The organism is Streptomyces sp. CA-135486 (assembly GCF_050936555.1).
Classification (GTDB): domain Bacteria; phylum Actinomycetota; class Actinomycetes; order Streptomycetales; family Streptomycetaceae; genus Streptomyces.
Genome location: NZ_JBNJMM010000001.1, coordinates 2,334,301 through 2,561,763, shown reverse-complemented (window position 1 = coordinate 2,561,763; position 227,463 = coordinate 2,334,301). Strand labels below are relative to the sequence as shown.

Here is a 227,463-nt window from a genome sequence, read left to right as displayed (position 1 = left end):
GCGGATCTGGTCGCGGGCCATCTCCACACAGTCGTCCCAGCGGCCGTCCAGCATGGCCTCACGGAACTTCTTCGATCCATTGGCGTTCGTCCGCTCGCCGATGGCCATGTAGGCGGTGTCCTGGCGGAACGGCACGGTCTGGTACAGCGATGCTGCGCCCGGCTCGGGACGCGGCTCGCGCTCGGTGGGAGTCAGATCGCGTACGCGCTCGACGACCTGGCGCAGATGCTCCGGCGTCGTACCGCAGCAGCCACCGACCAGCGACAGACCGTATTCGCGTACGAACGTCTCCTGGGCGTCGGCGAGTTCGGCCGCGGACAGGGGGTAGTGTGCGCCGTTCTTGCCGAGCACCGGCAGGCCCGCGTTCGGCATGCAGGACAGCGGGATACGGGAGTGCCGGGCGAGGTAGCGCAGGTGCTCGCTCATCTCGGCCGGGCCGGTCGCGCAGTTCAGCCCGATCATGTCGATGCCCAGCGGCTCCAGCGCGGTCAGCGCCGCGCCGATCTCCGAGCCGAGCAGCATCGTCCCGGTCGTCTCGACCGTCACCGAGCAGATGAGGGGGAGGTTGGTGCCCGTGGCCTCGAGCGCCCGGCGGGCGCCCAGGATCGAGGCCTTGGTCTGCAGCAGGTCCTGGGTGGTCTCCACCAGGAGTGCGTCGGCACCGCCCGCGATCATGCCCTCGGCGTTCTGCTGATAGGCATCGCGCAGCGTGACGTACGGGGCGTGGCCCAGGGTCGGCAGCTTGGTACCGGGCCCCATCGAGCCCAGCACCCAGCGCTGCTGCCCGGTCGACGCGGTGAACTCGTCGGCGACCTCACGCGCGATCCGCGCCCCGGACTCGGAGAGCTCGTACACCCGCTCAGGAATGTCGTACTCCCCCAGCGCGGCGAAGTTCGCGCCGAACGTGTTCGTCTCGACGCAGTCCACGCCGACCTCGAAATAGGCCGAATGGACGGATCGGACGATGTCGGGGCGGGTCGCATTCAGGATTTCGTTGCAGCCTTCGAGGTTCTCGAAGTCCTCGAGCGTCGGGTCCTGTGCCTGCAGCATGGTGCCCATCGCGCCGTCGGCCACGACGACGCGCGTGGCGAGCGCCTCGCGGAGGGCTTCGATTCGGGTCCGGCTGTCAGCGGAGGGGGTCGGCAACGAGGCCATGGATGTGCTCCCAGGGATGCGACGGCTGTCGGCTTTGCGTCTTCCGGTGGAAGGCGCACGGAGTCAGCGTAACCGGGCGGTCGTCCGGGGGCGTGGCCGTCCCACGAGGCGGGACGGCATCATGTCCTCGCCGTAACTGATGACTTTCGGCCACGAAGGATTCGCGCCGCGGTGACCAAGGTCGGCATCGACCGATAGTGTTCAGCATTGTCGAACCGCAGTGGAGAAGGGCCGAGGCGATGGCGAAGAACATCCAGTCACTTGAGCGGGCAGCGGCGATGCTGCGACTGCTCGCGGGTGGGGAACGCCGGCTGGGCCTGTCGGACATCGCCTCCTCGCTGGATCTTGCCAAGGGCACCGCGCACGGCATTCTGCGCACGCTCCAGGCCGAGGGCTTCGTCGAACAGGACCCTTCATCCGGCCGCTACCAGCTGGGGGCCGAGCTGCTCAGGCTCGGCAACAGCTATCTGGACGTCCACGAGCTGCGCGCCCGCGCGCTGGTCTGGACGGACGACCTCGCGCGGTCCAGCGGCGAGAGCGTCCATCTCGGCGTGCTGCACCAGCAGGGCGTGCTCATCGTCCACCACGTCTTCAGGCCCGACGACAGCCGCCAGGTGCTGGAGGTGGGGGCCATGCAGCCGCTGCACTCCACCGCCCTCGGCAAGGTGCTCTCAGCGTACGACCCGGTGGCGCACACCGAGGTCATGGAGGTGGAGCGCAAAGCCTTCACCCTGCGGACCGTGACCGGTGTGGAGGAGTTCGAGTCGGTGCTCGACCACACCCGGGCGCGGGGCTGGGCAGCCGATCTGGAGGAGACCTGGGAGGGCGTGGCCTCGGTGGCCGCCCCGATCCACGACCGGCGCCGGATGCCGGTCGGAGCAGTCGCCATAACGGGTGCGGTGGAGCGGGTCTGCAACGCCGGAGAACTGCGATCCGAGCTGGTCGCGGCGGTACGGGACTGCGCTCGCTCGGTCTCGCGCGACCTCGGCGCCGGGCGATTCTGACCGTCCTGGCACATCTTCGGATAACGATCCGGTTTTCGGCCACCCAACCCTTGACGTGCTGTTAACCCGGGGGCAAAACTTCCGTGCATCGGTCGGCATTGTCGAACACCTAACGGCAATACGCGCTAGAGTGTCGCAATGCCAAGGGCCGGCAACGCCCTCACCTGAGGGCACGAACCACCGGAGTGACCCGGGGTTCGCCTTCCCCTGGACGAAGGACAAAGGAGTCGCGGGTGTCCAGCTCCGACATCTTCATCGGCGAGATCATTGGTACCGCCGTTCTCATCCTGCTCGGCGGTGGCGTGGTCGCCGCTGTCGTACTCAAGCGCTCGAAGGCGCAGAACGCCGGTTTCCTGGCGATCACCTTCGGGTGGGGCTTCGCGGTCATGATCGCGGTCTACATGACGGGCACACTGTCCGGAGCCCACCTCAACCCGGCGGTCACCGTCGGCATAGCGATCAAGGACGGGGACTGGAGCAACGTTCCGGTCTACCTCGCCGGGCAGCTGCTCGGCGCGATGCTCGGTGCCGCTCTGGTCTGGATCGCGTACTACGGGCAGTTCCAGGCCCACCTCACGGACCCGGAGATCATCGACGCGCCGCCGCACGAGGAAGGCCTGGTCAGTGAGCAGGCCGCGCCGAAGGCCGGACCGGTGCTCGGTGTCTTCTCCACCGGCCCCGAGGTGCGTGTGGTGTGGCAGAACCTGGCCACCGAGATACTCGGCACCACGGTGCTGGTGCTCGCGGTGCTGACGCAGGGCCTCAACGACAGCGGCAAGGGTCTGGGCGTCATCGGCGCACTGATCGTCGCCTTCACCGTCGTCGGCATCGGCCTCTCGCTCGGCGGCCCGACCGGCTACGCCATCAACCCCGCCCGCGACCTGGGCCCGCGCATCGTGCACGCCCTGCTGCCGCTGCCCAACAAGGGCGGTTCGGACTGGGGCTACGCCTGGATCCCCGTCGTCGGCCCGCTGATCGGTGGAGCCCTCGCAGCGGGCATCTACAACATCGCGTTCGCCTAAGCCCCCTCCTAGACCTGAGCAGGAGCAAAAAGTGACCGACGCACACACCGCCGGCCCGTTCATCGCCGCCATCGACCAGGGCACCACCTCCAGCCGCTGCATCGTCTTCGACACCGACGGCCGGATCGTCGCCGTCGACCAGAAGGAGCACGAGCAGATCTTCCCGAAGCCGGGCTGGGTGGAGCACGACGCCGCCGAGATCTGGACCAACGTCCAGGAAGTGGTGGCAGGCGCCATCGACAAGGCGGGCATCACCTCCGCCGATGTCAAGGCGATCGGCATCACCAACCAGCGCGAGACCACCGTGCTGTGGGACAAGAACACCGGCGAGCCCGTACACAACGCGCTCGTCTGGCAGGACACCCGCACCGACGCGCTCTGCAAGGAACTCGGCCGCAACGTCGGCCAGGACCGCTTCCGCCGCGAGACGGGCCTTCCCCTCGCCTCGTACTTCGCCGGACCCAAGGTCCGCTGGCTGCTCGACAACGTCGAGGGCCTGCGCGAGCGCGCCGAGCGCGGCGACATCCTCTTCGGCACCATGGACTCCTGGGTCATCTGGAACCTGACCGGCGGAGTCGACGGCGGTGTGCACGTCACCGACGTCACCAACGCCTCCCGCACCATGCTGATGAACCTGCACACCATGGAGTGGGACGACAAGATCCTCCAGTCGATGGAGGTACCGGCCGAGGTGCTGCCGGAGATCCGTTCCTCCGCCGAGGTGTACGGAGCCGCCAAGGGCGGCGTCCTGGACGGCGTCCCGGTCGCCTCCGCGCTCGGCGACCAGCAGGCGGCCCTGTTCGGCCAGACCTGTTTCGCCGAGGGCGAGGCCAAGTCGACGTACGGCACCGGCACCTTCCTGCTGATGAACACCGGCGACGAGCCGATCAACAGCTACAACGGCCTGATCACCACCGTCGGTTACCGCATCGGCGACCAGAAGCCGGTGTACGCCCTCGAGGGCTCGATCGCCGTCACCGGCTCGCTGGTGCAGTGGATGCGCGACCAGATGGGCCTGATCAGCACCGCGGCCGAGATCGAGACGCTCGCGCTGAGCGTCGAGGACAACGGCGGGGCCTACTTCGTACCGGCCTTCTCCGGCCTGTTCGCCCCGTACTGGCGCTCCGACGCCCGCGGTGTGATCGCCGGTCTGACCCGCTATGTCACCAAGGCGCATATCGCGCGCGCCGTTCTCGAGGCCACCGCCTGGCAGACCCGAGAGATCACCGACGCCATGACAAAGGACTCCGGCGTCGAGCTGACCGCGCTCAAGGTCGATGGCGGCATGACCTCCAACAACCTGCTGATGCAGACCCTCTCGGACTTCCTGGACGCACCGGTGGTGCGCCCGATGGTGGCCGAGACGACCTGCCTCGGCGCGGCCTACGCCGCCGGCCTTGCCGTCGGCTTCTGGCCGGACACCGACGCGCTCCGCGCCAACTGGCGCCGGGCCGCCGAATGGACCCCTCGCCTGGACGCCGACAAGCGCGACAGCGAGTACAAGAGCTGGCTCAAGGCCGTCGAGCGGACCATGGGCTGGATCGAGGACGAGGAGTAAATCGAGATGACCACCCTGCAGAGCGTCCCCGCCCTGGGGACGCACCCGGCCTCCGGCTCCCACCCGAGCCGCGCCGAAACTCGGGAGCAGCTTTCCAAGGCGACATACGATCTCCTGGTGATCGGTGGCGGCATCCTGGGCATCTCCACCGCCTGGCATGCGGCGCAGTCCGGGCTGCGGGTGGCTCTGGTGGACGCCGGCGACTTCGCCGGCGCCACCTCCTCCGCCTCCTCCAAGCTGCTCCACGGCGGTCTGCGCTATCTGCAGACCGGCGCGGTGAAGCTGGTCGCGGAGAACCACTTCGAGCGGCGTGCGGTCTCCCGTCAGGTGGCACCGCACCTCGCCAACCCACTGACCTTCTATCTGCCTGTCTACAAGGGCGGACCGCACGGCGCGGCCAAGCTCGGCGCGGGCGTCTTCGCCTACTCCGCGCTCTCCGCGTTCGGCGACGGCGTCGGCCATGTGATCAGCGCGGCCAAGGCGCAGCGTGATGTTCCGGAGCTGCGTACGGAGAACCTGAAGGCCGTTGCCGTGTACGGCGACGACCAGATGAACGACGCCCGGATGGCGCTGATGACGGTGCGTGCGGCCGTCGAGTCGGGTGCCACCGTGCTCAACCACGCCGAGGTCACCGGGCTGCGCTTCACCAAGGGCCGGGTGACGGGCGCGGAGCTCAAGGACCGCACGGACGGCACGGAGTTCGGTGTCAGCGCGCGTCTCGTGCTCAACGCCACCGGCCCGTGGGTCGACCACCTGCGGAAGATGGAGGACCCGAACGCGGCTCCCTCCATCCGGCTCTCCAAGGGCGCGCACCTGGTGCTCAAGCGCACCGCGCCGTGGAAGGCCGCGCTGGCGACCCCGATAGACAAGTACCGCATCACCTTCGCCCTCCCCTGGGAGGACATGCTGCTGCTCGGCACGACCGACGAGGAGTACGAGGGCGACCCGGCGGATGTCGCGGTCAATGACAAGGACGTCACGCAGATCCTCGACGAGGCCGCGTTCTCCATCCGCGACCAGCAGCTGTCCCGCGATCTGATCACGTACTCCTTCGCGGGTCTGCGCGTGCTGCCCGGCGGCCCCGGCGACACCTCCAAGGCCAAGCGCGAGACGGTCGTCACGGAGGGCAGCGCCGGCATGCTGTCGGTCGCCGGCGGCAAGTGGACGACCTTCCGCCACATCGGCCGTACGGTGATGAACAAGCTGGCCGCCCTGCCCGGGCAGCCGCTGTCCGAGGACATGGAGCCGATCTCGCGGCTGCCGAAGAAGCTCCCACTGCCCGGTATCTCCAACCCGAACGCGGTCGCGCACCGGCTGCTGGTCGACGGCGGCACCCCGGGCCCGCGGATGGCCGCGGACACCGCACGCCATCTGGCCACGCACTACGGCTCGCTCTCCTTCGACATCGCGCGGCTCGCCAACGACGACCCGGCGCTGGGCGAGCGGATCCACCCGGACGCTCCCGAGATCTGGGCGCAGGTCGTGTACGCACGCGACCACGAGTGGGCCGAGACGGCGGACGACGTGCTGCGTCGCCGTACGACGCTGACGATCCGGGGTCTCGCGACGGACGAGATCCGCAGCAAGGTCGAGGATCTGCTCGGCAAGAAGCCGTAGCAGCAGCGCACTTGTAAGGGGACTCTGTAAGGGGCGGTCGCCATGGCGACCGCCCCTTACTCATGCCATACGGCTGCCATACTCCGGCAACGTCCCGCGGAGAGAGTTGAAGCATGAAGTTTCAAGTGCTCTCCCTCATCAGCCACGCCCCTCATCCGCTGACGGGTGAACTCCCTTCGGCCGCCGACCGGTTCGAGGAGGTGCTTGCGGTCGGTGAAGCCGCCGAGCGGCTGGGGTATGACGCGTACGCCGTCGGCGAGCGCCACGCGGGCGCGTTCCTCTCCTCCAGCCCCAGCGTGGTGCTGGGCGCGCTCGCCGCCCGTACGACAGGGATCAAGCTCCTCACCGGCGTCACGGTCGTGGCGATCCTCGACCCGGTGCGGGTCGCCGAGGACTACGCGACGCTCGACCAGATCTCACGCGGCCGGATCGAGCTGGTCGTGGGCAAGGGCGCGGAGGCCGGGCACTTCGATCTCTTCGGCCTCGACGAGGAACGGCAATGGGATCTGCAGAAGGAGAAGTACGAGCTGCTGCGCAGGCTGTGGGGCGAGGAGAGCGTCGACTGGGAGGGCGAGTTCCGCCCGCCGCTGCGCCACGTGACGACGGTACCGCGCCCGTACGCCGGTGTGCCGCGGATCTGGCACGGCTCGGCCACCAGCCTCAACTCCCCGGAGTTGGCGGCACAGCACGGCGATCCGCTCTTCACCGCCAACGCGATCCAGCCGCGTGAGGCGTACGCGAAGCTGATCGCCCACTACCGCGAGCGCTTCGCGGCGTACGGCCACGACCCCTCCCGCGCCCATGTGGCCGCCGGCTCGGGCGGCCTGCTCGTCGCGGACACCGCCGAGCAGGCGGTTACCCGCTACAAGGGCGTGTACGAGGCGCGGGTGCGGCAGACCTTCAAGCCGCATCTGGAGGGCAGGGCGGGCTACAACACCCCTTTCCGCACCATCGAGGACGCCATCGGCGACGGGCCCCAGCTGATCGGCTCTCCGCAGCAGATCATCGACAAGATCCTCGGCTACCACGCGGTGTACCGGCACGGTCTGCAGTCGATCACCGTGGACGGTTTCGGGCTCGAGCGGGCGGAACAGATCGAAACGCTTCAGCGATTTTCCGAAGAGATCGCCCCAATCGTACGGAAGGAGGCACCGACCACGCTCTGGGACGCATAATGGGGGCCGATACATCGGATGTCTGGAGGTCGCCCATGGCTGTCACCGACGAGGCCATCGAGAAGATCAAGGGAATGATCGTCTCGGGTGCGCTGCGCCCCGGCGACCGCCTCCCCAAGGAGAGCGAGCTCGCCGCGGAGCTGGGCCTGTCCCGCAATTCTCTGCGCGAGGCGGTGCGCGCGCTGTCGCTGATCCGCATCCTCGACGTGCGGCAGGGCGACGGCACGTATGTCACCAGCCTGGACCCGCAGTTGCTGCTCGAGGCCCTGAGCTTCGTGGTGGACTTCCACCGGGACGACACGGTGCTCGAGTTCCTCGCCGTGCGCCGCATTCTGGAGCCGGCCGCGACCGCGATGGCCGCGAGCCGGATCAGCGAGGGCGAACTGGATGTGCTGAGCGCCCAGTTGGACGCGCTCGGCCCGCTGCCCTCGGTGGAGGAGCTGGTCGCCACCGACCTCGAGTTCCACCGCGGCATCGTGCAGTCCTCGGGCAACTCCGTGCTCTGCTCACTACTGGACGGCCTCTCCGGGCCGACGACCCGGGCCCGGGTCTGGCGCGGCCTGACCCAGGAGGACGCGGTCAGCCGCACGCTCCACGAGCACCGGGCGATCCTGTCGGCACTGCGGGACCGGGACGCGGAGGCGGCGCGGTCGTGGGCGACGGTGCATATCGCCAGCGTCGAGCAGTGGCTGAGGTCCACGCTGTAGCGCCTGCGGCGGGCCTGTACCCCCACCCGCCCTCGCTCTAGTCCTGCTTCTCTCCGCTCGCGAACCGCGAGATCACCAGCGCCACAATGATGATCGCTCCGTTCAGGAACTGGTTCCACAGCGCCGGCACCCCACCCAGCGTCATCACATTGACAACGAGTTGGAGCGTCAGCACCCCGGTCAGCGCACCGAACAGCGTGCCCCGCCCGCCCTTCAGGCTGATGCCGCCGATCACCGCCGCCGCGAACACCTGGAAGATCCAGCCGTTCCCCTGCGTCGCCGCCACCGAACCGTAGTGGCCCGTGTAGAGGACGCCCGCGAACTCCGCCAGCAGCCCACCGATCGCCAGCACGATCCAGGTGATCCGGTCCACCCGGATACCCGCGGCCCGTGCCGCCTCCGGGTTGCCGCCGATCGCGTACAGCGCCCGTCCGTGCCGCAGATACGCCAGCGCCGTGCCGCCGAGAGCGAACAGCGCCAGACAGATCCACACCGCGGCCGGCGCGCCGAGCCAGTCCGTCTTGCCGAGGTAGCGGAAGGACTCCGGGACATCGGTGATCGACTTGCCCTCGGTGATGCCGATATGGAGACCGCGGAGCATGGTCAGCATGCCGAGCGTGGCGATGAAGCCGTTCACGCGCAGCTTCAGCATCAGAAAGCCGTTGATCGCGCCGATCGCCATGCCGACCAGCAGGCATACTGGTATCGCCATCCAGACCGGCAGCAGTTCTAGCCCGGCGAACCGGCCCCCGGAACTCGGCAGCACCAGCCACATCGCGATGACCGGCGCGATGCCGATCGTCGACTCCAGCGACAGGTCCATCCGGCCGCAGATCATGATCAGCGCCTGCCCGAGCACCAGCAGGCTCAGTTCGGAGGACTGCTGGACCACGCTGATCAGGTTGTTGGAGGTGAGGAAGACCGGCGAGACGATGAAGCCGATCACCATCAGCACCAGGATCACCGGCACCAGCGAGAAGTCGCTCCACCGGATCAGCCGCAGCCTGCCGCGCGGGCTGTCGTTCGTGGTCTCGTCGGCCGTCAGGGGCCGTATCGTCCCGGTCATTCCCGCTCCCCCACACCTTCCATGGCGGCGACCAGTTCCCGGTCGGTCCACCCGCTCCCGAACGTCGCGACGACCCGCCCGTGGAAGAGGGCGAGCACCCGGTCGCAGACCCGCAGATCGTCCAGCTCGTCCGAGACGATCACGGCCGCGCTGCCCTCGTCGGCCACCCGTCGTACGACCGAGAGCAGCGAGTCCTTGGACTTCACGTCCACTCCCGCGGTGGGCCGCAGGGCCACCAGCGCGCTCGGCCCCCGGGCCAGCGCGCGGGCGACCACGACCTTCTGCTGATTGCCGCCGGAGAGAGAGCGGACGGGCTGCTCGGGCCCCTGCGTCTTGATGTCGAGCGACGAGATCATGGACTGGGCGAATTCCCTGGTACGAGACGGCAGTACGGTCCCCCAGGGGCCCAGCTGGTCGGTGACCGTGAGGGTCGCGTTCTCGGCGACGCTGCGGTCCACGACCAGGCCCTGGCGGTGGCGGTCCTCGGGGATGTAGCCGATGCCGGCGTCGAGCGCGTGCGGGACGCTGCCGGGCTTCACGTCCCGGCCGCGTACGGTGATCCGCCCCGCGCTCGCCCTGCGCATGCCGACCAGGGTCTCGCCGAGTGCGGTGTTGCCGCTGGCCGTGGCCCCGGCCAGACCCAGCACCTCGCCGGGACGCACCTCCAGGTCGAGCGGCTCGAACTCCCCCTCCAGCGCAAGTCCTTCGGTGCGCAGTACGGGCTTCGCGTCGCGGGCCGGCCCGATGGGCGCGTGCCAGGCCGAGGGGCGGCCGCGAGTGGATTCCCCGGTCATCGCGGCGACCAGCTCGTCCTTGGAGAGTTCGGCGACGGGCGCGGTGACGACATGGCGGGCGTCGCGGTAGACGGTGACGGCGGTGCACAGGTCGTACACCTCCTGCAGATGGTGGGAGATGAACAGGAACGCCACCCCCTCGCTCTGCAGCTCGCGCAGCTTGGTGAAGAGCCGCTGGATGCCGCGGGCGTCGAGCTGGGCGGTGGGCTCGTCAAGGATGATCAGGCGTGCGCCGAAGGACAGGGCGCGCGCGATTTCGACGAACTGCCGCTGTTCGACGGCGAGATCCTTCGCCCGGGCACCGGGGTCGACACTCACCCCGTACCCGGCGAGCAGTTCCTCGGCGCGCTGCCGCAGCCGCCGCCAGCTGATGAGACGGCTGCCCTTCTCGAAACGGTTCAGAAAGAGGTTCTCGGCGACGGTCAGATCGGGGACCACCATGGACTTCTGGTAGACGCAGGCGACCCTGGACTGCCAGGCCGCGGTGTCCCCGAAGGCGGGGGCGGGCTCGCCGCTGAAGGTCACCGTGCCCGCGTCCGGCTTGTGCAGTCCGGTGAGGACGCTGACGAGGGTCGACTTGCCCGCGCCGTTGCGCCCGACGAGTGCGTGCGACTCGCCGGGCACGACGGTCAGCCGGACACCGTCGAGCGCCACGGTCGGACCGAAGCGCTTGACGATGCCTTCCGCCTGGACGGCGGCGGGTGTGGTCCGGTGCGCCACGGCTAGCTCTTCTTCTTCAGCTGGTTGGCCCACAGCTTCGGGTCGTCCACGTTCTCCTTGGTCACCAGCGGCGCGGGCAGCTGGTCCTCGAACCCGCCCGGGATCTTGATGATGGTGGAGTCGTGGTCGGTGGCGCCCGCCGTGAAGGTCTTTCCGTCCAGGGCGGCCTTGGCGTAGAACAGCGCGTACTTGGCGTACAGGTCGGCGGGCTGGGAGACCGTGGCGTCGATCTTCCCCGACTTGATCGCGTCCAGCTCCTCCGGGATGCCGTCGTTGGAGATGATCGTGATGTGGCCGGGGCTGCCGGGGGCCACGAGCCGCTTCTTCTGCTCCAGGAGAGCGAGGGTGGGCTGCAGGAAGACACCGCCGGCCTGCATATAGATGCCGTTGATGTCGGGGTGGGCGGCCAGCGTGGACTGGAGCTTGGCGGAGGCGATGTCGCCCTTCCAGTCGGTGGCCAACTCGAAGACCTGGATGCTGGGGAAGTTCTTGTCCATGCAGGACTTGAAGGCCTCGGAGCGGTCACGGCCGTTGATGGAGGACAGGTCACCCTGGAACTCCACGACCTTGCCCTTGCCCTTCAGTTGCTCACCGAGGTACGTGCAGGCCTTCTCGCCGTACGCCCGGTTGTCGGCCCTGACCACCATGTAGATCTCGCCCTTGTCGGGCCGGGTGTCGACGCTGACGACCGGGATCTTCTTCTCCGACAGGTTCCGCAGCGACTCCGCTATCGCCCCGGTGTCCTGCGGGGCGATGACGACGGCCTTGGCGCCCTGGTCGGTGAAGGTCTGGACGTTGGCGACCAGCTTGCCGATGTCGTTCTGCGAATTGGTCAGGGACAGCGCGTCGACCTCGCCGTCCTTGACGCCCTTTTCCATGTACTGCTGGTACGAGTTCCAGAAGTCGCTGTCACTGCGCGGCAGATCGATGCCCACCTTGCCACCGCCGGACCCGCTGTCCGATGCACGGTTGCAGCCCGCCAGGGCTGTTACGGCCAGCAGCACCGCGCAGGCCGCGGCACTTGTCGTACGCACTCTCATTGTCCCGTCCTTCGGTGGGTGTCGGCTCTCAGGTGGCGGGACGCAGGCGCAGGCCCTGCATTCCGCCGTCGACCGCGAGTGCCGTTCCCGTGACGGCGGCTGCGGCGGGGCTGGCGAGATACACGATGGCCGCGGCGACCTCGTCCGCAGCGACCAGCCGTCCGGTGGGCTGGCGGGCCGCCAGGGCGGCGCGCTCGGCCACGGGGTGGTCGGCCTGGTCGAGCAGGCGTCCGATCCACGGGGTGTCTGCGGTGCCGGGGTTGACGCAGTTGACGCGGATGCCCTCGCGGACGTGGTCGGCGGCCATTGCGAGGGTGAGGGAGAGGACCGCACCCTTGCTGGCGCTGTAGAGGGCGCGCTGGGGCAGTCCGGCGGTGGCGGCGATGGAGCAGGTCTGGGTGAGGGAGACGTGGCCCGGGCGTTCGCCGGCCGCTCGGCGCAGATGGGGCAGGGCATGCCGGGCGACGCGCACCATGCCGAGGACGTTGATGTCGAGTACGCGGTGCCACTCCTCGTCGGCGTTGTCGGCGACGGTGCCGATCGCCCCGATTCCGGCGTTGGAGACGACGGTGTGCAGGGCGCCGAACTCCGCGGCGGCCCGCTCCACGGCGGCGTGCACGGCCGCGTCGTCGGTGACATCGGCCTTGAGCGCGAGGGTGCCGTCGGGTGCTCCGGCACTCTCGCGGTCGAGTACGGCGACCTGGGCGCCACGGCTGAGCAGCAGCGCTGCCGCAGCGGCCCCGATGCCCGAGGCGCCGCCCGTCACCAGCGCGGACAGCCCCTCGAAGTCCCTTGGCCGCGTCATGAGTTGACCTCCTCGGTGGTACGGCGGGCCTGCCAGACCGGCCCCTGCGGATAGCGGTGGGCGGCGAGTGAATCCGGCAGCATGCGGGCCGAGAAGCCGGGGGCGCGCGGGGCGACATAGCGCCCGGACTCAATGACCGCCGGGTCGGCGAAGTGCTCGTGGAGGTGGTCGACGTACTCGATGACCCGGTCCTCCCAGCTGCCGGAGACGGCGACGTAGTCGAACATGGCGAGATGCTGGACGAGCTCGCACAGCCCTACTCCGCCGGCGTGCGGGCAGACCGGGACCCCGTACCTGGCGGCGAGCAGCAGGATGGCGATGTTCTCGTTGACGCCTGCGACACGCGCGGCGTCGATCTGGACGAAGTCGACCGCTCCTGCCTGGAGCAGCTGCTTGAACACGACGCGGTTGGCGACGTGTTCGCCGGTGGCGACCTTGACCGGCTGGCCCGCGCGTACAGCGGCGTGGCCGAGGATGTCGTCGGGGCTGGTCGGCTCCTCGATCCAGTGCGGCTCGTAGGGGGCGAGCGCCGTCATCCAGCGCACCGCGTCGGCGACGTCCCAGCGCTGGTTGGCGTCCACGGCGATGCGTACGGAGGGTCCGACGGCGGCGCGGGCGAGCTTCATGCGACGGATGTCGTCGTCGATGTCCCCGCCGACCTTCAACTTGATCTGGTGGAAGCCGTCGACGACGGCCTCCTTGGCCAGCCTGACGAGCTTCTCGTCGGAGTAGCCGAGCCAGCCGGGCGATGTGGTGTAGGCGGGATAACCCTGCAGCCGCAGCCGCCGGGCCCGTTCGGCCCGGCCCGGTTCGGCCCTGCGCAGGATGGCCAGGGCCTCATCGCGGGTCAGGACGTCGGTGAGATAGCGGAAGTCGACAAGCGAGACGAGTTCCTCGGAACTCATCGAGGCCAGGAATTCCCACACGGGTTGTCCGGCGCGCTTCGCCGCCAGGTCCCAGGCCGCATTGACGACCGCGCCGGCCGCCATGTGCATCACTCCCTTCTCCGGACCGAGCCAGCGCAGCTGCGAGTCATGGGTGAGGTCGTGATGGAGGGCGGCGAGATCGGCTGCCGCACGAGGGGCCGGACGCCCGACGACATGGGGCCGCAGCGCCTCGATGGCGGCGGCGATGACATCGTTGCCGCGCCCGATGGTGAAGCAGAAGCCATGTCCCTCGGCCCCGTCGCTGGCACGTATCACCACATAGGCGGCGGAGTAGTCGGGGTCCGGGTTCATGGCGTCGGAGCCGTCGAGCTGTTCCGAGGTGGGGAAGCGGATGTCATGAACCTCGAACTCCGTGACGCTCCGACTCATGCGCGCACCCCCGGGAAGAACATCGGACCTCTCGCGGTCATCCGATGTATAGCGCCGTTCGAGCGCCAGCGTCCAGGGCAGGGACGAAACTTCCCCCTCACAGCTCGGATGAATCGACGGCCGAGTGCGGGGTTCTCCGACGTATGCCCTATCGCGCGGAAGTTCACCCGGCCGTGCAAGGGGGCTGCGGCCGGGCGCCTGGTAAGCCGTAAGGTTGGGGCGTAGACAAGGGAACTTCGGAAGGAGGCACTGGGTGATCGAGCTCGAGGGGGTTCCCGAGCTGATCGACCCGGTCATGGTGGCCGCGTTCGAGGGCTGGAACGACGCCGGCGACGCCGCCTCCACCGCGGTCGCACACCTGGACCGGGAATGGAAGGGGGAGGTGTTTGCGGCGCTCGACGCCGAGGACTACTACGACTTCCAGGTCAACCGGCCCACGGTGTGGCTGGACGGCGGGGTACGGAAGATCACCTGGCCCACCACCCGGCTCTCCGTGGTCCGCATCGGCGGCGACAAGCCGCGCGACCTGGTGCTGGTGCGCGGCATCGAGCCGTCCATGCGCTGGCGCTCGTTCTGCAACGAGATTCTGGGCTTCGCCCATGAACTGGGCGTGGAAATGGTGGTGATCCTGGGCGCACTGCTCGGCGACACCCCGCACACCCGGCCGGTTCCGGTCAGCGGGATCACCTCCGACCCGGATCTGGCACGGACCATGGATCTGGAGGAGACCAGATACGAGGGGCCCACCGGAATCGTCGGAATCCTCCAGGAGGCGTGCACGCACGCGGGTGTGCCTGCCGTGAGCCTGTGGGCCGCGGTGCCGCACTATGTGTCCCAGCCGCCCAATCCGAAGGCGACGCTGGCGCTGCTCAACCGTCTCGAGGACCTGATCGGCCTGCGCATTCCGCTGGGCGAACTGCCCGAGGACGCCCGGGCGTGGCAGCTGGGGGTGGATCAACTGGCCGCCGAGGACAGCGAAGTGGCGGAGTACGTCCAGACGCTGGAGGAGGCGCGGGACACCGCTGAGCTTCCCGAGGCGTCGGGCGAGGCCATCGCCCGCGAGTTCGAACGGTATCTGCGGCGGCGGGACGGCGGTCCCGGCCATGCGACGGAGAGCGGCGACGGGGGCTCGTATCTGCGCGACACGTCCAGCGGGCGCTCCAGGCCACCGATGCCGCCACGCCCGGATCCGGAGACGGACACCGGGGCCGAGACCGAGGCGGACGACGAAGATTCCTCGGACGACTGAGGTACGGGTGTGCGGAGCGGGGCGGCGCCTGATGGGCGCCGCCCCGCTCCGGCTCAGCGCTTGATCTGATCCACCGCGACCGCGTCGTACGTCGTGTCGGGTGTCGGCTCCACATCGAAACGCGCATTGGGCAGATAGATCCGGTCGCCCCAGGCGGCAGCCGTGGTGGGGATCTTGAAGCGCTCCGGATCGGTGATGCGCGCGATCGCCGTGCCGCGGGTGCCCGACTCGTTGAGGCGCAGCACATCGATGGCGTTCTGTGCCTGCTGTACGACATAGAGGGTGCGCCCCAGCAGCAACAGGCCGTCGCCGTTGGGGAGTTTGGTGTCACCGATGTCGACGCGGCGTGCCACTCCGGTGCGCGGGTCGACGCGCATCAGTCCCCCGCCGCCGACCACCGTATTGACCAGGAGCAGAGCGCTGCCGTCCGGTGTGCGCTCGATGCCGTTGGCCGTGAAGCTCGGGCCCTGCTGCCAGTCGCCCGTCAGCGGGACAGTCGTCACCTCGTCGCCCGGCTCGTCGTGCCGGCCGAGCGGGAGCCGGTAGGCCTGCGGTTTGAAGGAATCGGTGAACCAGGCGGCACCCGGCGTAAGGATCACATCGTTGACCATCGTGCCGTCCGAGCCGACGGTGAAGGTCTTCAGCAGCTTCCCCGAACGGGCATCGGCGACCCGGATCTCCCGGCTCACCCCTCCACTCAGAAACAGCAGCCGCTCGCGCCGGTCGATTTTGAGTCCGACGACGGGATGCCCGGCCCCGGGGCCGTGGCTGATGACGCGTCCGGTACCGGTGGCCAGGCTCGCTCGGTACACATCGCCATTGGCGAGCGACCCGAAGTAGGCGTACGGAGCAACCCCGATGGCGATGCCCTCGGGCTGGAAGCCGTTCGGCAAGGGGAATTGCCTGGGCCATCTCTGCCCGGTGGATCCGGCCGCCCGGGCGACCCCGCCCAAGGGGGCCAGGAGAGCGGCGCCACCGAGGGCCGCGACCGCGCCCAGAACTTCTCTACGTGCGAAGGAGCGTTGCATGGTGCGTCCTTCCGACAAATGTTCTGTAGACGCTCCCACCTCAACACATGCCAGGTGACTCCGCAGTGTCTGGCCGAATTATGTGGTGACATCTCCTTCAAGCCGAATTGCCCGGGCTTCCCAATTGCCTTGCGTTTCAAACGTATTTCACGTAAGCGGGGTGGACGTACGGCCCTGACGGGAGCAGGGTGGCCACCACGGCACGACACGGAGCACGGCACGAAGGGAGCGGTCCCAGCGATGACCGATCAGGCACTCCCGGGCCGGGGCCCAGGAACCACGGGCCCCGGACCCGACGGAGCTGGATTCACCTATCGAGGAGCCGAGCCGGAGCTGATCGTCGTCGCCCGGGCCGAGGCCCGGCTGCGCGCCGGCACGGAAGGCGTACGATCCGCCTCCGGCACGGACATCTCCGCCCTGAACATGTTCCTCAGCGACGAACAGCTCACTCTGGAGCCGGTGTTCGGCAATGAGGAGCGGACCCGGTCGGCCCTGCCCTCGCAGCCGCCGGGACCGGCCGGCGGCCGGGGCGCGATACCGGACCTCTCGCTGTTCTACCGGGTACGGGGCGGGAGCGACCGGGCCCAGGAACTGACCGCCCGTCTGGCGGCGCTTCCCGAAATCGAGACGGCGTATGTCAAGCCCGGCGCCGTGCCCGCCCGCGCGCCGCAGGGCGCACTGCCGGACGAGGCCAAGCGGCTGAAGGAAGGCGCACCCGCGACCCCCGACTACACCGGCCGCCAGGGCTATCTGCTGCCCGCGCCCGACGGCGTGGACGCGTACTGGTCCTGGCAGCGGCCGGGCGGCTCCGGGCAGGGGATCACTGTCGTCGACGTCGAGGGCGCCTGGCAGCTGGGGCACGAGGACCTGGCGGACAAGCTGGCCGGCATCGTCGTGGGCAATCCGGTCCAGGACATCGCCTGGCGCAACCACGGAACGGCGGTCCTCGGCATCATCGGCGGCGACCGGGACGAGAAGGGGATCACCGGGATCGCGCCCGAGGCGGTGACCGCGGCGGCATCGTTCCAGGGCATCGGGTCCGCCGCGGCCATCCACGCCGCGGCCGAACGGCTCTCGCCCGGCGACATCCTGCTGGTCGAACTCCACCGGCCGGGACCGCGGTTCGACTTCGAGACCCGCGACGACCAGCGCGGCTACATCGCGCTCGAGTGGTGGCCGGACGACTATGCCGCGATCCGCTGGGCGACCGGGAAGGGCGTCCTGGTCGTGGCGGCCGCGGGCAACGGCGGCGAGAGCCTGGACGACGCGGTGTACGAACGCAGGCCCGACGAGTTCCCCGAGTGGTGGCGCAACCCCTTCAACCCGTCGAACCAGTCCTCCGGAGCGATCCTCGTCGGAGCGGGCGCTCCCCCGCCCGGGACGCACGGCCGCGACCACGGTCCCGACCGCTCGCGGCTGGCGTTCTCCAACTACGGGGCGCGCATCGACGCCCAGGGCTGGGGCCGCGAGGTCACCACCACCGGAGGCTTCTGGGACCGGGCCGGTGATCTGCAGGGCGGCGCCGAGGAGATCGCCTGGTACACGGACACCTTCTCGGGCACCTCATCGGCGTCGCCGGTGGTCGTCGGCGCCCTGGCCTGCCTGCAGGGCATCCTCCGGGCCGCCCGGCTCGCGCCGATGACCCCGGAACAGGCGCGCGACGTGCTGCGCAGGACCGGTTCGCCGCAGCAGGACGCACCGGGCAGGCCCGCCTCGCAGCGGATCGGCAACCGCCCGGACATCAAGGCGGCCGTCACCCGGCTGGTGCCGTCCTCGGTCGGCTCCGGCCAGGCGGAGCGCTACTGGGACGAAGTGATGCCCTACCCCCGTGAACTTCCGCCGCGCCTCAGGCTGCTCGTGGCCGGCGCATGGCGAAACCTCAACCACCCCGCCCCCGAAATCCGCCAGGCGGTCCACGCCGCCTTCGCGGGGGGACGGCCGGACGTTCGCGTCTGGTACTCGGACGACGAGGTCGTTGGCCTGGTCGTCGCCGGATGAATCGACAGGGAAGGTGAACATCGCATGAGCACCACCCCGCAGATGCACCCCAGCTCCATCGGCCAACAGTACGGACAGCAACAGCACGGACAGCAGCAGGGGCAGCAGCAGTACGGGCAGCAGGGCGCGGGCACCACCGCCCCGCCCTCCCAGGGGCAGCAGGCCCAGTACCCGATGGCGCAGCAGCTGCAGCAGCTCGGCCAGCAGCAGCCCTACCAGCAGCTGCTCCAGCAGCTGGGCGGCCAGCAGCAACAGCAGGCCGGACTCCCGCTGGTGCTGCCGAGCACCGTCGACGCCCAAGCGATCGTCAGCGGCATCGCCACCATGTTCTGGGACGTCGTGACGCCGTTCCCGGGCCAGCCGCCGATCCTCTATCTGTTCATCAACAACAGCTGGCGTCAGCTGGTCAACCCGAACCAGGTCACGCATGACGAGGTCCAGCAGGCGTTCGCCTTCGGACACCAGGTCATCGGCTGGTACGACGACACCAACAGCACGATCCAGGCCGTCGTGGTGAACAAGCAGTAGCGGCAACTCCCGCACAGGGGGCGCCGGGTGGGCATATGCCCACCCGGCGCCCTTCTGATGTGGCTGGTCGGACCGGACTACAGAGCCACGCCCAGCAGGGCGTCGACGGCGCGCGAGACAAGGCCGGGCGCACCCTCGTCCGTACCGCCGTCGGAGTGCTGGAGCGCGGCCCAGCGGTCGACGGCGGCGAGGGCGGCGGGGGCGTCGAGGTCGTTCCCGAGGGCGTCGCGGATCTCCTCGACCAGGGCGTCGGCGGACGGCCCGTCGGGCCGGGAGACGGCCGCACGCCAGCGACCGAGGCGCTCGACGGCGTCCTGCAGCACCTGGTCGGTCCACTCCCAGTCGGCACGGTAGTGATGCGACAGCAGGGCCAGCCGTATCGCGACGGGGTCGACCCCGTCGCGGCGCAGCCTCGACACAAAGACGAGGTTGCCCTTCGACTTGGACATCTTCTCGCCGTTCAGCGCGACCATTCCGGCGTGGACGTACGCCTTCGCGAAGGGGTACTCGCCGGTGAGCGCCTGGGCGTGCGATGCGCCCATCTCGTGGTGCGGAAAAGCGAGATCGGACCCGCCGCCCTGCACATCGAAGCCCATCCCCAGGTGATCCAGGGCGATGGCCACGCACTCGATGTGCCAGCCGGGCCGCCCGCGCCCGAGGCTGCCGCCGTCCCAACTCGGCTCGCCCTCGCGGGCGGCCATCCAGAGCATCGGGTCGAGCGGATTCTTCTTGCCCGCACGGTCGGGGTCGCCGCCGCGCTCGGCGGAGAGCAGCCGCATGGCCTCGGCGTCGAGGTGGGAGACCTCGCCGAAGTGCGGGTCGGCCTCGACGGAGAAGTACACGTCGCCTTCGAGCTCGTACGCGGCGCCCGCGTCCCGCAGCCGCTCGACGAGCGGCACGATGCCGGGTATCGCCTCCACGGCACCGATGTAGTGCTGCGGCGGGAGCATCCGCAGGGCGGTCATGTCCTCGCGGAAGAGCGCGGTCTCGCGCTCGGCGAGCTCGGTCCAGTCGTGTCCGTCACGGATCGCGCGCTCCAGGAGCGGGTCGTCGACATCCGTGACGTTCTGGACGTAGTGAACCTGCCGCTTGGTGTCGAGCCACACGCGCTGAACGAGGTCGAACGCGTTGTAGGTCGCCGCGTGACCCATGTGGGTCGCGTCGTACGGCGTGATGCCGCAGACGTAGATACGGGCGACGGGACCGGGGGCGAGGGTCACAGGACCACCGGTCGCGGTGTCGTGGATCCGGAGGTCGCGGCCCTTGCCAGGCAGGGCGGGGACCTCAGAAGCGGGCCAGGCATGCATGCCATGAGCCTAACCGGACGCACGTTCCGTATACGAACCGGATCCCGCCGGGTGGCTGGTTGGGCCCTCTTGTGAATTGACGTTGTGCGTGCATGTGCCCTTGCGGGCCGGTTGCCACCCTGGCTCACGCGGTAAAGCCGGCACGCCCTGAGCCCCGGGGCGCCGTCGTGCCCTGCCTTCGGCGCACCTCGCGGGGCCCATCCGCGCCGCGAGCCGGGTGCCTTGGGGCCCGGGGCATCGCGCCACGAAGTCGGCGCGCCTCGCAGAACTCATCCGCCGCGAAGCGGGCGCGCGCCCGAGGACTGTAGGGGCGTCGCGCCCGCGCCGCTGAGCGGGCGCAGCCCGCGCGGGACCATCCGCGCGGCGAAGCCGGCGCTTGGGGGGTGTGGGGCCTCAGCCCCCACGTACCTTCCCCTCGCCAGGGGCCTGGGGGCTCGCCCCCAGTTTCGAGAAGGGGCGGGGTGCGGGAACCTCCCCCGCACCACTCACACCGGCGGCCAGGGAATCGCCGGCCACTCCCCCGAGGGCACCGGATGCCGTCCCGTCCCCCTCAGCGCCTCCACCCGCTCCCGCACCGCCTCGACCTCCGCCGGTGTCAGCAGCTCCGCCAGACGGGTGGCCAGAGCCCCACCCTCCTCCAGCGAGGCCGACAGTTCGGCCAGCGTCGCCAGCTCCGACGACGGCAGCGGCTCCCCCGCCCACCCCCACAGCAGCGTCCGCAGCTTGTCGTCCACGTTGAACGTCACCCCGTGGTCGATCGCGTACAGGTGCCCCTCCGCGGTCGGCAGCAGATGCCCGCCCTTCCGGTCCCCGTTGTTGATCACCGCGTCGAGCACCGCCAGCCGCCGCAGCCGCGGATCGTCCGCGTGCACCAGCAGCGCCGTACGCCCCTCGCCCACCTCCGCGAAGCCGACCGCCTTCCAGCCCTGGCCCGGCTCCTCGTCCTCGACCAGTGCGAGGAGCGCCGCCGATGGGTCCGCCTCGATCCAGAGCTGGACCATGCCCTCGCCGTACGGCCCGTCCCGCAGGACGGTCGGCGGCACCAGGCCCCACCCCGTCGCCTCGGAGAGCTCGTACGCCGCGACCTCCCGCTGCGCGAGAGTCCCCTCCGGGAAGTCCCACAGCGGCCGCTCCCCGGCGATCGGCTTGTACACGCACGTGACCTCTTCGCCCTCGTACGAGACCGAGCAGTACAGCACCGCGTTGGACGCCTCGCGGACCCGTCCGCGCACGGTGAGCTCACCCTCGGCGAGGAGGTCCAGCGCCGTCAGGCTCCGCGGCGGTATCCGTTCTGGCGCGGGCATACATGTCCTTCCGGATCGAGGGGCAGGCTGCACAGCGGGCACGGCGGCCGGCCGGCGTTCACGACGTCCAGCGCGCGCTTGGCAAAGGCCCTGGCCTGCGCCCCGGTCAGCCGGACGCGCAGCATCGGCGGGCCGTTCTCCTCGTCCTGGAGCAGCCGCTCCTCGGCCTCCGCGAGGTCCTCCTCGGAGTCCGCGTCCAGCTCCACCAGCGCCTGGGCCTCGACGATCATGCGCTGTTCCTCGCCGTCCCACGCCAGCGCCATCGTGCCGACCCGGAACTCCTCCTCGACCGGAGCGTCCAGCGGCGCGGTGTCCGCGACATCGGCGGGCGCCATGGCCGGCACCGGCGCGTTGCCCCCGGTACGGCGTACGACCTCGTCCAGCAGCTCGTCGATCCGCTCGGCGAGCGCGGCGACCTGGGTCTTCTCCAGGGCCACACTGGTGACGCGCCCTGCGGCGGAAGCCTGCAGGAAGAACGTACGGCGGCCAGGCAGCCCGACCGTACCGGCCACGAAGCGGTCCGGTGGGTCGTACAGGAACACCTGACGGGACACGTTCTGTCTCCCTCGGGATCTCGGGGGCGGTCGGTCTCGACTGCTCAGGACTGGTCAGGACTACTGAGAACTGCTGAGGACTGCTGAACGACGGCTGCCTACGGTTATCGAGCGGGCATACGGGTTTTCGGCCCGTCCACCCTACTGCGCGGAGCGATCACGGGGCGCCCGCGCCGCCCCCGACAACCCCGGCCCCGCCACCGCCGTTTCCGCGCGGCGCCAGCGAGCCGAAATCCCCGGTGTCGCCGAGGCGCAGAAGAAACGGACGCGTTCGGGTGTAACGGATGGCGGTCACGGAACACGGCTCCACATGAATCCGCTGGAAGAGGTCGAGATGCATGCCGAGCGCGTCCGCCACCAACGACTTGATGATGTCGCCGTGCGAGCACATCACATATGCCGCGTCCTCGCCGTGCGCGGCATCGACGCGCGCGTTCCAGTCCCGTACGGCATCGACCGCGCGTGCCTGCATCGCCCGCATCGATTCGCCGCCCGGGAACGCCGCCGACGACGGGTGCTGCTGCACCACGTCCATCAGCGGCTCGTCGGCGAGCTCCTTGAGCTTTCGCCCGGCCCAGTCGCCGTAGTGGCACTCGCCGATCCGCTCGTCCGTCTTGAGCTCCAGCTCCGGCCGGGCGTCCAGCAGCGGCTGCATGGTCTGCAGACAGCGCTCCAGCGGGCTGCTGACGGCCGCGGCGAGCGACACATCGGCGAGGCGCTGGGGCAGCGCGGCCGCCTGCGCGGCGCCGCGCTCGTCGAGAAAAACGCCCGGAGTCCAGCCGGCGAGCACCCCCGCGGTGTTGGCGGTGGAGCGTCCGTGGCGTACGAGGATCAGCGTGGCCATGCGGATCAGCCTAGGCGGACACGCGCCCTGGGGTGCGCCGGGGGAGGACAGAGGGGAGAATACGCGCCGTGATCGTGGACTGTGCCATCTATCGGGACGGGCGCCGCACCGAAGGCCCCGCCGACTTCTCCGACGCCCTCGACGAGGCTCGGGCGAGCGGCGACGCCTTCCTCTGGATAGGCGTGCACGAGCCGACGGAGAAGGAGTTCGATCTCGTCAGGAGCGAATTCGGCCTGCATCCGCTGGCCGTCGAGGACGCCCTCACCGCCCATCAGCGCCCGAAGCTGGAGGTGTACGACGACTCGCTCTTCATGGTCCTCAAGCCGGTGGTGTACGAGCCGAAGTCGGACACCGTCACCGCCGGCGAGCTGATGGTCTTCATAGGTGATTCGTTCGTGGTGACGGTCCGGCACGGGGAAGGCTCGCCGCTCGCCGCCGTACGCCGTCGGCTCGAAGCCGAGCCCGAAGTGCTCAAGCACGGCCCGACGGCGGTTCTCTACGCCATCAGCGACGCGGTCGTCGACCACTACATCGATGTCGCCGCGGAGCTCCAGGTGGACCTGGAGGAGATGGAGACGGAGGTGTTCGCGCCCAGCAGCAGCGCTTCCAAGAACACCGCGGCGCGTATCTACACCTTCAAGCGGCAGGTGCTGGAGTTCCGCCGCGCCGCAGGTCCGCTTGCCGGGCCGGTGTCCCGGCTGGCCAGCGCGGGCGTGCCGTTCGTCCATGAGCACTCGCAGCCGTTCTTCCGGGACGTGAATGACCATCTGACCCGGGCGAACGAGCAGGTCGAGGGCTTGGACCGGCTGCTTTCGGACGTCCTGTCCGCCCATCTCGCGCAGATGGGCGTGCGGCAGAACGACGACATGCGCAAGATCTCGGCGTGGGCGGCCATGGCCGCGGTCCCCACGATGGTCGCGGGCATCTACGGGATGAACTTCGACCACATGCCGGAGCTGCGGTGGGTGTGGGCGTATCCGACCGTGCTGCTGCTGATGGCCGGCGCGGTCTACGGCCTGTTCCGGCTCTTCAAGCGCCGCGGCTGGCTCTAGGGCATGTCTTTCGGATCAGAAGGCGGGCGCGGCGGTGGCGGGTCCGTCGAGTGCGCCTCGGCGGATCGGCATCTCCAGAGTGACCATCCGATGCCAGCCACCGAGGCGTTCGTACGCGTACATGCCATGGACGCCGACGGTGAGCGCGGCGGACTTGGCCTTGGGCCAGTGCAGCAGGCGCCCCATGTGGCTCATCACCGCGAGGCTCACATCGCGGTAGACCTTGATCTCGGCGAGGGCGCTCTCGCGCAGCACCCGGTGGATCGTACGGCCGTGTCCGGCGGCGGCGAGGCGCAGCAACTCCTCGTGGCAGTAGGCCAGATGGTTGCTCTCGTCGCTGCAGATCATCCTGATGGCCTTGCCCAGTTCGGGGTGGTCCCCGAAGCACTTCACCAGCATGTCCATCTGGTCGGCGGCCCGCTGCTCGGTGACCCTGCTGTGCGAGAGATAGACGACGATGTCCTCCTCGGTCAGCGGCTCGTCACGGCGCAGCTTCTCGTGGGTGAGTCCGATGTTCACCTTCTCCAGCAGCATCGTGTAGTCGGTCTCGGGCGGTACGGGGACGGGCTCGAGCTCGCGCTTCCTCAGCAGCGCGTTGAAGAGCCGCCCGTGCTTGTCCTCGTCGGCGCCGTGCCGGGTGATCTTGGGCGCGAGCTCACGCATGCTCTCGGGCACGAGGGCGGCGATGCGGCCGTTCTCCCAGCCGCCCTGGGCCTCGCCGCTGGCGGCGATGGAGCAGAAGAGCTGGAAGGCCTCGTCGCTGTCGACGATTTCCTGGAAGAGACTCCGGGCCGAGAGCATCAATGCCACCTCCATGAGGATGTCCGCAATACGAGTCAAATGCGGTATGGGAGGCGAGGCAACAGGTAAGTGGCGCAACTCCGCCGAACGGAGGACAGCGGCACACGACAGGAAGCAGTAACCCGGGCGGGCTGTCCGGCGTTGTGCTCTACGACGGCCGTGGCGGGGAAGACCCCCCGAGCCCCCACCACGGCCGCAGACTTGTTTTCGGCTCTCCCGGGGGCCCGGGCCGTCCGGACAGGCACCCGGGCACCACGGCCGCAGACTTGTTTTCGGCTCTCCCGGGGCCTCAGCTGCCCGTACTACGCGAGGCCCGCGCGCTCCAGTGCTTCCGTGCCCGCCCGGAGCGCCGCGAGCCGCTCGTCCAGTGTGAATCCGGCCGGGGCGAGAGTCAGGGTGGTGACACCGGCCGCGGCGTACGCCTGCATCCGGTCGGCGATCCGCTCCACCGAGCCCAGCAGCGTCGTCTGGTCGATCAGCTCGTGCGGGACCGCGGCCGCCGCGCCCTCCTTGTCGCCGGACAGGTACTTGTCCTGGATCTCGGCCGCTTCCTTCTCGTAACCCATGCGCTGCGCAAGCTGGTTGTAGAAGTTCTGCTTGCGGCTGCCCATCCCGCCGACGTACAGCGCGGTGTACGGACGGAACATGTCGGCAAGGCCCTTGACGTCGTCGCCGATCGCCAGCGGCAGCGTCGGGCAGACGTCGAAGCCCTCCAGCGTCTTGCCGGCCTTCTCGCGGCCCGCCCGCAGGTGCTTGATCGCCGTGTCCTCGAGATGCTCCGCGGCCGGGAAGATCAGCAGCGCGCCGTCCGCGATCTCGCCGGTCTGCTCCAGGTTCTTGGGTCCGATCGCGGCGATGTACAGCGGGATGTGCTCGCGCTGCGGGTGCACGGTGAGCTTGATCGGCTTACCCGGGCCGTCCGGCAGCGGCAGCGTCCAGTGCTCGCCCTCGTACGACAGGCGCTCGCGGGACATCGCCCTGCGGACGATCTCGACGTACTCGCGGGTGCGGGAGAGCGGCTTGTCGAACTTGATGCCGTACCAGCCCTCGGAGACCTGCGGGCCCGAGACGCCGAGGCCCAGGCGGAAGCGGCCGCCCGAGAGGGAGTCGAGGGTCGCGGCGGTCATCGCGGTCATGGCGGGCTGGCGGGCCGGGATCTGCATGATCGCGGAGCCGACGTCGATGCGCTCGGTCTGCGCGGCGACCCAGGTCAGGACGGTGGGGGCGTCGGATCCGTACGCCTCCGCGGCCCAGCAGACGTCGTAGCCGAGCTGGTCGGCCTCCTTGGCGACGGCGAGGTTGTCTCCGTCCATCCCCGCGCCCCAGTAGCCGAGGTTGATGCCGAGCCGCATAACCGCTCCTCTTACTGATCAGTAATGTCCCTGTCCGCGGACTCTAGCGCGGCCTCGGGGGATCCGGCAGAGGGAGGTTGTCCACAGGCTCTCTCAGGGTGGGCCCCTGGCCAGTAATCTCAGCGCCCATGGAGCAGAGGCATCTCGGCCGCACCGGCCTGCGCGTGTCCCGGATCGGGCTCGGCACCCTGACATGGGGCCGGGACACCGATGAGCACGACGCCGCCGACCAGTTGAAGGTGTTCTGGGAGGCGGGCGGGACGTTGATCGACACCGCCGATGTGTACGGCGGCGGGGACGCCGAGTATCTGCTGGGGCAGTTGGTCGAGCGGCTTGTGCCGAGGCACGATCTGGTGATCGCGACGAAGGCGGGCAGCGTGCCCGATCCCGACCGGCGTTTCGACGGCTCGCGTGGGCATCTGCTCGCCGCGCTGGACGCGTCCTTGGAGCGGCTCGGGACGGATTACGTCGACCTCTGGCAGGTCCATGCCTTTGATCCCGGGACCCCGCTGGAGGAGACGCTCCAGGCGCTCGACATCGCGGTCAGCAGCGGACGGGCGCGGTATGCGGGCGTGTCGAACTTCTGCGGCTGGCAGCTGGCGAAGGCGGCGACCTGGCAGTTGGCCGCTCCGGGGGTGCGGACCCGGCTGGCCAGCACGCAGATGGAGTACTCACTGCTGCAGCGCGGGATCGAGCGGGAGGTGCTGCCCGCCGCGCTGGACCTGGGGGTCGGGCTGCTGCCGTCGTCACCTCTCGGCCGCGGGGTGCTGACCGGGAAGTACCGGCATGCGACTCCGGCGGATTCACGGGGCGCGTCGGAGCAGTTGGCGCCGTTCGTGGAGCCGTATCTGGACGAGACGGCGAGCAGCATCGTGGACGCGGTGGCGACCGCGGCGGACGGCCTTGCGGCGACGACGCTCCAGGTGGCGCTCGCGTGGGTGCGGGACCGTCCCGGCGTGGTGGCGCCGATCGTCGGCGCGCGCAATGCGCAGCAGCTCACGGCAGCATTGTCAGTGGAGGCCCTTAGTCTTCCTGACGAGATCTGCCAGGCGCTCGACGATGTGTCGGCGCCCGTGCACCGATATCCCGACCAGGACTGGAGCACGCTGTGACTGCGCCTTCCGAGGGGACGCCGCCCCCAACAGCCGCTGTGCGGCGGGCCGAACCCCCGGCCGAGGACCGCGAGTCCGCGGACGGAGCGGCCGTCCCGACACCGGACACCGCCGCGGACTCCGCCGAGGCCGCCGCCGACGCCGAGCCGGACGGCACCGCCGCGAGCGCCGACGCTGAGGCCACGGAAGGCACCAGCGCGCCGGACGCGACGCCGGACACGGACGCCTCCGGGGCTTCGGACACCGCCGCCCCGGACACCGCCGCCACGGATGGCGCCGAGAAGGCGGCCGAGCTCTCCGAGACCGAGGCCGAGCTCGCCGCGCAGCGGGAGTTGCGGGCCCGGATCGAGCAGCGGAAGGCCGAGAAGGCGGGGCCCATCGAGAGCGGCACCAAGCTCAGCGGGACCGCCGCCGATCTGCTCGCTGCGGTACGGGCCGTGGAGAGCGGCGAGAAGTCCGGCACCGCCTACTTCGACTCGCCCGCTCGCCCCACCGGCGGGACCCCCACCGCCCCCGCACCCAGGCGACCCGCACCCACCCCGGCCGAGCCGGTGCGGCCGCGGATTCCGGAGCCCGCCACGGCGCCGCGGGCGGCGGCACCGGAGTCCGTCACCGCGGTACGGGCCGTGCTCATCGAGGGCGGTGCGCCACAGGCGCTCGCGGACCAGGTCGCCCAGGTGCTCGGAGAGCAGGCCGCGGACGCCCTGCGCGAGGATCCGTGGCGGCTGCTCGCCGTGCCCGGTGTCCGGCCCGAACAGGCGGACGGTTTCGCCCGCGCGCTGCTCGGCGCGGAGTGCGGCCCGGGTGACGAGCGCCGGACGGCTGCCCTGGTCGGCTGGCAGCTGGAGCGCGCGGCGCTCCAGGGCCACACCTCGCTGGAGTCCTCCGTCGTGCGCGGTGCGCTGGCCGAGCGGTCGGTGCCCGACCCGGACGAGGCACTGCAACAGGCCATCGCCGAGGGCGCCGTGCTGGTCTTCCAGGACGGCATCGAGGAGGCCGAGGACGGGGACGAGCCCGCCCAGCCGCCCGTGCCCGTGCTGCTGGGCCTCGACCGGTACGCACTCGCGGAGGAAAGCCTCGCGGACGGCCTGGCGCGACTGGCCAAGTCGGGCGCCGACGCCCGTTGGGAGGCGGCCGAGCCCACCGAGCTGGTCCGCGCGGTGGCAGCGAGCGGCCTGGTGCTGCACACCGGCGGCGAAGCGGCTCGCGCCGAGCCGGTCGCGCTGGCCGGGGCGGCACACGCCCTCGGGCTGCGGGCGGTCGTCGCGGTCCACAGTGAGAACGGCAGCCGACGGCTCGGTCCGGCCGCGGTCACCGTCGCCGGGCTGCTGTCCGGGGCTCAGGGCCCGGGCCGGGACGAGGACGGGGCCTTCGCGCTCGATCTCCTGGTCGTCCTTGACGCCCCGCAGCTGGATGTGGAGACCGCCGCGATGCTGGTCGAGTCGATGCCCGACGGCAGTCGGCTGGTGCTGAGCGGCGACCCCGGAGTGCTGGACTCGGCGGGCGCGGGCCGGGTGTTCGCGGATGTGCTGGCGGCCAGGGTGTGCCCGCAGATTGCCTCGCGGACGCCGGACCCGGGTCCGATCGGCGAGCTGGTCTCGGGCATCGGGATCGGCGAGCTGAACCAGGTGGCGGCGCCCGGCAAGGAGGTCGTCATCGTCCCGGTGCGGGACGCGGGAGAGGCGGTCCACCGTACGGTGCAGCTCGTCGCGGACTCGGTGCCGCGGGCCTTCGGGGTGCCGGCCGAGCAGACTCAGGTGATCACGGTCGGGCACGGCGGCTCCGCGGGGACGCGCGCGCTGAACGCGGCTCTCAAGCAGCGGCTGAACCCGGGCCCGGGCCGGTTCGGCGGTTTCGATCCGGGTGACCGGGTCGCGTACGCCCCGGCGCTCGGCCGGACACTGCCCGGCACCGTCGTCTCGGCGGAGGCGGACGGCCTGCACCTCGACTGCGAGGGCACGCCCGTCGTCGTACCCAAGGAGCGGGTCGAGTCGGCGGTGCGGCACGGCTGGGCGCTGACGGCGCACCAGGCCGCCGGGATGCGCTGGCCCGCGGCGGTCGTGGTGCTGCCGGGCGATGCGGCGCAGGGGTTGAGCCGGCCGTGGATCTACACCGCGTTCAGCCGTGGGGAGCGCCATCTGTCCGTGGTGCACGGCGTGGACCAGGCGCTGCCGCGCGCGGTGGCGGAGGTACCGGCCCAGGAGCGCACGACGCGGCTGCGGACGCTGCTCGAAGGGCTGCTCGCCCCGGCGCAGTGATCAGCCCGCCGTGGCGGACGACGCACCGAGGCCCCCGTCGCGTCCGCGCGGCGGGGGCCTCGCCTCGGTGCGTACCCGTGAGGGCCGACGTGGTCAGGACTCCACTTCGTCGATGTCGTCGTCGAGATCCTGGGCCAGCTCGTCCTCGTCGAAAACCGAGCTGACATCGAAGCGGCACACGACCCGCTGCGGGTCCGCCTGGTCGAACGGCGTGCTCAGCCACTCCCCCGGCTCCGGGAGGTCGTCGGCAGCCGATACCCACAGCGTGGAGTCGCCCTCCTCCAGGCCGAATTCTTTGTGCCGGGAAGCGATTTCGTCCGGTTCGAACTCCCCGAAGAGCACTCCGAGCGCCGCGTGCACGCTCGTGCCGACCACCGGGGCGGTATCCGTGCGTTCCTCGTCGGGGTCCAGGTCGGCGATGCGCTGTGCCTGTGCGAGCAGTCGCTGCGGCTCGATCACCGCGTAATCCCGGCGGATCAGCACACTGAGCGCGTTCGGCTCCTCGGGTCCCGCGTACGGAGGCAGCGAGTCGTCCGCACCCGGGATCTCGAACGGCGTCACCTCGTCGTAGCGGTCGTACAGGCGCTCGTCGTACGCCTCCGCCGCCGCGGCGAGGTGGTTGAACGCGTCGTAGACAGCCGGGTCGTCCTCGCCCGTGCGGTTCTCGACCGCCGCGAGGTGACGGTCCAGTGCGGTTTTGACCGCCTCGGCGGCGGCACGTACCTCGGCAGCGGTGGGCTGCGCAGCATCAGACATAGTGCAGACGCTATCCGTACCGGGGCTCTGCCCGCACAATAGATGCGATGCCGGAATACGAATTTGTCGACGTCTACGTGCCGCGCGGGGTCTCCCGCAAGGAGGCGACACGTCTGCTGACCGACCACGCCGAGTACGGACACTGGGAGTTGGACCGACTGAGTCTGCACCGGGACGGCAGCCGCAGGGTGCGGCTGCGCCGGCGCATCATCCGTCAGGTGCGCGCCACCTGGTGAGCGAGTGAGCAACACGGAGCGGGCCCCGCGACCGCGGGACCCGCTCCGTTTCATGCCCTTTCGCACTGTTACGTACGAATGTGTCGCTCCGCGACCTCTTGATTACGCAGAGGCGCGGGCGCGGCGGTAGAGCACCGCTCCCGCCAGCAGCAGACCGGCGCCCGCCGGGGCCAGCATGTCCAGCGCTCCGGCACCGGTGTGCGCGAGCTGACCGCCCCTGGTGACGGTCTGCGCGGCGGGGGCGTTCGGAGCGGCCGGAACCTCGGTCCCGGGCTGAGCCGGCGTACCAGGCTGGGTCGGCGTACCAGGCTGGCTCGGGGTTCCAGGCTGGGTCGGCGTCCCGGGCTGGGTCGGGGTACCGGGCTGAGTCGGCGTGCCGGGCTGAGTCGGCGTGCCGGGCTGAGTGGGGGTACCGGGCGGGGTCGGCTCTCCGGGCTGCGCGGGCGGCGTGTTGTCGCCGACGTTGCTGCCGCACTCGTTGCCCGCGGCCGCGTTGCCGAGGCCGACGACGCTGACGGTGTTCCCGCAGGCGTTCACGGGGACGTCGACCGGCGCCTGGACGTTGTTGCCGGAGGCGACGCCGGGAGAGTCGCTGGCGTCCCCACCGGCCTGGGATCCACCACCGTTCGCGCTGCCGCCGGAGCCGTTGGCGCACCCGTTGCCGCTGGCGGGATTGAGCAGACCGACGACATCGGCCGTGTTCCCGCACGCGTTCACAGGGACGTCGACCGGCGCCTGGACGTTGTTGCCGGAGGCGACGCCGGGAGAGTCGCTGGCGTCCCCACCGGCCTGGGATCCACCACCGTTCGCGCTGCCGCCGGAGCCGTTGGCGCACCCGTTGCCGCTGGCGGGATTGAGCAGACCAATGACATTGGCCGTGTTCCCGCACGCGTTCACGGGGACGTGCACCGGAACCTGCACCGCATTCCCGGACGCCACACCCGGCGAATTCGACGCGCTTCCCTGCGCCGTGGCATCCGCCTGCGCATATCCGCCACCGAGGGCGAGTACGCCGCCCGCAGCCGCGATGGTGATCAAGCCTTTGCGAGTGAAGTGTCGCATTGATGATTCCTTGCCTTCCTGCTTCAGGAAATCCCGGACGTCGTGCCCGGGGCCGGAATGCCCGACGGCCCCGGAGCGCATGGCGCGCACTCCGGGACCGACCGGGGTCAAACCCATGCCCTCATGGGCCGAGTCACAACGTCACTGGTTGACGCAGGTGTTGCCGAAGGTGGGGTTCAGCAGGCCGATGACGCTCGCTGTGTTGCCGCAGACGTTCACCGGCACGTGGACGGGCACCTGGATGACGTTGCCGGAGAGCACTCCCGGGGACTGCACTGCAGCACCCTGGGCGCCCGCGTCGGCCATGGCCACACCCGCACCGGCGAGCACCAGGCCACCAGTGGCAGCCGCAGCAGCGACGACCTTCTTGATCATTGTTCCTCCTCGTTGGCAATGCGATCCCAGCCGCGGATCGCATCACCTGTAACGAGGAGGTGAGGTGCGGGCTACGAGCCCGATGCGCCATTCACTCTTTTCAGTCAAGTGCGTACGTACTAACGATTATTGGAGTTTCGTTTCAGCGGATCTGACCCCGAGGCGGCTCAGCACCGGTCGAGAAAACGGTCAAGCACTCGAACCCCGAACTTCAGACCGTCGACCGGCACCCGCTCGTCCACACCGTGGAACATTCCCGCGAAGTCCAGCTCCGGCGGCAGCTTGAGCGGCGCGAAGCCGAAGCACCGGATGCCGAGATCGTCGAAGGACTTGGCGTCGGTGCCGCCGGACAGCATGTACGGGACGGCGCGGGCGATCGGGTCCTCCGCCTTGAGGGCGATCTGCATCGCGTCCACGAGGTCTCCGTCGAAACTGGTCTCCAGCGCCTTGTCTCCGTGCACGTCCTCCCGCGTGACCCGCTGGCCGAGCAGCCGGTCGAGGTCGGCCAGGAACTCCTCCTCGTATCCCGGCAGGAAGCGTCCGTCCACATGGGCGGTCGCCTGCCCGGGGATGACGTTCACCTTGTAGCCGGCGCCGAGCATGGTGGGGGCCGCGGAGTTGCGCAGGGTCGCGCCGATCATCTTCGCGATGCCGCCGAGCTTGGCGAGCGTGGCGTCCATGTCCTCGGGGTCGAGCGGTGTGCCGAGCGCGTCGGAGAGCTCGTCCAGGAAGGACCGTACGGTCTTGGTCATCCTGACCGGCCATTTGTGCCGGCCGAGCCGGCCGACGGCCTCGCAGAGCTCGGTGATGGCGTTGTCGTTGTTGGTCATCGACCCGTGCCCGGCGGTGCCCTCGACGGTGAGGCGCATCCAGTGCATGCCCTTCTGCGCCGTCTCGACGAGATAGAGCCGCAGGTTCTCGTTGACGGTGAACGAGAAGCCGCCGACCTCGCCGATGGCCTCGGTCACGCCCTCGAAGAGGTCCGGGTGCTTGTCCACCAGATACCGCGCGCCGTAGGTGCCGCCCGCCTCCTCGTCGGCCAGGAAGGCCAGTACGATGTCGCGCGGGGGTTTGCGGCCGCTGCGCAGCCGGTCCCGTACGACGGCGAGGGTCATGGCGTCCATGTCCTTCATGTCGACCGCGCCGCGGCCCCAGACGCAGCCGTCCGCGATCTCGCCGGAGAAGGGGTGGTGCGTCCAGTCGTCGGCGTTCGCCGGTACGACATCGGTGTGGCCGTGGATGAGCAGCGCGGGCCTGGACGGGTCCTTGCCCGCGATCCGGGCGACCGTGGAGGCACGGCCCTTGTGCGACTCGAGGATCTGCGGTTCGAGCCCGACCTCGGCGAGCTTCTCCGCGACGTACTCCGCCGCGGCCCGCTCCCCCGGGCCCGAGTGGTCGCCGTAGTTGCTCGTGTCGATGCGGATCAGCTCACGACAGAGGTCGACGACCTCGTCCTCACCCGAGACGGTTCGGTCCGTGTTCGACTCGCTCACGCTGATTCCTCCCACTGTCGCTGCTGGTGGTTCCTCCTCATCCTCCCGCGAGCGGGCCCCGGAGCCCAAGGGCGGCTGTCCGCTGTCATATGGCCGTCACACGGGTGGGGGCGTGATCGGGCACGTCTGAATGTTTGCTATGGTTTTCCACGTCGGAACGGCGCAGCGCCGCGCGACAGACACCTTGTCCGGGTGGCGGAATGGCAGACGCGCTAGCTTGAGGTGCTAGTGCCCTTTATCGGGCGTGGGGGTTCAAGTCCCCCCTCGGACACCACCAAGATCCCCACGGATTCCCGTGGGGATCTTCTCGTTCCGTAGCCCCCGGGGGCGTTGCGCATACAGTCACGTCGGTGAGACGCAGACACAAGGCCCCGCCCTCGCCGCTGCCCCAGCGTGACGGCATCGATCCGGTGCGGCTGCGGCTGCCCGCCGATCCGGAGGGCGTCTGGAAGACGGTGTACGACCACCTCGCCGCGCGGTACGCCGGTGCCATCGGGGCCGAGAGGGTCGACGCGCTGTTCCGGGAGGGACGCATTGTCTCCGTTGACGGTCCCGTCGCGGCCGACGAGCCGTACACCGCGGGCCGGTATCTCTGGTTCCACCGGGACTTCGCGCCCGAGGAGCGCGTCCCCTTCGAGGTCGGGATCGTCCACCGGGACGAGCGTCTGGTGATCGCCGACAAGCCCCACTTCCTGGCCACGACCCCGCGCGGACGGCATGTCACCGAGACGGCGCTGGCCCGGTTGCGCCGTGATCTCGCGCTGCCGCAGCTTCAGCCCGCGCACCGGCTCGACCGGCTGACCGCGGGGCTTGCGCTGTTCGTCGTACGGTCCGGGGACCGCGGTGCGTACCAGACGATGTTCCGCGACCGGCAGGTGCGCAAGGAGTACGAGGCGGTGGCGCCGTACGACCCGGCGCTCGCGCTGCCCATGACCGTACGGAGCAGGATCGTGAAGGAGCGCGGGGTGATGGCCGCCCGCGAGGAGCCGGGCGAGCCTAACAGCGAGAGCCGGATCGAGCTGATCGAGCACCGGGCCGGGCTCGGCCGGTACCGGCTGCTGCCGGCCACCGGCCGCACCCATCAGCTGCGGGTCCATATGAACAGCCTCGGGCTGCCGCTCCTGAACGACCCGGTCTATCCGGTCGTCCAGCAGGCCGGGCCCGACGACTACTCCCGTCCGCTTCAACTCCTCGCGAAGGTACTGGAGTTCACCGATCCGCTGACGGGAGAGCCGTTCCGCTTCGAGAGCCGGCTGCGGCTGGCCGAGTGGACCCGCTGATTCCATGCGTACGACAGCGGCCCCCGCCAGATCGCTCCCGCGGGGGCCGCCGATGTCACTGAAGGCGTCAGGCGTCCTGGCGCTCCGCGGCGATCGTCTTGACCCGGCCGCGTACGACGAACCAGCCGCCGACCAGGGCCGCCGCGATCAGCGGCAGGAACATCACGGTCGTACGGCCCACGCCGCCGCCCCACCACATCAGGAAGGCCACGCTCGCGAGGAAGAACAGCGTGACGATCTGGGTGTACGGAGCCCAGGGCAGCCGGTACGAGGGCCGGGTCACGCGGCCGTCCTGCGCGCGGTGCCAGAACAGCAGCGAACAGAGCATGATCATGCCCCAGGTGCCGAGGATGCCGATCGACGCCAGGTTCAGGACGATCTCGAAGGCCTGGCCGGGCACGACGTAGTTGAGCGCGACGCCCAGCACACCGAAGGCCGCGGTCAGCAGGATGCCGCCGTAGGGCACCTGTCCGTTGTTCATCCGGCCGGTGAACTTGGGCGCGGAGCCCGACAGGGCCATCGAGCGCAGGATGCGGCCGGTGGAGTACAGGCCGGAGTTGAGGCTGGACAGGGCGGCGGTGAGCACCACGAGGTTCATCACGCCGGCCGCGCCCGGGACGCCGAGCTTGTCCATGACGGTGACGAAGGGGCTCTGGTCGCCGGAGTACGCCGTGTACGGGAGGAGCAGCGCGAGGAGCACCACCGAGCCGACGTAGAACAGGCCGACCCGCCACATGATCGAGTTGATCGCCTTGGGCATGATCTTCTCGGGGCTCTCGGTCTCACCGGCGGCCACGCCGCACAGCTCGACGGAGGCGTACGCGAAGACGACGCCCTGGATCACCAGCAGCATCGGCAGCATGCCCGTCGGGAAAATGCCGCCGTTGTCGGTGATGGTGGAGAAGCCGGGGGTGTGGCCGTCCACCGGGTGCTGGGTGACCACCAGGTAGATGCCGACGAGCATGAAGGCGACCAGCGCGGCGACCTTGATGATCGCGAACCAGAACTCCATCTCGCCGAAGTACTTCACCGAGATGAGGTTGGCGGTGAGGACGACCGCAAGGGCGATCAGCGCGAGGACCCACTGCGGGATGCTGCTGAACATCGCCCAGAAGTGGGCATAGGTGGCGGCCGCGGTGATGTCGGCGATCGCGGTGGTCGACCAGTTGAGGAAGTAGAGCCAGCCGGCCGCGAAGGCGCCCTTCTCGCCCATGAACTCACGGGCGTAGGAGACGAAGGCGCCGGAGGACGGGCGGTAGAGGACCAACTCACCGAGGGCGCGCACCACGAAGAAGGCGAAGACGCCGCAGACCGCGTAGGCGATGGCCAGGGAGGGGCCCGCGCCCGCCATACGGCCGCCCGCGCCGAGAAAGAGGCCGGTGCCTATCGCTCCGCCGATCGCGATCATGTTGATGTGGCGGGACTTGAGGTCCTTGCTGTAGCCGGCGTCTCCGGCGTCCACGTGGGGGGAGCTCGTCGTCGCCGGAGCCCCGGCGGCGAGCGTTTCGGCCGCGGTGATGCGGTCACTCATGGGAAAGGTTCGCCTTCGTGAGGGGTATGTGCGGTTCCCGGCCGGAGCCGGTGGGGGTGGTCACCTTGGCGTGGCCCGACGCCACATCATCAGGGCAACCCTGGGATTCTGACAGTGGCGCACGTCACGCAGCGATAGATCTGAGGGGATTTTGAGGTTACGGCCCAGTAAACCAAGGTCATCGACCGACGCGGTAATCCTGACGCGGACAGCTCAGAGCGCCTCGGGACGGCTCAGGGCCGCGTCGCAGGGCTGTTCGGGGAGCCAGTACCTGCAGCTCGGCGAGCGCGTGAATATGTCGTACCAATGGGTTTCAGTAGCGCGACGGACCGATGTCGAGGAAGACGAGGCACGTAATGAGCACCCCCCACGTCGTTGTGGTGATGGGAGTGGCAGGCACCGGGAAGACCACGATCGGTCCCCGCCTCGCCGCCGCACTGGGAGTCCCGTACGCCGAGGGCGACGACTTCCACCCGCCGGCGAACATCGCCAAGATGTCCGCCGGAATCCCCCTCGACGACGCTGACCGGTGGCCGTGGCTCGACGTCATAGGGCAGTGGGCGAACAGCAGGGCGGGCCTGGGCGGAGTGGTCTCCAGTTCCGCGCTCAAGCGGGTCTACCGGGACCGGCTGCGGGCCGCCGCACCGGATGTCGTCTTCCTCCACCTCACCGGCGACCGCGCGCTCATCGAGCGGCGGATGGCGGAGCGCAAGGGGCACTTCATGCCCACCGCGCTGCTCGACTCACAGTTCGCCACCCTGCAGCCGCTGGGGGACGACGAGGCGGGCGTCGCCGTCGATGTGTCCGGCTCCCCCGAAGAAATCACCGAACGGGCCGTAGCCGCGCTGCGCCGGCTCGACCAGTAAAGGGTCGGTGATGGAGACGATCATCTCGATGGTCGGCATCGGCTTCGTGCTGCCGCTGTCACTCGTCCTTCAGGCGGTCTTCTCGTCGTCCAGTCGTCCTTCTAGTCGTCCTTCAGCCACAGCGGGTGCTCCCGCTTCGCCCACGGACGCTCGACCGAACCGGTACGCATACCCCTTCGTGCCTCCGGGTCGGCGAGCGCCATTCCGATGTGCCCGGCGAGCACGATGCCGATGGACAGCGCGAGCCAGTCATGTACGAAGGTGGCGCCGTTGCGCCATACCAGCGGCGTCAGATGGGTGAACCACATCAGCAGGCCGGTCGCCAGCATCACCAGCACCGCGCCCGCGATCCAGGCCGAATAGACCTTCTGCCCGGCATTGAACTTGCCCGCCGGACGGGACTCGGGCCGGCGATCACGCCGCCGCGCCGCCCGCAGCCACTTCCTGTCGTGCGGCCCGAAGCGGTTCAGCGTGCGCAGATCGGCCCGGAAGGCGGGCGAGGCAAGACCGAGCAGGAAGGGCACGGGCAGCAGGATTCCGGCCCACTCGTGGACGGTGACCACGAGATAGCGGCGGCCGACGAGCTCGGCGATCTGCGGTACGTACAGAGCCGCTGCGGTCGCCACACACAGCAGCATCAGCACAGCGGTGGTGCGGTGCACCCAGCGCTCGGCGCGGCTGAACCGCTTGACGCGCGCGGGCAGTTCAGACGGTGGGGGTGTCGCTGCGGCCGTTGGACCGGCCGACCCAGGCGTCGACGTCATAGCCCCGCTCCTCCCAGTAGCCGGGCCGGACATCAGGGGTGACGGTGATCCCGGAGAGCCACTTCGCCGACTTGTAGAAGTACATCGGCGCGACATAGAGCCGGACCGGGCCGCCATGGGAGTGGCTGACCGGCTTGTCCTGCATCTGCAGACAGACCAGCACATCGTCGCGGCGCGCCTGCGGCAGGGTGAGGCTCTCGCTGTATGTGCCGTCGAAGCAGCTGAAGCGGATCGCCTTGGCCTCGGGGCGCACGCCGGCGGCGTCCAGCAGCAGCGACAGCTTGACGCCCGCGAAGGCGGTCTCGGGGACGCGCCAGCCGGTGACGCACTGCACGTCGCGCACGACCCGGGTCTGTGGCAGCTTGCGCAGCGCGTCGAGGGTGTACGTCGCCGGCCGGTCGACCAGGCCGTCGACGGTCAGCCGGTAGTTCTGCTCGCTCTTGTGCGGTACGGAGGCGGCGACGGAGTAGTAGCGGAAACCACCGCCGTTGGGCAGCAGCCCGGTCAGGCCGGTGGGGTCCTTGTCCGAGGCCGCGCCGAGGAAGGCTTCGAGCCCGCGCTGCAGATACGGCGCCGCGGCGATTCCGCCGGCGCCGAGTCCGAGCATGCCGAGCACCAAGCGGCGGCCGACCGGGGCGCCCTCGGTGTCGGAATGGTGTGTGGTCACCCTTCGATTCGAACACCACGGAAGCCTGTACGCCAGGAAAGTCGGCGGCACGTCAGACTTCCGTCACACTCGGCTTGGCCGACGCCTCCCCACTGGGGCTGCGCCCCAGTTACGGGAAGGGGCGGGTTGGGGAACAGTCCCGCCGCAGGCGACAGCGCTAGCGCACCGCGTGCGCCGCCGCGCGCCCCGCCGCCCGCCCCGAGAACAGACAGCCCCCCAGGAACGTGCCCTCCAGCGACCGGTAACCGTGCACACCCCCGCCGCCGAACCCCGCCGCCTCCCCTGCCGCATACAGGCCCGGCAGCGGCTCGCCGCCCGCCGTGAGCACTCGGGAGGACAGGTCCGTCTCCAGCCCGCCGAGCGACTTGCGGGTGAGGATGTTCAGCCGTACGGCGATGAGCGGACCCGCCTTCGGGTCGAGAATGCGGTGCGGCGCAGCCGTACGTATCAGCTTGTCGCCCAGATACTTGCGCGCCCCGCGAATCGCCGTGACCTGGAGGTCCTTGGTGAACGGGTTCCTGATCTCCCGGTCCCGTGCGGTGATCTCGCGCCGCAGCTCCGCCTCGTCGATCAGCGGCTCCTTGGTCAGCGCGTTCATGCCCCGTACGAGAGCGGAGAGATCCTTCTCGACGACGAAGTCCACCCCGCGGTCCATGAACGCCTTCACGGGACCCGGCACATCCGCCCTCGCGCGCCCGATGACATCGCGGATCGACTTCCCCGTCAGATCGGGGTTCTGCTCGGAGCCCGAGAGTGCGAACTCCTTCCCGATGATCTTCTGGTCGAGGACGAACCAGGTGTAGTCGTAGCCGGACTTCATGATGTGCTCGAGCGTTCCGAGCGTGTCGAAGCCGGGGAAGAGCGGCACCGGCAGCCGCTTGCCGCGCGCGTCCAGCCAGAGCGACGAGGGTCCGGGCAGGATGCGGATGCCGTGCCTGGCCCAGATCGGGTTCCAGTTCTCGATGCCCTCGGTGTAGTGCCACATCCGGTCGCGGTTGATGTGGCTCGCGCCCGCGCGCTCCGCGATGCCGAGCATCAGTCCGTCGACGTGCGCGGGGACGCCGGAGAGCATCTTCTCCGGCGGGGTACCGAGCCGGTCGGGCCACTGGGCGCGCACGAGGTCGTGGTTGCCGCCGATGCCGCCGGAGGTGACGATCACCGCCTGGGCCCGGAACTCGAAGGCTCCGGCGACCTCGCGGCTGCTCGCGGTGCCGCGCTCGGCGTCGGAGGGTTCGAGGACCTCGCCGCTGACCGTGTCCAGCGAGCCCGCGCTGCTGCTCAGCCCGGTCACCCGGTGGCGGAACTTCAGCTCGACGAGGCCGCGTGCAACGCCTTCTCGGACCCGGCGTTCGAAGGGGGCGACGATTCCCGGTCCTGTCCCCCAGGTGATGTGGAAGCGGGGTACGGAGTTGCCGTGCCCCGTGGCGTCGTAGCCGCCGCGCTCGGCCCAGCCCACGACCGGGAAGAACCGCACACCCTGGGCATGCAGCCAGGCCCGCTTCTCGCCGGATGCGAAGTCGACGTACGCCTCGGCCCACTCGCGCGGCCGGCGGTCCTCGTCGCGGTCGAAGCCCGCGGTGCCGAGCCAGTCCTGGAGCGCGAGTTCCCGGCTGTCCTTGATCCGCATCCGGCGCTGCTCGGGCGAGTCGACGAAGAACAGTCCGCCGAAGGACCAGTGCGCCTGCCCGCCGATCGACTGCTCCGGCTCCTGGTCGAGCAGGATGACCTTGCGCCCGGCGTCGACGAGTTCCGCGGTGGCCACGAGGCCCGCGATCCCTGCCCCGATCACGATCACATCAGCGTCGTACGCCATGAGGTTCCATCCTTGTCGGGCCTCGTGCCCCGTGCTCCGTGCCTGGGCTCGGGTCTCGGGTCTCGGGTATCGGGTGTCGGCGGCGAGTGCGGTGGTCCGATCTTCGGTACGCGCGAGTAACTAGTCAACAGTCAGATCTGTCCTTGTCGGTGATTGGATTGGGCCATGACTCCCGCCGAGGAAATCCTGGACATCGTCGACGAGAACGACGAGGTGATCGGCCAGGCCCCGCGCGGCGAGGCGTACGCGCGGGGCATGCGCCACCGCTGTGTGTTCATCCAGGCCAGGGACGCGCGGGGCCAGATCTTTGTGCACCGCAGGACGGCGACGAAGCTGGTCTTCCCTTCGCTGTACGACATGTTCGTGGGCGGTGTCGTCGGCGCGGGCGAAAGCTACGACGCCGCGGCGCTGCGCGAGGCCGAGGAGGAGCTGGGGGTCTTTGGACTCCCCCGGCCCCTGCCGCTGTTCAAGTTCCTCTACGAGAGCGGCGAGCAGACCTGGTGGTCGGCCGTGTACGAGGTGCGCTGCGAGCTGCCGGTGAACCCTCAGGCGGAGGAGGTCGCGTGGCACGCCTTCCTCCCGGAGGAGGAGCTGGAGCAGCGGCTCGGCGAGTGGCAGTGGGTGCCGGACGGGCTTGAGGCGTACGAGCGGCTGCGGGCGTTCCGCGCGGCCTGAGTTCCCGCGGCCCGCGGCCCGAGTCCGACAAGTCCGCAGGTAGGGTGTGACGCGTGAGCGACTTCGGACAGAGCCTGCGGCTGTGGTTCGCGCCCCAGCGGGTGCGGGAGGAGGGCGAGACCCCCGACTACCGGTTCTCGCTCGCCAACGAGCGGACCTTTCTCGCCTGGCTGCGTACGGCGCTCGCGCTCATCGGCGGCGGGTTCGCTGTCGATCAGTTTCTGCCGGAACTGGCGTGGGGCCTGCGGGCGGGGATGGCGCTCGGGCTGCTCGCCGCGGGAGTGCTCTGCGCGCTGCGGGCGGTCACTCACTGGGCGCGGTGCGAACGGGCGATGCGGCGCGGCGAGGATCTGCCCGTGTCCCGCTTCCCCACACTGCTCAGCCTTGTGGTCGCCGTCGTCGCCGTGGCCATGGTGGTGGTCGTGCTCTTCGGCTGGGAGGGCGGCCGTTGAGCGGCGCGCGCGAACGGGATCCGGGGCTGCAGCCCGAGCGGACCCGGCTGGCGTGGCGCCGGACCACGCTGGCATTCACCGTGGCGGCGGTGCTCGCCGCCCGGCAGGTGGCCGGGGGCGGTCTGAGCACGGCCGGGTTCGTGGCGGTGGCATGCAGTGCGCTGGTGTGGCTGGGCTTTCTGCGGGTGGCCCACCGCCGGGTACACGCCCTGGGCGGCCGCCCCACCCCGCGTACGCTGCCGGAGCCTGCGGCACTGGCGGCGGTGGCGTGCACGATCGCCCTGGCCGGTTTCGCGGTAGCGATGATCGTCTGAGCTCAGTCGGCCCAGTCGACCGTCACCACGATCTTGCCGCGGGTGCGGCCCTCCGCGTTCAGGGCGTGGGCGTCGGCCGTCTTCTCCAGGGGGAAGGTTCTGTCCACATGGACGGTGACCACGCCCTGCTCGGCGAGCTCGCCCAGCGCCGCCAGGTCCGCCGCGTCCGGCCGCACCCAGTAGTAGTGGCCACCGAGGCTGAGGACCTCGCGGTCGGCGATCGAGGCGAGGCGGCCCTCGGAGGCGAGTACCTCGACCGAGGCGCTGAGCGCGTCCCCGCCGATCGTGTCGAAGACCGCGTCGACGCCGTCGGGCGCCAGCGCACGCACCCGGTCGGCGAGCCCTTCCCCGTACGTCACCGGTTCCGCGCCCAGCTCGCGCAGATGCTCGTGGTTGCGTTCGCTCGCCGTGCCGATGACCCGCGCGCCCGCGTGCTTGGCGAGCTGTACGGCGAGCGAGCCGACCCCGCCCGCGGCGGCGTGGACGAGGACCGTGTCCCCTCCTCGCACCTTCAGCACGTGGTTCAGCACCTGGTACGCGGTGAGGCCGGCCAGCGGCAGCCCGGCCGCCTGCTCGAAGCTCAGGTTCAGCGGCTTGCGGGCGAGCGTGCGCAGCGGCGCGGCGACGTACTCGGCGAAGGTGCCGCGGCAGAGCATGTCCTCGCGTACGTATCCCATCACCTCGTCGCCGACGGCGAACTCGGTGACGGCGATGCCTGGTTGGACGACCACGCCGGAGACGTCCCAGCCCGGAACGACCGGGAAGACGGCCTCGAAGAGGCTGTCGACGTACCCCTCGCGGGCCTTCCAGTCGACCGGGTTGACGGCCGCCGCGCGCACCTTGACCAGAACGGAGTCGGGACCGACCTTGGGCTCGGGGCGCTCCCCGTACTCCAGGACCTCCGGGCCGCCGTAGCGGCTGTAGCTGATCGCCTTCATGATCCGACCCTCGTGCGTGGCACGCGCTCGCGCAAGCCGGGACGGGTCTAATCTGGAAGCCTCAGAACGTAGCAAATCGCATCAAAGGTGAAGCGTCATGGCCGTACTCCATCACGAGCACCCCGCGCACGAGCACACCCACGGTCCGGCCTGCGGACATCCCGAGGTCCCGCACGGTGACCACGTCGACTACGCGCACGACGGTCACTTCCACAAGGAGCACTCGGGGCACTGGGACGAGTGCGAGCCGGGCGAGCACATCTCGCACAGCGGTCATGCACACGATCACGGCCCCGGCTGCGGTCACCCGGCCGTGCGGCACGGCGACCACCTCGACTATGTCCACGACAGACACCGTCACGCCCAGCACGACGGGCACTGGGACGACCACTGACCACAGACCCCGGCTTCCCCCGCGCCACGGCCAACTGACAGTCTTTACTGACCGGTTCGGCCTTGACTCAGGGGATTTCAATTGTCTGCCACGGATCCGTACACCGTCCAGCTCGCGCCAGAAGTGCATGCCTACGTCCAGCCGGACGGCGGCTGGTGTCTGAACAACGCGGGGTTCATCAGCGACGGGGAGTCGACCCTGCTCGTCGACACCGCCGCCACCGAGCGGCGGACGCTCGCCCTGCGTGAGGCACTGCTGGCGACCGGCGCCCCGCTGCCGCGCACGCTGGTCAATACGCACCACCACGGCGACCACACCTACGGCAACGGCGTCTTCACTCCGGACGCCGTGGTGATCGGCCACGACTCCTGCCGCGGCGAGCAGCTCGCGGCGGGCCATCAGCTCCATCTCGTATGGCCGGGGACCGACTTCGGCGCCATCGAGATCACCGCCCCGACCGTGACGTACAACGACCGGCTGACCGTGCATGTCGGGGACCTCGAGGTACGGCTCATCCACCCCGGCGGAGCGGCGCACACCCTCGGAGACACGATCGTGCATCTGCCGCAGCAGCGGGTGGTCTTCACCGGGGACCTGATCTTCCAGGGCGGCACACCGTTCATCCCGGTCGGCTCGCTCAGCGGGTCACTGCGGGCCCTGGACGTACTGCGCTCGCTCGACGCCACGACCGTGGTGCCGGGTCATGGCCCGATCACCGACCCCTCCGCGTACGACGCGACGGAGCGCTATCTGCGGTATGTGGCCGAGCTGGCACAGGAGGGGCACGCCAAGGGGCGCACCCCGCTGGAGACCGCGCGCGAGGCCGATCTCGGAGTCTTCGCCGAGCTGCGGGAGAGCGAGCGGCTGGTGGCCAATCTGCACCGGGCGTACGCGGAGCTGGACGGGCGGCCCGAAGGCTCACCGCTCGACGTGGCCGCCGTGTTCGGCGACATGGCCGTGATGAACGGCGGCGTTCCGGTCGCCTGCCACGCCTGAGCCGCACCCGCGCCGCACCCGAGGCACGCCCTGGGCACGCCCGCACCGCGCCCGGGGCCACGCCCGAGGTCTGTCTGAGCCGGCCGGCCGACGTACTCATATGTGACCAACACCCACCAATGTGTCACTGGCCAGTGATCCTGACCTGGGTTCAGTGAGCGCACTGGACTACATACCGACTGGTCGGTCATGATGAGCGAGACCCGTTCAGCCGCCCTCGGAGGTGCCAACAATGAGCTCAGTCCCCCCGCCAGGCCTCGATCCCGAGCAGCTGCGCGGTTACCTGGACCGCGAGCGCCCAGGCCTGGTGAGCGGACCGCTCAGCGCCCGGCTGATCCAGGGCGGCCGCTCCAATCTCACGTACTCCGTCACCGACGGCACCGGCAACTGGGTCGTCCGCCGGCCCCCGCTCGGGCATGTACTGGCCACCGCGCACGACATGAAGCGTGAGCACCGGGTGATCAGCGCGCTGCATCCGACCGCCGTCCCGGTGCCCGCGCCGGTGGTGCTGTGCGAGGACGACTCGGTGATCGGGTCGCAGTTCTACGTCATGGAGTTCGTGGACGGCACTCCGTACCGGACGGCCGAGGAGCTGGCCGCGATCGGCCCCGAGCGCACCAGGGAAACGGTCCTCGGCCTGGTCGACACCCTGGTCGAACTGCACGCCGTGGACCCCGAGTCCGTGGGTCTCGGCGACTTCGGGCGGCCCGAGGGCTTCCTCGACCGGCAGCTGCGCCGCTGGGGCAAGCAGCTGGACGCCTCCCGCAACCGCGAGCTGGCCGGCATCGACGAGCTGCATGCCGCGCTCGGCCGCGCACTGCCCGATTCGCCCGCGCCCTCCGTCATCCACGGCGACTACCGCCTGGACAACGTGCTGGTCGGCCCGGACGACCGGATCAAGGCGATCCTCGACTGGGAGATGTCGACGCTCGGCGATCCGCTGACCGACCTCGGGCTGCTGGTGATGTACAGCGTCGAGCTGGAGCTGCCCAACTCCCCCGTCAGCACCACCGCGGGGGCCGCGGGCCACCCGGAGGTGGCCGAGCTGGTCGAGCGGTATGCCGCCCGCTCCGGCCGGGACACCTCCGCCATCTCCTGGTACACAGCCTTCGCCTGGTTCAAGCTCGCCGTGATCCTCGAGGGTATCCACTACCGCTACACCCTCGGCCAGACCGTCGGCGCCGGCTTCGACCGGATCGGCGATCTCGTGCCCCTCTTCATCGAGCACGGCCTCACCACCCTCCAGGAAGGCTGAGTACTCCCATGGACTTCGCATTCGACGCGCGCACCGAGGAACTGCGGGCCAAGCTCCTCGCCTTCATGGACGAGCATGTCTACCCGTCCGAGGCGATCGAGCACGAGCAGCGCGCCCAGCTGGCCTCGCCGTGGGACACCCCGGTGATCTTCGACGAGCTCAAGGCCGAGGCGCGCAAGCAGGGCCTGTGGAATCTCTTCCTGCCCGACGCGGAGCACGGGGCCGGACTGACCAATCTGCAGTACGCGCCGCTCGCCGAAATCACCGGTCGCAGCCCGCACCTGGCCCCGACCGCGCTGAACTGCGCCGCGCCCGACACCGGGAACATGGAGGTGCTCACGCAGTTCGGCAACGAGCAGCAGAAGAAGCAGTGGCTGGAGCCGCTGCTGGCCGGGGAGATCCGGTCCGCGTTCGCCATGACCGAGCCCGAGGTCGCCTCGTCCGACGCGACGAACATCCAGACGCGGATCGACCGCGACGGCGACGACTACGTCATCAACGGCCGCAAGTGGTACATCTCCGGGGCGATGAACCCCGACTGCAAGATCTTCATCGTGATGGGCAAGACGGACCCGGACGGGACCGACATACGCCGCCAGCAGTCGATGGTCCTCGTGCCGCGCGACACCCCGGGCCTGGAGGTCCGGCGCGCCATGCAGGTGTACGGCTACGAGGACCACGCGCACGGCGGCCATGCCGAGGTCGTCTTCGACAACGTACGGGTGCCGGTGTCGAATCTGATCGGCGAGGAGGGCGGCGGCTTCGCCATCGCCCAGGCGCGCCTCGGCCCGGGCCGTATCCACCACTGCATGCGGCTGATCGGCATGGCCGAGCGGGCCATCGAGCTGATGTGCAAGCGGGCCGTGTCCCGTACGGCCTTCGGCAAGGCGATCGCCCAGCAGGGTGTCGTACAGAACTGGATCGCGGACGCCCGGGTCACGGTCGAACAGCTGCGGCTGCTGGTGCTGAAGACGGCCTGGCTGATGGACACGGTGGGCAACCGCGGGGCGCACACCGAGATCCAGGCGATCAAGATCGCGACTCCGAGGGCGGTCGTCGACATCCTCGACAAGGCGATTCAGGTGCACGGCGCGGGCGGGGTCAGCCAGGACTTCCCGCTGGCGGAACTGTGGTCGGCGGCGCGGACGTTGAAGCTGGCGGACGGGCCGGACGAGGTGCATCAGCGGTCGCTGGCGCGGCGTGAGCTGAAGCAGTACATGTAGCTGCGGCGGGGTGGGCGGCTGAGGGGCTTGTTCCCCTCCCCGCCCCTTCCCGCAACTGGGGGCAAGCCCCCAGCCCGGTATGCGACCTTCGGCCGCATGCGCCTCAATCGCCGGCGGGGCTCAATATGAGCCCCGCCGGCGATTGAGGCGTGGGCGTCCCCCACGCCCGCCAGGGCGTAGGGGGAGGTTCGGGGCGGAGCCCCGAGGATTTGGGGGCGGCCCCGGTTCGGGCTACGGGCGGAGCGCCCTGAGCAGCATGTCCGCGAGGTGGTCCGCCACCTGTTGCGGGGTGAGCGGGCCGTCCGGGCGGTACCACGTCGACAGATGGTGGACCGAGCCGAAGTGGTAGTCCACCACCAGGTCCGCCGGCGTGGCCGAGGAGAACACCCCGCTCTGCTGACCCTCTTCGACCAGCGCACGGAAACGCTCGTGGTAGCGCCGGCGCTCGACGCGCACCTGCTTGTGCTTCTCCGGGCTCAGATGGTGCATGGAGCGGAAGAAGATCGCGGCGTCGTCGAGGTTGTCGATCGTGGTCACCACGACATCCGCCGCCGCGCCCCGCAGCCGCTTCTCCACCGGCTCGTCGGCGCCCGCGAAGGCGTCGAGCCGCTCCTGCTGGAGCCGCAGCACGCGTGAATAGACCTCCTGCAGCAGGTCTTCCTTGGAGCCGAAGTAGTGGTACAGCGCTCCCTTGGTGACGCCGGCCGCCTCGACGATCTCCTGCACCGAGGTGCGGTCGTAGCCGCGCTCGGCGAAGAGCCGGGTGGCAGCGGCCAGCAGCCTCTGCGGAACGGGGGTGCCGTCCCCGTCCGTCGTCCTGGCCATGTGCCGCCACCCGCCTCTCGTCAATTCCTTGGATCTAACCGGGGAAACGCAGTTCCCGCCTGAGGATCTTCCCACTTGTCGTCTTCGGCAGCTCTGGCAGGATCTCGACTTCGCGGGGGTATTTGTATGCCGCGAGTCGATCCGCACAGTACGCCGAGATCTCGGCCGGTTCGGCGGCAACCCCCGGGCGCAGACTCACGAACGCCTTGACCGACTCGCCGCGGTAGGCGTCGGGGATGCCGACCACGGCCGCCTCGCGCACCGCCGGGTGCGTGTACAGGACGTCCTCGACCTCGCGCGGCCAGACCTTGAAGCCGGACGCATTGATCATGTCCTTCTTGCGGTCGACGACGTAGAGCCAGCCGTCCGCGTCCATGAAGCCGATGTCGCCGGTGCGCAGCTCGCCGTCCGGAAAGGCCTCGGCACTCGCTTCGGGCAGCCGCCAGTAGCCGGGGACCACCGAGGGGCCGCTGACGGCAATCTCGCCGTGCTCTCCGAAGGGCACGTCCTGGCCCTTCTCGTCGACGATCCGCACGAGCGTGTCCGGCCCGGGCAGGCCGACGGAGAGGGTACCGGACGCGGGATCGACCGGGGCCTCCTTCTCCGGCGGCACGGAGGCGCAGGGCGCCGTGCACTCGGTGAGTCCGTAGCCGTTGTGGAGGTAGGGGCCGAAGCCCGTACGGAACTTCTCGACCAGTGCGGGCGGCACCGGGGCCCCGCCCGAGGAGATCACCTGGAACGAGGCGAAGTGCTCGCGGGTCGCCGCGGGGTGCGCGGCGAGCGCCATGAAGGCGGTGGAGGGCCCGACGGTGTACGCGGGCCGGTGCTCGGCGAAGGCGTCGAGGACGACTCCCGCCTCGAAGCGGTAGGCGAGGGCGAGGGTGCCCGCGTTGGCGAAGCAAGCGGCGAGCTCGCAGACCATGCCGGTGATGTGGAACAGCGGCGCGAGCGCGAAGTAACAGGCGCCCTCGGGCAGCGGGTGGCCGGTGCGCTGGCGCTCGGCGTTGTGGACGATGCCGCGGTGCAGGTTCATGGCGCCCTTGGGGGTGCCGGACGTGCCGGAGGTGTAGCTGATCAACGCCACGTCGTCGGGGGTCAGTTCACGCCCCTCGGGCGCGCGCAGCCCCAGTTTGGCCACGCTCACCAGGTCATGGGTGTCCTCCGGGCGAGGCTGCCGCTCGAAGCCGAGGACGCGGGCGTCGTTGCGGCTCTGGAGGTCCAGTTCGCAGGCGGTGAGGGCGAGGCGTACGGGCGATTCGGCGGCGCTGTCGCGCAGATACGACTCCCATGCCCGGTCCGAGCAGATGAGCACGGTGACATCGGCGTCCTTGAGTACGTGCCCGACCTCGGCCGACTTGTACATCGGGTTGAGCGGGACGACGGTGGCCCCGGCCTTCCAGGCGGCCAGCAGCGCGATCACGAAGTGCGGGGTGTTCTGCAGCATGATCGCGACGCGGTCTCCGCGCACCACCCCGCGGGCCGCGAGATGGCCCGCGACGGAGTCGGAGAGCTCGTCGGTCTCGCGGTAGCTCAGCCGCCCGTCGAAGTACGCGAGGGCGGTGTGCTCGGGGGCGCGGGCGACGGCTGCCCGGAAGGAGTGCACCACGCTCGGGGGCGGTGTGATCGGGTCCCGCTGGGCATCGGTGAGCTGCGTGAGCCAGGGCTTGGCGGCGTAGATCGAGGTCACTGGCCGGCCCCTTCCCACTTCTGCTGGATGTGGTTCATGCCGTCCAGCCAGCGCTCGGGGGTTGCGGCGCGGGCCTGGTAGTAATCGGCGACCTCGGGGTGCGGGAGGATCTGGAAGCGGTCGGCCTCGATGCCCTCGAACAGCGCGTCGGCGACGTCCTCGGGGTCGATGGCGGTGGGGGCGAGTACGAGTTCGCCCGCCGATCCGGCCGCGGTGAGCATGTCCGTACGCACTCCCTGCGGGCAGATGGCGTGCACCTTGAGGCCGCGGTGGCGGTAGGTGAGCGAGAGCCACTCGGCGAAGGCGTACGCGCCGTGCTTGCTGACGCTGTACGGGGCCGCGCCGACCATGGTGAGCAGTCCGGCCGCGGAGACGGTGGAGACGAAGCGGCCGCTGCCGCGCTCCAGCCAGTCGGGCAGCAGCGTGCGTACCGCGCGGACGTGCGCCATGACGTTGACGTCCCAGGCGGCCGCCCAGACCTTCTCGTCGGCGAAGGCGTCGCCGGGCGAGGCGAGGCCGGCGTTGGCGCAGTAGACGTCGACGGTTCCGCCCAGTGCGTCGCGGGCGGCTTCCACGATCTCGGAGGCGTCGCCGGGCACGGCGGTGGCCCCAATCTCGGCAGCGATCGACTTGGCCTTGACCGGGTCGATGTCGTTGACCACGACGCGGGCGCCCTGCGCCGCGAACCGGCGGGCCAGTGCGGCGCCGATGCCGCCTCCCGCGCCCGTGACCACAACCCCAGCGCCCTGCACCGTACTCATCAAGATCCGCCTCTCCGCGTGCCGTCCCGTCCGAGCAGACTAACCAGTCGGTATGTAACTGCGGAAGGGGGCGGAGGCCGCGAGGGCCGGGTGTGCGAACGCGCCGTCTCAATCGTTCCGCCCACCCGCCGTGCACGCTAGCGTGCGTGGCCATGACAGACAGCGATCACGGAGGTACCCGATGAGCCTGTCCAGACGGGGTTTATTGGCCGCCGGTGGCGCGGTGGGCGCACTGGCCGCGACCGGATCCACCGCGACCGCCGCACCGGTTTCCGCGCCGATCGGCGCCCATCCGGGCCGCCGCCGGGTCCGCACCGGCTTCGACCGGCTGGCCGCCGACGGCTACGCCTCCCTGTCGGGGCAGCGGGTCGGTGTGGTCACCAACCCGACCGGGATCACCCCGGACGTGCACCACATCGTCGACGTCATGCACGCCGACGACCGGGTGAACCTGGTTGCCGTCTTCGGCCCCGAGCACGGCTTCCGCGGCACGGCCCAGGCGGGCGGCTCCGAGGGCCGCTACGACGACCCGGCGACCGGGCTGCCCGTCTACGACACGTTCGGCAAGAGCGGACAGCCGCTCGCCGACATCTTCACCGCATCGGGCGTGGACACGGTCGTCTTCGACATCCAGGACGCCGGCGCGCGCTTCTACACCTACATCTGGACGCTCTACGACTGTATGCAGGCGGCCGCGCTCGTGGGCAAGCGCTTCGTGGTGCTCGACCGGCCGAACCCGGTGACGGGCCGGGCCGCCCTCGGTCCCGTGCTCGACAAGGCCTTCGCGACCTTCGTGGGCCGCGAGCCGATCTCGCAGGCGCACGGCATGACCGTGACCGAGCTGGCGGGGCTGTTCAACGGCGAGTTCCTGGCAAGGCCGGTGGAGCTGGAGACCGTACGGATGTCGGGCTGGCGCCGGTCGTACTTCTTCGACGGGACCGGGCTGCCCTGGGTGCCGCCGAGCCCCAATATGCCGACGCCGGACACCGCGCTGGTGTACTCGGGCACCTGTCTCTTCGAGGGCACCAATCTGTCGGAGGGGCGTGGCACGACCCGCCCGTTCGAACTCCTCGGCGCGGAGGGCATCGACCGGCGCTGGGCCGAGGCCGCGAACACGCTCGAACTGCCGGGCGTCCGCTTCCGCGAGGCGTACTTCGCGCCGACCTTCTCCAAGTACCAGGGCAGGACGATCGGCGGAGTCCAACTGCACGTCCACGACCGGGATTCGTACGACCCGGTGCGCACCGGGATCGGTCTGCTGGTGACCGCGAAGCGGGTGTGGAGCGGCTTCGCCTGGCGCCCGGACAACTGGATCGACAAGCTGACGGGGTCGGCGAAGGTGCGGACGATGATCGACGCGGGGGCGGGTACGGACGAGGTGGTGGGGGCCTGGCGGGGTGAGCTGGCGGCGTTCAGGTCCATGCGGAAGAGGTATCTGCGGTACTGAGGGCAGCCCGCCCCCCTCGTACGACGCGCTGATCCATCTCCACCGGATCCACGCGGCCGACCGCCTGTGACGGACTGAGGCAGTCGCCCGGAATCAGCCACGACCAAACCCCGCCACAGGTATGGCCGTTCCTCCCTTCCCGCAGGATGCTGTGTCATCAGGGGACAAAAACGGGGAGGGCCGGTCATGCCGGAAATGAGCGTAGAGCCGTACCGGGAGATCACTTTCGACAAGGACGGCGACGTCAACGTCGTGCAGCGGGACCGGCTGGCGGAGCTGAACGTCACCGATCTGGTGATGTTCGCACACGGGTGGAACAACTCGCCCGCCATCGCCAACCGGCTGTATTCGGCCTTCTTCGCGCCCTTCCCGGGCCTGCTGGCGGGCGCTCCTGGCGTCCGGCTCGGGTATGCCGGCGTCGTCTGGCCGTCCATGAAGTTCGCGGACGAGCCGATTCCGGACTTCCGGCCCTTCACTGTCGCCCCCCTGACGGCTTCCAGTCTTGACAAGGCAACACAGGACGCGCTCGTCGAGCTCTTCCCCGGGCATGACGAGACGGTACGTCGGCTGGCTCAGCTGCTCGACGCACAGCCGGAGTCGGAGGCGGCGTTCGCGGAGTTCGGCACGCTCGCGCGGCGGTTGACCGAGGTGCCGGCCGGCGGTCTTGAGGCCGCCTTCTCGGACGATCTGCCGTACGACGAGCAGAGCCCGCCGGCCGTGCTGCTAGAGGATGCGCTCACGATGTGCCGCCGCTTCACGCTGGCACTGGAGGAGACCGGCGAGATGACGGACAAGGAGACCGCCAACGCGTCCTTCTCCCTCCCCGGCGGCCTCAAGAAGGCCTGGAAGGGTGCGAAGGAGCTGCTGCGGCAGACGACGTACTACGCGATGAAGCGGCGGGCCGGGACGGTCGGCGAACTGGGCCTCGGCCCGCTGCTCGGGCAGCTGGCCCGGTCGTCCCCCGATGTGCGGGTGCATCTGGTCGGGCACAGCCAGGGCGCGCGGCTGGTCTCCTTCGCGCTGCGCGGGCTGCCCGACGGCGTACGGAACGTGAAGTCGGTGACACTCCTTCAAGGCGCGTTCTCGCACTATGCGTTCGCCACGAGCCTGCCCCATGCGACGCACAGCGGCGGCGTCCTGCGCACCATGGAGCACCGGGTCGACGGACCAGTGGTGGCCTGCTATTCACGGCACGACAGCGCGCTCGGGGTGATCTATCCACTGGCGTCCAGCCTGGCCGGGGACGACAGAAGCGCGCTCGGACTCGACAAGCGGTGGTGGGCGATGGGACACGACGGCATCCAGGCCGTCCGGCCGCTGGCGCAGCTGACCCTGGAGGAAGCGCTGCGACAGGGGATTCCGGCCTCGGGCTGCGTCAGCGTGGACACGGCGTCGGTGGTGAAGCGCGGCGGGCCGCCGACCGGTGCGCACAGCGACATCTGCCACGAGGAGCTGGCCCGGGTGGTGCTCGCCGCGGGCCGCATCGGACGCTGATGGGTTCAACGCCCGTGCGGCCCACGGTGATTGGCGCCTAACGGTGGGTGGGGAACTCCACCACCTGCTGGTAGGTGGGGCGGTTCTGCCAGCTGATGCCCGGGTGGGTGATGCCGCCCAGCGCACGGTGGACGATCGAGTCCGCGCACCACTGCTCACCCGCCTTGCAACTGCCGTCGGCGGGATAGACCTCGGTCGCCGGCTTGGCTGTGGCCTGCTTCAGCGCGGCAAGGAGCGCGTCACGACAGGCGGCCAGGTCGCCGTTGCCGCAGTACGTCTTCGCCAGGGGGCCCTGGACCGGCTGTCCCAGGACCTGGCGCAGATCCTTGTCGGCGAAGGCCCACCAGCCGTTCTGGAAGGCGGAGCCGCTGTGCGCGCCGGTCGGGCCGTGGCTCGCGGCCGGGGACTCGTCGACCGGGAGGTTCCCGGCGAGCGCTCGGTAGAGACCGTCGCCGAGCCCCGGTCTGAACTCCGCCTCGATCAGCAGCGGCCACCAGGCGTCCATGAGGCGCACGGCGTCCGGGTGGGTGTACTGGTGCGAGCCGGGCGAGGTCTCCCTGCGTGGCGAGCCCGCGGCCCGCCAGGACTCCAACTGCAGGATGGCGGTGTTCAGCCGGGGGTCGGTGACAGGCCCCGAGCGCAGCACCGTCAGCAGCTCGGGCAGCAGCTGCTCCCCGCGCAGATCGGTGACGGCGGCCTCCGCCATCGCCCGGGTGAGCGAGGCGCGGGTGACCCCGCCGTCGGCGACGAGCCTGGCCACGCGGCCGTTGAGCAGATCGCCGCGGTGCACGGCCCCGAAGCCGAAGGCCGCGGTGGCGTACCCCTTGGCCTGCCGGTTGTTCCAGGAGATGTAGTAGTCCTGGCCGATGGACTGCGGATGCTGGGCGAAGGACGTGTAGGTGGCCGTGTTGTTCGCCGGGTCGAAGCCCTGCCACTCGTACTGCCGCTCCGCCGTGACGGGCAGCGCGGGGTCGGTGGCGGGCGACCGCGCCGGGTTCATGCCGCTGTTGAAGTAGGCGGCGGTGCGGGAGTCGGCGTAGAACCAGTTGAAGGCGTAGTCGATGTTGTGGGCGGCCTGCTGGAAGGACGCGGCGTCGGTCACGAACGACGGGTCGTTGAGCATCTGGAAGCCGATGATCGAGTCGGCCTCGTGGCGGTACGTGGTGCGCAGCGAGGTGTACGCGACGGGCTTGCCACCGATCTTGGCGCGGTGGGTGACGATGCCGTAGTTGGTGCGCCAGACCTGCATCCGGTAGGAGCCGGCCGCGGTGGAGTCGGCGACCGACGGCTTCCAGGCGTTGCGCTTCTCCAGTTTCTCCATCGGGGTGCACACGCCCCGGTAGAGGTAGTGGACGTCGTCCTGGCAGAGCTCGACCGCGTAGGTGTCGGTGATGTCCTGGGCGGAGGAGGTGGCGGACCAGGCGTAGTCCTGGCCGCGGCCCATCTGGACGTACATGCCGACCCCGGCGAAGGAGACTCCGCGGGCGGAGATGCCCGGGCCCTGGAGCTCCTGGAGCATCATCAACTGTGGCGCGAAGTAGCCGGTTTGAGGGCCGAATACGGCGACGGGGTGGCCGCTCGCGGTGCTCTTGCCGGAGACGAGGAGCGCGTTGGACATACCGCGCCTGCCGCCGATCGAGCCGGGCTCGATGACCCCGTCGTCGAACATGCCCTGGGCAGGCTTGAGTGTTGCCGGGGCTCGCAGCGGGGACTTGGCGTTGCTGCCCGCCGAGCCGGTTCTGTCGTAGAGGAGCTGTTCGGTGACGACCGATCCGGCATCGGGCAGTGCGGTGCCGCGCGGGTTGGCGGGCTTGTTGGCGAACGGGAAGCTGGAGCCGTCGTGCAGGGTGAGCACGGCCTCGGGGTCCTCGCGCTGCCGGAAGGACTCCCAAACCCTGGTGCCTTCCACCAGGCCGTACTTCTGCTGGGCGGCGAGCAGGGAGAGCGCGGCCTGCACCTCGCCGCCGCCACCGCCGCCGAACTGGCCGCCGACGACCGACGCGATGGCGATCAGGTCGGAGAGCGTGAAGGGCTGTATCTCTCCGACGTTGGTGATCGAGTCGATATGCCCGGTGAGGACGTACTCACCGGGGAAGTAGCGTCCGTTCTTGGACTGCACGCGGTAGGTGTTGATGCCGTCGACGTACGCCTGGGCGTCGGCCATGGCCTGCTCGCCGCGCGCACCCTCGGTGGTCCTGATGCGCTCGATCTGCGCCTGGTAGTCGGCCTCGGTGTACGGGGCAGAAGGCCAGAACTGCTGCTCCAGGCCCTGGTTGGCGAGGGCGCCGCCGGCGAAGGGGGTGAGCTCGCCGCGGCCGATGTGCCGGAAGAGGTCCATCATCCACAGCCGGTCCTGGCCCGCGGCGAAGCCGGCTCCGAACTCCGTCCCATAGCGGGTGGTGCCCTTGATGTGGGGGACGCCGGTCTTCTTGTCGCGGGTGATCGTGACATCGGGGCGGGGTGTGGTGACGGATTCGACCTGGCCGTCGGGAACGCCGAAGGAGGAGTCGTTGAAGAAGTCGTTGAGCTTGGCGTCGGTGAGTCCGTCATAGCCCCCGACCAGGGAGTCGTAGCGGCCGAGCTGGTCGGAGCTGTGGCCGGGACGGGTGCCGAAGATCTTGTGGGCGAGGATGTCGGCGAGGGTCGCGTTGCCGTTCTGCCCGGGCGGCAGGATGTCGGCGCACTGGCCCTTGCACAGGTCGCCGTCGGCCGCGGTTGCGGTGGGGGCCGCGGTATCGGCGGAGGCCGCGGCCTGCGGCAGGGGAGCCAGCAGACCGGCTGCGAGCGCGAACACCGCGGCGGCGGTGGCAGTTCTGAGTCTTCCGGTGCGTCGTCGCATGGATGCTCCTCGGGGAGACCGATGCGCTGGAGGTTACCGACGGTATGACTCGCGAGTAAGGTGAACATGCGTCACCTTTTCCGAATCACCGCACGGCACGTGCCAGGCACTGCTCCCCGGGGTTGTGGTGCGCGGCGAGCTCCACCAACCGGCCCGCGTTCGGGGCGTGATGGGGCGCCGACCGCATCGCGGGGGATGTTCTGCTGATGGCCGCCATCGGATATCCGATGGATTCGATGGAGCCGGATGGGGGACTCGTACGTCCATTCTTCGACGCCCAAGTACCAGCGACGGAGGTGGCAGTGCGATGGCCGGTTTCCGGAGTCTTGCGAGACAGGTGCGCGATGTGCGGTGTGACCTGGCGCTTCGGCGCTACTCACTGCGCAAATGCCTGGAGCGTTTTGCCCCTTATGGGCACCGGGCGACCTGGGATCATCTGTGCGCGAGGCACTGTATCGAACCCGAGGACCGGGCGCCTGATCCGGCGCGGCTGGTGGCCGCGCTCGAGGAGTTGGAGAAGGCGCGGGCCGTCTGGCTCGCGTACGAGGAGAGTTTCGCGGACCGCCGCAAACGGGAGAAGCACGATGGGCTGCGGCGGCCGGCAACGATAGACGACTGGCACCGGCGGACCTGGGGCGGGAACGGGGTCGCGCGCTGCGACAGGCCGGCGGCCCACCCCTCGGCCCCGCTCGACGAGGTGCTGCGGCGACTGATATCCGCGCTGGAGACGGAGCCCGGCGCGGGGTGCCCGGTGTGCGGGGGAACGCGCATTGTGTGGCGACAGGATCTGGCGAACGAGCCGTGGTTCGGGCCGGTCTGCACGGGCTGCGGCATTGTGGTGCCGCAGCCCGTACTGACGTCCGAGGCCGTGGCGGCGGCGAAGCGGGCGGGGCGCAAGGAACTGGCGTCGGTGGCCTGAGGCCCTTTCCGGGCCCCTCGCCCCGGACCCCTGGTCCTCAATCGCCGGACGGTCCGGCTTTCGGACCGCCCGGCGATTGATGACTGGCCCGCGTTGTCAGTGGTGGCCGGCACCATCGAAGGCATGATCCAGGTCTGTCTGAACGGGCCCCGTTCGGCGGGCGACGGCGCTGCCGTGCCGCTGTTCCCCGGGGCGATGGCCGAGTCCGCGGCCCGTGCTGTCGCGGCCGGCGCCGCCGAGGTGCATGTGCACCCCAAGACGCCGTGCGGCGACGACACCCTGTCGCCGCGCGCCGTGGCTGAGGTGGTCACGGCGATACGGGCGGTGGTGGACGTCCCCGTCGGCGTGACCACGGGCGCCTGGGCCGAGCCCGATCCCGGGCGCCGGGTGGAGCGCGTCCGCGCGTGGACGGTGCTCCCCGACCACGCCTCGGTCAACTGGCACGAGCCGGGCGCGGAGTTGGTCGCGGCAGCTCTGCTGGAGCGCGGAGTCGGTGTGGAGGCGGGCCTGTGGTCCGGCACGGACGGGCCGCGCCGTTTTCTGGCGTCCCCACTCGCCCCGCGTGTCCTGCGGGTGCTTGCCGAGGTGATGGACGCCGACCCCGGCACGGCCGAGGAGTCGGCGCGCTCGCTCCTCGCCGACCTGGGCACTGCCCATGGCATATCCGTACTGCTGCACGGCGAGGACGGCGCATGGCCGGTTCTGCGGCTCGCCCGGCGGCTGGGGCTGGATATACGGGTGGGCCTGGAGGACGTGCTGGTCCTGCCGGACGGGCAGCCGGCCCTGTCCAACGCCCAACTGGTGCGCGCCGCCCGGGACGGCGCCGATATTCGGTGGCCCGCACCGGGCCGTGGCCCGCAGAGTGGTGACGCAAATCCGTAATCGAGGAGACGCCGATGTCCACGCTGCGTGTCACCGCAGAACTGCTGACCGTGCATGAGCACCCGAACGCCGACGCACTCGAACTGGCCCAGGTGGGCCTGTATCGCGCGGTCGTCGCCAAGGGCGCCTACCGCAGTGGTGACGCCGCCGTGTACATCCCGGAACAGGCCGTGCTCCCGGCCGAGTTGATCGAGGAGCTGGGTCTGACCGGGCGGCTGGCCGGAAAGGCGTCCGACCGGGTCAAGGCGGTGCGGCTGCGCGGGGAGCTGTCGCAGGGCATCGTGTGCCGGCCGCGGGCGCTCGCGGACATCGATCTGGCGCGGGCGGCCACGGACGGCACGGACTTCGCGGAACTGCTCTCGATCACCAAGTGGTCGCCGCCGATCCCGCCGACGATGAGCGGGGAGGTGGAGCGGGCGCCCGAACTGCTGCCGTGGGTCGACATCGAGAACATCCAGCGCTACCCGGAGATCTTCGAGGCGGGTGAGCCGGTGGTGCTGACCGAGAAGCTGCACGGCTCGGCCTGTCTGATGACGTACGGCGTCGCGGACGGCGGGACAGTGCAGGTGTCGTCGAAGGGCTTCGGCGCGAAGGGCCTTGCGCTCAAGGAGGACCCGCGCAATCTGTACTGGCGCGCGGTGCTCGGCCATGACGTCCCGGCTGTCGCGGCGCGGCTCGCCGAGAGGCTGGGGGCGAGCCGGGTCGGCATCTTCGCCGAGGTGTACGGCGCGGGGGTGCAGGACCTGGGCTACGGCGCCAACGCCCGCTCCGAGGCGCTGGGTTACGCCGTGTTCGACGTCTCCGCGGAGATCGACGGCCAGGTCCGCTGGCTGGACCCGGTGGGGCTGCTGGAAGGTGAACTTCCGCTGGTGCCACGGCTGTTCGAGGGCCCGTACGACATCGAGAAGGTGCTGGAGCTGGCGAGCGGCCGGGAGACGGTGTCGGGGCGCGAGCTGCATCTGCGCGAGGGCGTCGTGATCCGTCCGTCCACCGAGCGCTACAGCCCGGTGGTGGGCGGCCGGGCGATAGCGAAGGCGGTCAGCCCGGCGTATCTGACCCGTAAGGGCGGCACGGAGTACGAGTAGACCGGCGCGGGTCAGGACCGGCGGAGGTGAGCCCGGCACGGGGGTGCGGGCTCACCTCTGCCTTCGGCCGCGCCCCGCCCGGGCTCGCCTGCCGAGACTGGGGGCCGAGCCCCCGGACCCGGTTCGCCCTGCGGGCGTGTCCTCAATCGCCGGACGGGCTCATTTGAGCCCGCCGACGATTGAGGAGTGGGGCCCCACGCCCGCAGGGCGTAGGGGGGTCCGGGGCGGAGCCCCCGGGTTCGGAGGAGGGGCGGACAGGGGAACAGGCCCACCCGCAGGCGGACCCCCGCGAGGCCCTCAGGTGTCGTTCCTCGAGGGGCGGCGGCCTTCCGGGAGAAGGCGGGAGCCCGTCATCCGTTCGCCGAAGATGTCGTCCGGGTTGGACAGGACACAGGTCTCCAGCGAGAGGCAGCCGCAGCCGATGCAGTCCGTGAGGTGGTCGCGGAGCCGGCCGAGTTGCTTGATCCGCTCGTCCAGTTCCTTGCGCCACGCCTGCGACAGCCGCGCCCAGTCGTCCCGGTCGGGTGTGCGCTCCTCGGGCAGTTCCGCGAGGGCCTGCCTGATCGTGGCGAGCGGGATGCCGACGCGCTGGGCCGCACGCACGAAAGCGACGCGGCGCAGCGCGTCCCTGCCGTAGCGACGCTGGTTTCCGCTGGTCCGGCGGCTGCTGATGAGGCCCTTGGACTCGTAGAAGTGCAGGGCCGACACCGCGGCGCCGCTGCGCGCGGACAGCTGGCCGACCGTGAGCTCGTGAATCTTCTCAGGAATCTGTGGCACTCCTCGGAGCCTACTGGTCGTCCGTTGACAGGACCGGATCCGCCCACCATGCTGAGCAAGCGCTTAGACAATAGAGAGGCAGGGACCAGGGACATGGCTGAGCCGAGGATCTTCACCTCCGCCGATGAGCTGCGCGCCGGTGTCGGCGAGCAACTGGGACACAGCGACTGGCTGGAGATCGAACAGAAGCGGATCGACCTTTTCGCCGACGCCACCGGTGACCACCAGTGGATCCACATCGACCCGGAACGCGCGGCGAGCGGCCCCTTCGGCACCACGATCGCGCACGGCTATCTCACGCTGTCGCTGCTGCCGGTCTTCGTCCCGCAGGTGCTGCGCGTCGAGGGCATGAAGATGGGCATCAACTACGGCGCCAACAAGGTCCGCTTCCCCTCCCCCGTACCGGTGGGCTCGCGGCTGCGCGCGACCGCCGTCCTCCGGAGCGTGGAGGAGGCGGGCGGCGGCGTACAGGTGACCGCCCTCGTCACGGTCGAGCGCGAGGGCGGCGACAAGCCCGTCTGTGTGGCCGAGTCGGTGTCCCGCTACTTCTTCTGATCACCGACCATGCGCAGGACGAGGTCGGCGTAGAGCGCGCCGACCTCGTCGGGCGTCCGGCGTCCCTTCGTGTTGAACCACCGCGCCACGTCGATGCAGAGCGACAGCACGGCGACCGTGGTGCCGGGCACGTCCGGGACCTCGAACTCCCCCGACTCCACGCCGTCGCGCAGAATCCCGCGTACGACGGCGTCGCTGCGGCGGCGCAGCTCGAGGATCTCCGTACGGTGGTCGTCGGAGAGCGCGTCGATCTCGTACTGCACCACATGCGCGGTGTCGTGCCGCCCGGCGTGCCAGCGCACGAACGAGCTCACCGCGTCGGCGAGCCGCTCGGAGGGCGTGCCTTCGCCGTCGGCCGCCGCCGACAGGATCTCCAGGGCCTTGTCGTGCCCGATCCGGCTGATCCGGTGGAGCAGCTCTTCCTTTGTCTTGTAGTGGATGTAGAGCGCGGCGGGGCTCATCCCCGCGCGGCCCGCGATGTCCCGGGTCGTCGTCGCGTGGTAGCCGCGCTCGGCGAAGGCCTCGACGGCGGCGACGAGCAGCTTCCGTGCGGCCTCGGGCGTGACCTCGCCCCACGGCATGTCCTCGCCGGCCGTGTCCTCCGCCGTACTCATCGCTCGCCCCTTCCGTTCATCGGAAGGCACACCATACCCCGACGGTGAGCAAGCGCTTAGAGACTCAGAGCTTCTGGAAGGGGTCGTGCTCGGCGAGCAGCTTCTCCAGTCTGGCCTGATCGACGCGGCTGACCATCTGCCCGGCCTCCTGGCGGTCCCTGATCACCTTGGCCAGGGTGAACGCCGAGGTCGTGAGATAGAGGACGGCGATGGCGAGGAAGCCGCGCACCCAGGCGTTGGCGTCGAGATAGAGAATGCCGAGGCCGACGGCGGCGAGCGCGACAGCGAAGGAGGCCACCGCCTGTCCGTAGAAGGCCGCGGTGCTTTGCTGCTTGACCGGTGTCTCACTCATACCGGCCAGCATCGGCCGGTGTGGTTCGCGCCACATCCGCTCCCGTACTCACCTGCGTACTCAGTCGGCCGTGACCGGGAGAGCCGGGACTCAGAAGGCGGAGACTCCGGTCAGGGCGCGGCCGATGATCAGCTTCTGGATCTGGCTGGTGCCTTCGTAGAGGGTCATCACCCTGGCGTCGCGGAGCAGTTTGCCGACCGGGTACTCGTCGATGTAGCCGTAGCCGCCGAAGACCTGCAGGGCGTTGTTGGCCGCGCGCACCGCGGCCTCGGAGGCGAAGAGCTTGGCCTGGGACGCGGCGGTGGCGAACTCCTCGCCGCGGTCCACGAGGTCGGCGACCCGCCAGGTCAGCAGCCTGGCGGCCGCAACGTCCACGGAGATGTCGCTGATCAGCTCCTGGACCAGCTGGTACGAGGCAATGGACTTGCCGAACTGCTCGCGCTCACCCGCATATCCGACGGCCGCGTCGAGCGCGGCCTGCGCGATCCCGACACAGCCCGCGGCGACCGACATCCGCCCCTTGGCGAGCGCGGACATGGCGATGGAGAAGCCCTTGCCCTCCGGGCCCATCAGGGCGGCGGCCGGCACCCGCACATCCGCGAGCACCAGCTCGGCGGTGGCCTGGCCGCGCAGGCCGAGCTTTCCGTGGATGGTGTGACGCGCCAGACCGGGGGTGTCCGTGGGCACCAGAAAGGCGGAGACGCCGCGGTGTCCGGGCGTGTCGTTGGTACGGGCGAAGAGGAGCACCACATCGGCCCAGGTGCCGTTGGTGATGAACATCTTGGAGCCGTTGATGACGTAGTCGTCGCCGTCCCGCACGGCCTTGGTGGTCAGATTTCCGGCGTCGGACCCGGTGCCCGGCTCGGTGAGTCCGAAGCAGCCGAGCGCCTCCCCGGCGGTGAGCCGGGGCAGCCACCGGCGCTTCTGCTCTTCGTCGCCCCACGCGGCGATCGTCTTGGCGACCAGTCCGAGCGATACGGACACGATGCCGCGCACCGACGAGTCGCCGCGTCCGAGCTCCTCGGTGACCAGGCAGTACGCCAGATGACTGCCGCCGCTGCCGCCGTACTCCTCGTCGATCGTGAGCCCGAGGAAGCCCAGCGCGCCCAGCTTCTTCACGATCGACCGGTCGACGCTCTCGTTGCGGTCCCACTCGACGACATGCGGGGTGATCTCGCGGTCGACGAAGTCCTCGGCCAGCTGCCGGACGGCTGTCTGCTCCTCGTCGAGATACAGATTCATCTGTCCACCCCACTTTTAACTACCACTGCTAGTTTCTTGTCGGCAGGCCTACTATGTGCCGCATGGCCCGACCGCGCAAGCCCCTGCTCAGCAGAGAACGCATCGTCAAGACGGCGAGCGCGCTCGTGGACGCGGAGGGCCTCGACGCCGTCTCCACCCGTCGGCTGGCCACCGAACTCGGCGTCAGCGGGCCGTCCCTCTACAACCACTTCCGCAACAAGGACGAGATCCTCGACGCCGTCGCCGACACGGTGAGCGCCCAGGTCGACCTGTCGATGTTCGACGAGGCCGACGGCCGCGACTGGCGTACCGCACTGCACGACTGGGCCGTCTCCTACCGGGCCGCCCTGACCGCCCACCCCAACACCGTTCCGGTCCTCGCCCGCGGCCCCGGCCGCCGCCCGGCCGGTCTCAAGGTGGCCGACGCGGTCTTCGGCGCGATGGTCCGCGCGGGCTGGCCACCGGCCCAGGCGACCCATATCGGCGCCCTGATGCGGTACTTCATCACCGGCTCCGCGCTCGGCTCCTTCGCCCGGGGCTTCGTCGACGACGAGACGGCGTACGACCCGGCCGACTATCCGCACCTCGGCCAGGCCCATCTGCTCGCCGAGCGGCAGCAGAAGGTGGACGAGGGCGCCTTCGAGACGGGGCTGCGGGCGCTCATCGACGGTCTGACCGTCCAGTACGAGATGATCGGTCGATAGCGCGGGCTCGGCATCGCGCCGGGAATATTGCGGTGAGCGCCGAAGGGTCGAGGCCGTACGGTCGCCCCATGACGAAATCTCCCGCCGCCGTCCGCCGAACACAGTGGCCCGCCCTGGCCGCCGCGGGCGTCACCGTCGTCCTGTGGGCCTCCGCGTTTGTGTCCATCCGCAGCGCCGGTGCGGCGTACTCCCCCGGAGCGCTCGCCCTCGGACGGCTGCTCGCCGGGTCTCTCGCGCTCGGCTGCGTCCTGCTGGTCCGGCGCGAGGGGTTGCCGCCGCGCGCCGCATGGCGGGGGATCGCCATATCCGGGCTGCTCTGGTTCGGGATCTACATGGTGGTCCTCAACTGGGGCGAGCAGGAGGTCGACGCGGGCACCGCCGCGATGGTCGTGAACATCGGGCCGATCCTCATCGCGCTGCTCGGCGCGCGGGTGCTGGGCGAGACGCTGCCGCCGCGGCTGCTGATGGGGATGGCGGTGTCGTTCGCGGGAGCCGTGACCGTGGGTCTGTCGATGTCGGGCGAGGGCGGTGCCTCGACGCTCGGCGTGCTGCTGTGCCTGCTGGCGGCGGTGGGGTACGCGGGCGGGGTGGTGGGCCAGAAGCCCGCGCTGGCGCATGCGAGCGCGCTGCAGGTGACCACGTTCGGCTGTCTGGTCGGGGCGGTGGCCTGTATGCCGTTCGTCGGGCAGTTGGTCTCCGAGGCCGAGCGTGCACCGCTGTCGGCCACGCTCAACATGGTCTATCTGGGCGTGTTCCCCACCGCGCTCGCCTTCACGACCTGGGCGTACGCGCTGGCGCGTACGACGGCAGGGCGGATGGGCGCGACGACCTATGCCGTGCCGGCCCTCGTGGTGCTGATGTCGTGGCTGGCGCTGGACGAGGTGCCGGGCGGGCTGACGCTGGCGGGCGGCACGTTGTGCCTGGCCGGGGTCGCCGTTTCGCGCTCCCGGGCCAGGCGGGCGGCCGCGCCCGCCGACGCCGTCCCACGGGCGAGCGGCGCGCCGGAGGCCGGAGCGTCCGAAGCCGGGGTGCCCGGGGCGGGGGCGCCGGAGGCCGGAGCGTCCGAGGCGGGGGCACCCCAAGCCGGAGCGTCCGAGGCGGGGGCGCCGGGGGCCGGACGTCGTCAGGGCTGACGGGCGCTCTCCCGCAGCCGGGCCAGCGTGAGCAGGCCGCCCTCCTCGCGCAGCCGGGTCGTCGCGGTCCGCTCCGGATAGCAGCGCATGAACATATTGGTGAAGTGGGTGCCGTAGTGCAGCCGGTTCTCCTCGTCCGGCGCGCCCGCAAGATCGTCGCCCCGCGCGTACTTCAGCGGTTCCACCCAGGCGTTGAAATGGGGCTCGTGGAAGTACGCCATGGCGTACCGCTCACGGTCGGCCAGCCGCACCTTGTGCGGGGTCGAGAGCAGCCGGCCGCCGGTGAGGAACTGAAGGATGTCGCCGGGGAAGACGGTCAGGGTGCCGGGGACGGGGTCGATGAAGGTCCAGGGCTCCTCGTTCTCGTACATACCGGCGCTGCTCTCGTGCTCCAGCCAGTTCCGGTTGCGGTGCTCGCCCGGTACCGGCGGGCGGATCCAGAGCCCGCCGACGTCGTCCTGGGCGGCGATGACCAGCAGTCCGTAGTCGGTGTGGGCGCCGATCCCCCGGCTGCTCGCGCTGGACTCGGCGGGGAAGCGCAGTACGCGCATATGGTGCCAGCCGTCGTCGGTGCGGTCGGTCAGCGCGGCGGCGTCGTCGAGTCCCAGGCCGAGCGCGGTGAGCCCGAGCAACGTCTCCCCCAGCGAGCCCAGTACGGCCATGAAGGCCTGCATGGACCACCGGTATGCGTCGTCCGGCCAGGGCACCGGGCCGTGGCACGGCCAGCCGGAAACGGCCCGGACGTCGTCCAACGGGACGTCCTTGCAGACGGTGAAGATCTCCGAGTAGTCGGCCTCGCCCGCGGTGATCTCTTCGCCGGAGGCGATGTAACCGCTGTAGCTGGACGTGCTGATGTGGCGGGCCTTGTCGCGCAGCGGTCTGGCGAAGAACCTCTTGCTCGCCTCGATGGCCCAGTCGGTGATCTGCTGCTGGGCCGGGCCGGTGGCGACGTAGAAGATGCCGTGGGTGCGCCACGCCTCCACCATCGCGACGCCGAGCGCACGGTCGGCGGGGGATGCCGTGACGGAGCCGGGTAATGCGAAGACGGGCAGGTCGGCCATCGCGGTTGTCGTCCTCTCGCTCGTGAGTGAATGCGGCCGCCCCGCAGGGGGAGGGCGGGACGGCCGCACACAGGGGTCTCACGGGCGAGAGGCGGAACCGGCTCAATCCAGTGCGTCGGCCTTTGCTTCGGGCTTTGCCCCGGCCTCGTCATCGGCGGTGGCGGTGGCGTCGGCGTCCGTGGTGCCTTCGGCCTCGGCGCCGGCTTCCGTGCCCTCGGCCTGCACGGAATCCCTGGCCGCCGCGCGCGCCGACAGAATCCTGATCGACAGGAGGGCGATGACGGCGAGGCCGATGATGTAGCCGGAGACGGCCATCGAGGTGCCGGTCGCCTCCAGCAGCAGGACCATCACGAACGGCGCAAGGCCGCCGCCGAAGACGGCCGCGATCTGGTAGCCCAGCGAGGCGCCGGTGTAGCGCATCTCGGCGGTGAAGAGCTCGGCGAAGAGGGCGGCCTGCGGCCCGTACATGATGCTCAGGAAACAGCTGGTGACAAAGGTGCCGACGGCCAGCCAGAGCAGCGACTTGGTGTCGATCAGCAGGAACATCGGGATCGCCCAGACCAGCAGGCCGACCGCGCCCGCGGCGTAGATGCGCAGCCGTCCGATGCGGTCGGAGAGGGCCGCGGCCGCCGGTATCAGCGCCAGCTGGGTGATGCTGACGCAGAGCGAGACGGTGAGCACGGCGCTGCGCTTCATGTCGAGCTCGCGGGTCGCGTAGTCGAGCACCCCGGTGATGATGATGTAAAAAGTCGCGGTGTTCACAGCGAAACTGCCGCCGGCCAGGAAGACCGTGCCGAGGTGCTCGCGCAGGATCGTACGGAGCGGCGAGCGGGGTTCGCTCTTCTCCTGTGCGGCCAGGGTCTGCTCGGCCTTGCGGAACTCCGGGGTCTCCTCGACGCGGTTGTGGATGTACCAGGCCAGGGCGAGAACGAGGAAGCCGACGAAGAAGGGCACGCGCCAGCCCCAGGCGGCGAAGGTGGTGTCGTTGGTGACGGCCCCGGCGACCAGGAAGACGGTGTTGGCGGTCACCACGCCGATGGGGACGCCGAGCTGAACGAGGCTGCCGTAGAGCCCGCGCTTGCCCTCGGGGGCGTACTCGGTGGCCATCAGCATCGCGCCGCCCCACTGGGCGCCGACCGCGATGCCCTGGACGACGCGGAGGAGCACCAGCAGCACCGGGGCGGCGATGCCGATGGTCTCGTACGTGGGGAGGAGACCGATTCCGGTGGTGGCGAGGCCCATCAGGGTCAGCGCGAGGACCAGCATGGGCTTGCGGCCGTGCTTGTCGCCGAGCTGGCCGGCGATGATGCCGCCGACGGGCCGGGCGAGGAAGCCGACCGCGAAGGTGGCGAAGGCGGCGAGTACACCGGCGGACGAGCTGCCGGAGGGGAAGTAGAGCTTGCCGAGGACGAGGGCGGCGGCGATGCCGAAGACGAAGTAGTCGTACCACTCGACGGCGGAGGCGAGGGCGGCGGCGGTGGCGACGCGTCGGCGGTGGGTGTCGGGGGACTGAGCGGGGGTGTCCATGCGTGCACACTCCGGTGGGTGCGGGGACGAGGAGTGCGGGGACCGTACCGACCGGGCGGTATGGCGTCAATGGTTTGCGCAAGCGGTGGGGGTTTCCCGTACCCGCCTCTTCTCGTAACCGGGGCTCCGCCCGAGACCCCGCCGGGGCTCCCCCGCTACCCCGGTCCTCAATCGCCGGACGTGCTTGATTTCCGCTGGTCGGCCTGAAGATTCAGGCGGACCAACGGAAATTCGAGCCTCGCCGGCGTTGAGGGGCGGGGAGGGCTAGAACACGATCAGCGCACGCCCGCCCTTGCCCGCCAGCATGTTGTCGAACGCCGCCGGAATCCCGTCCAGCCCGATCCGCTCCGTCACCAGACCGCTCAGGTCCAGGCGTCCCGCGCGCACATGCTCTGCGAGAACCGACAGGTCACGGGACGGGTCGCTGTTGCCGTAGACACAGCCCGAGAGCGTACGGCCCCAATGGAAGAGCTCCAGCGCGTTAAAGCTGACCTGCTGGTCCTTGCCGCCGATGCCGACGACCGTGGTGCGGCCGCCACGGCGGGTCGACTCCCAGGCCGTGCGGATCGTGGCGGCCCGGCCGACGCACTCGATCGCCACGTCCGCACCCTGGCCGCCGGTCAGCCCCCGGATCTCTTTCGCCGTGCTGTCCGAGGCGATGACGTACTCGGTCGCGCCCGCCGCCCGCGCCAGGGCCTCCTTCTCCGCGGACACATCGACGGCGATGACCGTCGACGCGCCCGCGATCCGGGCGGACTGGAAGGTGGCGAGGCCGACCCCGCCGACGCCGAAGACGACGACCGACTCCCCCTCGCGGACACGGGCGGAGTGGTGGATCGCGCCGTACCCGGTGAGAACCGCGCAGCCCAGCAGGGCGGCGTCGGTGAGCGGGATGCCGTCCGGGACCGGCAGGACGCAGTTCGCGGCGACGTCGGTCTCCTGAGCGAAGGCCGCGACGTTCAGGCCGGGGTGCAGCTCGGCGCCGTCCGCGGTGCGGGCGTAGACGCTCGCCGCGCCCGCGAGGGCGCCCGCGCACAGCCACACTTCGCCGATCCGGCAGTGGTGGCAACTCCCACAGGAGGGCGCCCAGTTGAGTACGACTCCGTCTCCGGGGGCGACATGGGTGACGCCGTCGCCGACCGCGACAACGGTGCCCGCGCCCTCGTGGCCGAGGACGCACGGTGTGGGCACCCGCATGGTGCCGTTGGACAGGGACAGATCGGAGTGGCAGACCCCGGCGGCGGCGAGACGGACCCTGACCCGGCCGGGGCCGGTCTCGGGCAGTTCGATGTCGGTGATCTCCAGCGGAGAGCCGACGGCGGGCAGTACGGCGGCGCGGACCATGATGCGTCAGACTCCCGGCTCAGAACTGGAGGGACTTGGTCTGGAGGTACTCGGGGAGGCCGTGCGGGCCGAGCTCGCGGCCGACGCCCGACTGCTTGTAACCGCCGAACGGGGCAAGAGGGTTGAAGCGGCCGCCGTTGATGTCGACCTGTCCGGTGTCCATCCGGCGGGCGAAGGCTACGGCCTCCGCGTCGTCGGCCGCCCAGACCGCGCCGGCAAGGCCGTAGACGGTGCCGTTGGCGATACGGAGCGCGTCGTCCTCGTCCTCGTACTTCAGCACGCTGACGACCGGCCCGAAGATCTCCTCCTGCGCGATGGTCATCTCCGGCGTGACGTCGGCGAAGACAGTGGGGCTGACGTAGTAGCCCGTCTCCCGTGGGGCGTCCGGGCCGCCGGCCACCAGGCGGGCGCCCTCGGCGACACCCTTCTCGATGTAGCCGCGTACGCGCTGCTGCTGCTTGGCATTGACCAGCGGGCCCACCCGCTCGCCCGGCACATACTTGGCGACCGCGGCGGCGGCCAGCGCCACCGCTTCCTCGTACTGGTCCCTGTGGACCAGCATCCGGGTCCATGCGCTGCATGTCTGGCCGGAGTTGGACATGACGTTGGCGACGCCGACACTGACGGCCTTTGCCAGGTCGGCGCTCGGCAGGATGACATTGGCGGACTTGCCACCGAGCTCCAGGGCGACCCGCTTGACGGCAGCGCCGGCGGTCGCGCCGATCTGCCTCCCGACCGCGGTCGAGCCGGTGAAGGAGACCAGGTCGACGCCTTCGTGGGCGGCGAGGGCCTGTCCGGCGACCGGGCCGAGGCCCGTCACCAGGTTGAAGACGCCGGCGGGCAGTCCGGCCTCGTCGACCGCCTCGGCGAAGAGCTGGGCGGTCAGCGGGGTGTCCTCGGCGGGCTTGAGGACGACGGTGCAGCCCGCAGCGAGCGCCGGGGCCACCTTGGCGACTATCTGGTGCAGCGGATAGTTCCAGGGCGTGATCGCACCGACCACGCCGACCGGCTCCAGCAGCACGGTGGAGTTGCCGATCGTCTCCTCGAAGGAGTACGAGGCGGCCAGTTCCGCGTACGAGCCCGCGACCAGGACCGGCAGACCGGCGTGGACCGCCTGCGCCAGCGCGGGCGGCGCGCCGAGCTCCGCGGTGACGGTCTCGGCGATCTCGTCCTGGCGGGCCGCCAGCACATCGCGCAGGGCACCGATCCGTGCCGCCCGCTCGGCGGGCGGGGTCGCCGCCCAGGCGGGGAACGCCGCTCGGGCCGCGCGCACGGCGGCGTCGACGTCCTCCTCCGTACCGGCCGGGACATGGGCGATGACCTGCTCGTCGGCCGGGTTCACCACCGCGATCGAGTCGGGGCCGGCGGCGGGTCGCCACTGGCCGCCGATGTACATCCCGTCGTGAGCCTTCATCGCACTCCTCCAGAGCCTGCGGTAGTCGTCCGCACCCCAAACTAGCGGTGTTAGTTTTTGGACGCCAGGGGCCCTTGGAGCGTAACGAAGCGAGCGTGACAAAGACTTTCAGGCGTGCATGCCCTCAGCCGTGCAGACCCTCGGGAGTAGCAGAAACCCTCAGGCGTCCAGCCCGGGGAGGTCGGTGGGAGCCGGGCAGATTCTGCGGCCGTGGTGGTCGAAGACATACAGATGCGCGAGGTCCACGAGCAGCGGCACCTGGGCACCCGTACGCAGCCGTACATCGGGTCCCGTCCGCACCACCAGATCGCTCGCGGCCACGGACGGACGCTCCGCGGCGATCGTCCCCGGCCGCGGCTCCGGGTCGTCCAGTGCCACCACGGGCCCCGAGACATGGGCGACGGCGCGCTCCCTCAGCCGGGCCAGCACGCTCGGGCCGCTCCGGCTGCGGCGCCGGCGCACCGAGGTCCCCGGCCGGGGCGACTCGAGATCGGCGACCACGGCGGGCCGCGAGCCGGTGTTGAAGTGCACCAGCGCCTCGTGTCCCTGGTACTCCATGTGCTCGACGATGCCGGTCAGCGCGACTTCGCCGGGACGGGCCTGGCTGGGCGGAGCGATCCGGGTGGACTCGGAGCGCAGCCCGACAATGATCTGCCGGCCCTGCTGGATGCGGAGCAACTGGTGGTCGGGGCTGAGCGGCTCGGGCAGCGGAAGCCGCTGTTTGCCCAGGTCGATCGACATCCGGCCGTCCAGCGGCGCATAGACGACCGCCTGCAGCAGATTGATGCGCGGCGTACCGATGAAGGCGGCGACAAAGACGTTCCGGGGCAGAGCGTAGGTCTCGCGCGGAGAGCTCACCTGCTGGAGCACTCCGCCGCGCATCACCGCGACCCGGTCGCCGAGTGACATCGCCTCTGCCTGGTCGTGCGTGACATAGACGGTGGTCACCCCCAACTCGGCGGTGAGCTGGGCGATTTCGGCCCGCAGGTGGTTGCGCAGCTTGGCGTCGAGATTGGAGAGCGGCTCGTCCATCAGAAAGGCGGAGGGCCGCCGGGAGATGGCCCGGCCCATCGCCACCCGCTGGCGCTCGCCGCCGGAGAGCTGGCTGGGGTAGCGGTCCAGGACGTCCTCGATGCCGAGCATCCGCGCGGTGGCCTCGACCTGCGGCCGGCAGTCCAGGCGCGGGTTCTCCAGACGCAGCGGAAAGCCGATGTTCTCGCGGTTGGTCATGCTCGGGTAGAGCGCGAAGTTCTGGAACACCATGGCCATTTCCCGCTCACGGGGCGGGATGTGGTTGGCGTACTCTCCGTCGAGCAGCAGTTCCCCCTCGGTGATGTCCTCGAGGCCGGCGATCATGCGCAGTACGGTCGACTTGCCGCAGCCGGAGGGGCCGAGCAGCACCACGAACTCCCCCGGTTCGATGTCGAGGGAGAACCGGTCGACGGCGCGATTGGTTTTTTCGTACCGCTTGCTGACGCTGCGCAGAGAGATGGCGCGACTCATGGGTTTCCCCCGGTGCAGGAGGGGCAGGCTGGGACGCCTGAAACTAGCCGACTACTCCCGGTCAGGGAATGAGTCGCGCGAAGGTTCGTGGTGGGCTTTTTGTACGGAGGCGTCCGCCGCCGACGGGCGTTGGACGCGCGGTGCCCGTGTTGCGGGTGCGGGTTGCGTCTGCGGCGAGCTGGTCCGCTGCCCGCCTTTTCCTTGACCGGGGCAAGCCCCCAGCCCCCGGCGCGCGCCGGCCTCACGGCGCGAACCGGGGGCGAGAAACCCGGTGACCTGAGGCGGTTCGCCCGCGAAACCACCCACCGGACAGCCACCACCAACGCCCCCTGGCCCAGGCCACCACGAACCGGGTGACCTCAGATGATGCCGAAGAGGATTCCGGCCCCGAGCACCACCAGCGAGGTGAGCGCTGCCCATTTGACGGTGAACCTGGTGTGGTCGCCGAACTCGACCTTGGCCATGCCGACGAGGACGTACACGGCGGGCACGAGCGGGCTCGACATGTGCAGCGCCTGGCCGACGAGGGAGGCGCGGGCGATCTCCAGCGAGGAGACACCGTGGGCGGCGCCGGCCTCGGCGAGGACCGGCAGGACGCCGAAGTAGAAGCCGTCGTTCGACATGAAGTAGGTGAGCGGCAGGCTCAGCACGCCGGTGACGAGGGCCATGTGCGGGCCCATGCCTTCGGGGACGGCTCCGACGAGCCAGTCCGCCATGTGCTCGACCATGCCGGTACCGGTGAGGACTCCGGTGAATACGGCGGCGGCGAAGACCATGCCGGTGACGTTGAGTACGTTGTCGGCGTGGGCGGCGAGCCGGGCCTTCTGGTCGGCGACCTTGGGGAAGTTGACCGTGAGGGCGAGGGCCGCGCCGAGCAGGAAGAGCACCGGGATGGGCAGCCACTCCATGATCATCGCGGTGAGCAGAGCGAGGGTGAGCCCGGCGTTGAACCAGTACAGCTTGGGACGCAGCGTGGCACGGTCCGGATCGAGGCCCTTGAAGCCCTCCTCCTCCGGGGCGCCGGGGGCGTCGCCGGCCGATCCGGTCGCTGCCTTGTGCTCCTCGGAGCCGCCGCCCGCCGTGACCAGCGCGGTCTCACAGACGGTCTCGGACTCGGTCTCCAGCGCCTCGTCGAGCGTGAGCACGCCGAGGCGCTTGCGCTCGCGGCGGCCCAGTACGTAGACAAGGACGAAGACGAAGAGCAGTCCCACGGCGAGCGCGGGGATCATCGGGACGAAGATGTCGGCCGCGTCGAGCTTGAGGGCGGCGGCGGCGCGAGCGGTGGGGCCGCCCCAGGGCAGGGTGTTCATCACGCCGTTCGCCGTGGCGGCGACTCCGGTCATCACGACCAGGCTCATCTTGAGGCGCTTGTAGAGCGGATACATCGCCGCGACGGTGATCATGAAGGTGGTGGAGCCGTCACCGTCCAGCGAGACGATCGCCGCGAGCACCGCCGTACCGACCACGACACGCAGCGGATCCGCCTTGCAGAAGCGCAGGATGCCGCGGACGATCGGGTCGAACAGGCCCACGTCGATCATCAAGCCGAAGTAGACGATCGCGAACATCAGCATCGCCGCGGTGGGGGCGAGCTTGCCCACCCCCTCGACGACGTAGTCGCCGAGGTGCGCGCCCTCTCCGACGAATACGCAGAAGAGGGCGGGGATGAGGACCAGCGCCGCGATGGGCGACATCTTCTTCATCATGATCAGGACCAAGAAGGTCGCAATCATGGCAAAGCCGAGGATTGTCAGCATTGGGGACACCTAACGTTCATCCTTGAACTCCCACCGGGGCGGCGGTTTCGATGACGTTAGGTGCCGTCAATTGCCGTTAACAAGATGTTGACGCGTGAGCAATACGAGCAAAACCCCAGGTCATCGCACCGGTGATAGTTCAACGGGGAAGCCGTTGAGCACGGCGGTGCCGGACAGCGGGTCGAGCCGTGACCCGTCGAGCAGCTGATTGACATTGACCCCGGGCCGCGCCGCCGCCACCGACATCCGGATCCCCGGGCGGCTGTGTCCCCAGCCGTGCGGCAGGCTCACCACGCCGGTCCGTACCGCGTCGGTGATCTCCACCGGCACTTCGAGCTGCCCTCCGTCCGAGGCGATACGGGCCTGCGCACCGTCCTCGAGACCCAGTCGCTCCGCGTCGACGGGGTGGACCTGGAGCGTGCAGCGGTTGGAGCCGCCGTTGAGCGTCGGGACGTTGTGCAGCCAGCTGTTGTTGGAGCGCAGATGGCGCCGGCCGACGAGGACGAGGCCGGTCGGGCGCTCGTCGAGGGCGCGCCGCAGCCTGGGGAGATCGGCGGCGACGGGCCCGGGCAGCAACTCGATGCGTCCGCTACGGGTCTTGAGCACCTGCGGGACACGGGGCTGGAGCGGGCCGAGGTCGATGCCATGCGGGTTCTCCAGGAGCTTGTCGAGGGTGAGGTCGTAGGGGCCGAGGCGCAGCATCATGTCCAGTCGCCGTTCCGGCCCGGTGCGGCCGGTGAGCTGGGCCGTCAGCTCCTTGACGTCCTGGCCGTGGACCGGCGAGTGCGGGTCGGCGACGGCCTTGGTGAGGGTGCGCTCGATGACCATGTCGTCGACGGCGCCCGGGTCGGCGCCGTGCATACCGCCGACGGCGAGCACAAGGCGGGCCTGGATCTCGCACTCGCCGAGCCTGCCCTCCTCCAGCGGGATCACCGCGGGGGAATAGCGGGCCTGGTTGTGTACGGCGAATGCGTTGAAGGCGAAGTCGAAGTGCGAGCTCTGCGAGGGCGGCGGCGGGGGCAGCACCACGTCCGCGTGCCGAGAGGTCTCATTGAGGTACGGGTCGACGCTGACCATGAAGTCGAGGTCGGCCAGCGCCCGGTCGAGGCGGTCGCCGTCGGGCGCGGAGAGCACCGGGTTGGCGGCGATCGAGATCACGGCCCGGATCTGCCCGTCGCCCGGGGTCTCGATCTCCTCGGCGAGCGCGGCCATCGGCAGCTCGCCCTTGGCCTCGGGGTGACCGCTGACCCTGCTCGCCCAGCGGCCGAGCGCGAAGCCCTTGCCGGGGGCGGCGGGGCGGGGCGCGCGGTCGGTGGCGGAGAGCGGGAAGAGCGCCCCGCCGGGTCGGTCGAGGTTGCCCGTGAGCACATTGAGCACGTCCACCAGCCAGCTGGCGAGGGTGCCGTACTCGACGGTGGAGCTGCCGATGCGGCCATATACGGCCGCGGTGGGGGCGGCGGCGAGCTCGCGGGCGATCGTACGGATCTCCTCCGCGTCCATGTCGCAGGCGGCAGCGACCGCGTCGGGCGTGAACTCCCGTACCGCTTCGGCGACGTCGGCGAGCTGCTCGACATGCGCTTCCAGCGCCCCGAGGTCGGTGAGTTTCTCCTCGAAGAGAACCTGCGCGACGGCGGCGAGCAGCAGCGCGTCGGTGCCGGGCCGGATGGCGACATGCCGGTCGGCGAGCTGCGCGGTCCGGGTGCGGCGCGGGTCGACGACGGTCAGCGTGCCGCCGCGCTTGCGCAGGGCCTTGAGCTTTCCGGGGAAGTCGGCGGCGGTGCACAGGCTGCCGTTGGATTCGAGGGGGTTGGCGCCGAGCAGCAGCAGATGGTCGGTGCGGTCCAGGTCGGGGACGGGGATGGCGACGGGGTCGCCGAACAGCAGCCCGCTGGAGACATGCTTGGGCATCTGGTCCAGGGTGCTGGCGGTGAAGAGATTGCGGGTGCGCAGCAGAGAGAGCAGTACGGGCGGGTAGAGCGCGCCGGCCATGGTGTGCACGTTCGGATTGCCGAGCAGGACGCCGACGGCGTTCGGCCCGTGCTCCTCGATCAGCGGCCTGATCCGGGCCGCGATCACGTCGAAGGCCTCGTCCCAGTCGGCCTCCTGAAGCTGCCCGTCCTTGCGGACGAGGGGGGTACGCAGCCGGTCGGGGTCGGCGTCGAGCTCCCCGAAGGACGCGCCCTTGGGGCAGATGAACCCCTGGCTGAACACGTCCTCGCGGTCACCGCGGGCACGGGTGACGCGACTGCCCTCGATGGTGAGGGTCAGCCCGCAGGTGGCCTCGCAGAGGGGACATATGCGCAGTGCGGTACGGGTGGCAGCTGTGCGGGGCATGGGCCCTCCTGGGGGCGGCGGCACGATTCACGCCCGAGCATACCGACCGGTATGCAGGGAGGGGAGGGGTGCGGAACATTCAGCCTCTCCGGCGATTGAGGAGTGGGGTCTGGGGCGGAGCCCCAGTTCGGGAAGGGGCAGGTCGGGGAACAGGCCCGCCGCAGGCGTGACGCGCGCCGGCCTAGTCCAGGACCCCCGCCAGATACGCCCGCAACAGCCCCCGCGTCTCCGCCACGATCTCCTCGTCCCCCGCCGGCTCCACCCGGAACGCCAGCTGCAGCAGCGCGTCAGCCGCCTCGACGGAGATCAGGATCGCCCGGCGCAGCTCCGCGTCCGCCGGGCGGTCGAGATGCGCCGCGAGCAGCTCGGCCAGCCGGTCGGCGACCCGGTGGTTCGCCCCCCTCGCGGGCGCGCCCACCGGGATCCGGTGGCCGAAGTCGATCAGCGCGAATCCGGGGACCGTCCGCTTCATCGCCAGGTACTCGTCCAGTACCGCATCGAGCACACCCCGCCAGTCCCCGGCCGACAGCCCGCCGAGACGGCCGCCGATGCGCTCGGCGTACGTGTCCAGATTCCGATGGGCCAGCGCGTCGGCCAGCGCACGCTTATTACCGAAGAAGCGGTAGACCGAGCCGATCGGGACGCCCGCTCGCGCGGCCACCGCGCGGGTGGACAACGCCTCGTATCCGGTCTCGTCGAGCAGTTCGGCGCAGGCGTGAAGTATCCGGGCGAGCCGCTCGGCGCTGCGCCGCTGCACGGGCGTACGGCGGAGATGGGCTGGGGACACGCGCTCCATCATGGCGCCTCGATGCCGTTGACGGGGCGGTCCCGCAATCCTACGGTTATCCATAGGATTCCTTTCAGCACCGGGAGCGGACGATGAGCGGCATCGAGCAGGCGCGGAAGACGGCCGACGGCCTTGGGCACTTGTCGGGCTTCGGCAATGAACACAGCTCGGAGGCCGTGCCCGGCGCGCTGCCGCACGGGCGGAACTCACCGCAGCGCGCCCCCCTCGGGCTGTACGCGGAGCAGCTGAGCGGCTCCGCGTTCACCGAGCCCCGCACCCACAACCGCCGCTCCTGGCTGTACCGGATCCGCCCCTCCGCCGCGCACCCGCCCTTCGTACGCATCGACAACGGCGGTGTTCGCAGCGCGCCCTTCACCGAGACCGTCCCCGACCCCAACCGGCTGCGCTGGAACCCGCTGCCCGAGCCCGCGCCGGGGACCGACTGGCTGGCCGGCCTGTGGACGCTCGGCGGCAACGGCGACGCGACCCAGCGCACCGGTATGGCCGTGCACCTCTACCACGCCAACGCCGCGATGACCGACCGGGTGTTCAGCGACTCGGACGGCGAGCTGCTGATCGTGCCCGAGCGCGGTGGGCTGCTGCTGCGCACGGAGCTGGGGCTGCTCGCCGCCCGGCCCGGCGAGGTGGCGCTGATCCCGCGTGGCGTCCGCTTCCGGGTCGAGCTGCTCGACACGGTGTCTGACGGCGGGCAGAGCCCGACCGCCCGCGGCTATGTCTGCGAGAACTACGGGCAGCCCTTCCAGCTCCCCGACCTGGGACCCATCGGCGCGAACGGCCTCGCCAACGCCCGGGACTTCCTCGCGCCCGAGGCTGCGTACGAGGACGTCGAGCGCCCCGTCGAGGTCGTGAACAAGTTCTGCGGGAACCTGTGGGCCGCGACGTACGACCACTCGCCGCTCGATGTCGTCGCCTGGCACGGCAACCATGTTCCGTACGTCTACGACCTGCGGCGTTTCAATGTGATCGGGACGATCTCCTACGACCACCCGGACCCGTCGATCTTCACCGTGCTGACGTCGCCGTCCGACACCCCCGGGCTTGCGGGCGTCGACTTCGTGGTCTTCGCGCCGCGTTGGCTGGTCGGCGAGGACACGTTCCGGCCGCCGTACTTCCACCGCAATGTGATGAGCGAGTACATGGGCCTGATCGAGGGCGCGTACGACGCCAAGGCGGAGGGCTTTGTCCCGGGCGGCGGTTCGCTGCACAACATGATGTCCGCGCACGGGCCCGACCGGGAGACCTTCGACCGCGCGAGCGCCGCCGAGCTCAAGCCGCAGAAGATCGACGACGGGCTTGCGTTCATGTTCGAGACACGGTGGCCGGTGACCGCGACCGCGCAGGCGGCGAACGCGGACCATCTGCAACAGGGGTACGACGACGTGTGGCAGGGTCTTGAGCGCCACTTCAGGTCGTAGTACGGAGTACGCCGTGACCGCCTTTGCCCCCGACTCGCTGGTCCTGAACCGCAAGCTCCCGCTGTGGTACCAGGTCTCGCAGTCGCTGCGCGCCTCGATACTGGGCCGGGCGCCCGAGGCGTCGCTGCGACTGCCGACCGAGGAGCAGCTCGCCGCGCACTACGGCGTCAGCGTGCTGACCATGCGCCAGGCCCTCAAGGAGCTGGAGGAGGAGGGCCTGATCAGCAGGCACCGGCGGCGCGGCACCTTCATCGAACCCGGGGCGCGGCGGGGAGCGCCGAGGCGGCTGATGGGCTCGATCGACGCGATCGTGGCCCAGCAGTCGGGCGAGCGGACCACGATCCTGGGGCACGGCCCCGAGCCGGTGCCGGGCGAACTCGCGGAGTACTTCCCCGAGGACGCCGAGGTCGTGACGTACCGGCGGCTGCGCTGCGACGGCGAGAGCGGCGAACCGACCAACTGGGCGGAGAACGCCGTCCGTCCGGACATAGCGGAGCGAATCGACCTCGCCGACCTGGAGCGCTGGCCGATGACGAAGGTGCTGCGGGACGGGGTGGGGGTGCGGATCAGCCGGATCACGGACACGGTGGAGGCGCGGCTCGCCGACCCGCAGACGGCAGAGCTGCTCAAGGTGCCGCTGCTGAGCCCGATCCTGCACTACACGGGCGTGACGTACGACGAGTCGGGCCGCGTGGTGGATGTGGCGAGGATCCGGTACCGGGGGGACCGTTTCTCCTTCTCGGTCACCGTCGACGCGGAGTGAACCTCCTGGTGGCCCCGCGCGCGGTTCGCCCGTGAAACCCGCCACCGAACAGCAACCACCAGTGCCCCCAGGCCCACGGCGACCACGAACCTGGGTGACTTAGCATTTCCGCATGCCGAAGCTGGACGAGCTCATGCCGTGGGGCACCGCACCCCTGCGGCTGGGGCGGCCCTGGGTAATGGCTCCGGATGCCGCCTCGCTCAAGGCTCGTTGGGATGCCCTGATACGGGCCGGGGGCGACGAGCGGGACGCGCTGTTCGGGTGCACCCGCTCCCGTACGCCGCACAGCGCCGTCAGTCAGCTGCCCGGGCAGAGAACGGGGACCGTCCGGTTCGTACGGGAGGACGGGCGCTGCCCGGCGCCGGTGCGGGTGACGCACGGGCCCTTCGACCAGCAGTGGCTGATCCCCGACCACCGGCTGATCGACACCGCCCGGCCCGAATTGTGGCGGGTCGCCGACGATCACCAGGTGTTCGTCGTGGAGCACGGATGGGTGGCGGAGGCCTCCGGGCCGGCCGTCAGCGTCTCTGCCGTACTGCCCGACGGGCGCTCCCCCGCCGGACGGCCCGGGCGTATCCGGCCGCTGTACCGCCGTCCCGGTGGCATCGAGCCGAATCTCGCGCCCGGACTGCTGTCCGCCCTCAGCGGCCGGTACGGGCACCAGGTCGACGCCGGCGAGGTGGCCGCCTGGATTGCCGCGGCCGCTCGGTCCACGGCCGCCGGATGCGTGGTACCGCTGCCCGCCGACCCTGACGTCTGGCTTTCCGGTGTGGAATTGGGACGGCGGATGACCGGGATCCAGCTGCGCGGCGCCCGCGGCGGAGAGCGCCCCAGACTGCCCGGGGGCCGCCGGCCGTATGTACGTGCCGCCGTGCCCGCGCGGCCGGATGCGATCGCGTATGACGCCGATGACGAGGTGCTGAGCCTGGGCGAGGGCCGTATCTCTCCCGTGCCCGCCGAGGCCTGGGACTTCCACGTCGGTGGCGTACGCGTCCTTGAGCTCTGGTTCGAGCGCCGGACCGTCGCGGGCGAACCGGGCACGCTGGAGGCGATCCGGCCCCCGGCCTGGCCGCAGGAGTGGACCTCCGAGCTTCTTGAGCTGATCACCGTGCTGGCTCTGCTGGGCGAACTCCTGTCCCAGCAGCGGGAGTTGAAGGTGGGATCGGAGCTGGAGCTGCCGGGCGTGCTGCCGCCGCCCGGCGCGGCCCGGCGGCCCGCCTCCGTACTCGATCACCACGAAGAAGGCCCGGAGGGTCAGTTCGCGCTGCTGTGAGGGTAGAAGGAGTCGCGTGTCACCCGGAACGGCCCCCGAGCGGCCAGGGGGGTGACAAACGTGGCACCTACACGATAGGTACGGCTGTTATGAGCCACCCTCCTGCCGGCCCGCCACTCCCCCTCGACGGGATCACGGTCGTCGCCGTCGAACAGGCCGTATCGGCGCCCTTCGCCACGCGCCAGCTCGCCGATCTCGGCGCCCGCGTCATCAAGATCGAGCGCCCTGACGGCGGAGACTTCGCGCGTGGATACGACACGGCGGCCCGCGGGCTCGCCTCGCACTTCGTCTGGTGCAACCGCGGCAAGGAGTCCATCGCCATCGATCTGAAGGACCCGCGCGGCCTCGACATCGTGCGTCAGCTCGTCGCGGACGCCGATGTATTCGTACAGAACCTCGCCCAGGGAGCGGCCGCCCGGCTCTCTCTGGACGCGGCCACCCTGTGCGCGGCGCACCCGCGGCTGATCGCCGTGGACATCTCCGGGTACGGCGCGGAGGGACCGTACGCACACAAGCGCGCCTACGACATGCTCGTGCAGTGCGAGGCGGGTCTGGTGTCGGTGACCGGGACCGCGGAGCAGCCGGTGAAGGCGGGCGTTCCCGCCGCCGACATCGCGGCGGCGATGTATGCCTTCTCCGGCGTGCTCGCCGCCCTGCTGCGGCGGGGCACCACGGGGCTCGGCGGGCCGGTGGAGATCTCGATGCTGGATTCGCTGGCCGAGTGGATGGGGCATCCGCTGCACTACGGGATGCACGGGGGCGAAGCCCCGGCGCGCACCGGGGTCGCGCACGCCGTCATCTCCCCGTACGACGCCTACTCCACGGCGGACGGCGGACAGGTCCTGCTGTCCGTGCAGAACGACCGGGAGTGGCGGCGGCTGGCCGAGCAGGTGCTCGGGCGTCCCGAACTGGCGCATGACCCGGTCTACGCGACCAACACCGCCCGCACGGCGAACCGGGAGAAGACCGATGCGGCGGTGGCCGCGGTGCTGGCCCGGCTGAGTACGGCGGATGCGATCGGGGCCCTGGAGGCGGCGGGCATCGCGTGCGCCCGGCTCAACAACGTGACGGACGTGGCCGCGCATCCACAGCTCGCGGCGCGGGACCGCTGGCGAGAGGTGGACTCCCCGGTCGGACCCCTGCGGGCGCTGCTGCCTCCGATCACCCTGCCGGGCGGGCCGGAGGCGAGGATGGGTGCCGTTCCCGCACTGGGCGAGCACACCGACGCGCTGCTGAAGGCCCTGGGGATGACGGATCAGGCGACAGCGGGGCTGCGCCGGGACGGTGTGATCGCCTGAGCGCATGAGGGGACGGATGAACTGCGGAGGGGATACCGAGAATCCGCCGACGCGCCCAGGTCAGGGAGCGCGACGGCGGCGCGGCCGACGAGCGGGGTGCCGGGCGCCGCTCGAGCCGTGGCGAAGCCGCGGGCCCACCAGGGACCCGCGGGCCTACCGGCGGCTCCCGAACAGCGAGCGACGCAGCCGCCGAAGCGGCGCGAAGAGCGAGACACGCGCGCTCCTGCTCCTTCGGGTGTGCGCCACATCACGCGAGGTGAGCTCGCGCATCAGCGACGTCGCCTCGGCCGACTCGCGCTGCGGGACCACAGGGCCACCGAGCACCGAGAGATGGCGGTCGAGACGCGAGCTGGTCGCGCTGCTCCCACACGTGATCGCAGGCACTCGCGCCCTGCTGCGCACCGTTATCTGTTCCATGTCACTCCCCACCCGTACGAGGGCACCCGGCCCCGGGCAGATTAACCCTATCGCCCCGCCATGACACTCGTGTATCCCGGGCGCAGGATTCACCACACCTGTACGCGAGTTGACGACCAGTCTACGGATCCATCTGTTTCCAGGGCGAGTTGGCCCCCGCGTCAGCGAACGCGCTCGGCCTTCGAAGAACTTCTCGGACTTCTGACCAATCCGCTCGGCCCTCCGCACCGAATGACTGGCAATGAAGCTCGACCAGCACTCGCGTGAAGGACAGATTCGATGACCGCACTCAGCAGCAACGGGCGGGGGGCCCGGAGGCTCGCCGCACTCGCCTGCGTGGCGCTGGCCACCGGGGCGCTCGTGGCTTCCGGCGTGACCGGTCTGGAGCCGGGGACGGCCCGGGCCTCCAGCCACCGTGAGGCTCCGCTGATCTCCGGGCAGCCTCAGTACGACAACACCGACGTATACGCGTTCGTCAGCCCCGACAAGCCCGACACCACCACGATCGTGGGCAACTTCCTGCCGTTCCAGGAGCCGGCCGGCGGCCCGAACTTCTTCAAGTTCGCCGACGACGCGCAGTACGACATCCACATCGACAGCGACGGTGACGCCCAGGGCGACCTGATCTACCGGTGGACCTTCAAGGACCACGTCAAGAACGGCAATACCTTCCTCTTCAACACCGGCCCCGTCACCGCGCTCGACGACCCGGACCTCAACATCACGCAGACGTACGACATCGATCTGCTGAGGCTGAAGAACCAGCATGTGAAGCACTCCACAAAGATCGCCGACGATCTGCCGGTGGCACCGTCGAACGTGGGCAAGGCGTCCATGCCGGACTACCAGAGCCTGCGCGACCAGGCGGTGAAGCAACTCCCCGGGGGATCGACGGCGTTCGCGGGTCAGGCCGACGATTCCTTCTTCGCCGACCTGCGCGTCTTCGACCTGCTCTACGGCGCGAACCTCACCGAGGTCGGCAACGACACGCTCAAGGGCTACAACGTCAACTCCATCGCCCTGCAGGTGCCGACCGCGTACATCCGGCAGTCGGAGGAGCAGCCCATCGTCGGCATCTGGTCGACCACCCAGCGCAAGAGCGCGAGCGGTCACTGGAAGCAGGTGTCCCGGCTCGGCATGCCGCTGGTCAACGAGGTCGTCATCCCCGTCAAGGACAAGGACAAGTTCAACGCGTCCCACCCGTGGAACGACGGTGACTTCCTGCAGTTCGTGACCCAGCCGGAACTGCCGAAGCTGATCGAGGGCATCTACAAGATCAAGGCCCCGGCCGAGCCGCGCGACGACCTGGTCTCGGTGTTCCTGACCGGCGTCGACAAGCTCAACAAGCCGCCGCACGTCCGCCCCGCGGAGGCGCTGCGGCTCAACACATCCATCCCGCCGAGCGCGGAGCCGAAGAGGCTGGGCGTGCTCGACGGCGACAACGCCGGATTCCCGAACGGACGGCGGCTCTCGGACGACGTCCTGGACATCGCGCTCCAGGTGGTCGAGGGAGAACTGGTCGGCACCAAGAACGACTTGGGCGACGCGGTCAACGAGAACGACCAGAAGTTCAGCCACTCCTTCCCGTATGTGGCGCTGCCGACCTCCGGCTCGCGGGGCCCGCTCGCCAAGGAGGCCGCGGCCAAGGACGCCCAGGGCAACCTGCTCACCGGTGGCGCGTCGTCGGCGGCATCCAGCAGTGACGCCACCAACACGACGCTGGTCGTCTCGGCCGTCTCCGCGGGTGCGGGTGTGCTGCTCGTGGCCCTGGGGCTGGGCTGGTGGCGGATGCGGCGCCGCAATCTGTACAGCTGACCGGGACACAGCTCAAAACCCTGCTACGACGCAAACGCTCCTACGAACCGAAAGGGCAGACAGATGTCCCTGCGAAGGGCGCCAGACACGACCGCGGCCACCGGCCGCGACCCGGGCGGCCGGGAGCCGGGTCCCCGGTCCGGGGCTGGCCCCCGGACCGGGGCGGGGAGGGTCTGGGGGCTGCTGCTTCCCGCCGGGACGCTGGCCCTCGCCCTCACCGTGGGCGTCGTCATGGCGGGCGGTGCGGACCGGGAGCCCTCGACGGCCCGCACTGCCGCACCCGCCGCGGACACACCGCTCGACCGGATAGGCACCGGTGACCTCGCCCGGGGGGTCACCGGCCTCCAGACGCATCTGCGGGCCCAGCCCAAGGACGCCCGGGGGTGGGCGACGCTGGGCGCCGCCTATGTCGAGCAGGCCAGGACCAGCGGTGACCCGACCCGGTATCCGCAGGCCGACAAGGCACTGGCCCGCTCGCTGGCGCTCCAGCCGCGGGACAACGACGCGGCGCTCGCCGGCCGTGCCGCACTCGCGGCGGCGCGGCACGACTTCCACGGCGCGCTGCGCGAGTCGGAGGCGGCGCTGAAGGTCAATGCGTTCAGCGAGCGGGCGATGGCCTCCCGCATCGACGCTCTTGTCGAACTCGGCAACTACGAAAAGGCGTTGGCGGCGGCCGAGCAGGCCGACGACCGACGTCCCGGCATCCCCGTCTTCACGCGCTATGCGTACGTACTGGAGCTGCGTGGCGATGTCGCCGGGGCCCGCCGGGTGCTGAACATCGCGATGAACTCGGCCTCCTCCCCCGGCGACATGGCGTACGTATCCACGGCTCTGGGCCAACTGGAGTGGAGCCAGGGAGCGTACGCCCCGGCGCTGAAGTACTTCACCACGGCGCTCGATGCGGACCCGGGGTATCTGCCCGCGCTCGAGGGGCGTGCCCGCACCCAGGCCGCGCGCGGCGACACCAAGGGCGCCGTGTCCGGACTCGAAGCGGTGGTGGACAGGCTGCCGCTGCCGGGACAGCTGGTCGCGCTGGGTGAGCTGTACGAGGCCTCGGGTCGCAAGGCCGACGCCCGCAGCCAGTACGAACTGATCGGCACCTGGACCGAGTTGGCACGCGCCAACGGCGTGGACACCGACCTGGACACCGCGCTCGCCCTGGCCGACCACGGCGACAAGGCACAGGCGCTTACCGCCGCCCGCGCCGAGTGGAAAAAGCGCCGGACCGTGCACACGGCGGACGCGCTGGCCTGGGCCCTGCACGTCAACGGCCGTTCCGCCGAGGCGCTGCCGTACCTCGCCACGTCGGCACCGGCCGGCTGCCGCAACGCGGTGTTCCTCTACCACCGCGGCATGATCGAGCGGGCCACGGGCAAGACGGCGGCCGCCCGTGCCTCGCTCACCGCCGCGCTGAAGATCAACCCCGGTTTCTCCCCCACCGGTTCACGCGCGGCCCGGGCCGCACTGCAGGCTCTGGAGGCGTCATGAAGAGGCGTACGACCGCCGTCGGCGCGGCGGTCCTGATCGCCGGGGCCGCGCTCGCCGTGCTGCCCGCGGGGACGGCCGCCGCGCATCCCCTGGGGAACTTCACGGTCAACCGCTACGACGGGCTGCTCGTCGCGCCCGGGCTGCTGAGCGTCGACCATGTCGAGGACCTGGCGGAGATCCCCGCCGCCCAGGCCCGCTCCAGGGTCGACCGGAACGGCGACCGGGAGATGTCCCCCGCCGAGCTGTCCGAGTGGGCCAAGGGGCGCTGCCAGGACGCGGCCCGGGGCAGCCGGGTCACCGTCGAGCGGCGCGCCGTCGCGCTCACGCCCGGTGCGAGCACCGCCGAGGTACGCCCCGGGCAGGCCGGGCTGCCGACGCTCCGGCTCGAGTGCAGACTGACGGCCGAACTGCCCGACGGCCAACAGACGATCGGGTTCCGGGCGGCGGGCAGCGGCAACGGACCGGGCTGGCGGGAGATCACGGCCCGCGGCGACCGGATGACGCTCGCCTCGTCCGACGTCCCGCACGCGTCCACCTCACGGCGGCTGACGCAGTACCCGAACGGGCAGCTCTCCTCGGCACCCGACGTCACGACGGCCGCGCTCTCGGCCGTGCCCGGCGGCGCGCCCGCGGCGACGGACCGGGAGGAGGCCGCGGCCCCGGCCTCCGTACTGCCCCGCGGCGCCGACCGCTGGACGCAGGCGCTGACAAATCTGGTGTCCCGCCGCGAACTGACCATGGGATTCGCCGCGCTGGCCCTGGCGACCGCGGTGCTGCTGGGCGCGCTGCACGCGCTCGCGCCGGGCCACGGCAAGACGGTGATGGCGGCCGCGGCGGCAGCGGGTGGGAAGAACTCCCTGCGTGACGTCCTCTCGCTGGGCGCGTCGGTGACGATCACGCACACGCTCGGGGTGTTCGCACTCGGCGGTCTGATCGCGGTGGGTTCGGCGGCGGCGCCGTCCGTGGTGGCGTGGCTGGGCGTGGCGAGCGGCGCGCTGGTGGCGGTTGCGGGGGTGGTGCTCGTACGAAGGGCATGGCAGAACCGCGGCGATGCGCATGGGCACGCGCATGGGCATTCCCACGGGCACGGCCACGGGCACGACCATGGGCAAGGGCACTCCCATGGGCACGGACAGAGCCACAGCCACGACGACGGGCACCCGGACGAGCACGGCTCGAGCCATGGCCACGCGCACGGGCATAGCCACAGCCACAGCCACGATCACCGAGCGCTCGGACTCCGCTCCACCCTTCTGCTCGGCTTCGCCGGCGGGCTCGTCCCCAGCCCGTCCGCCGTCGTCGTCCTCGTCGGCGCCGCCGCGCTCGGCCGCGCCTGGTTCGGCCTCCTGCTCGTCCTCGCGTACGGCCTCGGGCTCGCCCTCACCCTCGCCGCCGCCGGCTTCGCCGCGGTCCGGCTCGGCGAGCGCGCCTCCCGTCTGCTCGCCGAGCGCAGCCGCCGCAAGGGACGGCTCTTCTCCGCAGTTCAGCGCGTCATGCCGCTGGGCACCGCCTGCGTCGTCCTCGCCCTCGGCTGCGGATTGGCGCTCAAGGGGGCGGCAACAGCACTTGCGTGAGCTAACTTGGGGTAGTTGCTCTGCTACCGATGGGGGCTCGCTGTGAGCGAAGTGCCGGGTGATGAGCGGCTGGTGGTGGGGCGCTACCGCCTGCTGAGCCCCTTGGGCGAGGGCGGGATGGGCGTGGTGTGGCGCGCCCGCGACGAGCTGCTGGGCCGGGAGGTCGCGGTCAAGGAGGTCCGCGCCCCCGCCGCCCTCGGCACCAACGACGAGCGGCGGCTGTACGCCCGCCTGGAGCGGGAGGCCTGGGCCGCCGGCCGGATCTCGCACCGCAATGTGGTGACCGTCTACGACGTGGCGACCGAGGACGGCCGGCCCTGGATCGTGATGGAGCTGATCCGCGGGCTCGCGCTCTCCGATGTGCTGGACGCCGAGGGGCCCCTCCCCCCGCAGCGAGCCGCGCACATCGGCGCGGAGATCCTCGCGGGCCTGCGCGCGGCGCACGACGCGGGGGTGCTGCACCGGGACGTGAAGCCCGGAAACGTACTCATCGGCAATGACGGCCGCGTGGTGCTGTCCGACTTCGGGATCGCGACGGTCGAGGGGTCCTCCAACCTCACGATGACGGGCGAGCTGATCGGCTCTCCCGAATTCCTCGCCCCCGAGCGGGCGCTGGGGCGTACGCCGGGGCCCGAGTCGGATCTCTGGTCGCTGGGTGTCCTGCTGTACGCCACGGTCGAGGGCAACTCCCCCTTCCGCCAGAACACCCCGCTGAGCACACTGCGGGCCGTCGTCGACGAGGAGCTGCCGCCACCGCACCGGGCCGGTCCGCTGGGGCCGCTGATTGCGGGGCTGCTGCGCAAGGACCCGGCCGAGCGGCTTTCGGCGCAGGAGGCCGAGCGGCAGCTGCGGGTGGTGGCCGCGGGCGGTGGCGCGGCCCGTACCGCTGCGCCGCTGCCCGGTCCGTACAGCCCCACCGTGGGGGCCGGTTCACCCACCCCGGTCGTGCATCCGCTGCCGCCCGCGCCCACCCCGGTGCCGGGTCCGGCCACCACGGCCACCACCGGTGTGCCGCCCGACCGCGCCCGGCGGGCGACGGTGGTGCTGATCGCCGGGGTTGCCGTGCTGCTTCTCGCGATCGGCGGCCTCGCCTGGGCACTGGTCCAGAAGGACAGGACCCAGGGCGCCGGGAACAACAACGGCCGCAGCGCGCCCCCTGCGACGGGCAGTTCGAGCGCCGGTCCGGGCAGCACGCCCTCCGCCCCCGGAGGCGGAACGGACGGCGGCAACGCGGACAACACAGGCAACAGCGGAAACAATGGCAACAACGGTGGCGGCGGCAATGGCGGTGCGCACACACCGCCGCAGACCGTCAGCGTCTACGCCCAGAGCGTGCAGGGCAGTTACTCGGGCAGTTGCCCGCCGCCCGAAGCGGAGGCTCCGGCCTTCCGCGCGACGATCACCGTGGGGCGTACCCCGGCGACCGTCGACTACCGCTGGGCGACCAAGAGCGGGGAGAGCTCCGGCTCCGGCTGGAAGACGCTGGACTTCGCCGCCGGGGGCTCGAAGCAGAAGCAGGTCAGCCATATCGAGCTGACGTACAAGCAGGACGGGACGCACCACGACCGGATCCGGGTGGAGATCCGGAGTCCGGTCGAGGTCCGCTCGAACTGGATCGACTTCTCTGTCACCTGCCATCAGGAGACCCCGACGGACGGGGGCTCCTACACGCCGAACACACCCGCCGGGAACGCGACCGCGCCGGGCGCGGCCGCAGCGGGCGCCGGCTACGCCGTGTTCAGGCGTGCGAGGTGAAGACGGGCAGATAGCCGCCGGAATGTCCGGCGGCGGTGGGGTGGTAGGACTCGCCGATGTTGAGCCAGTTCACGCTGTGCAGCCAGGCCGACCCGGAGCAGATCTCGTGTCCGGTGAAGGGGGGCACGACATCGGCGAAGTCGTAGCCGTGGTTGGCCGCGCGCTTTGCGATGGCGGCATTGAGATGGTCCGCGGCCGAGTTGATCGCGGCCCTCTTCTTCTCGGTCATTCCGGCGATGCAGCTGCCGCTGAGCTTGTAGAAGCGGGGGTAGCCGAGGACGACGACGCGGGCGGCGCTCGCCTTGGATCTGATGGCCGAGTACACCGAGTCGAGCTTGCCGGGCAGGGTGGTGTCGACGTACGCGCGAGCCTGGTTGATCCGGTTGATGCAGTTGGACTCGGACTGCAGGACGCACGTGGTCATGACGTCGGAGAAGCCGGCGTCATTGCCGCCGACCGTGAGGGAGACGAGGTCGGTGGCGGAGCTGAGGGGGCCGAGTTGACCGGCCGTGACATCACCCGTACGAGCGCCTGAGCAAGCGGTGAATGCGAACGACGAGGGTGAATGCGCGGCCGCCCAGAGCTTGGGGTAGGCCCTCGTGCTGCGCTTGCAGTCGCCGCTTGCGCTGTCGTAGCTGCCGGCTCCGACGCCTGATGAGTACGAGTCGCCCAGGGCCACATAGTCAAGGGCGAGAGCGGTGTCCGTGGCCTGAGCCTGGCCGGCACCGGTGAGAGCGAGGACGACGCCGAGGAGGAGTGAGGAGGAGAATGCCGTGATTCGGGACAGTTTCATGGAACCTCCCTTTAGCAGGATCTCTGCCACAACTTTCGTAGCAGCGCCCATACTTCACTGGAAGTGTCCATGCCAAGAATGTTTCCGTAGGGCTTCTTGACGGTGCGTCGCGCACTGCGCAGCATGGAGGGTCAGCAACCGGAACATCCGGCGCCTTGGGGGGCAAGTCGGCCATGCCGACGATCAGAGACAAGCTGTCAGCAGTCCGGAAAAACCTGCTGCCGCCGCTCGCCGGCGCCGCGTGCGCCGTCTCTGCGGCAGGAGTCGCACTGGCAATGGCCGGCGTTCACTCGCCGCTGCGCGCTCCGTTCGTCCTCTTCTTCCTGTTCGCGGGACCGGCCGGCGGTCTCGCCGCCGCGCTTCCCCGACTGGACCCAGCGACCCGGGCAACCATGGCCGCGACCGGCGCGATCGTCATCGATCTGGCGGTGGCCCAATCACTGTCGTCGCCACGTGTTCTGACGGTCGACGGGGGCATCACGGCCGTCGCCATGATCACCGCACTGCTCTTCCTCTGGGCACTCGGACGGCGAATCCGGAATCCAGAACACCTCAATACAGCCGACCGATTGATGAAAGGGATCAAGACAATCGGATCCGGACTGTTCGCATCCGAAGGACGAATCAGTATCAAAAAAGTAAAAAAGTGAGTCCCTGTCCCAGGTCTTGTCATACAGTCCTAATTATCAATACCGTCGTACATCCACCCGCAACGGACCATCATGCAAAGCGGCTCTAGGGGAGGGCTCAAGCGTCGCGATGGCTTCGGAGCGGGGCGCGGTAGGGGGGTGCCGTGCTCGGTTTTCGCGCTCAATCCGAGCCGTACGCCGCGCGGTCAGTTTTGCCAGCTCACCCACCAAGTACGGAGCCGCTTGCCGTCATGGGCGGGGTGAGAAGAACCCCCCTTTCAAACCGGAAACTCATCCGGACTGCCCGGGGGCGGGCGGTCCACCGGTGGAGAGGGAAACAGACTCATGAGCTCAGTCCTGCGCCCGGCCGCTCCGGGGCAAGATCAGTTCACCGAACCGTCGCACCAGGGGGGAACTTCCGAAAGATCCGCCGAGGCTGAAGCTCCGGCAAAGGAAGTCGGCCGGCTGTCCCATGTGTACCGGCCGATCTCCTCGCATCTCGCGATCACTCCGCCCGTGAGCGTCGTGATCCCCGCCATGAATGAGGCGGAAAATCTTCCGTACGTCTTCAAGACCCTGCCCGACTGGATTCATGAAGTCGTGCTGGTGGACGGGAATTCCAGCGACAACACCGTTCAGGTCGCCCGTGAACTGTGGCCGGACGTCAAGGTCGTCAAGCAGGTCGGCAAGGGCAAAGGGGACGCCCTCATCAGCGGATTCGCCGCCTGCACGGGCGACATCATCGTAATGGTCGACGCGGACGGCTCGGCCGACGGCCAGGAGATCGTCTCCTATGTCTCGGCACTGGTCTCGGGCGCCGATTTCGCCAAGGGCTCCCGCTTCGCCAACGGCGGCGGCACCGACGACATGACCCCGATCCGCAAGCTCGGCAACTGGGTCCTGTGCACCATCGTCAACGCCAAGTTCGGAGCTCGCTACACCGACCTCTGCTACGGATACAACGCCTTCTGGAAGCACTGCCTGGACAAGATCACCCTGGACTGCACGGGCTTCGAGATAGAGACCCTGATGAACGTCCGGGTCGTCAAGGCCGGACTGCGCGTACAGGAGGTCCCCAGCCACGAGTACCTCCGCATCCACGGCGTCAGCAACCTCAGCGCCGTACGGGACGGACTGCGGGTCCTCAGAGTGATCCTCAAGGAGAAGGGCGTAAGCCGCGCCCAGCGCCGCCGTGAGGCCGCGCTGAGCCTCAGGATCCCGCGGGGAGAGGCGTCTTGAGCGACCGCCGCTTCTCCGTGGTGATCTGCGTCTATACGGAGGACCGCTGGGAGGACATCCTCGCGGCCGTCGACTCCGTACGGCGTCAGTCGCTGCCGGCTCTGGAGACGCTGCTCGTCGTCGACCACAATCCGGCGCTCCTGGACCGGCTCACCAAGGAGTACCAGGAGTACGGCGAGCAGGGTGAACGCGCGGCGGACGGCGAGAAGGTGCGGGTGCTCGCGAACGCGGGCCCCCGCGGCCTCTCCGCGGGCCGCAACACAGGGATCGCCGCCGCCCGTGGCGAGTTCGTCGCCTTCCTGGACGACGACGCCGTGGCCGAGCGCGACTGGCTGCGGTACTTTGCCGAGGGGTACGACGAACCGCGGGTGATGGCCGTCGGCGGGCAAACGAGGGCGGCGTGGGCGTCCGGGCGCAGGCCCCTCTGGTTCCCCGAGGAGTTCGACTGGGTGGTCGGCTGTACGTACCGGGGCCTGCCGCGCGGCAAGGTGCGGGTGCGCAATGTGCTGGGCGGGAACGCGTCCTTCCGGCGCAGCGCATTCGACGCGTCGGGCGGCTTCGCCACCGGGATCGGGCGCGACGGCGACAAACGCCCGCTGGGCTGCGAGGAGACCGAGCTCTGCATCCGGCTCACCAAGGCGCTGCCGGACGCCGTGCTGCTGATCGACGACCGCGCGGTGATCCACCACAAGGTCCCGGCCGCGCGTGAACGCTTCGGGTACTTCCGCACCCGCGCCTACGCGGAGGGCCTGTCCAAGGCGCTCGTGGCCAGAAGTGTGGGCGCGGACAAGGGGCTCGAGTCGGAGCGCCGGTACACCACGCGGGTGCTCCCGGCCGGAGTCGCGCGCGGGCTGCGCGACGCACTGCTGGGTCGCCGGGGCGGCGCGGGCCGGGCGGCCGCGATCGTCACGGGGGTGGCGGTGGCGGCGGGCGGCTATGCGGTGGGAAGCGTGCGGGCGCGCGGGGGCGGCGTGAGGTTCTCGTCGGGTCCGATCGTGGCAGGCCGGGCCCCCTCGGGCCCGGCCCCCTCGAAAACGGTCCCGCCGTCCGAGCCGGTCCCGTCCAGGCCCGTGACCCCCGCGTCGGACGCGCGAGGTGAGCCTGCGTGATCCAGCCCGTACCCATCCTGATGTACCACGCCATCGGGCACCGGCCGGCCGAGGCCACGCACGGCCTGTCCGTCTCGCCCGACGCGTTCGCCGAGCAGCTCGAGCTGCTCGGCGAGCGCGGGTTCACACCCCTCACCACCGCACAGCTGGGCGACGCCTGGCGGTCGGGCGGCAGCCGGCCGTTGCCACGCCGCCCGGTGCTGATCACCTTCGACGACGGCTACGAGGGCGTGCACCGGCACGCTCTCCCCGTGCTCGCCAAGCACGGCTTCGCCTCGACACTCTTCGTCTCGACCGGCTGGCTGCGCGGCCCGTACGACGAAGGCGGCGCGCTCGACACCATGCTCGACTGGGACCAGGTGCGCGAACTGGCCGCCGCCGGCACGGAGATCGGCGGGCACACCCATACCCATCCGCAGCTGGACCAGCTCGACGACGACCGGCTGCGCCACGAGACCATCCGCTGCCGGGACATCGTGGGCGACGAACTGGGTGCCCTGCCGGTTTCCTTCGCCTATCCGTACGGCTACTCCAGCCGCCGGGTGCGGCGTACGGTCCGGGCCGCGGGTTTCGCGCAGTCGCTCGCCGTGGGCAACGCCCTCGCCCTGCCCCGGCAGGGGCCGTACGCCCTGCAGCGGGTGACCGTGCGGCGAAGCACCGGCATCGAGGAGTTCGAGCGGCTGATCGAAGGCCGGTCGATCGCCCGCAACTTCGCCAAGGACCGGGCGCTCACCAAGGGGTACGCCATGGTACGCCGGGCGCGTCGGGTCGGGAGCCTGATCCGCCGGGCCGGCGGCTGATGCGGGAAGGAGCCCGGGGCACGGCCGAACCCGAACGGGCCTCGGGCACGGCCGAACCCGAAGGGGCCTCCCGCGCGGCCGGACCCGAACGGCCCCCTGGGGCGGCCGGACCCGAAGGGGCCTCCCGCGCGGCCGGACCCGAAGGGGTCTCCCGCCCGGCCGGACCCGCCGGCCGCCCCCGGGCGCGCCACCGGTCAAAACACCGTGCGCTCGGCGGCGGCGTGCCGGATCATGGGCGCATGTCTGCCAAGCCTCAGGACGCACTGCCGATCCGGCTCAACGTCGACGACAGCGACTCACCCTCGGACGTCGTCGACGCGCTGTTCCTCGGCCGTTTCGCGACGGGCGAGCAGCCGTACTCCCACAGCTCCACCATCGACCGCGTCAAGCCCGGCGCCACCCTGCTGCCGCCCGCCGCCTCCGTGCTGCGCTGCGCGCGCGACGACGACCGCAGCGCCACCCTCGCCGAGGGCGAGGGCTGGACGCTGCTCATCTCCCGCTGGAACCGCGGCGCCGACATCACGGTCACCGCGGTCACCTCCGAGCTCGCCGAGAAGGTGCTCAAGCAGGCGACGGACGGCGCCGCCGACGAGCCCGAACCGCAGCCGGAGAACGTCACCATGGGGTTCTGGTACGTGTCGCCGCGGCGCGGTCCGCACCGCACGACGCGCCAGATCGCCGCTGGGACCTGGGACGAGGTCAAGCCCAACTACACGGCGCCGGTGGCCGACGCGATGGACCGGCTGATGAAGGTGACGCCGGACGACATCGCGGGCCGGCTGCTCCTGCTGCACGGCCCGCCCGGCACCGGTAAGACCTCCGCGCTGCGCACGCTGGCCCGTTCCTGGCGGGACTGGTGCCAGGTCGACTGCGTACTCGACCCGGAGCGGCTCTTCAACGACGTCGGCTATCTGATGGACATCGCGATCGGCGAGGACGAGGGCACGTCGAAGGGCCGCTGGCGGCTGCTTCTCCTTGAGGACTGCGACGAACTGATCCGCGGCGAGGCCAAGCACACCGCGGGCCAGGCGCTGTCGCGGCTGCTCAACCTCACGGACGGCCTGCTCGGCCAGGGCCGCAACGTCCTGGTGGGCGTGACGACCAACGAGGACCTGGAGCGACTGCACCCCGCCGTGGTCCGCCCGGGCCGCTGTCTGGCCCGGATCGAGGTGGGCGCGCTGACCCGCAAGGAGTCGGTGAACTGGCTGGGTACGGAGGAGGGCGTCGGCCGCGAGGGCGCGACGCTGGCGGAGCTGTACGCCCTGCGCCGCGGCAACACCCCGGCGTCGGTGCCCCCGCAGCACGACGGCGCGGACGCGGGCCTGTACCTCTGACCCCGGGGCTCCGCGCCTCAATCGCCGGCGGGGCTTGATCTGCCCGGGCAGCCCCGCCGGCGATTGAGGACATGGGGCCGAAGGCGCGAAAGGCCCCAGCCCTCAACCCCCGTACGCCGCGCGCAGCGCGTCCTGCACCGCCGACAGGGCGTCGGCACGTGTGAGGCCGAGCCGCTGCACCTGCTCGGCATAGGCCGCCGCGGCCGCCGCGGCCTGCCGGTCCGCCGCATCCCCCGCCGCCGCGATGAACGTCCCATTGCGGCCGCGCGTCTCGATCACACCGTCGGCCTCCAGCGCGCGGTACGCCTTGGCCACCGTGTTGGCGGCGAGGCCGAGGTCCTCCGCGAGGCCGCGTACCGTCGGCAGCCGGTAGCCGACGGGCAGCACGCCCGACCTGGCCTGTTCGGAGATCTGGCTGCGCAGCTGTTCGTACGGAGCGACAGCCGCATCGGAGTCGATGGCGATGTTCAAGGTCACCCGCCGATTGTCCCCCAGCCGCTCTCCCTCCTCGGGGGAAATGGGGAGGCGACACGACCCTGCGGGCACGTACCGTGCGCTGGTTACGAGTTCTTCGCTACGGAGGTACGGCATGTCCGCACGCTTGGTTGAGGTGGTCCTGGTCAAGGGGGGCCGGACCAAGATCCGCTATTCCGCCGAGCTGCTCGCGGACGACGGCACCCAGGTGACGGTGCGCGCGCCGTGGGCGGGCGAGGGGACGCGCGACTTCGGCTTCGTACGCTTCGAGGCGGGCGATGTCTTCACCGAGCACTACTGGCGGGACCGCTGGTACTCGGTGAAGGAGGTCCGCGCCGGCGACGGCACGCTGAAGGGCTGGTACTGCGACATCACCCGTCCCGCCACGCTCGACGGCGACAAGCTGACCGTGGAGGACCTGGACCTCGATCTGTGGGTGTCGGCGGACGGTTTGTCGGTGCTGCGTCTGGACGAGGACGAGTTCGAGGCGAGCGGGCTCGCGGCCCGCGACCCGGAGGCGGCGAAGCATGCGGTCCAGGCCCTGGACGAGCTCGAAGTCCTCGCCCACAGGGGCAAGTTGACCGATCTGCTCGATCACCGCGGCCGGTAGGGCCCTCGCCCCGCGCACCGGATCGCCGACCACGAGCATCAGCCACGCCGGCATGATCACCAGGTCGAGCGCCTGGTGCGCGCGGCCCTTCGCGCGGGCGCGATCACTCTCGACGACGGGCCGGTTCCAGCAGCTCGAGTGCCTGCTCCCAGCGGAAACGATCGGCGCCGCCTTCCGCGTTGGGCTGGTGGGGCTCGTAGTCACCGATCAAAGCGCCCATCGTCCGTAGCCGCTCCAGACTCTGCCCATACGCGGGGTGGGCAGCCTGCGCCGCGTTGAGATAGGGAAGTACGGCAGTGGGGATGCCGAAGCCGTATGCCTCGCACAGGATGCCCAGCGCCAGGGTGTCGGAGATTCCGGACGCCCACTTGTTGATGGTGTTGAAGGTGGCGGGAGCCACCGCGATCACATCAGCCGGCGGCAACGGGCGCGGGTCGCCGGGGCGGCGCCAGGCGGAGCGGATCGGGTAGCCGGTCTGAGCCTCGACCGCCCGGGCATCGATGAAGCCGAGCGCTGGCGGGGTCGCCACGACGCCGACGTCCCAATTACGTTCCTGGGCCACGGTGATGAGCTTGCCGACGTCCCTGGCGATCCCGGCCGCGCAGACGACGACGTACAGGAACGGCTTCTTGAGCCGGCCGGACTGATCACTCACGCGGGAACTCCCCCTCGGGCTGCTGAAGTAGTGCGTCCATGGCGCGGAAGCCGGTCATCCAGTTGTGCCTGGCGCGGCCTCCCATTCGCGCTCCAGGATCGAATAGGTGCTGGCGTCACGCCAGGCGCTCCGCACCACGACGTGCCCGCGGATACAGCCCTCCTCGGTCATCCCCGCCCGCACCGGGGCGGCCGTGTCCACGTGACACGGCCGCCGGTTTACGTATCACCCGCCCTCATCCCCGGCCGGCGGCGTCGCTCGGCCAACTGTGCAATCGTCGGGCTCGGTTCAGACTTCCGCGCTGCCGGGCAGCTCATCGAGAAACTGGGCGGTGGCCAGGGTGTCGGCGTGATCGTCACCCAACACCCGCCGGCGGCGGCCCAGCGTGTCCTCACCCAGCACCCGGGCAGCCTCCACCTCCCCCAGATCCGCCAGCCGGACCGCCAGGTTGGAGGCGGTGGCCAGGGTGTCGGCGTGATCGTCACCCAACACCCGCCGCTGCCGGCACAGCGTGTCCTCACCCAGCACCCGGGCAGCCTCCACCTCCCCCAGATCCGCCAGCCGGCCCTCCTGGTTGGAGGCGGCGATCAGCGTGTCGGCGTGATCGTCACCCAACACCCGCCGCTGCCGGCCCAGCGTGTCCTCACCCAGCACCCGGGCAGCCTCCATCTCCCCCATGTCCGCCAGGTCGACAGCCAAGTTGGAGGCGGTGGCCAAGGTGTCGGGGTGATCGTCACCCAGCATCCGCCGGCGCCGGGCCAGCGTGTCCTCACCCAGCGCCCTGGCTGCCTCCACCTCTCCCAGATCCGCCAGCCGGACCGCCAGGTTGGAGGCGGTGCGCAGGGTGTTGGAGTGGTCGTCACCCAGCACCCGCCGCTGCCGGGCCAACGTGTCCTCCTCCAGAGCCCGGGCAGCCTCCACCTCCCCCATGTCCGCCAGGTCGACGGCCAGGTTGGAGGCGGCGATCAGCGTGTCGGGGTGATCGTCACCCAGCACCCGCCGCTGCCGGGCCAACGTGTCCTCGTCCAAGGCCCGGGCCTGCGTGTGGTTACGGGTGTCGCCGTAGGCGCGGGCAAGATGGAGGGCGGCCCACAGAGTGTGCTGGTGGTCGGGGCCCAGTTGCTCGGTCCAGGTCTGGTGGAGTTGTTGCAGGCGGTCCAGAACGATGCTCGCGTTGCCGCGGTCCATGAGGTACCAGCAGACGTCGCATGCCGCGTACCGGCCCTCGTGCGTGGTGAACTCGCCGGGGTCGAGGGCCAGGAGATGGGGAATGACGTCGGGCCAGGCGGGCCAGGTCTCCGGATCGGACGCCTGACGGGGAGTGGCAGCGATCAACAGGGTCTCCGCCGCCCGGGCCGCATCGGCGCGCTCGGACGCCGTGAGCTGGTCGCGGACGACGGCCTGGGTCAGGCGGTGCAGCTGCACCGTGCCGTCCTGGACCCGGGCCAGCCCCTGCCGCGCCAGTGCCCCCAGCGCCTTACCGGCGGCCATCGGATTGTCGAGCAGCCCGGCCACGACCGAGGGGGAGTCCGGGACAGGGCGGGTGCACGCGCGCAGCGGGAAGGGCTCGGGAGCCAACAGGGCACAGGCGTGCAGCAGCGCGAGGGCGGCGGTATGGGTGCGCCCCAGGCGCTGGGTGCTCAGGTGGATCTGCGCGACCAACGACACCGGGTAGCTGTCAGGGCGGCCCTCGTCCAGCACCTTGCTGATGCGCTCCTGAAGCAGACGGTGGTACTGGTCGAGGGTGAGCCCGTCGGCGAGAAGGGCCGCGGCCTGGACCAGGGCCAGCGGCAGGTCCTCCAGTTCCTGCGCCAGCCGCCCCGCGTCCGCCTCATTCATCCCCGGAACACGGGCCTGCAGCAGCTCCACCGATTCCTCACGCGCGAAGGCGTCCACCTCGACCACGCGCGCCTGGTCCTGCCAGTGCGGGTTGCGCGAGGTGATCAGCACATGCCCCCTGCCGCCGGGCAGATAGGGGGCCAGCGCCGCAGGGTCCTCGGCGTTGTCGAACACCAGCAGCCACCGCCCCCGCGTGCGCAGCTCCTCCGCCAGCGCCTCGCACGCCTCCGCCGGCGGATCATCTCTCTGGGCGGCACCGGTCTTCACGGCCAGCGCCGCCAACTGGTCCGGAATCAGCGCCGGTTCCTCGGAACGGATCCACCAGGCCAGTTCGTACTCCCCGGCGAACCGGTGCCCGTACTCGATCGCCAGCTGCGTCTTGCCCACCCCGCCACGCCCCCGCAGCGCCTGCACCGCCACCCGCGAACCCGACGTCAGGGCCTGACGCAGATGCACCAACAGCCCGTCCCGGGCGGTGAACCCGGCATTGCGCACCGGCAGATTCCACACCCTCGGCAGACTCCCCGGCAACCGCGGCCCCGACCCACCCATCTCCCGTAACCGACCGCCACCGGGATACCAGGGCTTGGTGTCAGGGCGACGCGGCCCGCCGACCGCCTGCACAAGAGCCCGCTCGGCCTCCCCCTCTTCCAGACCCACCAGCGAAGCAGCCAGCACGGGAGTCAGCACGGGCGGCACGGCCGCATCATCAATGCGTACCGGGATCAGCTTTTTCTTCGCCGCCAGGACCGCCGTCCACTCGTCGGTCGTGAACCGGTCGGGGTCGAAGTACGCGGCCGAGAACACCGCCAGCATCCGGCCCCGCTCCAGCGCGGTGTTCATCTTGAGGATGAAGTTCTCGCCCGCCCGCCAGTCCCAGTAGTCCAGCTCCACCTCATACCCGGCGTCCTCAAGCTGCCAGGCCACCCACTCCGCCCACGCCCGGTCCGCCCCCGCGTGACTGACGAACACCCGCCCGCCGTCCTCGACCAACCCGCACCCCCGACGCCGCCCCAGCCCCAGACCACCGACACTAGGCCAACCACCACCCACCCGCCCGTACTTCACCCACAGACAGTCCCGGCCCGCCGGCCACCGGCTCGCAGGCGCGCCCTGGGCCGCGACGGACAGCTCCCCCTCACCTCCGCCGCTCCGGCAACAGGTACCGCCCCGCTTCCTGAGCCCCCTCTTAGCGCCTCCTTAAACGCAGCATAAGGATCGCCATCACCCCCTCCCAGCAGGCGATTTCAGCCTCCCGAGCCGCTAGCTTGCTGATCGCCGGAGCCCGTTCGAAGGCTCGGTGCCGTAGTCCTACGGGGGGCCGCGCCGCTCCTTCGAACACGGCTCTGGACCCCCCACACCGCTCTCTCGAAGGAGTACGTCACCATGACCGCTCGCCGCCGTAAGGTCACCACGGTCGCCGCCCTCTGCATCGCGCCGCTCGCGATCGTCGGGCTCGCCGCCGCGCCGGCCGTTGCGCATGGGTCGATGACCGACCCGGTCAGCCGGGTGTCCGCCTGTTTTGCCGAGGGGCCGGAAAGCCCGGACTCCGCGGCGTGCAAGGCGGCGGTCGCGGCCAGCGGGACGCAGGCCTTCTACGACTGGAACGAAGTCAACATCGCCAACGCCGCGGGCAATCACAAGCAGCTGATCCCGGACGGCAAGCTGTGCAGCGCGGGACGGGACAAGTACAAGGGGCTCGATCTGCCGCGGGTCGACTGGCCGTCGTCCAAGCTCGCGTCCGGCAATCACACCTTCCACTACAAGGCGACCGCCCCGCACAGGGGCTCCTTCGAGCTGTACCTCACCAAGGACGGGTACGACCCGACGAAGCCGCTGAAGTGGTCGGACCTGGAGGAGAAGCCGTTCGCGAAGGTCACCAACCCCAAGCTGGTGAACGGTGAGTACATCTTCGACGGCGCCGTCCCGAACAAGTCCGGGCGGCATCTGATCTACTCGATCTGGCAGCGTTCGGACTCGCCCGAGGCCTTCTACACCTGCTCCGACGTGGTCTTCGGCCAGGACAACGGCGGCGCCGGCTCCGCCGCCCCGACCGCGTCCGCTCCCTCCGAGAAGGAGATCGCGGACAGCGCGGACAAGTCCACCGTGGATCACAACGGGCATGGGGGCGATCACAGCGCCAAGGCCGAGACTCCCGCCCCCAGTGCTCCCAATGCTCCCGAGGCCAAGAGCGCTTCCGAGCCCAGCACCCAGAACCTCGCCGAGACCGGCGGTGACAGCAACACCTCGTACATCGCCATCGGCGGTGCCGCCACCCTCGCCCTCGGTGCCGCCACGGTGTTCGGGGCCGGCCGGCGCAAGGCGACGGTCAGCGGCCGTCGCAGCCGCTGACCGTCCATCGGGCACCAGCGTCAGCTGAAGACTGACGCGCAATTCGTCGGGGTGGCGTGCGCCGGATCAAGGGCGTTCGCCACCTCGTGGTAGGCAATCCGGTCGAACAGCCCTATCGCCAGATGCTCCGACAGGTCGACCGGACACAGGTCCTGCAGCAGGACGTTCCGTACGTTCGGTCCCTCCAGGTACGCCGTGCGGTAAGGCGTTACGACCTCGTCGTACCGACTGGCGATGACCGTGTAGCGCACGCCGGGCACGGTGTCGCCGCCCGCGTTGAGTTTGGCCAGGAAGGCGGAGCCGGCCACCTGGTCGGCCAGCCCCGGGGTCGCGGCGCTGAGCAGGTCCTCCGCACCGGGGAAGTAGGGCAGCAGCTTCGCGATACCGCTCAGCGTCGTGCCGTGGTTGTCGGGTCCGAGGCCCACCAGCGCGTTCACCTTGTCCGCCCCGCCCAGGAACTTGAGGTAGTAGCGCGGCATCATGCCGCCCTGGGAGTGGCCGACGAGATCCGCTTTGGGTGCGCCGGTCGCGGTGAGCACCTTGTCGACGTACGTGTGGAGCTGCTCGGCCGACTTGTCGATCGGGCCGAGGCCGTGGAAGAAGGGCACGCCGGGGAGCTGCCCGTAGTCGAGGCTGAAGACGCAGTATCCGCGGTTCACCAAGTACGGGGCGAGTGCGAGCCAGTTGTCCACGGAGTTACCGAAGGTGCCGTGGACGAGGACGACGGGACGGGGATGGGCGGCGGAGGGCTTGCAGGAGTAGTTGTTCCAACCGCTGTGGGGTGCCGATTCCAGGGCCGGGTCAGTGGCTGAATCGGCGTATGCGGCAACTGTGGGGGTGAGGGTGGCTGAGACGGCCAACAGCAGGGCTGCGACGGGTCTGAGCGCACGTTTCCAGGGCAGCATCGGGCAGTCTCCTTGCGGCTCAAGGGAGTAGCGATGGCTGGATTGGGGGGGTGGTGCTCACGTCAACTTACGCACGAGTAACTAAAGATTGGAAGTTACGCGTCGGTAAAAACTGAACTTGTGTCAATAGCGGACCTTGGACAGGCAGAGCCACGGCAGAGCTACAGCGGCAGAGCTACGCGGCGAGTGAGCCCGGCACCACAGCCCCCGGCCCGAACCGCGCCCGCGCCCGGTCCGCCACCGCCTCGATCCTGCGCGCCCGTTCGTCCGCGGGGTCGAACGTCAGCTGCCGCGCCGCCCGTTCGGCAGGTGTCAGATCCTCGGCGCGCAGCGCGAGGCTCCGCACCCGGGCCCGCTGCAGGCCCAGCGACTCATGGATCCGGTACGCGGTATCAGTGAGCGTCGCGGAGTGGGCGGTCGGCTCGCGCAGAGTGCGCGACCGCGTGGTCGTGGACCGGTCCGCGTATCGCACGGTGAGGGTCAGCGAACGGCACACCTGGCCTTCGCCGCGCATCCTCATCCCCAGTTCCTCGGTGATCGAGAGCAGCGCCCTGCGGTGTCGTACGGGGTCCAGCTCATCGCGGCCGAAGGCCCGTTCGGCGGCGACCGAGCGCGCCGCGGCGTTCGGGGCGACCGGCGTGCGGTCGATGCCGTGCGCCCGCTCCCACAGCTCGCGCCCGGCCCGCGCGCCGACGATCCGCTGGAGCACGGCGAGCGGCGCGGCGGCGACCCTGCCGATGGAGTCGAGGCCGTACGCACACAGGGTGCGGGCCGTCGTCGCCCCCACCCCGTCCAGCGCGGCGACCGGTTTGTCGGCCAGGAATCCGGCCGCCTCGTCATCCGTCACCACCAGGGTCGTGCCGGGCCCGGCCTCCCGTGCCGCCATCCTGGCCAGCATCGGGTTCGGCCCTGCCCCGATCGCGCACTCCACGCCGCAGTGGGCGAGCGCACGCACCCGCAGGAGCGAGCCGAGCTGGGCGGTGTCCCGCCCGAAATACCGCTCGGCGCCGCGCACATCGACGAGCGCGGCGTCCGGCGGGAGCGCCTGCACCACGGGGCTGATGTCCTCGGCCAGACCGAGCAGCGCGGGCAGCGCCGCCTCGACCCCGCCCGTCTCATGCATCGGGGCCGGCCGGAAGCGCACGTAGAGGATCATCCCGCGCTCCCCGGGCTCTGGTGCCACAACTTCCTTCCGGTGCCGCCCTGTTGCTCACCCGCGGGCTGGAGATCCGCCCAGGGGTTCAGCTCATATCCCGTGGAGAGCTGGATACGCCGGCCGCTGTCGGCCGGAGCCGCCTCACTCGGCACCTCCGCGAGCCGCGCCGCGACCGCGTCAAGACCGCCCGTACGCCGCAGCTCCACCAGTTCCGCCAGATTCCATGCCGCCGCGCCGACCACGCTGAGGCTGCGCGGCCCGCGCCGCTGCACCACCCCGCGCACCAGCAGCAGCCAGGAGTGGAAGACGGTGTGCGCGCACGCGGCGTGGCTGTCGTCGAAGAAGGCGAGGTCGACCAGGCCCGTGCCGTCGTCGAGCGTGGTGAAGATGACCCGCTTGCCGGATCGGATCGGCGGTGTCTGGGTGGCCGCCTTCGCGCCCGCGACCAGTACGGTCTCGCCGTGCTTCGCCGACCGCAGCCGCTGCGCGCTGTGCACGCCGAGCTCCGCCAGGAAGGCGTGATGGTCGCTCATCAGATTGCGCGAGGCGTCCATGGAGAGGACACCCAGCTCGGCGCTGAGCCGTTCCGCTTCGTTCAGGTCGGGCAGTCCGATGGGCGAGGTCTTCCCCGCTTCACCCAGGGGGAGTTGGTTTCCGTACGACCCGGCCTTCCGCTGCGTGCGGTGCAACTCCGCGAGATGCAGCAGCAGATCGCGGCGGTTCGCGCCGAACGCGTCCAACGCGCCGACCTGGGCGAGCCGTTCGGCGACGGGCCGCCCCGGGCGGGCCCGCTGCCAGAAGTCGAGCAGCGAGGCGTACGGCTGCCCGGCTTCGATCCGGGCCGCCTCCGCCTCACTGATGCCGTACACATCCGCGAGTGCCAGCCGGATACCCCAATTACCAGACACCAGTTCGATACGATGCCCGACCGCCGACCGGTTCACATCCAGCGGCAGCACCGGCACCCCGCGTCGCCGTGCGTCCGCCAGCAGCAGCCGCTTCGGATACATCCCGGGGTCGTGTGTGAGCAGCCCGGCGTAGAAGGCCGCCGGGTGGTGCGCCTTGAGCCAGGCCGACTGATACGTCGGCACGGCGAAGGCCACCGCGTGCGCCTTGCAGAAGCCGTACGAGCCGAAGGCCTCGATGATCTCCCAGGTACGGGCGATGACTTCGGGCGCGTACCCCCTGGCCTCCGCGTGCTGTGCGAACCAGATCTTGATCTCCCCCTGCGACTCGGGGTGGGAGAGCCCGCGCCGCACCCGGTCGGCCTCGCCCCGGCCGCAGCCGGTCATGATGTTCACCATCTCGATGATCTGCTCATGGAAGACGACCACTCCGTACGTCTCCTTCAGCGGCCCCTCCAGGTCGGGATGCGGATAGCGGACGGGCGCCCGGCCGTGCCGGGCCTCGATGAACGGCCGCACCATGTCGGCCGCGACCGGCCCCGGCCTGAAGAGCGAGATGTCGACGACCAGATCGTCAAAAGTGGCGGGCTGCAGCCGGCCGACCAGGTCCCGCTGGCCCGGCGACTCGATCTGGAAACAGCCCAACGTCTCGGTGGACCTGATGAGTTGATACGTCGCCGGGTCGCCCGGCGGCACCTGCCGCGGGTCGTCGAGGTCGAGCTCCTGCCCGGTCGCCCGCCGCAGCTCGGCGACCGCGTGCGCCATCGCCGACTGCATCCGCACCCCCAGGACGTCGAGCTTGAGCAGCCCGAGGTCCTCCACGTCGTCCTTGTCGAACTGCGACATGGGGAAGCCCTCGCCGCTGGTGGGCATCACCGGCGTACGCGCAAGGAGCGTGGCGTCCGAGAGCAGCACTCCGCACGGGTGCATGGCGACGCCGCGCGGCAGCGCGTCCAGCGCCTCGACCAGCTCCCACAGCCGTCCGCACTTGTCCCCTTCCCGCTGAAACTCCCCTGCCAGTTCGCGTAGTTCGGGCAGCTCCTCCAGGGCGGCGCGGGCATCGCGGGCGCGGATGTGCGGGAACGACTTGGCGATCCTGTCGATCTCGGCCGGGTCCATGGAGAGCGCGGCACCCACGTCCCGTACCGCATGGCGCACCCGGTAGGTCTCGGGCATGGCGACGGTCGCGACCCGTTCCTCGCCGAAGCGGCCGATGATCGCGCGGTAGACCTCGAGACGGCGGGCGGACTCCACATCGATGTCGATGTCGGGCAGCACGGAGCGGCGCGTGGAGAGGAAGCGCTCCATCAGCAGACCCTGTTCGACGGGGTCGGCGTGCGCGATGCCGAGAAGATGGTTGACGAGCGAGCCGGCTCCGGAGCCGCGCGCCGCGACTCTGATGCCCATCTTCCGTATGTCGTCGACGACTTGAGCGACCGTCAGGAAGTACGAGGCATAGCCCCAGTAGGCGATGATGTCCAGCTCCCGGTGCATCCGCTCCCAGTACTCGCGGCGGCCGTCGTAGCCGCGCAGCACCATTCCGGCGGCGGCGCGGGAGGCCAGCACCCGCTGTGGAGTGCGCCGCCCGGCGCCGACCAGATGCGGCTCCGGGTAGTGGACGGTACCGATCCCCAGATCGTCCTCGGGGTCGATCAGACACGCGGCCGCCGTCTCCTCCGTCATCGTGAGCAGCCGGTGCGCGGTGTCCCGGCGGAAGCCGGCGGCCTCGGCGACCCGCTCGGCGATACGGGCCATCGCGGCCGGTTCCTTGAGCCAGCGCTCCCCGCTGTCGAGCCCCTTGAGCGGGTCGATCGGGACCAGGCGGCGGGCCGCGTCGAGGACGTCGGCGACCGGGCCCTGCCCCGGGTCGGCGTACCGGACGGCATTGGTCAGCACGGCCCGTACGCCCTGTTCGGCGGCGAAGCCGAGGGTGCGGGCGGCGTGCCGCAGCGAGCCGGGTCCGGTGCCCGTGAGGCCGTGGTGCACCACCTCAAGACGCAGCCGGTCGCCGTAAATCTCTCGCCAGGGCACCAGCAGCGTGGCCGCGCGGTCGGGGCGTCCCGCGGTGAGCGCCCGGCCGACCTCGGACGCCGGCCCGAGCAGCACGGTCAGCCTCTCGCCGTGGTTGTCGCCCCAGGGCAGCACCGGGCTGCCGCCGTCGGTCGCATGGGCGGCGGTCACCAGTCGGCACAGCTCGGCCCAGCCCTCCCGGGATTCGGCGAGGAAGACCGTACGGGGAGCGGACTCGTCCACGAACGCTCCGCCGCGCACCGGGGTACGCCGCCGTTCGGTCGGCCCCTCCTCGCGGACCCGTTCCCCCACCGCGAGGTCGACGCCGAACAGCGGGCGCACCCCGGCCCGGGCACAGGCCTTCGCAAAGCGGACCGTGCCCGCGACGGTGTCGCGGTCGGTCAGCGCGAGGGCGTCCATGCCCCGCTCGGCGGCGCACTCGGCAAGCCGCTCCGGGTGCGATGCCCCGTACCGCAGGGAGAACCCGGAAACGGTGTGCAGATGCGTGAACCCGGGCACCCGCACCTCCTGGATCTGTCCGTCTCACCTCCCCCACCTCCACCATAGACCAAGTTTCGAACATTCGTGCGATCCATGTCCCATCAGCCATTCGGACCCGTCCCACCTGCGCAAACGCCGGACGACACGGAGCGTTGGGCCCATGACTCAGTCAGCTGACGGCCCCCGTGGGCCCGACAGTCCGCGTGTTCCCCGTCAGGGTTTCCTCGCCGAGATCAAGGACGCCGTGAGCGTGCGGGCGGCCGTCCTGGTCATCGGGGTGCTGGTGCTCCAGCTCGCCTTCATCACGTCGTATCTCGGCGCCTTCCACAACCCGAAGCCGCACGAGATCCCGCTGGCCGTCGTGACACCCCGGACGGAGATCACCGACCAGGCCGTGCAGCGGCTCTCGGCGCTGCCCGGCGATCCGCTCGACCCGCGCGCGGTGCAGGACGCGCAGACCGCACTGCAGCAGATCAAGAACCGGGACGTCGACGGGGCGCTGATCGTCGATCCGCGGGGCGCCGCCGACAAACTGCTGGTTGCCGGCGCGTCGGGCGCCTCGCTCGCGCAGGCGCTCACCGCGGTCATCGTGCAGACGGAGAAGGCGCAACAGCGCACCGTGGCCGTCGTGGACGTGGTCCCGGGCGCCAAGGGCGACGCCCGCGGGCTCTCCTCGTTCTACCTGGTCGTCGGCTGGTGCGTGGGCGGATATCTGTGCGCGGCGAGCCTCGCGATCAGCGCGGGCGCCCAGCCCGCCAACACGGCGCGCGCCCTGATCAGACTGGGCGTGCTGCTGCTGTACTCGATCGCGGCCGGCCTGCTCGGCGCGGTCATCGCGGGCCCCGTCCTGGACGCCCTGCCCGGCAGCGTGCCGGCTCTGTGGGGGCTCGGCGCGCTGCTGGTCTTCGCGGTCGGGGCGATCACCCTCGCCCTCCAGGGCCTGGCGGGCGTCGTCGGCATCGGTCTGGCGATCCTGCTCGTGGTGGTCCTCGGCAACCCGAGCTCGGGCGGCGCGTATCCGTATCCGCTGCTGCCGGCGTTCTGGCGGGCCATCGGACCCGCGCTGCCACCGGGCGCGGGCACCTTCGCGGCACGCTCGATCGCGTACTTCAAGGGCAACGGCGCGGGCGGCCCGATGCTGGTGCTCGCCGCGTGGGCGGTGGGCGGGGCGCTGGTCACGCTGCTGTGCGGGCTGGTGCGCGGCCGCGGACCGACGACGGTGGGGGCGGATGTGACGGTGGGGGGCGGGACCGCGGCGGGGCCTCTCGCGTGAGGCCCGGCCGCGCCCGCCAAGACCCGGGGCTCCGCCCCGGACCCCAATTGCGGGGGCTCCGCCCCCGTACCTCCGCGCCTCAATCGCCGGCGGGGCGAGTCACCGGGTTCGTGGTGAGCGTGGGCCAGGGGGCGTTGGTGGTTGCTGTCCAGTGGGTGGTTTCGCGGGCGAACCGCTACGAGCACCCGCCCCAATCGCCGGACGGGCTTGAAAATCAAGCCCGTCCGGCGATTGAGGACATGCGGCCGAAGGTCGCATACGGGGGTCTGGGGAATCGCCCCCAGTCAGCCGATTTCCGCGCCGAACGCCGACAGTGCTTCCGTCACCGGCTGGAAGAAGGTCTCGCCGCCCGATGAGCAGTCGCCGCTGCCGCCCGAGGTCAGACCGATCGCCGTGTCGCCCGCGAAGAGCGAGCCGCCGCTGTCGCCCGGCTCGGCGCAGACCGTGGTCTGGATGAGGCCGTTGACGATGTCGCCGTTGCCGTAGTTCACGGTGGCGTCGAGCCCGGTGACCTCACCGTCGTGCACCTGGGTGGTGGAGCCGCTGCGGGTCACCTTCATGCCGACGGTCGCATCGCCCGCCTTGGTGATGGCCTGCGTGCTGCCGTTGTAGAGGTTGACCTCGCTGGGGTGCGCGACGTCCGAGGTGTACTTGACCAGACCGAAGTCGTTGTCCGGGAAGCTGGAGTCCGCGTTCTGGCCGATCTCCTTGCCGCTGCTGTCGGACCAGGTGGAGATCGACTCGGTGCAGTGCCCGGCCGTGATGAAGAACGGCTGACCGTCCTTGACGACATTGAATCCGAGCGAGCAGCGGCCGCTGCCGCCGGTGATGGCGTCGCCGCCCGCGATGAAGGGCTTGAACTCCCCGGCGGACTTCTTCAGCTCGGCCTTGTCGCCCAGGCCCTTGACCACCTGGCTGAGCTTGGTCCACTGAGCGCCCTCGACCGTACGGTCGGCGGTGACGACGACCTTGTTGGTGACCGGGTCGACGGCCCAGGAGGTGCCGGGAATGGTCGCCTTGGTGGTGAGGGTCTGCCGGGCGGTCTTCAGTTCGGCGAGGGTGTTCTCGACGATTCTCGCCTTGCCGCCCGCCTTGCGCACGGCCTGGGCCGCGGACTCGTCGAGGACGTTCACCACGAGAGTCTTGGCGTCGGCGTCGTAGTAGGTACCGGCCGCGTCGGCGCCCAGGTCCTGGTTCAGCGCGGAGGCAAGGTTTCCGGCCGCTATCGCCGACAGTGTCTTCGCGGTGAACTGCTCAGTGTTGTCACTGGCGTTCGCACTCTGGAATGTGACGCCCGCGGCGACCAGCGCGACGACCGCGCCGCCTGCCATCGCCGCTTTCCTCTTGGGTATGCGTCGGTGCTTCAACTTCGACCTCCTGTGGGGGCCGTGTCCGGACAAGTGGGGTGCCAGGACACGGAGGATGAGCCGCCCACTATTCCGATTCCGATTGGCGGCACACAAGGTCGACTTCAGGACGGGCACACGACAACGCGGGGGCGTTCACAGGCTCTTCACACGATGGGTTCACACTGGTCGATTCCATCGGTTCCGTATGCGAACACCGCGTGCAACTGCGCCATGGGCGGTGAGTAAGGACTAGTCCTGTCCTGTTTCCGTCTTTGCGGAACTGGAATCCGCGGGCGGCAGGGGCTGCTGCTGGGCCCGCTCCAGGAAGCGGAGCAGTTCCACCGGGAACGGCAGCACCAGCGTGGAGTTCTTCTCCGCCGCGACCGCGACCACGGTCTGCAGCAGCCGCAGTTGAAGGGCGGCGGGCTGCTCCGACATCACGCCGGCCGCCTCGGCCAGCTTCTTCGACGCCTGCAGCTCCGCGTCCGCGTTGATGACCCGGGCCCGCCGCTCACGGTCCGCCTCGGCCTGCCGCGCCATCGACCGCTTCATGGCCTCGGGCAGGGACACGTCCTTGATCTCCACCCGGTCGATCTGCACACCCCACCCGATCGCCGGACTGTCGATCATCAACTCCAGCCCCTGATTGAGCTTTTCGCGGTTCGACAGCAGATCGTCCAGATCGCTCTTGCCGATGATCGACCGCAGCGACGTCTGCGCCATCTGCGAGACCGCGAAGCGATAGTCCTCCACCTGCACGATGGCCTCGGAGGCGTCCACGACCTTGAAGTAAATCACCGCGTCCACACGGACCGTCACATTGTCCCGGGTTATGCCGTCCTGGGCGGGTACGGGCATGGTCACGATCTGCATATTGACTTTGCTGAGCCGGTCGACGAAGGGGACGATCAGCGTGAAACCCGGGCCGCGGACCGAGGACCTGAGCCTTCCGAGCCGGAAGACCACCCCTCGTTCGTACTGTTTGACCACCCGGGCCGCCGCCATCACATAGACGACGCCGGCGGACGCGACGGCCGCGCCGGCCGTCACCAGTGCCTCTACCATCACGGCCCCCTGGGGTGCGAGGTGGACCCGCGTACACGTGCCTCTTTTGAAGGTATCCCCCAAATGACGTCAAAGGGAGTCCCGGTCGGGGTCCTGATGGGTAATCATCGAGTGGGCGGGGAATGCAGGGCCCATCATGGCCCCTGCACAGGGCACATACGACGAAGGGGGTCGCCGGGTGCGAGGTCGGGTGCACGCGGCGGACGGGCGGCATCTGATGGTGGAGCGGCTGGGGGATCCGCGCGGCAGACCGGTTTTCCTGCTGCACGGCACCCCCGGCAGCAGGCTGGGACCTGCGCCGCGCGGCATGGTGCTGTACCAGCGCGGCACGCAGCTGATCGCGTACGACCGCCCCGGCTATGGCGGTTCGGACCGGCTGGCGGGACGCAGCGTCGCCGATGTGGCCCAGGACGTGAGGGCGATCGCCGACGAGCTCGGCCTGGAACGGTTCGCCGTGGTGGGCCGCTCGGGCGGCGCGCCGCATGCGCTGGCCTGCGCCGCCCTGATGCCCGACCGGATCACCCGTACCGCGGCGCTGGTGACACTCGCGCCACGGGACGCCGACGGGCTCGACTGGTTCGAGGGCATGGCCGCGTCCAACGTGCTGGAGTACACCACCGCGGCGGCCGATCCGGCAGGGCTGACCGAGCGGTTCATCCTGCGCTCGGCCGAGATCAGGAAGGACCCGATCCGGCTGCTCGACGATCTGCGCAGGGAGCTGACCGAGTCCGACCGGATGGTGGTCGCGGACGCGGGTGTCAGATCCATGCTGCTGCGCAACTACCAGGAGGCGCTGCGTACTTCCGCGTACGGCTGGATCGACGACGCACTCGCCTTCTGCAGCCCGTGGGGCTTCGACCCCGCCGACATCAAGGGCCCGGTGATGCTCTGGCACGGCGAGAAGGACGTCTTCTCGCCGGTGGGGCACTCGCGCTGGCTGGCGGAGCGCATTCCTGGGGCGACGGCGGTGCTGGAGCCTGCGGCGGCGCACTTTGACGCGCTGCATGCGCTGCCGCGGATTCTGACGTGGTTGCTGGAGCACTGACCCTAACTGTGGGCTCCGCCCCCAGCCCCGTACGCCCGTAGGGGGAGGGTCCTCAATCGCCGGACGGGCTCATATTGAGCCTCGCCGGCGATTGAGGCGCGAGGTCCGGGGCGGAGCCCCGGGTCAGACCGCTAGAGGTTCCAAGTCGCGGTGGACCCTTCGTTCGTCGCGGGCGATCCGCGTCAGCGCATGCTCGTCCCCGAGCAGCCGCTGCAGTTCCTCCACCGTCTCCGCCCGCAGCCGCGCCGCCTCGTCCTTGCGGCCGAGCAGCCCGAGCGTGACGGACAGGTTGGAGGCGACGCCCAGTACCTCGGGGTGGTACGCGCCCAGCACCTCGCGCAGCCGGGCCACGGTCCGCTGCTCGATCTCCAGCGCCTCCTCCAGACCGCCCAGATCCGCCAGGGCGTTGGCGAGGTTGATCGTGCTGTACAGGGCGTGCGGATGGCTCTCGCCCAGCACTTCCCGCATCGTCCTCGACACCTTCAGCAGCAGCGCCTCCGCGGCCTCGGGGGCGCCACAGCCCCATTGGAAGATGCCCAGATTGTTGATGGCGGTCAGGGTGTACGGATGCCGCTCCCCCGGCACCTTCATGTACTGGTCGACGACTTCCTGCGCCAGATCCCGGGCGGCCACCGGCTCGCCGGCCGCGAACAGGTCGGCCGCCAGATTCAGATCGCAGGCGAGTGAGTCGGGGTTGGCCGAGGTGTACTTGGCGCGGTACCGATTGCGGGTGGCCGTGGTCAGCCGCCGCGCGTCCTCCAGCCTTCCTGCCCTGCGCAGCGACACCGCAAGGCTCTTGGCCGCGGCCAGCGTGCCCGGGAAGGTCCGGCCCAGTTGCTGCTTGTAGAGCTCGTAGGTGCGGCTGAGCAGCGAGACCGAGTCCTCGTACCGTCCGACTTCCCGCAGGTCCCGCGCCAGGTTCATGGCCGATGAGAGCGTGTACGGATGCTCCGGGCCGAGCACTTCGGACCGCCGGTCGAATACTTCCTGGTCGATCTCGCGCGCGCGGGAGTACTGCCCGACCATGCGCAGATTCAGCGCCAGGTTGTTGGCGGCCGCGAGGGTACGCGGATGGGACTCGTGGAAGATCTGGCTGAAGCCCTCGTGCGCCTCGGTGGCCAGCTCCATCGCCCTGCCGTACTGGCCGAGCGTGCCCAGGTCCATCGCGAGACCGCTGGTGGTCATGTACGTATGCGGATGGGACGTCCCCAGCACGGCCTGCTGGCGCTCCAGGGTCACCTCGTCCAGCTCCTTGGCCTCCACATAGCGGCCTTGCGAGCGAAGGATGTTGGAGAGGTGGAAGCGGAGGTAGAGATACTGGAGATCGTCGTTGCCCAGCATCTCGCGCCAGCTCTCGCGCAGTTCGTCGGCGAGCGTGTAGGCCGTGTTCAGGTCGCCGCGCTTCCACAGATAGCGCACCCGGTCGATCAGCAGCCGGCGGGTCTCCGGCTCCTTGCACAACCGGGCCTCGGAGGTACCGAGATGTGGCCAGATGGTGGCGAACCGCGGCCAGGTCTCGGGGTTGTCGATCGGCTCGTCGTCATCGGGCCGGGCACCGGCGAGGACCCGGTGGACGGCGTGCCGCGCGTCCTGCTGCTCCTGTTCGCTCAGCTGCGCCCGGATGACCGCCTGCACAAGCCGGTGCACCTGGATGCTGTTGGAGACCTGGTCGACCTTGGCCAGCGCGAACCTGCCGATCTCCCGGATGACCCGGCCGAGCACCAGTTTCTCCTGGAGCGAGGAGTCGTACGGTTTGAGCGCGTCGATCATCTCCTTGCTGTAGAGGAGGTTCGCGGAAATCGGCTCGGGCGCGAAGAAGGCGCAGAGCTGGAGCAGCCGCACCGCCGCGGGCGAGCGTTCCTTGAGCCGTTCGATGGAGACGTTCCAGGTCGCGGCGACCGGCTCGGGGTAGCCGGCCGGCTGGTTGAGCGCGAGGACGCTCGCGGCCTGTTCCTTGAGCTGTTCCAGATACGCGGCGACGGGTGTGGCGGTCTCCGCGATCCAGGCCGCGGCCTGTTCGACGGCGAGGGGCAGATCACCGACGGCGGTGGCGACCTGATCCGCGTCCTCGATACTCAGCCCGCGGGCGCGCCGCTGAAGGTGCTCGATGGACTCCTCTCGCAGGAATACGTCGACGGGCAGCGCGTCCCCGTACTGCGACCAGGTCTGGTTCCTGGAGGTGACCAGGATGTGGCCGGGCCCCTGCGGCGGGAAGAACCTCTTGAGCTGCTCCGGGTCGTCGGCGTTGTCGAAGACCAGCAGCCAGCGGGACGAGGGCACGCCGCGCCGCAGCAGGTCGATGGCCTCCTGCGATGCGGCCGCCATGTCCTCGCCGCCCTGGGCGCCGAGCCGGACGGCGAGTTCGGCGAGTCCCGCGACCACGTCGTCGGTCCGCTCGGAGGAGATCCACCACACCAGGTCGTAGTCGGCCATGAAGCGGTGTACGTACTCCAGGGCGACCTGGGTCTTGCCGACGCCGCCGAGCCCGTACAAAGTCTGCGGCTGGGGCAGCACCGCGGCCACCGCCATGCCGCCGCCGAGCTGGTCGCGCATCCGCTCCAGCACCACCGAGCGTCCGGTGAAGCCGGGGTTGCGGGGCGGCGCGTTCCAGATCTTCGGCACGGTGCCGGGGAAGCGCGGCCCCGGCGAGGAGCTGTCGGAGAGCTGGACCGGGCGGTCGAGTGCGCGCAGCAGCGCGGTGGTCGCGTGCACCTCGTCGAGCCGGAAGAGGTCCACCGGGTTGCGGTCGATGTAGGGCGTGGTGAGTCTGACGTCGCCGACCCGGAGCGGCAGCAGATGGTGCCTGCCTCCGCCGGGGTCGTCGGCCGCGGCTCGCGTATAGACCTCCACCGCGCGGGAGGACTTGAGATACGCGCTGGACAGCAGCACGACGGTGCGTGCGGCGTTCTCGGCGCCCAGTTCGTCCAGGTCGGACGGCTCGCGCTCCACCGAGACATCGCGCGGCACGACCCGGAATCCGGCCCGGGTGAGCTGGTACTCGACCCAGTCGGCCCACATGCGGTTCTCGGCCACATAGCTGAGGAAGAGATCGGCGGGCAGGGCCGGCCTGCGCCGGGTGAAGGCGTCTCTGATCCTGAGCCTGACCTCCTCGCCGACCGCGGGCATCGAGGTGATCCGCTGGTCGGTGACGACGGCGGTGAGCCGTTCGAAGGCGGAGAGCAGGGAGTTGGTCAGACCCGCTTCGTCGCCGAAGGTGGCCAGCGTCTCCTCGTACGCGTAGTAGGGCCGGTACGGAATCTCCACCGCGCCCCAGTAGGCGGTGAGTTCCTCGCCGGCCAGGCCGGTGGGGAAGCGGTCGAACTTCAGCCGGGCCAGCGCCCGTCCGGCGTCCGCCTTCTCCTTCTCGCCCTCGTCGATCCGCATCGGGACGGGGAAGATCTTGATGCCGCGGCCGCCGTACCGCTCGTCGATCTGCCGGGCCACCGCGGCGGCACCGTCTATGGACTGGTCGCTGAGGGTGAAGCAGTCCACGAGCACGTCGGGCAGATGGACGGTGCAGATGTCGGCGATGTCGCTCAGGCCGGTACGGCTGTCGATGAGGACGTAGTCGTAGTTGGCCTTCATGTCCTCGCGCAGCGCGTCGAAGAAGTGGCCACCGCCGAGCCGGTCGTAGAAGTTGTCCCAGTCGAAGGTGGAGACGGTCGCCGAGTACTCGCGGTTCTGTTTGCCCGCGGAGACGAAGTCGAGCGTGCCCCCGTCGGGGAACTCCCAGCCCAGGCTCTCGGGGGTGAGCGAGACGGCGTGCGGCTGGATACGCGCGTAGTCGAGGTGCCAGTCGTCGCGGCGCGGCTCGGGACTGGTCGCGGCCCAGGCGTACTCGGTGATCAGATCGATGACGCCGGTGGTGGCGCCGAGCGTGGAGGGGTCGAGGAAGGGATGGAAGAAGCGGTGCAGCCCGGGCGCTTCCAGGTCCCAGTCGACCGCCAGGACCCGCTTGCCGTTCGCGGCGAGTATCCACGCCGTGTTGGCCAGGGCCATCGTGCGGCCGGTACCTCCCTTGTACGAATAGAAGGTGACGATGCGTCCGTCACGACTGGCTGTCATCCGTGTCCTCCGCATCGGTGGCGATGTCACGCGTGTTCGGGACGTAGTGCGTGGTGCCGTACTCGGCCATCGGGCCGCGCAGCCGCGGCCGTTCGGAAGAGCGGGCTCCCGGGATGGGTGGCGCCGCGGGCGGGAAGACCTCGGCGTGACGCAGATACTCCTGGGCCGCGGACTCCACCACCTGGGGCAGGATCTGGCCGAAGGCCTCCATACTGAGCACTCCTCTGGCAGCGGCCCGGCAGGCGGCTCTGCCCTGGCGCATCTGATGCGGCATGGTCTGCTCCAGCTTCTCGACCAGCTCCGCCTCGGAGACCCGGCTCTGCGGGTCGTCGCGGTTCCACGGGACGACGACGCTCACCCAGGGGCGCGGCTCGGCGTCGAAGGCGGCGAGCCGCCGGCGCCGGTCGTCGTCCTCCAGGGCCCAGCGGTCGACGAGAAGTATCTCGGGCCGGGTGGGCGGCTGGCTGGGGTCGGGCGGCGACTCGTGGTCGAAGGAGGAGACCGTGGCCTGGTAGTTGAGCGAGCGCACCAGGTCCTGGGCGACGTACGCCAACGGGCGTGCGGAGTCCGGATGGTACGGATTCCAGTCCTGCGACTGCTTGCCGTAGTAGTCGGGTGCGCGGCCTTCGGGCAGGTCGTGACGGGTCGGTGCGGCGACCGTCACATGCATCGGGCGGGGGCCGCCGCTGGGCTTGCCGAAGGCGCTGGGCGCCTGCCGGTAGTCGACGGGGTTGCCGGAGCCGACGCGCGTAGTGTCGGCGACGCTGACGATGCGTTTGGCGAGTTCGTAGACTGCAGCTTCGTACTCCTCGGCGAATATCCGGAGTTTGATGAGGCCGTAGAGGCCGTCGGTGACATAACGGTCGCCGAAGGCCCGGTGGTTGAACTGCAACCGCTCGGCGGGGCCCGGGAGTTGTTCGGGCGGCATCGGCACCCACAGCGCGGGGACGATCGCCTCGGCGGGCTTGTTGCTCTTGGCCTGGTGGTAGATCGCCCGCTGGGCGAAGGCATACCACTCCTTGCCACACATCTCGCTGGCGAAGTACCGCGGCGAGAAGAGCGGGACGAACACCCGGCAGGTGGCCAGTACTTCACCGAGCCGCTCCGACCAGCCCTCCCCCGAGCGGATCTCCCGGTCCATGAAACCGGCGGGAGCGCCGGCTGGCAGATCGGTCATGGCCATTACATGGCCACACAGATCCCGGAAGAGCCGCTCCACCCACATGTCCGGGTCCGGGCCCCCTGCCCCGTACCGCGGCGTGTGCGCGTAACTCAAGAAGAAGTACGGCCGATGGTCCGCCGCTCGCTGCCTTGAATCTGACACACGACCCCCGTCCTGTGTGAACGCCCGCTCCCACACCCAGCATCGATGAGAGATGCGAGCGAATTAATCATTCCGGAGCCCGACACACTCCTTCCCCCCGCTGTTCAGTCAATCAACACCGCTTTTCGGTCATCCAGCTCACCGCGTGGTCGACCGCTTCCTTGATCGAGAACAACCTTGCGGGTCTTCCTCCCAGTTGTCCCTTCTGCTCCATACCCCAGGCGAAGGCGTCACCGATCACATCGAAATCGCTGTCGTCCAGTTCGGCGTCCTTGTACTGCGTCCATTGCCTGCCCCCGTCCGGTCGCTGCACCACACAACGGTAGGTGCGCAGAGGTGATCCGGTCCGGTATTCGGCGAGATGGAATGCCGTGCACACCGAGAAATCCACATTGATCATCAAAACCTGCGCCCCGGCCCGGTACAGAGCTCCCAGCGGCGAGTCGTCACCGAGGTGGGAAGTCAGCGGATGACCGGCGAGCAGTTCCGCGGCGCGCCGCCCCACGGCGGCGAAAGAAGTCTGCGGATGGGTGCTGCGTACGGCACCGTCGGCGGTGCGCACGGACTCGGCCAACCGGCCCATCCGCTGGCTGGGCGTGGTGGCCGCGTCGAAGGCCGGCATTTCCGCCCGGAAGGCCGCCGCCTGCTCGGGTGTCATCCCGTGCACCGCGGCGAGATACGAGGGCGAGGTGTCGGAGTTGTCCGTGGTGAAGGTGGGGACCACCAGCGTGCCCTCCTCGCCCAGCACATCGAGCAGCGTGTCACGCACGGCCGTGGCATGCAGCCCGGTGGCGCGCAGCGAGGCATGGACGAGCAGGGTCATTCCGTCCCGTACGCCCAGCGCACGAAGTGACCGCGCCAGGTCGCTGCTGCTCGCGGAGTCAGCCACGGCCTGCCTCCTTCCGGAGCTCGTCCAGCAGACGACGCCCGCCGACGGTCAGCTCCGCCGCGCGCTCCAGGGTCTCCAGGGCGCGCCCGGCCTGCTCGGCCCCCGCCGGTTCGAAGGCCGCGAGGCCCACCCGTTCGTATGTGCCGGCCAGCAGCTCGGAGGCGGTGACCGGCTCGTCCTGCCAGGGGGCCGGGTGGCGCCACCAGCCGTCCTGTGCGTACAGATCCGTGACCTCGACGAGCGCCTGCAGCTTGGCGCGCCGGAAACCGCGCAGCAGGGCAAGAGCCAGCCCTCCGGCCGTATCGGGCAGCGCGATCCCGAGCGCTCCATAGCCGTGGCGGCCCTGGGCCGGCTCGCCCGCGACCAGCGGTGTCAGCGTGGTCAGACAGTCGGCGGCCTCGGTGGCCAGTTCGGGAACGGTGTGGCGCAGAAGCCCCCAGGCCTCGGCCAGCCGTTCGCTCCACCCGGCCGCCTCGCGGGAGTCGAGCCGCTTGCGCACAGGGACGCCGAAGCAGTCCCGGTACGGGTCGACGTCGTCCAGCCGCAGAGCCGGCGTCCCGTCGCCGCCGAGCGTGCGCACGGGCCGCCACAGGGCGCTCTCCTGGCCGGTGTGCACGTGCTGCGGCTCGCGGCCGACCACACGCACCAGGAAGCCCTTCTCGGCCACGCTCAGCTCGGCCACGCCGTGCTCCGCACCGCCGGTCAGCCTCAGCTCGCCGAGTGTGGGCAGGCAGAGCCTGCCGTCCTGGTACGGCACCCGGACGGGGACCTCAAGACCGCCCCGGACGACCGCGGCCGCGAGATACGACGGCAGCCGCAGCGCGAGCGCGGCCGTCTCCGGCTTCCCTGCCCGCAGGGCGGCCAGCGTGTTCTGCAGCCAGGTGTGCGTGTACGGATGGCCGTACACCACGTCGAGCACATCACCGTGCCCCTCCAGGGCGCACGCCAACTCCCAGGCCCCGTCCCAGGCCTCGCCGCCCCGCCCGTCGAGCTCCAGATGGAGGTCGGCGAGCAGCATGCGGGTCACGTCCTGGTGCTGGGCCATGAGCTCGCCGGGATCGGTGAGTGCCGGGGACACGGTGGTGGCGGCCGTGCGCTGCTCGATGCCACGGATCAACGCCTCGAGGTCGGTGCAGTAGACGGAGGTGTTGTCGAAGCCGGTCCGGGAGCCGTAGCGGTGGGTGTAGAGCCCGCCGCCGCAGGAACGCACCACGGGGCACTGGCGGCAGGTCTCGCTGACGCCCGCGAGACCCAGCTGGCGCGCCCTGACCCCGGGGTGGGCCGCGACATCGTCGAAGGCATGCGTGAAGACGTCGAACCCGGTGGCTGCCGCGCCCTCGTAGGCGCTTTTGAGCGAGTCGACCTGCTCCAGGGTCCCGTCTGTCTCGACGACGACGAGGTCGGTGGGGGCGAGGCCGAGGGATTCGGTGAGGCTGGGGCCGCCACCGAGGGTGGAGAGCACGGACTCGAAGAGCCGCACGGGCACCTTCCTGCCCTGCCGGTCCCAGCGGTCGAAGATCGTCAGGATCCAGTCCGCGTAGGCGGTGGGTGAGCCGTCCGGGCGGGCCGGCGGATCGTCCCAGGTGGCGTGCGGCAGCAGGAAGTCGATGCGCGGGGGGTCCAGCTCGGTGAGGGCGTCGTACACGGCGACCGGGTCGTTGGCCACGTCGATGGTGCACAGAAGACCGAGGTAGAGGTGGCGGTAGCGGTCCTGCCGGAGGAGGTCGACGGCTTGGAGGACCAGAGGATGACTGGTGCGGCCGTCCGCGAAGCGGCGATGGCGGTCGTTCGCGCGTCTGTCGCCGTCGAGGGAGATGCCGACCTTGACGTCGTACTCGCTGAAGAGGTCGAGGTAGCGGGGACTGAGCTGTAAGCCGTTCGTATGGATACGAAGGTCGAGTTCGGCGACTCCGTCGAGGGTTGCGGTGAGCTCCTCGCACACACGTCGCAGACGCTCGGGCCCGGCCAGAAGTGGCTCCCCTCCGTGCAGGATCACTGACACGGAGGGCAGGGCATGACTCTTGGCATGCTCGGCCAGTCGCAGAGCTGTCCAGGAAATCGCTTCGTCAGAGATTGCCTTCGGGCGGGTACGCCAGCTCTGATCAGCGTGTTCATAGATATAACAGTGGTCACATGCAAGATCACATCTGCTGTGAACCTTCAATACGATCTCGCGGAATGGGACCAGGGGTCCAGTCATTCCGCCAGTCTAGAGCGCCGAGTTGAACGTGGCGGCACGTACAGAGCGGTCGGCGGGGGTCGGCAGGACGCGGGCCAGCTTCCTGGCGGCGTCGCCGCCGCGCACATCGATCTGCGCCAGTGGAACGCGGTTCTTCTTCGCAGCGGCGAAGGACGCGGAGGTCTGAAACGTCATGAGGGCCGTCCTTGATGTTGTGTCCAGCACAGGTACCACGCACCGTTGCGATGCTGGCGGCACGACTTTACTCTCATGGCCACTCGCAGCAACTCAGCACGTGGAGACGGAACAAAAGCGTTGCATCGCATTCTCGCAGGAGAGTACGGAACAAGCCATTCCGCCTAAAGAGTGAAGACAAAACTGCAGACAGGGGTGCGCATGACCGGGTTTCCCGGCCCACTGCAAAGCATGGTCTTCCGTAACAATGATCTGCCGGTTCTCTTCCACCATACGGACGCAATAGCGATCTCACGCCAGCGTGAGGCCGTCAGCGCCACCCGCTACCAGCTGCTGCTCTTGGTCGCGGGCGCGGCTCTGGCGGCGCTCCCGTCGTCACTGAAGCTCGGTGATACCTTCCAACTTCCCGGCGCACTCAGCGCGTTGGCGTACGCCGGCGTGCTGCTGCTCAGCTACCGCACCTCCCGGCGCAGAGCAAAGTCGCATTGGCAACTCAACCGCTCCGCAGCGGAGTTCATAAAGTCGATGTGCTGGCGGTACTCGGTCCATGGAGCGCCCTTCGACTCCAACTCCAGCAATGCGGACGAACTGTTCATCGTGCGACTGGAAGAAGGGCTGCGCGAGCTGACGAAGGTCGGCTGGCAGGACCCGCGCACAAACGTGCGGGAGGTGGCGGCCGGGGAGCTGATCACGACACCCATGCGACAGCTGCGCGCGAAGGCATTCAGTGTCCGCAAGGAGACCTATGTGAGGGACCGGCTGATTGAACAGCGCAACTGGTACCACCGCCGTACGGAGATCTCCCGCCGCGCCACTCTGCTCTGGTCGCTCTCGATCGGCCTGCTCACCGCGCTCGCACTGTTCTTCGCGCTGCTGCGGACGTTCTCACTCGCCGAATCGGTGGAGCTGGCGGGCCTGTTGTCGGCGGCGGCTGCCGCGTGTCTGGCGTGGAGCGAGATACGCCGCCATCAACCCTTGATCGCGGCACACTCGTTGGTGGAGGAGGGCCTGGCGGCGATGCATACGGCCATGGAGACGACGGTGACGGATGCGCAGTGGCCTTCGGCGGTGTACGAGACGGAGCGCATCGTGTCGCCGCAGCACACGGACTGGCTGGTCAGACACCGGAGTTAGGCCCTGCCGGGTTGATCAGGACGGACAGGGCCAGGGCCGGTATTTCGGCCCAGGCCCTAGAGGCGTTGCAGGCCCTCGCGCCAGATGACCGTGACCGGCTTGCCCAGGTGGCGTGCGTAGCGGACGATGTCGCCCGTGCCGCCAAGACCGCGGGCCGGGTGGCCGTCCCAGACCGCGAGGAGGCGGTCGCAATTGTCCGCGATATAGGCACCGGCCGCGTAGTAGGCCTCGTCGGTCGCGTACGGGAAGGCCAGCTGGACCTCCCGGGTGGCCCGGCCCCTGAGCTGCTGGAAGTGGGCCAGCTCGTCGGGGACGGTGAAGCCGTCCTCGTAGTCCCCGCTGGGAATGACCACGGTCAGCTCGGCGCCGCAGGCCAGGGCGATGTCCGCGAAGAGCTGGTCGGCGCCCGCCGCGAGGCTGGAGAGGGCTTCCATCGAGCCTTCGTGGCCGCGGAGCACCGCGTGCATTCCGGCGCGGATATGGGCGTAGCCCTCGGAGGGAATTCCTCTGTGGCCGGTCACTCCGATGCGTTTCACTGACCCGCAACCCCCGTCCCTCCAGCGCCCGACCGCACTGACATCCTCTCAAAAGGGGACGTGACGTCGAGCCCCCGTCCTGTCATACGGACGGGGGCTCGACGGCTGCCGGTTGCAGTGGTGGTGCGTCAGTAGACACTGACTCCATAGGCGCTGAGGGCCTCGGTGACCGGCTGGAAGAACGTCGTGCCGCCGGAGGAGCAGTTGCCGCTGCCGCCGGAGGTCAGGCCGATGGCCCGGCTGCCGGAGTAGAGCGGGCCGCCGCTGTCGCCCGGTTCGGCGCAGACGTTGGTGCGGATCATGCCGTAGACGATGTCGCCGCCGCCGTAGTTGACCGTGGCGTTGAGGCCGGTGACGGAGCCGCTGTGGGTGCCCGTGGTGGAGCCGCGGCGGGTCACGGACATGCCTACCGTGGCGTTGGCCGCGCTGGTGATGTCCTGGCTGCCGACAGTGCCCGGGTGGGAGAGCGAGGTGTTGGAGTAGCGCACGATGCCGTAGTCGTTGCCCGGGAAGCTGGAGCCGGCCGTGGGGCCGATGCTCGTGGTGCGCGAGGAGTTGGTGTACCAGGGCGGGTTGCCGTCGGTGCAGTGGCCGGCGGTGAGGAAGTAGTACGTGCTGCCGCTGCGGACGTTGAAGCCGAGCGAGCAGCGCCAGCTCGTCGCATAGATCGCGTCGCCGCCGGAGATGAGCTTGGAGAACGTACCGGAAGTGCGCTCGATACGGAGCGCCCCGGCGTTGCTCCCGGCCGCACGCTTGATCTTGGCGATCTCGGCCTGGGAGACGGTGCTGTCGGCCGTGACGACCAGGGTCTTGGTCGCGGGGTCGATGTTCCAGGCGGTGCCTGCCACGTCCGCTTCGAGTACGGCGTCGCTCGCCGCGGTCAGCTGGTTGGCACTGAAGGTCTGAGCCTGGTTTGCGTTGGCCGCGGGGACGGCGAACGCTGCGGCGGCGATCAGGCCAGTGGTGACGGCGAGCAGACGGGTGCGTCTCGCCGTGCCACTGCGGGGGATGGTGCGCTTGATCCTCACTTCTCGTTCCTCCATGGGGGAATCGGGGGCCCGTTGTGGGGTTCGGGCCCGTGAGGCGCAGCCATGGAGCACACGTGGAGTCTGTCCGGTTTCCGGACATGCCGTGCCCCTGACAAGCGCTGTTCGGGAGTATTCGTGGGCTCAACTACCCGCGCAAGGGCGCGTTTCGGCCGCGGCCCGCACACGGCAAACGGCCCCGGTGGCTCAGTGGCCATCGGGGCTGCGCGTTTGTCTTCGCCCCTGAGACGGGTCAGCGGCCCAGAAGGTTCCGTTCGCCGGCCGGGACACCGATCGCGAGCGTGTTGCCGGGCGGCGGGAAGGGGCAGAGGAAGTGGTCCGCGAAGGCGCACGGCGGCAGCAGCGAACGGTTGAAGTCGAGGGTCACCGCACCTCCCCCGGACTTCGTCCGGGTGGACCCCCAGGCGGGTGCGGCGGGCCGCAGAAAGCGGAAGCGATAGCTACCGTTTCCGCTGGTCGCATCGGCGAAGACCGCCCACAGCGAGCCGTCCGGCTCGACTGCCACCTTGAGGGTGCGCTCCTCGCCGTCGAGCTCGAAGACGATCTCTCCGCCGAGCCCCAGACCCCGCTCGCGTCCGTCCGCGTTCTGAACGCGCACGCTGCGGTGTTCCGCGTACGGCGTGAAGCGTCCCGGCAGCGCCCAGCGGGGGTCGTACTCGGTCGCCTCAATGCCCTTGAACGCCTGGCGCGCCGGGGCGTCCGGGTCGAAGTCCCGTACTGCCCACAGCCCTTCGCGGCGCAGCACGACCAGTCGCCGCTCGCCGTGCGCGACCCGGGAGTCCGGGGTCGGGCCGTGGTCCACGGTGAGTCGGACCTCGCCGGTCAGCGGGTGCCCGTCGACACTGAGACCGTCCTCGGGGGCCGCGGTCAGCACCACCTCGTCACCGTCCTCGCGCCACTGGCCAGGGACGGCCGGAATTTGACCTTCCGGGTAGTCCGAGATCCAGTGCGTGCCGGTGAGGGAGAGCGGGCCGTACGGGGCCGAGACCGCCTCGGTGCGGTGCTCGTGCCAGCTCTTCCACTCGTGCGCGGCGTCCGCGTGTGCGTCTGCGTGTGTGTCTGTACTCATGTGTTCAGCCTTTCCACACCGGCTCGCGCAGCCCGAGGTGCGAGCGCAGCGTCGAACCGGTGTACTGCGTACGGAAGGCCCCGCGCTCCTGGAGGAGCGGCACGACCTGCTCGACGAAGTCGTCGAGGCCGCCGGGGGTGAGATGGGGAACGAGGATGAATCCGTCGGCCGCATCGGTGGACACGAACTCGTCCATGGCGGCGGCAACGCTGCTCGCGGTGCCGATGAAGGACTGCCTGCTGGTCGTCTCGATGACGGTCTGCCGTATCGACAGGCCCTTGGCCTCCGACAGCGCCCGCCACTTGGCGGCGGTCGCGAAGGGGTCGCCGATCCGCACCCGGCCCTGGACCAGCTCCGAGTCCGGGTCCGGATCGATGTCCGGGAGCGGTCCTTCCGGGTCGTACGAGGAGAGATCGCGGCCCCAGACCAGCTCGAGGGCGAGAATCGCGTTCTGCGGCGAGACCTGCTGACGGCGGATCTCGGCGGCCTTCTCCTGCGCCTCGGCGTCGCTGTCGCCGATGACGAAGGTCACCCCCGGCATGATCTTGAGGTCGCCGGGGGCCCGTCCATGGGCGGCGAGCCGGGCCTTGACGTCGGCGTAGAAGGCACGCCCGGCCTCCAGCGTGCCGTGTCTGGTGAAGATCACGTCCGCTGCGGACGCGGCGAACGCGCGGCCGTCGTCGGAGTCGCCCGCCTGGATGACCACGGGATGCCCCTGCGGTGACCGGGGAACGGTGAACTCGCCCTCGATCGCGAAGTGTTGACCTGAATGCGCGAAGGGACGGGGCGTCCCATCAGGTGTCCAGGAGTCCCAGAGCGTACGGGCGGCGGCAACGAATTCCGCGGCCCTGGTGTAGCGGTCGGCCCGGTCGAGATAGCCGCCGCGGCGGAAGTTCTCCCCGGTGAACGCGTCCGAGGAGGTGACGACGTTCCACGCGGCCCGGCCACCGCTGAGATGGTCCAACGACGCCAGCCGGCGGGCCAGTTCGTACGGCTCGTTGAACGTGGCGTTGACCGTGGCGGCAAGGCCGAGCCGGTCGGTGACGGCGGCGAGCGCGTTCAGCACCGTGATCGACTCGGGGCGGCCGACCACGTCCAGGTCATGGATCCGGCCCTTGTGTTCGCGCAGCCGCAGCCCCTCGGCGAGGAAGAAGAAGTCGAACAGTCCGCGCTCGGCGGTGCGGGCCAGCTGTTCGAAGGAGGAGAAGTCGATCTGGCTGCGCGAGCGCGGGTCGGCCCAGACGGTGGTGTTGTTGACGCCCGGGAAGTGGGCGGCGAGATGCATCTGTTTGCGGGTCGTCATGCCGTTCCCCCGGCCTGTGCGTACTGGTTGGCGGGCCGGGCGAGTCCCAGATGCTCCCGGAGCGTGCCGCCCGGATAGAAGGTGCGGAACAGACCGCGGTGCTGGAGCAGCGCGACGGTGCCGTTGACGATGCGCTCCAGGTCGCGATGGGGCGCGATGGGCGCCAGATGGAAACCGTCCACCGCCGACTGAGCGTGCCACTTGGTGATCAGCTCGGCGAGGTCGACCGGGCCGCCGCTGAAGTGCGGGCCGCCGGCGAGCCGAGGGCCGCTGTCCAGGCCGGGCTCCGGCGCGGACTCGCTCTCGCCGAGGTCGACCACGAGCGAGACCAGCACACGCAGGGTGGCCGGGTCCCGGCCACTTTCCTTGGCCCGCCGGCGTAGGTCGTCGCCGAGCGCGGCGGCCTGTTCGGGCGCGCCCGCCCGTACGAGGACGACATCGGCGTGCCGGGCCGCGGCCGCTGTGGCCGGCTCCGCCGTGCCGTCCGCGACGACGACGGGACGGCCCTGCGGCGGCCTCGGCACGATCGAGGGGCCGCGCACACTGAACGTGCTGCCCTGGAAGTCGACATGATGCAGCTTGCCGCGGTCGATGAAGCGACCTGTCGCCCTGTCGCGGATCTCCGCGTCGTCCTCCCAGCTGTCCCACAGCCGTGCGGCGACATCGGCGACCTCGCCGGCCTCCTGCCACAGCGCGTCGCCGGGCGCGGCCGGGCGGCGGCCGAAGAGCCGGGCCTCGGCCCCGGTGGTGGACACATCGACCTGCCAGCCCGCGCGGCCGCGGCTCACCCAGTCGAGGGTGGCCACGGCCGCGGACACATGGAAGGGCTCGGTGTGCGTGGTGGTCACGGTCGGTACGAGACCGATCCGTTCGGTGGTGGGCGCGACTCTCGACAGCACCGCGAGGGCGTCGAGCCCGGGCCGGGCGAAGGAGTCGCCGAGGGTGACGAAGTCGAGGGCGCCCTGCTCGGCGAGACGGGAGAGACCGACGTAGTACTCGGCCTCGTACCGGGCCGGGCCGTCGAGGGCGACGGCCAGATGGAGCGGGCGGGGGGTGGCGGACATGACGATGAATGCCTCTCTGGAACCCTGCGTCGGTCAGTTCTTGGTCTTGGGCAGGCCCAGCGGGTTGATCTCCGACTTCGCGACGGCCTCGCTCGAGATGCCCCAGCGCTTCAGCACCTTGGCGTACGACCCGTCCTTGATGATCTGGTCGATCGCCGCGGCATACGCCTCGACCAGGCCGCTGCCCTTCTTGGTGGTCGCGGCGATCTTGCCCTGGACCTGGGAGCCGCCTCCCGACAGGGTGCCGATGATCTGGGTCTGTCCGGCCGAGGCCACGTGGTACGCGGCCGTCGGGTTCGGCCCGAGGTAGGCGTCGATCCGGCCCGACTGGAGGGCGAGGTAGTAGTCGGTGTCCTTCTGGAAGTACTTGATGTCGACGGGCTTGAGGCCTGCCTTGACGTTCTGCTCGCTCCAGTCGACGAGGATCTTCTCCTGGTTGGTGCCGGAGGAGACGGAGATGGTCTTCCCCGCCACGTCCTTCGGCTCCTTCACCCGCCAGTTGGTGCCCTTCTTCGCCTCGAAGGCCAGGTTGTCGAGCCGGTAGGTCGCGAAGTCGTACTTCTCCTTGCGTTCCTCGGTGACCGTGACATTGGACAGGATGCCGTCGAACTTGGAGCTGTCCAGGCCGACGAAGAGGTTCTCCCAGGAGACCTCCTCGAACTGCGGCTTCAGGCCCAGGGTGTCGACGATCAGAGTGGCGATGTCGATCTCGGCGCCGATGCGCGTTTTGTCGTCGGTCGCGTAGAAGCCGAGCGGTGGCGACGCGTCGGCGCTGGCACCGATGCGGATCGTGCCGCGCTTACGGATCGCCTCGGGCACCTTGGCGGCGATGGCGTCGACCTTCGTCCCGCGGATGCGGTGCTGGTCCGGCGAGATATTGATGCCCTCGCCCTGCGCGCCCTTGGGCTTCACCGCGTCGGTCGTGGCGTCGCCGGTGCTTGTGCAGGCGGCGAGCAGACCGGAGGCGGCGATCACGGCGACGGCGGTGGCGAAGGTGCGGCGGGTGTTCACGTGGAAACTCCTTGCAGACATGGGTGCTTCACAGGACCTTGGAAAGGAACGCGCGGGTGCGCTCGTGCCGGGGGTTGTCGAGTACGTCGGCGGGAGCGCCCTGCTCGACGATCCGGCCGCCGTCCATGAAGATCACCCTGTCGGCGACCTCACGGGCGAAGCCGATCTCGTGGGTGACGACGATCATCGTGGTGCCCCGGTGCGCCAAGTCCTTGATGACGTCGAGGACTTCGCCGACCAGCTCGGGGTCGAGGGCGGACGTCGGCTCGTCGAAGAGCAGCAGTTTCGGCTCCAGTGCCAGCGCGCGGGCGATGGCGACGCGCTGCTGCTGACCGCCGGAGAGCTGCTTGGGGTAGGCGGACGCCTTGTCCTCGAGTCCCACCCTGGCGAGGAGCTTCTCGGCGGTCGCAATGGCCGCCTTGCGTGGCCGCTTCAATGCGGAGACCGGCGCCTCGATGATGTTCTCGATCACCGTGAGGTGCGGGAAGAGGTTGAAGTTCTGGAAGACGAAGCCGATCTGGGTGCGCTGCTTGAGCACTTCACGCTCGCGCAGTTCGTACAGCTTGTCGCCGGAGCGGCGGTAGCCGACGAGCGAGCCGTCGACACTGATCCAGCCGCTGTCGACCTTCTCCAGATGGTTGATGGTGCGCAGCAGGGTGGACTTGCCCGAGCCCGAGGGTCCGAGTACGACGGCGACCTCCCCCGTGCGCACCTGAAGATCGACTCCGCGCAGCACCTCCAGCGCGCCGAAGCTCTTGTGCACGGACCGTACGTCGACCATCGCGCTCATCGCGTGGCCCCCTTTGCGAAGTGGCGTTCCACGTAGTGCTGGAGAACGGAGAGCACGGTGGTCAGGAGGATGTACCAGGCGGTGGCGACCATCAGCAGCGGGACGACCCGGCCGTTGCGGCCGTAGATGACCTGGACCTGGTAGAAGAGCTCGCCGATCGCCATGACGGAGACGATCGAGGTGCCCTTGAAGAGGGAGACGATCTCGTTGGCTGCGTTGGGGAGGATCGAGCGCATCGCCTGGGGCAGCACGATGCGGCGCAGCTGGCGCAGTCGGGGGATGCCGAGCGCGGCAGCCGCCTCCAGCTGACCGCTGTCCACGGCCAGTACGCCCCCGCGGACGATCTCCGCCGCGTACGCCGCCTGGTGCAGGGCCAGTCCGAGTACGGCCGCGCTCATCGCGCCGACCAGGCCCATCGTGTCGAAGGAGAAGAAGCCGGGCCCGAAGGGGATGCCGAACTGCAGCTCCTTGTAGAGATAGGCGAGGTTGAACCAGAACAGCAGCTGCACGATGAGGGGGATGGAGCGGAATGCCCAGATGTAGGTGAAGGCGACCCACCTGAGGAAGGGGCTCGTCGACAGCCGCGTGAAGGCGAGGACGATGCCGAGGGCGAAGCCGATCACCGTGCCGTAGAAGGTGAGCTGAAGGGTGATCCAGACGGCCTTGAGGATCACTTCGGCCGTGAAGAACTGCGCGAAGACCTCCCACTCCCAGCCGGGGTTGGTGGCCAGCCCGTGCAGGAACTGCACCAGCAGGATCGCGGTGGCGGCGACGGCGGCCCAGCGCCAGGGGTGGCGTACGGGGACCACCTTGAGCGCACCGTAGTCCTCGGGTTCCGCGACGGTGGGTGGTGGTGCTTTGTCGACGGGTGGATCGCTGGTCAGCGACATGGGGTCCTCACGTTCGTACGTACGAGACAGGGGGTCTGAGGGCGCCTAGGCGCTCAGGCGCTCGCGACAGGCGAGATCACGAAGCAGGTCGAGCGCGGTGCGCGCGGTGGCGTCGTTCTGCCGGAAGGCGGGGCCGCCCGTGCCCGGCCGGGTGAAGGCACCGCCCGCGCGGGCGGTGGTGTGCGGGCCGAGCGCGAAACGGCGTGGATGCGGGCGGCCCTCGCGGTCCAGCACCCGGCCGTCCGCCGGGTCCACCGACAGCAGTCCGTCAGGGGTCGCGGCGGCACCGTCCGCGTACAGCGCGCGCAGCAAGGGGCTGCGGGTGCGCTCCAGCGAGGGCTCCGGCAGCCGGGCCTCGACCAGCGCCCGCGCCTCGGTCCACTCCCCCGGCACGCTCGCACTGCCCGCCCGGAAGATCCCGCGCCGCTCGTCGGCCTCGACGGTGATGCCCGCGCCGAGGAAGCGGACGACGCCCGCGCGGGAGAGCGCGAGGAGCTGGCGCAGCCGGGGTCCCGGCGGGCCCGAGGCGAGATAGCTGAAGAAGCCGTGCCACCAGCCGCCGATGCCGCCGAGCCGGATCAACTGCCCGTAGACGGAGAGCAGTCCGAGGAAAACGGCGAGGTCTTCGCTGTGGCCGGGGTCGTGGTGACGTTCGAGGTCGGCGGCGATGTAGCCGCGCAGCCCGTCCTGAAGTACGTCGTACGAGGAGAACCTCATCCCGTCCAGGGGGTGGTCGAGCGCTGCGAGGTCGAGGCGGTCGGCCGGGTCGGGCACGGAGGCGGCGACAAGCGTGCGCAGTTCGGGGCCGGCGGGCTCGGCGGCGGCGTACTTCTCCTCGAAGTCGGGCCAGTTGACCGAGGTGCGCTCCGGGTGGGCGGTGAAGAGCCGGTGGTAGTGGGCGTAGCCGAGCTCTTTGTCGATGAGTGGCCAGATGTCACGCCGGAAGTCCGGGCGATCGGAGCGACTGAGCAACATGTCGACTTCCGCCGGCCCGAAGAAGCGGGGCAGCGGGGGCCGTTCGCCCCGCCAGGTGTAGCCGATCTTGGAGTGGTACGGGACACCGCGCCGCGATCCCACGTACAGCACCGGCTCCCGGCCCGATGGCACATACTCGCCGTTCTCATGCCGTCCGCCGCGTCCCTCGGTGAGCAGCACCATCAGATCGATGAAGGCGAGCCCGAAGCCGCGGACGATGACCGGTTCGCCGGCCGGGAGGACGGACAGATCGCTGTCCGCGGTGAAGTCCGGCGGCAGATGGAGCAGCTTGTTGCGTCGCGCGAAGTCCGCCAGTCCACGCTGTTCGTCGTCGAGTTCGGCGTCGAGATGCCCCAGGGTGAGTACGACGAGATCGGCGGCGAGCGGCTCCGTACGCCCTTCGATCCAGACCAGCTGGCCGCCGTCGCGCGGACCGCTGACGCGCAGGGCCCGCGCCCGGTGCTCGTGCACGGTGACGGTCGGCGGCAGGGCGGCCACCGCCTCCTCGTACACCCAGCGCAGATACGCGCTCTGTTGCCGCCTGCTGGGAAAGGACTGGCCGTCGAGACCTGCCCACTCCGCGAGCGTGGGGCCCGGCAGTACGGGACCGTCCAGCGTCACCGTCTCGTCGGTGAACATGGTGACGTCCTCGGCCATGGAGTTCATCCACAGGAGCGGGGACTGCTCGTGCCGCCAGATCCGGCCGCCGCCCGGCGGATGGGGGTCCACCAGATGGATGTCCAGCGGCAGATCGGCATACAGCTCGGGGGCGTTGGCGGCCAGCCGCTCCAGGAAACCGGTCCCCCGCGGACCGGCTCCGATCACGACGATGGACGTCATCGCGCACCTGCCGTACCGCGTGCGTAGTACTTCTCGACATAGTGCTGTCCGACGCTGAGCACCGAGGTCACCACGGTGTACCAGATGGTGGCGACGAGCAGCAGCGGCACGACCTGGTAGGTGCGGTGGTAGACGAGCTGCACCGAGTAGAGCAGGTCCTGTACGGCGATCACGCTGACGATCGAGGTGCCCTTGAGGGTGCCGATGAGCATGTTCCCGGCGGGCGGCACGATGGAGCGCATGGCCTGGGGCAGCACGATCCGGCGCAGCCGGCGCCACCGTCCGAGGCCGAGCGACTCGGCGGCCTCGATCTGTCCGCGTTCGACGGAGAGGATGCCGCCGCGCACCACCTCGGCGGCGTACGCGGCCTCGTGCAGCGTGAGCCCGATGATCGCGATGGTGACCGGGCCGAGCAGATCGACCGTCTTGACGCCGAGGATCTGCGGGTAGAGCGCTCCGATGTTGAACCAGAACAGCAGCTGCACCAGGATCGGCGTGGAGCGCAGCAGCCAGGTGTATCCCCAGCTGACATTGCGCAGAACGGGGTTGGCGGAGAGCCGCATCACGGCGAGAAGTGTGCCGAGCGCGAAGCCCAGCACCATGACAACGCCGGTCAGCCAGAGAGTGAGTCCGAGGCCGCGCAGTACGGCGGCAGAGGTGAAGTAGTCGCCGACGACGTCCCACTGGAACGCGTCATTGCGTATGACGGAATTGAGGGCGCCCGCGAGCAGCAGGAGGACGGCAACTGCCGCCGCCCACTGGCCGGTTCGGCGTACGGGGACGATGCGCGGCTGTACGGCGTCGGTCTTGGCGGGCTCGCCCGCGGCGGACGCTGGTTCGGGAGTCCCGGGGAGGGTGTCTGTGGGCACAGCCATACGAAGGCTCCGTGGATGCAGAGATCGAACACGGGAATGCCTTCACCAGAAAACACAACGTGGACCGAGCCCCTCAGCACGATCCGTACTCGAGGCTGGGGGTCGGTGCGGCCTGCTGTCAAGCCTGTCCACACTGTGAGCCGTATGTCTCAGCGCAGTTGACGCAGAAACGGATGCCTGTTCCACTTAGGCCATGTATTCGCAGCAATGGCTGGTCACGCGCTCCCACATCGACTTCGGTCGCGTGTGGTCCTCTTCCTGTTGAGCTGACCCCGCTGCTTTTCTCCGACGCATCTCGGCGTCGTCTTTCCGCGCCTTCACTCGCACAGCACCGCGCGTCGCGCGCCCCTCCCCTCGCCACACCCCTGTTTCCTTCTGCCTGCTCGAAGAAGGGCACGCATGACGTTCACCCCGAGCCGTGGCTCCGCGCTGTCCGTGCACCGGACCACGGCCGACGACCCCCTGGCCCGCCCGCTCCTCGATGAGCTGGCCCACGAGTACACCAGCCGGTACGGCTCCGCCTCCGATCTGAAGCGCTACCCGTCCGAGGAGTTCGCCCCGCCGCACGGCGCGTTCCTGCTGCTTCTGGAGCGGGGCCGGCCGGTGGCCGGCGGCGCGTACCGCCGCTATGACCCGAGCACCGCCGAGCTGAAGAGGATCTGGACGCACTCCGCGCACCGCCGCAGGGGCCTGGCCCGGCGCGTGCTGCGGGTGCTCGAACGGGAGGCCGCCGACCGTGGCTACTCCCGGATCTATCTGACCACCGGACCGCGTCAGCCCGAGGCCAAGGGCCTCTATCTGGCCGCCGGATACCGCCCGCTCTTCGATCTGTCCGCAGATCCGGAGTCGATCGGCCCGCTGCCGTTCGAGAAGCATCTGGAGACCCACGCATCATGAGCAGGACACGCCACGCCGTCGCATTCGCGCTGATCACAGCCGCCGCGCTCACGCTCACCAGCTGCGGCTCCGGCGACCCGGCGACCGCCGGCGGCGGGGCCAAGCCGGGGGCCGAGCCGGGCGCCAAGCCGGGGAAGATCCCCACCGCCGATGTCGTGTCGTCGGTCGCGAAGGACGAGGCGGCCGCCAAGCTGCTGCCTGCCGACGTACGCAGCCGGGGCACGCTCACCGTCGCCGCCGCAGTGGGCACCCCGCCGGGCGCCACCTATCTGGAGGACGGCAAGACCGTCGTCGGCCAGGACATCGACTTCGCGGAGGCGGTCGCCAGGGTCCTCGGGCTGCGGCTCAAGCGCGAGGTGGCGAGCTTCGAGGCGATCCTGCCGGCGCTGGGCAGCGGCAAGTACCACCTGGGCACCGGGAACTTCGGTGTGACCGACGAGCGCCGCAAGACCATCGACTTCGTCACCTACATCAATGACGGCCAGGGCCTCGCCGCGCTCAAGAGCAGCAAACTGACGAAGATCTCGGACTTCACCGATCTGTGCGGCCTCAATGTGGCGACCGGGGCCGGCACCACCTTCGAGGCGTCCCTGGAGAAGAACGAGGACAGCTGCGCCAAGGCGGGCAAGAAGCCGTACAAGATCCAGACCTACGCCGAGACGGGTGCGATCTGGATCTCCCTCCAGCAGGGCCGCAGCGACGTGGTGATGAGCACGATCAACGGGCTCCGCTATGCCGTCACCCAGCAGGGGGACACGAAGTTCCTCAATGAGTTCAAGCGGCTCGACGTCGGCTTCGCCTTCAAGAAGGGCACCCCGCTGGCGCCCGCCTTCCAGGCCGCGGTGAACAGGCTCAAGGCGGACGGGACGTACGACCGGATCCTGAAGAAGTGGGGCACCACCGAGTCGGCGATCGAGAAGTCCGAGATCTCGCCGCCCGAGATCAAGTGACCGGCATCAAGTGACCGGCACCGAGCGACCGGCATCGAATGAGCTGACTCCGGGTCAGCAGCCGTCGCAGGGGCAGCAGCAGTCGCAGCTGGGGCAGTCGCAGTCCCGGCAGCAGCCCTCCCGCTTCTTGCGGGACCAGGGGCCTTCGTACTCTTTGGCGCAGCAGATCTGGCAGGTGCAGAAGAGGCCGGTGAAGACGGCGCAGCCGGCCAGGAAGCCGCGCTTCTTCGGCCTCGGCGGTTCGCCGCCGAACTGGGGAGGCAGCCCACCGGGGCCGCCGGGCCCGCCCGGCGCTCCCGGGTTGCCCCCGCCGTAAGGGCCCCCGCCGCCGTAGGGGTTGTTCGCGTTGTACGACCCGTAGCCGCCGCCCTGGTGCGGATGTCCGTGCTGGGGCGGCTGCTGCCCTCCGTACCCCGCGTGCGAACACGTCGTCGTACCGAACGCCCGGTTCACCGAGTTCCGCAGCTCATGGGCGAGCAGCACATGCACAAGACCGTCGTCCACGAAGCGGGTGTCGCGCAGCGCGAGGCGCACCCCGTGCACCGCGTCGTCGGCCAGCCGGCGCGCCTCGCCGAGCGAGGTGCCGGTCGCGGTGAGCGGGTTCCAGGCGCCCGACGCCGCGTCGGCTTCCCTGTCCTCCACGGCATCCAGCAGATGAGCGAGGCGCCCGAAGAGCCTTCCGGCCTCGGCGAGCGGGGCCCTGTTCTCGGGCCGCCCGGCCAGTACGGCGGTGTGGGCGAAGGCGGCCGCCGTCGCCGTCTCGGTCGGTTCGGTGACCGTCAGCAGCGAGGTGCCCGGACCGGCCAGCGCTTCGATGCCGGTCTGCCGGTCGACCGCGTCGAGCAGCACCGCGGTGTCGAAGCCGAGCTCGGAGCCGGTGCGCGCCCCCGCCCGGTCCCAGCCGGCGGCGACCTTGCGGGCGGCGGCCGCCACCGGCCTGCGGGCCAACACACCGTCCCGGTCGGCGACGTGGTCCCGTACCTTCGCCGACGCCAGCACCAGCGAGACGGCGGCCGCGAGCCGCGCTCCCTCGCCCCTGGCGACGGGCGCGGTACGCATGGCGCGCAGTGGACAGGGGCCCGCGGTGTGTCGGGAAGCGGAGGTGCGCTCGGTCTGAGCCTCCGTCAGAACCGAGACGATCAGGCCGTCGTAGTTGGTCACGACCCTTGCGAACTGGCCGTGATCCGCGCGAAGTGCCAGGCAGAGCCCGCAGAGATGGGCCATCCACTCGGCCTTCAGCCCCTCGCCGAGGCGGTGAGTGCATGGTCTGACGATTCCGAACACAACGTCCCCCGAGAGTCGTTCAACAGTGCGGCACGCATCGTATCGAGCGATCCGTTCACCTGTACGTCCCCGACGTCACCCGTCTGGTCGGACTTTCATATTTTGGGCTGATCATGCTGCGCGTGTGGGAAGAACCTTGACGAATCGACACATCTTCTGCACCAGTACCGTCACGAATCCCCTGCGCGGCGACTATCCACTTGGCGCGCGATCCGCATTATGGACGACCATAGGGATGCGGAACGGGCAGAAGACCGCAGAGAGCGAACTGCAGTGAAAGGAGGCGTCCATGGGATCTGTGCGCAAGGCAAGCGCCTGGCTGGGACTCGTCGAGGACAGCGACGAGCGTTACTACGACGACGAGTACGCCGAGGGTGCTGAGGCCGCTGACGCGTGGGTCACCGACCCGCGGGTGCGCGTGGCCTCCGAGTCCGCCGAGGAAGAGGGCCGCCGGATCGCCACGGTGTCGCCGGACAGCTTCCGGGACGCCCGCGCCATCGGCGAGCTGTTCCGGGACGGCGTCCCGGTCATCGTCAACCTCACGTCCATGGAGCCCTCCGACGCCAAGCGCGTGGTGGACTTCGCCGCGGGACTGACCTTCGGGCTGCGCGGCTCGATCGAGCGCGTCGCCACCCGGGTCTTCCTGCTGAGCCCCGCCGACACCCAGGTCGTCAACGGGGAAGCCGCGGGCCGCGGGCAGGACGGCTTCTTCAACCAGAGCTGAGCAGGGCGCTCGCCGGCCGACGGGCCCGTCCGACGCGGGACACGGGCTGCCGGGTCACCGGAAGGCGTCGAGGCCGGTGAGCGCCTTGCCCAGCACGAGCTGATGCATCTCGACGGTGCCCTCGTAGGTGAGCACCGACTCGAGATTCGTCGCATGCCGCATCACGGGGTACTCCAGCGAAATCCCGTTCGCACCCAGGATGGTGCGCGAGGTGCGGCAGATCTCGATCGCCTCCCGCACATTGTTGAGCTTTCCGAAGCTGACCTGCTCCGGCCGGAGCCTGCCCGCGTCCATGCGGCGGCCCAGATGGTGCGCGAGCAGGATGCCCTTGTGCAGTTCCACCGCCATGTCCGCGAGCTTGGCCTGGGTGAGCTGGAAGCCGCCGATCGGCCTGCCGAACTGCTCGCGCGTCTTCGAGTACTCCAGCGCCGACTCGAAGCTGGCGCGCGCGGCCCCCATCGAGCCCCAGACGATTCCGTAGCGGGCGTGCGTGAGACAGCTCAGCGGGCCCTTCAGGCCGGTGACGTCCGGCAGTACGGCGTCGGCCGGCAGCCGCACGTCGTCCATGACCAGCTCGCTGGTGACACTGGCGCGCAGCGACCACTTGTGCTTGATCTCGGGGGCGGAGAAGCCGGGGGCGTCGGTCGGTACGACGAAGCCGCGGATGCCCTCGTCGGTCTGCGCCCACACTACGGCGACCCCGGCAACCGAGCCATTGGTGATCCACATCTTGCGGCCGGTCAGCACCCAGTCCGAGCCGTCGCGCTTGGCCAAGGTGCGCATACCGGCCGGGTCCGAGCCGTGGTCGGGCTCGGTGAGGCCGAAGCAGCCGATGATCTCGCCCGCCGCCATGCCGGGCAGCCACCGCTGCTTCTGCTCCTCGGAGCCGAAGCGGTGGATCGCGTACATGGCGAGCGAGCCCTGCACGGAGACGAGCGAGCGGATGCCCGAGTCGGCGGCCTCCAGTTCAAGGCAGGCGAGTCCGTACTGGACGGCGGTGGCGCCCGCGCAGCCGTAGCCCTTCAGTGACATGCCGAGCGCGCCGAGCGCGCCGAGCTCCCGGGCCAGTTCGCGGATGCCGGGCAGCTCGCCGCGCTCGTACCAGTCGGCGATGTGCGGCAGGACGCGATCGGCGGCCCAGTCGCGGACGGTGTCGCGGATCGCCAGGTCCTCGGGGTCGAGCAGATCGTCGATGCCGAGAGGATCGCTCGGGTCGAAGGGCGCGGGCTTCGAGGGTGCGGACATGACGTGGCCTCCGGCGGCACTCACACGGCGGAACTCGGAAAACTAGCAGTGTTAGTTACGGGCTCCGCACGACGTTACGACTCAGTGTGCCGCGCGTCCAGACCCGGTGGCCTCGGCCGGCTCGCGGCTCGCCGGGAGCGAGAGGTCCGGACGCCGGGGCCTCGGGCACTTCTCGACCGCAGTCGCGCATTCCATGACCTTCGGCAGCCGCAGCGCGGCAAGCGCGCCGAGCAGCAGCAGACCTGCGCTGACCAGGAGCGTGACATGGAGTCCGCCGACGAAGGAGTGGCGGGCCGTGGTGCGCAGCACCTCGCCGGCCGGGCCACCGAGCCGGTCCGCCACCTGGTAGGCCTCACCCAGCGAGTGGGAGGCCGCCGCCCTGTCCCTGGCCGGGACTGAGCCGAGCGAGGAGAAGGCGGGCGCGTAGGCGGCGTTCATGACACTGCCGAGCATCGCGATGCCCATGCCTGCGCCCAGCTGGTAGGAGGTCTCACCGATGGCGGCCGCTCCGCCGGCCTGGTCCGCCGGGGCCTCGCTGAGCATCGACTCGTACGCGCCGAACAGCGTGGTCTGCAACCCGAAGCCGAGCAGTACGAAGCCGGTGGTGAGCAGCCAGGGCCGGTCGTGCTGTCCCATCAGGACCAGCAGCAGCACGGCCGCGGCGGTCAGCACAAAGCCCCAGCCGACCATCCGGCGCGGGCCTATGCGGTTCAGGGTGTGCGAACCGGTGGCGCCCGCGGCCATCGCGGCGAAGGTGAGCGGCAGCAGCCGCAGGCCGGTCTCCAGCGGGCTGAGACCGAGCACCAGCTGGAGGTACTGCACAGCTATCAGTTCCAGGCCGACCAGGGCGAGCATCGCGAGGATGATGCAGCCGACCGAGGTGGAGAAGGCGGCCCTGGCGAACATCCGCATGTCGATCAGCGGGTGTGCGCGGCGCCTTTGCCGCCGTACGAACAGGGCGAGCAGCGTGGCGCCCAGCAGCAGTGGTCCGGCCGTGCGGATGTCGAGGAGGCTGTCGCCGGCGCCCAGTCGCTTCACGCCGAGTACCACGCCGAGCACTCCGGCGGCGGCCATCAGCGCGCCGAGCACGTCCCAGGGACCGTCGGCGCCGCCCCTCGACTCGGGCAGCAGCCAGCGGCTGACGGGCAGTATCAGTGCCATCAGTGGAATGTTGATCAGAAAGACCGAGCCCCACCAGAAGTTCTCGACGAGAAAGCCGCCGAGGACCGGTCCGGTGGCAGCGCCGACCGCGGCGACCGCGGTCCAGATGCCGATCGCCGTCGCCCGCTCCCGTCGGTCGGGGAAGACCGCGCGGAGTATCGAGAGCGTCGCGGGCATGATCATCGCGCCGCCGACGCCAAGCAGGGCGCGGGCGGCTATCAGCACTTCCGGCGTGGTCGCGAGGGCCGCGACCGCGGAGGCGATGCCGAATATGCCGTAGCCGAGCAGCAGCACCCGGCGGCGGCCGACCCGGTCACCGAGCGTGCCGAAGAGGATCAGCAGCGAGGCGCAGATGAGGGGGTACGCGTCCACGACCCACAGCAGCTCGACGCCGCTGGGGCGCAGATCCTCCGTGACGGCGGGCACCGCGACGTGCAGCACGGTCGCGTCCAGCGCGACGAGCAGCAGGCTGACGCAGAGGACGACAAGGACGACCCAGCGGTTTGCACCGCCGCCGGCGGCACGCAGCCGTGCTCCGGCCGTGATCGTCCCGGACATGTACGTACCTCCCAATGAGTCCCTCGCGCTCGGTGGGCCAGCCGGGGACTGTACCGCTGTCCCGCGGGGCGGCCCGGCATCGACGGGCGAGTGAGCCGTCAGCGTACGCGAGTTCCGGCGCCTCGCGCGTGTCCCAGCTCTCACCTCGCCGGACACCGGCATGTGGCGTACGCCACGCCACGCACGGACCGGGACCGATCCCGGACCGCGCCGAACAAGGGAAAAATTCCGCACGGGACGGCGGTGAACTATTATTTGCGCCCCAGAAAGGACCCCAGGTGACAGCCCTCGGAGCAATGCGGATGCGCGGTCACCGGGATTTCCGAATTAGCCCGGAATAAATGCCGATCTGAGACCTACTCCACATCACATCGTCATCACAAAGACGCTGGTTCGGCCTAGCCGCACCTTCACTCGCTGTAACGTCGATTGGGTGCGTACCGACATCTTTGCCCGCCTGGACCGGGAGCCGGAGCCGCCGAAGATAGAGATCCCGCGGATGAGCCGCACCCGTCTCGCCCTCTTCGGCGGGACTTCTGCGTTCTATCTCGCCATCGTCGTGGCCGTGTTGGCCCCGACCTGGCTGGTGATCATCGACTGGAAGGTCATGCTCTTCCGGCCCTACCAGCAGTGGCCGGAGCTGCACGCTTTCCTCGACTACTTCGTGGTGCTCGGACAGCGCGGACCGACGGCCGTGATGGTGGCGGCGTGGCTGGGCTGGCGCTCCTGGCGCCAGCACACGCTGCGTCCGCTGCTGGCCCTCGGCGCAGCGCTGCTCCTGCTCAATGCGACGGTGGGCGCCGTCAAGATCGGACTCGGCCGCCTCGGCCCCCACTACGCGACGCAGATCGGCTCCGCCGAGCTCTTCGCCGACGGGGATATATTTCCCTCCGGGCATACCGCCAACGCGGTCGTGACCTGGGGAATCCTGGCGTATCTGGCCACCACTCCGCGGGCCAGACGCTATCTGTCGGCCCTGTCGGCAGTGGTCTCCCTGGGCGTCGGACTGACCACCGTGTACCTGGGTACGCACTGGCTGAGTGATGTGCTGCTCGGCTGGGCGGCCGGGCTGCTGATCCTGCTCGCGCTGCCCTGGTGCGAGCCGCTGATCGGCAGCGCGGAGGCCTGGATCCTCTCGCTGCGCGAGCAGTGGCGTGCGCGGCGTCGGCTCGCTCCCTCGCTGCCGGTTGCCGCCGGCGGCCCGAGGCCCGGGATATTCCCGCAGCGTGTGCCGTCCGAGGAGCAGGAGCAGCCGGCTCGCGAGCCGGTGGGCGCGGTCGGCGGCAGGACCACCGGCCGTACGACGACCCAACTCGCCCAGCCCAGGCCGCACACGGTGCGCTCCGAGCGGACACCCGTCACGCCGTCCGGCAGCCGCCGTCCACCGACCTCGCGGCCGGCGACAGGCGGCTGATCCAGTCACCCTGGTCCGTGCTGGGCGTGGGCCAGGGGGCGTTGGCGGTTGCTGTCCGGTACTGGGTATCGCGCTGATCCCGTCACCCTGGTCCGTGCTGGGCGTGGGCCAGGGGGCGTTGGCGGTTGCTGTCCGGTACTGGGATCGCGCTGATCCCGTCACCCTGGTCCGTGCTGGGCGTGGGCCAGGGGGCGTTGGCGGTTGCTGTCCGGTGCTGGGTATCGCAGGGAAACCCACCAGGGCGCACAGAGGCCCCGACCACAGGTCGGGGCCTTTGCCGTATGCCGGTCGGGGCGGTCAGCCCGGCCAGCAGCGGGTGACCGTGTCGCCCTGCACCTCGAAGTTGAGCCGGCCCGCCAGGTACTCCATGGTGATGATCGCGCCCGGCGGGAGCGACCTGACGGTGGTCCAGCCGCGTTCACGGGCCTGCTGCTCGGCGCCCTCGGCGGGAAGGCCGACATACGACTCGGGGGCGTCGTCGGGCTGTGCGGGAGGGGTCGGTTTCGGTGCCATGACACCCACCGTAGGCGGCCGCGGACGGTGACGGAAGCCGGGGGCGAAGCCTGCGTCAGCACCCCCTTGTTCCCCACCGGTCACGCTTCTGTCACAGGACCGCGACACGCGTTCAGCTCAAACTCCGTCACTCGTACGAGCAGTTCAGCGCGGCCCGCCCGGTAATTCGAAACCCCTTGATGATCACGCTGAATTCCCGCATGGAATTGTCCGGAGCGGACGTCGTCGGGTGAATTGACAGACGGTTGGAGAATTCACCGGTTCTTTACACAATCCCCCCGCTCCTTGGAGCGGTCCCGGCGCAGGAGAACCCATCGCGGCGGGTACGCACCCTGTTGGAATCGACCCCCTCGCGAGCATCATGGCCCCAGCCCGACACCGAAGAGGCGAAGCCCGAGCCGCGGACCGCGAGGGGGCCAGTGATGGGTACGGACACCGCCGAGGCTCCCGTGGAACCGGCACCGGCCCGGCAGCCCGGCAAGGTGCTGGTGGACTGGCTGACCACCACCGATCACAAGAAGATCGGGCACCTCTATCTGATCACTTCGTTCGTCTTCTTCCTGATAGCCGGGCTGCTGGCCCTGATGATGCGCGCCGAGCTGGCCCGGCCCGGGCTGCAGCTGATGAGCAACCAGGAGTTCAACCAGGCGTTCACCCTGCACGGCACGATCATGCTGCTGCTCTTCGCGACCCCGACCTTCGCGGGCTTCGCCAATGAACTCGTGCCGCTGCAGATCGGCTCCCCCGATGTGGCCTTTCCGCGGCTGAACATGTTCTCGTACTGGCTGTTCCTCTTCGGCGGGCTGATGGTGGTCGGCTCGCTGCTGGTGCCGAGCGGTCCGGCCGCCTTCGGCTGGACCGCCTACGCCCCGCTCAACGGCCTGGAGCGTTCCCCCGGCGTCGGCGCCGATCTGTGGATCGTGGGCCTTGCGCTCTCCGGCTTCGGCACGATTCTGACGTCCGTGAACTTCCTGGCCACCATCATCGGCATGCGGGCACCGGGCATGACGATGTTCCGGATGCCCATCTTCACCTGGAACATCCTCTTCACCGCGGTCCTCGTGCTGATGGCCTTCCCGGTGCTGGCGGCGGCGCTGCTGGTGCTGGAGGCGGACCGGCGGTTCGGGGCAGTGGTCTTCGAGGCCCAGTACGGTGGCGCGCTGCTGTGGCAGCACCTGTTCTGGTTCTTCGGCCATCCGGAGGTCTACATCATCGCGCTGCCGTTCTTCGGCATCATCACCGAGATCATCCCGGTCTTCTCCCGGAAGCCGATCTTCGGTTATGTGACGCTGATCGGCGCGACGATGGCCATCACCGGGCTGTCGGTGGTGGTGTGGGCGCACCATATGTTCGCGACCGGCGCGGTGCTGCTGCCCTTCTTCTCGCTGCTGTCCTTCCTGATCGCGATCCCGACCGGAGTGAAGTTCTTCAACTGGACGGGGACGATGCTGAAGGGCTCGCTCTCGTTCGAGACTCCGATGCTGTTCTCCGTCGGCTTCCTGGTGACCTTTCTGTTCGGCGGGCTTACCGGGGTCATCCTGGCCTCCCCGCCGCTGGACTTCCCTGTCACCGACAGCTACTTCGTGGTGGCCCACTTCCACTACACGGTCTTCGGCACGGTCGCCTTCGCGACCTTCGCCGGCTTCTACTTCTGGTGGCCCAAGTTCACCGGCAAGATGCTCGACGAACGACTCGGCAAGATCCATTTCTGGACGCTGTTCATCGGCTTCCACACCACCTTCCTGGTCCAGCACTGGCTGGGCGCGGAGGGCATGCCGCGGCGGTACCCGGACTATCTGGCGGCCGACGGCTTCACGGCCCTCAACACCCTCTCGACCATCGGTGCCTTCTTGCTCGGCAGCTCGACGCTGCCCTTCCTCCACAACGTCTGGAAGACGGCCAAGTACGGCACGAAGGTCGGCATGGACGACCCGTGGGGGTTCGGCCGCTCGCTGGAGTGGGCGACATCGTGTCCGCCGCCCCGGCACAACTTCACCACCCTCCCCCGTATCCGCTCCGAGTCGCCCGCCTTCGATCTGCACCATCCGGAGTTCCGGGCGGTGGAGCGGGCCGTGGCGGAGGCAGGGACGGAGGCGGCGGCGGAACAGATCAGCCGAGCGCCCGGGAAAGGCGGTCCCGGACCGTCCTGATGTGCTCGGTCAGCTCCGGCGGCTCGACCACTTCGAAGTCCACGCCCATGAGCATCACATGGATCACCAGCACATCCAGGCTCGCCGCCCCCGTCCGCAGCAGAGAGGTCTTCTCGTCGACCGCCTCCAGGACGCCGTCGGAGGGTCCGACGATCTGCGCGGCCAGCTCTGCGGAGGTGTGCAGGCGGATGACCGCCTGCGCGGCGTAGGCGTGGGTGGAGACGCCCTTGGAGACATACGCGGCCAGATCCTCGGCCGGCGGAGTACGGGGCTCGAAGCGCGGGCCGTGCGGCGGCCTGGGGGTGATCCGGTCGGCCCGGAAGGTACGCCAGTCGCCGCGGTCCAGGTCCCAGGCGACCAGATACCAGCGGCGCTCGGTGCACACCAGGCGGTGCGGTTCGACGGTGCGGCGGGTGGTGGAGCCGCTGTGGTCGAGGTAGGCGAAGCGCAACCGCTCGCTGTCCCGGCAGGCGTTGGCGAGTTCGGTGAGGACGGAGGCGTCGACCTGGGCCTGAGGCGCCCGCAGCATCGGCACGGTGAAGGCGTTGAGCGCACCGACCCGGCGGCGCAGCCGGTTCGGCAGCACCTGCTCCAGCTTGGCCAGGGCGCGTACGGAGGTCTCGCCGATGCCCTCGATGCCCTGCCCGGCGGCGGTGCGCAGGCCGACCGCGACGGCCACCGCCTCTTCGTCGTCGAGCAGCAGCGGGGGCAGCTCGGCCCCGGCGCCGAGCTGATAGCCGCCGCCGGTGCCGGGGCTGGCGTTGACCGGGTAGCCGAGCTCGCGCAGCCGGTCCACGTCGCGCCGTACGGTGCGCGGTGTGACGCCCAGCCGGTCGGCCAGGTCGGCGCCGGACCATTCGCGGTGGGCCTGCAGCAGTGAGAGCAGGCGCAGCAGTCGTGCCGAGGTCTCCAACATGCACGGAAGTCTGCCAGCCCTTGCGGACAGCGACTGTCCTCAAGGCCGGCGCATCAGGCCTTCTTCAGCTCACTGCGCCGACACGGACGCAGAGTTCGTTGTCGCTCTTGTAGCAGGGAAGGGCCCGGTAGGTGTCCGTCGTATGCGCCGGGTAGACGAAGACGTTCTTCCTGTCCCAGACGTCGTCCAGGAGGCGGGCGATCCGTATCCCTGCGGCGTCGGCGGCGGGCAGCAGCCACAGGTCCCACAACTGCTCCTTGTCGAGGGGCTGTTCGGCCATCGCGCCGAACGACAGGCTGAAGGAGAAAGCGCTGCCCTCGCCGCTCGCCGGGGCCCGGAGCACATGGGTGCTGCCGCGCAGCCGCGCCTCGGCGACGGCCCCCTCCCCCAGCTCGGCGCCGTACAGCACGCCCTCGACCGTCATGGCGCCGCGCTCCGGCGCGAGAGTGATGTCCCCAGCCTCGGCGTGCGGCGCCCGCAGCCAGGAACGCACGGCGAGCCTGCCGTCCACGGTCGGGTACGGGACCCGCGCGGCGACCCGGTCGGCGTCGGGCGCCCGGTCCACGAGCGCCCGCAGATCACGGATGCCGGGTTCGACGGCCTCCTCGCCGACATACGCGTCCCAGGTGCCCTCGGCCAGTTCGACCGTGCTCGGGAGTACGGCACGCGAGGTGCCGTCTCCCGAAGGAGTGAGCGGCAGCCGTGTCTCGTCCTCCGCGCCCTCGCCCCCGCGCCGCTTCAGCACGAGCACGGCGTCCGGCGCGCCCACTCCCGCGATGCCGAAGGTGACGCCGCCCGCGGAGTCGGCGATGCAGTCGGCGCGGGGCGCCCGCCGCTCGGTGTCCGTGGTCATCAGGGTCTCTTCCCTTTCCGGAGCAGATCGGCGGCCAGCCGGCGCAGCGAGTACACGGCGTCGTACAGCGCTGCCCGGCCGCGGAGCACGGCGTCGCGCAGCGCGCTGCGCCCGCCGCCGCCCTCGCCCCGCGCGACCAGCCCGGTGAACAGGGCCTCGTGGCGCTCGGCGATCCGCGCCGGGTCGAAGCGCGCGGAGGCGGCGAGCGCCGCCTTTCCGGTGCGCCGCCGCAGCTCGTCGTCCTCGATCAGCGAGAGCAGCGCGTCGGCGATCGCGTCCACGTCGCCGACCGGCACCAGACGGCCGTCGACACCGTCCTCGATGATCTCGCCCGGCCCGTGCGGGCAGTCGGTGGAGACGACCGGGAGGCCGCAGCGCATCGCCTCGACGATCGTCATGCCGAACGATTCCAGGCTGGAGGTGACGGCGGCGATCGAGCCCTTGACCCACTCCGGTTCGAGGGGGTTCGCGGGGCCCATCAGGAAGACGTGGTTGTGCAGGGCGCGCTCGTCGATGAGGGCGCGCAGTGCGTTCTTCTCGTTGCCGGTCGCATCCCCGCTGCCGTAGATCCGCAGCCGCCAGTCGGGGCGGGCGGCGACCACCTTGGAGAAGGCCTTGACCAGCAGGTCGTACCGCTTGACCCGGGTCAGTCGGCCGGCCGCGACGATCCACTTGCCGGCGCAGTCGGCGGGCGCGACCACCGGGGTGGGCACGCTGTTGGGCACCGACTCGATCCGTACGCCGGGCAGCTTCAGGCGTTCGCGGTAGGAGCGCGCGTCCGCCTCGGTGACGGTGGTGACCGCGTCGAGGAGGGGGTAGCGGTGCGCGATCTCGCGGCGCATCCGGTACCCGTGGCTGTCCAGCGTGAGATGTTCCTGGCCGATGCGGACCGGGCCGCGGCGGGTCTGGCGGGCGATGTGCACATTGAGCCCGGGCCGGGTGCCGACGACGACATCGGCCCGCAGGGAGCCCAGATGGGCGGCGATCCGGGCGTCGGTGAGGCGGCTGTACTGCTTGTGGCGGCCGTCGCCGCGCGGGAAGACCCTGGCCGGGCGCTGGTACTCCGGGTTGTCGCCGTCGTAGCCGGGGCTCTCCTTCCGCAGGTCGACGAGGTGCTTCATGGTGACGCCGGCAGGAGCGCCCATGGTGGGCTCGTCGCGGTGGCGGAAGACGGAGACGATTTCGACCTCATGCCGCTCGGCCAGCGCCTCGGCGAGGTTGAAGGTGGTACGGATCGTGCCGCCGATGCCGTACGCGTTATGGAGCAGGAAAGAGATGTGCATGCGCTGCCGCGCCCCCAGGTTTTCGTGTGTGCAGGAGTGGACTTTACTTGTCTCCTAAGGCTGATAGGGGAGCTGGGGCACGGTGAAGCAGTTCTTGGTCATCTCGCCGCCCTGGGTGACCCAGCCGCTGCCGTCCTGCCAGCGGGCGACGGACAGACAGGTGCGGCGGATCTTCGGGGGTTCGGCGAGCTTCTCGAAGTTGACGGGCAGCAGCAGACCGCGGGCGGTGTACGGCTCGGGGCGGTTCATGAACCGCTCGACGCAGCCGCGGCTGAGATCCGCCCTGCAGGACCGGGCAGCGTCCGTGAACCACATGGCGGCCGCCCAGCCCTCCAGCTGCCACTGGGAGAGCTCGCGGCCCTTCATCGCGGCACGGAATTCGCGTACGGCGGGATGGGACACGTCCTCGTAGTTGCGGCTCGATCCGGTCACCCACAGCGCATTGCGGCAGCTCGGCGCGGATTTGAAGTCCTTGGGCACGGTCGACGTCCAGTTCTGCACATTGGTGACCTTGGCCGTGATGTGCACGCCGACGGCGTCCATCGCCTCGCACAGCCGGGCGTTGCCGTGTGTGTCCAGGGCGTCGAAGACGAGGTCGGCCCCCTGCTGCCCGATGTCGGCCGCGACGGCGCGGAAGTTGGGCAGCGCGAAGTCGACCTGCTCGGTGACGACGCGATAGCCCTCGGCCCTCAGACCCTGGGTGATCAGACGGGCGTACGCGGCGGACGAGGCCTGGTTGTAGGAGACGACGGCGGCGGTGCGGGCGCCCTGGGAGCTCTTGAAGTAGCGGTAGACCTCGGTGCCGCCGTAGAGGGTGCCGTGCCAGCCGGGGGCGTCGCCGGTGCGCGGGGCGAGGCTGCCGTAGATCCCGTACAGATGCGGATAGGTGTCGTAGGCGGGACCGATGGGCTGGCCGCCGATGTCGGGGACGCCGGCCTTGGCGACGAGGGGTGCGCCCGCGTAGTCCAGGGCGGTCGTGGCGACCAGGGCGAACACCTTCTCCTCGTCGATCAGCTTGTGCACGCACTCGTTGTTGCCGACGCCGCTGCCGCCGTCGTCACAGGTGAGCACTTGGATACGGCGGCCGTCGAGGCCGCCGGCGGCGTTGAGCGCATCGAAATAGGCCTTGGCTCCTTCGCCGGGGCCGGTGAAGGCGGCGCCGCCGACCGGGCTGGTGGCGCTGGAGATGATCCCGACGCGGATCGGTTCCGTGCCGCTGCTTCGTACGGGTGACGCGGTGCCCTCGAAGGCGCTCTCCGGCAGCCGGCTGCCGCAGGCGGCGCTCCCGGTCAGGAGGGCCGCGAGCAGCAGGGCTTCAGCAGCCCGGCGCGGCCGCATTGCCGCTGAGCTTGACCAGGGCGCAGAGCGTCTTCACGGAGACCTTCCAGGTCTGGTCCTGGTAGACCGCGCTGCCCTTGGCGCCGGGCAGGGCGGGGGTGCCGCCGACCAGCAGGTCATAGGTGACGGCGGCCTCGGTGGCCGAGGTGAACTGCACGTCCGTGACCTTCGCCGAGGACTGCGCGGCGTTCTTGTCGCCGCTGAACGCGGCCAGCAGCAGCTGCAGTTGTTCGCCGTTCTCCAGCACCTTGACCTTGGCTTCCGTGGTCGCCTTGGGGTCGAAGAACGTCGTCCAGTTCTTCACGATCTCGGCCTTTGCGGCGGCGGGGTCGGCGGGGGCGTTCGCGGCCGGCGCGCTGGTCGTGGGCGGGGCCGTTGCACTCGGGGTCGGGGAGGTCGTGGACCCGCCGCCGCCGTCGTCCGAACATCCAGCGGCGGCGGGTACGAGTATCAGCACCGCGGCGGCCGCCCATGCCGCGGTTCTGGGGTGCCTGACATGAACCATCTGGCTCACCACCGGTTGTCGGCTTCCAGCGTCTGTCCGTTCAGGGCATAGTGCAAGGAATCGGCGTACATCACCAGACGTACATCACCAGACGTCCGTCAACAGACGTCCGTCACCGAAGCGGGAGGCTCCCATGCCGACGTCCCGGCTGCTGTGGTGGGGCGGGCTCGCGGCGGCCGCGGGAGGTGCGGTGCTGTGCGCGATCGGCTGGTACGGAGTGTCCGGCGAGCGCTTCGCCGCGCGGCAGATCCCCTATCTGGCCTCCTGCACCGTGCCGGGTGCGGCGCTGCTGGTGGCAGGGGCGGTGCTGGTGGCGGCGGGACGGATGGCGGCCCTGCGGAGCGAGGCCGCGGCCCTCGCCGCCGCGGAGGAGACCCCGGCCGCGCCGGACGTCCCGGCCTGGGAACCGCCCTCGTCGGACGGGCCCGTGCTGTGTGTGCCCGGCGGGACGCTGGCGCACCGCCCCGACTGCCCGCTGGTCGCGGGCAAACCGGAGGCCGAGCCGGTCGGTGACCGCAAGCTCGGCCCGTGCCCCGTGTGCGAGCCGCAGGTCTGACCGGGTGAGCTCGCTGACGTACGACCTCACCCTCGCGGGGCTCGCGGTCGGCAGTGCGGCCGCGCTCACCGGGATCGGACTGATCGTCACCTACCGGGCGACGGGTGTGCTCAATCTGGCGCACGGCGCCATCGCGATGGTCTGCGCGTATGTGCTGCGGCAGTTCGCGGTGGAGTGGGGCTGGCCACTGCCGCTGGCTGCGGCGGTGACGCTGCTGGTCGTCGCCCCCGGGATCGGGCTGGTCCTGGACCGGCTGGTCTTCCGCCCGATCGCGATCCTCGAGGTGGATCCGGCACGCGCTCTGGTCGCGTCGATCGGTGTGTTCGTGCTTCTCGTCGGGGGCGCGGCACTGGTGTGGGGCAGCGGGGCACGGGCGGATGCGCCGCAGCTGCTGCCGGACGATCCGTGGGTGCAGCTGGCGATGGTGCTGCTGCTGGCCGCGCTGGTCACCGCGGTCACCCGGTGGACCCGCTTCGGCCGTGAGCTGCGCGCCGTCGTCGACAACCGCACGCTCGCGGCGCTGGGCGGTATCGACGCGGACCGGGTGTCGGCGGTGGGCTGGGCGTTCGGCTCGTTCACGGCCGGATTCACGGGTGTGCTGCTCGCTCCGTACGTACGCCTGGATCCGTACGGTCTGCCGCTGCTGGTCGTCGAGGTGATCGCCGTCGCCGTGCTGGCGCGGATGAAGAGCCTGACCGTGGCGGTGGTCTCGGCGCTGGCGATCGGTGTGGCGCAGGCACAGATGACGAGGCTGCATCCGTCGGGATGGGAGGAGTCCCTGCTCCAGGCGGTGGGCGCGAACCTCTTCGTGGTGGCGCTGCTGATCGCGGCGCTGCTGCTGCCGGGGGTGGGCGCGCAGGGCACGGTGGCGCGGGCGGCCGCGCCGGCGGTGCGCGTGCCCGGTGTTGTGTGGCTGGTGGCCGCGATCCTCTTCCTGCTCCCGCTCGGGCTGGCGGGCTCGGACCTGCACACCTCGATCCAGGTTCCGGCGCTGGCGGTGATTCTGCTGTCGCTGGTGGTGGTGACGGGCCGGGGCGGCCAGATCTCGCTGGGCCAGGCGGCGTACGCGGGTCTGGGCGCGCTCTTCACCGCGCTGCTGGCGGCCGGGCGCTTCCCCGCTCTTCCGGCGATGCCCGAACTGCTCGCCCTGGTGGTCGCGGTGCTGCTGGTCGCGCCGCTCGGCCTGCTGACGGGCTGGCCGGCGATCGGCCGCCACGGCCTGGCGCTGGCGCTGGCGACGCTGGCGGTGGGGGTGGGGGTGAGCCGCTTCGTCTTCGCGCAGCCGTACGCGACGGCGGGGCTCTCCCTGTCACGGCCGGCCGGACTGAGCTCCGACCGGGCGTACTACGTCGTCGAACTGGCGGTCCTGGCGGGCGCGTTGCTGGCCGTCGCCGCACTGCGCCGGGGCCGAACGGGCCGTGCGCTGGCGGCCCTGCGCGACCACGAGCCGGGCGCGTCGGCGGCGGGCGTCCGCGTCGCCTCCCTCAAAATCCTCGCCTTCGTCCTGGGCGCGGCCCTGGCGGCCCTGGGCGGCGGCCTGCTGGGCATGGGGCTGCGCGCCTTCGACCCTGCGGCGTACGACCCGGTCCGCGGCCTGCTCTGGTTCGCCGCGGTGGTGGTCCTGGGCGCGGACAACCTGGTGGGCCCGCTGGTCGCGGCGGCCCTGCTGGTGGGCCTGGACGCGGGAGCCCGCGGCGGTGTGGCGGCGGCGCTGATCGGCATCCTGGCGGTCCTGATCGGCCGCTTCCCGGACCTCCCGAACCGGGCGCTGCGGGGTTTGGGGATGGGCTCACAGCGGGCCCCCGTGCGCGCCCGGGCGACTCGGGAGCCCGCGGGCACGAGGCCCGGCCCGGGCCGGGCCCGGAGCTCCGGCGCGTCCGCCCATCGGCTCGTTGCCCGCCAAGTCCGGCTCAGATACCGGGACTTCACCGCGCTCGACGGCGTCGATCTCACACTCACCGCCGGACGGGTCACCGCCCTCGTCGGAGCCAACGGCGCCGGCAAGAGCACCCTGTTCCACTGCCTGTGCGGGACCCTGCGGCCCGATGCCGGGCGGATCGAGCTCGACGGGGTCGACATCACCCGGCGCGCGGCCCACGCGCGGACGCGGCTCGGGATCGCCAGGACATTCCAGCAGCTCGCGGTCTTTCCCTCGCTGACCGTCGAGGAGAACGTACGCATCGGTGCCGAGCAGGGCCGCAGGCGCGACGCCTCCGCCGTCGGGCCCGTGCTGCGGCTGCTCGGGCTCGACGGGCCCATCCGGCACCGGCCCGCCGCCGGCCTCTCCACCGGGGCCCTGCGCCGCGTCGAGATCGGGCGGGCGCTCGCCGGGAGGCCGCACACGCTGCTGCTCGACGAGCCCGCCGCCGGACTCGACGCCGTGGAGGCCGAGGCACTCGCCCGCATCCTCGGCGCGCTCGCCGCGGACGGTATGGCCGTGCTGGTGGTCGAGCACGATCTCGATCTCGTCGCGCGCATCGCACACACCGTGCATGTCATGGAGGCGGGGCGGATCGTGCGATGACCCTGGAGATCGAGCTGCGCGCCGCCCGCGTACGGTACGGACCCCTGGAGGCCCTGCACGGGGTCCGCCTTCCCGTACCCGCCGGCGGCGTCACCGTGCTGATCGGGCGCAATGGCTCGGGCCGTACCACCGCCCTGCGCGCCCTCGCCGGGACCGTGCCACTCTCCGCCGGGCGGGTGCTGTGGCGCGGCGCCGACGTCACGGGCCTGCACGCCCACGAACGGGCCCGCCGCGGCATGTGCTTCGTACCGGATCTGCGTGCCGTGTACGACACCCTCACCGTCGCGGAGAATCTCGGACTCGCCGCGCCGGACGGGGACTTCGCCCGCGCCCTCGACGGCTATCCCGCCCTGCGGCCGCTGCTGGCACGCCGGGCCGGCACCCTCTCCGGCGGCGAGCAGCGCATGCTCGCGGTCTCCCGCGCGCTCCTGTCGCCCGCCCGCGTGCTTCTCCTCGACGAACCCGCCCAGGGCATGTCGCCCGCCGTCGCGGCACGCACGTACGAACTCCTGCGCGCCCTCGATGCCGCCGTGGTCGTCGCCGAGCAGCGTCTGCCGCCCGGCCTGGCCGACGGCCGGACACCCGTCCTCGTCCATGAACTGCGCCGCGGCTCCGTCGCGTTCAGCGGCGAGCCCGGCGAACTCGCTCCGCAATGACGGGCATCGCCCGCCACGTTCCGCGCGGTGGGCAGCCCCACCCGGCCGGACCGGGTGGGGCTGCCCACGTACGCCTCAGAGCGCGAGCCGCTGCCCGGGCAGGATCACGTCCGGATCAGCGCCGATGACGCCCTTGTTGGCGGCGTACAGCGAGCGCCAGTCTCTGCCGTGCGCCGCCGCGATCCCACTCAGGGTGTCGCCGCGCCGGACGGTGTAGTCGGCGCCGCGGCCGCCGCGGTCGGCGTGAGCCGCTGCCCGCTCCGGCGCCTTTGCCGGAGCGGCCGGAACCGCGGCCTTGATCTTGGTCTTCGCCTTGGCCTTGTGTGCCGAGGACTGCTTCGCCGTCGCCTTGGCCGCCGGCGCGCTGCCGTACGCCCCGGCCCGCGACGAACAGGTGGGCCACGCGCCCCATCCCTGGGCCCGCTGGACCTTCGTGGCCACCGCGATCTGCTGTGACTTGCTGGCGCCGTCGGCGGTGGACGCGTACTCCCCGCCGCCGTAGGCCCGCCAGGTCCCGGCGGAGAACTGCAGTCCGCCGTAGTAACCGTTGCCGGTGTTGATGTGCCAGTTTCCGCCGCTCTCGCACTGGGCGATGCGGTCCCATACCCCACTGTCCGCGGCTTGGGCACTGCCCGTGGCGCTGAGCAGGGCCAGCGGCGCCACCAGTGCGGCGCCGAGAAGCGCCGCCGTGTCACGCCTGCGTATGGAACGGGAACTCGTGAACATCAAATCCCTCTCGAAGGACCCGGGGTCCCTCAAGGCGGTGCGGACTTCGACGCATCCGGCGTCCTCGTCCGCTCCGCCCAGCCCGCCTGAGGCGGTGGTGCATCGGTGGTGCTCTGTGCCGCACTGGCTGTGCGGTCCGGGCGGGCTGTCCCGGGCGGTGCTCTCTGCACACGGCGGAGGAATCTAGGGACGTCAAGCCTCTGGCATCAACCAATTCCCTGTCATGCCAGGCCAGTTGCCCGTTACTCGCAGTAGCGGCGACATCAGGACACCCATTTGATCCGCCGATTTCATGATTTGTCGACCAACTGGTGAAGGGATCTGTGACCGGGTTCACCGCACCAACTTCCGTACGCACAGCTGTTGTTGACGCGGAGTAACCGATTCCGCCCATCCTTTGACCGATTGCGTCGGATGGTTCGATTCCGTTCCTTGTCGCGCGTGACTCCGGCCACAGATCCCCCGTTGAGCTCTTACGAGCCGGGACCGCCCGGCGCACGTATCAAGTCCGACAAGTCCGAGGAGCCACCCGTGCCGCGCATGCTCGACGTCAGCGAGGACGTACGCGCCGAGATCGGCGACGAAGAAGCCGACCGGCTGCTCGCGGGCGAGAACGCCCCGGGCAGCTACGACTGCACCTCCTGCCGCACCCCGGGCGACTCCGAGCAGGAACGAACCAGCACCGTGCTGTTCGTCGGCGAGGAGACCGCCGTCCTCGCCTTCGCCCACGCCACCTGCATCCCCTCACAGGTCGTCCAGGTCGCCGAGGACCAGCTGCAGGGCGCCGTCCGTTCCATCACCGGCGAAGAGCCGCAGCTGCCGGGCTCCGGTCCGGATCAGGCCGTGCTCGGCATCACCAGCGGTCTCGTGCTGATTCACGGCGAACTGCACCCCGCCCTGGTCGTCGAGCCGACCGCACCCATCGCCCGCCCCGGCACCACCGGCAACGGCCGGGACGAGTTCCTTCCGCTCCTCATCGAGCAGGGCTTCGTGCCGATCTCCGACGCGAACCAGCTGCCCGGCCGGCTGCCCGGCTGGTCCGTCCTGGTCGCCATGGGCCAGCTGCACGCCGTGCTCCAGCCCGGCACCGGCGGCGGCAACCCGGTCGCATGGTGGCAGGCCCATCAGCCCCTTCAGGTCACCGACGGCTGGCGGGCGGCCGCCAACAGGTCGCACAGGGTGCTCGTGTACGCCGCCCCGGTCGGCTCCATCGGCCAGCAGCCGCGCGAGGACCTGCTGCGCGAGGCGCTGGAGAAGGCCGCGGCCGGCGGCCGCCTGGTGGCCGCCACGATGCCGCTCGCGGGCACCTGATGCTCCCCCGGAAGAATGCAGCTGTGCGCAGCCCGCATCCGTCCGACTGCGGGGTCGTTGCAGGTAACGTGCACTCATACGACCCCTCGCGCCAGCCGTACCAGAGTCAGATCCCCGCCATGCGCCCTTCGCGGGATGCGACGGCCGGCTCCTCCCCCACGCCCATCTACGACGCGCTGTACTCCGAGTACCGCCGATCGTTCAGGGCGCTGCCGGGCGACCGTAGCGGCGAGGAGGATCTCGACTTCAAGGCCTTCGGCATCAGCCCGCACAGCAGACCCTCGGGGCAGCCGGGCCACCACCCCGGGACGGGCTGGCAGCCGTACCCGATGAGCCGTTCGCACAGTGGCGTGCACCTGCCGGCCGCGCTGCCGCCCGGCCCCCGCAGAGGCCTCTGAGAGAAGAGCGGCAGGCGACCGCACGACGCTGCCCCGGACCGACGACCGGTCCGGGGCAGCGGCATGTGCCTGCGGTCACTTCTTGCGGCCGCGCTTCTCACGCACCCGCACCGAGATGTGCAGCGGCGTCCCCTCGAAACCGAACTCCTCGCGCAGCCGGCGCTCGACGAAGCGGCGGTAGCCGTGCTCCAGGAAGCCGGAGGCGAAGAGCACGAACCGCGGCGGCTTGGTGCCCGCCTGGGTGCCGAAGAGGATGCGCGGCTGCTTGCCGCCGCGGATCGGATGCGGGTGGGAAGCGACGATCTCACCGAGGAAGGCGTTCAGCCGGCCCGTCGGGACGCGGGTCTCCCAGCCTTCGAGAGCCGTCTCGATCGCCGGGACCAGCTTCTCCATGTGGCGGCCGGTACGGGCGGAGACATTGACCCGCGGAGCCCAGGCGATCTGGGCCAGCTCGGTCTCGATCTCGCGCTCCAGGTAGTAGCGGCGCTCCTCGTCGAGGGTGTCCCACTTGTTGTACGCGATCACCAGGGCGCGGCCCGCCTCGACGGCCATCGTGATGATCCGCTGGTCCTGGACGCTGATCGACTCGCTGGCGTCGATCAGGACGACCGCGACCTCCGCCTTCTCGACGGCGGCGGCGGTGCGCAGCGAGGCGTAGTAGTCCGCGCCCTCCTGGAGGTGGACCCGACGGCGGATGCCTGCCGTGTCGATGAACTTCCAGGTGACGCCGCCGAGTTGAATCAGCTCGTCGACCGGGTCGCGGGTGGTGCCGGCGATCTCGTTGACGACGACGCGGTCCTCGTTGGCGACCTTGTTCAGCAGCGAGGACTTGCCGACGTTCGGGCGGCCGATCAGGGCGATGCGGCGCGGGCCGCCGACGGCGTTGCCGAAGGTCTGGGCCGGGGCCTCGGGCAGCGCCTCGAGGACGGCGTCGAGCATGTCACCCGTACCGCGGCCGTGCAGCGACGAGACGGGGTGCGGCTGGCCCAGGCCGAGGGACCACAGGGCGGTGGCGTCCGCCTCACCGCTCGGTCCGTCGACCTTGTTGGCGCAGAGCACGACGGGCTTGCCGGCCCGGCGCAGCAGCTTCACGACGGCTTCGTCGGTGTCCGTGGCGCCGACGGTCGAGTCAACGACGAAGACGACCGCGTCGGCGGCCTCGATCGCGTACTCGGCCTGGGCGGCGACGGAGGCGTCGATGCCGAGGACGTCCTGCTCCCAGCCGCCGGTGTCGACGACCTTGAAACGGCGGCCCGCCCACTCGGCCTCGTAGGTGACGCGGTCGCGAGTGACGCCGGGCTTGTCCTCGACGACGGCCTCACGGCGGCCGATGATGCGGTTCACCAGGGTCGACTTGCCGACATTGGGGCGGCCGACGACGGCGAGGACGGGCAGCGGGCCGTGACCGGCCTCCTCGATCGCGCCCTCGACGTCCTCGAGGTCGAAGCCCTCTTCCGCGGCGAGCTCCATGAACTCCGCGTACTCGGCGTCGCCAAGCGCTCCGTGCTCGTGCTCGTCGCCGGAGTGGATCTGGTCGTTCATGAAGTGCGTACCTCGTTACGTTGCATCATCGATGGCCCCGCGATCGCGCGGTCCACTACTCAAGTCTTACCTAGCGCCCGGTGAGACGCTTGGCGTTTTCCAGGTGGGCGGTCAGCCGCTCCTGGATCCGTACGGTCGCTTCGTCCAGCGCCTTGCGCGTACGGCGGCCGCTGCTGTCGCCCGCCTCGAAGGCGTCGCCGAAGACGACGTCGACCCGGCTGCGCAGCGGAGGCAGCGCCCGTATCAACCGTCCACGGCGCTCGGTGCTTCCCAGCACCGCGACCGGGACGATCGGGGCGCCGGAGCGTACGGCGAAGTACGCGAGACCGGAGCGCAGCGAGGCGAAGTCTCCCTCACCGCGGGTGCCCTCGGGAAAGATCCCCAGGACGCCGCCGTTCTCCAGCACGCCGAGGGCGTTCGTGATGGCGGTGCGGTCGGTGGTCGTACGGTCCACCTTCAGCTGACCGATTCCCAGCAGGAACGGGTCGAGGGGGCCGACGAACGCCTCCTTCTTGATCAGGAAGTGCACGGGCCGGGGCGCGGTGCCCATCAGCATCGGCCCGTCGATGTTGTGCGAGTGGTTCACGGCGAGGATGACCGGCCCGGCTGCCGGGACCCGCCAGGCGCCGAGCACCCGGGGCCGCCACAGCCCATACATGAGCCCGATGCCGATGCCACGCCCGACCGCCGCGCCCCTCTCGGAGGGTACGGTCACCGCCCGCCCCGCTTCTCCATGTTGTCGGTCGCGCTCAGCCGCTCCTCCACGAGGGTGACGACGCACTCGATGACCTGCTGCAGGGTCAGATCGGTGGTGTCCACCTCGACGGCGTCGTCCGCCTTGGCGAGCGGGGACGTCTTACGGCTGGAGTCGGCCGCGTCCCGCTTGATCAGGGCTTCCCTGGTGGCCGCGATGTCGGAGCCCTTCAGCTCCCCGCTGCGCCGGGCGGCGCGGGCCTCGGGCGATGCGGTCAGGAAGATCTTCAGGTCCGCGTCCGGCAGGACCGTCGTGCCGATGTCGCGCCCCTCGACGACGATGCCCTTCTCGGCGGCCGAAGCGATGGAGCGCTGCAGCTCGGTGATCCGGGCACGCACCTCGGCCACGGCGCTGACCGCGCTGACCTTGGAGCTGACCTCTTGGGTACGGATGGGCCCCGAGGCGTCCAGGCCGTCGACGGTGATGGTCGGGGCGGCGGGGTCGGTACCGGAGACTATGGCGGGCTTGCCCGCGGCGGTCGCAATCGCGGCGGGGTCCTGGACGTCGACGCCGTTGGTGATCATCCACCAGGTGATCGCCCGGTACTGGGCACCGGTGTCCAGATAGCTGAGCCCCAGCGCGGCGGCGACAGCCTTGGACGTGCTCGACTTGCCCGTGCCGGCGGGGCCGTCGATGGCGACGATCACGGATTCCACGGTGTCGGACACCTTCCTGATACGCGGAGAGGGCAGGCGGAATTGCCGATGGGCCCCGAACAAGGTTACCGAGTACTCGGGGCCGCCTTTACACACGGACGGCGGCAACGGTTCACCCGGACGCCGCGCCGAACCGCAGCCGGCGGGGTCACTGCCGGATCGACCAGCCCCGTTCGCGCAGGGATGCCGTCAGGACCGTCGCCGCCGCGGGCTCCACCATCAGCTGGACCAGGCCCGCCTGCTGGCCCGTCGCGTGTTCGATGCGGACGTCCTCGATGTTCACGCCCGCGCGGCCCGCGTCCGCGAAGATCCGGGCCAGCTCGCCGGGCTGGTCGCTGATCAGGACCGCCACGATCTCGTACGACGCCGGAGCGGCGCCGTGCTTGCCCGGGACCCGGGCCCGGCCCGCGTTGCCGCGGAGCAGGACGTCCTCGATGCCCTCGACCCCGTCCTGGCGCTTGGACTCGTCGGAGGACTGCAGCGCCCGCAGCGCCTGGACCGTCTCGTCCAGATCCTCCGCCACCCCGGCCAGTACGTCGGCCACCGGGCCCGGGTTCGCGGAAAGAATCTCGACCCACATCCGGGGGTCGGACGCCGCGATCCGGGTGACGTCGCGGATGCCCTGGCCACAGAGCCGTACGGCCGTGTCGTCCGCGTCCTCCAGCCGCGCCGCGACCATCGAGGAGATCAGCTGCGGGGTGTGGGAGACGAGCGCCACCGCCCGGTCGTGGGCGTCGGCGTCCATGACCACCGGGACGGCCCGGCAGAGCGCCACCAGCTCCAGGGCGAGGTTGAGGACCTCGGTGTCGGTCTCGCGCGTGGGCGTCAGCACCCACGGGCGGCCCTCGAAGAGGTCCGCGGTCGCCGCCAGCGGGCCCGAGCGTTCCTTGCCCGACATCGGATGCGTGCCGATGTACCCGCTCAGGTCGAGCCCCAGCGCCTCCAGCTCGCGCCGCGGGCCGCCCTTGACGCTCGCCACGTCGAGATAACCGCGGGCGATCCCGGCACGCATCGCGTCGGCGAGCGCGGTGGCGACATGCGCGGGCGGTACGGCGACGATCACGAGGTCGACCCGGCCCTCCGGCGCCTCGTCCGTGCCCGCGCCGAGCGCGGCGGCCGTACGGGCCCGCTCCGGGTCGTGGTCCACGAGGTGGACGGCGACTCCGCGCCCCGCCAGGGCGAGGGCCGCTGAGGTGCCGATCAGGCCGGTTCCGATGACGACAGCGGTTCTCACTGGGCGATGTCCTTGCGCAGGGCGGCCGCGGCACCGAGGTACACGTGCGCGATCTCGGATTTGGGCAGATCGGACTCGACATGGGCGAGTATCCGTACGACGCGCGGCATGGCCCCGACGATGTCCAGCTCCTGGGCGCAGATCAGCGGTACATCGACAATGCCGAGCTTGCGAGCCGCGGCCGCCGGGAAGTCGCTGTGCAGATCGGGCGTCGCGGTGAACCAGACGCTGATCAGGTCGTCCGTGGTGAGGGCATTGCGCTCCAGGATGGCGGTGAGCAGCTCGCTGACCTGCTCGTCCATGTGCCCGGCCTCGTCCCGTTCCAGCTGGACGGCTCCACGGACCGCTCGTACCGCCACGTCGTGCTCCTTCATGTGCGAGTGCTGCATTCAGCGTAGTCACGCCCCGGAGCGGACGGCCGCGGCGACCGCCCTCCGAGACGAAGCGCGCGACCGCCTGCCCCCGCTCCCCCCGGGTCGGGCCTTGCGCTACAACTGGCGACATGCTCTTTCATGTCGTTCCCGTGGACGAATGGACTGCGGACGTGGACCGTCCGTACGCTCCCGCCTCGCTGGCCACCGAGGGCTTTGTGCACTGCTCGCCCGACGAGCCGGCCGCACTCGCCATCGCCGACGGCCTCTACCGGGACGTGCCGGACCTGCTGGTGCTCCGGATAGACGAATCCGGGCTCGGTGCCGAGGTCCGCTGGGAGGGCTCCGCGGACATGGTCTTCCCGCATGTGTACGGGCCGATCGAGCGGGCGGCCGTCACCGGAGTGCTCGCGGTGCGCCGGGACATGGACGGACACGCGCGGGAGCTCACGCCCTGGGCGTGAAGCAGCGTACGACTGGACGCGCCGCTGCGGGTGCAGTTGCATGGTGGGTCTGAGCATGCCCCACCCACCGGGGAAGGCCGCCCATGAAGCCGTCAGGACCACTGTTCACACTGCTGGCCGGGCTGTTGCTGGGCATTTTCATGCTCTCGCTCAATGCCACGTCGGGGACGAAGGCCAGTTCCTCGTACGACGGGGCCACCGCGACACCTACGCCGACGGGCCCCGCGACGGCCGCCCCGAGCACGGCGCCGCCCGCGTCCCCCTCCCTCACGCCGACCCCGGCGCCCGACTCCGACTACGCGGGCCGTACGGCCGACGACACCGCCGCCGTCTCCGTATCCGTACGTGACGGGAAAGCGATCGGGTACTTCTGTGACGGCAGCAGCCAGGAGTCGTGGCTGAAGGGCGACGTCAAGGACGACGGCAGCATGCGGCTGACCGGCCGGAACGGCGCCCGGCTCGACGGCGTTCTGCGCGCCGGGAAGATCGACGGTACGGTCGAAATCCGGGACCGGACCTGGCAGTTCACCGCCGCCAGGGCGGTCCGACCGTCCGGCCTGTACCGCGCCACCGCCGAGGTGCGCGGCGCGAAGATCGACGGTGGCTGGATCGTTCTGCAGAACGGCCGCCAGGTCGGCATCCTCAACCGGGACGGCAAGCCCGCCGCCGCGCCCCGGATCGACCCCGCATCCGGCGCCGTCGTGGTGGACGGCACCCGGCTCACCGCCCGCCCCGTCGTCCCCTGAGGTGCGTCATGAGCTTCGGCCCCGTGGACCCCAACGCCCGCACCACCTCCTACCCCGCCCCGCCGGGCGGGGCTACCCGCCCGAGCGCGGCGAGCTTCCTCGTCCCCGCCCTGGTGGCCGCCGCGGTCGCGGTCGGGCTCGGGGCATACGGAAGAGTGCACGACCCGGCCGGCACGGCGTTCAACCTCGCCGGCTTCAGCAGCACCGGGGCGGTCAAGTCCTGGCTGGGCACGGCCTCCTTCGTCTTCGCCCTCGTACAGCTCGGCTCGGCGCTCGTGATGTACGGCCGGCTGCCGGGCCTGCGCGCCGCTTCCTGGACCCCGGCTCTGCACCGCTGGTCGGGCCGGGTCGCGTTCCTGCTGGCGGTGCCCGTTGCGGTCCACTGCCTGTACGCACTGGGCTATCAGACGTACAGCACGCGCGTGATGTGGCACTCGCTGCTCGGTTGCTTCTTCTTCGGCGCATTCAGCGCCAAGATGCTCCTGCTGCGAACGGAACGGCTGCCTGGCTGGCTGCTGCCGGTCGTCGGCGGAGCTGCCTTCACGGCGCTCACGGTGATCTGGCTGACCTCGGCGCTGTGGTTCTTCCGCACGGTGGGGGTGACGACATGACACGACATAAGGAGACAGCCATGGAAGCGCGGCGACGGACGGTGCTTGCGGCGGGCGCTGCGGGTGCCGCCGCACTGGTGGCCGGTTGCAGTGAATACGGGGACAGCGGCGGCGGCGCGGCGTCGAAGACGCCGACCACGCAGCCTGCCACACCCAGCGGCGAGCCGAGCGGCACCGCGGCGGCGTCGCCGCCCGCCGGTGAGGTGCTCGCCAAGACCTCCGACATCCCGGTGGACGGCGGCAAGGTCTTCGACGCCCAGAAGGTCGTGGTGACCCAGCCGCAGTCGGGCGAGTTCAAGGCCTTCTCCGCGATCTGCACCCACCAGGGCTGCACGGTCAAGACGATCGCGGACGGCATCATCAACTGCCCGTGCCACGGCAGCAAGTACCGCATCGCGGACGGCTCCGTGGCGGGCGGCCCCGCGCCGAAGCCACTGCCGCCGAAGCAGATCACGGTCTCCGGGGACACCATCCTGCTGGCCTAGGTACTGTCCGGCCGATCCTGCCGGGCAGGACCTGGCCCCCTCGCGTAATCTCTCGCGCATGACCTCGGTGGACCTGGTGCGCGACCACACGGTCTACTCCTGCGTGATGGGGTCACGCGCCTTCGGGCTCGCCACGGACGGCAGCGACACGGACCGCCGCGGGGTCTTCCTCGCGCCCACGCCGTTGTTCTGGCGCTTCGAGAAGCCTCCGACCCATCTCGAGGGCCCGGCCGAGGAGCAGTTCAGCTGGGAGCTGCAGCGGTTCTGCGAACTGTCGCTGCGCGCGAATCCCAATGTCCTGGAGTGTCTGCACTCACCGCTCGTCGAGCGCATCGACGACACCGGCCGCGAACTGCTCTCGCTGCGCGGAGCTTTCCTGTCCCGCCGGGCCCACCAGACGTTCGCGCGCTATGCGCAGGGCCAGCGACGGAAGCTGGAGTCGGACGTGGGCCGGCACGGGGCGCCGCGCTGGAAGCATGCGATGCATCTGCTGCGGCTGCTCGGCAGCTGCCGCGATCTGCTGCGCACGGGCGAGCTGGTGATCGACGTCGGCGCGGACCGGGAGCGGCTGCTCGCGGTCAAGCGCGGCGAAGTGCCGTGGCAGCGGGTCGAGGAGTGGATGACCCGCCTCAGCGCCGAGGCCGACGCGGCCGCGCCGGGCTCCCCGCTGCCGCCCGAACCCGACAGGGCACGGGTCGAGGACTTCCTCCTCCGCACCCGCCGGGCCTCAGCGCTCCAGTCGTATGCGGACGACGAAGTCGCGCAGCGCGTCGTAGACGGTGGGCTCGTCGGGTAGCCGCGTGGCCTGCCGCGCCTCGCCGAGCACGGCGAGCAGCGCTTCGACGTCGGCGCGCGCCTCTTCCAGGTCGACCCCGGATGCGGGGCCGTGTTCGGCGTTCGCCTTGGCCGCGATCAGTTCGGGCAACTGCCCCGGGGCGTCGACCTCTCCGAGCAGCGTGGGCAGATGGGCCTGCACCTCGCCGCTGCGCATCAGATGGATGCCGGTGAGCAGCGCGCGGAAGGTGTACAGGAGCGGCTTCAGCTCCCCGGTCTTCACGAAGAGTCGCCACTGGGTGTTGGCGAACCCCCGGTAGTGGTGGGCGTGGTGGCCCGTGAGCACGCCGGGGGCGAGCGCCACCAGCTCCGCGTGCGCGTCCGATGTGTGCACCACGAGCGGCGAGAGCAGCTGCTCCAGCACATAGCCGTTGCGCCGCAGCATCAGCCGTACGAACTTCCGCACGTCGTGCGTGACCAGATCCATCTCGACGCCGTCCCGGTCCCACATCCGGGACCGGGTCTCGTCCGGCTCGCTCAGCCCCAGCAGATCCTCGACCGGCAGCAGATGGACACCGCGCAGATCCACGTCCGAGTCCCGGGACGGGAATCCGTACAGATGCGCCCCGGAGACGGTGGCGAAGAGCAGCGGGTCGCTCTGTTCGGCGACGACGAGCCCGAGCTCCATGCCCAGCGGATCAGTCAGTGCCTCAGTCTGTGCGTCAGTCATGCATCAAGAGTCCCAGAGCGCGCCGAGCGACAGCAGATCGCTGCGGTACTCGATCCGCTCCGACCACTCCTTGGGCCATGCCCCCGCGCCCAGATGTGCCCCTGCGAACGCGCCCGCCAGGCAGGCTATGGAGTCCGAGTCACCCTTCGTGCAGGCGGCCCGGCGCAGCGCCATCACCGGCTCTTCGGGGAAGAGCAGGAAGCACAGCAGCGCGGTGGCGAGTGCTTCCTCGGCGATCCATCCGTCGCCCGTGGCCAGGCACGGGTCCGTCTCCGGGTTCGCCGTGCGCAGTGCCGTCGCGAGCCGTTCCAGGGTCTGCAGGCACTCGTCCCAGCCGCGGGCCATGAAGGCCTCGGGCGTCGGGTCGTGCGAGTAGGTCCACAGATTGCCCAGCCAGCGCTCGTAGTACCGGCTGCGGTTCTCGTACGCGTACGAGCGCAGCTGGCCCACCAGCCCCATCGGCTCCGCGCCCTGCGCGAGCAGGTGGACGGCGCGGGCCGTCAGATCGCTCGCCGCGAGCGCCGTCGGGTGGCCGTGGGTGAGCGCGGACTGCAACTGCGCCGCTCCCGCGCGCTGTTCCTCGCTCAGCCCCGGTACGAGTCCCACGGGCGCGACCCGCATATTGGCGCCGCAGCCCTTGGAGCCGATCTGGCTCGCCTCCTGCCAGGGCCGGTCGCTGTCGAGTTTCTGGCAGGCCACCATGCAGGTGCGGCCGGGGGCACGGTTGTTCTCCGGGGAGTGGTACCAGTCGACGAACTCCTCGCGCACCGGTCGCGTCAGCCGGGAGGCGACCAGCAGCCCGCGGTCCATCGCGGTGCGGATGCCGCGCGCCAGGGCGATCGTCATCTGAGTGTCGTCCGTGACGATCGCGGGCCGGGGAAGGTCCATCTCCCGCCACGGCCCGTGGGTGGCGAGAATCCGCGGCACATCGCTGAACTCGGTGGGGAAGCCGAGCGCGTCCCCGAGCGCAAGCCCGATCAGCGAGCCGGTGGCCGCTTGTTTGGTGATGGTCCTGGTGGTCCTGATGGCGGTCATGGCTGCCGTCCTTCCGGTCGCAGGAGTGGCGGGTGCAGGGCCGATGCAGCCCCCGCCCGATAGAGCGCGGCCGGTTTCCCGCGGCCGCCGGTGCGGCGCGGCCTGCCCTCGACCTGCTCGACGAAGCCGGGCGTGGCAAGGACTTTGCGCCGGAAGTTGGGGCGGTCGATCTCGACGCCCCAGACCGTCTCGTACACCTGTTGCAGCTCGCCGAGCGTGAACTCGGGCGGGCAGAAGCTGGTGGCGAGGCAGGTGTACTCGAGCTTGGCGCCGATCCGCTCGTGCGCGTCGGCGAGGATCCGGTCGTGGTCGAAGGCGAGCCCGGGCGCGTCCCCCAGCGGCATCCACTGGGCGTGCGCCGCGTCCCCGCCGCCGCGCGGCTCCGGCAGATCCGGCAGCAGCGCGGTGTACGCGACGGACACGACCCGCATCCTCGGGTCGCGGTCGGGGTCGCTGTAGGTCCGCAGCTGTTCCAGATGGAGGTCGGCGATGGTCTGCTGCGACAGGCCCGTCTCCTCGGCCAGTTCGCGGCGCGCGGCGATCCCGGCGGACTCCCTGGGGCGTACGAAGCCGCCGGGCAGCGCCCAGGCGCCCCGGTACGGCTCTTCCCCGCGCCGAACGAGCAGGACGTGCAGCCGTCCCTCGCGGACCGTGAAGACGGCGAGGTCGACGGTGACCGCGAAGGGCGGGAAGGCGCCCGGGTCGTAGCCTTCCATCATCGTTTCTCCGGAGTGGGGGTCCCCCCACGCCCGCAGGGCGTAGGGGGAGGATCGGCGAGGTCCCAGCCCTCGTCGATGAGGGCGTCCACCGCGGCGACGGCGGTGGCGAGCCGCTGCTCGTGCGGTCCGGCGAGCGTGATGAACCTGCGCCCGGTGCGGGTGAGTTCGTCCCTGAAACGACCGGTCATCCAGGGCCGCAGCTCCTCGCCGTCGCGCAGCCCGTCGTCCTCGAAGGCCACGCCCTCGTGGTCGGTGAGCAGCCACAGATGGTGGGTGACCCGGTCGGCGATCTCCTCCACGAACGGATTGCGGCCGCCGAGGTATCGCTCGTGCCAGACGGCGGTGGCGAAGGAGTCGGTGTCGCAGAAGAGCACGGGCGAGCCGTTGCGGGCGGCCCGGTTCTCCCTGCGGTTCTGCCGCTTGGCGATCACGGGGAACTCGTCGGAGGTGAACTCGACGTCCTCCCACTGGCTTTCCGGCCACTTCTCACGCAGGGCGGCCAGCTTCCGCTCGCTGTAGTCCCGGCCGCACTCGGGCACCCAGCGCGTGCTCGACCAGACTCCGCCACGCCGCTGGTAGTGCTCGGCGAGCGCGCGGGCCATGGTGGTGGTGCCGGTGGACTCGGCCCCGAGTACGACGACCCGGCGGGTGAGCCATGCCCGTACCGGCCGCTCCAGGTAGTCCCAGCAGCCGACCGGGTCCTTGCGGACGGTGGTCCCGGAGACCGGGAAGAGCGAGCGGTCCGCGTCCACGCAGACATGCTCGGCGCCGAAGCGCCGGGCGAGTTCGTCCCCGTACGGTTCGGAGGTGAACACGGCGTCGACGGCGTCCGGGACGGCCTCCCGGAAGATCGCCATGTGCGCGTCCCAGACGGCCGGGTCGGTGAGGTCCACCGGCACATCGTCCAGCGCCCCGACGACCCAGACGTTCTGGTGGACCTCCTCCATCCAGCGGACGCGTTCCCGCAGCGGGATCGACTCCACCGAGGCGGCGCAGACCAGGACGGTCAGCTTCTCGCAGCGGTCCTTGGCCGTCCGTACGAGATGGTGGTGCCCCGCGTGCGGCGGATAGAACTTGCCGAGCACCAGCCCGTGCCGATAGCGCTTCATGCCCGCACCGCCGCCAAGTCCCGCCGCTCCGCCAGCAGATCGCGCGACCAGCTGCGCAGCCCGCTGACGCAGAGGGTCATGAAGCCGGCGTACAGCAGGGAGGTGAGGTAGAGCTCCTTGTACGCGTAGAGCGGGATGTAGACGACGTCGGCCGCGATCCACAGCCACCAGGACTCGAGGCGCTTGCGGCACTGCCCGTATGTCGCCGTCAGCGACAGGGCGGTGGTGAGCGCGTCCCAGAAGGGGACGCTCGAGTCGGTGTTGCGGTCGAGGAGGAGCGTCAGTCCGAGGGTCCCCACCACCCCCGCCGCGAGCAGCCAGATCCACTCGGTGTGCGTGGTGCGCCGCACCGGGAGGCCGTCGTGACCTGGTCCACCCCCGTGGGTCCAGGTCCACCAGCCGTACACGGCGAGGGCGATGAAGACGACTTGCAGGCCCGCGTCCGCATACAGGCCGGTCTGGGTGAAGAGCAGGATGAAGAACAGGTTGTTGGCAATGCCGATCGGCCAGTTGGCGATGTGCTGACGGGCGACGAGCCAGACGCAGAGCGCGCCGCTGCCGAAGCCGAGGACCTCGGTCCAGCTCACCGGGGTGTCGAGCACGGTGAACAGCGGCTGCTGCAGGGGGCCGAGGATGTCCGCGAGACTCACGCCCGCCTCCTTAATAGTCATGTTGACTATAAAGGCGGACGGGCCGGTCCACAAGATGCGAGAAGCCCGCGGCCGAAGGTGACCGCGGGCTTTCTGCGAGAGGGGTGGTGCGTGAAGTGGTGCGACTACAGGCCGACTTCCTTCATCAGCATGCCGACCTCCGTGTTGGTCAGGCGGCGCAGCCAGCCGGACTTCTGGTCGCCGAGCGCGATCGGCCCGAAGGAGGTGCGTACGAGCTTGTCGACCGGGAAGCCCGCCTCGGCGAGCATCCGGCGCACGATGTGCTTGCGGCCCTCGTGCAGGGTCACTTCGACGAGGTAGTTCTTGCCGGTGTTCTCGACGACCCGGAAGTGGTCCGCACGGGCGTACCCGTCGTCGAGCTGGATGCCGTCCTTGAGCCGCTTGCCCAGCTCACGCGGGAGCGGGCCCTGGATCGCCGCCAGGTAGGTCTTCTTCACGCCGTACTTGGGGTGGGTCAGCCGGTGGGCCAGCTCGCCGTGGTTGGTGAGCAGGATGATGCCCTCGGTCTCGGTGTCGAGCCGGCCGACATGGAAGAGACGGGTCTCGCGGTTGGTGACGTAGTCGCCGAGGCACTGGCGGCCGTCCGGGTCCTCCATCGTGGATACGACACCGGCCGGCTTGTTCAGCGCGAAGAAGAGGTGCGACTGGGTGGCGACGGTCAGCCCGTCGACCTTGATCTCGTCCTTGTCGGGGTCCACGCGCAGCCCCTGCTCGACGACGATCTTGCCGTTGACCTCGACGCGGGCCTGGTCGATCAGCTCCTCACAGGCGCGGCGCGAGCCCATGCCCGCCCTGGCCAGCACCTTCTGCAGCCGCTCGCCCTCCTGCTCGGCGCCGGGGAAGGTCTTGGGAGTCTTGACCTGCGGCTTGTCGGCGTACCGGTCCCGGTTGCGCTGCTCGATCTTGGCGTCGAGCTCACGCGGGCGGGACGGCGCGCCGCGCCGCGCCCCCTGGGGCTTCTGCGCAGGCTTCGGGCCCCCCTTGGCACCGCCGCGCGCGGCCGCGCCACGGCCCTTGCGGGGGCCACCCTCCTCGGCGGAACCGCCCACGTCATAGCGGCGCTCCTCGGGACGGGGGCGGCGGGGGCGCTGCCCCTGCTTGTCGTCACGCCCCTTGCCGCCGGTGCCCCGGGAGTCCCGGTTCCCGCCGGCTCCCCGGGAGTCCCGGTTGCCGCTTCCGCTGTTCCTGCCGCTGCTTCGCATCAAAATTCCGTCTTGTCGTCTGCGTCGGTGTCCGGTGCGTCCGGATCGAACGACGGCACACCCTCTTGCGTCTCGGCCTCGATCGCCTCCGCCTCGGGAAGGAAGGGCGCGAGCTCCGGGAGCTCGTCCAGGCCACGCAGGCCCATCCGCTCCAGAAAGTAGTTCGTCGTCCTGTACAGGATCGCACCTGTTTCAGGTTCCGCGCCCGCCTCCTCGACCAGACCGCGCTGGAGGAGGGTGCGCATGACGCCGTCACAGTTCACTCCGCGTACGGCGGAGACGCGCGAACGGCTGACCGGCTGGCGGTAGGCGACCACCGCGAGGGTCTCCAGGGCGGCTTGGGTGAGGCGGGCCTGCTGCCCGTCGAGTACGAAGCGCTCCACGGCGTCGGCGTGCTCGGCGCGCGAATAGAACCGCCAGCCGCCCGCGACGAGCCGCAGCTCGAAGCCGCGGCCCTGAACGGTGTACTCGTCCGCCAGCTCCCGCAGCGCGTCGGCGACAGCCCGGCGCGGCTGCTCCAGGACCTTGGCGAGGTGCTCCTCGGTGGCCGGCTCGTCGACGACCATGAGGACCGCTTCGAGGGCGGGCTTGAGCTCACTCACTCGTTCTCCTCCTCCTGGCTCTCGCGAACCTCTTGATCGAATTCGTCGGTGACGGTCGCGTCCTGTTCGCCGCCGGTCCACTTGACCAGGAGCTCGCCCAGGGCGTCCTCCTGGTCGAGAGCGACGGCCTTCTCGCGGTAGAGCTCCAGGAGGGCGAGGAAGCGGGCGACCACGGTGAGTGTGTCACCGGCGCCCTCGACGAGCTCCCGGAAGGTGGCCTGCCCCCGCTCCCGCAGCAGCGCGACGACGACCTCGGCCTGCTCGCGGACGCTGACGAGGGGCGCGTGGATGTGGTCCACGTACACCTGCGGCTTGGGCTTGGGCTGCATGGCCTTGACCGCGAGCTTGGCGAAGCCCTCGGCGCCGATGCTGATGACGACCTCGGGCAGCAGCTCGGCGTGCTGGGGCTCGAGCCCGACGGTACGGGGATACCGCTTGCCCTCTTCCTCCAGCCGCGCGCTGAAGATCTCGGCGATCTGCTTGTACGCGCGGTACTGCAACAGCCGCGCGAAGAGCAGGTCGCGGGCTTCGAGCAGCGCGAGGTCCGCCTCGTCCTCCACCTCGGCGGAGGGGAGCAGCCGCGCGGCCTTGAGGTCGAGCAGGGTGGCGGCGACAACGAGGAACTCGGTGGTCTGATCGAGATCCCAGTCGTTGCCCATGGCGCGGATGTGCTGCATGAACTCATCGGTGACCTTTGAGAGGGCGACCTCGGTCACATCGAGCTTGTGCTTGGCGATGAGCTGCAGCAGCAGGTCGAAGGGCCCTTCAAAGTTGGCAAGCCGAACTTTGAACCGCCCGTCGTCGACGGCGTCGCCCTCGGGAGCGGGGTCGGGCTCGGGAGCGGGGTCGGGCTCGGCCGCGGCGGCCGGTGCCTCGGCCGGCTCGGCTGCCGCCGCCGGACCGTCGGCCGAGGCCTGGGCGGCCGCCTGAGGCTGGCGTTCCGGCTCGCCCTCCGGTGCCTCCTCCGCGCCCGAGGCTGAGACCCGGTCGCCGTCACGAAGCGGCTGACCGAGGTCTGAGGGCTCGCCCCCGGACTCAGCAAGGGGCGGCGCAGGCGAAGCCGGCCCGTCCCGGGTCGCGCCCGGGCCACGCCCCAGTGAGCGGCGGGGCGGGGCGGGGGTTGCCCCGGCCGAAGGCTGGGGGTGGGCGGATTCGTCGGTCGGGGGCATCGCGGTCCAGGAGCGGCAGGGGCAAGCAGGGGCAGCGCGCAGGCTACCGTCAGCGCCCGCGCAGACGTCGTACGAGGATGCTCGCGTCGCCCCGCTGCTCAAGATCCGCCAGTACCACCGCCACCGCCTCGCGGACGATCCGCCCGCGGTCCACGGCCAGCCCGTGCTCGCCGCGCAGCACCAGCCGCGCATGCTCGAGGTCCATCAGTTCCTCGGCCGAGACATAGACCGTGATCTTCTCGTCGTGCCGTTCGCGGCCACTGGGGCGACGGTTGGCACCACGCCCCCGCCGACGCGATTGCCCGGCCTGCGGCGCGGCAGCAGACGCAGCGGACGCGGACGCATCCTGCGGACGCCGCCCCTTCGCCCCGTCCGACGGGGACGCGGCCTCAGGCTCCCGCGCCCGTCCCTCCGCGGACGAGTCCGGCTCCGCGGCGGAGTGCTCCTCCGAAGAGGGGGCCGACGGCGACGACTCGGCCGCCGCCTCCCCCACCGGGTTGCTCTCCCCCGCCGGCGCCGGCACCCGCGGCTCGCCGTTCGCCTTGCGGCGCTGCGCCGCGGGAGAGGAAGCCTGCAGCCCCATTCCCCCGGTCGTACGGAACAGTTCGTCGGCCCCGGGCAGACTCACTCGGCGTGACACCGGGCGAGCACCTCCCTGGCGAGCTGGCGGTACGCGGCGGCGCCGACCGAGTTCGATGCGTACGTGGTGATCGGCTCACCTGCGACCGTGGTCTCCGGGAAGCGCACCGTCCGCCCGATCACCGTGTGGTAGACGTGATCGTCGAACGCCTCGACCACCCGCGCCAGCACCTCGCGGCTGTGCACCGTACGGGAGTCGTACATCGTGGCGAGGATGCCGTCGAGCTCCAGGTCGGGGTTGAGCCGCTCCTGGACCTTCTCGATCGTCTCCGTCAGCAGGGCGACACCGCGCAGCGCGAAGAACTCGCACTCGAGCGGCACGATCACCTTGTGCGCGGCGGTCAGCGCGTTCACCGTGAGCAGACCCAGCGACGGCTGGCAGTCGATCACGACGTAGTCGTAGTCGGACAGCAGCGGCTTCAGCGCGCGCTGCAGCGTCGACTCGCGCGCGACCTCGCTCACCAACTGCACTTCCGCGGCCGAGAGATCGATGTTGCTCGGCAGCAGGTCCATATTGGGCACGGCGGTCTTCAGCAGCACCTCGTCCGCCGACATGCCCCGCTCCATGAGCAGGTTGTAGACGGTGAGGTCCAGCTCCATCGGGTTGACGCCGAGGCCGACCGACAGGGCTCCCTGCGGGTCGAAGTCGACGAGCAGCACACGCCGTCCGTACTCGGCGAGCGCGGCGCCCAGGTTGATGGTCGACGTCGTCTTGCCGACGCCGCCCTTCTGGTTGCACATCGCGATGATCTTCGCGGGACCGTGGGAGGTCAGCGGGCCCGGGATCGGGAAGTACGGCAGCGGCCGCCCGGTGGGGCCGATCCGCTCGCGGCGCTGACGCGCGGCGTCAGGGGCGAGGGTGGCTGCGTACTCGGGATCGGGCTCGTACTCGGCATCGGGGTCGTAGAAGTGCCCTTCGGGGACTTCCTCGTAGGCGGCGAAGTGGGTGGACTCTCGGCCACTCTCGTTGCCGGCCATGGCGTTCACGTGTTGGCCGTCCATCATCTTCATCGTGTGGGCTGACGTCATGTGCGTCGTGTGCTGGTGCGTCTCGAAGGTTCGGACAGCGACGGAGCCGACAGCCTGGCGCCCGGGCTGTTCCCTTGACGGGACCTGGCCCCGCGCAGGCATTCCTGGTTGACCACCCCCGGGAGAAAATGTCGACTCATTCACAAGTCGTCTTACCTCCTTGGACGTGACCAGGACTTTATCGATAGGTCAGCGTGGCATCATGCCGACGGTTGGCGACTCTATGGCGTGTCACCGGTCCGCAGCAACACAATCCACCGGACCCGGCCCGATGTGTCGGCAACCGAACACCCTTCTGTCAAGGGTGCTCAGGGGTCCCGGCGTGACCTGGCACTCCGGTTTCGAGGGTGGGCGAATCGGTTAAAGGGTTACGTTCGAGGCGAGTTGATCGAGCGGTGCAAAGCGGTCGGATATACGTGCGGCCGGACCTTGCGCTACAAGGTCCGGCCGTGCGGGTGATGTTGACGCTGCGCGTTGACCGTCAGCCGAGGAGCGCGTTCAGTTCGACGCTCTGCAGGCCGTGCGCCTCGGCGACCGGACCGTAAACGACCTGGCCGTCATGGGTGTTGAGGCCCTTGGCGAGCGCGGGGTCACGGCGCAGCGCCTCGACCCAGCCGCGGTTGGCGAGCTCCACGATGTACGGCAGCGTCGCATTGGTGAGCGCATAGGTGGAGGTGTTCGGCACCGCACCGGGCATGTTGGCGACGCAGTAGAAGACCGAGTTGTGGACCATGAAGGTCGGCTCGGCGTGGGTGGTCGGACGCGAGTCCTCGAAGCAGCCACCCTGATCGATTGCAATGTCGACAAGTACACTTCCGGGCTTCATCTTGGCGACGAGCTCGTTGGTGACCAGCTTCGGGGCCTTGGCGCCCGGGATGAGAACCGCACCGATGACGAGGTCCGCCTCGACAACGGCCTTCTCCAGCTCGTAGGCGTTGGAGACGATCGTCTTCACCTTGGTGCCGAAGACCTTGTCGGCCTCGCGCAGCTTGTTGATGTCCTTGTCGAGCAGCGTGACATGGAAGCCCATGCCGACGGCGATCTGCGTGGCGTTCCAGCCGGAGACGCCGCCGCCGATGACGACAGCCTCGCCGGCCGCAGTGCCCGGGACGCCGCCGGGCAGCACACCGCGGCCGCCGACCGAACGCATCAGGTGGTAGGCGCCCACCTGCGGGGCCAGCCGGCCCGCGACCTCGGACATCGGGGCGAGCAGCGGCAGCGCGCGGTTCGCGGTCTCCACCGTCTCGTACGCGATGGCGGTGGTGCCGGACTCCAGCAGCGCGTCCGTGCACTCGCGGGAGGCGGCGAGGTGCAGGTAGGTGAAGACCGTCTGGTCCTTGCGGAGGCGGTGGTACTCCTCGGCGATGGGCTCCTTGACCTTCAGCAGCAGGTCGGCGGTGGCCCAGACCTCGTCGGCGGTGGGCAGGATCTGCGCACCGGCGCCGATGAACTCTTCATCCGTGATCGAGGAGCCGACACCGGCGTTCTGCTCGATGAAGACCTGGTGGCCGTGGCGCACCAGCTCGTGCACACCGGCGGGGGTGATCGCCACCCGGAACTCATTGTTCTTGACCTCGCGGGGGATGCCGACCTTCACGTCGATCACGGTCCTTGGCTCAGGGGATACAGGGGGCATAGCCATACATACCCGGATACGCACGGCGCACCGGATGACACCACGAGAACACGTGGCAGAGCCAGTCTAATGAAGGACTTCGCGCTGTCTAGCCTTACAAAGCATTAATCTTTCGCCGATGCACTACGGATTTCGCAGGCGGAACCCTCCTCTCCGAGCAGTCTCTCCGCGGTGGCGCGGTGCATCCGCGCGGCCGCCGGGTCGCCCAGCCGGTCGAGGGTGTCGGCCAGCCTGAGCTGCAGCGCGGCCTGCAGCCGCACGTCCCCGGCCTGCCGCGCCCACTCCACCGCCTCCTGGCAGGTGCGCAGGGAATCCTCCGGCCGGCCCGCGTACTCCTGTACCCGAGCCGCCTCGCTCAACGCTCGCGCCTGGGACGGCAGATCGCCGATTCTGCGGTAGCCGGCCACCGCCGCGCGCCAGCTGCGCAGGGCCTCGCCGTACCGGCCCGCATAGGTGTGCGCGGCGCCCAGCCGCCCGTACAACCGTGCCTCGTCCGCCCGCTCGCCGCGCGCCTGGCGCAGGGTGAGCGCCCGCCCGTACCAGTCGGCGGCCCGCTGCCAGTCCCCCAGCTCCTGGTAGGCACCGCCTACGGATTCCATCGCGCGGCCCGTCGCATACGGATCGTTCGCGGCCCGCCCGGCGTCCAGCGCCGCCCGGTAGCGGGCCAGCGCCTCCTCGGCACGGCCGGTCTGTGCGTCCAGATCGGCGAGATTGAGCAGTGCCGCCGCCTCCTCACGGTGCAGCCCCCGGCGCTCGGCCACGCCGAGCACCAGCTGGTGCAGCCCATAGAGCTCGGGGGCCGCCGCCTCGGTGCCGCGGTGCGCGACCAGCGCCTTGACCAGCGCGGCGACCAGCCGTCGGGCCAGGGTGTCCAGATCGCCGTCCGCCACGGCGAGGCGGGCGGCTGCCAGCAGCGCGGGCTGCCGCACACGCAGCCACTCGGCGGCAGCCTGCGGGCCGGCGAAACGCAGCGCTCGCGGCAGCCCGGCCAGCTTCTTGCGGGCCGGCGAGCCGTCCGGCTCGGTGACGGCGCGGCAGGACTGCAGCTGCCGCACGGCCCGCTCCAGCATCCGCGCCCTGGCCAGCTGCACCTCGGCCGGCCGGTCCTGCGTCTCCATCAGGGCACGCAGCAGCGGTGCGAGGCAGGCCGGGACCTCGTAGTGACCATGGCCGGAACGCATCAGGCCAAGGGCCGTGAAGTCGTCCAGCGCCTCCCGCGCGGCCTCGACCGAGCAGCCGGCCAGCGCGGACGCGGTGTGCAGGTCGGCGAGCCCGCCGGGGGCGAGGGCGAGCAGTCGCAGTATCCGGGCGGACTGCTGCGGCAGGGACTCGTACACCAGCCGGAAGGCCCGGGCCAGCGGCCTGGCGCTGCTGGGCTGCTCAGCGTCGTCCGGCAGCGCGCGCAGCCGCTTGGCCGCATCGGCGACCGACGCCTTGGGCCGGGCCGCGAGCCAGCCGCCGACCAGCACCAGCGCGGCGGGCTGACCGCCGCACTCCTCGGCGACGGTCTCGGCGGCCTGCGGGTCAACGGTGATCCGCACCGCACCGGCGAAGGTGCCGAGCAGTTCGATCGCGGCCTTGGCGTCCATCCCGCCCAGCGTGCAGGGCCGTACATCGGGAATCCCGGTCAGCGGGCCCTCGGCGACGGCCACGGCCAGGCAGTCGGGGTTGTCGGGCAGCAGCGGGTCGACCTGTTCGGCGTCCCGGGCGTCGTCGAGGAACAGCAGCATCCGGCGTACGGCGAGCGCCTCGCGCACCCTCTCGGTCAGCTCGTCCTCGCCCTCGCCGGGCGGCGCCGCGATGCCGAGGGTGTCCAGCAGTTCGCGGGCGGTCTCCTCGGTGGGGACCCGCCGTCCGCCCGGCTCGGTCAGCCGGGCGCGCAGCACCCCGTCCGGGTATTCGTCGGCGAGCCGGCCCGCCAGTTCCTCCGCGAGTGCGGTGCGCCCCGATCCGGGCCGCCCGGCGATCAGCAGCACCCGGGCTCGGGGCGCCTTGCGTCCCGCGAGAGTGTCCAGACCGGCCCGTTCGATGTCGGCCCGCAGGGACTTCAACTCCCGCTGCCGTCCGAAGAATTGGTGCCGAATCGCCGGGGCCCGGCCGCCCCCGTCCACTGCCTGATCCGCCACGGGCCACGCTCCCGTCCAGTCCGCGCACGAGCCGAGCCCGCAGGGACTCCGCACGGGCGTTCCGAGCGTAGTTCACGCTCTGCAACGATCCGTGCGGAGCGTGCCGGAAGCGTCCCCCGATCGGATCAGCAGATCGTCGGACCGGTCGGCCGCCGGGCCCTGAAGCTGACGGTCAGGCGTCGAAGGGGCGGGCCGGCCAGGCTGCCTCGGCCGGCCGCAGCGCGTCGAAGCCGTCGCCCGCGAGTGCGGCGGTGGCCGCGAGGGCGCCCACGACGAGGCAGTTGTTGTGCAGATCTCCGGCGAGCGCACCCCGTACGAGCTCATCGAGCGACACGCGCGCGAGCTCCATGTCGGCCTCCTCCTCGGAGACCTCGAAGCGCTCCCCCTCGGCCTCCGACAGACCGCGGGCGAGGAAGATCCGTACGGCCTCGTCGCAGCCGCCGGGCGTGGGGTATACGTCGACCAGCACCCGCCAGTCCTCGGCCTTGACGTGCGCCTCCTCGTAGAGCTCGCGCTGCGCGGCGTGCAGCGGGTTCTCTCCGGGTACGTCGAGCAGGCCGGCCGGGATCTCCCAGAGCTTGTGGCGCACGGGGTGGCGGTACTGGCGCAGTACGAGGACGCGGCCCTCGTCGTCGAGGGCGAGCACGGCGACCGAGCCCGGGTGGACCTGGTAGTCGCGCCGGGCCACCTTGCCGTCGGGCATGACCACATCATCGGTGCGGACACTCGTCTTGTTGCCCCGGAACGGCGTCGCGGTCGCGGTGACCTGCCACTCCTCGGGCGTGTCCTTGATGGCCATGAAAACGTCCTCCCAAGAGCAAAGAAAACCGGGGCACGGACCCCGCAAGGTCCATACCCCGGTCAACCGTATCGCCTGCCGGCTACTTGCCCGCCTGCTGCTGCCGCTGCACGGCCGCCTTCACCAGGCCGGCGAAGAGCGGGTGCGGACGGGTGGGGCGGGAGCGCAGCTCCGGGTGCGCCTGGGTGGCGACCAGGTAGGGGTGCACCTCGCGCGGGTACTCGACGTACTCGACGAGCTTGTTGTCCGGGCTGGTTCCCGAGAAGACGATGCCCGCCTTCTTCTCGAGCTCCGCGCGGTAGGCGTTGTTCACCTCGTAGCGGTGGCGGTGGCGCTCCTCGACGTACGGCTGGTCGTCGTAGACCTCGCGGACGATCGAGCCCTCGGCGAGCTTCGCCGGGTACAGACCCAGCCGCATCGTCCCGCCGAGGTCGCCCGCACCCTCCACATACGCCAGCTGCTCCTCCATGGTGGAGATCACCGGGTGGGCGGTGGCGGCGTCGAACTCGGTGGAGTTCGCCTCGGGGATCTCGGCGAGGTTGCGCGCGGCCTCGATCACGATGCACTGCAGGCCCAGGCAGAGACCGAGCAGCGGGATCCTGTTCTCCCGGGCGTAGGTGATCGCGCCGACCTTGCCGGTCACACCGCGGTCGCCGAAGCCGCCGGGGATGAGGATCCCGTCCACGTCGCCGAGCTGCCTGGCGGCGTCCGCCGGGGTCTTGCAGTCGTCGGAGGTGACCCACTTGACCTTGACCCGGGCCTTGTTCGCGAAGCCGCCGGCGCGCAGCGCCTCGGTCACCGAGAGATAGGCGTCGGGCAGGTCGATGTACTTGCCGACCAGCGCGACAGTGACCTCGTGGTCGGGATCGTGGACGCGGTCGAGCAGGTCGTCCCACGTGGTCCAGTCGACATCGCGGAACGGCAGGTCCAGCTTGCGTACGACATAGGCGTCCAGGCCCTCGGTGTGCAGCACCTTGGGGATGTCGTAGATCGACTTGGCGTCGATGGCCGCGACCACGGCCGCCTCGTCGACGTCGCACATCAGCGAGATCTTGCGCTTGATCGCGGTCGGCACCTCGCGGTCGGCGCGCAGCACGATCGCGTCCGGCTGAATACCGATGTTGCGCAGCGCCGCGACCGAGTGCTGCGTCGGCTTGGTCTTCAGCTCGCCGGACGGGCCGATGTATGGGAGCAAGGAGATGTGAACGACAAAGACGTTGTCGCGCCCGACCTCGTGACGGACCTGGCGCACGGTCTCCAGGAACGGCAGCGACTCGATGTCACCGACCGTGCCGCCGACCTCGGTGATCACGACGTCGACGTCGTCGGTGGCCATGCGCCGGATGCGGTGCTTGATCTCGTTGGTGATGTGCGGGATGACCTGGACGGTGTCGCCCAGGTACTCGCCGCGCCGCTCCTTGGCGATGACCGTGGAGTAGACCTGGCCCGTGGTGACGTTGGCGGAGCCGTCGAGGTCCACGTCGAGGAAGCGCTCGTAGTGGCCGATGTCCAGGTCGGTCTCGGCGCCGTCGTTGGTGACGAACACCTCGCCGTGCTGGAACGGGTTCATCGTGCCCGGGTCGACGTTCAGATACGGGTCGAGCTTCTGCATCGTGACCCGCAGGCCCCGCGCCTTGAGCAGCGCGCCCAGGCTGGAGGCCGTGAGGCCCTTGCCGAGGGAGGAGGCGACACCCCCGGTGACGAAGATGTGCTTGGTCGTCATGGATTTGGGCGGCATCGCCAAGAGGGGGCTCCCGTGGTCGCGAGGTGAAGTGTGCACGGCGTCCGTCCCAAGCCTTCCGGGGGGTGCCGTCGCTGCGGTTTCGGGGCCTCTGATGTGCACAGGACGGCCACCGGTCCACGGGGTACCAGGGTATCAGCGCCAGCGGGTGACTGCTTCCGGCCACGCATGCACTCTTGGCAAGCCATTCACCGAGTACTCACCCCCCGCTCACCCATGCGGCTCAGTCGCGTTGCCGAGACCCCTGCGCGGATCATTAGGGTGCGTCGTATCCTGCTCGGACACTCGCTGCCGAGCCAGGCCGGCGTAACGGCAACATCCCCGCCCGTCAACCCGGAAACCGCGCTCGTCAACGACCCTTGACCGCAGTAAGCGCCCCACGGGGCGGACGTGGCCGTTCGACTGGAGATGCACGTGGCCGGGCGCATCGAGGATTACGCACTCATCGGAGACATGCAGACCGCTGCCCTGGTCTCCCGGGACGGCACGGCCGACTGGCTGTGCCTGCCCCGCTTCGACTCGCATGCCGTCTTTGCCGGTCTGCTCGGCACCGAGGAGCACGGTTTCTGGAGACTGGGACCGGCGCATTCCGCCGAAGCCGGGCCTCCTAAGGCCGCCCGCCGCCGCTACCGCGGGGACTCGCTGATCCTCGAATCGGAGTGGGACACGCCACGCGGCACGGTCCGTGTGACGGATTTCATGCCGCCGCGTGACGGAGCTCCCCAGCTGATCCGGATCGTCGAGGGCGTGAGCGGGCGCGTGCCGATGCGCTCGGCGCTGCGCATGCGCTTCAGCTACGGACGTGTGGTGCCCTGGGTGCACAAGGTCGACGGGCGCACGGTCGCCGTCGCCGGACCCGACTCGGTCTGGCTGGACACCTCGGCGGAGACGTACGGCAAGAATCTGACCACGTACTCCGACTTCACGATCGCCCCCGGCGAGCGGATCGCCTTCACGATCAGCTGGCAGCCCTCGCACCACCAGCCGCCCGCGCTGCCGGACCCGGAGGGCTCGCTGGAGGCGACGGAGGACTTCTGGCGGGAGTGGGTCGAGCACTGCACGTACCACGGGCCCTACCGCGAAGCCGTGGTCCGCTCGCTGATCACGCTGAAGGCGCTCACCTATGCGCCGACGGGCGGGATCGTGGCCGCGCCGACGACCTCGCTGCCGGAGGAGATCGGCGGCGTACGGAACTGGGACTACCGCTACACCTGGCTGCGCGACGCCGCGATCACCCTGTCGTCGCTGCTGCGCACGGGCTACCGCGAGGAGGCCCGTGCCTGGCGCGAGTGGCTGCTGCGTGCGGTCGCGGGCGACCCGGAGAACCTGCAGATCATGTACGGGATCGCGGGTGAACGCGAGCTGGGCGAGGCCGAGTTGGACTGGCTGCCCGGCTATGAGAACTCCTCTCCGGTACGGGTCGGCAACGGCGCCGCGCACCAGCTCCAGCTGGATGTGTACGGCGAGGTCACCGAGGCGCTGCACCTGGCCCATATGACGGGTCTGGCCCGCAACGACTACGCCTCGCTGCTCCAGCTCAAGCTCATCCGCTATCTGGAGAAGCACTGGGACCAGCCGGACGAGGGCATCTGGGAGGTGCGCGGGCCGCGCCGCCACTTTGTGCACTCGAAGGTGATGGCGTGGGTCGCGGTCGACCGGACGATCAAGCTGATCGAGTCCGGGGACGCGGACGGGCCGATCGAGCGATGGCGCGAGCTGCGCGACGACATCCACCGCGATGTCTGCGAGAAGGGGTACGACCAGGAGCGCAACACCTTCACGCAGTCGTACGGCTCCAGGGAGCTGGACGCCTCGCTGCTGCTGATTCCGCAGATGGGTTTTCTGCCGCCGGACGACAAGCGGGTCATCGGCACCATCGAGGCCATCCAGCGGGAGCTGTCCACGGAGGACGGCTTCATACTGCGCTACCCGACCGCGGGCGAGGACGCCGGCGTGGACGGTCTTGAGGGCGACGAGGGCGCGTTCCTGGCGTGCTCGTTCTGGCTCGCCGACGACCTGGCGATGATCGGGCGGGTCGACGAGGCGCGGCGGCTCTTCGAGCGGCTGCTCTCGCTCCGCAACGATCTGGGGCTGCTGGCCGAGGAGTGGGACCCGAAGCTGCAGCGGCAGGTGGGGAACTTCCCGCAGGCCTTCAGCCACGTTCCGCTGATCGACACGGCGCTGCGGCTGACGGCATCGGGGGCGTACGGAGGCTAGCGCCGCCTGGCGCGCGGCAGGACCCGCTCGCCGCCTCGCGCGGCACGACCCGCCCGCAGGCGTCGCGCGGCAGGACCCGTTCGACTGATCGTGTCTTCATGGTCGGGACTACGATGAGAAGGTCCTGTCGCGCCCTCGGAAGGGGGCCACCATGGCGCCCCAAGGCATGGCGGAGGCGGCGCTGTCCGGTCTCCGCACAGCACTGACCGGTGATGTGTTCGCTCCCGGTGATGCGGGATACGACGACGCGCGCACCATCTTCAACAGCATGATCGACCGGCGCCCGGCGGTCGTCGCCCAGTGCGAGACGGAAGCCGATGTGGCGAGGGCGATCCGCTTCGGCCGGGACAACGATCTGGAGATCGCCGTTCGCGGCGGCGGTCACAGCGTCGCGGGCATGGCGCTGACCGACGGCGGAATCGTCATCGACCTGCGCCGGATGCACACCGTGATCGTCGATACCGCGTCCCGCGCGGCACGCATCGGCGGCGGCGCCACCATGAGCCATCTCGACAGGGCGACGCAGCCGTTCGCGCTGGCGACCACCGGCGGGCGGGCGTCCACCACCGGCGTGGGCGGCTTCACGCTGGGGGGCGGATCGGGCTGGCTGGAGCGCAAGTACGGCCTGGCCTGCGACAATCTGATCGCCGTCGAGCTGGTCACCGCCGATGGCGAGACGGTGCACGCCAGCGCGGACGAAAACCCGGAGCTGTTCTGGGCCCTGCACGGCGGCGGCGGCAACTTCGGCGTGGCGACCGCCATCACCGTACGGCTGCATCTGCTACCCGCGATGACCATGGTCCTGCTGCTGTACGGGCCCGAGGCCGGGTCCCACGTCGTGCGTGCCTTCCGTGACTTCATGGACTCCGCACCGGACGAGGCCGGCGGTGGGTGCATCTATCTCACCGGACCCCCCGAGCCGTTCGTCCCCGAGCAGTTGGTGGGCAAGCTCGCGCTCGCGGCGCTGGTCACGTACGCGGGCACGGAGCAAGAGGCCCGCAATGTCACCGAGCCGCTGATGGGGCTCGGCCACCAGGCAGAAGTGATCACCGAGCTGCCGTACGCGGAGCTGCAGTGCATGCTGGACGACCCGCCCGGGTTGCGCAACTACTGGTCCGCGGAGTATCTGACCGGCCTTCCGGACGAGGCGGTGGACGTCTACTGCGCCCACGCGTCCGGTATGCCCGTGCCCACGGGCACACAGCATGTCCTGTTCCCGATGGGCGGCGCGGTGACGAGCGGCCCGGCGGACTATCCGGTGCCCTGGCGCGCGGCGGCGTGGGCCGTCCACCCCTTCGGTATCTGGGAGAACCCCGCCGACGACGAGCGTGCCAAGCAGTGGGTGCGGGACGTCCGTACCGACGTCTCGCCCTGGTCGATCGGCGCGACCTATCTGAACTTCATCGGGCATGAAGGGCAGGAGCGGGTCGTCGCGAGCTACGGCGAGGACAACTACCAGCGGCTCGCGGCGGTCAAGGCCGAGTACGACCCGGAGAATGTGTTCCGGGTCAATCACAACATCAAGCCCTCCTCGGCGAACGGGGCGTGACGACTGCCCGCGCGGCCCCTGGTGATGTGCACGGATGCACCTGCCCGGTAGCGTCCGGGTCGCCGGTCAGGCCCGAGTGAGAGCGCGAGGCGAGTCAGTGGAGACCCAAGGTGGCATCACGGTCCAGCGGGCGCTCGAACTGCCCGGGCTGCGCGCCGGACTCCCGGAAGTCGTCGCCTGCCCGGAACGGCTGAACCGCACGGTGCGCTGGGTGCACGCGGGCGAGGTGCCGAACATCGCATCCCTGCTGAAGGGCGGCGAGCTGCTCCTCACCACGGGCCTCGGCCTGGGCACCCGGCCCGCGGAACAGCGCGCCTTTGTCCGCCGTCTCGCCGACCGGGGCATCGCCGCCCTGGTGGTCGAGCTCGGACCGCGCTTCAGCCGACTGCCGGCGGCGATCGTGGAGACCGCCCGGGCGGCCGGTCTGCCGCTGGTGCAGCTGCATCGCGAGGTCCCGTTCGTCTCGGTGACGGAGGAGGTCCACACCGAGATCGTCAACGGGCACTACGCACTGCTGCGGCAGGCCGAGGAAGTGCACCGGCGATGTACGGAGGTGCTGCTCAGCGGGGGCGGGGTGCCCCAAGTGCTGCGTATCCTCGCGGACTTCAGCGCCAACCCGGTCTTCCTGGAGACCGCGGACGGACAGCTGCTGTACGCGGCGGGCTCCGAATCGGGGCAGGCGGGCGCGGACCCGCTCCAGGTGTGGGAGGGGCTGCGCGGACAGCGTGAAGCACGGGAGTCACCGCCGGCCGGGACGGTCCTGGTGGACGTCCCCGGCGGCGGGCAGGGGGTGGCCTCCGTACGCGCCCGGCTGGTGCTGCTTGCCGTCGGCTCCCCGCTGCTGACCGTGCACCGGATGGCGGCGGAGCGGGCGGCCGGGCTGCTTGCGGTCGTTCTGATGCAGGCCCGCCAGGAGGAGGAGCTGGCCGCGCGCGGCCGCGGCGACTTCCTGACAGATCTGGCGGAGGGCCGCATCACGGGAGAGGACGCGCCGGCCCAGGCACGGGTGCTGGGCTTCAAACCGGGCGACGGACCGCTGCTGCCGGTCGTGATGCGTATGGCCGCGGAGCTCTCACCGTCCGCGAACTGGGCGCTGCTGGCCCGGGCGGTGCTGGATGAGCTGTCCTCGGTGGGCGTACCCGTGCTGCTGGGCGTACGGCCCGTGGAGGGACGCGTGCCACTGCTGCTCGGCCTGCGCTCCGAGACCGAACGCACGGCGGTTGCGGACCGGGTCGCCGCGGCGCTGCGGGCGGGAGTGGAACGCGCCGGCCTCGAGCGCCCTGGCACACACCCGCCCGTCGTGGTGGTCGGCATGGCGGGCGGCTGGGCGGCGGCCTCCGCGGGCCTGCGCCACGCGGCAGAAACGGCGACGGCGGCCCAGGGCCTGATCGACCGCCCCTGGTACGACGCCCGCCGCCTGGACATCGACCTGCTGCTGTGGCGCCTGCGGGACCACCCGGACCTGGCGGCGTTCGTGGACCGCGCGATCGGCCCCCTCCGGGACCACGACACGACGTCGCGCCCCCCGCTGCTCCCGACACTGCAGACGTACCTGGCCCACGCCGGCCGCAAGGCGGAAACGGCCCGCGAACTCCACCTGAACCGCCAGACGCTGTACAACCGGCTGGCCCGCATCTCGGAACTGCTCGGCACGGACCTGGACGACCCACAAACGGTCCTGGCCCTGAGCCTGGCGCTGCGGGCGAGACGCCACGTGCCGTGAGGCGGCTTGCGTCACTGCCGCGACCTGCCGTGAGGCGCTGACGTCACCGCCGCGCCACCACCTCGTCGTACACGCTCAGCACTTGCGCAATCGTCTCGTCCTCCGTCGGCCACGTGCCCGCTTGCTCCCGGCCCGCCGCCGTCAGTTCCGCCCGCCTCGCCGCGTCGCCCAGCAGCCGCGCCACCGCCTCGGCCAGCGCCGCCGCGTCCCCGTACGGAACCAGTTCCGCCGCTTCGCCGACCAGTTCGGGGACACCCCCGACCGCCGAGGCGACCAGGGGGACGCCCAGCCGGAGCGCCTCCTGGGCGAGCAGGGAGCGGGCCTCCCAGCGGCTCGGGAGGAGCGCCACGTCCGCCGCCGACAGCAGGTCGGCGATGTCGTCGCGGCGGCCCATCAGCCGCACCGGCAGTTCCTCCGCCTCGATACGGCGCTGGAGCGCGGCCCGCTCCCGCCCCTCCCCCGCGATCACCACCAGCGGCGCGGGGTCCAACTCCCGCCACAGCCGGGCCGCGTCGAGCAGCGTTCCGTATCCCCGGTGCGGCTCCAGGCTGCCCACAGCCATCAGCAACGGCCGCTCCACCGCGCCCAGTTCGGCCCGGGCCTTGCCCTCCTCGAGGTCCGGGCACCCCCGTGCCACCGGCACCGCGACCGGCGCCAGGCGGGCATCGCGCGCGCCGCGCCTGCGGGCCCGGTCGACCAGCTCGGAGCAGGTGCCCAGCACAACCGCCGCCGCCCGCGCGGCCCTTCGCTCAAGCAGGCGCAGCACCTGGCCCCGCGCGCCGTCGGCGTGCGAGCGCGTGTGCCAGGTGACGACGAGGGGTACGTGCTGCCCGCTGAGCGCCAACGTGGCGCGTACGGCGGCGTGCAGGCCGTGCGCGTGCACCACGTCCGCCCCGGCACACGCAGCACGCAGCGCGCCGACCGCTCCCGGGTCGCTCCGCCGCGGCACGGGCGCGAAACTCGCCCCGGAGCCGGGGAAGTCGTAGACGTGCTCCAGTTCGGCGGGGGCGCACACCGTCACCCGCACGCCCCGTGCCACCAGCCCCGCGGCCAACGACCTGACATGCGCGCTGCTGCCCGCGCTGCCGCCGCCCAGCACTTGGACCGTATGCAGCTGTGTCACCCGCCAAGAATGCCAGCCCGTACGCACGTTCCGGCACCGTCCGGGCGACATGGCCGTGCCGGGGCCGGGACGCCCGGGCACGAGATCACTCACATGGGTGAACCCGCGATACGGCTGACCTCGTCCCCGTACGCAACTGCCGCGATCAGAGCCGCCGCGTGCAGGGCCAGTCCGGCGCGGCCGTTGCCCGCGACGATCGCGGTCCCGAGGGCCGCGCCCAGGGCGTGGGCCCCGGTGTCGCCGAGCATCGTGCGCTCACCCAGGTCCTCGGTGACGATCGCGGCCGCGGCCCCCAGGGGCGCCGCAGCGAGCGCGCCCGCGCTGCCGCGCCGCAGCAGACCGGGCGCGCCGATCCCGAGCACGGCGACAGCGGCCCGCCCCGGGGCGACGTCGACGAGGTTGACGAAGTGCGCCGCGCCGGCGATCACCACCCCGGCGAGCAGCTTGTCGACCGGCCGCTCCTTGAGCAGCGCACCCGCCGCGAGCCCCGCCGCCCCGATCCCGAACAGCTTCACCGCCCCGCTGGTCACCTCGCCCTGCCGGAGCGCGCCCAGATGCGCCCGGAACCCGCGCCGGTGGTCCCCCAGCATGTCGTCGTACGCACCGCAGGCTCCGGCCGCGACGACGGCGATCCCGGCCGCGCCCCGGGTCCGCGCGGGCACGGTGCCGAGCGCCGCCCCGACCACGGCGGCGGGGCCGGCGTAGAGGTCGACGGTGCGGCCCGCGTAGTTCTTGCGCTGCCACCGCGCCGGGTCACCGGGCGCACGCCTGCGCAGCGCCCCGTACACGGAGCGGGACGCTCCGAAGGCGGTCACGAACGCGGCAAGACGACTGCCGGACCCGGGGTTTCGCGATGCTGCCATACGCCCACCCTAGGCGGGCCGCACAGCTGGGGCCTCGCCCGCGAACAACCCACCGCGGTCAACCACCAACGCCCCCTGCCCACGACTCACCCGTCCGCCCGTGCCGTCGCCAGCAGTTCCTCCGCGTGCGCCCGCGCCGTCTCCGAATCCTCCTGGCCCGCCAGCATCCGCGAAAGCTCGCGCACCCTGTCCTCGCCCTCCAGGACCGTGACACCGCTTCGGGTCACCGAACCGTCGTTCGTCTTCTCGACCAGCAGCTGCCGGTCGGCGAACGCGGCCACCTGCGGCAGATGCGTGACCACGACCACCTGCGCCGTCTTGGCGAGCTTCGCGAGCCGCCGGCCGATCTCGACCGCCGCCTTGCCGCCCACGCCCGCGTCGACCTCGTCGAAGAGATACGTCGGCACCGGGTCGGTGCCCGCGAAGACGACCTCGACCGCGAGCATCACGCGCGAGAGTTCACCGCCCGATGCCCCCTTGGCGATCGGCCGGGGCGGTGCGCCCGGGTGGGGCGCCAGCAGCAGCTCGACCTCGTCGACGCCGGACGGCCCGTACGCCACCGCACGGCCGCCGACCTCGACCCCGTCGGGATCCTCGCTCTGGCGGATGTCGAAGGACACGCGCGCGTGCGGCATCGCGAGGGAGGCCAGCTCCTCGGTGACTGCTTCGGCGAACCGTGCCGCCGCCTCCGTACGCGCGTCGGTCAACGCCTGGGCCAGACCGGACAATTCACCCCGCAGCGCGTCCCGCTCCGCCGTCAGCTCGCCGATCCGGTCGTCGTCGCCCTCCAGCTCGATGAGCCGGGACGCGCCGTCCTCCGCCCAGGCCAGAACCGCATCGATACTCGCGCCGTACTTGCGGGTCAGCGCGGTAAGCGCCGCGCGCCGCTCCTCCACCGCGGCCAGCCGCAGCGGGTCGGCGTCCAGATTGTCCGCGTACCCGGCGAGTTCTCCCGCCACATCGCCGAGCAGGATGGAGATCTCGCCCATCCGGTCGGCGAGCGCGGCCAGCGCCGGATCGTGCGCGCGCACGGCGTCCAGCGCCCGCCCCGCACCCGCGACGAGCGTCGTCGCGTCCACGCCTTCCGGGTCCTCGGGGTTGCCCGCCAGCGCCGCATGCGCGACCGAAGCGGCGGACGCGAGCGCCTCGGCATGCCCGAGGCGCTCGGCCTCGGCGGCGAGTTCGGCATCCTCGCCCGCGCGCGGCTCGACGCCCGCGATCTCGTTCAGCCCGAAACGCAGCAGATCGGCTTCCTGCGCGCGCTCGCGGGCGCGCGTGGTCAGCTCGTCCAGCTCGGCGGAGACCGCGCGCAGCCGCCGGTACGCGGCCGTGTACTTGGCGAGCGGCCCGGTGACCGCGCCGCCCGCGTAACGGTCCAGCGCCTCTCGCTGCCGCGCGGGCCGCAGCAGCCCCTGCTGGTCGGTCTGGCCGTGTACGGCGACGAGCTCGTCGGCCAGCTCGGACAACATGCCGACCGGCACTGACCGCCCGCCGAGGTGGGCGCGCGAGCGCCCCTCCGCGGAGACGGTCCTGCTGATCAGCAGGGTGCCGTCGTCGAGTTCCGCACCTGCCTCCTCGGCCCGCAGCACGGCGGGGGCACCGGCGGGCACACCGATCCGCCCCTCCACCACCGCCGACTTGGCGCCGATCCGCACCAGGGCGGGGTCGGCGCGCCCGCCGAGCAGCAGCCCCAGGCTGGTGACGACCATGGTCTTGCCCGCGCCCGTCTCACCGGTCACCGCGGTGAAACCGGGGGACAGCTCGACGACCGCATCGTCGATGACCCCGAGTGACCGTATCCGCATCTCCTCCAACACGGACCTGACCATACGAGGTTTCCCCCGTCCGATGCGACGTCGGCCTGCCTCCCGGCACGGAATGAGAGGAAACCGGTGCCGATGCACCAGGCAGGGCGTCACTCCGCGGTACACGACTCGTTGACCGCACGGCTTCCCCGCGCAGGGGGAGATGATCCGGTCTTCTCCGTTTTGGACGAGGTCCGGATACATTGCTCCCCCGGCGGCTCCCCGCGCATACGGGACGGGCGCCCGGGCGGGCCCGGATCAGTGCGGCGCGCCGCGCCAACCCTGGACCGGCAGCGCGAACTTGGCGACCAGCCGGTCCGTGAAGGACGCATGGTGCAGTCGCGCCAGCCGTACCGGAACGGCCCCCCGCCGCACCTCCACCCGTGCAGCGGACGGCAGTTCGATCGTCCTGCGCCCGTCGCACCACAGCACCCCGTGCGGCGTGTTCCGCTGCACCTCCACGGCGAGCACCGACGTCGGCGAGGTCACCAGCGGCTTGGCGAACAGCGCGTGCGCGCTGATCGGCACCATCAGCAGCGCCTCGACCTCGGGCCACACCACCGGCCCGCCCGCCGAGAAGGCGTAGGCCGTCGAGCCGGTCGGCGTCGCGCAGACGATGCCGTCGCAGCCGAAGCCGGTCACCGGCCGGCCGTCGATCTCCAGGACGACCTCCAGCATCCGGTCGGGCGAGACCTTCTGCACGGCGGCCTCGTTCAGCGCCCAGTCGCGGTGCACGACATCGCCGTTGGTGCGCACGACCACATCGATGGTCATGCGCTCCTCGACCTCGTACGCCCGTCTGACCACCCGGTCGACGACCTTGTCGAGGTCGTCGCGCTCCGCCTCCGCGAGAAAGCCCACACGACCCAGGTTGACGCCGAGCATCGGCACCCCGGAGGCTCGCGCGAACTCGGCGCCGCGCAGCAGCGTCCCGTCCCCGCCGAGCACGATCAGCAGCTCACACCCGTCGAGTACGTCGGGGGTCGCCTCCTTCACGGTCCCGACGGACGGCGGCAGCGGCAGATCGACCGCCTCGGCCTCCAGTACGCGCACGCCCAGACCGTTGCGCAGCAATCCCTGTACGACGAGTTCGGCGCTGCGGATCGCCGCAGGCCGGCCGGTGTGCGCAAGCAGAAAAACGGTGCGCGCTGGTGTCGCTGCTGGTGTCGTTGTCAACGAGGTCCCTCCGCCACTGCACGGTCGACATCCGCCGGATCGAGCTCGGGCGCTCCGGCGCGAAGCCACAGAAAGTACTCGACATTCCCGGAGGGTCCCGGCAGCGGACTGGCCGTGACGCCGAGCACGCCGAGACCGAGCTCCGCCGCCCTGCCCGCCACGGCACGTACCGCCTCGGCGCGCAGCTCCGGGCTGCGTACGACGCCACCGCTGCCGAGGCGTTCCTTGCCCACCTCGAACTGCGGCTTGACCATGAGTACGAGGTCGGCGTCTGGAGCCGTGCACCGGACGAGCGCGGGCAGGACGAGGCCGAGCGGAATGAAGGAAAGGTCCCCCACCACCAGGTCCACCGCCTCACCGTCGATCGTCTCCAGCGTCAGCTCGCGGACATTGGTACGGTCCTTGACCGTCACGCGTTCATCACTCTGAAGAGACCAGGCGAGTTGGCCGTAACCGACGTCGACCGCCACCACCTGACGGGCGCCGGCCCGCAGCAGTACATCCGTGAAGCCACCGGTCGACGCGCCCGCGTCCAGTGCCCGCCGTCCCTCGACCTTCAGGCCGAGCGGTACGAAGGCCGCCAGCGCGCCGGCGAGCTTGTGTCCGCCGCGCGAGACGTAGCCGGGGTCACTGTCGTCGGCGGTGACGACGATGGCGGCGCTCTTCCCGACCTGGGTGGCGGGTTTCGTCGCGGTGTTGCCGCCGACGGTCACCCGCCCCGCGGCGATCAGCCGGCTCGCATGCTCGCGTGAGCGCGCGAGGTTGCGGCGTACCAGCTCGGCGTCGAGACGGAGGCGGGCCACTCCTGCCACGTTCGGTTCAGCTCCTGTAGTTGTACGGGGGTGACGGCGAGGGTCCCTGGGGCGCAGGGGCCGGGCGTGCGTCGAGCGCGGTCAGCGCGTCACGCAGCCCCCGGTGTACATCCTCGTACACCTCGAGGTGTCCGTCCGCCGGGAGGTGGTCGGCGTCGGCGAGGCGCTCCAGGCGGGCGTCCACGTCGGCATTGCCGGTGGGCACGCGCGGCACGCCGATGGGCGCGGGCGCGGCGGGTTCGTACGCCTGCGGGCCCGGGGCGTGGACCTCGTGGGCTTCCTGGGCCCCGTGGGCTTCCTGGGCCTCCGGGGCGCGGATCTCCTGCTCCGGGATCTCCTGGCCCTGGACCTGTGAGCCGTGGACCTGGGGGCCCTGGACCTGTGGGCCCGGCATCGAGTCGCTCATGCCCAGACGCTACCGCGAAGCCCTGAGGTACCGTCGATCACGATGGCGACGATGGAAGAGTGCCGCAGCGCGCTCCACAAACTCTCGGACAACCTGGCACAGGCGGACGGCGACGTGCGCGGCGCGGCAGCGCTCGACCGTTCGCTCAGCTGCCACATCAAGGACCTGGACATCACCTTCACCGGCCGTCTCGACGACGGCCGGATCGAGGTGACCGACACCCTCCAGGGCCCCCCGCGCGACAGGGCGCAGATCCGCCTCGCGATGACCGGCGACGACCTGGTGGCGATGGTGAACGGCGAGCTGAACTTCGCGAAGGCCTGGGCCTCGGGCCGGGTCAGGCTCGAGGCCGGCTTCCGCGATCTGCTGCGCCTCAGGACGCTGCTGTAGACACTTCCGTGGCGCCGGAAACCGCGCCGGACGCTGCTGTGGCGCCGCGCCTGCGGGCCGCCGGTACCACCAGTGGCGTCCCGGACTCGGGGTCGTCGATGACCTGGCTCTTCACCCCGAAGACGTGCTCCACCAGCTCGGCGGTGACCACGTCGGCGGGCGCGCCCTCGGCGACGACCGCGCCCTCGCGCAGCGCGATGAGGTGCGTGGCGTAACGGGCGGCATGGTTGAGGTCGTGCAGTACGGCCACGAGCGTGCGCCCCTGCGTCTCGTGCAGCTCGGCGCAGAGATCGAGCACCTCCAACTGGTGCTGGATGTCAAGGAAGGTCGTGGGCTCGTCGAGCAGCAGCAGCGGGGTCTGCTGGGCCAACGCCATCGCGATCCACACCCGCTGCCGCTGCCCGCCGGAGAGTTCGTCGACATAGCGCTCGGCCAGCTCGCCGACTCCGGTCGCGGCCATCGACTCCTCGACGATCCGCTCGTCCTCGGGCGACCACTGGCGCAGCAGTCCCTGATGCGGATAGCGGCCGCGCGCGACCAGGTCGGCGACCGTGATCCCGTCCGGCGCGATCGACGACTGCGGCAGCAGGCCCAGCGTTCTGGCGACCTTCTTCGCGGGCAGCGAGTGGATGGTCTGCCCATCCAGCAGGACCCGGCCCTGGGACGGCTTGAGCATCCGGGAGAGGGCACGCAGCAGCGTCGACTTGCCACAGGCGTTGGGGCCGACGATCACCGTGAAGGAGTTGTCGGGGATCTCCACCGAGAGGTTCTCGGCGATGACGCGCTGGTCGTAGCCGAGGGTGACCGATTCCGCGGTGAGGCGCTGCATGGTGGTCGTACTCCTGGATTCGGGGTTCTCGGGCATCGCGGGGATCGCGGGGATCGCGGGGATCGCGGGGATCGCGGGGATCGCGGGGATCGCGGGGATCGCGGGGCTCATATGCGTCCCGCCTTGCGTTCGGTGACCAGCAGCCAGAGCAGATAGCAGCCGCCGAGCACCCCGGTCACCACGCCCACCGGCAACTGGCGCTCGCCGAAGGCGCTGCTGGCGACCCAGTCGGCGACCAGCAGCAGAGCCGCGCCCATCAGCGTGGCCGCGGCCAGGTTCGGCCCCGGCGACCGGGTCAGCCGGCGGGCGAGCTGCGGCGCGCTCAGCGCGACGAAGGCGATCGGCCCGGCGGCCGATGTGGCGACCGAGACGAGCAGGACTCCCGAGGCCATCAGCACCAAGCGCGTGCGCTCGACGGGCGCCCCCAGTGCGTATGCGGCGTCGTCGCCCATCTCCAGCATCCGCAGCGGTCTTCCGTAGCAGATGACGAGCGGTACGAGGACACCGAAGACCCCGAGCAGCGGCCAGACCTGGGCCCAGTCGCGGCCGTCGAGCGAACCGGTCATCCACAGCGTGGCCCGGGTGGCGTCGACCAGGCTGGCTTTGGTGAGCAGATAGTGGATCGTGGCCGTGAGCATGGCGGCGATGCCGATGCCGACCAGGACCAGCCGATACCCGTGCACGCCGCGCTTCCACGCCAGCGCATAGACCGCGATACCGGTCGCGAGTCCGCCGACGGTCGCGCCGCCCGCCACGGCCCACGCCCCTCCGTGGAAGAGGACGATCACGCTGAGCGCGCCGACGGCCGCGCCCTGTCCGAAGCCGATCACATCCGGACTGCCCAGCGGATTGCGGGAGATGGACTGGAAGATCGCGCCGCTCAGCGCGAGCGAGGCGCCGACGAGCAGTCCGACGAGCGCCCGCGGCAGCCGCAGGTCCTGGACGATGAACTCCTGCGCGGGCGTGCCGTTCCCGAGGAGCGTGGCGATGACCTCGCCGGGCGGGATCGGGAAGTCGCCGCTGCCGATCAGGAGGACCGCGGCGCCCACTGCCCCTGCGGTCAGCAGCAGTACGACGACGGCCGTCCGGGGATCGACGCGCAGGGAGAGACCGCCGGGGGTGCGTATCGCTTTCACGGGCTTCACGGCATTCACAGCCTTCGCGGCATGCGCAGCCTTCACGTCATTCACAGCTGGGCCATCCTCTTGCGGCGTACGAGCTGGATGAAGACGGGCCCGCCGATGAGCGCGGTGACAATGCCGACCTGCAGCTCGGAGGGGCGGGTGACGACCCGGCCGACGACATCGGCGCCCAGCAGCAGCACGGGTGACAGGACGGTGGCGTACGGCAGGATCCATCGCATGTCGGGTCCGGTGATGGTGCGTACGAGGTGCGGGATCATCAGCCCGATGAAGACGATGGGCCCGCAGGCGGCGGTCGCGGCCCCGCACAGCAGCGTGACGGTGAGCATCGCCAGTGCGCGCGTGCGGTTGAGATGCGCGCCGAGCGCGCGGGCGGTGTCCTCGCCCATCTCCATGGCGTTGAGCGACCGCGCGAGCAGCAGCGCGAGCACCGTGCCGATGCCGATGAACGGCGCGATCCTGCCGATGGTGCCCATGTCGGCCGAGGCCAGCGAGCCGACCGTCCAGAAGCGCAGTCGGTCGAGCGCGGCCGCGTCCAGCAGCTGTACGGCGTTGATGTAGCCGTAGAGCGCGGCGGTGGCCGCGGTCCCGGCGAGCGCGAGTCGTACCGGAGTCGCGCCCCTGCTGCCGCCGAGTATGTACACGAGCACGGAGACGACGGCGGCGCCGAGGAACGCGAACCACACATATCCGGTGAGCGATGTGACGCCGAGGAAGCTGATGGCGGAGACGACGGCGGCCGATGCTCCCGCGTTGACGCCGAGCAGTCCCGGTTCGGCGAGCGGGTTGCGGGTGAGCGCCTGCATCACCGCGCCCGAGAGCCCGAGGGCGGCACCGACGATGAGCCCGAGCAGGGTCCGTGGCACTCGCACATCGTGGACAATCACGTCATTTCCGACGCCCGTGTTGTGGAACAGGCCGTGCCACACGTCGGAGAGCGGTATGTACTTGGCGCCGACGGCGATGCTCGCGGCGCAGACGAGCAGCAGGACGCCGAGGGACACCAGCAGCCCGGTGGCGCGCAGGGCATGGCGCTTCCGGGACACAGGTGCGGATATCGGCTCCGCGCTCTGTTCGGGGGGACTGTCGACCAACACCAGGTTAGGTTAGCCTACCCTCCCATCGCTCCTCGCTTAAGGAAGTCCCCTTCCCTCGATGAGGGAAGACTTCTACGCGACTCGTGCCGAGGGCCGGGGGCTACAACCCCAGCCGGGACAGCGCCTTGCCCGCGTCCAGCGTGCACCCGCCGTCCCCGGCCTGCGTCCAGGCCGCCGCACACAACGCCCGCAGCCCGTCCAGCGGTTCGCCCTCGCCCTCCAGCGCAAGCCCGTCGTCACGCACGGACGCGGTCCACCCACCGCACCCGAACCCGCCGTCCACCTCGGCCACTTCGGGCTGCCCGGTCAGCATCCCGCGCAGATCCGCGTCCACATAGGTCGGCCGGTACTCGGGCCGCGCGGCCACCAGCTGCGCCCCGTCGGTCACCCCGGTCAGTACGAGCAACGAGTCCACGCCCCCGTTGAACGCGCCCTCGATGTCCGTGTCCAGTCGGTCCCCCACCACCAGCGGCTTCCGGGCCCCCGTCCGCAGGATCGTCTCCTTGTGCATCGGCGGCAGCGGCTTCCCCGCCACCTGCGGCTCCGCCCCCGTCGCTATCCGTACGACCTCCACGGCCGCACCGTTGCCGGGCGCGATCCCGCGCGCACTGGGAATCGTCAGATCGGTGTTGGACGCAAACCACGGCACCCCCCGCGCGATCGCATAACAGGCCTCCGCGAACCGCCCCCACGCCAGATCCGGCCCGCCGTACCCCTGCACCACCGCAGCCGGGTCGTCGTCGGCGGACTCCACCGGCACCAGGCCGCGCTCGCGCAGCGCGACACGCAACCCGTCCCCGCCGACCACCAGCACCCGGGACCCGGCCGGCACCTGCTCGGAGATCAACCGGGCGACCGCCTGCGCGGAGTTGATGACATCCGCCGCAACGGTCGGCACACCCAGCTCGGTGATGTGCGCGGCCACGGACTCCGGCGGCCGCAGCGCGTTGTTCGTGACATACGCGAGGTGCATCCCGCCCGCGCGCGCCGTCAGCAGCGAGTCCACGGCGTGCGCGATCGCCTCACCACCCGCGTACACCACACCGTCCAGGTCCAGCAGCGCCGTGTCGTACGCCTCACTGAGCGCCGTCGCGCTTCCGCTCGGCCGGTTCCTGCTCTGCTGGCTCATTCGATTCCGCTCCTCGCTGAGTGCCACTCCCCCGATCATCTCTCATGCCCGCTCCCCACATACGATGCACAAATGAACAACGAAGGTCCCGCGGCCAATGACGGTCTGCACCTGATCCCGTTCCGTGGACTGCGCTATGTCCCCGAGCGGGTCGGCAGCCTCGCCGCCGTGACCTCGCCGCCGTACGACGTCGTCGTCAGGCCCGACGGCCTGCACCACCTGGAGTCGGCGGACCCCTACAACATCGTCCGGCTGATCCTCCCGCAGGCGAACACCGCGGGCGCACGTAACCAGCAGGCTGCCGAGACCCTCACCCGCTGGCTCGACGAGGGCATCCTGGCCGCGGACCCCGAGCCGGCGCTCTATGTGTACGAGCAGCGCCAGGGCGACATCCTGCAGCGCGGCATCATCGGCGCGCTCGCCCTGTCCGAGCCGTCCGAGGGCGTCGTCCTGCCCCATGAGGACGTGATGCCGCACATCGTGGCGGACCGCGCGGCACTGATGCGCACCACTGCCGCCAACCTCGAACCGCTGCTGCTCACCTATCGCAGCATGGGCAACGAGTCCGGCGCGACCGCCGTCATCGAACGCACCGTCCTGCGCGCCCCTCTCCTGTCCACCACCACGGAGGACGGCTTCGACCACCGCCTGTGGTCGGTGACGGACCCCGGCGACCTGGCGGAGATCCGTGCGGACCTGTCCGACCGTCAGGCGCTGATCGCCGACGGCCACCACCGCTGGGCGACGTATCTGCGGCTGCGCACCGAGCACCCCTCGTCCAGCCCCTGGGGCTACGGCCTCGTACTGCTGATCGACACCGCCCGCTATCCGCTCCGGGTCCGCGCCATCCACCGGCTGCTGCACCGCCTCCCGGTTGCCGACGCGCTCTCCGCCCTGCGCGGCTCCTTCCGCGTCCAGCGCCTGGACACCCCGCTGCCGCAGGCCCTGGAGGCCCTCGGGCACGCGGCCGCCGAGGGGAACGCCTTCCTGCTCGCGGGCGACGGCGCGTTCCATCTGATCGACCGCCCGGACCCGGAGCTGCTGTCCCGTACGGTGCGCCGCGACCGCCCCGAGGCCTGGCGCACGCTCGACGCAACGGTCCTCCACTCGACGCTTCTGGACCAGATCTGGCGGATCCCGGACACCCCGGAGCACATCGCATACATCCACGACACGGGGGCGGCCGTAACCCAGGCCGAACGCCACGGCAGCACGGCGGTGTTGATGCATCCGGTACGGGAGGAAGTCGTACGGGATCTCGCGCGCGAGGGTGTCACGATGCCCCGCAAGTCCACGTCCTTCGGCCCGAAGCCGGCGACGGGCCTGGTGCTGAGAAGCCTGACGGTGGACTGACACGGAATTCCGGACATACGAAAGGGCGGCACCCATCGTGGGTGCCGCCCTTTGCGCTACTGGCTACTCGCCCTTGCCGGACTCGTCGGCCTCGTCGGCTTCATCGGCCTCGTCGCCCTCATGCGCTTCGTCGATGGCGTCGACGAACTCCACGCCATCCAGCTCGGCGAGCCGGTCCGAGGCGTCCGTGGCCCCGTCCTTGTCGGCTTCCAGCGCCTTGGCGAACCACTCGCGTGCCTCGTCCTCACGCCCGGCCGCAAGCAGCGCATCCGCGTACGCGTAACGCAGCCGCGCGGTCCACGGCTGGACGGAGTTGGACGCCAACTCGGGGCTCTGCAAGGTCACGATGGCGGCGTCGAGCTGCCCCATGTCCCTGCGCGCACCGGCCGCGACCAGCCGCATCTCGACCTGCCCGGCCTTGTCGAGCTTCTGCACCTCGGGCTCACCGGCCATCGCCATCGCCCGCTCGGGGCGCCCGAGTCCGCGCTCGCAGTCGGCCATCACGGGCCACAGCTCGACGCTCCCGGTCATCCGCCGGGCCGCCCGGAACTCGGCCAGCGCCTCGGAGTACTTCTGCGTCGCGTACGCGGCGAAGCCCGCGGCCTCGCGCACAGCCGCCACACGCGAGGCGAGCCGCAGCGCGACCTTGGAGTACGCGTACGCCTGCTCGGGGTCCTCGTCGATCAGATTGGCGACCATGACGAGGTTCTTGGCGACATCCTCGGCGAGGCCCTTCGGCAAGCTCTGCAGTTCCTGCCGTACGTCCTTGTCGATCTCCTCGCCCGTGACGTCCTCGGGAATCGGCAGCCGCTTGATCGGCTCGCGGTCCCCACGGTCACGGTCGTCACGACGGCCGTAGCCACCGCGGTCGTCACGAGACCCGCGGTATCCACCACGGTCGCGGTCGTCACGACGCCCGTCACGACGGTCGTCCCGCTGTCCGCGGTCATCACGCGGCCCGCGGTACCCACCACGGTCGCGGTCACGGTCGCGGTCGTCACGGCGTCCGTAGCTGCTGCCACCGCCGCTGGGGCGTCCGCCGCGGTCGTCGTCGCGCCGCGGTCCGCTCGGCCGCTCGTCACGACGGCCGTAACCACCGCCGGAGCGGTCATCACGCCGGAAGCCACCGCCACCGCTGCCACCGCCGCTGGGACGGGAACCGTAACCGCCACCGCCACTGGGACGAGAACCGTAACCGCCGCCGCCGCTGCCACCGCCGGAGGGACGGGAGCCGTAACCGCCACCGCCGCTGGGACGACCACCGCGGTCGTCACGCTGACCGCGGTACCCACCGCGATCCCGGTCGTCATCCCGACGCGGCCCACGGTCCCGGTCATCACGACGGTCGTCCCGCTGACCGCGGTCATCACGCGGCCCGCGGTCATCACGCGGCCCGCGGTACCCACCACGGTCGCGGTCACGGTCGTCACGGCGGAATCCTCCACCACTGCCACCGGGGCGAGACCCGCGGTCGTCGCGGGAGCCGCGGTATCCACCACGGTCGTCGTCGCGTCGGAAGGACGGACGGTCGTCGCGGCGGTCATCACGCTTGTCGTCACGGCGTCCGTAGTTGCCGCCACCGCCGCTGGGGCGTCCGCCGCGGTCGTCGTCGCGCCGCGGTCCGCTCGGCCGCTCGTCACGACGGCCGTAACCACCGCCGCTGCCACCGCCGGAGCGGTCATCACGCCGGAAGCCACCGCCGCCGCTGCCACCGCCGGAGGGACGAGAGCCGTAACCGCCACCGCCGCTGGGACGAGAACCGTAACCGCCACCGCCGCTGGGACGAGAACCGTAACCGCCACCGCCGCTGGGACGAGAACCGTAACCACCGCCGCCGCTGGGACGACCACCGCGGTCGTCACGCTGACCCCGGTACCCACCGCGATCCCGGTCGTCATCCCGACGCGGCCCACGGTCCCGGTCATCACGACGGTCGTCCCGCTGACCGCGGTCATCACGCGGCCGGCGGTACCCACCACGGTCGCGGTCGCGATCGTCACGGCGCCCGTAGCCGCCACCACTGGGGCGTCCGCCCCGGTCGCCACCGTCCCTACGACGCGGCTCGCGCTCCGGACGATCGTCGGGAGAGTTGGTGGACATGGGGGTAACTCCTGTCTTCGGCTACTGCAGCCATTCTTGCGCAGCCGGCCATCGGACGCGCTTCGGAAAAGTGAGCAAAATAAAAAAGGACCCGTGGCCCAGCGTGAACGCTGGACCACGGGTCCTTGAAAGATTGTTCGGCGGCGTCCTACTCTCCCACAGGGTCCCCCCTGCAGTACCATCGGCGCTGAAAGGCTTAGCTTCCGGGTTCGGAATGTAACCGGGCGTTTCCCTAACGCAATGACCACCGAAACCCTATCGGGCTCTAGCGAACAAGCACACTCTTCAATTAAGTAATGAAACTTGTACTGGTTCAACCGGTGCGACTGTTCGCAACCCGGGAACCACACAGTGGACGCGAGCAACTGAGGACAAGCCCTCGGCCTATTAGTACCAGTCAGCTCCACCCCTTACAGGGCTTCCACATCTGGCCTATCAACCCAGTCGTCTACTGGGAGCCTTAACCCCTCAAAGGGGGTGGGAGTCCTCATCTCGAAGCAGGCTTCCCGCTTAGATGCTTTCAGCGGTTATCCTTTCCGAACGTAGCCAACCAGCCATGCCCTTGGCAGGACAACTGGCACACCAGAGGTTCGTCCGTCCCGGTCCTCTCGTACTAGGGACAGCCCTTCTCAAGACTCCTACGCGCACAGCGGATAGGGACCGAACTGTCTCACGACGTTCTAAACCCAGCTCGCGTACCGCTTTAATGGGCGAACAGCCCAACCCTTGGGACCGACTCCAGCCCCAGGATGCGACGAGCCGACATCGAGGTGCCAAACCATCCCGTCGATATGGACTCTTGGGGAAGATCAGCCTGTTATCCCCGGGGTACCTTTTATCCGTTGAGCGACGGCGCTTCCACAAGCCACCGCCGGATCACTAGTCCCGACTTTCGTCCCTGCTCGACCCGTCGGTCTCACAGTCAAGCTCCCTTGTGCACTTACACTCAACACCTGATTGCCAACCAGGCTGAGGGAACCTTTGGGCGCCTCCGTTACCCTTTGGGAGGCAACCGCCCCAGTTAAACTACCCATCAGACACTGTCCCTGATCCGGATCACGGACCCAGGTTAGACATCCAGCACGACCAGAGTGGTATTTCAACGACGACTCCACCTGAACTGGCGTCCAAGCTTCACAGTCTCCCACCTATCCTACACAAGCCGAACCGAACACCAATATCAAACTGTAGTAAAGGTCCCGGGGTCTTTCCGTCCTGCTGCGCGAAACGAGCATCTTTACTCGTAGTGCAATTTCACCGGGCCTATGGTTGAGACAGTCGAGAAGTCGTTACGCCATTCGTGCAGGTCGGAACTTACCCGACAAGGAATTTCGCTACCTTAGGATGGTTATAGTTACCACCGCCGTTTACTGGCGCTTAAGTTCTCAGCTTCGCCACACCGAAATGTGACTAACCGGTCCCCTTAACGTTCCAGCACCGGGCAGGCGTCAGTCCGTATACATCGCCTTACGGCTTCGCACGGACCTGTGTTTTTAGTAAACAGTCGCTTCTCGCTGGTCTCTGCGGCCACCCCCAGCTCACCGAGTAAACCGGATCACCAGTGATGGCCCCCCTTCTCCCGAAGTTACGGGGGCATTTTGCCGAGTTCCTTAACCATAGTTCACCCGAACGCCTCGGTATTCTCTACCTGACCACCTGAGTCGGTTTAGGGTACGGGCCGCCATGAAACTCGCTAGAGGCTTTTCTCGACAGCATAGGATCATCCACTTCACCACAATCGGCTCGGCATCAGGTCTCAGACTATGTGCAGGGCGGATTTGCCTACCCTGCGTCCTACACCCTTACCCCGGGACAACCACCGCCCGGGCTGGACTACCTTCCTGCGTCACCCCATCGCTTACCTACTACCACCTTGGACCGGCGGCTCCACCACTCCCCTTCACCCGAAGGCTCCAGGACGGCTTCACGGCCTTAGCATTAATGGGCTCGATACTGGGCGTTTCAAAGCGGGTACCGGAATATCAACCGGTTGTCCATCGACTACGCCTGTCGGCCTCGCCTTAGGTCCCGACTTACCCTGGGCAGATCAGCTTGACCCAGGAACCCTTAGTCAATCGGCGCACACGTTTCTCACGTGTGTATCGCTACTCATGCCTGCATTCTCACTCGTGAACCGTCCACAACTCGCTTCCGCGGCTGCTTCACCCGGCACACGACGCTCCCCTACCCATCCCAGCGGGCGTTGGCCCTCATGCTGGAATGACACGACTTCGGCGGTACGCTTGAGCCCCGCTACATTGTCGGCGCGGAATCACTTGACCAGTGAGCTATTACGCACTCTTTCAAGGGTGGCTGCTTCTAAGCCAACCTCCTGGTTGTCTCTGCGACTCCACATCCTTTCCCACTTAGCGTACGCTTAGGGGCCTTAGTCGATGCTCTGGGCTGTTTCCCTCTCGACCATGGAGCTTATCCCCCACAGTCTCACTGCCGCGCTCTCACTTACCGGCATTCGGAGTTTGGCTAAGGTCAGTAACCCGGTAGGGCCCATCGCCTATCCAGTGCTCTACCTCCGGCAAGAAACACACGACGCTGCACCTAAATGCATTTCGGGGAGAACCAGCTATCACGGAGTTTGATTGGCCTTTCACCCCTAACCACAGGTCATCCCCCAGGTTTTCAACCCTGGTGGGTTCGGTCCTCCACGAAGTCTTACCTCCGCTTCAACCTGCCCATGGCTAGATCACTCCGCTTCGGGTCTTGAGCGCGCTACTGAATCGCCCTGTTCGGACTCGCTTTCGCTACGGCTTCCCCACACGGGTTAACCTCGCAACACACCGCAAACTCGCAGGCTCATTCTTCAAAAGGCACGCAGTCACGACTGTTGCTCCGAAGAACAACAGCGACGCTCCCACGGCTTGTAGGCACACGGTTTCAGGTACTATTTCACTCCGCTCCCGCGGTACTTTTCACCATTCCCTCACGGTACTATCCGCTATCGGTCACCAGGGAATATTTAGGCTTAACGGGTGGTCCCGCCAGATTCACACGGGATTTCTCGGGCCCCGTGCTACTTGGGTGTCTCTCAAACGAGCCGCTGATGTTTCAGCTACGGGGGTCTTACCCTCTACGCCGGACCTTTCGCATGTCCTTCGCCTACATCAACGGTTTCTGACTCGTCTCACAGCCGGCAGACCGTGAAAGAGAGATCCCACAACCCCGCATGCGCAACCCCTGCCGGGTATCACACGCATACGGTTTGGCCTCATCCGGTTTCGCTCGCCACTACTCCCGGAATCACGGTTGTTTTCTCTTCCTGAGGGTACTGAGATGTTTCACTTCCCCTCGTTCCCTCCACACTGCCTATGTGTTCAGCAGCGGGTGACAGCCCATGACGACTGCCGGGTTTCCCCATTCGGAAACCCCCGGATCAAAGCCTGGTTGACGGCTCCCCGGGGACTATCGTGGCCTCCCACGTCCTTCATCGGTTCCTGGTGCCAAGGCATCCACCGTGCGCCCTTAAAAACTTGGCCACAGATGCTCGCGTCCACTGTGCAGTTCTCAAGCAACGACCAGCCACCCACCACCCCCGCCCTGAGGCAGAGTTCACTGGGGCCGGCATCACGAAGGGCGAGCTCACGCTCGCACCCTCAGACACCCAACAGCGCGCCCGGCACGACCAGTCGAAGACTCACGTTCCACGCCGAAGCAGTACTAGTGATCCCAACCAACCGTGCCGAATAGTCAACGTTCCACCCATGAGCAACCAGCACCGGACACTCGCCGGTGTTCTGGCCCCTGGACCGGCAGAGCCGGCCTAGAAGTGCTCCTTAGAAAGGAGGTGATCCAGCCGCACCTTCCGGTACGGCTACCTTGTTACGACTTCGTCCCAATCGCCAGTCCCACCTTCGACAGCTCCCTCCCACAAGGGGTTGGGCCACCGGCTTCGGGTGTTACCGACTTTCGTGACGTGACGGGCGGTGTGTACAAGGCCCGGGAACGTATTCACCGCAGCAATGCTGATCTGCGATTACTAGCAACTCCGACTTCATGGGGTCGAGTTGCAGACCCCAATCCGAACTGAGACCGGCTTTTTGAGATTCGCTCCGCCTCGCGGCATCGCAGCTCATTGTACCGGCCATTGTAGCACGTGTGCAGCCCAAGACATAAGGGGCATGATGACTTGACGTCGTCCCCACCTTCCTCCGAGTTGACCCCGGCAGTCTCCTGTGAGTCCCCATCACCCCGAAGGGCATGCTGGCAACACAGAACAAGGGTTGCGCTCGTTGCGGGACTTAACCCAACATCTCACGACACGAGCTGACGACAGCCATGCACCACCTGTATACCGACCACAAGGGGGGCACTATCTCTAATGCTTTCCGGTATATGTCAAGCCTTGGTAAGGTTCTTCGCGTTGCGTCGAATTAAGCCACATGCTCCGCTGCTTGTGCGGGCCCCCGTCAATTCCTTTGAGTTTTAGCCTTGCGGCCGTACTCCCCAGGCGGGGAACTTAATGCGTTAGCTGCGGCACCGACGACGTGGAATGTCGCCAACACCTAGTTCCCAACGTTTACGGCGTGGACTACCAGGGTATCTAATCCTGTTCGCTCCCCACGCTTTCGCTCCTCAGCGTCAGTAATGGCCCAGAGATCCGCCTTCGCCACCGGTGTTCCTCCTGATATCTGCGCATTTCACCGCTACACCAGGAATTCCGATCTCCCCTACCACACTCTAGCTAGCCCGTATCGACTGCAGACCCGGGGTTAAGCCCCGGGCTTTCACAACCGACGTGACAAGCCGCCTACGAGCTCTTTACGCCCAATAATTCCGGACAACGCTTGCGCCCTACGTATTACCGCGGCTGCTGGCACGTAGTTAGCCGGCGCTTCTTCTGCAGGTACCGTCACTTTCGCTTCTTCCCTGCTGAAAGAGGTTTACAACCCGAAGGCCGTCATCCCTCACGCGGCGTCGCTGCATCAGGCTTTCGCCCATTGTGCAATATTCCCCACTGCTGCCTCCCGTAGGAGTCTGGGCCGTGTCTCAGTCCCAGTGTGGCCGGTCGCCCTCTCAGGCCGGCTACCCGTCGTCGCCTTGGTAGGCCATCACCCCACCAACAAGCTGATAGGCCGCGGGCTCATCCTTCACCGCCGGAGCTTTCAACCCCCCGAGATGCCTCGGAAGGTGGTATCCGGTATTAGACCCCGTTTCCAGGGCTTGTCCCAGAGTGAAGGGCAGATTGCCCACGTGTTACTCACCCGTTCGCCACTAATCCACCCCGAAGGGCTTCATCGTTCGACTTGCATGTGTTAAGCACGCCGCCAGCGTTCGTCCTGAGCCAGGATCAAACTCTCCATGAATGTTTTCCCGTCATCGGGATGAACACCACAAGAGCGGAACAACCAGTCGGAATAAGACCGGTCGTTCACAGCGTCCTCGCTGTGTCAATGCCTACCCGCCACACAGGCCGGTAGGACTTTCAAAGGAACCTCGAACCTGCCGAAACAGGCCGGGGTATCAACATATCTGGCGTTGACTTTTGGCACGCTGTTGAGTTCTCAAGGAACGGACGCTTCCTTCGTACTCACCCACAGAACACTCTCTGGGGCTTTCCTCCGGGCGCTTCCCTTCGGTCTTGCGTTTCCAACCTTACCAGACTCTTTTTCCGTTCCGTTTCCGGTGTGGAATTCGAATCCAGCGGCCGTTGGAGAGCCTTTTGCCTTTCGGCGTGATCACTACTTTAGCCGATTCCCGGACCGACTCATAATCGAGTCATAAGGCTTGAATTTCGGCATGCCGAAATCACACCCGGTGGGGTTCGTCGTAAGGAGTGGATGGCCACTTCGGGTTGCCGAATGGCAGGGCCCGTTTCAAGCGGCTCGGGCTACGTTAGGCGTCCCGCCCAGCCGAGTCAAGTTGCCCTGCGGCGCGGAGCATGGGCCCGGTACGGGCTCACCGTATGGTCGCCGTCGATCCAGAAGCGCCAAGGGTGGTGGGCGCCGTCGCCCCCCACTCCCGTGCGGGGGCCATTGCGCACCAGGTCAGCGGCGGGCGGGGTACCGATCAGTAGGGACAGTGGGGCGTCGTCGCCGATGCAGAGGTCGGTGCCGTTCAGGGCGCGGTCGACGTCCAGTGCCGTGGCCAGGCGGGCCGGGCCTTTGGCCAGTTCCTTGTCGTAGCGGGCCGAGAGTCGACGTTTACGGGCGAGATCCGCGCCTACCTGGATCTCGCCGGCCCGCAGCAGGATCCCGCTCGCCGTGCCCTCCGAGCCGCACACCACATTGAGGCAGTGCCACATGCCATAGGTGAAGTAGACGTAGGCGTGGCCCGGCGGGCCGAACATCACGTCGTTGCGTGCCGTGCGGCCGCGGTAGGCGTGGGAGCCGGGGTCGAGCTCGCCCGCGTACGCCTCCACTTCGGTAAGGCGCAACTCGATGGGTCCGTCGTCGGTGAGGCGTGCCAGGGTGCAGCCAAGGAGCTCGGGAGCGACCTCCAGTACTGGGCGGTCGAAGAACTCCCGGGACAGCGGCGTACGGTCGGGGCTCTCGATCATGGCGTCCGAGGGTACCTGGGAACCGGCTACGGTCGTCGCGCGTATGTAGAGGTCGGAACCAAGAAGGAGTGAAACATGGGCTTCAAGAAGCTGCTTGCCAGTTTGGGTGCCGGCGGTGCTTCCGTGGAGACGGAGCTGACCGAGGCGAACGTCGTGCCTGGCGGTGTCGTCCAGGGCGAGGTACGCATCCAGGGCGGCTCGGTGGACCAGCAGATCGAGGGGCTCTCCGTCGGTCTGCAGGCGCGGGTCGAGGTCGAGGGTGGTGACCAGGAGGTCAAGCAGGACATCGAGTTCACCAAGCAGCGGCTGGGCGGTGCGTTCGAGGTGAAGGCCGGGGCGGTGCACGTGGTGCCGTTCGGTCTTGAGATTCCGTGGGAGACCCCGGTCACCAGCATCGCGGGGCAGCAGCTGCGCGGGATGAACATCGGTGTGACGACGGAACTGGAGATCGCGCGGGCCGTGGACTCGGGCGACCTGGACCCGATCAGTGTGCACCCGCTGCCGTCGCAGCAGGCCATCCTCGACGCCTTCATCCAGCTGGGCTTCCGCTTCAAGAGCGCGGACATGGAGCGCGGGCACATCCGTGGGACGAGGCAGCGGCTGCCGTTCTACCAGGAGATCGAGTTCTTCCCGCCGCAGCAGTACCGCGGGCTGAACCAGGTTGAGCTGACCTTCGTCGCGGACGACCGCGAGATGGACGTCATCCTCGAGATGGACAAGAAGCCGGGGCTGTTCAGCGAGGGCAGTGACTCGTACAAGGCCTTCCAGGTGGGGCACCACACCTTCCAGTCGACCGATTGGGCTGCTTACCTCAACCAGTGGCTCGCGGATGTCGGCGGGCGTCGCAACTGGCTCTAGGTCCATGGGGTTTGGGGCCTGGGGCGGCGCCTCGGTGCGTGCGCCGCGGGCTCTAGGCTCGGATCCGGCAGAGCAAGAAAGCCAGGCAGCAGGACGGACGAATCGGAGGTTCAGACGTGACCGAGCTCATGCGGGCGCCGCTTCCGCACGACTTTCATCCGGCGGTGCCGTTGTTCACGGTGGTGAGCGACGACATCGCGCCGGGGTCGGTGCTGAAGGACGCCCAGGTCTACGCGGCGGGCAACACCTCGCCGCAGCTGCGGTGGGAGGGTTTCCCGGCGGAGACCAAGAGCTTCGCCGTGACGTGCTTCGATCCCGATGCGCCCACGGGCAGCGGGTTCTGGCACTGGGTGCTCTTCGACATCCCGGCGTCGGTCACGGAGCTGCCCGCGGGTGCCGGCAGCGGGAAGTTCGAGGGGTTGCCCGAGGGCGCCGTTCAGGTCCGTAACGACTACGGGTCGAAGGACTTCGGCGGCGCCGCTCCCCCGGCCGGTGAGAACCACCGCTACGTCTTCACGGTGTACGCGGTGGACAGCGAGAAGCTGGGCCCCGACGCGGATGTGTCGCCCGCGGTGGTGGGCTTCAATCTGCGGTTCCACACCCTGGCGCGTGCGCAGCTCATCGGGGAGTACGAAGGTCCTTCGAAGAGCTGATCGTTCGTTTGTTGTTTGCCCTGCCCTGGTCTTGGAGAGATCAGGGCAGGGCATCTTTTATTGCGTTGTCCATCTCGGCGCGCCCGGCCAAAGTTGATCCAAGCCCAAGGCCCGCAACGGGCTGGGCCGGCGAACGGGAGGTGGGCGAGATGCGTGACACGCTGGTGCTGAATGCGAGCTTCGAGCCGCTGTCGACGGTGACACTCAACCGTGCGGTGGTTCTGGTTCTGCAGGACAAGGCCGTCGTCGAGCAGGCCCACCCCGGACTCCGTATGCGTGCCGCGGCTGTCGATCTTCCGGTGCCCCAGGTGATCAGGCTCTGCCGCTATGTACGGGTGCCGTTCCGAAGACAGGCTCCGTGGTCGAGGCGGGGTGTGCTGGTACGGGACCAGCACCGGTGTGCGTACTGCGGGAAGCGCGCCACGACCGTGGACCATGTTGTGCCGCGGTCGCGCGGCGGTGCGGACAGCTGGCTGAATACGGTCGCGTCCTGCGCCGAGGACAACCACCGCAAAGCTGACCGTACGCCGGAGCAGGCAGGTATGCCGCTGCTGCACCAACCGTTTGTACCTTCTCCGGCGGACGCGATGCTGCTCGGGATGCGGGCCGGCGAGCGCTCGGAGCTGCCGCAGTGGCTGGCGGTCCAGCCCGCGGCGTAGCAGCGGGCTGATCGGCGAAGCCGGTCGGTGACGAAGGCCCGCCCCCGCCAGGGGGCGGGCCTTCGTGCGTCAGCGGAGCAGCAGCTGGACGATTGCGACCGTGCCGACCACCACGATCAGCACCCGCAGTGCCGTCGGCGGAAGGCGGCGGCCGATCTTGGCGCCGAGCTGGCCGCCGAGGGCGGAGCCGACCGCGAGCAGCACGACCGCCGTCCATTCGAAGTCCGCGACGAAGAGGAAGAAGGTCGCGGCGATGGTGTTGACGACGGCCGCGAGGACGTTCTTGACGGCGTTGAGGCGCTGCAGGGTGTCGTCCAGCAGCATGCCCATCAGGGAGAGGTAGATGATCCCCTGGGCAGCGGTGAAGTAGCCGCCGTAGACGCTGGCGAGCATCAGTCCGATGAACAGCAGCGGGCCGCCGTCGGGGTGCGTGGGGGTGCCGTCGCGCTCGCGGCGGCGCTGGACGGCCCTGGTGATGCGCGGCTGGAGGATCACCAGGATCAGGGCGAGCGCGACCAGTACTGGCACGATCGTCTCGAAGGCCGTGGAGGGCAGCATCAGCAGCAGTACGGCTCCGCTGATGCCGCCGATCGCGGCGGCGATGCTCAGGCGCAGGACACGGCCGCGCTGGCCGGTGAGTTCGGCGCGGTAGCCGATGGCTCCGCTGATCGAGCCGGGGATCAGGCCGAGTGCGTTGGAGACGGTGGCGGTGACCGGGGGCAGGCCGGTGGCGAGGAGCACCGGGAAGGTGATCAGTGTCCCCGAGCCGACGATGGTGTTGATGGTGCCGGCGCTGATGCCCGCGGCGAAGACGGCGAGCATCTCCCAGATGGTCACGCTGTGCCCCTCGATGATCGGTGCCGGATGCACCGATCATGCCCGAGAGGCCGCCCGGGTCAGTCGATGGGGGGTTGTTCGCGGCGCTCCGCGCCCTTGCCACCACCGGATGTGCCGGAGCCGCCACCGCCCATACCGGCCATCGGGTTGAAGTTGCCCATGGCGCCGGACAGGCCCTTGAGTGCGTCGCCGATCTCGCTGGGCACGATCCAGAGCTTGTTGGCGTCGCCCTCGGCGATCTTCGGGAGCATCTGGAGGTACTGGTAGGCGAGGAGCTTCTGGTCGGCGTCTCCAGCGTGGATGGACTCGAAGACCGTACGGATGGCCTGGGCCTCGCCCTCGGCGCGCAGCGCGGCCGCCTTGGCCTCACCTTCGGCGCGCAGGATCGCGGACTGCTTCTCACCCTCGGCGGTGAGGATCTGGGACTGCCTGATGCCTTCCGCGGTGAGGATCGCGGCGCGCTTGTCACGGTCGGCGCGCATCTGCTTCTCCATCGAGTCCTGGATGGAGGTGGGCGGCTCGATCGCCTTGAGCTCGACGCGGTTGACGCGGATTCCCCACTTGCCGGTGGCCTCGTCGAGGACGCCGCGCAGGGCGGCGTTGATCTCCTCGCGGGAGGTCAGGGTCCGCTCGAGGTCCATGCCACCGATGATGTTGCGCAGGGTGGTGACGGTGAGCTGCTCGATCGCCTGGATGTAGCTGGCGACTTCGTACGTCGCGGCCCGGGCGTCGGTCACCTGGTAGTAGATGACGGTGTCGATGTTGACCACCAGGTTGTCCTGGGTGATCACCGGCTGGGGCGGGAAGGGGACGACCTGTTCACGCAGGTCGATGCGGTTGCGGATCGAGTCGATGAACGGGACGACGATGTTCAGGCCCGCGTTGAGGGTGCGGGTGTAGCGCCCGAAGCGTTCGACGATGGCGGCGCTGGCCTGTGGGATGACCTGGATCGTCTTGATCAGGGCGATGAAGACCAGCACCACCAGAATGATCAGGACGATGATGATCGGTTGCATCGTGTTCCCTGTGCCCTTCGCTGCCGGATGATTCTGATGATCGAGTTTCCCAGAACACGGGCTGGTGTGGGGGGCGTTCGGCTTTGATTCGTCACATGACCACGGCGGTGGCTCCGTCGATCTCCACGACGTCGACCTGCTCCCCGGCCTCGTACGACATGTCCGTGTCGAGTGCCCGCGCGGACCAGATCTCGCCGGCGAGTTTGATGCGGCCGCCGCTGCCGTCGACCCGTTCGAGCACGAGGGCCTGACGGCCCCTGAGCGCGTCGACTCCGCTCGCGAACTGAGGGCTCTGGGAGCGGTGCCGGGTCGCGATGGGCCGTACGACGGCGATGAGCGCGACCGAGACCAGGGCGAAGACGAGCACCTGGGCGACCGTGCCACCACCGAGCGCCGCGACGACGGCCGCGGCCACCGCTCCGGCGGACAGCATTCCGAATTCGGGCATCGCCGTCAGGACGAGCGGAATGCCCAGTCCGACCGCGCCGATCAGCCACCACACCCATGCGTCGATGTCCACGTGGTCATGGTAGGTCCGCCGGTCGCGGTGGGGACAGGGGGCGATGGAGGGGTCCGGATCCGGTCAGCCGGCCGGCGAAGAACTCTCGGTCAGCCGAGCGGGAGTCCCTGTGCGGTCCAGCGCTCGGCATTGCGCTCGACCACGAGCGGGAGGCCGAAGCAGAGCGAGAGGTTACGGGAGGTCAGCTCGGTTTCCATGGGACCCGCGGCCAGCACCTTGCCCTGACGGATCATCAGGACGTGGGTGAAGCCGGGGGCGATCTCCTCGACATGGTGCGTGACCATGATCATGGAGGGGGCGTAGGGGTCGCGGGCGAGCCGGCCGAGGCGGCGGACCAGGTCCTCGCGGCCGCCGAGGTCGAGACCGGCGGCGGGCTCGTCGAGGAGCAGCAGTTCGGGGTCGGTCATCATCGCGCGCGCGATGAGGGTGCGCTTGCGCTCGCCCTCGGAGAGCGTGCCGAACTTGCGGTCCAGGTACTCGGTCATGCCGAGCCGGTCGAGGAAGGCGCGGGCGCGCTCCTCGTCGACGGCGTCGTAGTCCTCGTGCCAGCCGGCGGTCATGCCGTACGCGGCGGTGAGGACCGTCTGGAGCACGGTCTGGCCCTTGGGCAGCTTCTCGGCCATGGCGATGCCGGCCATGCCGATGCGCGGGCGGAGCTCGAAGACGTCCACGGCGCCGAGGCGCTCGCTGAGGATCTTCGCCGTGCCGGTGGTCGGGAAGAGGTAGCTGGACGCGATGTTGAGGAGAGTGGTCTTGCCCGCGCCGTTGGGGCCGAGGATGACCCAGCGCTCACCCTCCTTGACCGACCAGGAGACGTCGTCCACCAGAGCGCGTCCGTCGCGGACCACGGATACGTCCACCAGCTCCAGTACATCGCTCATGAGCGCGTTGTCTCCCCATGCAATCGTCTTGAGGTATTGGGGGCGGTTTATGCACCTGTGGGCACAGCTCCCAGGGAAAACCTACGCCACCGGTCGGTGGCCCAGTCCCCCGGTCCGGTACCTAGGCTGGGTCCATGCTTTGCGAACCACGCTCAGGACGGCTGGCCGCATGGGGAAATGCCCTGTTGGCCGGATTTGTATCGCCGGATGACGCGGCGCTCGCCATTGTCGGCGAGGACGCGGTGCACCGGGTGGAGGGGCTGCCGGGCGAGGCGGGCCCGGTCGGGCTCACGCTGGCGCTGGGGCGACTGCGGACGCTCGGGGTGACCGGGTACCGGGTCGCGCTGCCCGCGCCGGGGCATCCGCTGGGGCTCAGCGGGCCGCCGGAGTTCAACGCGCGGGCGCTCGACGCGGAGGAGGCCGTTGTCGCGACGGGAGCGGCGTACGGGCTTGTGCCGGAGGTGCACGAGGCCGGGCCCGCGGGTGATGTGCATGTGGAAGTCGTCTGGCACTGCCTGCCGGTACGGGGGGCGCCGCCCGCGGACGTGCCGTCGCTCGGGGAGGCGGAACGGGAGCTCGCGGAGGCGCTGCGGGATGCGACGGAGGTGCTGTCGCGCCTGGACGTGGCGGCGTCGGGCCCGGTGGCGGAGGCGGCGATCGACGCGTACCGGGCGCGTGCGGAGCGGGGCTCCGGCGAGACGCTCGCGCCGGGGTATCCGCCGCGCGCGGTACGGGTGTTGGAGCTGGCTCAGCGGATCGGCCTGCTGATCTCGGTGGCGTACGAGAACGGCCACGGCGGGGCGGTGAGCGCGTCGGAGATCGCGGCGCGGGGTGAGGCGCTGCGTCCGGTGGAACGGGTGGCCAGGCGGGCTCAGGTGGCGGCGTACAACGCGTATGTGGAGGAACGGGAGCGGGACCGCTGACGCGGGGCCGGCGGCCGGGGCCGGGGACGCGCCGGGCTCGGGCCCGGGGCCCGGCGGCTGGTCGATCCGAAGGCAACCCCCAGGCTGGGCCTGGGGGTTGGGGTCACACCTCGGTGAGCAGCCGTCAGCCGTTGTAGCCCTCGTTACCGAAGGCCGGGTTGAGCGCGCCGATCACGTTGACGGTGTTGCCGACGACGTTCACCGGGACGTGGACCGGGACCTGTACCAGGTTGCCGGAGACGACGCCCGGGGAGTTCGACGCCGAGCCACCCGCGTACGCACCACCGGTCGTGGCGGACGCGACGCCCGCGCCCGCGGCGACGATGCTGCCGGCGACCATGGTGAGGGCTGCGGCCTTCTTCAGGTTCTTCACTTCTCAAATCCTCCTGGGCTTCGCTGCGGCCGGCCGCCGCAGCACGCCATGGAGAACGCCGCCGAGTCGATCGGGATGCGCCGGACGAGTGACATACACCCGACAGTATGAATCTCGGGTCGGAGTGGAACCGGTCCGTTTGGCCCGTCGCCGGCCCTGGCCGGCCGCGTCCTAGCCGGTCAGACCATGTCGTACGGCCCACAGCGCCGCCTGGGTGCGATCGGCCAGATCCAGCTTCATCAGGATGTTCGAGACGTGCGTCTTGACGGTCTTCTCGGACAGCACGAGCGCCCTGGCGATCTCGCGGTTCGAACGGCCGTCGGCGATCAGCCCGAGCACCTCCCGCTCGCGTTCCGTAAGAGTGCTGCCGCGGCCCGTGCCGCTGCCCGGGTCGTCCTGCGAGAGAAGCGCCCCCGCGACCTCCGGCTGGAGCAGCACATGACCCGCGTGCACGGAGCGGATCGCGCCGGCCAGCGCCTCGGGGTCGACGTCCTTGTAGACGTAACCCGACGCGCCCGCGCGCAGGGCGGGGACCACGGTGCGCTGCTCGGTGAAGCTGGTGACGATCAACACCCTGGCAGGATTGGTCAGTTCGCGGAGCTTGCGGAGCGCCTCGATGCCGTCCATGCCGGGCATCTTGACGTCCATCAGGACGACGTCCGGCTTCAGCTCCTCGGCGCGGGCGACCCCTTCCGACCCGTCCGCCGCCTCGCCGACGACCTCGATGTCGTCCTGGACCTCCAGGAAGGTGCGCAGGCCCCGGCGCACCACCTGATGGTCGTCGACCAGCAGCACGCGGATCATTGCCTTCTCAGCCACCGGGGACCTCCATCTCGATCGTGGTGCCCTTTCCGGGCGCGGACTGCACCGTGAGCTTTCCACCGACGCCGCTCGCCCGGTCGCGCATCGAGACGAGTCCCAGATGGCGGCCGGCCCGGCGGACCGTCCGGGGCTCGAAGCCCCGGCCGTCGTCGGTGACGCTCAGGGCGGCCCCCTGACCGCGGCGGATCAGGACCACGTCGACCTGGTCGGCACCGGAGTGCCGCAACGCATTGTGCAGGGCCTCCTGGGCAACCCGCAGCAGAGCCTCCTCCTGGGCCGCGGGCAGTGCGCGGATGCCGCAGGCGTCGAAGGTGACCCGGGCGGTGTGCGCCCGGTCGAGGACCTGGATGTGCGTACGCAAGGTGTTGACCAGGCCGTCCTCGTCGAGGGCGGCGGGGCGCAACTCCACGACCGCGGCGCGCAGTTCGTCCGCGGCCTCGGCGGCGAGCACCGCGACCTGCTGCAGCTCCCCCTTGGCGCGGTCCGGGTCGCGGTCCACCAGAGCCGCCGCGGCCTGTGCGGTCAGCCGCAGCGAGAAGAGCTTCTGGCTCACCGCGTCGTGCAGCTCATGGGCGAGACGGGAGCGCTCCTCGGCGATGGTGAGCTCCCGGCTGCGCTCATAGAGCCGGGCATTGGTCAGGGCTATCGCCGCGTGCTGGGCGAGGATCGACAGCAGTTCCTCGTCGTCCTGTGTGAAGCCGCAGCCGTCCTTGCCCGAAGAGGTCCTGGGGCAGCGCTTGTTCGCGAGGAAGAGTGCGCCGATCGTCTCCTCGCCGTCCTTGATGGGCAGGCCGAGGAAGTCGGACATGTCGGGGTGGGCGGCCGGCCAGCCCTCGAAGCGAGGGTCCTTGCGGACATCGGCGAGCCGCTCGGTCTTCGCGTCGCGGAGCATCGCCGCGAGGATGCCGTGCTGCCGCGGGAGCGGCCCGATCGCCTTCCACTGCGCGTCGCTGACGCCGTCGACGACGAACTGGGCGAAGCCGCCGTGATCGTCGGGGACGCCCAGCGCCGCGTACTCGGCGTCGAGCAGCTCGCGCGCCGAGGCCACGATCGTCTTCAGCACGTCACGCACCTCGAGATGCCTGCTCATCGCGAGAAGCGCGGTGCTCACCGCCGCGAGGCCGGAGCTGGGTCGATGGCTCATGACCTCACCGTACCGGCGGGTTGTGACAGTCCGTATCGGACCGGGGACGGCAGTCGCTTAGGACTGAGGACGTAGGTCGAAGTGCCTTGGCGGGTGGGGTCCCGCGCACGAGGCGGCGGGTGGGGCCGCGTTCCTAGGTTGGGATCACCGATGCGGACAAGGGGATGGACATCATGGCGGTTGCGGTGATCACAGGGGCTTCGAAGGGGCTGGGGCGCGCTCTGGCGGCGGCCCTCGCCGAGCGGGGCTGGGATCTGGTGCTGGGCGCCAGAACCGCGGACGTACTGGAGAAGAGCGCGCACGACATCGGTGCGCACGGGACGCGGGTGGTGACGGTGGCGGGGGATGTCACCGATGCCCGCCACCGTACGGAGCTGCTGGCGGCGGCCCGCGGGCTCGGCGGGCTCGACCTGCTGGTGAGCAATGCGAGCGCGCTGGGCGCGGAGCCGCTGGTGCGGCTGGACGCGCTGCCGCTTCCGGGGCTGCGGGCGGCGCTGGAGACGAATGTGGTCGCCGCCCTGGGGCTCGTACAGGAGGCGCTGCCGCTGTTGCGGGCCGCGGAGACGGGGACGGTGATCGCGGTCAGTTCGGACGCGGCGGCGGAGGCGTACGAGACCTGGGGAGGCTACGGGGCCTCGAAGGCGGCGCTCGACCACCTCGCGGCCGTCCTCGCGGTGGAGGAGCCGGAGCTGCGGGTGTGGACGGTCGACCCGGGCGACATGCAGACGGATCTGTACACGGCCGCGGTCCCGGACGACGACGATCCGCGCCCTTCGCCGGAATCGGTGGTGCCGGGCTTTCTGCGCCTGCTGGACGAGCGTCCCGTGAGCGGCCGGTACACGGCTCCGGACCTGCTGGAGGCGTCCCGGTGAGAGAGACATCGGTGAGCGATGCATCAGTGTGCGAACCATCAGGAGGAACAGCCGTGCTCGACGCCCTGCGCGTACCTGATGAGCTCTCCGCCCGGGTGCCCGCCGAGATGCGCGGCTCGGGGCGGGACGACGTGCGGCTGATGGTCTCCCGCGGGACCGGCGTCTCGCACCACGCCTTCCGGGACCTTCCCGGGCAGCTGCGGGCCGGCGACATCCTGGTGGTCAACACGTCCGCCACGCTGGCCGCCGCCGTGAACGGGCGGGTGGGCGGCGAGGCCGTCGTCGTGCACTTCTCCACGCGCGGCGACGACGGGCGATGGGCGGTGGAGCTGCGCCGCCCGGACGGCTCGGGCAGCACCCTGCCGCGCCCCGGCGGCCCCGCGGGAGCCGTCGTACGCATACCCGGGGGCGAGCGGCTCGTACTGGAGGAGCCGATCGCCCCCGGTGCGCAACGGCTGTGGTGGGCGTCGGTGTCCCTGGACGTGCCGACGCTGCTGGGGCGGTACGGCCGTCCGATCCGGTACGGATACACGGTGCGGGACCAGCCGCTGTCCGCGTACCAGACGGTCTTCGCGCTTCCCTGCCCCGACGGCTCGGGATCCGCGGAGATGCCGAGTGCCGCGCGGCCCTTCACGACGGGGCTGGTTGCGGAGCTGGTGAGCCGCGGGGTGCAGTTCGCGCCGCTCACTCTGCACACGGGGGTGGCGTCGGCGGAGGCGCACGAGCCGCCGTACCCCGAGCGCTTCGAGGTGCCCGCCTCGACGGCATGGCTGGTGAATGCGGCGCGGGCGGGGGGCGGCAGGATCATCGCGGTGGGCACGACTGCCGTGCGCGCCCTGGAGTCGGCGGCAGGCGACGACGGTGTGGTGCGCGCGGCCTCGGGCTGGACGGATCTGGTCGTCACGCCGGCGCGCGGGGTACGCGCCGTGGACGGCCTGCTGACCGGACTGCACGAGCCGGAGGCCTCACATCTGCTGATGCTGGAGGCGATTGCCGGGCGGGAGGCGCTGGGCCGCGCGTATGAGGAGGCTCTGGGCCATCTCTACCTCTGGCACGAGTTCGGCGACGTCCACCTCGTTCTTCCGGATGAGAGCCCTCACTCTTTGCATTGCTGGCGCAACGGATCGTGAAACCGTTTCCCGCCCGATGTGAGCCCGCACATAGGACGTACATCACTTACGAACACCTCTAGTGGATACATAAAGGGCGCGTGAGCGGGGACGGGGAGGGTGAAAGGGGGCTATTAGGACACCCTGATCCACTACTGCGGATAGTACGTCACACCTTTGCCAAGGCATTTTGCGGCCGCTAAGAATTGCCGACGTCGCCCGCCGAGGAGCGCAGCGCCGCCCCGGCCTGATGCGACTTCCGCTATTCGAAGAGGTATGTCTGTATGTCCGCGTCCAGCACCCGCCTGACCAAGACCCACAAAGTCTCGATCGCCGGTATCGCCGCCGCCGCGGTCGCAGCACTCACGTTCTCGCTCGTCCCCGACAACGCCTCCGCCGAGGCCGAGGGCCTCGTCGCGAAGTCGGCTTCCGTGAAGACGCTGTCCGCCGAGGAGCGCGCGGCACTGGCGAAGGCCCACGCCCTGACCACGGCTCACGCCAAGGCCGTCGCCCACGCCCAGGCCAACGCTCACACCGTGGCCAAGGCCAACGCCCACCTCAAGGCCAAGGCCCACGCCATAGCCAAGGCCAACGCCAAGGCCCGGGCGCACAACGCGGCCAAGGCCCACGACATCGCCCAGGCCAACAAGAAGGCCGCTGCCAAGGCCGCCGCGAAGAAGCGCGCCAAGGCACTGGCCGCCAGCCGTGCCGCCGCCCGCAAGCCGATCTACGCGAACAACCTCGACGGCTGGATCCGCGAGGCGCTCGACATCATGAAGAAGCACAACATCCCGGGCACCTACGACGGTCTGCACCGCAACATCATTCGTGAGTCCGCCGGTAACCCGAACGCCATCAACGGCTGGGACATCAACGCGATCAACGGCACCCCGTCGATCGGCCTGCTGCAGGTCATCAAGCCGACGTTCGACGCCTACCACGTCCCGGGTACGGCCAACAGCCAGTACGACCCGGTCGCCAACATCGTCGCCGCGGCCAACTACGCCGCCGACAGGTACGGCTCGATCGACAACGTCAACAGCGCCTACTGAGCAGTCGGACGTCTCACGCCTGACACGTGACGTCTGACACGGAAGGGCGGCACCCCGTGCGGGGTGCCGCCCTTCGGCGCGTTGCGAATCGTGCGGGTGATGCCCGTGTGATGCCTGTCGTGCTTACTTGCGCATGACCTCGGGCTCGTGGCGGCGCAGCAGCCGCGCGACCACGACACCGCAGATGACGCCGATCACCAGCAGGATGGTGATGTTCATGCCCCACTGGCCCGCCGAGTGCTCCCACAGGGGGTCCAGGTCGGTGGGCTTGTTCGGGTCCCACGGCGGCATCAGGTGCGACAGGTCGAGCGTCGCGCCCGCACCGGCGATGGCCCAGCGGGACGGCATCAGCCAGGCGAACTGCTCCAGGCCGGGCGATCCGTAGACCTGGAAGAGGATGCCGGTGAAGACGACCTGGACGATGGCGAACATGACCAGCAGCGGCATGGTCTTCTCTGCGGTCTTCACCAGCGAGGAGATGACCAGGCCGAACATCATCGAGGTAAAGCCCAGCGCGATGACGACGAGGCAGATCTCGACGGCCGGCGGCATGATCAGGCCCTCTGCGGGCAGCTCGCGGGTGGCGAAGCCGATGCCGCAGATGATGACGCCCTGGATGGCCGTGATCACGCCGAGGACGATCACCTTGGACATCAGATACGCCGAGCGGGCCAGGCCGGTGGCCCGTTCCCGTTCGTAGATGACCCGTTCCTTGATCAGTTCTCGTACGGAGTTGGCCGCGCCCGAGAAGCACATGCCGACCGCGAGGATCAGCATGATCGTGCCCGCGTCGCCGTTGAACTTGCTCGGCGGCGTGGGCGGCGCGAGGCCGAACTTCGCCGGGATGACCACGCTGACCAGGCCGAGGACCGCGGGCAGGATGACCATCAGCCCCATGAAGCCCTTGTCGGACGCGATGACCGAGGAGTAGCGGCGGATCAGCGTCCACAGCTGCGAGCCCCAGCTCTGCGGCTTCGGCGGGCGCATCTGCTGCGGCGACGGCATGTTCACCGACTGCGCGGCGACGGCGTCGATGTCCGCCGCGTACATCTGGTAGTGCTGCGAACCGCGCCAGCGGCCCGCCCAGTCGTAGTCGCGGTAGTTCTCGAACGCCGAGAAGACATCGGCCCAGGTGCTGTAGCCGAAGAAGTTGAGCGCCTCCTCCGGCGGGCCGAAGTAGGCCACCGAGCCGCCGGGGGCCATCACGAGGAGCTTGTCGCAGAGCGCCAGCTCGGCGACGGAGTGGGTGACCACCAGGACCGTGCGGCCGTCGTCGGCGAGGCCGCGCAGCAGCTGCATGACGTCGCGGTCCATGCCGGGGTCGAGGCCCGAGGTGGGCTCGTCCAGGAATATCAGCGACGGTTTGGTCAGCAGCTCCAGGGCGACGGAGACGCGCTTGCGCTGGCCGCCGGAGAGCGAGGTGACCTTCTTCTCCTTGTGGATGTCGAGCTTGAGCTCGCGCAGCACCTCGTCGATACGGGCCTCGCGCTCGGCCTCGGCGGTGTCGCCGGGGAAGCGGAGCTTGGCCGCGTACTTGAGCGCCTTACGGACCGTGAGCTCCTTGTGCAGGATGTCGTCCTGCGGAACCAGCCCGATGCGCTGGCGCAGCTCGGCGAACTGCTTGTAGAGGCTGCGGTTGTCGTAGAGGACGTCACCCTGGTTGGCGGGCCGGTAGCCGGTGAGCGCCTTGAGCAGGGTGGACTTGCCGGAGCCCGAGGGGCCGATGACGCCGATCAGCGACTTCTCCGGTACGCCGAAGGAGACGTCCCGCAGGATCTGCTTGCCGCCGTCGACCGTGACCGTGAGGTGGCGGGCGGAGAAGGAGACCTCGCCGGTGTCGACGAACTCCTCGAGCCGGTCGCCGACAAGGCGGAAGGTCGAGTGGCCGACGCCGACGATGTCGTTGGGGCCGATGAGTACGGTGCCGGACTTGGCGATCGGCTGACCGTTGACGTAGGTGCCGTTGTGGGATCCGAGATCGCGGATCTGGAAGCGGCCGTCGGGGGTCGCGGTGAACTCGGCGTGCAGACGCGAGACTTGGAGGTCGGAGACGACCAGTTCGTTCTCGAGCGCACGGCCGATGCGCATCACGCGGCCGAGGTCCAGCTGGTGGAAGGTGGTCGGGCTGCGGTCCCCGTACACCGGCGGGGCCCCCGCGACACCGCCCGCGCCGCCCGGTCCCTGCTGGTGCGGGACCTGTGCCTGCGGCTGCTGCGGCCAGGCCTGCTGCGGCTGCTGGGCCTGGGGCTGCTGCCAACCCTGCTGCGGCTGCTGCGCCGGAGCCTGGGCCTGCTGATTGACCGCCTGCTGCTGGGGCACGGCGCCCTGGGCGCTGTACGCACCGGCGCCTGCCGCGGCACCGGAGAGATTCAGCCGGGGGCCGTCGGTGGCATTGCCGAGGTGCACGGCGGAGCCGGGGCCGATCTCCATCTGGTGGATCCGCTGGCCCTGCACATAGGTGCCGTTGGTGCTGCCGTGGTCCTCGATCACCCAACTGCGGCCGCCCCAGCTGATGCTGGCGTGCCGCCACGAGACCCTGGCGTCGTCGATCACCAGGTCGCCCTGCGGATCACGTCCGAGGGTGTATGACCTGGACGGATCGAGGGTCCAGGTCCTTCCGTTCAATTCCAGTACGAGTTCCGGCACTCCATGCCCCACTAGTTGTCCCCCGAGTTTCCCCCGTCGCAGGGAGTCTAGGGATGGCGAACATCGTGAGGAACTATTTCAGGCCCGGTCGCGTATCCGAAAGTCGGGCCATGTGAAGAGGGCGGCCGGGATGACCGTTGACGGAGGAGAAACACACCCGGAGAGTGGTAAGCGCCCATGAGTGCGTACGGATCATGCGCGAGTGGGGGTAACTGGGTCAAATCCAGCAGGGATCGGGGGGTCCGATGGATGCGAGCAGCAGCACCGACAAGGTGCCCTGGGGCGACGTGGTGCTGGCGTCGGTCGCCGCGGTGAGCTGGGCGCTGGTCGGGATGGCGGGCGCGGCGGCGCTCGGACTGCATCTGCTGGGCGCGGATTCGGCGGCTGCGCTCGGGCCGATGACCGCGGCGGCGGTGGTGCTCGCGGTGGGCGGATCGGTCACTCCGACAGGTGATGTGTCCGCGTTCGGGCTGGAAGGTGCGCAGGCGCGGACGGCCGTCGACATCACGCCACTTGGGGTGGGGCTGGTCGGGGCGCTGCTTCTTGCGTACTTCTTTCTACGTTCGCTGCGGCGCGCGGAGCCCTATGTCTCGGGGAGTGAACTCGCCGCGCGGGCGGGCGGGGTGGTGGTTCTGTTCGTCGCGACGGTCGGCGGGTTGGCGTGGGCAGGTCACGACGTGATCACGATCGACGGAGCGAAGCTCGGTCTTGGCGATCTGCCGGGCGGGGGCGGGAGCGGCATCGAGGTGCCGGGGCTCGGTGACATCGGAGGGCTGCTGCCGGACCGGCTCGGGGATCTGGTGGACGCGAAGGCGAAGGTCGGGTTCAGCGTGAACACCGCGGATTCGCTGGCGGCTGCGCTGTTCTGGGTGGTCGGGGTGCTGGTGATCTCACTGCTCGCCTCGCGGCGTACGCCCCTGCCGCGCGGCGCGGTGTCGGCGGCGCTGAAGCGGAATGTACGGCCGGCGGCGTCCGCGGTCGTGGCGATGCTGCTGGTCGCGGTGCTCGCGGGGTATGCGGCGGCGGGGTATGCGGCGGCGGGCGACGACAGCCCGAAGCGCATTGCGGGCGCGGCACTGCTCGGCGCTCCCAACGGGGTGTGGCTCGGGGTCCCCCTCGGTCTCTTCGTGCCGTGGGACGGCCGGGCGAAGGGTGAGCTGGCGAAGGTGCTGCCGGATCCGCTCGACGAGTTGTTCCGGGTCTCGGCCGACGAGCCGGCGACGGTGGACAGGCTGGCGGAACTGGACGGGCGGGTGTGGCTGCTGGCGGTCGCGGCGGCGGTGCTGATGCTGTACACGGGCGTGCTCACGGCCGCACGCACGCCCCGGAGCGGGCTGCGGGCGCCGGCTTTCGCGGGGCGGTGCGCGGTGCGACTGGCGGTGGTGACGGCGTTGGCGCTGCCGCTGCTGGTGTGGCTGACGGATGTCTCGGCGTCCGCGTCGCTGTCGGTGCTGGGCTTCAACGCGTTCGGCGCGGGGATCGAGCTGCACGGGTCGCTGGGGGCGGCGCTGCTGCTGGGGGCGGTGTGGGGGGCGGGTGCGGGTGCTGTGGGGGCGCTGCTGGTGTACGCGACGCGGGGTGAGCCGGCACCGGTCGCTGCGGCTGGGGCGGAGCTGCCGGGCCCCTACCGTCCGGCGCCGCCGTACCGCCCGTCGAACGATGCGACGAACCCGTATCTGCGGCTCCCCCCTGAGATCCACGGCGCCCCGACGATGGCGAGCCCGCTGGCTCCGCCCCCTCCCCCGCCTCCGCCCGCGGACCCGGGGGAGGGTCCACCGCCGCCGGGCAGGCCGCCAAGGGGCGGCTGAGGGGGTGCGCAGCCGGGGGCCGGGCCGGGGATTTTCCCCCACACCGCCCCCGCGCCCGGGCAAACCTCGGGCCCTCCCCCACCCGCGCCACGAAGCGGACGCACCCCCCGGCCGTGGGCGCCAGCCCCCAAGGCGCCCCCCAGGGGTCCGGGGCACAGCCCCATTTTCGGGAAGGGGCGGTGTCCGGCAGGCGGGACAGGACGTCTCCCCCGCCGCGCCGCCAGATACGGTGGAAGCACCATGAGCGCTTCGCAGACCTCCGACGTACGCACCCTTCTCGTCAAGATCTTCGGGAAGGACCGTCCCGGGATCACCGCCGGGCTCTTCGACACCCTCGCCGCCTACTCCGTCGATGTCGTCGACATCGAGCAGGTCGTCACCCGGGGCCGCATCGTCCTGTGCGCCCTCGTCACCGCCCCCACCGTCGGTGAGGCCACCGAAGGGGACCTCCGCGCCACCGTGCACAGCTGGGCGGAGTCCATGAAGCTGCAGGCCGAGATCATCTCGGGCACCGGCGACAACCGCCCCCGCGGCAGCGGACGTTCGCACGTCACCGTCCTCGGGCACCCGCTGACCGCCGAGTCGACCGCCGCCATAGCGGCCAGGATCACCGCGACCGGCGGCAACATCGACCGGATCTTCCGGCTCGCCAAGTACCCGGTCACGGCCGTCGAATTCGCGGTGTCCGGTACCGAGACGGAGGCCCTGCGCACCGTCCTTGCGACCGAGGCCGCCGGGATCGGTGTCGACATCGCGGTCGTGTCGGCCGGGCTGCACCGCCGGGCCCAGCGTCTGATCGTCATGGATGTGGACTCGACCCTCATCCAGGACGAGGTCATCGAGCTGTTCGCCGCCCACGCGGGCTGCGAGGACAAGGTCGCCGAGGTCACCGCCGCCGCAATGCGCGGGGAGCTCGACTTCGAGCAGTCACTGCACGCCCGCGTCGCGCTGCTCAAGGGGCTCGACGCCTCGGTCGTCGACAAGGTGCGCGCCGAGGTCCGGCTGACTCCCGGCGCCCGCACCCTGATCCGTACCCTCAAGCGCCTCGGCTTCCAAGTCGGTGTCGTCTCCGGCGGGTTCACCCAGGTCACCGATGACCTCAAGGAACGCCTCGGTCTCGACTTCGCCTCGGCGAACACGCTGGAGATAGTGGACGGAAAGCTCACCGGCCGCGTCACCGGCGAGATCGTGGACCGCGCGGGCAAGGCCCGCCTGCTGCGCCGGTTCGCCGCCGAGGCAGGTGTACCGCTGGCCCAGACCGTCGCGATCGGCGACGGTGCGAATGACCTGGACATGCTCAATGCGGCCGGCCTCGGCGTCGCCTTCAACGCCAAGCCGGTCGTGCGCCGCGCCGCCCACACCGCGGTCAACGTGCCGTTCCTGGACACCGTCCTCTACCTGATGGGCATCACCCGCGAAGAGGTCGAGGCCGCGGACGGCGAGGGCGAAGAGCACTGACCGGACACCGCTGACCCGACGCAGCACAAGGCCCCGGCGCGCAGACTTCGCGCCGGGGCCCGTTCTTTGGCCGGCGTCCGGGGGTTGCCCCCGGGAAGGACACGGCACGTATCGGACAAGGGTGTTACGCGTGCGGCGCCCAGTACTCGAGCAGCGTGCCCACCCCGTGCTCGACGGACTTCCAGGAGCCGGCGAAGCCGACGACCGCGAACGCCGCGGCCGGGAAGCCGCTCTGGGTCATCCGCGCCAGCGTGTCGCCCTCGGCCTTGCCGGAAAGCGCGTCCGCGAGCGCGTGCACCCCGGGGTTGTGGCCGATCACCAGCAGATCGTTCACCTCGTCCGGGGTCTCGTTGAGCAGCGCGATCAGCTCGCCGAGGGAGGCTTCGTACAGCCGCTCCTCGTACACCGTCTTGGGGCGGTGCGGCAGCTCGTGCACTGCCAGCTTCCACGTCTCGCGCGTTCTGCTCGCGGTCGAGCACAGAGCCAGGTCGAAGGCGATACCGGAATCGGCCAGCCTGCGGCCGGCCACCGAGGCGTCCATGCGACCGCGCTCGGCGAGCGGGCGGTCATGGTCGGACACCTGCGGCCAGTCGGCCTTCGCATGCCGGAGGAGCACAATCCTGCGGGATTCAGGGGATCCGGGGGCAGTCCCCGCGGAAGACACGGCGTCGCTCATGCACCCCAGCTTCGCATGAAATGCGCCAGCGGGCGCGGGGTGTTGACGGGCTCCCTCATGACGGGTGAATCACTCACCGGGACAGGGTCTGCTGGATACGCTCCAGGATCTGCCCGACCGTGGGCTCCCCGCCCGCGGCCTGCGCCTGGGCGGGGTCCGCGATCAGCAGGAGCAGCACGACGAAGGCGAGCATGGGCAGTGCCACGGCCCACCACGGCAGCCGGATGTCGACGCTGCCACCGGCCTTGCCGGTGGACGGGGTGTGCGTGTGGGCCGACATGGCCGCCTCCGGGGCTCCGTAGGTCTGCGGTTCAGTGCTTCAAACCTACGGATCATGGGCAGCCGGGCCCATCCGGTGACCCACCCACTTCACCCTGAGCCTGACCCCCTAGGGGATGGTGGTGCCAGCACCACCATGAGGGCCGCGGAGTGCCGAACGCCCGCGTCAGGGCGAGGCGATGGACGCGATGATCGCGATCACGACCGTGACGGCGATCATGGCTCCGAAGACGTAGAGGAGCTTCTTCTGGCCATTCTGGGGGTTCGGGTCGAGCACAGGCATGCGGTCAGTCTCGCACCTCAGCATTCGTCCTCGATCGTACGGTCCCGTCCGGCCAGCACTCCGACCGCGATCTGCGGCACGATCAGCCCCGCCATCAGCGCGATCGGCAGCTCCCAGCCGCCGCTGTGCTGGTAGAGCACGCCCACCAGCAGCGGTCCCGGGATGGAGATCAGATAGCCGATGGACTGTGCGAAGGCCGACAGGCGCACGACTCCGGCCCCGGTCCCCGACCGCATGCCGATCATGGTGAGGGCGAGCGGGAAGGCGCAGTTGGAGATGCCCAGCAGCAGCGCCCACGCCCAGGCTCCGGCGGCCGGTGCGAAGAACAGGCCCGTGTAGCCGGTCAGTCCGCACAGGCCGAGGGCGACAACGAGCGGGCCCTGGGTCTTCATCCGGGTGGCCAGCCGCGGGATGACGAAGGCGAGTGGCACGCCCATCACCATGGTCACGGCGAGCAGCACCCCGGCCGTGCCCGCCGAGACGCCCGCGTCACGGAAGATCTGCGGCATCCAGCCCATGGTGATGTACGCGCCGGTGGCCTGGAGGCCGAAGAAGCAGGCGAGCGCCCATGCGGTGCGGCTGCGGGTGACCCGGGGCGCGGGCCTCTGCTCGGAGCCGGGCCGTGCGGCGCTCCGCGCATCCGCGCCGCGGCCACCGGCCAGGCCGATCCAGGGCAGTACGGCGAGGACGGCGAGGACCGCCCAGATCCCGAGGCCGACCCGCCAACTACCGCCCAGCGCCTCGGTCATGGGCACGGTCGCGGCCGCGGCGACGGAGGTGCCGAGTGCCAGCGCCATCGAGTAGAGACCCGTCATGGAGCCGACGCGATCGGGAAAGTACCGCTTGACGATCACCGGCATCAGGACGTTGCTGACGGCGATGCCCATGAGCGCGAGCGCGCTGGCGGCGAGAAAGCCCGCCGTGCCGCCCGCGAAGGGGCGCGTCAGCAGGCCGGTCGCGATGGCGGCCATGCCCGCGCAGACGACGGCGCCGGGGCCGAAGCGGCGGGCCAGCCGCGGCGCGGCGATTCCGAAGATCGCGAAGCAGAGCGGCGGCACCGAAGTGAGAACGCCGGCCACGCTGCCGCTCATGTGCAGTCCGACCCGGGCCTCTTGGAGGAGTGCGCCGAGGCTGGTGATCGCGGGACGGAGATTGACTGCCGCGAGGACGATGCCGACGACGACGAGCCGGATGAGCCAGGGCCGCGGGGCCGGGACATCCACGGCGGTACGGTCCGTTGCGGCGGGGCTCAGGGTGTGCGTCTGGGTCTGGGTCTCGTCGGGCATGAAAGCCATCATAGAATCATGGGATGATTGGTTGTCCAATCCTCCACGAGTCTTGTACGCAAGGAGCACGATGTCGCTGACCTCCCCCCGGCGTTCGGGGCTCACCGACCAGGTGATCGCGCAGCTGCGGAACCAGATCACCTCGGGCGAGTGGCCGGTCGGTTCCCGCATCCCCACCGAACCGGAGCTGGTCGAGCAGCTGGGCGTGGCCCGTAACACCGTCCGCGAGGCCGTCCGCGCGCTCGCGCACAACGGGCTGCTGGACATCCGGCAGGGCTCGGGGACGTACGTCGTGGCCACGAGTGAACTGGCGGGCGTGATGCACCGCCGCTTCGCCGAAGCCAGCCCCCGGCACATCGCCGAAGTGCGCTCGACCCTTGAGTCCTCGGCCGCCCGGCTGGCCGCGGAGCGGCGTACGGACAAGGACCTGGGGCAGCTGGAGACGCTGCTCGCCCGGCGCGACGAGGCGTGGCAGGCGGGCGACGCGGAGCAGTTCGTCGCCGCGGACTCGACCTTCCATCTGGCCGTCGTGGCGGCCTCCCACAACGAGGTGCTCATCGAGCTCTACGCCGACCTGGGCGATCTGCTGCGGGACTGGCTGCGCGACGACGTGGGCCACGAGCTGGGCCCGGAGAACGCCATGGACCACGCGCGGATGGTCGCGGCGATCCGGGCGGGCGACGGCGAGGCCGCGGCCGCGGAGGCGGCGAGCTATCCGTTCATGTGCCTGCGGCATCCCGCTGCGGCTGGTGGCTGATCCAGACCGAGCTGATCTCCTTCCAGCAGCGGTCGGTGAGCTCGGCGTACCCGGCGGGGGCGATGTCGACGGGCGCGCTGTCCACATCGATGTCCCACCAGCGGCCGCACTCGATGTGCAGCTGGACGCGGTCGGTGGCCGGGTAGGGGTTGTGACAGTAGGCGGTGGCCCGGGAGCCGTCGATGACCGTACGGCAGTCCGCCTCGAAGGCCTGGGCCTTGGGCTCGGGCTTCGGCTTGTCGCGGTGCTGCTGGGAGGCGGCGAGCGGCGCCGTCCACAGCGTGACGGTCACCGCGGCAAGTACGGAGGCATAACGCCAGGTCGGACGCACAAGCGGGACCTCCTCGGCCGTACTGCGGCCGGGTGGGCCGCGGCTGCACCACAAGGGGGATTGCCTCTCCAGCGTCGCCGCCCGCGCGCCGCGGCGCGCGCTTTGGCGGCCGAACGGGCGACGCCCCGCTCCCCGCGCGCTGCGGGGGAACGGGGCGTCGTTGACGTACGCCGCCTCGGGCCTTGGACACCGTCGCGCCGCCGGACCCGGGTCCGGTGCGGCCGCGTCACGGTGCCGACGCCGACGGCGTCCTACGCACCCGTCAGTCCTACGCACCCATCATGTGTACGCCGCCGTCGACGTGGACGATCTCGCCCGTGGTCCGCGGGAAGAAGTCCGAGAGCAGACCCACGACACCGCGGCCGGCCGGCTCCGGGTCGGCCAGGTCCCAGCCGATCGGGGCCCGGTGGTTCCAGACGTCCGCGAGCTCCTCGAAGCCCGGGATGGACTTCGCGGCCATCGACTTGATCGGGCCGGCCGAAATCAGGTTGCAGCGGACGTTCTTGGGACCCAGGTCGCGGGCCAGGTAACGGTTGGTGGACTCGAGCGCCGCCTTGGCCACGCCCATCCAGTCGTACTTCGGCCACGCGATCGTCGCGTCGAAGGTGAGGCCGACGACCGAGCCGCCCCGCTCCATCAGCGGTAGGCAGGCCATGGTCAGCGACTTGTAGGAGTACGCGGAGACCTGCACCGCGGTCGACACGTCCTCCCAGCCCGCCTCCAGGAAGTTGAAGGCGCCCTGCGGGCCGAAGGCGATCGAGTGCACGATGCCGTCGAGGCCCGAGTCGTCGCTGGAGTGCTCGCGGATCTTGCCCGCGAGGGAGTCCAGGTGCTCCTGGTTGGTGACATCGAGCTCGATGACCGGGACGGGCTTGGGCAGCCGCTTGGCGATGCGCTCGACGAGGGTGAGCCGGCCGAAGCCGGTGAGGATGACCTCCGCGCCCTCCTCCTGCGCCACCTTGGCCGCGTGGAAGGCGATGGACCCCTCAGTGAGGACGCCCGTGACGAGAATGCGCTTGCCGGCGAGGATTCCACTCATGGTGATCAGTGACCCATGCCCAATCCGCCGTCAACGGGAATGACGGCTCCAGTGATGTACGAGGCGTCGTCGGAGGCGAGGAAGCGCACCGTGGCGGCGATCTCCTCCGGGTGCGCATAGCGGCCGAGCGGCACCTGCGAGACGATGCCCGCGCGCTGCTCGTCCGTGAGCGCCTGAGTCATGTCGGTGTCGACAAAGCCGGGTGCGACGACGTTGAACGTGATGTTCCGCGAGCCCAGTTCACGGGCGAGGGAGCGGGCGAAGCCCACGAGACCTGCCTTGGAGGCGGCGTAGTTGGCCTGCCCTGCCGAGCCGAGCAGCCCGACCACCGAGGAGATCAGCACGACACGGCCCTTCTTGGCGCGCAGCATGCCGCGGTTGGCGCGCTTGACGACCCGGAAGGTGCCGGTGAGGTTGGTGTCGATGACGGAGACGAAGTCCTCCTCGGACATCCGCATCAGCAGCTGGTCCTTGGTGACACCGGCGTTGGCCACCAGCACCTCCACCGGACCGTGCCTCTCCTCGATCTCCTTGTAGGCCTGCTCCACCTGCTCGGCGTCGGTGATGTCGCACTTGACGGCCAGGAAGCCGGCCGGCGGCTCGCCGGAGCGGTACGTGATCGCGACCTTGTCGCCGGCATCGGCGAACGCGCGGGCGATGGCGAGGCCGATGCCCCGGTTTCCTCCGGTGACGAGAACCGAGCGGCTCAACGGATCACCCTTTCGATAGCGGTCTGATACCTCGGAAACCTATCGGTCCTGTCCCTCCTGCGGAGAATCGGGCCCTGACAGCGCCTTCATCCAGTCACTGTCGGGTCCCTACAGAATGGCGCTGGGCAACCACCCCTCCGGCGCGACATGATCGGGGCGACCCGTCTCGACGACAGGAGACATCCGTGCCTCATTCCATCGACGAAGCCTTCACAGCGCTGCCGCTGCGGGCCCTCGCCGACGCGGCACTCGCCCGGGCGCGTGCGCTCGGCGCCGAGCACGCCGACTTCCGCTTCGAGCGCGTACGCAGCGCGGCATGGCGGCTGCGCGATGCCAAGCCCGCCGGTTCATCGGACACCACGGACCTCGGGTACGCGGTCCGGGTGGTGCACGGCGGCGCCTGGGGGTTCGCCTCCGGGGTCGACATGACCATGGACGCGGCAGCCAGGGTCGCGGGCCAGGCGGTCGCGATGGCCAAGCTCTCGGCAAAGGTGATCGCCGCGGCGGGCTCCGACGAGCGGGTGGAGCTGGCGGACGAGCCGGTGCACGCCGACCGCACCTGGATCTCCTCGTACGAGATCAATCCGTTCGAGGTGCCGGACGAGCAGAAGACCGCGCTGCTGACGGAGTGGAGCGCGCGGCTGCTGCGGGCGGAGGGGGTGGCGCACGTGGACGCGGCGCTGCTGACCGTCCAGGAGAACAAGTTCTATGCGGACACCGCGGGCACCGTCACCACGCAGCAGCGGGTGCGGCTGCATCCGTCGCTCACGGCCGTCGCCGTCGACGAGACGACGGGCGAATTCGACTCGATGCGCACGATCGCGCCGCCGGTGGGGCGCGGCTGGGAGTATCTGACCGGCACGGGCTGGGACTGGGAGTCCGAGCTGGAGCAGATCCCGCCGCTGCTGGCCGAGAAGATGCGTGCGCCGAGCGTCGAGGCCGGTCGCTACGACCTGGTGGTTGACCCGTCGAATCTCTGGCTGACCATCCATGAGTCGATCGGCCACGCCACCGAGCTGGACCGGGCGCTGGGGTACGAGGCGGCGTACGCCGGGACGTCGTTTGCGACCTTCGACAAGCTGGGCAAGCTGGCGTACGGCTCCTCGATCATGAATGTGACGGGCGACCGGACCGCCGAGCACGGTCTTGCCACGATCGGCTACGACGACGAGGGCGTCGAGGGGCAGTCGTGGGACCTGGTGAAGGACGGCACGCTGGTGGGCTACCAGCTGGACCGGCGGATCGCGAAGCTGACGGGTCTCGGCCGGTCCAACGGCTGTGCGTACGCGGACTCGCCCGGCCATGTGCCGGTGCAGCGGATGGCGAACGTATCGCTGCGGCCGGATCCCGGCGGTCTGTCGACGGAGGATCTGATCGGCGGGGTGGAGCGCGGGATCTATGTGGTCGGCGACCGGTCGTGGTCGATCGACATGCAGCGCTACAACTTTCAATTCACCGGGCAGCGCTTCTTCCGCATCGAGAACGGCAAGCTGGCGGGTCAGCTGCGGGATGTGGCGTACCAGGCGACGACGACGGACTTCTGGGGCTCGATGGACAAGGTGGGCGGCCCGCAGACGTATGTGCTGGGCGGCGCGTTCAACTGCGGCAAGGCCCAGCCGGGCCAGGTCGCGGCGGTCTCGCACGGCTGCCCGTCCGCGCTGTTCCGCGGTGTGAACATTCTGAACACCACGCAGGAGGCGGGCCGGTGACCGGTCACCAGGGATTCCACCGGGGGCCCGGCCAACGCCGCCCGGGTCAGCACAGTCTCAACACCACGCAGGAGGCCGGTCGATGAGCCGCAACAGCAAGCCGCACGAGATCGTCGAGCGGGCCCTGGAGCTGTCCACCGCCGACGGTTGCGTCGTCGTCGCCGACGAGCACTCCTCCGCCAATCTGCGCTGGGCCGGCAACGCCCTGACCACCAACGGCGTCACCCGCGGCCGCACCCTCACCGTCATCGCGACCGTCGACGGCGCCGAGGGCACCGCGTCCGGTGTCGTGTCGCGCTCCGCCGTCACCGCCGACGATCTGGAGCCGCTGGTGCGGGCCGCGGAGGCCGCCGCGCGCGGGGCCGACCCCGCCGAGGACGCCCAGCCGCTCGTCGAGGGGGTCCCCGCATCCCCCGACTTCACGGACGCGCCCGCCGAGACCTCCTCGGCCGTCTTCGCGGACTTCGCGCCCGCGCTGGGCGAGGCCTTCGCCCGTGCCCGGGCCGGTGAGCGTGAGCTGTACGGCTTCGCCAACCACGAGTTCACCTCCACCTACCTGGGTACGTCGACGGGGCTGCGGCTCCGTCATGACCAGCCCAACGGCACGCTGGAGCTCAACGCCAAGTCGCCGGACCGCTCGCGTTCCGCCTGGGCGGGCCGCGCGACGCGGGACTTCAAGGATGTCGACCCCGGCCTGCTCGACACGGAGCTCGCACAGCGGCTCGGCTGGGCGGAGCGCCGTATCGATCTGCCCGCGGGCCGGTACGAGACGCTGCTGCCGCCCACCGCGGTGGCGGATCTGCTGATCTACCAGATGTGGTCGTCGGCGGCCCGGGACGCGGCCGAGGGCCGGACGGTCTTCTCCAAGCCGGGCGGCGGCACCCGCGTCGGCGAGACACTTTCGCCGCTGCCGCTGACTATGCGCAGCGACCCGAACGAGCCGGGACTGGAGTCCGCGCCGTTCGTGATCGCGCACTCCTCCGGCGACGACGCGTCGGTCTTCGACAACGGTCTGCCGCTGTCGGCGACGGACTGGGTACGCGGCGGAAAGCTGGAGCACCTGATCACCACCCGGCACAGCGCCGGTCTGACCGGGCTGCCGGTCGCCCCCGGGATCGGAAATCTGATCCTGGACGGCGGCGGTGAGCGTTCGCTGGCCGAGATGGTCTCGGCTACCGCCCGCGGGCTGTTGCTGACCTGCCTCTGGTACATCCGCGAGGTCGACCCGGCGACGCTGCTGCTGACCGGGCTGACCCGGGACGGCGTCTACCTCGTGGAGAACGGCGAGGTGGTCGGCGAGGTGAACAACTTCCGCTTCAACGAGTCGCCCGTCGACCTGCTGTCCCATGCCACGGAGGCCGGCCGCACCGAGAAGACGCTGCCGCGCGAGTGGGGCGACTGGTTCACCCGGGCCGCGATGCCCGCGCTCCGGGTCCCGGATTTCAATATGAGTTCGGTCAGCCAGGGCGTATAACCTCGTAGACGTCCATTGGCACAGCGAAGGAGACGCGAGAGACGTGACGGACATCGTCGACGAACTGCAGTGGCGGGGGCTGATCGCCCTCTCCACTGACGAGGACGCATTGCGCAAGGCGTTCGCGGACGGTCCCGTCACGTTCTATTGCGGCTTCGACCCGACCGCGCCCAGCCTGCACCTCGGCAATCTCGTCCAGATCCTGACCATGCGCCGCATTCAGCTGGCGGGCAACCGTCCGCTGGGCCTGGTCGGTGGCGCCACCGGTCTGATCGGCGACCCGAAGCCGAACTCCGAGCGCACGCTCAACGCGCCGGAGGTCGTCGCAGGCTGGGTGGACCGGCTGCGCGGCCAGATCGAGCGGTTCCTCGACTTCGAGGGCCCGCACGCCGCGATCATGGTGAACAACCTGGACTGGACGTCGGGTCTGTCGGCGATCGACTTCCTGCGCGACATCGGGAAGTACTTCCGGGTCAACAAGATGATCGCGAAGGAGGCGGTCGCCCGGCGGCTGAACTCCGACGCCGGCATCAGCTACACCGAGTTCAGCTACCAGATCCTGCAGGGCATGGACTTCCTGGAGCTGTACCGGCGATACGGCTGTGTCCTGCAGACCGGCGGCAGCGACCAGTGGGGCAACCTCACCGCCGGCACCGACCTGATCCACCGGGTCGAGCCGGAGGCCGAGGTGCATGCGCTGGCCACCCCGCT

The 227,463-nt window shown here is 70.1% G+C and carries 201 protein-coding genes, 1 tRNA gene and 3 rRNA genes (2 of these 205 cut by a window edge); 82 read left to right on the top strand and 123 right to left on the bottom strand.

Annotated elements, in window-relative coordinates:
- Positions 1-1,155: the beginning of a methionine synthase gene (gene metH / locus ACQEVG_RS11615; protein ID WP_432980986.1), read on the bottom strand. 2,358 nt of this gene lie to the left of the window's left edge; 1,155 of the gene's 3,513 nt are visible here — the first part of the coding sequence; its start codon is at positions 1,153-1,155; the stop codon falls past the left edge of the window.
- A gap of 239 nt (positions 1,156-1,394) precedes the next feature.
- On the opposite strand from metH, the gene ACQEVG_RS11610 reads away from it, so the two are divergent.
- The 6 genes from ACQEVG_RS11610 (at position 1,395) to ACQEVG_RS11585 (ending at position 8,238) form a co-directional block, all read left to right on the top strand.
- Entirely contained in the window at positions 1,395-2,159 is a 765-nt protein-coding gene (locus tag ACQEVG_RS11610) for an IclR family transcriptional regulator (protein WP_432980983.1), read from the top strand.
- Between the two features lie 233 nt (positions 2,160-2,392).
- Positions 2,393-3,181, top strand: coding sequence for an MIP/aquaporin family protein (locus ACQEVG_RS11605; RefSeq protein WP_432980980.1), 789 nt, complete (start codon positions 2,393-2,395; stop codon positions 3,179-3,181).
- Between the two features lie 31 nt (positions 3,182-3,212).
- The gene (glpK, locus tag ACQEVG_RS11600; protein ID WP_432980977.1) at positions 3,213-4,739 is read left to right on the top strand and encodes a glycerol kinase GlpK; all 1,527 of its coding nucleotides are present in this window, start codon (positions 3,213-3,215) and stop codon (positions 4,737-4,739) included.
- A gap of 6 nt (positions 4,740-4,745) precedes the next feature.
- Positions 4,746-6,356 (top strand): FAD-dependent oxidoreductase, encoded by a 1,611-nt coding sequence (locus tag ACQEVG_RS11595; protein ID WP_432980974.1) that lies wholly within the window; start codon positions 4,746-4,748, stop codon positions 6,354-6,356.
- A gap of 113 nt (positions 6,357-6,469) precedes the next feature.
- The gene (locus ACQEVG_RS11590; RefSeq protein WP_432980971.1) at positions 6,470-7,531 is read left to right on the top strand and encodes an LLM class flavin-dependent oxidoreductase; all 1,062 of its coding nucleotides are present in this window, start codon (positions 6,470-6,472) and stop codon (positions 7,529-7,531) included.
- 35 nt (positions 7,532-7,566) lie between these two features.
- Positions 7,567-8,238: a FadR/GntR family transcriptional regulator gene (locus ACQEVG_RS11585; protein ID WP_432980968.1), complete on the top strand. Its 672-nt coding sequence runs from the start codon at positions 7,567-7,569 to the stop codon at positions 8,236-8,238.
- A gap of 37 nt (positions 8,239-8,275) precedes the next feature.
- On the opposite strand, the gene ACQEVG_RS11580 is transcribed toward ACQEVG_RS11585, so the two are convergent.
- From ACQEVG_RS11580 to ACQEVG_RS11560, 5 genes are read right to left on the bottom strand one after another with little or no spacing between them, the layout of a single operon-like run.
- A complete protein-coding gene (locus tag ACQEVG_RS11580) occupies positions 8,276-9,304 on the bottom strand; it encodes an ABC transporter permease (protein ID WP_432980965.1) in 1,029 nt (342 codons plus the stop codon).
- Entirely contained in the window at positions 9,301-10,818 is a 1,518-nt protein-coding gene (locus ACQEVG_RS11575; RefSeq protein WP_432980962.1) for a sugar ABC transporter ATP-binding protein, read from the bottom strand. The genes ACQEVG_RS11580 and ACQEVG_RS11575 overlap by 4 nt, the downstream gene beginning before the upstream one ends.
- Before the next feature lie 2 nt (positions 10,819-10,820).
- Positions 10,821-11,858, bottom strand: coding sequence for a sugar ABC transporter substrate-binding protein (locus ACQEVG_RS11570; protein ID WP_432980959.1), 1,038 nt, complete (start codon positions 11,856-11,858; stop codon positions 10,821-10,823).
- Between the two features lie 28 nt (positions 11,859-11,886).
- Positions 11,887-12,663, bottom strand: coding sequence for an SDR family NAD(P)-dependent oxidoreductase (locus tag ACQEVG_RS11565; protein WP_432980956.1), 777 nt, complete (start codon positions 12,661-12,663; stop codon positions 11,887-11,889).
- Positions 12,660-13,979 carry an enolase C-terminal domain-like protein gene (locus ACQEVG_RS11560; protein WP_432980953.1) on the bottom strand — a complete coding sequence of 440 codons (1,320 nt, stop codon included), beginning with the start codon at positions 13,977-13,979 and terminating at the stop codon, positions 12,660-12,662. Before ACQEVG_RS11560 ends, ACQEVG_RS11565 begins: the two co-directional genes overlap by 4 nt.
- Positions 13,980-14,232: 253 nt before the next feature.
- Here ACQEVG_RS11560 and ACQEVG_RS11555 point away from each other — a divergent pair, with 253 nt between their 5' ends.
- A complete protein-coding gene (locus ACQEVG_RS11555; RefSeq protein ID WP_432980950.1) occupies positions 14,233-15,228 on the top strand; it encodes a PAC2 family protein in 996 nt (331 codons plus the stop codon).
- A 53-nt stretch (positions 15,229-15,281) separates the two neighbouring features.
- On the opposite strand, the gene ACQEVG_RS11550 is transcribed toward ACQEVG_RS11555, so the two are convergent.
- Positions 15,282-16,256, bottom strand: a complete 975-nt coding sequence (locus ACQEVG_RS11550) for an SMP-30/gluconolactonase/LRE family protein (protein ID WP_432980947.1) — start codon at positions 16,254-16,256, stop codon at positions 15,282-15,284.
- Between the two features lie 240 nt (positions 16,257-16,496).
- Between ACQEVG_RS11550 and ACQEVG_RS11545 the strand changes: the two genes are divergently transcribed.
- Together ACQEVG_RS11545 and ACQEVG_RS11540 are read left to right on the top strand one after the other, a co-directional pair.
- The gene (locus ACQEVG_RS11545; RefSeq protein WP_432980944.1) at positions 16,497-18,254 is read left to right on the top strand and encodes a S8 family peptidase; all 1,758 of its coding nucleotides are present in this window, start codon (positions 16,497-16,499) and stop codon (positions 18,252-18,254) included.
- Between the two features lie 24 nt (positions 18,255-18,278).
- On the top strand, positions 18,279-18,782 hold the full coding sequence (locus ACQEVG_RS11540; protein WP_432980941.1) for a hypothetical protein: 504 nt from the start codon (positions 18,279-18,281) through the stop codon (positions 18,780-18,782).
- 77 nt (positions 18,783-18,859) lie between these two features.
- Here ACQEVG_RS11540 and mshC read toward each other — a convergent pair whose 3' ends face one another.
- The 4 genes from mshC to ACQEVG_RS11520 form a co-directional block, all read right to left on the bottom strand.
- The gene (gene mshC / locus ACQEVG_RS11535) at positions 18,860-20,089 is read right to left on the bottom strand and encodes a cysteine--1-D-myo-inosityl 2-amino-2-deoxy-alpha-D-glucopyranoside ligase (protein WP_432980938.1); all 1,230 of its coding nucleotides are present in this window, start codon (positions 20,087-20,089) and stop codon (positions 18,860-18,862) included.
- A gap of 485 nt (positions 20,090-20,574) precedes the next feature.
- Positions 20,575-21,393, bottom strand: coding sequence for an SCO1664 family protein (locus ACQEVG_RS11530; RefSeq protein WP_432980935.1), 819 nt, complete (start codon positions 21,391-21,393; stop codon positions 20,575-20,577).
- Positions 21,357-21,947: a DUF3090 domain-containing protein gene (locus tag ACQEVG_RS11525; RefSeq protein ID WP_432980932.1), complete on the bottom strand. Its 591-nt coding sequence runs from the start codon at positions 21,945-21,947 to the stop codon at positions 21,357-21,359. Before ACQEVG_RS11525 ends, ACQEVG_RS11530 begins: the two co-directional genes overlap by 37 nt.
- A gap of 157 nt (positions 21,948-22,104) precedes the next feature.
- Complete coding sequence (locus ACQEVG_RS11520) at positions 22,105-22,791, bottom strand: histidine phosphatase family protein (protein WP_432980929.1); 687 nt, start codon at positions 22,789-22,791, stop codon at positions 22,105-22,107.
- Between the two features lie 59 nt (positions 22,792-22,850).
- On the opposite strand from ACQEVG_RS11520, the gene ACQEVG_RS11515 reads away from it, so the two are divergent.
- Positions 22,851-23,843, top strand: coding sequence for a magnesium and cobalt transport protein CorA (locus ACQEVG_RS11515; RefSeq protein WP_432985279.1), 993 nt, complete (start codon positions 22,851-22,853; stop codon positions 23,841-23,843).
- Between the two features lie 15 nt (positions 23,844-23,858).
- Here the strand turns inward: ACQEVG_RS11515 and ACQEVG_RS11510 are convergent, their stop codons facing one another.
- Positions 23,859-24,644: a ferritin-like domain-containing protein gene (locus tag ACQEVG_RS11510; protein WP_432985276.1), complete on the bottom strand. Its 786-nt coding sequence runs from the start codon at positions 24,642-24,644 to the stop codon at positions 23,859-23,861.
- A gap of 302 nt (positions 24,645-24,946) precedes the next feature.
- The gene (locus ACQEVG_RS11505) at positions 24,947-25,996 is read right to left on the bottom strand and encodes an LLM class F420-dependent oxidoreductase (RefSeq protein WP_432980926.1); all 1,050 of its coding nucleotides are present in this window, start codon (positions 25,994-25,996) and stop codon (positions 24,947-24,949) included.
- Between the two features lie 128 nt (positions 25,997-26,124).
- Here ACQEVG_RS11505 and ACQEVG_RS11500 point away from each other — a divergent pair, with 128 nt between their 5' ends.
- Together ACQEVG_RS11500 and ACQEVG_RS11495 are read left to right on the top strand one after the other, a co-directional pair.
- Complete coding sequence (locus ACQEVG_RS11500) at positions 26,125-27,108, top strand: aldo/keto reductase (protein ID WP_432980923.1); 984 nt, start codon at positions 26,125-26,127, stop codon at positions 27,106-27,108.
- Entirely contained in the window at positions 27,105-29,366 is a 2,262-nt protein-coding gene (locus ACQEVG_RS11495) for a helix-hairpin-helix domain-containing protein (protein ID WP_432980920.1), read from the top strand. Before ACQEVG_RS11500 ends, ACQEVG_RS11495 begins: the two co-directional genes overlap by 4 nt.
- A gap of 93 nt (positions 29,367-29,459) precedes the next feature.
- Here the strand turns inward: ACQEVG_RS11495 and ACQEVG_RS11490 are convergent, their stop codons facing one another.
- The gene (locus ACQEVG_RS11490) at positions 29,460-30,122 is read right to left on the bottom strand and encodes a hypothetical protein (protein WP_432980917.1); all 663 of its coding nucleotides are present in this window, start codon (positions 30,120-30,122) and stop codon (positions 29,460-29,462) included.
- Positions 30,123-30,169: 47 nt separating this feature from the next.
- Between ACQEVG_RS11490 and ACQEVG_RS11485 the strand changes: the two genes are divergently transcribed.
- On the top strand, positions 30,170-30,358 hold the full coding sequence (locus ACQEVG_RS11485; RefSeq protein WP_005319466.1) for a DUF5703 family protein: 189 nt from the start codon (positions 30,170-30,172) through the stop codon (positions 30,356-30,358).
- A 102-nt stretch (positions 30,359-30,460) separates the two neighbouring features.
- Here ACQEVG_RS11485 and ACQEVG_RS11480 read toward each other — a convergent pair whose 3' ends face one another.
- The 3 genes from ACQEVG_RS11480 to ACQEVG_RS11470 all read right to left on the bottom strand — a co-directional run bounded on the left by ACQEVG_RS11480 (position 30,461) and on the right by ACQEVG_RS11470 (position 33,288).
- On the bottom strand, positions 30,461-31,420 hold the full coding sequence (locus tag ACQEVG_RS11480) for a chaplin (protein ID WP_432980913.1): 960 nt from the start codon (positions 31,418-31,420) through the stop codon (positions 30,461-30,463).
- Between the two features lie 141 nt (positions 31,421-31,561).
- Positions 31,562-31,795, bottom strand: coding sequence for a chaplin ChpH (gene chpH, locus ACQEVG_RS11475; protein ID WP_432980910.1), 234 nt, complete (start codon positions 31,793-31,795; stop codon positions 31,562-31,564).
- A 167-nt stretch (positions 31,796-31,962) separates the two neighbouring features.
- Positions 31,963-33,288, bottom strand: coding sequence for a M20/M25/M40 family metallo-hydrolase (locus ACQEVG_RS11470; protein WP_432980907.1), 1,326 nt, complete (start codon positions 33,286-33,288; stop codon positions 31,963-31,965).
- Between the two features lie 186 nt (positions 33,289-33,474).
- On the opposite strand from ACQEVG_RS11470, the gene ACQEVG_RS11465 reads away from it, so the two are divergent.
- A tRNA-Leu gene (locus ACQEVG_RS11465) sits at positions 33,475-33,562 on the top strand.
- A gap of 76 nt (positions 33,563-33,638) precedes the next feature.
- Entirely contained in the window at positions 33,639-34,568 is a 930-nt protein-coding gene (locus ACQEVG_RS11460; protein ID WP_432980904.1) for an RluA family pseudouridine synthase, read from the top strand.
- 67 nt (positions 34,569-34,635) lie between these two features.
- Here the strand turns inward: ACQEVG_RS11460 and ACQEVG_RS11455 are convergent, their stop codons facing one another.
- Positions 34,636-36,099: an amino acid permease gene (locus ACQEVG_RS11455; RefSeq protein WP_432980901.1), complete on the bottom strand. Its 1,464-nt coding sequence runs from the start codon at positions 36,097-36,099 to the stop codon at positions 34,636-34,638.
- A gap of 356 nt (positions 36,100-36,455) precedes the next feature.
- On the opposite strand from ACQEVG_RS11455, the gene ACQEVG_RS11450 reads away from it, so the two are divergent.
- A complete protein-coding gene (locus ACQEVG_RS11450; protein ID WP_432980898.1) occupies positions 36,456-36,965 on the top strand; it encodes a gluconokinase in 510 nt (169 codons plus the stop codon).
- Positions 36,966-37,066: 101 nt separating this feature from the next.
- On the opposite strand, the gene ACQEVG_RS11445 is transcribed toward ACQEVG_RS11450, so the two are convergent.
- From ACQEVG_RS11445 to ACQEVG_RS11435, 3 genes are all read right to left on the bottom strand, one after another.
- Entirely contained in the window at positions 37,067-37,729 is a 663-nt protein-coding gene (locus ACQEVG_RS11445) for a cytochrome b/b6 domain-containing protein (RefSeq protein WP_432980895.1), read from the bottom strand.
- Positions 37,671-38,336: a molybdopterin-dependent oxidoreductase gene (locus tag ACQEVG_RS11440; protein WP_432985273.1), complete on the bottom strand. Its 666-nt coding sequence runs from the start codon at positions 38,334-38,336 to the stop codon at positions 37,671-37,673. Before ACQEVG_RS11440 ends, ACQEVG_RS11445 begins: the two co-directional genes overlap by 59 nt.
- Positions 38,337-38,553: 217 nt before the next feature.
- Positions 38,554-40,209, bottom strand: coding sequence for an FAD-binding dehydrogenase (locus ACQEVG_RS11435; RefSeq protein WP_432980892.1), 1,656 nt, complete (start codon positions 40,207-40,209; stop codon positions 38,554-38,556).
- Positions 40,210-40,374: 165 nt separating this feature from the next.
- Between ACQEVG_RS11435 and ACQEVG_RS11430 the strand changes: the two genes are divergently transcribed.
- The 3 genes from ACQEVG_RS11430 to ACQEVG_RS11420 are packed head-to-tail and all read left to right on the top strand — an operon-like array spanning position 40,375 to position 41,650.
- Positions 40,375-40,884 (top strand): NUDIX hydrolase, encoded by a 510-nt coding sequence (locus ACQEVG_RS11430; protein ID WP_432980889.1) that lies wholly within the window; start codon positions 40,375-40,377, stop codon positions 40,882-40,884.
- A gap of 53 nt (positions 40,885-40,937) precedes the next feature.
- Complete coding sequence (locus ACQEVG_RS11425; protein ID WP_432980886.1) at positions 40,938-41,336, top strand: YidH family protein; 399 nt, start codon at positions 40,938-40,940, stop codon at positions 41,334-41,336.
- The gene (locus ACQEVG_RS11420) at positions 41,333-41,650 is read left to right on the top strand and encodes a DUF202 domain-containing protein (RefSeq protein ID WP_432980883.1); all 318 of its coding nucleotides are present in this window, start codon (positions 41,333-41,335) and stop codon (positions 41,648-41,650) included. Before ACQEVG_RS11425 ends, ACQEVG_RS11420 begins: the two co-directional genes overlap by 4 nt.
- Positions 41,651-41,652: 2 nt before the next feature.
- Here ACQEVG_RS11420 and ACQEVG_RS11415 read toward each other — a convergent pair whose 3' ends face one another.
- Complete coding sequence (locus ACQEVG_RS11415; RefSeq protein ID WP_432980880.1) at positions 41,653-42,588, bottom strand: NADP-dependent oxidoreductase; 936 nt, start codon at positions 42,586-42,588, stop codon at positions 41,653-41,655.
- 97 nt (positions 42,589-42,685) lie between these two features.
- On the opposite strand from ACQEVG_RS11415, the gene ACQEVG_RS11410 reads away from it, so the two are divergent.
- The 4 genes from ACQEVG_RS11410 (at position 42,686) to ACQEVG_RS11395 (ending at position 46,456) form a co-directional block, all read left to right on the top strand.
- A complete protein-coding gene (locus tag ACQEVG_RS11410) occupies positions 42,686-42,982 on the top strand; it encodes a hypothetical protein (protein ID WP_432980877.1) in 297 nt (98 codons plus the stop codon).
- Positions 42,983-43,063: 81 nt separating this feature from the next.
- Positions 43,064-43,978 carry an MBL fold metallo-hydrolase gene (locus ACQEVG_RS11405; RefSeq protein ID WP_432980874.1) on the top strand — a complete coding sequence of 305 codons (915 nt, stop codon included), beginning with the start codon at positions 43,064-43,066 and terminating at the stop codon, positions 43,976-43,978.
- A gap of 232 nt (positions 43,979-44,210) precedes the next feature.
- Positions 44,211-45,233 carry a phosphotransferase family protein gene (locus tag ACQEVG_RS11400; protein WP_432980871.1) on the top strand — a complete coding sequence of 341 codons (1,023 nt, stop codon included), beginning with the start codon at positions 44,211-44,213 and terminating at the stop codon, positions 45,231-45,233.
- 8 nt (positions 45,234-45,241) lie between these two features.
- Positions 45,242-46,456 (top strand): acyl-CoA dehydrogenase family protein, encoded by a 1,215-nt coding sequence (locus tag ACQEVG_RS11395; RefSeq protein ID WP_432980868.1) that lies wholly within the window; start codon positions 45,242-45,244, stop codon positions 46,454-46,456.
- A gap of 231 nt (positions 46,457-46,687) precedes the next feature.
- Here the strand turns inward: ACQEVG_RS11395 and ACQEVG_RS11390 are convergent, their stop codons facing one another.
- Genes ACQEVG_RS11390 through ACQEVG_RS11380 form a run of 3 tightly spaced genes read right to left on the bottom strand, consistent with a single transcriptional unit; the run spans position 46,688 to position 49,729 of the window.
- The gene (locus ACQEVG_RS11390) at positions 46,688-47,281 is read right to left on the bottom strand and encodes a TetR/AcrR family transcriptional regulator (RefSeq protein ID WP_432980865.1); all 594 of its coding nucleotides are present in this window, start codon (positions 47,279-47,281) and stop codon (positions 46,688-46,690) included.
- A 34-nt stretch (positions 47,282-47,315) separates the two neighbouring features.
- Positions 47,316-48,968 carry an AMP-binding protein gene (locus ACQEVG_RS11385; protein WP_432980862.1) on the bottom strand — a complete coding sequence of 551 codons (1,653 nt, stop codon included), beginning with the start codon at positions 48,966-48,968 and terminating at the stop codon, positions 47,316-47,318.
- Positions 48,965-49,729 (bottom strand): SDR family oxidoreductase, encoded by a 765-nt coding sequence (locus ACQEVG_RS11380; RefSeq protein ID WP_432980859.1) that lies wholly within the window; start codon positions 49,727-49,729, stop codon positions 48,965-48,967. Before ACQEVG_RS11380 ends, ACQEVG_RS11385 begins: the two co-directional genes overlap by 4 nt.
- Before the next feature lie 181 nt (positions 49,730-49,910).
- On the opposite strand from ACQEVG_RS11380, the gene ACQEVG_RS11375 reads away from it, so the two are divergent.
- Complete coding sequence (locus tag ACQEVG_RS11375; protein WP_432980856.1) at positions 49,911-51,176, top strand: exo-beta-N-acetylmuramidase NamZ family protein; 1,266 nt, start codon at positions 49,911-49,913, stop codon at positions 51,174-51,176.
- Between the two features lie 186 nt (positions 51,177-51,362).
- Positions 51,363-52,670 carry a serine-threonine protein kinase gene (locus ACQEVG_RS11370; protein WP_432980853.1) on the top strand — a complete coding sequence of 436 codons (1,308 nt, stop codon included), beginning with the start codon at positions 51,363-51,365 and terminating at the stop codon, positions 52,668-52,670.
- Between the two features lie 37 nt (positions 52,671-52,707).
- Here ACQEVG_RS11370 and ACQEVG_RS11365 read toward each other — a convergent pair whose 3' ends face one another.
- Entirely contained in the window at positions 52,708-55,509 is a 2,802-nt protein-coding gene (locus tag ACQEVG_RS11365; RefSeq protein WP_432980850.1) for a penicillin acylase family protein, read from the bottom strand.
- Positions 55,510-55,816: 307 nt separating this feature from the next.
- Here ACQEVG_RS11365 and ACQEVG_RS11360 point away from each other — a divergent pair, with 307 nt between their 5' ends.
- The 3 genes from ACQEVG_RS11360 to ACQEVG_RS11350 all read left to right on the top strand — a co-directional run bounded on the left by ACQEVG_RS11360 (position 55,817) and on the right by ACQEVG_RS11350 (position 58,395).
- The gene (locus ACQEVG_RS11360) at positions 55,817-56,428 is read left to right on the top strand and encodes a hypothetical protein (protein WP_432980847.1); all 612 of its coding nucleotides are present in this window, start codon (positions 55,817-55,819) and stop codon (positions 56,426-56,428) included.
- A 123-nt stretch (positions 56,429-56,551) separates the two neighbouring features.
- Positions 56,552-57,310: a 3-keto-5-aminohexanoate cleavage protein gene (locus tag ACQEVG_RS11355; RefSeq protein ID WP_432980844.1), complete on the top strand. Its 759-nt coding sequence runs from the start codon at positions 56,552-56,554 to the stop codon at positions 57,308-57,310.
- A 14-nt stretch (positions 57,311-57,324) separates the two neighbouring features.
- A complete protein-coding gene (locus ACQEVG_RS11350; RefSeq protein ID WP_432980841.1) occupies positions 57,325-58,395 on the top strand; it encodes an RNA ligase (ATP) in 1,071 nt (356 codons plus the stop codon).
- Positions 58,396-58,692: 297 nt separating this feature from the next.
- Here ACQEVG_RS11350 and soxR read toward each other — a convergent pair whose 3' ends face one another.
- Positions 58,693-59,172 carry a redox-sensitive transcriptional activator SoxR gene (gene soxR / locus ACQEVG_RS11345; protein WP_432980838.1) on the bottom strand — a complete coding sequence of 160 codons (480 nt, stop codon included), beginning with the start codon at positions 59,170-59,172 and terminating at the stop codon, positions 58,693-58,695.
- Between the two features lie 93 nt (positions 59,173-59,265).
- Between soxR and ACQEVG_RS11340 the strand changes: the two genes are divergently transcribed.
- A complete protein-coding gene (locus tag ACQEVG_RS11340) occupies positions 59,266-59,727 on the top strand; it encodes a MaoC family dehydratase (protein WP_432980835.1) in 462 nt (153 codons plus the stop codon).
- Here ACQEVG_RS11340 and ACQEVG_RS11335 read toward each other — a convergent pair.
- The 3 genes from ACQEVG_RS11335 to ACQEVG_RS11325 form a co-directional block, all read right to left on the bottom strand.
- The gene (locus tag ACQEVG_RS11335) at positions 59,715-60,341 is read right to left on the bottom strand and encodes a TetR/AcrR family transcriptional regulator (protein ID WP_432980832.1); all 627 of its coding nucleotides are present in this window, start codon (positions 60,339-60,341) and stop codon (positions 59,715-59,717) included. The two genes, ACQEVG_RS11340 and ACQEVG_RS11335, sit on opposite strands and share 13 nt — an antisense overlap.
- A gap of 64 nt (positions 60,342-60,405) precedes the next feature.
- The gene (locus ACQEVG_RS11330; protein ID WP_432980829.1) at positions 60,406-60,693 is read right to left on the bottom strand and encodes a YiaA/YiaB family inner membrane protein; all 288 of its coding nucleotides are present in this window, start codon (positions 60,691-60,693) and stop codon (positions 60,406-60,408) included.
- 90 nt (positions 60,694-60,783) lie between these two features.
- Entirely contained in the window at positions 60,784-61,935 is a 1,152-nt protein-coding gene (locus tag ACQEVG_RS11325; protein WP_432980826.1) for an acyl-CoA dehydrogenase family protein, read from the bottom strand.
- A 62-nt stretch (positions 61,936-61,997) separates the two neighbouring features.
- On the opposite strand from ACQEVG_RS11325, the gene ACQEVG_RS11320 reads away from it, so the two are divergent.
- Together ACQEVG_RS11320 and ACQEVG_RS11315 are read left to right on the top strand one after the other, a co-directional pair.
- Positions 61,998-62,639 (top strand): TetR/AcrR family transcriptional regulator, encoded by a 642-nt coding sequence (locus ACQEVG_RS11320; RefSeq protein WP_432980823.1) that lies wholly within the window; start codon positions 61,998-62,000, stop codon positions 62,637-62,639.
- Between the two features lie 68 nt (positions 62,640-62,707).
- Positions 62,708-63,772 (top strand): DMT family transporter, encoded by a 1,065-nt coding sequence (locus ACQEVG_RS11315; protein WP_432980819.1) that lies wholly within the window; start codon positions 62,708-62,710, stop codon positions 63,770-63,772.
- On the opposite strand, the gene ACQEVG_RS11310 is transcribed toward ACQEVG_RS11315, so the two are convergent.
- The 8 genes from ACQEVG_RS11310 to ACQEVG_RS11275 all read right to left on the bottom strand — a co-directional run bounded on the left by ACQEVG_RS11310 (position 63,763) and on the right by ACQEVG_RS11275 (position 75,508).
- Complete coding sequence (locus ACQEVG_RS11310) at positions 63,763-64,833, bottom strand: 2-oxoglutarate and iron-dependent oxygenase domain-containing protein (protein WP_432980816.1); 1,071 nt, start codon at positions 64,831-64,833, stop codon at positions 63,763-63,765. The genes ACQEVG_RS11315 and ACQEVG_RS11310 overlap by 10 nt on opposite strands.
- A gap of 102 nt (positions 64,834-64,935) precedes the next feature.
- Positions 64,936-66,360 carry an MFS transporter gene (locus ACQEVG_RS11305; RefSeq protein WP_432980813.1) on the bottom strand — a complete coding sequence of 475 codons (1,425 nt, stop codon included), beginning with the start codon at positions 66,358-66,360 and terminating at the stop codon, positions 64,936-64,938.
- Between the two features lie 264 nt (positions 66,361-66,624).
- Positions 66,625-67,704, bottom strand: a complete 1,080-nt coding sequence (locus tag ACQEVG_RS11300; protein ID WP_432980810.1) for a zinc-binding dehydrogenase — start codon at positions 67,702-67,704, stop codon at positions 66,625-66,627.
- A 19-nt stretch (positions 67,705-67,723) separates the two neighbouring features.
- The gene (locus ACQEVG_RS11295) at positions 67,724-69,118 is read right to left on the bottom strand and encodes an aldehyde dehydrogenase family protein (protein ID WP_432980807.1); all 1,395 of its coding nucleotides are present in this window, start codon (positions 69,116-69,118) and stop codon (positions 67,724-67,726) included.
- Positions 69,119-69,277: 159 nt separating this feature from the next.
- Positions 69,278-70,621, bottom strand: coding sequence for an ABC transporter ATP-binding protein (locus ACQEVG_RS11290; RefSeq protein ID WP_432980804.1), 1,344 nt, complete (start codon positions 70,619-70,621; stop codon positions 69,278-69,280).
- Between the two features lie 359 nt (positions 70,622-70,980).
- Positions 70,981-72,378, bottom strand: coding sequence for a CitMHS family transporter (locus tag ACQEVG_RS11285; protein WP_432980801.1), 1,398 nt, complete (start codon positions 72,376-72,378; stop codon positions 70,981-70,983).
- A gap of 120 nt (positions 72,379-72,498) precedes the next feature.
- Positions 72,499-74,712 carry a molybdopterin oxidoreductase family protein gene (locus ACQEVG_RS11280; protein WP_432980798.1) on the bottom strand — a complete coding sequence of 738 codons (2,214 nt, stop codon included), beginning with the start codon at positions 74,710-74,712 and terminating at the stop codon, positions 72,499-72,501.
- Between the two features lie 181 nt (positions 74,713-74,893).
- Entirely contained in the window at positions 74,894-75,508 is a 615-nt protein-coding gene (locus ACQEVG_RS11275; RefSeq protein WP_432985270.1) for a TetR family transcriptional regulator, read from the bottom strand.
- A gap of 83 nt (positions 75,509-75,591) precedes the next feature.
- On the opposite strand from ACQEVG_RS11275, the gene hmgA reads away from it, so the two are divergent.
- From hmgA to ACQEVG_RS11255, 4 genes are all read left to right on the top strand, one after another.
- Complete coding sequence (gene hmgA, locus ACQEVG_RS11270; RefSeq protein WP_432980795.1) at positions 75,592-76,935, top strand: homogentisate 1,2-dioxygenase; 1,344 nt, start codon at positions 75,592-75,594, stop codon at positions 76,933-76,935.
- A gap of 13 nt (positions 76,936-76,948) precedes the next feature.
- Positions 76,949-77,698, top strand: coding sequence for a GntR family transcriptional regulator (locus tag ACQEVG_RS11265; protein ID WP_432980792.1), 750 nt, complete (start codon positions 76,949-76,951; stop codon positions 77,696-77,698).
- 112 nt (positions 77,699-77,810) lie between these two features.
- Positions 77,811-78,971: a type ISP restriction/modification enzyme gene (locus tag ACQEVG_RS11260; protein WP_432980789.1), complete on the top strand. Its 1,161-nt coding sequence runs from the start codon at positions 77,811-77,813 to the stop codon at positions 78,969-78,971.
- 89 nt (positions 78,972-79,060) lie between these two features.
- Entirely contained in the window at positions 79,061-80,269 is a 1,209-nt protein-coding gene (locus tag ACQEVG_RS11255) for a CaiB/BaiF CoA transferase family protein (protein WP_432980786.1), read from the top strand.
- A 153-nt stretch (positions 80,270-80,422) separates the two neighbouring features.
- Here the strand turns inward: ACQEVG_RS11255 and ACQEVG_RS11250 are convergent, their stop codons facing one another.
- A complete protein-coding gene (locus ACQEVG_RS11250; RefSeq protein ID WP_360882177.1) occupies positions 80,423-80,686 on the bottom strand; it encodes a hypothetical protein in 264 nt (87 codons plus the stop codon).
- A 279-nt stretch (positions 80,687-80,965) separates the two neighbouring features.
- Here ACQEVG_RS11250 and ACQEVG_RS11245 point away from each other — a divergent pair, with 279 nt between their 5' ends.
- The 4 genes from ACQEVG_RS11245 (at position 80,966) to ACQEVG_RS11230 (ending at position 87,318) form a co-directional block, all read left to right on the top strand.
- A complete protein-coding gene (locus ACQEVG_RS11245) occupies positions 80,966-82,501 on the top strand; it encodes a DUF4331 domain-containing protein (protein ID WP_432980784.1) in 1,536 nt (511 codons plus the stop codon).
- A 63-nt stretch (positions 82,502-82,564) separates the two neighbouring features.
- On the top strand, positions 82,565-83,989 hold the full coding sequence (locus ACQEVG_RS11240; protein ID WP_432980782.1) for a tetratricopeptide repeat protein: 1,425 nt from the start codon (positions 82,565-82,567) through the stop codon (positions 83,987-83,989).
- Positions 83,986-85,563: a nickel transporter gene (locus tag ACQEVG_RS11235; RefSeq protein WP_432980780.1), complete on the top strand. Its 1,578-nt coding sequence runs from the start codon at positions 83,986-83,988 to the stop codon at positions 85,561-85,563. Before ACQEVG_RS11240 ends, ACQEVG_RS11235 begins: the two co-directional genes overlap by 4 nt.
- 42 nt (positions 85,564-85,605) lie before the next feature.
- Positions 85,606-87,318, top strand: a complete 1,713-nt coding sequence (locus ACQEVG_RS11230; RefSeq protein ID WP_432980778.1) for a serine/threonine-protein kinase — start codon at positions 85,606-85,608, stop codon at positions 87,316-87,318.
- On the opposite strand, the gene ACQEVG_RS11225 is transcribed toward ACQEVG_RS11230, so the two are convergent.
- On the bottom strand, positions 87,302-88,111 hold the full coding sequence (locus ACQEVG_RS11225; protein ID WP_432980776.1) for an SGNH/GDSL hydrolase family protein: 810 nt from the start codon (positions 88,109-88,111) through the stop codon (positions 87,302-87,304). The two genes, ACQEVG_RS11230 and ACQEVG_RS11225, sit on opposite strands and share 17 nt — an antisense overlap.
- A 173-nt stretch (positions 88,112-88,284) precedes the next feature.
- On the opposite strand from ACQEVG_RS11225, the gene ACQEVG_RS11220 reads away from it, so the two are divergent.
- From ACQEVG_RS11220 to ACQEVG_RS11200, 5 genes are all read left to right on the top strand, one after another.
- Positions 88,285-88,761 (top strand): hypothetical protein, encoded by a 477-nt coding sequence (locus tag ACQEVG_RS11220; RefSeq protein WP_432980774.1) that lies wholly within the window; start codon positions 88,285-88,287, stop codon positions 88,759-88,761.
- Positions 88,762-89,085: 324 nt separating this feature from the next.
- Positions 89,086-89,979: a glycosyltransferase family 2 protein gene (locus ACQEVG_RS11215; RefSeq protein ID WP_432980772.1), complete on the top strand. Its 894-nt coding sequence runs from the start codon at positions 89,086-89,088 to the stop codon at positions 89,977-89,979.
- Positions 89,976-91,088 carry a glycosyltransferase family 2 protein gene (locus ACQEVG_RS11210; protein ID WP_432980770.1) on the top strand — a complete coding sequence of 371 codons (1,113 nt, stop codon included), beginning with the start codon at positions 89,976-89,978 and terminating at the stop codon, positions 91,086-91,088. Before ACQEVG_RS11215 ends, ACQEVG_RS11210 begins: the two co-directional genes overlap by 4 nt.
- A 20-nt stretch (positions 91,089-91,108) precedes the next feature.
- Positions 91,109-91,888 carry a polysaccharide deacetylase family protein gene (locus ACQEVG_RS11205; protein WP_432985267.1) on the top strand — a complete coding sequence of 260 codons (780 nt, stop codon included), beginning with the start codon at positions 91,109-91,111 and terminating at the stop codon, positions 91,886-91,888.
- 239 nt (positions 91,889-92,127) lie between these two features.
- Positions 92,128-93,222 carry a DUF5925 domain-containing protein gene (locus ACQEVG_RS11200; protein WP_432980768.1) on the top strand — a complete coding sequence of 365 codons (1,095 nt, stop codon included), beginning with the start codon at positions 92,128-92,130 and terminating at the stop codon, positions 93,220-93,222.
- A gap of 102 nt (positions 93,223-93,324) precedes the next feature.
- Here the strand turns inward: ACQEVG_RS11200 and ACQEVG_RS11195 are convergent, their stop codons facing one another.
- Entirely contained in the window at positions 93,325-93,699 is a 375-nt protein-coding gene (locus ACQEVG_RS11195; protein ID WP_432980766.1) for a GntR family transcriptional regulator, read from the bottom strand.
- 112 nt (positions 93,700-93,811) lie between these two features.
- On the opposite strand from ACQEVG_RS11195, the gene ACQEVG_RS11190 reads away from it, so the two are divergent.
- Entirely contained in the window at positions 93,812-94,306 is a 495-nt protein-coding gene (locus ACQEVG_RS11190) for a DUF402 domain-containing protein (RefSeq protein WP_432980764.1), read from the top strand.
- 103 nt (positions 94,307-94,409) lie between these two features.
- Here the strand turns inward: ACQEVG_RS11190 and ACQEVG_RS11185 are convergent, their stop codons facing one another.
- Entirely contained in the window at positions 94,410-94,961 is a 552-nt protein-coding gene (locus tag ACQEVG_RS11185) for a flavoprotein (RefSeq protein ID WP_432980762.1), read from the bottom strand.
- A gap of 288 nt (positions 94,962-95,249) precedes the next feature.
- The gene (gene fxsT / locus ACQEVG_RS11180; protein ID WP_432980760.1) at positions 95,250-97,772 is read right to left on the bottom strand and encodes an FxSxx-COOH system tetratricopeptide repeat protein; all 2,523 of its coding nucleotides are present in this window, start codon (positions 97,770-97,772) and stop codon (positions 95,250-95,252) included.
- Between the two features lie 414 nt (positions 97,773-98,186).
- On the opposite strand from fxsT (ACQEVG_RS11180), the gene ACQEVG_RS11175 reads away from it, so the two are divergent.
- Positions 98,187-99,152 carry a lytic polysaccharide monooxygenase auxiliary activity family 9 protein gene (locus tag ACQEVG_RS11175; RefSeq protein ID WP_432980758.1) on the top strand — a complete coding sequence of 322 codons (966 nt, stop codon included), beginning with the start codon at positions 98,187-98,189 and terminating at the stop codon, positions 99,150-99,152.
- 20 nt (positions 99,153-99,172) lie between these two features.
- Here ACQEVG_RS11175 and ACQEVG_RS11170 read toward each other — a convergent pair whose 3' ends face one another.
- The 3 genes from ACQEVG_RS11170 to ACQEVG_RS11160 form a co-directional block, all read right to left on the bottom strand.
- Positions 99,173-100,057, bottom strand: a complete 885-nt coding sequence (locus tag ACQEVG_RS11170) for an esterase/lipase family protein (RefSeq protein ID WP_432980756.1) — start codon at positions 100,055-100,057, stop codon at positions 99,173-99,175.
- Between the two features lie 175 nt (positions 100,058-100,232).
- Positions 100,233-101,213, bottom strand: coding sequence for a DNA polymerase Y family protein (locus tag ACQEVG_RS11165; protein ID WP_432980754.1), 981 nt, complete (start codon positions 101,211-101,213; stop codon positions 100,233-100,235).
- Complete coding sequence (locus ACQEVG_RS11160) at positions 101,210-104,647, bottom strand: DNA polymerase III subunit alpha (protein ID WP_432980752.1); 3,438 nt, start codon at positions 104,645-104,647, stop codon at positions 101,210-101,212. The genes ACQEVG_RS11165 and ACQEVG_RS11160 overlap by 4 nt, the downstream gene beginning before the upstream one ends.
- A 142-nt stretch (positions 104,648-104,789) precedes the next feature.
- Here ACQEVG_RS11160 and ACQEVG_RS11155 point away from each other — a divergent pair, with 142 nt between their 5' ends.
- Positions 104,790-105,902 carry a DUF3533 domain-containing protein gene (locus tag ACQEVG_RS11155; protein WP_432980750.1) on the top strand — a complete coding sequence of 371 codons (1,113 nt, stop codon included), beginning with the start codon at positions 104,790-104,792 and terminating at the stop codon, positions 105,900-105,902.
- Between the two features lie 284 nt (positions 105,903-106,186).
- On the opposite strand, the gene ACQEVG_RS11150 is transcribed toward ACQEVG_RS11155, so the two are convergent.
- Positions 106,187-107,269 (bottom strand): S1 family peptidase, encoded by a 1,083-nt coding sequence (locus tag ACQEVG_RS11150; protein WP_432980748.1) that lies wholly within the window; start codon positions 107,267-107,269, stop codon positions 106,187-106,189.
- Between the two features lie 231 nt (positions 107,270-107,500).
- On the bottom strand, positions 107,501-108,316 hold the full coding sequence (locus ACQEVG_RS11145; protein WP_432980746.1) for a slipin family protein: 816 nt from the start codon (positions 108,314-108,316) through the stop codon (positions 107,501-107,503).
- A 136-nt stretch (positions 108,317-108,452) separates the two neighbouring features.
- Here ACQEVG_RS11145 and ACQEVG_RS11140 point away from each other — a divergent pair, with 136 nt between their 5' ends.
- Complete coding sequence (locus ACQEVG_RS11140; protein ID WP_432980744.1) at positions 108,453-109,361, top strand: alpha/beta fold hydrolase; 909 nt, start codon at positions 108,453-108,455, stop codon at positions 109,359-109,361.
- A gap of 123 nt (positions 109,362-109,484) precedes the next feature.
- Here ACQEVG_RS11140 and fxsT (ACQEVG_RS11135) read toward each other — a convergent pair whose 3' ends face one another.
- The 5 genes from fxsT (ACQEVG_RS11135) to fxsA form a co-directional block, all read right to left on the bottom strand.
- Entirely contained in the window at positions 109,485-113,426 is a 3,942-nt protein-coding gene (gene fxsT, locus ACQEVG_RS11135; RefSeq protein ID WP_432980742.1) for an FxSxx-COOH system tetratricopeptide repeat protein, read from the bottom strand.
- The gene (locus ACQEVG_RS11130) at positions 113,410-114,750 is read right to left on the bottom strand and encodes a TIR-like protein FxsC (RefSeq protein ID WP_432980740.1); all 1,341 of its coding nucleotides are present in this window, start codon (positions 114,748-114,750) and stop codon (positions 113,410-113,412) included. The genes fxsT (ACQEVG_RS11135) and ACQEVG_RS11130 overlap by 17 nt, the downstream gene beginning before the upstream one ends.
- Positions 114,751-114,862: 112 nt before the next feature.
- Positions 114,863-115,573 carry an AAC(3) family N-acetyltransferase gene (locus tag ACQEVG_RS11125; protein WP_432985264.1) on the bottom strand — a complete coding sequence of 237 codons (711 nt, stop codon included), beginning with the start codon at positions 115,571-115,573 and terminating at the stop codon, positions 114,863-114,865.
- Between the two features lie 58 nt (positions 115,574-115,631).
- A complete protein-coding gene (gene fxsBH, locus ACQEVG_RS11120; RefSeq protein WP_432980738.1) occupies positions 115,632-117,839 on the bottom strand; it encodes a radical SAM/SPASM protein FxsBH, inactivated beta-hydroxylase extension form in 2,208 nt (735 codons plus the stop codon).
- A 9-nt stretch (positions 117,840-117,848) separates the two neighbouring features.
- On the bottom strand, positions 117,849-118,013 hold the full coding sequence (gene fxsA / locus ACQEVG_RS11115; RefSeq protein ID WP_432980735.1) for an FxSxx-COOH cyclophane-containing RiPP peptide: 165 nt from the start codon (positions 118,011-118,013) through the stop codon (positions 117,849-117,851).
- 231 nt (positions 118,014-118,244) lie between these two features.
- Between fxsA and ACQEVG_RS11110 the strand changes: the two genes are divergently transcribed.
- A complete protein-coding gene (locus tag ACQEVG_RS11110; RefSeq protein WP_432985261.1) occupies positions 118,245-119,147 on the top strand; it encodes a DUF4231 domain-containing protein in 903 nt (300 codons plus the stop codon).
- 56 nt (positions 119,148-119,203) lie between these two features.
- Here ACQEVG_RS11110 and ACQEVG_RS11105 read toward each other — a convergent pair whose 3' ends face one another.
- The 10 genes from ACQEVG_RS11105 to ACQEVG_RS11060 all read right to left on the bottom strand — a co-directional run bounded on the left by ACQEVG_RS11105 (position 119,204) and on the right by ACQEVG_RS11060 (position 129,546).
- Positions 119,204-119,683, bottom strand: a complete 480-nt coding sequence (locus ACQEVG_RS11105; protein ID WP_432980732.1) for a hypothetical protein — start codon at positions 119,681-119,683, stop codon at positions 119,204-119,206.
- A 128-nt stretch (positions 119,684-119,811) separates the two neighbouring features.
- Complete coding sequence (locus tag ACQEVG_RS11100; protein WP_432980729.1) at positions 119,812-120,711, bottom strand: S1 family peptidase; 900 nt, start codon at positions 120,709-120,711, stop codon at positions 119,812-119,814.
- A gap of 250 nt (positions 120,712-120,961) precedes the next feature.
- The gene (locus ACQEVG_RS11095; RefSeq protein WP_432980726.1) at positions 120,962-121,798 is read right to left on the bottom strand and encodes a DUF1684 domain-containing protein; all 837 of its coding nucleotides are present in this window, start codon (positions 121,796-121,798) and stop codon (positions 120,962-120,964) included.
- Between the two features lie 4 nt (positions 121,799-121,802).
- Positions 121,803-123,101 (bottom strand): NtaA/DmoA family FMN-dependent monooxygenase, encoded by a 1,299-nt coding sequence (locus ACQEVG_RS11090; RefSeq protein ID WP_432980723.1) that lies wholly within the window; start codon positions 123,099-123,101, stop codon positions 121,803-121,805.
- On the bottom strand, positions 123,098-124,165 hold the full coding sequence (locus ACQEVG_RS11085; RefSeq protein WP_432980720.1) for an LLM class flavin-dependent oxidoreductase: 1,068 nt from the start codon (positions 124,163-124,165) through the stop codon (positions 123,098-123,100). Before ACQEVG_RS11085 ends, ACQEVG_RS11090 begins: the two co-directional genes overlap by 4 nt.
- Before the next feature lie 33 nt (positions 124,166-124,198).
- A complete protein-coding gene (locus tag ACQEVG_RS11080) occupies positions 124,199-125,176 on the bottom strand; it encodes an ABC transporter substrate-binding protein (protein ID WP_432980717.1) in 978 nt (325 codons plus the stop codon).
- 28 nt (positions 125,177-125,204) lie between these two features.
- Positions 125,205-125,957 carry an amino acid ABC transporter ATP-binding protein gene (locus tag ACQEVG_RS11075; protein ID WP_432985258.1) on the bottom strand — a complete coding sequence of 251 codons (753 nt, stop codon included), beginning with the start codon at positions 125,955-125,957 and terminating at the stop codon, positions 125,205-125,207.
- A 5-nt stretch (positions 125,958-125,962) separates the two neighbouring features.
- Positions 125,963-126,856: an amino acid ABC transporter permease gene (locus tag ACQEVG_RS11070; RefSeq protein WP_432980714.1), complete on the bottom strand. Its 894-nt coding sequence runs from the start codon at positions 126,854-126,856 to the stop codon at positions 125,963-125,965.
- Between the two features lie 45 nt (positions 126,857-126,901).
- Entirely contained in the window at positions 126,902-128,671 is a 1,770-nt protein-coding gene (locus ACQEVG_RS11065; RefSeq protein WP_432980711.1) for an FAD/NAD(P)-binding protein, read from the bottom strand.
- Entirely contained in the window at positions 128,668-129,546 is an 879-nt protein-coding gene (locus ACQEVG_RS11060) for an amino acid ABC transporter permease (RefSeq protein ID WP_432980708.1), read from the bottom strand. The genes ACQEVG_RS11065 and ACQEVG_RS11060 overlap by 4 nt, the downstream gene beginning before the upstream one ends.
- Before the next feature lie 399 nt (positions 129,547-129,945).
- Between ACQEVG_RS11060 and ACQEVG_RS11055 the strand changes: the two genes are divergently transcribed.
- Both ACQEVG_RS11055 and ACQEVG_RS11050 read left to right on the top strand, forming a co-directional pair.
- Positions 129,946-130,443 (top strand): GNAT family N-acetyltransferase, encoded by a 498-nt coding sequence (locus tag ACQEVG_RS11055; protein WP_432980705.1) that lies wholly within the window; start codon positions 129,946-129,948, stop codon positions 130,441-130,443.
- Positions 130,440-131,393: an ABC transporter substrate-binding protein gene (locus ACQEVG_RS11050; RefSeq protein ID WP_432980702.1), complete on the top strand. Its 954-nt coding sequence runs from the start codon at positions 130,440-130,442 to the stop codon at positions 131,391-131,393. The genes ACQEVG_RS11055 and ACQEVG_RS11050 overlap by 4 nt, the downstream gene beginning before the upstream one ends.
- A gap of 54 nt (positions 131,394-131,447) precedes the next feature.
- On the opposite strand, the gene ACQEVG_RS11045 is transcribed toward ACQEVG_RS11050, so the two are convergent.
- Positions 131,448-132,677, bottom strand: a complete 1,230-nt coding sequence (locus ACQEVG_RS11045) for a DUF5685 family protein (RefSeq protein WP_432980699.1) — start codon at positions 132,675-132,677, stop codon at positions 131,448-131,450.
- 289 nt (positions 132,678-132,966) lie between these two features.
- Between ACQEVG_RS11045 and ACQEVG_RS11040 the strand changes: the two genes are divergently transcribed.
- Entirely contained in the window at positions 132,967-133,401 is a 435-nt protein-coding gene (locus tag ACQEVG_RS11040; protein ID WP_432980696.1) for a cell division protein SepF, read from the top strand.
- A gap of 54 nt (positions 133,402-133,455) precedes the next feature.
- On the opposite strand, the gene ACQEVG_RS11035 is transcribed toward ACQEVG_RS11040, so the two are convergent.
- Complete coding sequence (locus ACQEVG_RS11035) at positions 133,456-134,646, bottom strand: acyl-CoA dehydrogenase family protein (RefSeq protein ID WP_432980693.1); 1,191 nt, start codon at positions 134,644-134,646, stop codon at positions 133,456-133,458.
- An 81-nt stretch (positions 134,647-134,727) separates the two neighbouring features.
- The gene (locus tag ACQEVG_RS11030; RefSeq protein ID WP_432980690.1) at positions 134,728-136,365 is read right to left on the bottom strand and encodes an MFS transporter; all 1,638 of its coding nucleotides are present in this window, start codon (positions 136,363-136,365) and stop codon (positions 134,728-134,730) included.
- Positions 136,366-136,798: 433 nt separating this feature from the next.
- Between ACQEVG_RS11030 and ACQEVG_RS11025 the strand changes: the two genes are divergently transcribed.
- Entirely contained in the window at positions 136,799-137,779 is a 981-nt protein-coding gene (locus tag ACQEVG_RS11025; protein ID WP_432980687.1) for a phosphatase PAP2 family protein, read from the top strand.
- A gap of 297 nt (positions 137,780-138,076) precedes the next feature.
- Here ACQEVG_RS11025 and ACQEVG_RS11020 read toward each other — a convergent pair whose 3' ends face one another.
- Positions 138,077-138,292, bottom strand: coding sequence for an I78 family peptidase inhibitor (locus ACQEVG_RS11020; protein ID WP_432980684.1), 216 nt, complete (start codon positions 138,290-138,292; stop codon positions 138,077-138,079).
- Between the two features lie 422 nt (positions 138,293-138,714).
- Between ACQEVG_RS11020 and ctaD the strand changes: the two genes are divergently transcribed.
- On the top strand, positions 138,715-140,442 hold the full coding sequence (ctaD, locus tag ACQEVG_RS11015; RefSeq protein WP_432980681.1) for an aa3-type cytochrome oxidase subunit I: 1,728 nt from the start codon (positions 138,715-138,717) through the stop codon (positions 140,440-140,442).
- On the opposite strand, the gene ACQEVG_RS11010 is transcribed toward ctaD, so the two are convergent.
- The 5 genes from ACQEVG_RS11010 to ACQEVG_RS10990 all read right to left on the bottom strand — a co-directional run bounded on the left by ACQEVG_RS11010 (position 140,402) and on the right by ACQEVG_RS10990 (position 145,337).
- Positions 140,402-141,358, bottom strand: coding sequence for a helix-turn-helix transcriptional regulator (locus ACQEVG_RS11010; protein ID WP_432980678.1), 957 nt, complete (start codon positions 141,356-141,358; stop codon positions 140,402-140,404). The two genes, ctaD and ACQEVG_RS11010, sit on opposite strands and share 41 nt — an antisense overlap.
- Before the next feature lie 64 nt (positions 141,359-141,422).
- On the bottom strand, positions 141,423-142,211 hold the full coding sequence (locus ACQEVG_RS11005) for a hypothetical protein (protein WP_432980675.1): 789 nt from the start codon (positions 142,209-142,211) through the stop codon (positions 141,423-141,425).
- Complete coding sequence (locus ACQEVG_RS11000) at positions 142,211-143,494, bottom strand: glycosyltransferase family 4 protein (RefSeq protein ID WP_432980672.1); 1,284 nt, start codon at positions 143,492-143,494, stop codon at positions 142,211-142,213. Before ACQEVG_RS11000 ends, ACQEVG_RS11005 begins: the two co-directional genes overlap by 1 nt.
- A gap of 54 nt (positions 143,495-143,548) precedes the next feature.
- Positions 143,549-144,832, bottom strand: coding sequence for an ABC transporter substrate-binding protein (locus ACQEVG_RS10995; protein WP_432980669.1), 1,284 nt, complete (start codon positions 144,830-144,832; stop codon positions 143,549-143,551).
- Positions 144,810-145,337 carry a hypothetical protein gene (locus tag ACQEVG_RS10990; RefSeq protein ID WP_432980666.1) on the bottom strand — a complete coding sequence of 176 codons (528 nt, stop codon included), beginning with the start codon at positions 145,335-145,337 and terminating at the stop codon, positions 144,810-144,812. The genes ACQEVG_RS10995 and ACQEVG_RS10990 overlap by 23 nt, the downstream gene beginning before the upstream one ends.
- Positions 145,338-145,470: 133 nt before the next feature.
- Between ACQEVG_RS10990 and ACQEVG_RS10985 the strand changes: the two genes are divergently transcribed.
- From ACQEVG_RS10985 to ACQEVG_RS10975, 3 genes are read left to right on the top strand one after another with little or no spacing between them, the layout of a single operon-like run.
- Entirely contained in the window at positions 145,471-145,893 is a 423-nt protein-coding gene (locus ACQEVG_RS10985; RefSeq protein ID WP_432980663.1) for a hypothetical protein, read from the top strand.
- 4 nt (positions 145,894-145,897) lie between these two features.
- Positions 145,898-148,417, top strand: a complete 2,520-nt coding sequence (locus ACQEVG_RS10980) for an ABC transporter permease subunit (protein ID WP_432980660.1) — start codon at positions 145,898-145,900, stop codon at positions 148,415-148,417.
- Positions 148,414-149,073, top strand: a complete 660-nt coding sequence (locus tag ACQEVG_RS10975) for an ATP-binding cassette domain-containing protein (protein WP_432980657.1) — start codon at positions 148,414-148,416, stop codon at positions 149,071-149,073. Before ACQEVG_RS10980 ends, ACQEVG_RS10975 begins: the two co-directional genes overlap by 4 nt.
- Positions 149,074-149,148: 75 nt before the next feature.
- Here ACQEVG_RS10975 and ACQEVG_RS10970 read toward each other — a convergent pair whose 3' ends face one another.
- A complete protein-coding gene (locus ACQEVG_RS10970; RefSeq protein ID WP_432980654.1) occupies positions 149,149-149,799 on the bottom strand; it encodes a transglycosylase family protein in 651 nt (216 codons plus the stop codon).
- Between the two features lie 531 nt (positions 149,800-150,330).
- Between ACQEVG_RS10970 and ACQEVG_RS10965 the strand changes: the two genes are divergently transcribed.
- Both ACQEVG_RS10965 and ACQEVG_RS10960 read left to right on the top strand, forming a co-directional pair.
- The gene (locus ACQEVG_RS10965; RefSeq protein ID WP_432985255.1) at positions 150,331-151,110 is read left to right on the top strand and encodes a hypothetical protein; all 780 of its coding nucleotides are present in this window, start codon (positions 150,331-150,333) and stop codon (positions 151,108-151,110) included.
- A gap of 119 nt (positions 151,111-151,229) precedes the next feature.
- A complete protein-coding gene (locus ACQEVG_RS10960) occupies positions 151,230-151,508 on the top strand; it encodes a hypothetical protein (RefSeq protein WP_432980651.1) in 279 nt (92 codons plus the stop codon).
- A gap of 75 nt (positions 151,509-151,583) precedes the next feature.
- Here the strand turns inward: ACQEVG_RS10960 and der are convergent, their stop codons facing one another.
- From der to aroH, 5 genes are all read right to left on the bottom strand, one after another.
- Entirely contained in the window at positions 151,584-153,050 is a 1,467-nt protein-coding gene (der, locus tag ACQEVG_RS10955) for a ribosome biogenesis GTPase Der (protein ID WP_432980648.1), read from the bottom strand.
- Between the two features lie 70 nt (positions 153,051-153,120).
- The gene (locus tag ACQEVG_RS10950) at positions 153,121-153,831 is read right to left on the bottom strand and encodes a lysophospholipid acyltransferase family protein (RefSeq protein ID WP_432980645.1); all 711 of its coding nucleotides are present in this window, start codon (positions 153,829-153,831) and stop codon (positions 153,121-153,123) included.
- Entirely contained in the window at positions 153,762-154,472 is a 711-nt protein-coding gene (gene cmk, locus ACQEVG_RS10945) for a (d)CMP kinase (RefSeq protein WP_432980642.1), read from the bottom strand. Before cmk ends, ACQEVG_RS10950 begins: the two co-directional genes overlap by 70 nt.
- A gap of 136 nt (positions 154,473-154,608) precedes the next feature.
- On the bottom strand, positions 154,609-155,694 hold the full coding sequence (locus ACQEVG_RS10940; RefSeq protein WP_432980639.1) for a prephenate dehydrogenase: 1,086 nt from the start codon (positions 155,692-155,694) through the stop codon (positions 154,609-154,611).
- On the bottom strand, positions 155,691-156,053 hold the full coding sequence (gene aroH, locus ACQEVG_RS10935; protein WP_432985252.1) for a chorismate mutase: 363 nt from the start codon (positions 156,051-156,053) through the stop codon (positions 155,691-155,693). Before aroH ends, ACQEVG_RS10940 begins: the two co-directional genes overlap by 4 nt.
- Positions 156,054-156,196: 143 nt before the next feature.
- Here aroH and ACQEVG_RS10930 point away from each other — a divergent pair, with 143 nt between their 5' ends.
- The 5 genes from ACQEVG_RS10930 (at position 156,197) to ACQEVG_RS10910 (ending at position 159,167) form a co-directional block, all read left to right on the top strand.
- Positions 156,197-156,529, top strand: a complete 333-nt coding sequence (locus tag ACQEVG_RS10930) for a DUF952 domain-containing protein (RefSeq protein WP_432980636.1) — start codon at positions 156,197-156,199, stop codon at positions 156,527-156,529.
- A gap of 83 nt (positions 156,530-156,612) precedes the next feature.
- The gene (locus ACQEVG_RS10925) at positions 156,613-157,275 is read left to right on the top strand and encodes a hypothetical protein (protein ID WP_432980633.1); all 663 of its coding nucleotides are present in this window, start codon (positions 156,613-156,615) and stop codon (positions 157,273-157,275) included.
- 8 nt (positions 157,276-157,283) lie between these two features.
- Positions 157,284-157,886: a DUF6529 family protein gene (locus ACQEVG_RS10920; RefSeq protein WP_432980630.1), complete on the top strand. Its 603-nt coding sequence runs from the start codon at positions 157,284-157,286 to the stop codon at positions 157,884-157,886.
- A 20-nt stretch (positions 157,887-157,906) separates the two neighbouring features.
- A complete protein-coding gene (locus tag ACQEVG_RS10915) occupies positions 157,907-158,371 on the top strand; it encodes a Rieske (2Fe-2S) protein (RefSeq protein ID WP_432980627.1) in 465 nt (154 codons plus the stop codon).
- Between the two features lie 58 nt (positions 158,372-158,429).
- Entirely contained in the window at positions 158,430-159,167 is a 738-nt protein-coding gene (locus ACQEVG_RS10910) for a nucleotidyltransferase domain-containing protein (protein ID WP_432980624.1), read from the top strand.
- Here the strand turns inward: ACQEVG_RS10910 and ACQEVG_RS10905 are convergent.
- From ACQEVG_RS10905 to ACQEVG_RS10840, 14 genes are all read right to left on the bottom strand, one after another.
- Positions 159,099-159,875 carry a nucleotidyltransferase domain-containing protein gene (locus tag ACQEVG_RS10905; RefSeq protein WP_432980621.1) on the bottom strand — a complete coding sequence of 259 codons (777 nt, stop codon included), beginning with the start codon at positions 159,873-159,875 and terminating at the stop codon, positions 159,099-159,101. The two genes, ACQEVG_RS10910 and ACQEVG_RS10905, sit on opposite strands and share 69 nt — an antisense overlap.
- A gap of 3 nt (positions 159,876-159,878) precedes the next feature.
- Positions 159,879-160,910 carry an ADP-ribosylglycohydrolase family protein gene (locus ACQEVG_RS10900; protein WP_432980618.1) on the bottom strand — a complete coding sequence of 344 codons (1,032 nt, stop codon included), beginning with the start codon at positions 160,908-160,910 and terminating at the stop codon, positions 159,879-159,881.
- Entirely contained in the window at positions 160,907-161,629 is a 723-nt protein-coding gene (locus tag ACQEVG_RS10895; protein ID WP_432980615.1) for an NUDIX hydrolase, read from the bottom strand. Before ACQEVG_RS10895 ends, ACQEVG_RS10900 begins: the two co-directional genes overlap by 4 nt.
- Positions 161,626-162,738, bottom strand: coding sequence for an AAA family ATPase (locus ACQEVG_RS10890; RefSeq protein ID WP_432980612.1), 1,113 nt, complete (start codon positions 162,736-162,738; stop codon positions 161,626-161,628). The genes ACQEVG_RS10895 and ACQEVG_RS10890 overlap by 4 nt, the downstream gene beginning before the upstream one ends.
- Positions 162,735-163,388 carry a nicotinamide riboside transporter PnuC gene (gene pnuC, locus ACQEVG_RS10885; protein ID WP_432980609.1) on the bottom strand — a complete coding sequence of 218 codons (654 nt, stop codon included), beginning with the start codon at positions 163,386-163,388 and terminating at the stop codon, positions 162,735-162,737. Before pnuC ends, ACQEVG_RS10890 begins: the two co-directional genes overlap by 4 nt.
- Positions 163,389-163,513: 125 nt before the next feature.
- The gene (locus tag ACQEVG_RS10880; RefSeq protein WP_404727273.1) at positions 163,514-164,611 is read right to left on the bottom strand and encodes a pseudouridine synthase; all 1,098 of its coding nucleotides are present in this window, start codon (positions 164,609-164,611) and stop codon (positions 163,514-163,516) included.
- Positions 164,611-165,213, bottom strand: a complete 603-nt coding sequence (gene scpB / locus ACQEVG_RS10875; protein ID WP_404727272.1) for an SMC-Scp complex subunit ScpB — start codon at positions 165,211-165,213, stop codon at positions 164,611-164,613. Before scpB ends, ACQEVG_RS10880 begins: the two co-directional genes overlap by 1 nt.
- On the bottom strand, positions 165,210-166,382 hold the full coding sequence (locus ACQEVG_RS10870; RefSeq protein ID WP_432980604.1) for a segregation and condensation protein A: 1,173 nt from the start codon (positions 166,380-166,382) through the stop codon (positions 165,210-165,212). Before ACQEVG_RS10870 ends, scpB begins: the two co-directional genes overlap by 4 nt.
- A gap of 49 nt (positions 166,383-166,431) precedes the next feature.
- Positions 166,432-167,010, bottom strand: coding sequence for a hypothetical protein (locus ACQEVG_RS10865; protein ID WP_432985249.1), 579 nt, complete (start codon positions 167,008-167,010; stop codon positions 166,432-166,434).
- The gene (locus tag ACQEVG_RS10860) at positions 167,007-168,152 is read right to left on the bottom strand and encodes a ParA family protein (RefSeq protein ID WP_432980601.1); all 1,146 of its coding nucleotides are present in this window, start codon (positions 168,150-168,152) and stop codon (positions 167,007-167,009) included. The genes ACQEVG_RS10865 and ACQEVG_RS10860 overlap by 4 nt, the downstream gene beginning before the upstream one ends.
- 379 nt (positions 168,153-168,531) lie before the next feature.
- On the bottom strand, positions 168,532-169,647 hold the full coding sequence (gene ald / locus ACQEVG_RS10855; protein ID WP_432985246.1) for an alanine dehydrogenase: 1,116 nt from the start codon (positions 169,645-169,647) through the stop codon (positions 168,532-168,534).
- Between the two features lie 143 nt (positions 169,648-169,790).
- Positions 169,791-171,812, bottom strand: coding sequence for a tetratricopeptide repeat protein (locus tag ACQEVG_RS10850; protein ID WP_432980598.1), 2,022 nt, complete (start codon positions 171,810-171,812; stop codon positions 169,791-169,793).
- A gap of 172 nt (positions 171,813-171,984) precedes the next feature.
- A complete protein-coding gene (locus ACQEVG_RS10845) occupies positions 171,985-172,611 on the bottom strand; it encodes an NUDIX domain-containing protein (RefSeq protein ID WP_432980595.1) in 627 nt (208 codons plus the stop codon).
- An 82-nt stretch (positions 172,612-172,693) separates the two neighbouring features.
- Positions 172,694-174,349, bottom strand: coding sequence for a CTP synthase (locus tag ACQEVG_RS10840; protein WP_432980592.1), 1,656 nt, complete (start codon positions 174,347-174,349; stop codon positions 172,694-172,696).
- Positions 174,350-174,766: 417 nt separating this feature from the next.
- Between ACQEVG_RS10840 and ACQEVG_RS10835 the strand changes: the two genes are divergently transcribed.
- The 3 genes from ACQEVG_RS10835 to ACQEVG_RS10825 all read left to right on the top strand — a co-directional run bounded on the left by ACQEVG_RS10835 (position 174,767) and on the right by ACQEVG_RS10825 (position 179,841).
- Complete coding sequence (locus tag ACQEVG_RS10835; protein ID WP_432985243.1) at positions 174,767-176,569, top strand: glycoside hydrolase family 15 protein; 1,803 nt, start codon at positions 174,767-174,769, stop codon at positions 176,567-176,569.
- 151 nt (positions 176,570-176,720) lie between these two features.
- Positions 176,721-178,118 carry an FAD-binding oxidoreductase gene (locus tag ACQEVG_RS10830; protein WP_432980589.1) on the top strand — a complete coding sequence of 466 codons (1,398 nt, stop codon included), beginning with the start codon at positions 176,721-176,723 and terminating at the stop codon, positions 178,116-178,118.
- A 97-nt stretch (positions 178,119-178,215) separates the two neighbouring features.
- Positions 178,216-179,841: a PucR family transcriptional regulator gene (locus ACQEVG_RS10825; RefSeq protein ID WP_432980586.1), complete on the top strand. Its 1,626-nt coding sequence runs from the start codon at positions 178,216-178,218 to the stop codon at positions 179,839-179,841.
- A gap of 43 nt (positions 179,842-179,884) precedes the next feature.
- Here ACQEVG_RS10825 and ACQEVG_RS10820 read toward each other — a convergent pair whose 3' ends face one another.
- The 6 genes from ACQEVG_RS10820 to ACQEVG_RS10795 form a co-directional block, all read right to left on the bottom strand.
- On the bottom strand, positions 179,885-180,964 hold the full coding sequence (locus ACQEVG_RS10820) for a glycosyltransferase family 4 protein (RefSeq protein WP_432980583.1): 1,080 nt from the start codon (positions 180,962-180,964) through the stop codon (positions 179,885-179,887).
- A gap of 89 nt (positions 180,965-181,053) precedes the next feature.
- Complete coding sequence (locus tag ACQEVG_RS10815) at positions 181,054-181,827, bottom strand: hypothetical protein (RefSeq protein WP_432980580.1); 774 nt, start codon at positions 181,825-181,827, stop codon at positions 181,054-181,056.
- 86 nt (positions 181,828-181,913) lie between these two features.
- Positions 181,914-183,656: a DNA repair protein RecN gene (gene recN, locus ACQEVG_RS10810; RefSeq protein ID WP_432980577.1), complete on the bottom strand. Its 1,743-nt coding sequence runs from the start codon at positions 183,654-183,656 to the stop codon at positions 181,914-181,916.
- Between the two features lie 234 nt (positions 183,657-183,890).
- On the bottom strand, positions 183,891-184,808 hold the full coding sequence (locus tag ACQEVG_RS10805; protein ID WP_432980574.1) for an NAD kinase: 918 nt from the start codon (positions 184,806-184,808) through the stop codon (positions 183,891-183,893).
- The gene (locus ACQEVG_RS10800; RefSeq protein WP_432980571.1) at positions 184,805-185,620 is read right to left on the bottom strand and encodes a TlyA family RNA methyltransferase; all 816 of its coding nucleotides are present in this window, start codon (positions 185,618-185,620) and stop codon (positions 184,805-184,807) included. Before ACQEVG_RS10800 ends, ACQEVG_RS10805 begins: the two co-directional genes overlap by 4 nt.
- Before the next feature lie 7 nt (positions 185,621-185,627).
- Positions 185,628-186,014 carry a hypothetical protein gene (locus ACQEVG_RS10795; protein WP_432985240.1) on the bottom strand — a complete coding sequence of 129 codons (387 nt, stop codon included), beginning with the start codon at positions 186,012-186,014 and terminating at the stop codon, positions 185,628-185,630.
- A gap of 54 nt (positions 186,015-186,068) precedes the next feature.
- Here ACQEVG_RS10795 and ACQEVG_RS10790 point away from each other — a divergent pair, with 54 nt between their 5' ends.
- Positions 186,069-186,416, top strand: coding sequence for an SCP2 sterol-binding domain-containing protein (locus ACQEVG_RS10790; protein ID WP_432980568.1), 348 nt, complete (start codon positions 186,069-186,071; stop codon positions 186,414-186,416).
- Here ACQEVG_RS10790 and ACQEVG_RS10785 read toward each other — a convergent pair.
- The 4 genes from ACQEVG_RS10785 to ACQEVG_RS10770 all read right to left on the bottom strand — a co-directional run bounded on the left by ACQEVG_RS10785 (position 186,400) and on the right by ACQEVG_RS10770 (position 190,613).
- Positions 186,400-187,245, bottom strand: a complete 846-nt coding sequence (locus ACQEVG_RS10785; protein WP_432985237.1) for an ABC transporter ATP-binding protein — start codon at positions 187,243-187,245, stop codon at positions 186,400-186,402. The genes ACQEVG_RS10790 and ACQEVG_RS10785 overlap by 17 nt on opposite strands.
- Before the next feature lie 107 nt (positions 187,246-187,352).
- Complete coding sequence (locus ACQEVG_RS10780; protein WP_432985234.1) at positions 187,353-188,390, bottom strand: FecCD family ABC transporter permease; 1,038 nt, start codon at positions 188,388-188,390, stop codon at positions 187,353-187,355.
- Between the two features lie 41 nt (positions 188,391-188,431).
- A complete protein-coding gene (locus ACQEVG_RS10775) occupies positions 188,432-189,433 on the bottom strand; it encodes a FecCD family ABC transporter permease (RefSeq protein ID WP_432985231.1) in 1,002 nt (333 codons plus the stop codon).
- A 151-nt stretch (positions 189,434-189,584) separates the two neighbouring features.
- Positions 189,585-190,613, bottom strand: a complete 1,029-nt coding sequence (locus ACQEVG_RS10770; protein ID WP_432980565.1) for an HAD hydrolase-like protein — start codon at positions 190,611-190,613, stop codon at positions 189,585-189,587.
- 72 nt (positions 190,614-190,685) lie between these two features.
- Here ACQEVG_RS10770 and ACQEVG_RS10765 point away from each other — a divergent pair, with 72 nt between their 5' ends.
- Complete coding sequence (locus ACQEVG_RS10765; RefSeq protein WP_432980562.1) at positions 190,686-191,966, top strand: DUF1015 domain-containing protein; 1,281 nt, start codon at positions 190,686-190,688, stop codon at positions 191,964-191,966.
- A 63-nt stretch (positions 191,967-192,029) separates the two neighbouring features.
- Here the strand turns inward: ACQEVG_RS10765 and ACQEVG_RS10760 are convergent, their stop codons facing one another.
- From ACQEVG_RS10760 to ACQEVG_RS10735, 6 genes are all read right to left on the bottom strand, one after another.
- Positions 192,030-192,707 (bottom strand): hypothetical protein, encoded by a 678-nt coding sequence (locus ACQEVG_RS10760; RefSeq protein ID WP_432980559.1) that lies wholly within the window; start codon positions 192,705-192,707, stop codon positions 192,030-192,032.
- A complete protein-coding gene (locus ACQEVG_RS10755; protein ID WP_432980556.1) occupies positions 192,650-193,966 on the bottom strand; it encodes a hypothetical protein in 1,317 nt (438 codons plus the stop codon). Before ACQEVG_RS10755 ends, ACQEVG_RS10760 begins: the two co-directional genes overlap by 58 nt.
- A gap of 235 nt (positions 193,967-194,201) precedes the next feature.
- A 5S ribosomal RNA gene (gene rrf, locus ACQEVG_RS10750) occupies positions 194,202-194,318 on the bottom strand.
- Positions 194,319-194,433: 115 nt separating this feature from the next.
- Positions 194,434-197,557: ribosomal RNA gene (locus tag ACQEVG_RS10745) — 23S ribosomal RNA — on the bottom strand.
- 301 nt (positions 197,558-197,858) lie between these two features.
- Positions 197,859-199,384 (bottom strand): 16S ribosomal RNA (locus ACQEVG_RS10740).
- Together the 16S, 23S and 5S rRNA genes form the textbook arrangement of a ribosomal RNA operon.
- A 551-nt stretch (positions 199,385-199,935) precedes the next feature.
- Positions 199,936-200,577: a DNA-3-methyladenine glycosylase gene (locus tag ACQEVG_RS10735; protein ID WP_432980553.1), complete on the bottom strand. Its 642-nt coding sequence runs from the start codon at positions 200,575-200,577 to the stop codon at positions 199,936-199,938.
- Positions 200,578-200,652: 75 nt separating this feature from the next.
- Here ACQEVG_RS10735 and ACQEVG_RS10730 point away from each other — a divergent pair, with 75 nt between their 5' ends.
- From ACQEVG_RS10730 to ACQEVG_RS10720, 3 genes are all read left to right on the top strand, one after another.
- On the top strand, positions 200,653-201,435 hold the full coding sequence (locus ACQEVG_RS10730; protein ID WP_432980550.1) for a sporulation protein: 783 nt from the start codon (positions 200,653-200,655) through the stop codon (positions 201,433-201,435).
- A gap of 116 nt (positions 201,436-201,551) precedes the next feature.
- Complete coding sequence (locus ACQEVG_RS10725) at positions 201,552-202,088, top strand: YbhB/YbcL family Raf kinase inhibitor-like protein (protein WP_432980547.1); 537 nt, start codon at positions 201,552-201,554, stop codon at positions 202,086-202,088.
- A 149-nt stretch (positions 202,089-202,237) separates the two neighbouring features.
- Positions 202,238-202,747, top strand: coding sequence for an HNH endonuclease (locus tag ACQEVG_RS10720; RefSeq protein WP_432980544.1), 510 nt, complete (start codon positions 202,238-202,240; stop codon positions 202,745-202,747).
- A 69-nt stretch (positions 202,748-202,816) separates the two neighbouring features.
- Here ACQEVG_RS10720 and ACQEVG_RS10715 read toward each other — a convergent pair whose 3' ends face one another.
- From ACQEVG_RS10715 to ACQEVG_RS10700, 4 genes are all read right to left on the bottom strand, one after another.
- Complete coding sequence (locus tag ACQEVG_RS10715) at positions 202,817-203,584, bottom strand: sulfite exporter TauE/SafE family protein (protein ID WP_432980541.1); 768 nt, start codon at positions 203,582-203,584, stop codon at positions 202,817-202,819.
- 59 nt (positions 203,585-203,643) lie between these two features.
- Positions 203,644-204,600, bottom strand: coding sequence for an SPFH domain-containing protein (locus ACQEVG_RS10710; protein WP_432980538.1), 957 nt, complete (start codon positions 204,598-204,600; stop codon positions 203,644-203,646).
- Between the two features lie 91 nt (positions 204,601-204,691).
- Positions 204,692-205,120 carry an NfeD family protein gene (locus tag ACQEVG_RS10705; protein ID WP_432980535.1) on the bottom strand — a complete coding sequence of 143 codons (429 nt, stop codon included), beginning with the start codon at positions 205,118-205,120 and terminating at the stop codon, positions 204,692-204,694.
- An 89-nt stretch (positions 205,121-205,209) separates the two neighbouring features.
- A complete protein-coding gene (locus ACQEVG_RS10700; RefSeq protein WP_432980532.1) occupies positions 205,210-206,001 on the bottom strand; it encodes an ABC transporter ATP-binding protein in 792 nt (263 codons plus the stop codon).
- A 134-nt stretch (positions 206,002-206,135) separates the two neighbouring features.
- Here ACQEVG_RS10700 and ACQEVG_RS10695 point away from each other — a divergent pair, with 134 nt between their 5' ends.
- Entirely contained in the window at positions 206,136-206,924 is a 789-nt protein-coding gene (locus tag ACQEVG_RS10695; RefSeq protein WP_432980529.1) for a hypothetical protein, read from the top strand.
- Positions 206,925-207,048: 124 nt separating this feature from the next.
- Here the strand turns inward: ACQEVG_RS10695 and ACQEVG_RS10690 are convergent, their stop codons facing one another.
- The 3 genes from ACQEVG_RS10690 to ACQEVG_RS10680 all read right to left on the bottom strand — a co-directional run bounded on the left by ACQEVG_RS10690 (position 207,049) and on the right by ACQEVG_RS10680 (position 209,263).
- Positions 207,049-207,297 (bottom strand): chaplin family protein, encoded by a 249-nt coding sequence (locus ACQEVG_RS10690; RefSeq protein ID WP_404726196.1) that lies wholly within the window; start codon positions 207,295-207,297, stop codon positions 207,049-207,051.
- 171 nt (positions 207,298-207,468) lie between these two features.
- Positions 207,469-208,101, bottom strand: coding sequence for a response regulator (locus tag ACQEVG_RS10685; protein WP_432985228.1), 633 nt, complete (start codon positions 208,099-208,101; stop codon positions 207,469-207,471).
- 7 nt (positions 208,102-208,108) lie between these two features.
- The gene (locus ACQEVG_RS10680) at positions 208,109-209,263 is read right to left on the bottom strand and encodes a GAF domain-containing sensor histidine kinase (protein WP_432980525.1); all 1,155 of its coding nucleotides are present in this window, start codon (positions 209,261-209,263) and stop codon (positions 208,109-208,111) included.
- Between the two features lie 173 nt (positions 209,264-209,436).
- On the opposite strand from ACQEVG_RS10680, the gene ACQEVG_RS10675 reads away from it, so the two are divergent.
- From ACQEVG_RS10675 to ACQEVG_RS10665, 3 genes are all read left to right on the top strand, one after another.
- Positions 209,437-210,135, top strand: coding sequence for an SDR family NAD(P)-dependent oxidoreductase (locus ACQEVG_RS10675; RefSeq protein WP_432980522.1), 699 nt, complete (start codon positions 209,437-209,439; stop codon positions 210,133-210,135).
- Positions 210,136-210,146: 11 nt separating this feature from the next.
- On the top strand, positions 210,147-211,265 hold the full coding sequence (locus ACQEVG_RS10670) for an S-adenosylmethionine:tRNA ribosyltransferase-isomerase (RefSeq protein ID WP_432980519.1): 1,119 nt from the start codon (positions 210,147-210,149) through the stop codon (positions 211,263-211,265).
- 263 nt (positions 211,266-211,528) lie between these two features.
- Positions 211,529-212,296 carry a transglycosylase SLT domain-containing protein gene (locus ACQEVG_RS10665; protein WP_432980516.1) on the top strand — a complete coding sequence of 256 codons (768 nt, stop codon included), beginning with the start codon at positions 211,529-211,531 and terminating at the stop codon, positions 212,294-212,296.
- Between the two features lie 123 nt (positions 212,297-212,419).
- On the opposite strand, the gene ACQEVG_RS10660 is transcribed toward ACQEVG_RS10665, so the two are convergent.
- The gene (locus tag ACQEVG_RS10660) at positions 212,420-214,954 is read right to left on the bottom strand and encodes an FHA domain-containing protein (RefSeq protein WP_432980513.1); all 2,535 of its coding nucleotides are present in this window, start codon (positions 214,952-214,954) and stop codon (positions 212,420-212,422) included.
- Between the two features lie 233 nt (positions 214,955-215,187).
- On the opposite strand from ACQEVG_RS10660, the gene ACQEVG_RS10655 reads away from it, so the two are divergent.
- Positions 215,188-216,750 (top strand): streptophobe family protein, encoded by a 1,563-nt coding sequence (locus tag ACQEVG_RS10655; RefSeq protein WP_432980510.1) that lies wholly within the window; start codon positions 215,188-215,190, stop codon positions 216,748-216,750.
- A gap of 240 nt (positions 216,751-216,990) precedes the next feature.
- Positions 216,991-218,208: a phosphoserine phosphatase SerB gene (gene serB / locus ACQEVG_RS10650; protein WP_432980507.1), complete on the top strand. Its 1,218-nt coding sequence runs from the start codon at positions 216,991-216,993 to the stop codon at positions 218,206-218,208.
- Positions 218,209-218,332: 124 nt separating this feature from the next.
- Here the strand turns inward: serB and ACQEVG_RS10645 are convergent, their stop codons facing one another.
- From ACQEVG_RS10645 to ACQEVG_RS10630, 4 genes are all read right to left on the bottom strand, one after another.
- The gene (locus ACQEVG_RS10645) at positions 218,333-218,884 is read right to left on the bottom strand and encodes a SixA phosphatase family protein (protein WP_432980504.1); all 552 of its coding nucleotides are present in this window, start codon (positions 218,882-218,884) and stop codon (positions 218,333-218,335) included.
- Positions 218,885-218,957: 73 nt separating this feature from the next.
- A complete protein-coding gene (locus tag ACQEVG_RS10640) occupies positions 218,958-219,164 on the bottom strand; it encodes a hypothetical protein (RefSeq protein WP_432980501.1) in 207 nt (68 codons plus the stop codon).
- 165 nt (positions 219,165-219,329) lie between these two features.
- Entirely contained in the window at positions 219,330-219,446 is a 117-nt protein-coding gene (locus ACQEVG_RS10635) for an SGM_5486 family transporter-associated protein (protein ID WP_360879573.1), read from the bottom strand.
- A gap of 17 nt (positions 219,447-219,463) precedes the next feature.
- Positions 219,464-220,732, bottom strand: a complete 1,269-nt coding sequence (locus ACQEVG_RS10630; protein ID WP_432980497.1) for a CynX/NimT family MFS transporter — start codon at positions 220,730-220,732, stop codon at positions 219,464-219,466.
- 70 nt (positions 220,733-220,802) lie between these two features.
- On the opposite strand from ACQEVG_RS10630, the gene ACQEVG_RS10625 reads away from it, so the two are divergent.
- The gene (locus ACQEVG_RS10625; protein ID WP_432980494.1) at positions 220,803-221,489 is read left to right on the top strand and encodes a FadR/GntR family transcriptional regulator; all 687 of its coding nucleotides are present in this window, start codon (positions 220,803-220,805) and stop codon (positions 221,487-221,489) included.
- Here the strand turns inward: ACQEVG_RS10625 and ACQEVG_RS10620 are convergent.
- The 3 genes from ACQEVG_RS10620 to fabG form a co-directional block, all read right to left on the bottom strand.
- Positions 221,452-221,820 (bottom strand): hypothetical protein, encoded by a 369-nt coding sequence (locus ACQEVG_RS10620; RefSeq protein WP_432980491.1) that lies wholly within the window; start codon positions 221,818-221,820, stop codon positions 221,452-221,454. The two genes, ACQEVG_RS10625 and ACQEVG_RS10620, sit on opposite strands and share 38 nt — an antisense overlap.
- 268 nt (positions 221,821-222,088) lie before the next feature.
- Entirely contained in the window at positions 222,089-222,859 is a 771-nt protein-coding gene (gene fabI, locus ACQEVG_RS10615) for an enoyl-ACP reductase FabI (protein ID WP_432980488.1), read from the bottom strand.
- Between the two features lie 5 nt (positions 222,860-222,864).
- Positions 222,865-223,569 carry a 3-oxoacyl-[acyl-carrier-protein] reductase gene (gene fabG / locus ACQEVG_RS10610; protein ID WP_432980485.1) on the bottom strand — a complete coding sequence of 235 codons (705 nt, stop codon included), beginning with the start codon at positions 223,567-223,569 and terminating at the stop codon, positions 222,865-222,867.
- Positions 223,570-223,754: 185 nt separating this feature from the next.
- Between fabG and ACQEVG_RS10605 the strand changes: the two genes are divergently transcribed.
- From ACQEVG_RS10605 to tyrS, 3 genes are all read left to right on the top strand, one after another.
- Positions 223,755-225,278, top strand: coding sequence for a TldD/PmbA family protein (locus tag ACQEVG_RS10605; protein ID WP_432980482.1), 1,524 nt, complete (start codon positions 223,755-223,757; stop codon positions 225,276-225,278).
- A gap of 82 nt (positions 225,279-225,360) precedes the next feature.
- Positions 225,361-226,752, top strand: a complete 1,392-nt coding sequence (locus ACQEVG_RS10600) for a metallopeptidase TldD-related protein (protein WP_432980479.1) — start codon at positions 225,361-225,363, stop codon at positions 226,750-226,752.
- A gap of 43 nt (positions 226,753-226,795) precedes the next feature.
- Positions 226,796-227,463, top strand: partial view of a tyrosine--tRNA ligase gene (tyrS, locus tag ACQEVG_RS10595; protein ID WP_432980476.1) — the 5' portion only. 598 nt of this gene lie beyond the right edge of the window; the window shows 668 of its 1,266 coding nt (coding positions 1-668); it begins with the start codon at positions 226,796-226,798; the stop codon falls past the right edge of the window.

What these genes read in the sequence shown, in the direction of transcription:
- ACQEVG_RS10920 (WP_432980630.1), top strand. Translation starts at nt 157,284, where the DNA reads ATGAGCTTCGGCCCCGTGGACCCCAACGCCCGCACCACCTCCTACCCC.
- ACQEVG_RS11590 (WP_432980971.1), top strand. Translation starts at nt 6,470, where the DNA reads ATGAAGTTTCAAGTGCTCTCCCTCATCAGCCACGCCCCTCATCCGCTG.
- ACQEVG_RS10890 (WP_432980612.1), bottom strand. Translation starts at nt 162,738, where the DNA reads ATGAAGCGCTATCGGCACGGGCTGGTGCTCGGCAAGTTCTATCCGCCG.
- ACQEVG_RS10720 (WP_432980544.1), top strand. Translation starts at nt 202,238, where the DNA reads ATGCGTGACACGCTGGTGCTGAATGCGAGCTTCGAGCCGCTGTCGACG.
- ACQEVG_RS11145 (WP_432980746.1), bottom strand. Translation starts at nt 108,316, where the DNA reads ATGGTAGAGGCACTGGTGACGGCCGGCGCGGCCGTCGCGTCCGCCGGC.
- ACQEVG_RS10840 (WP_432980592.1), bottom strand. Translation starts at nt 174,349, where the DNA reads ATGCCGCCCAAATCCATGACGACCAAGCACATCTTCGTCACCGGGGGT.
- ACQEVG_RS11520 (WP_432980929.1), bottom strand. Translation starts at nt 22,791, where the DNA reads ATGGCCACGCTGATCCTCGTACGCCACGGACGCTCCACCGCCAACACC.
- mshC (WP_432980938.1), bottom strand. Translation starts at nt 20,089, where the DNA reads ATGCATGCCTGGCCCGCTTCTGAGGTCCCCGCCCTGCCTGGCAAGGGC.
- ACQEVG_RS11400 (WP_432980871.1), top strand. Translation starts at nt 44,211, where the DNA reads ATGAGCTCAGTCCCCCCGCCAGGCCTCGATCCCGAGCAGCTGCGCGGT.
- ACQEVG_RS11500 (WP_432980923.1), top strand. Translation starts at nt 26,125, where the DNA reads ATGGAGCAGAGGCATCTCGGCCGCACCGGCCTGCGCGTGTCCCGGATC.
- ACQEVG_RS10975 (WP_432980657.1), top strand. Translation starts at nt 148,414, where the DNA reads ATGACCCTGGAGATCGAGCTGCGCGCCGCCCGCGTACGGTACGGACCC.
- ACQEVG_RS11225 (WP_432980776.1), bottom strand. Translation starts at nt 88,111, where the DNA reads ATGAAACTGTCCCGAATCACGGCATTCTCCTCCTCACTCCTCCTCGGC.
- ACQEVG_RS11430 (WP_432980889.1), top strand. Translation starts at nt 40,375, where the DNA reads ATGACTCCCGCCGAGGAAATCCTGGACATCGTCGACGAGAACGACGAG.
- ACQEVG_RS11540 (WP_432980941.1), top strand. Translation starts at nt 18,279, where the DNA reads ATGAGCACCACCCCGCAGATGCACCCCAGCTCCATCGGCCAACAGTAC.
- ACQEVG_RS10990 (WP_432980666.1), bottom strand. Translation starts at nt 145,337, where the DNA reads ATGGTTCATGTCAGGCACCCCAGAACCGCGGCATGGGCGGCCGCCGCG.
- ACQEVG_RS11020 (WP_432980684.1), bottom strand. Translation starts at nt 138,292, where the DNA reads ATGGCACCGAAACCGACCCCTCCCGCACAGCCCGACGACGCCCCCGAG.
- ACQEVG_RS11320 (WP_432980823.1), top strand. Translation starts at nt 61,998, where the DNA reads ATGGCCCGACCGCGCAAGCCCCTGCTCAGCAGAGAACGCATCGTCAAG.
- ACQEVG_RS10735 (WP_432980553.1), bottom strand. Translation starts at nt 200,577, where the DNA reads ATGATCGAGAGCCCCGACCGTACGCCGCTGTCCCGGGAGTTCTTCGAC.
- ACQEVG_RS10645 (WP_432980504.1), bottom strand. Translation starts at nt 218,884, where the DNA reads ATGAGCGACGCCGTGTCTTCCGCGGGGACTGCCCCCGGATCCCCTGAA.
- ACQEVG_RS11205 (WP_432985267.1), top strand. Translation starts at nt 91,109, where the DNA reads ATGTACCACGCCATCGGGCACCGGCCGGCCGAGGCCACGCACGGCCTG.
- ACQEVG_RS11530 (WP_432980935.1), bottom strand. Translation starts at nt 21,393, where the DNA reads ATGCCCGCGCCAGAACGGATACCGCCGCGGAGCCTGACGGCGCTGGAC.
- fabI (WP_432980488.1), bottom strand. Translation starts at nt 222,859, where the DNA reads ATGAGTGGAATCCTCGCCGGCAAGCGCATTCTCGTCACGGGCGTCCTC.
- ACQEVG_RS10970 (WP_432980654.1), bottom strand. Translation starts at nt 149,799, where the DNA reads ATGTTCACGAGTTCCCGTTCCATACGCAGGCGTGACACGGCGGCGCTT.
- ACQEVG_RS11175 (WP_432980758.1), top strand. Translation starts at nt 98,187, where the DNA reads ATGACCGCTCGCCGCCGTAAGGTCACCACGGTCGCCGCCCTCTGCATC.
- ACQEVG_RS10695 (WP_432980529.1), top strand. Translation starts at nt 206,136, where the DNA reads ATGCTTTGCGAACCACGCTCAGGACGGCTGGCCGCATGGGGAAATGCC.
- ACQEVG_RS10910 (WP_432980624.1), top strand. Translation starts at nt 158,430, where the DNA reads ATGACCTCGGTGGACCTGGTGCGCGACCACACGGTCTACTCCTGCGTG.
- ACQEVG_RS10915 (WP_432980627.1), top strand. Translation starts at nt 157,907, where the DNA reads ATGGAAGCGCGGCGACGGACGGTGCTTGCGGCGGGCGCTGCGGGTGCC.
- ACQEVG_RS11355 (WP_432980844.1), top strand. Translation starts at nt 56,552, where the DNA reads ATGATCCAGGTCTGTCTGAACGGGCCCCGTTCGGCGGGCGACGGCGCT.
- ACQEVG_RS11435 (WP_432980892.1), bottom strand. Translation starts at nt 40,209, where the DNA reads ATGGCGTACGACGCTGATGTGATCGTGATCGGGGCAGGGATCGCGGGC.
- ACQEVG_RS11455 (WP_432980901.1), bottom strand. Translation starts at nt 36,099, where the DNA reads ATGAGTGACCGCATCACCGCGGCCGAAACGCTCGCCGCCGGGGCTCCG.
- ACQEVG_RS11155 (WP_432980750.1), top strand. Translation starts at nt 104,790, where the DNA reads ATGACTCAGTCAGCTGACGGCCCCCGTGGGCCCGACAGTCCGCGTGTT.
- ACQEVG_RS11480 (WP_432980913.1), bottom strand. Translation starts at nt 31,420, where the DNA reads ATGCGACACTTCACTCGCAAAGGCTTGATCACCATCGCGGCTGCGGGC.
- ctaD (WP_432980681.1), top strand. Translation starts at nt 138,715, where the DNA reads ATGGGTACGGACACCGCCGAGGCTCCCGTGGAACCGGCACCGGCCCGG.
- ACQEVG_RS10845 (WP_432980595.1), bottom strand. Translation starts at nt 172,611, where the DNA reads ATGGCCATCAAGGACACGCCCGAGGAGTGGCAGGTCACCGCGACCGCG.
- ACQEVG_RS10995 (WP_432980669.1), bottom strand. Translation starts at nt 144,832, where the DNA reads ATGCGGCCGCGCCGGGCTGCTGAAGCCCTGCTGCTCGCGGCCCTCCTG.
- ACQEVG_RS11565 (WP_432980956.1), bottom strand. Translation starts at nt 12,663, where the DNA reads ATGACGCGGCCAAGGGACTTCGAGGGGCTGTCCGCGCTGGTGACGGGC.
- ACQEVG_RS10710 (WP_432980538.1), bottom strand. Translation starts at nt 204,600, where the DNA reads ATGCAACCGATCATCATCGTCCTGATCATTCTGGTGGTGCTGGTCTTC.
- ACQEVG_RS11235 (WP_432980780.1), top strand. Translation starts at nt 83,986, where the DNA reads ATGAAGAGGCGTACGACCGCCGTCGGCGCGGCGGTCCTGATCGCCGGG.
- ACQEVG_RS11610 (WP_432980983.1), top strand. Translation starts at nt 1,395, where the DNA reads ATGGCGAAGAACATCCAGTCACTTGAGCGGGCAGCGGCGATGCTGCGA.
- ACQEVG_RS11340 (WP_432980835.1), top strand. Translation starts at nt 59,266, where the DNA reads ATGGCTGAGCCGAGGATCTTCACCTCCGCCGATGAGCTGCGCGCCGGT.
- ACQEVG_RS11295 (WP_432980807.1), bottom strand. Translation starts at nt 69,118, where the DNA reads ATGAAGGCTCACGACGGGATGTACATCGGCGGCCAGTGGCGACCCGCC.
- ACQEVG_RS10960 (WP_432980651.1), top strand. Translation starts at nt 151,230, where the DNA reads ATGCGCCCTTCGCGGGATGCGACGGCCGGCTCCTCCCCCACGCCCATC.
- ACQEVG_RS11220 (WP_432980774.1), top strand. Translation starts at nt 88,285, where the DNA reads ATGCCGACGATCAGAGACAAGCTGTCAGCAGTCCGGAAAAACCTGCTG.
- ACQEVG_RS11390 (WP_432980865.1), bottom strand. Translation starts at nt 47,281, where the DNA reads ATGGCCAGGACGACGGACGGGGACGGCACCCCCGTTCCGCAGAGGCTG.
- ACQEVG_RS10600 (WP_432980479.1), top strand. Translation starts at nt 225,361, where the DNA reads ATGAGCCGCAACAGCAAGCCGCACGAGATCGTCGAGCGGGCCCTGGAG.
- ACQEVG_RS11000 (WP_432980672.1), bottom strand. Translation starts at nt 143,494, where the DNA reads ATGCACATCTCTTTCCTGCTCCATAACGCGTACGGCATCGGCGGCACG.
- ACQEVG_RS11140 (WP_432980744.1), top strand. Translation starts at nt 108,453, where the DNA reads ATGGCCCCTGCACAGGGCACATACGACGAAGGGGGTCGCCGGGTGCGA.
- ACQEVG_RS10730 (WP_432980550.1), top strand. Translation starts at nt 200,653, where the DNA reads ATGGGCTTCAAGAAGCTGCTTGCCAGTTTGGGTGCCGGCGGTGCTTCC.
- ACQEVG_RS10795 (WP_432985240.1), bottom strand. Translation starts at nt 186,014, where the DNA reads ATGCCGGGCCCACAGGTCCAGGGCCCCCAGGTCCACGGCTCACAGGTC.
- ACQEVG_RS10790 (WP_432980568.1), top strand. Translation starts at nt 186,069, where the DNA reads ATGGCGACGATGGAAGAGTGCCGCAGCGCGCTCCACAAACTCTCGGAC.
- ACQEVG_RS11595 (WP_432980974.1), top strand. Translation starts at nt 4,746, where the DNA reads ATGACCACCCTGCAGAGCGTCCCCGCCCTGGGGACGCACCCGGCCTCC.
- ACQEVG_RS11030 (WP_432980690.1), bottom strand. Translation starts at nt 136,365, where the DNA reads ATGTCCGGGACGATCACGGCCGGAGCACGGCTGCGTGCCGCCGGCGGC.
- ACQEVG_RS11300 (WP_432980810.1), bottom strand. Translation starts at nt 67,704, where the DNA reads ATGGTCCGCGCCGCCGTACTGCCCGCCGTCGGCTCTCCGCTGGAGATC.
- ACQEVG_RS11285 (WP_432980801.1), bottom strand. Translation starts at nt 72,378, where the DNA reads ATGCTGACAATCCTCGGCTTTGCCATGATTGCGACCTTCTTGGTCCTG.
- ACQEVG_RS10765 (WP_432980562.1), top strand. Translation starts at nt 190,686, where the DNA reads ATGAACAACGAAGGTCCCGCGGCCAATGACGGTCTGCACCTGATCCCG.
- ACQEVG_RS10830 (WP_432980589.1), top strand. Translation starts at nt 176,721, where the DNA reads ATGGCGCCCCAAGGCATGGCGGAGGCGGCGCTGTCCGGTCTCCGCACA.
- ACQEVG_RS11215 (WP_432980772.1), top strand. Translation starts at nt 89,086, where the DNA reads ATGAGCTCAGTCCTGCGCCCGGCCGCTCCGGGGCAAGATCAGTTCACC.
- ACQEVG_RS11370 (WP_432980853.1), top strand. Translation starts at nt 51,363, where the DNA reads ATGCCGGAAATGAGCGTAGAGCCGTACCGGGAGATCACTTTCGACAAG.
- ACQEVG_RS11510 (WP_432985276.1), bottom strand. Translation starts at nt 24,644, where the DNA reads ATGCTCTCGGCCCGGAGTCTCTTCCAGGAAATCGTCGACAGCGACGAG.
- ACQEVG_RS11040 (WP_432980696.1), top strand. Translation starts at nt 132,967, where the DNA reads ATGGGATCTGTGCGCAAGGCAAGCGCCTGGCTGGGACTCGTCGAGGAC.
- ACQEVG_RS11485 (WP_005319466.1), top strand. Translation starts at nt 30,170, where the DNA reads ATGCCGGAATACGAATTTGTCGACGTCTACGTGCCGCGCGGGGTCTCC.
- ACQEVG_RS11085 (WP_432980720.1), bottom strand. Translation starts at nt 124,165, where the DNA reads ATGTCCGCCACCCCCCGCCCGCTCCATCTGGCCGTCGCCCTCGACGGC.
- ACQEVG_RS11125 (WP_432985264.1), bottom strand. Translation starts at nt 115,573, where the DNA reads ATGACCCTGCTCGTCCATGCCTCGCTGCGCGCCACCGGGCTGCATGCC.
- ACQEVG_RS10900 (WP_432980618.1), bottom strand. Translation starts at nt 160,910, where the DNA reads ATGACCGCCATCAGGACCACCAGGACCATCACCAAACAAGCGGCCACC.
- ACQEVG_RS11260 (WP_432980789.1), top strand. Translation starts at nt 77,811, where the DNA reads ATGCCGAAGCTGGACGAGCTCATGCCGTGGGGCACCGCACCCCTGCGG.
- ACQEVG_RS11545 (WP_432980944.1), top strand. Translation starts at nt 16,497, where the DNA reads ATGACCGATCAGGCACTCCCGGGCCGGGGCCCAGGAACCACGGGCCCC.
- ACQEVG_RS11440 (WP_432985273.1), bottom strand. Translation starts at nt 38,336, where the DNA reads ATGCTCGGACTCGGCGCCGGCGGAATCGCCGCGGCGCCGTATCTGCAG.
- ACQEVG_RS10700 (WP_432980532.1), bottom strand. Translation starts at nt 206,001, where the DNA reads ATGAGCGATGTACTGGAGCTGGTGGACGTATCCGTGGTCCGCGACGGA.
- ACQEVG_RS11255 (WP_432980786.1), top strand. Translation starts at nt 79,061, where the DNA reads ATGAGCCACCCTCCTGCCGGCCCGCCACTCCCCCTCGACGGGATCACG.
- ACQEVG_RS11010 (WP_432980678.1), bottom strand. Translation starts at nt 141,358, where the DNA reads ATGTTGGAGACCTCGGCACGACTGCTGCGCCTGCTCTCACTGCTGCAG.
- ACQEVG_RS10665 (WP_432980516.1), top strand. Translation starts at nt 211,529, where the DNA reads ATGTCCGCGTCCAGCACCCGCCTGACCAAGACCCACAAAGTCTCGATC.
- ACQEVG_RS10655 (WP_432980510.1), top strand. Translation starts at nt 215,188, where the DNA reads ATGGATGCGAGCAGCAGCACCGACAAGGTGCCCTGGGGCGACGTGGTG.
- ACQEVG_RS10905 (WP_432980621.1), bottom strand. Translation starts at nt 159,875, where the DNA reads ATGACTGACGCACAGACTGAGGCACTGACTGATCCGCTGGGCATGGAG.
- ACQEVG_RS11190 (WP_432980764.1), top strand. Translation starts at nt 93,812, where the DNA reads ATGTCCGCACGCTTGGTTGAGGTGGTCCTGGTCAAGGGGGGCCGGACC.
- ACQEVG_RS11380 (WP_432980859.1), bottom strand. Translation starts at nt 49,729, where the DNA reads ATGAGTACGGTGCAGGGCGCTGGGGTTGTGGTCACGGGCGCGGGAGGC.
- ACQEVG_RS11035 (WP_432980693.1), bottom strand. Translation starts at nt 134,646, where the DNA reads ATGTCCGCACCCTCGAAGCCCGCGCCCTTCGACCCGAGCGATCCTCTC.
- ACQEVG_RS11070 (WP_432980714.1), bottom strand. Translation starts at nt 126,856, where the DNA reads ATGTCGCTGACCAGCGATCCACCCGTCGACAAAGCACCACCACCCACC.
- ACQEVG_RS11060 (WP_432980708.1), bottom strand. Translation starts at nt 129,546, where the DNA reads ATGGCTGTGCCCACAGACACCCTCCCCGGGACTCCCGAACCAGCGTCC.
- ACQEVG_RS11585 (WP_432980968.1), top strand. Translation starts at nt 7,567, where the DNA reads ATGGCTGTCACCGACGAGGCCATCGAGAAGATCAAGGGAATGATCGTC.
- ACQEVG_RS11415 (WP_432980880.1), bottom strand. Translation starts at nt 42,588, where the DNA reads ATGAAGGCGATCAGCTACAGCCGCTACGGCGGCCCGGAGGTCCTGGAG.
- ACQEVG_RS10685 (WP_432985228.1), bottom strand. Translation starts at nt 208,101, where the DNA reads ATGATCCGCGTGCTGCTGGTCGACGACCATCAGGTGGTGCGCCGGGGC.
- ACQEVG_RS10630 (WP_432980497.1), bottom strand. Translation starts at nt 220,732, where the DNA reads ATGCCCGACGAGACCCAGACCCAGACGCACACCCTGAGCCCCGCCGCA.
- ACQEVG_RS11090 (WP_432980723.1), bottom strand. Translation starts at nt 123,101, where the DNA reads ATGACGACCCGCAAACAGATGCATCTCGCCGCCCACTTCCCGGGCGTC.
- ACQEVG_RS10635 (WP_360879573.1), bottom strand. Translation starts at nt 219,446, where the DNA reads ATGCCTGTGCTCGACCCGAACCCCCAGAATGGCCAGAAGAAGCTCCTC.
- ACQEVG_RS11200 (WP_432980768.1), top strand. Translation starts at nt 92,128, where the DNA reads ATGTCTGCCAAGCCTCAGGACGCACTGCCGATCCGGCTCAACGTCGAC.
- ACQEVG_RS11570 (WP_432980959.1), bottom strand. Translation starts at nt 11,858, where the DNA reads ATGAGAGTGCGTACGACAAGTGCCGCGGCCTGCGCGGTGCTGCTGGCC.
- ACQEVG_RS11550 (WP_432980947.1), bottom strand. Translation starts at nt 16,256, where the DNA reads ATGCAACGCTCCTTCGCACGTAGAGAAGTTCTGGGCGCGGTCGCGGCC.
- ACQEVG_RS11445 (WP_432980895.1), bottom strand. Translation starts at nt 37,729, where the DNA reads ATGACGTCGACGCCTGGGTCGGCCGGTCCAACGGCCGCAGCGACACCC.
- ACQEVG_RS10860 (WP_432980601.1), bottom strand. Translation starts at nt 168,152, where the DNA reads ATGCCTGCGCGGGGCCAGGTCCCGTCAAGGGAACAGCCCGGGCGCCAG.
- ACQEVG_RS11110 (WP_432985261.1), top strand. Translation starts at nt 118,245, where the DNA reads ATGGTCTTCCGTAACAATGATCTGCCGGTTCTCTTCCACCATACGGAC.
- ACQEVG_RS11450 (WP_432980898.1), top strand. Translation starts at nt 36,456, where the DNA reads ATGAGCACCCCCCACGTCGTTGTGGTGATGGGAGTGGCAGGCACCGGG.
- ACQEVG_RS11050 (WP_432980702.1), top strand. Translation starts at nt 130,440, where the DNA reads ATGAGCAGGACACGCCACGCCGTCGCATTCGCGCTGATCACAGCCGCC.
- ACQEVG_RS10625 (WP_432980494.1), top strand. Translation starts at nt 220,803, where the DNA reads ATGTCGCTGACCTCCCCCCGGCGTTCGGGGCTCACCGACCAGGTGATC.
- recN (WP_432980577.1), bottom strand. Translation starts at nt 183,656, where the DNA reads ATGGTCAGGTCCGTGTTGGAGGAGATGCGGATACGGTCACTCGGGGTC.
- ACQEVG_RS11240 (WP_432980782.1), top strand. Translation starts at nt 82,565, where the DNA reads ATGTCCCTGCGAAGGGCGCCAGACACGACCGCGGCCACCGGCCGCGAC.
- ACQEVG_RS11490 (WP_432980917.1), bottom strand. Translation starts at nt 30,122, where the DNA reads ATGTCTGATGCTGCGCAGCCCACCGCTGCCGAGGTACGTGCCGCCGCC.
- ACQEVG_RS11395 (WP_432980868.1), top strand. Translation starts at nt 45,242, where the DNA reads ATGGACTTCGCATTCGACGCGCGCACCGAGGAACTGCGGGCCAAGCTC.
- ACQEVG_RS11095 (WP_432980726.1), bottom strand. Translation starts at nt 121,798, where the DNA reads ATGAGTACAGACACACACGCAGACGCACACGCGGACGCCGCGCACGAG.
- chpH (WP_432980910.1), bottom strand. Translation starts at nt 31,795, where the DNA reads ATGATCAAGAAGGTCGTCGCTGCTGCGGCTGCCACTGGTGGCCTGGTG.
- ACQEVG_RS10930 (WP_432980636.1), top strand. Translation starts at nt 156,197, where the DNA reads ATGCTCTTTCATGTCGTTCCCGTGGACGAATGGACTGCGGACGTGGAC.
- ACQEVG_RS10985 (WP_432980663.1), top strand. Translation starts at nt 145,471, where the DNA reads ATGCCGACGTCCCGGCTGCTGTGGTGGGGCGGGCTCGCGGCGGCCGCG.
- ACQEVG_RS11170 (WP_432980756.1), bottom strand. Translation starts at nt 100,057, where the DNA reads ATGCTGCCCTGGAAACGTGCGCTCAGACCCGTCGCAGCCCTGCTGTTG.
- ACQEVG_RS11360 (WP_432980847.1), top strand. Translation starts at nt 55,817, where the DNA reads ATGGCCGGTTTCCGGAGTCTTGCGAGACAGGTGCGCGATGTGCGGTGT.
- ACQEVG_RS11560 (WP_432980953.1), bottom strand. Translation starts at nt 13,979, where the DNA reads ATGAGTCGGAGCGTCACGGAGTTCGAGGTTCATGACATCCGCTTCCCC.
- ACQEVG_RS11505 (WP_432980926.1), bottom strand. Translation starts at nt 25,996, where the DNA reads ATGCGGCTCGGCATCAACCTCGGCTACTGGGGCGCGGGGATGGACGGA.
- ACQEVG_RS10785 (WP_432985237.1), bottom strand. Translation starts at nt 187,245, where the DNA reads ATGCAGCGCCTCACCGCGGAATCGGTCACCCTCGGCTACGACCAGCGC.
- ACQEVG_RS11005 (WP_432980675.1), bottom strand. Translation starts at nt 142,211, where the DNA reads ATGACCACGGACACCGAGCGGCGGGCGCCCCGCGCCGACTGCATCGCC.
- ACQEVG_RS11075 (WP_432985258.1), bottom strand. Translation starts at nt 125,957, where the DNA reads ATGGTCGACGTACGGTCCGTGCACAAGAGCTTCGGCGCGCTGGAGGTG.
- ACQEVG_RS10640 (WP_432980501.1), bottom strand. Translation starts at nt 219,164, where the DNA reads ATGTCGGCCCACACGCACACCCCGTCCACCGGCAAGGCCGGTGGCAGC.
- ACQEVG_RS10925 (WP_432980633.1), top strand. Translation starts at nt 156,613, where the DNA reads ATGAAGCCGTCAGGACCACTGTTCACACTGCTGGCCGGGCTGTTGCTG.
- hmgA (WP_432980795.1), top strand. Translation starts at nt 75,592, where the DNA reads ATGAGCGGCATCGAGCAGGCGCGGAAGACGGCCGACGGCCTTGGGCAC.
- ACQEVG_RS11350 (WP_432980841.1), top strand. Translation starts at nt 57,325, where the DNA reads ATGTCCACGCTGCGTGTCACCGCAGAACTGCTGACCGTGCATGAGCAC.
- ACQEVG_RS11410 (WP_432980877.1), top strand. Translation starts at nt 42,686, where the DNA reads ATGGCCGTACTCCATCACGAGCACCCCGCGCACGAGCACACCCACGGT.
- ACQEVG_RS11375 (WP_432980856.1), top strand. Translation starts at nt 49,911, where the DNA reads ATGAGCCTGTCCAGACGGGGTTTATTGGCCGCCGGTGGCGCGGTGGGC.
- ACQEVG_RS11275 (WP_432985270.1), bottom strand. Translation starts at nt 75,508, where the DNA reads ATGGAGCGCGTGTCCCCAGCCCATCTCCGCCGTACGCCCGTGCAGCGG.
- ACQEVG_RS10895 (WP_432980615.1), bottom strand. Translation starts at nt 161,629, where the DNA reads ATGATGGAAGGCTACGACCCGGGCGCCTTCCCGCCCTTCGCGGTCACC.
- ACQEVG_RS11335 (WP_432980832.1), bottom strand. Translation starts at nt 60,341, where the DNA reads ATGAGTACGGCGGAGGACACGGCCGGCGAGGACATGCCGTGGGGCGAG.
- ACQEVG_RS11055 (WP_432980705.1), top strand. Translation starts at nt 129,946, where the DNA reads ATGACGTTCACCCCGAGCCGTGGCTCCGCGCTGTCCGTGCACCGGACC.
- ACQEVG_RS10880 (WP_404727273.1), bottom strand. Translation starts at nt 164,611, where the DNA reads ATGCGAAGCAGCGGCAGGAACAGCGGAAGCGGCAACCGGGACTCCCGG.
- ACQEVG_RS10675 (WP_432980522.1), top strand. Translation starts at nt 209,437, where the DNA reads ATGGCGGTTGCGGTGATCACAGGGGCTTCGAAGGGGCTGGGGCGCGCT.
- ACQEVG_RS10870 (WP_432980604.1), bottom strand. Translation starts at nt 166,382, where the DNA reads ATGCCCCCGACCGACGAATCCGCCCACCCCCAGCCTTCGGCCGGGGCA.
- ACQEVG_RS11365 (WP_432980850.1), bottom strand. Translation starts at nt 55,509, where the DNA reads ATGCGACGACGCACCGGAAGACTCAGAACTGCCACCGCCGCCGCGGTG.
- ACQEVG_RS11250 (WP_360882177.1), bottom strand. Translation starts at nt 80,686, where the DNA reads ATGGAACAGATAACGGTGCGCAGCAGGGCGCGAGTGCCTGCGATCACG.
- fxsA (WP_432980735.1), bottom strand. Translation starts at nt 118,013, where the DNA reads ATGACGTTTCAGACCTCCGCGTCCTTCGCCGCTGCGAAGAAGAACCGC.
- der (WP_432980648.1), bottom strand. Translation starts at nt 153,050, where the DNA reads ATGAACGACCAGATCCACTCCGGCGACGAGCACGAGCACGGAGCGCTT.
- ACQEVG_RS11165 (WP_432980754.1), bottom strand. Translation starts at nt 101,213, where the DNA reads ATGATCCTCTACGTGCGCTTCCGGCCGGCCCCGATGCATGAGACGGGC.
- ACQEVG_RS11330 (WP_432980829.1), bottom strand. Translation starts at nt 60,693, where the DNA reads ATGAGTGAGACACCGGTCAAGCAGCAAAGCACCGCGGCCTTCTACGGA.
- ACQEVG_RS10815 (WP_432980580.1), bottom strand. Translation starts at nt 181,827, where the DNA reads ATGGCAGCATCGCGAAACCCCGGGTCCGGCAGTCGTCTTGCCGCGTTC.
- ACQEVG_RS11290 (WP_432980804.1), bottom strand. Translation starts at nt 70,621, where the DNA reads ATGAGTCGCGCCATCTCTCTGCGCAGCGTCAGCAAGCGGTACGAAAAA.
- ACQEVG_RS11305 (WP_432980813.1), bottom strand. Translation starts at nt 66,360, where the DNA reads ATGGACACCCCCGCTCAGTCCCCCGACACCCACCGCCGACGCGTCGCC.
- ACQEVG_RS11065 (WP_432980711.1), bottom strand. Translation starts at nt 128,671, where the DNA reads ATGACGTCCATCGTCGTGATCGGAGCCGGTCCGCGGGGGACCGGTTTC.
- ACQEVG_RS11325 (WP_432980826.1), bottom strand. Translation starts at nt 61,935, where the DNA reads ATGAATCTGTATCTCGACGAGGAGCAGACAGCCGTCCGGCAGCTGGCC.
- ACQEVG_RS10770 (WP_432980565.1), bottom strand. Translation starts at nt 190,613, where the DNA reads ATGAGCCAGCAGAGCAGGAACCGGCCGAGCGGAAGCGCGACGGCGCTC.
- fxsT (WP_432980742.1), bottom strand. Translation starts at nt 113,426, where the DNA reads ATGACAGCCAGTCGTGACGGACGCATCGTCACCTTCTATTCGTACAAG.
- ACQEVG_RS11245 (WP_432980784.1), top strand. Translation starts at nt 80,966, where the DNA reads ATGACCGCACTCAGCAGCAACGGGCGGGGGGCCCGGAGGCTCGCCGCA.
- serB (WP_432980507.1), top strand. Translation starts at nt 216,991, where the DNA reads ATGAGCGCTTCGCAGACCTCCGACGTACGCACCCTTCTCGTCAAGATC.
- ACQEVG_RS10680 (WP_432980525.1), bottom strand. Translation starts at nt 209,263, where the DNA reads ATGAGCCATCGACCCAGCTCCGGCCTCGCGGCGGTGAGCACCGCGCTT.
- ACQEVG_RS11315 (WP_432980819.1), top strand. Translation starts at nt 62,708, where the DNA reads ATGACGAAATCTCCCGCCGCCGTCCGCCGAACACAGTGGCCCGCCCTG.
- ACQEVG_RS11580 (WP_432980965.1), bottom strand. Translation starts at nt 9,304, where the DNA reads ATGACCGGGACGATACGGCCCCTGACGGCCGACGAGACCACGAACGAC.
- ACQEVG_RS11310 (WP_432980816.1), bottom strand. Translation starts at nt 64,833, where the DNA reads ATGGCCGACCTGCCCGTCTTCGCATTACCCGGCTCCGTCACGGCATCC.
- fxsBH (WP_432980738.1), bottom strand. Translation starts at nt 117,839, where the DNA reads ATGACTGGACCCCTGGTCCCATTCCGCGAGATCGTATTGAAGGTTCAC.
- ACQEVG_RS11280 (WP_432980798.1), bottom strand. Translation starts at nt 74,712, where the DNA reads ATGCCCCGCACAGCTGCCACCCGTACCGCACTGCGCATATGTCCCCTC.